This window comes from Cupriavidus sp. GA3-3 (genome assembly GCF_000389805.1).
Taxonomy (GTDB): domain Bacteria; phylum Pseudomonadota; class Gammaproteobacteria; order Burkholderiales; family Burkholderiaceae; genus Cupriavidus; species Cupriavidus necator_D.
In genome coordinates this window covers 1-195,194 of sequence record NZ_KB944470.1, presented here as the reverse complement: position 1 = coordinate 195,194, position 195,194 = coordinate 1, and the positions used below count along the sequence as shown (strand labels likewise).

At 66.3% G+C, this 195,194-nt stretch carries 184 protein-coding genes and 3 pseudogenes; 87 read left to right on the top strand and 100 right to left on the bottom strand.

Going from position 1 to position 195,194, the window contains the following annotated elements; translation table 11 throughout:
- Window positions 1–545: pseudogene (locus tag C265_RS09965) on the bottom strand (DNA polymerase Y family protein); the annotation flags it as partial.
- Window positions 478–1,356: a translesion DNA synthesis-associated protein ImuA gene (imuA, locus tag C265_RS09960; RefSeq protein WP_011616987.1), complete on the bottom strand. Its 879-nt coding sequence runs from the start codon at window positions 1,354–1,356 to the stop codon at window positions 478–480. The pseudogene C265_RS09965 and the gene imuA, both read right to left, overlap by 68 nt.
- Window positions 1,357–1,699: 343 nt before the next feature.
- Here imuA and C265_RS09955 point away from each other — a divergent pair, with 343 nt between their 5' ends.
- Together C265_RS09955 and C265_RS09950 are read left to right on the top strand one after the other, a co-directional pair.
- The gene (locus C265_RS09955; protein ID WP_010809785.1) at window positions 1,700–1,960 is read left to right on the top strand and encodes a helix-turn-helix domain-containing protein; all 261 of its coding nucleotides are present in this window, start codon (window positions 1,700–1,702) and stop codon (window positions 1,958–1,960) included.
- Window positions 1,957–3,276, top strand: coding sequence for a type II toxin-antitoxin system HipA family toxin (locus C265_RS09950; RefSeq protein ID WP_010809784.1), 1,320 nt, complete (start codon window positions 1,957–1,959; stop codon window positions 3,274–3,276). The genes C265_RS09955 and C265_RS09950 overlap by 4 nt, the downstream gene beginning before the upstream one ends.
- 18 nt (window positions 3,277–3,294) lie before the next feature.
- Here the strand turns inward: C265_RS09950 and C265_RS09945 are convergent, their stop codons facing one another.
- Window positions 3,295–4,203 carry an ABC transporter substrate-binding protein gene (locus C265_RS09945; protein ID WP_081645113.1) on the bottom strand — a complete coding sequence of 303 codons (909 nt, stop codon included), beginning with the start codon at window positions 4,201–4,203 and terminating at the stop codon, window positions 3,295–3,297.
- An 82-nt stretch (window positions 4,204–4,285) separates the two neighbouring features.
- On the bottom strand, window positions 4,286–4,765 hold the full coding sequence (gene pedF / locus C265_RS09940) for a cytochrome c-550 PedF (protein ID WP_010809782.1): 480 nt from the start codon (window positions 4,763–4,765) through the stop codon (window positions 4,286–4,288).
- Window positions 4,766–5,041: 276 nt separating this feature from the next.
- Here pedF and C265_RS09935 point away from each other — a divergent pair, with 276 nt between their 5' ends.
- Window positions 5,042–7,030 (top strand): sigma-54-dependent Fis family transcriptional regulator, encoded by a 1,989-nt coding sequence (locus C265_RS09935; protein ID WP_010809781.1) that lies wholly within the window; start codon window positions 5,042–5,044, stop codon window positions 7,028–7,030.
- A gap of 32 nt (window positions 7,031–7,062) precedes the next feature.
- Here C265_RS09935 and C265_RS09930 read toward each other — a convergent pair whose 3' ends face one another.
- The gene (locus C265_RS09930; RefSeq protein ID WP_010809780.1) at window positions 7,063–8,025 is read right to left on the bottom strand and encodes an MBL fold metallo-hydrolase; all 963 of its coding nucleotides are present in this window, start codon (window positions 8,023–8,025) and stop codon (window positions 7,063–7,065) included.
- Window positions 8,025–8,984, bottom strand: coding sequence for an alpha/beta fold hydrolase (locus C265_RS09925; RefSeq protein WP_010809779.1), 960 nt, complete (start codon window positions 8,982–8,984; stop codon window positions 8,025–8,027). Before C265_RS09925 ends, C265_RS09930 begins: the two co-directional genes overlap by 1 nt.
- A 92-nt stretch (window positions 8,985–9,076) precedes the next feature.
- Here C265_RS09925 and pqqA point away from each other — a divergent pair, with 92 nt between their 5' ends.
- The 5 genes from pqqA (at window position 9,077) to pqqE (ending at window position 12,308) form a co-directional block, all read left to right on the top strand.
- Window positions 9,077–9,151: a pyrroloquinoline quinone precursor peptide PqqA gene (gene pqqA, locus C265_RS09920; RefSeq protein WP_010809778.1), complete on the top strand. Its 75-nt coding sequence runs from the start codon at window positions 9,077–9,079 to the stop codon at window positions 9,149–9,151.
- A gap of 140 nt (window positions 9,152–9,291) precedes the next feature.
- Entirely contained in the window at window positions 9,292–10,209 is a 918-nt protein-coding gene (gene pqqB, locus C265_RS09915) for a pyrroloquinoline quinone biosynthesis protein PqqB (RefSeq protein ID WP_010809777.1), read from the top strand.
- Window positions 10,206–10,916, top strand: a complete 711-nt coding sequence (pqqC, locus tag C265_RS09910) for a pyrroloquinoline-quinone synthase PqqC (RefSeq protein WP_010809776.1) — start codon at window positions 10,206–10,208, stop codon at window positions 10,914–10,916. The genes pqqB and pqqC overlap by 4 nt, the downstream gene beginning before the upstream one ends.
- Window positions 10,913–11,185 carry a pyrroloquinoline quinone biosynthesis peptide chaperone PqqD gene (gene pqqD / locus C265_RS09905; protein WP_010809775.1) on the top strand — a complete coding sequence of 91 codons (273 nt, stop codon included), beginning with the start codon at window positions 10,913–10,915 and terminating at the stop codon, window positions 11,183–11,185. The genes pqqC and pqqD overlap by 4 nt, the downstream gene beginning before the upstream one ends.
- Complete coding sequence (gene pqqE / locus C265_RS09900) at window positions 11,157–12,308, top strand: pyrroloquinoline quinone biosynthesis protein PqqE (protein ID WP_010809774.1); 1,152 nt, start codon at window positions 11,157–11,159, stop codon at window positions 12,306–12,308. Before pqqD ends, pqqE begins: the two co-directional genes overlap by 29 nt.
- Before the next feature lie 80 nt (window positions 12,309–12,388).
- Here pqqE and C265_RS09895 read toward each other — a convergent pair whose 3' ends face one another.
- The 9 genes from C265_RS09895 to C265_RS09855 all read right to left on the bottom strand — a co-directional run bounded on the left by C265_RS09895 (window position 12,389) and on the right by C265_RS09855 (window position 21,332).
- A complete protein-coding gene (locus C265_RS09895) occupies window positions 12,389–12,712 on the bottom strand; it encodes a c-type cytochrome (protein WP_010809773.1) in 324 nt (107 codons plus the stop codon).
- A 96-nt stretch (window positions 12,713–12,808) separates the two neighbouring features.
- Entirely contained in the window at window positions 12,809–14,551 is a 1,743-nt protein-coding gene (locus C265_RS09890) for a PQQ-dependent methanol/ethanol family dehydrogenase (RefSeq protein ID WP_010809772.1), read from the bottom strand.
- 201 nt (window positions 14,552–14,752) lie between these two features.
- Complete coding sequence (locus C265_RS09885) at window positions 14,753–15,724, bottom strand: quinoprotein relay system zinc metallohydrolase 1 (protein ID WP_037024015.1); 972 nt, start codon at window positions 15,722–15,724, stop codon at window positions 14,753–14,755.
- Window positions 15,721–16,500, bottom strand: coding sequence for a quinoprotein dehydrogenase-associated SoxYZ-like carrier (locus C265_RS09880; RefSeq protein ID WP_010809770.1), 780 nt, complete (start codon window positions 16,498–16,500; stop codon window positions 15,721–15,723). Before C265_RS09880 ends, C265_RS09885 begins: the two co-directional genes overlap by 4 nt.
- Window positions 16,501–16,517: 17 nt before the next feature.
- On the bottom strand, window positions 16,518–17,330 hold the full coding sequence (locus C265_RS09875; protein ID WP_010809769.1) for an ABC transporter permease: 813 nt from the start codon (window positions 17,328–17,330) through the stop codon (window positions 16,518–16,520).
- 7 nt (window positions 17,331–17,337) lie between these two features.
- A complete protein-coding gene (locus C265_RS09870) occupies window positions 17,338–18,543 on the bottom strand; it encodes a hypothetical protein (RefSeq protein WP_010809768.1) in 1,206 nt (401 codons plus the stop codon).
- Window positions 18,536–19,564, bottom strand: coding sequence for a PQQ-dependent catabolism-associated beta-propeller protein (locus C265_RS09865; protein WP_010809767.1), 1,029 nt, complete (start codon window positions 19,562–19,564; stop codon window positions 18,536–18,538). The genes C265_RS09870 and C265_RS09865 overlap by 8 nt, the downstream gene beginning before the upstream one ends.
- Window positions 19,561–20,337, bottom strand: coding sequence for an ABC transporter ATP-binding protein (locus C265_RS09860; RefSeq protein WP_010809766.1), 777 nt, complete (start codon window positions 20,335–20,337; stop codon window positions 19,561–19,563). Before C265_RS09860 ends, C265_RS09865 begins: the two co-directional genes overlap by 4 nt.
- On the bottom strand, window positions 20,337–21,332 hold the full coding sequence (locus C265_RS09855; RefSeq protein WP_010809765.1) for a tripartite tricarboxylate transporter substrate binding protein: 996 nt from the start codon (window positions 21,330–21,332) through the stop codon (window positions 20,337–20,339). Before C265_RS09855 ends, C265_RS09860 begins: the two co-directional genes overlap by 1 nt.
- Before the next feature lie 376 nt (window positions 21,333–21,708).
- Between C265_RS09855 and C265_RS09850 the strand changes: the two genes are divergently transcribed.
- The 3 genes and pseudogenes from C265_RS09850 to C265_RS09840 all read left to right on the top strand — a co-directional run bounded on the left by C265_RS09850 (window position 21,709) and on the right by C265_RS09840 (window position 26,367).
- Window positions 21,709–24,150, top strand: a complete 2,442-nt coding sequence (locus C265_RS09850) for a TonB-dependent receptor (protein ID WP_010809764.1) — start codon at window positions 21,709–21,711, stop codon at window positions 24,148–24,150.
- 226 nt (window positions 24,151–24,376) lie between these two features.
- Window positions 24,377–25,920: pseudogene (locus tag C265_RS33125) on the top strand (methyl-accepting chemotaxis protein).
- Between the two features lie 114 nt (window positions 25,921–26,034).
- Window positions 26,035–26,367 (top strand): hypothetical protein, encoded by a 333-nt coding sequence (locus C265_RS09840; protein ID WP_011616968.1) that lies wholly within the window; start codon window positions 26,035–26,037, stop codon window positions 26,365–26,367.
- Window positions 26,368–26,404: 37 nt separating this feature from the next.
- On the opposite strand, the gene C265_RS09835 is transcribed toward C265_RS09840, so the two are convergent.
- Together C265_RS09835 and C265_RS09830 are read right to left on the bottom strand one after the other, a co-directional pair.
- Complete coding sequence (locus C265_RS09835; RefSeq protein ID WP_010809762.1) at window positions 26,405–27,217, bottom strand: GntR family transcriptional regulator; 813 nt, start codon at window positions 27,215–27,217, stop codon at window positions 26,405–26,407.
- Between the two features lie 140 nt (window positions 27,218–27,357).
- The gene (locus C265_RS09830) at window positions 27,358–28,383 is read right to left on the bottom strand and encodes an AraC family transcriptional regulator (RefSeq protein ID WP_037024012.1); all 1,026 of its coding nucleotides are present in this window, start codon (window positions 28,381–28,383) and stop codon (window positions 27,358–27,360) included.
- A 128-nt stretch (window positions 28,384–28,511) separates the two neighbouring features.
- Here C265_RS09830 and C265_RS09825 point away from each other — a divergent pair, with 128 nt between their 5' ends.
- Window positions 28,512–29,423 (top strand): TauD/TfdA family dioxygenase, encoded by a 912-nt coding sequence (locus C265_RS09825; RefSeq protein ID WP_010809760.1) that lies wholly within the window; start codon window positions 28,512–28,514, stop codon window positions 29,421–29,423.
- 78 nt (window positions 29,424–29,501) lie between these two features.
- Here the strand turns inward: C265_RS09825 and C265_RS09820 are convergent, their stop codons facing one another.
- The 9 genes from C265_RS09820 to cyoA all read right to left on the bottom strand — a co-directional run bounded on the left by C265_RS09820 (window position 29,502) and on the right by cyoA (window position 39,577).
- The gene (locus C265_RS09820) at window positions 29,502–30,497 is read right to left on the bottom strand and encodes a tripartite tricarboxylate transporter substrate binding protein (RefSeq protein ID WP_037024010.1); all 996 of its coding nucleotides are present in this window, start codon (window positions 30,495–30,497) and stop codon (window positions 29,502–29,504) included.
- Window positions 30,498–30,756: 259 nt separating this feature from the next.
- Window positions 30,757–31,818 carry a 3-keto-5-aminohexanoate cleavage protein gene (locus C265_RS09815; protein WP_010809758.1) on the bottom strand — a complete coding sequence of 354 codons (1,062 nt, stop codon included), beginning with the start codon at window positions 31,816–31,818 and terminating at the stop codon, window positions 30,757–30,759.
- 69 nt (window positions 31,819–31,887) lie between these two features.
- Window positions 31,888–32,868, bottom strand: coding sequence for a quinone oxidoreductase (locus tag C265_RS09810; protein WP_010809757.1), 981 nt, complete (start codon window positions 32,866–32,868; stop codon window positions 31,888–31,890).
- A gap of 290 nt (window positions 32,869–33,158) precedes the next feature.
- Window positions 33,159–34,151, bottom strand: coding sequence for a tripartite tricarboxylate transporter substrate binding protein (locus C265_RS09805; RefSeq protein ID WP_010809756.1), 993 nt, complete (start codon window positions 34,149–34,151; stop codon window positions 33,159–33,161).
- A gap of 174 nt (window positions 34,152–34,325) precedes the next feature.
- A complete protein-coding gene (locus tag C265_RS09800; RefSeq protein WP_010809755.1) occupies window positions 34,326–35,312 on the bottom strand; it encodes a hypothetical protein in 987 nt (328 codons plus the stop codon).
- Between the two features lie 59 nt (window positions 35,313–35,371).
- Window positions 35,372–35,797: a cytochrome o ubiquinol oxidase subunit IV gene (cyoD, locus tag C265_RS09795; RefSeq protein WP_010809754.1), complete on the bottom strand. Its 426-nt coding sequence runs from the start codon at window positions 35,795–35,797 to the stop codon at window positions 35,372–35,374.
- On the bottom strand, window positions 35,794–36,450 hold the full coding sequence (gene cyoC, locus C265_RS09790) for a cytochrome o ubiquinol oxidase subunit III (RefSeq protein ID WP_010809753.1): 657 nt from the start codon (window positions 36,448–36,450) through the stop codon (window positions 35,794–35,796). Before cyoC ends, cyoD begins: the two co-directional genes overlap by 4 nt.
- The gene (gene cyoB / locus C265_RS09785; RefSeq protein WP_010809752.1) at window positions 36,443–38,446 is read right to left on the bottom strand and encodes a cytochrome o ubiquinol oxidase subunit I; all 2,004 of its coding nucleotides are present in this window, start codon (window positions 38,444–38,446) and stop codon (window positions 36,443–36,445) included. The genes cyoC and cyoB overlap by 8 nt, the downstream gene beginning before the upstream one ends.
- 81 nt (window positions 38,447–38,527) lie before the next feature.
- A complete protein-coding gene (gene cyoA / locus C265_RS09780) occupies window positions 38,528–39,577 on the bottom strand; it encodes a ubiquinol oxidase subunit II (protein WP_011616961.1) in 1,050 nt (349 codons plus the stop codon).
- A 177-nt stretch (window positions 39,578–39,754) separates the two neighbouring features.
- Between cyoA and C265_RS09775 the strand changes: the two genes are divergently transcribed.
- From C265_RS09775 to C265_RS32805, 4 genes and pseudogenes are all read left to right on the top strand, one after another.
- Window positions 39,755–41,074, top strand: a complete 1,320-nt coding sequence (locus tag C265_RS09775; protein ID WP_010809750.1) for an MFS transporter — start codon at window positions 39,755–39,757, stop codon at window positions 41,072–41,074.
- 183 nt (window positions 41,075–41,257) lie between these two features.
- On the top strand, window positions 41,258–42,166 hold the full coding sequence (locus C265_RS09770) for a DMT family transporter (protein ID WP_010809749.1): 909 nt from the start codon (window positions 41,258–41,260) through the stop codon (window positions 42,164–42,166).
- 350 nt (window positions 42,167–42,516) lie between these two features.
- Window positions 42,517–43,077: a cysteine peptidase family C39 domain-containing protein gene (locus C265_RS09765; protein ID WP_010809748.1), complete on the top strand. Its 561-nt coding sequence runs from the start codon at window positions 42,517–42,519 to the stop codon at window positions 43,075–43,077.
- A 6-nt stretch (window positions 43,078–43,083) separates the two neighbouring features.
- A pseudogene (locus C265_RS32805) lies at window positions 43,084–43,179 on the top strand (IS5/IS1182 family transposase); the annotation flags it as partial.
- Between the two features lie 238 nt (window positions 43,180–43,417).
- On the opposite strand, the gene C265_RS09760 reads toward C265_RS32805, so the two are convergent.
- Entirely contained in the window at window positions 43,418–44,665 is a 1,248-nt protein-coding gene (locus tag C265_RS09760; RefSeq protein WP_037024008.1) for a hypothetical protein, read from the bottom strand.
- Between the two features lie 635 nt (window positions 44,666–45,300).
- On the opposite strand from C265_RS09760, the gene C265_RS09755 reads away from it, so the two are divergent.
- Window positions 45,301–46,335 carry an endonuclease/exonuclease/phosphatase family protein gene (locus tag C265_RS09755; protein WP_010809746.1) on the top strand — a complete coding sequence of 345 codons (1,035 nt, stop codon included), beginning with the start codon at window positions 45,301–45,303 and terminating at the stop codon, window positions 46,333–46,335.
- 56 nt (window positions 46,336–46,391) lie between these two features.
- Here the strand turns inward: C265_RS09755 and ppk1 are convergent, their stop codons facing one another.
- Window positions 46,392–48,527 (bottom strand): polyphosphate kinase 1, encoded by a 2,136-nt coding sequence (gene ppk1 / locus C265_RS09750; RefSeq protein WP_011616956.1) that lies wholly within the window; start codon window positions 48,525–48,527, stop codon window positions 46,392–46,394.
- A gap of 153 nt (window positions 48,528–48,680) precedes the next feature.
- On the opposite strand from ppk1, the gene C265_RS09745 reads away from it, so the two are divergent.
- From C265_RS09745 to C265_RS09725, 5 genes are all read left to right on the top strand, one after another.
- Window positions 48,681–49,010: a hypothetical protein gene (locus C265_RS09745; RefSeq protein WP_011616955.1), complete on the top strand. Its 330-nt coding sequence runs from the start codon at window positions 48,681–48,683 to the stop codon at window positions 49,008–49,010.
- Between the two features lie 84 nt (window positions 49,011–49,094).
- Entirely contained in the window at window positions 49,095–49,325 is a 231-nt protein-coding gene (locus C265_RS09740) for a hypothetical protein (protein ID WP_010809743.1), read from the top strand.
- On the top strand, window positions 49,326–50,858 hold the full coding sequence (locus tag C265_RS09735; RefSeq protein WP_010809742.1) for a CYTH and CHAD domain-containing protein: 1,533 nt from the start codon (window positions 49,326–49,328) through the stop codon (window positions 50,856–50,858). It begins immediately after the preceding gene.
- A 326-nt stretch (window positions 50,859–51,184) separates the two neighbouring features.
- Window positions 51,185–52,225, top strand: a complete 1,041-nt coding sequence (locus C265_RS09730) for an isocitrate/isopropylmalate dehydrogenase family protein (RefSeq protein ID WP_010809741.1) — start codon at window positions 51,185–51,187, stop codon at window positions 52,223–52,225.
- 189 nt (window positions 52,226–52,414) lie between these two features.
- Window positions 52,415–53,737, top strand: a complete 1,323-nt coding sequence (locus C265_RS09725; protein WP_037024043.1) for a CitMHS family transporter — start codon at window positions 52,415–52,417, stop codon at window positions 53,735–53,737.
- A gap of 131 nt (window positions 53,738–53,868) precedes the next feature.
- Here C265_RS09725 and C265_RS32150 read toward each other — a convergent pair whose 3' ends face one another.
- Entirely contained in the window at window positions 53,869–54,174 is a 306-nt protein-coding gene (locus C265_RS32150) for a hypothetical protein (RefSeq protein ID WP_136227858.1), read from the bottom strand.
- Window positions 54,175–54,399: 225 nt separating this feature from the next.
- Between C265_RS32150 and C265_RS09720 the strand changes: the two genes are divergently transcribed.
- Together C265_RS09720 and C265_RS09715 are read left to right on the top strand one after the other, a co-directional pair.
- Window positions 54,400–55,623, top strand: a complete 1,224-nt coding sequence (locus C265_RS09720; RefSeq protein WP_010809739.1) for a polyhydroxyalkanoate depolymerase — start codon at window positions 54,400–54,402, stop codon at window positions 55,621–55,623.
- A 426-nt stretch (window positions 55,624–56,049) separates the two neighbouring features.
- Complete coding sequence (locus tag C265_RS09715; RefSeq protein ID WP_010809738.1) at window positions 56,050–57,270, top strand: cyanophycinase; 1,221 nt, start codon at window positions 56,050–56,052, stop codon at window positions 57,268–57,270.
- A 60-nt stretch (window positions 57,271–57,330) separates the two neighbouring features.
- Here the strand turns inward: C265_RS09715 and C265_RS09710 are convergent, their stop codons facing one another.
- Both C265_RS09710 and C265_RS09705 read right to left on the bottom strand, forming a co-directional pair.
- Window positions 57,331–58,605, bottom strand: a complete 1,275-nt coding sequence (locus C265_RS09710; RefSeq protein ID WP_010809737.1) for an MFS transporter — start codon at window positions 58,603–58,605, stop codon at window positions 57,331–57,333.
- Window positions 58,583–58,840, bottom strand: coding sequence for a hypothetical protein (locus C265_RS09705; protein ID WP_136227857.1), 258 nt, complete (start codon window positions 58,838–58,840; stop codon window positions 58,583–58,585). The genes C265_RS09710 and C265_RS09705 overlap by 23 nt, the downstream gene beginning before the upstream one ends.
- A gap of 287 nt (window positions 58,841–59,127) precedes the next feature.
- Here C265_RS09705 and C265_RS09700 point away from each other — a divergent pair, with 287 nt between their 5' ends.
- Window positions 59,128–59,571, top strand: coding sequence for a cupin domain-containing protein (locus tag C265_RS09700; protein ID WP_010809735.1), 444 nt, complete (start codon window positions 59,128–59,130; stop codon window positions 59,569–59,571).
- An 80-nt stretch (window positions 59,572–59,651) separates the two neighbouring features.
- Here the strand turns inward: C265_RS09700 and C265_RS09695 are convergent, their stop codons facing one another.
- Complete coding sequence (locus tag C265_RS09695; protein ID WP_010809734.1) at window positions 59,652–60,299, bottom strand: TetR family transcriptional regulator; 648 nt, start codon at window positions 60,297–60,299, stop codon at window positions 59,652–59,654.
- 164 nt (window positions 60,300–60,463) lie between these two features.
- Here C265_RS09695 and C265_RS09690 point away from each other — a divergent pair, with 164 nt between their 5' ends.
- Entirely contained in the window at window positions 60,464–63,751 is a 3,288-nt protein-coding gene (locus C265_RS09690) for a bifunctional cytochrome P450/NADPH--P450 reductase (RefSeq protein WP_010809733.1), read from the top strand.
- Between the two features lie 39 nt (window positions 63,752–63,790).
- On the opposite strand, the gene C265_RS09685 is transcribed toward C265_RS09690, so the two are convergent.
- Complete coding sequence (locus tag C265_RS09685; RefSeq protein WP_010809732.1) at window positions 63,791–65,287, bottom strand: M81 family metallopeptidase; 1,497 nt, start codon at window positions 65,285–65,287, stop codon at window positions 63,791–63,793.
- A 29-nt stretch (window positions 65,288–65,316) separates the two neighbouring features.
- Window positions 65,317–66,636, bottom strand: a complete 1,320-nt coding sequence (locus tag C265_RS09680; protein WP_010809731.1) for an MFS transporter — start codon at window positions 66,634–66,636, stop codon at window positions 65,317–65,319.
- A 137-nt stretch (window positions 66,637–66,773) separates the two neighbouring features.
- Here C265_RS09680 and C265_RS09675 point away from each other — a divergent pair, with 137 nt between their 5' ends.
- A complete protein-coding gene (locus tag C265_RS09675; RefSeq protein ID WP_010809730.1) occupies window positions 66,774–67,736 on the top strand; it encodes a LysR family transcriptional regulator in 963 nt (320 codons plus the stop codon).
- 26 nt (window positions 67,737–67,762) lie between these two features.
- Here C265_RS09675 and C265_RS09670 read toward each other — a convergent pair whose 3' ends face one another.
- From C265_RS09670 to C265_RS09645, 6 genes are all read right to left on the bottom strand, one after another.
- Window positions 67,763–68,104 carry a zinc ribbon domain-containing protein YjdM gene (locus tag C265_RS09670; RefSeq protein WP_010809729.1) on the bottom strand — a complete coding sequence of 114 codons (342 nt, stop codon included), beginning with the start codon at window positions 68,102–68,104 and terminating at the stop codon, window positions 67,763–67,765.
- Between the two features lie 57 nt (window positions 68,105–68,161).
- Complete coding sequence (locus C265_RS09665) at window positions 68,162–68,545, bottom strand: hypothetical protein (protein ID WP_010809728.1); 384 nt, start codon at window positions 68,543–68,545, stop codon at window positions 68,162–68,164.
- A gap of 122 nt (window positions 68,546–68,667) precedes the next feature.
- Window positions 68,668–69,678 (bottom strand): tripartite tricarboxylate transporter substrate binding protein, encoded by a 1,011-nt coding sequence (locus tag C265_RS09660; protein WP_010809727.1) that lies wholly within the window; start codon window positions 69,676–69,678, stop codon window positions 68,668–68,670.
- 114 nt (window positions 69,679–69,792) lie between these two features.
- On the bottom strand, window positions 69,793–70,851 hold the full coding sequence (locus tag C265_RS09655; RefSeq protein ID WP_010809726.1) for a 3-keto-5-aminohexanoate cleavage protein: 1,059 nt from the start codon (window positions 70,849–70,851) through the stop codon (window positions 69,793–69,795).
- A gap of 50 nt (window positions 70,852–70,901) precedes the next feature.
- Entirely contained in the window at window positions 70,902–71,744 is an 843-nt protein-coding gene (locus tag C265_RS09650; protein WP_010809725.1) for a TauD/TfdA family dioxygenase, read from the bottom strand.
- Between the two features lie 12 nt (window positions 71,745–71,756).
- Window positions 71,757–72,737, bottom strand: coding sequence for a quinone oxidoreductase (locus tag C265_RS09645; RefSeq protein ID WP_010809724.1), 981 nt, complete (start codon window positions 72,735–72,737; stop codon window positions 71,757–71,759).
- 161 nt (window positions 72,738–72,898) lie between these two features.
- On the opposite strand from C265_RS09645, the gene C265_RS09640 reads away from it, so the two are divergent.
- Window positions 72,899–73,897 carry an AraC family transcriptional regulator gene (locus C265_RS09640; RefSeq protein ID WP_037024002.1) on the top strand — a complete coding sequence of 333 codons (999 nt, stop codon included), beginning with the start codon at window positions 72,899–72,901 and terminating at the stop codon, window positions 73,895–73,897.
- 10 nt (window positions 73,898–73,907) lie between these two features.
- Here C265_RS09640 and C265_RS09635 read toward each other — a convergent pair whose 3' ends face one another.
- The gene (locus tag C265_RS09635) at window positions 73,908–74,327 is read right to left on the bottom strand and encodes a PaaI family thioesterase (protein ID WP_010809722.1); all 420 of its coding nucleotides are present in this window, start codon (window positions 74,325–74,327) and stop codon (window positions 73,908–73,910) included.
- A gap of 306 nt (window positions 74,328–74,633) precedes the next feature.
- On the opposite strand from C265_RS09635, the gene C265_RS09630 reads away from it, so the two are divergent.
- Window positions 74,634–76,040 (top strand): selenium-binding protein SBP56-related protein, encoded by a 1,407-nt coding sequence (locus C265_RS09630; RefSeq protein WP_010809721.1) that lies wholly within the window; start codon window positions 74,634–74,636, stop codon window positions 76,038–76,040.
- On the top strand, window positions 76,037–76,702 hold the full coding sequence (locus tag C265_RS09625; protein WP_010809720.1) for a hypothetical protein: 666 nt from the start codon (window positions 76,037–76,039) through the stop codon (window positions 76,700–76,702). The genes C265_RS09630 and C265_RS09625 overlap by 4 nt, the downstream gene beginning before the upstream one ends.
- 9 nt (window positions 76,703–76,711) lie before the next feature.
- Here the strand turns inward: C265_RS09625 and uraD are convergent, their stop codons facing one another.
- Both uraD and C265_RS09615 read right to left on the bottom strand, forming a co-directional pair.
- Window positions 76,712–77,230 (bottom strand): 2-oxo-4-hydroxy-4-carboxy-5-ureidoimidazoline decarboxylase, encoded by a 519-nt coding sequence (gene uraD / locus C265_RS09620; RefSeq protein WP_010809719.1) that lies wholly within the window; start codon window positions 77,228–77,230, stop codon window positions 76,712–76,714.
- Between the two features lie 124 nt (window positions 77,231–77,354).
- Window positions 77,355–78,299: a LysR family transcriptional regulator gene (locus C265_RS09615; protein WP_010809718.1), complete on the bottom strand. Its 945-nt coding sequence runs from the start codon at window positions 78,297–78,299 to the stop codon at window positions 77,355–77,357.
- Window positions 78,300–78,689: 390 nt separating this feature from the next.
- Here C265_RS09615 and C265_RS09610 point away from each other — a divergent pair, with 390 nt between their 5' ends.
- Genes C265_RS09610 through uraH (C265_RS09600) form a run of 3 tightly spaced genes read left to right on the top strand, consistent with a single transcriptional unit; the run spans window position 78,690 to window position 80,914 of the window.
- The gene (locus C265_RS09610; protein ID WP_010809717.1) at window positions 78,690–80,036 is read left to right on the top strand and encodes an MFS transporter; all 1,347 of its coding nucleotides are present in this window, start codon (window positions 78,690–78,692) and stop codon (window positions 80,034–80,036) included.
- Window position 80,037: 1 nt separating this feature from the next.
- Window positions 80,038–80,547: a hydroxyisourate hydrolase gene (gene uraH, locus C265_RS09605; protein ID WP_010809716.1), complete on the top strand. Its 510-nt coding sequence runs from the start codon at window positions 80,038–80,040 to the stop codon at window positions 80,545–80,547.
- 31 nt (window positions 80,548–80,578) lie between these two features.
- A complete protein-coding gene (uraH, locus tag C265_RS09600) occupies window positions 80,579–80,914 on the top strand; it encodes a hydroxyisourate hydrolase (RefSeq protein WP_010809715.1) in 336 nt (111 codons plus the stop codon).
- A 65-nt stretch (window positions 80,915–80,979) separates the two neighbouring features.
- Here the strand turns inward: uraH (C265_RS09600) and C265_RS09595 are convergent, their stop codons facing one another.
- Window positions 80,980–81,426 (bottom strand): helix-turn-helix domain-containing protein, encoded by a 447-nt coding sequence (locus tag C265_RS09595; protein WP_010809714.1) that lies wholly within the window; start codon window positions 81,424–81,426, stop codon window positions 80,980–80,982.
- Between the two features lie 103 nt (window positions 81,427–81,529).
- Here C265_RS09595 and C265_RS09590 point away from each other — a divergent pair, with 103 nt between their 5' ends.
- Entirely contained in the window at window positions 81,530–82,777 is a 1,248-nt protein-coding gene (locus C265_RS09590; protein ID WP_037024000.1) for an MFS transporter, read from the top strand.
- A gap of 48 nt (window positions 82,778–82,825) precedes the next feature.
- Here the strand turns inward: C265_RS09590 and C265_RS09585 are convergent, their stop codons facing one another.
- The 6 genes from C265_RS09585 to C265_RS09560 are packed head-to-tail and all read right to left on the bottom strand — an operon-like array spanning window position 82,826 to window position 89,297.
- Window positions 82,826–83,812: a tripartite tricarboxylate transporter substrate binding protein gene (locus C265_RS09585; protein WP_052181609.1), complete on the bottom strand. Its 987-nt coding sequence runs from the start codon at window positions 83,810–83,812 to the stop codon at window positions 82,826–82,828.
- A gap of 59 nt (window positions 83,813–83,871) precedes the next feature.
- Window positions 83,872–84,633 carry a cupin domain-containing protein gene (locus tag C265_RS09580; protein ID WP_010809711.1) on the bottom strand — a complete coding sequence of 254 codons (762 nt, stop codon included), beginning with the start codon at window positions 84,631–84,633 and terminating at the stop codon, window positions 83,872–83,874.
- A gap of 14 nt (window positions 84,634–84,647) precedes the next feature.
- Entirely contained in the window at window positions 84,648–85,475 is an 828-nt protein-coding gene (locus C265_RS09575; RefSeq protein ID WP_010809710.1) for a GntR family transcriptional regulator, read from the bottom strand.
- Window positions 85,472–87,253, bottom strand: coding sequence for an acyclic terpene utilization AtuA family protein (locus C265_RS09570; RefSeq protein ID WP_010809709.1), 1,782 nt, complete (start codon window positions 87,251–87,253; stop codon window positions 85,472–85,474). The genes C265_RS09575 and C265_RS09570 overlap by 4 nt, the downstream gene beginning before the upstream one ends.
- 23 nt (window positions 87,254–87,276) lie before the next feature.
- Window positions 87,277–88,044 carry an enoyl-CoA hydratase/isomerase family protein gene (locus tag C265_RS09565; RefSeq protein ID WP_010809708.1) on the bottom strand — a complete coding sequence of 256 codons (768 nt, stop codon included), beginning with the start codon at window positions 88,042–88,044 and terminating at the stop codon, window positions 87,277–87,279.
- Window positions 88,045–88,046: 2 nt separating this feature from the next.
- The gene (locus C265_RS09560; protein WP_011616935.1) at window positions 88,047–89,297 is read right to left on the bottom strand and encodes a CaiB/BaiF CoA-transferase family protein; all 1,251 of its coding nucleotides are present in this window, start codon (window positions 89,295–89,297) and stop codon (window positions 88,047–88,049) included.
- Between the two features lie 146 nt (window positions 89,298–89,443).
- On the opposite strand from C265_RS09560, the gene C265_RS09555 reads away from it, so the two are divergent.
- Window positions 89,444–90,037 carry a hypothetical protein gene (locus C265_RS09555; RefSeq protein WP_037023995.1) on the top strand — a complete coding sequence of 198 codons (594 nt, stop codon included), beginning with the start codon at window positions 89,444–89,446 and terminating at the stop codon, window positions 90,035–90,037.
- Window positions 90,038–90,054: 17 nt separating this feature from the next.
- Here C265_RS09555 and C265_RS09550 read toward each other — a convergent pair whose 3' ends face one another.
- The 4 genes from C265_RS09550 to C265_RS09535 all read right to left on the bottom strand — a co-directional run bounded on the left by C265_RS09550 (window position 90,055) and on the right by C265_RS09535 (window position 95,687).
- Window positions 90,055–91,644: a gamma-glutamyltransferase family protein gene (locus tag C265_RS09550; protein ID WP_010809705.1), complete on the bottom strand. Its 1,590-nt coding sequence runs from the start codon at window positions 91,642–91,644 to the stop codon at window positions 90,055–90,057.
- A 65-nt stretch (window positions 91,645–91,709) separates the two neighbouring features.
- Window positions 91,710–92,687: a tripartite tricarboxylate transporter substrate binding protein gene (locus C265_RS09545; protein ID WP_010809704.1), complete on the bottom strand. Its 978-nt coding sequence runs from the start codon at window positions 92,685–92,687 to the stop codon at window positions 91,710–91,712.
- A 273-nt stretch (window positions 92,688–92,960) separates the two neighbouring features.
- The gene (locus C265_RS09540) at window positions 92,961–94,412 is read right to left on the bottom strand and encodes an NAD-dependent succinate-semialdehyde dehydrogenase (protein ID WP_010809703.1); all 1,452 of its coding nucleotides are present in this window, start codon (window positions 94,410–94,412) and stop codon (window positions 92,961–92,963) included.
- Between the two features lie 9 nt (window positions 94,413–94,421).
- Window positions 94,422–95,687, bottom strand: a complete 1,266-nt coding sequence (locus C265_RS09535) for a 4-aminobutyrate--2-oxoglutarate transaminase (protein ID WP_010809702.1) — start codon at window positions 95,685–95,687, stop codon at window positions 94,422–94,424.
- Between the two features lie 140 nt (window positions 95,688–95,827).
- Here C265_RS09535 and C265_RS09530 point away from each other — a divergent pair, with 140 nt between their 5' ends.
- The 4 genes from C265_RS09530 to C265_RS09515 all read left to right on the top strand — a co-directional run bounded on the left by C265_RS09530 (window position 95,828) and on the right by C265_RS09515 (window position 100,172).
- Window positions 95,828–97,342: a PLP-dependent aminotransferase family protein gene (locus C265_RS09530; protein ID WP_010809701.1), complete on the top strand. Its 1,515-nt coding sequence runs from the start codon at window positions 95,828–95,830 to the stop codon at window positions 97,340–97,342.
- Window positions 97,343–97,407: 65 nt separating this feature from the next.
- Window positions 97,408–98,592, top strand: a complete 1,185-nt coding sequence (locus C265_RS09525; RefSeq protein WP_010809700.1) for an amidohydrolase family protein — start codon at window positions 97,408–97,410, stop codon at window positions 98,590–98,592.
- A gap of 136 nt (window positions 98,593–98,728) precedes the next feature.
- Window positions 98,729–99,070, top strand: coding sequence for a hypothetical protein (locus C265_RS09520; RefSeq protein WP_010809699.1), 342 nt, complete (start codon window positions 98,729–98,731; stop codon window positions 99,068–99,070).
- 61 nt (window positions 99,071–99,131) lie between these two features.
- Entirely contained in the window at window positions 99,132–100,172 is a 1,041-nt protein-coding gene (locus tag C265_RS09515; RefSeq protein WP_010809698.1) for an MBL fold metallo-hydrolase, read from the top strand.
- On the opposite strand, the gene C265_RS09510 is transcribed toward C265_RS09515, so the two are convergent.
- The gene (locus C265_RS09510; protein ID WP_010809697.1) at window positions 100,169–102,070 is read right to left on the bottom strand and encodes a potassium transporter Kup; all 1,902 of its coding nucleotides are present in this window, start codon (window positions 102,068–102,070) and stop codon (window positions 100,169–100,171) included. The genes C265_RS09515 and C265_RS09510 overlap by 4 nt on opposite strands.
- Window positions 102,071–102,287: 217 nt before the next feature.
- Here C265_RS09510 and C265_RS09505 point away from each other — a divergent pair, with 217 nt between their 5' ends.
- Window positions 102,288–102,851: a ProQ/FinO family protein gene (locus C265_RS09505; protein ID WP_010809696.1), complete on the top strand. Its 564-nt coding sequence runs from the start codon at window positions 102,288–102,290 to the stop codon at window positions 102,849–102,851.
- 27 nt (window positions 102,852–102,878) lie between these two features.
- Here the strand turns inward: C265_RS09505 and C265_RS09500 are convergent, their stop codons facing one another.
- On the bottom strand, window positions 102,879–104,018 hold the full coding sequence (locus C265_RS09500; RefSeq protein ID WP_010809695.1) for an acyl-CoA dehydrogenase family protein: 1,140 nt from the start codon (window positions 104,016–104,018) through the stop codon (window positions 102,879–102,881).
- Window positions 104,011–105,207, bottom strand: coding sequence for a CaiB/BaiF CoA-transferase family protein (locus C265_RS09495; RefSeq protein ID WP_010809694.1), 1,197 nt, complete (start codon window positions 105,205–105,207; stop codon window positions 104,011–104,013). The genes C265_RS09500 and C265_RS09495 overlap by 8 nt, the downstream gene beginning before the upstream one ends.
- A 115-nt stretch (window positions 105,208–105,322) precedes the next feature.
- On the opposite strand from C265_RS09495, the gene C265_RS09490 reads away from it, so the two are divergent.
- Complete coding sequence (locus tag C265_RS09490; protein WP_010809693.1) at window positions 105,323–106,228, top strand: LysR family transcriptional regulator; 906 nt, start codon at window positions 105,323–105,325, stop codon at window positions 106,226–106,228.
- A gap of 17 nt (window positions 106,229–106,245) precedes the next feature.
- Here the strand turns inward: C265_RS09490 and C265_RS09485 are convergent, their stop codons facing one another.
- The 5 genes from C265_RS09485 to C265_RS09465 all read right to left on the bottom strand — a co-directional run bounded on the left by C265_RS09485 (window position 106,246) and on the right by C265_RS09465 (window position 111,303).
- The gene (locus C265_RS09485; RefSeq protein WP_011616923.1) at window positions 106,246–107,313 is read right to left on the bottom strand and encodes a S9 family peptidase; all 1,068 of its coding nucleotides are present in this window, start codon (window positions 107,311–107,313) and stop codon (window positions 106,246–106,248) included.
- An 11-nt stretch (window positions 107,314–107,324) separates the two neighbouring features.
- On the bottom strand, window positions 107,325–108,983 hold the full coding sequence (locus C265_RS09480) for a bifunctional 3-(3-hydroxy-phenyl)propionate/3-hydroxycinnamic acid hydroxylase (RefSeq protein WP_010809691.1): 1,659 nt from the start codon (window positions 108,981–108,983) through the stop codon (window positions 107,325–107,327).
- Window positions 108,984–109,047: 64 nt separating this feature from the next.
- Window positions 109,048–110,112 carry a maleylacetate reductase gene (locus C265_RS09475; RefSeq protein ID WP_010809690.1) on the bottom strand — a complete coding sequence of 355 codons (1,065 nt, stop codon included), beginning with the start codon at window positions 110,110–110,112 and terminating at the stop codon, window positions 109,048–109,050.
- A gap of 10 nt (window positions 110,113–110,122) precedes the next feature.
- Window positions 110,123–110,425 (bottom strand): Dabb family protein, encoded by a 303-nt coding sequence (locus C265_RS09470; RefSeq protein WP_010809689.1) that lies wholly within the window; start codon window positions 110,423–110,425, stop codon window positions 110,123–110,125.
- Window positions 110,422–111,303 (bottom strand): intradiol ring-cleavage dioxygenase, encoded by an 882-nt coding sequence (locus tag C265_RS09465; protein ID WP_010809688.1) that lies wholly within the window; start codon window positions 111,301–111,303, stop codon window positions 110,422–110,424. Before C265_RS09465 ends, C265_RS09470 begins: the two co-directional genes overlap by 4 nt.
- Window positions 111,304–111,417: 114 nt before the next feature.
- Between C265_RS09465 and C265_RS09460 the strand changes: the two genes are divergently transcribed.
- Both C265_RS09460 and C265_RS09455 read left to right on the top strand, forming a co-directional pair.
- Complete coding sequence (locus tag C265_RS09460) at window positions 111,418–112,341, top strand: LysR family transcriptional regulator (RefSeq protein WP_010809687.1); 924 nt, start codon at window positions 111,418–111,420, stop codon at window positions 112,339–112,341.
- A 125-nt stretch (window positions 112,342–112,466) separates the two neighbouring features.
- Window positions 112,467–112,691, top strand: coding sequence for a DUF3820 family protein (locus C265_RS09455; protein ID WP_010809686.1), 225 nt, complete (start codon window positions 112,467–112,469; stop codon window positions 112,689–112,691).
- 18 nt (window positions 112,692–112,709) lie between these two features.
- On the opposite strand, the gene garD is transcribed toward C265_RS09455, so the two are convergent.
- Window positions 112,710–114,275 carry a galactarate dehydratase gene (garD, locus tag C265_RS09450; RefSeq protein WP_010809685.1) on the bottom strand — a complete coding sequence of 522 codons (1,566 nt, stop codon included), beginning with the start codon at window positions 114,273–114,275 and terminating at the stop codon, window positions 112,710–112,712.
- A 391-nt stretch (window positions 114,276–114,666) separates the two neighbouring features.
- Here garD and C265_RS09445 point away from each other — a divergent pair, with 391 nt between their 5' ends.
- The gene (locus tag C265_RS09445; RefSeq protein ID WP_010809684.1) at window positions 114,667–115,722 is read left to right on the top strand and encodes a cyclase family protein; all 1,056 of its coding nucleotides are present in this window, start codon (window positions 114,667–114,669) and stop codon (window positions 115,720–115,722) included.
- 28 nt (window positions 115,723–115,750) lie between these two features.
- A complete protein-coding gene (locus C265_RS09440) occupies window positions 115,751–116,992 on the top strand; it encodes an ABC transporter substrate-binding protein (RefSeq protein WP_010809683.1) in 1,242 nt (413 codons plus the stop codon).
- Between the two features lie 104 nt (window positions 116,993–117,096).
- Here the strand turns inward: C265_RS09440 and C265_RS09435 are convergent, their stop codons facing one another.
- The 17 genes from C265_RS09435 to selB all read right to left on the bottom strand — a co-directional run bounded on the left by C265_RS09435 (window position 117,097) and on the right by selB (window position 134,803).
- The gene (locus tag C265_RS09435) at window positions 117,097–117,684 is read right to left on the bottom strand and encodes a helix-turn-helix transcriptional regulator (protein WP_010809682.1); all 588 of its coding nucleotides are present in this window, start codon (window positions 117,682–117,684) and stop codon (window positions 117,097–117,099) included.
- 500 nt (window positions 117,685–118,184) lie between these two features.
- A complete protein-coding gene (pyk, locus tag C265_RS09430) occupies window positions 118,185–119,603 on the bottom strand; it encodes a pyruvate kinase (protein WP_010809681.1) in 1,419 nt (472 codons plus the stop codon).
- A gap of 55 nt (window positions 119,604–119,658) precedes the next feature.
- Entirely contained in the window at window positions 119,659–120,747 is a 1,089-nt protein-coding gene (gene apbC, locus C265_RS09425; protein WP_010809680.1) for an iron-sulfur cluster carrier protein ApbC, read from the bottom strand.
- Window positions 120,748–121,000: 253 nt separating this feature from the next.
- Window positions 121,001–122,038 carry a hypothetical protein gene (locus C265_RS09420; RefSeq protein ID WP_010809679.1) on the bottom strand — a complete coding sequence of 346 codons (1,038 nt, stop codon included), beginning with the start codon at window positions 122,036–122,038 and terminating at the stop codon, window positions 121,001–121,003.
- Window positions 122,035–122,445, bottom strand: a complete 411-nt coding sequence (locus tag C265_RS09415; RefSeq protein WP_010809678.1) for a cytochrome c-type biogenesis protein — start codon at window positions 122,443–122,445, stop codon at window positions 122,035–122,037. The genes C265_RS09420 and C265_RS09415 overlap by 4 nt, the downstream gene beginning before the upstream one ends.
- Window positions 122,446–122,485: 40 nt before the next feature.
- Window positions 122,486–123,049 (bottom strand): DsbE family thiol:disulfide interchange protein, encoded by a 564-nt coding sequence (locus C265_RS09410; RefSeq protein ID WP_052181608.1) that lies wholly within the window; start codon window positions 123,047–123,049, stop codon window positions 122,486–122,488.
- Window positions 123,046–125,016, bottom strand: coding sequence for a heme lyase CcmF/NrfE family subunit (locus tag C265_RS09405; RefSeq protein WP_010809676.1), 1,971 nt, complete (start codon window positions 125,014–125,016; stop codon window positions 123,046–123,048). Before C265_RS09405 ends, C265_RS09410 begins: the two co-directional genes overlap by 4 nt.
- On the bottom strand, window positions 125,013–125,471 hold the full coding sequence (ccmE, locus tag C265_RS09400; protein WP_037023989.1) for a cytochrome c maturation protein CcmE: 459 nt from the start codon (window positions 125,469–125,471) through the stop codon (window positions 125,013–125,015). Before ccmE ends, C265_RS09405 begins: the two co-directional genes overlap by 4 nt.
- The gene (gene ccmD / locus C265_RS09395) at window positions 125,468–125,665 is read right to left on the bottom strand and encodes a heme exporter protein CcmD (RefSeq protein WP_010809674.1); all 198 of its coding nucleotides are present in this window, start codon (window positions 125,663–125,665) and stop codon (window positions 125,468–125,470) included. Before ccmD ends, ccmE begins: the two co-directional genes overlap by 4 nt.
- Before the next feature lie 44 nt (window positions 125,666–125,709).
- Window positions 125,710–126,447: a heme ABC transporter permease CcmC gene (gene ccmC / locus C265_RS09390; protein WP_010809673.1), complete on the bottom strand. Its 738-nt coding sequence runs from the start codon at window positions 126,445–126,447 to the stop codon at window positions 125,710–125,712.
- A complete protein-coding gene (gene ccmB / locus C265_RS09385; RefSeq protein ID WP_010809672.1) occupies window positions 126,447–127,118 on the bottom strand; it encodes a heme exporter protein CcmB in 672 nt (223 codons plus the stop codon). Before ccmB ends, ccmC begins: the two co-directional genes overlap by 1 nt.
- The gene (gene ccmA / locus C265_RS09380) at window positions 127,100–127,756 is read right to left on the bottom strand and encodes a cytochrome c biogenesis heme-transporting ATPase CcmA (protein ID WP_010809671.1); all 657 of its coding nucleotides are present in this window, start codon (window positions 127,754–127,756) and stop codon (window positions 127,100–127,102) included. Before ccmA ends, ccmB begins: the two co-directional genes overlap by 19 nt.
- Before the next feature lie 18 nt (window positions 127,757–127,774).
- A complete protein-coding gene (locus C265_RS09375) occupies window positions 127,775–128,191 on the bottom strand; it encodes a globin family protein (protein ID WP_010809670.1) in 417 nt (138 codons plus the stop codon).
- An 80-nt stretch (window positions 128,192–128,271) separates the two neighbouring features.
- The gene (locus tag C265_RS09370; RefSeq protein WP_011616907.1) at window positions 128,272–128,847 is read right to left on the bottom strand and encodes a DUF3365 domain-containing protein; all 576 of its coding nucleotides are present in this window, start codon (window positions 128,845–128,847) and stop codon (window positions 128,272–128,274) included.
- 54 nt (window positions 128,848–128,901) lie between these two features.
- On the bottom strand, window positions 128,902–130,323 hold the full coding sequence (locus tag C265_RS09365; RefSeq protein WP_037023987.1) for an ammonia-forming cytochrome c nitrite reductase subunit c552: 1,422 nt from the start codon (window positions 130,321–130,323) through the stop codon (window positions 128,902–128,904).
- A gap of 12 nt (window positions 130,324–130,335) precedes the next feature.
- Entirely contained in the window at window positions 130,336–132,309 is a 1,974-nt protein-coding gene (locus C265_RS09360) for an FAD-dependent oxidoreductase (protein WP_010809667.1), read from the bottom strand.
- A 583-nt stretch (window positions 132,310–132,892) separates the two neighbouring features.
- Window positions 132,893–134,803, bottom strand: coding sequence for a selenocysteine-specific translation elongation factor (gene selB / locus C265_RS09355; protein ID WP_010809666.1), 1,911 nt, complete (start codon window positions 134,801–134,803; stop codon window positions 132,893–132,895).
- A 532-nt stretch (window positions 134,804–135,335) separates the two neighbouring features.
- Here selB and C265_RS09350 point away from each other — a divergent pair.
- On the top strand, window positions 135,336–136,292 hold the full coding sequence (locus C265_RS09350; RefSeq protein ID WP_010809665.1) for a Dyp-type peroxidase: 957 nt from the start codon (window positions 135,336–135,338) through the stop codon (window positions 136,290–136,292).
- On the opposite strand, the gene C265_RS09345 is transcribed toward C265_RS09350, so the two are convergent.
- Entirely contained in the window at window positions 136,289–137,821 is a 1,533-nt protein-coding gene (locus C265_RS09345) for an FAD-dependent oxidoreductase (RefSeq protein WP_010809664.1), read from the bottom strand. The two genes, C265_RS09350 and C265_RS09345, sit on opposite strands and share 4 nt — an antisense overlap.
- Window positions 137,822–137,877: 56 nt before the next feature.
- Here C265_RS09345 and C265_RS09340 point away from each other — a divergent pair, with 56 nt between their 5' ends.
- The 5 genes from C265_RS09340 to C265_RS09320 all read left to right on the top strand — a co-directional run bounded on the left by C265_RS09340 (window position 137,878) and on the right by C265_RS09320 (window position 142,121).
- On the top strand, window positions 137,878–138,630 hold the full coding sequence (locus tag C265_RS09340) for a DUF1345 domain-containing protein (RefSeq protein WP_011616902.1): 753 nt from the start codon (window positions 137,878–137,880) through the stop codon (window positions 138,628–138,630).
- Window positions 138,631–138,737: 107 nt separating this feature from the next.
- Window positions 138,738–139,022: a hypothetical protein gene (locus C265_RS09335; protein WP_010809662.1), complete on the top strand. Its 285-nt coding sequence runs from the start codon at window positions 138,738–138,740 to the stop codon at window positions 139,020–139,022.
- Between the two features lie 113 nt (window positions 139,023–139,135).
- Window positions 139,136–140,239 carry a malate/lactate/ureidoglycolate dehydrogenase gene (locus C265_RS09330; protein WP_010809661.1) on the top strand — a complete coding sequence of 368 codons (1,104 nt, stop codon included), beginning with the start codon at window positions 139,136–139,138 and terminating at the stop codon, window positions 140,237–140,239.
- A 75-nt stretch (window positions 140,240–140,314) separates the two neighbouring features.
- Window positions 140,315–141,223: a 2-hydroxy-3-oxopropionate reductase gene (locus C265_RS09325; RefSeq protein ID WP_010809660.1), complete on the top strand. Its 909-nt coding sequence runs from the start codon at window positions 140,315–140,317 to the stop codon at window positions 141,221–141,223.
- 31 nt (window positions 141,224–141,254) lie between these two features.
- Window positions 141,255–142,121, top strand: coding sequence for a DMT family transporter (locus C265_RS09320; RefSeq protein WP_010809659.1), 867 nt, complete (start codon window positions 141,255–141,257; stop codon window positions 142,119–142,121).
- On the opposite strand, the gene C265_RS09315 is transcribed toward C265_RS09320, so the two are convergent.
- Both C265_RS09315 and C265_RS09310 read right to left on the bottom strand, forming a co-directional pair.
- Window positions 142,118–142,681 (bottom strand): flavin reductase family protein, encoded by a 564-nt coding sequence (locus C265_RS09315; protein WP_010809658.1) that lies wholly within the window; start codon window positions 142,679–142,681, stop codon window positions 142,118–142,120. The genes C265_RS09320 and C265_RS09315 overlap by 4 nt on opposite strands.
- A complete protein-coding gene (locus C265_RS09310) occupies window positions 142,678–143,856 on the bottom strand; it encodes an acyl-CoA dehydrogenase family protein (protein WP_010809657.1) in 1,179 nt (392 codons plus the stop codon). Before C265_RS09310 ends, C265_RS09315 begins: the two co-directional genes overlap by 4 nt.
- 146 nt (window positions 143,857–144,002) lie before the next feature.
- Between C265_RS09310 and C265_RS09305 the strand changes: the two genes are divergently transcribed.
- Complete coding sequence (locus tag C265_RS09305; RefSeq protein ID WP_010809656.1) at window positions 144,003–145,007, top strand: AraC family transcriptional regulator; 1,005 nt, start codon at window positions 144,003–144,005, stop codon at window positions 145,005–145,007.
- A 76-nt stretch (window positions 145,008–145,083) separates the two neighbouring features.
- On the opposite strand, the gene C265_RS09300 is transcribed toward C265_RS09305, so the two are convergent.
- Window positions 145,084–145,227 (bottom strand): entericidin A/B family lipoprotein, encoded by a 144-nt coding sequence (locus C265_RS09300; protein ID WP_010809655.1) that lies wholly within the window; start codon window positions 145,225–145,227, stop codon window positions 145,084–145,086.
- A gap of 269 nt (window positions 145,228–145,496) precedes the next feature.
- Here C265_RS09300 and C265_RS09295 point away from each other — a divergent pair, with 269 nt between their 5' ends.
- From C265_RS09295 to C265_RS09280, 4 genes are all read left to right on the top strand, one after another.
- On the top strand, window positions 145,497–145,769 hold the full coding sequence (locus C265_RS09295) for a DUF2188 domain-containing protein (protein WP_010809654.1): 273 nt from the start codon (window positions 145,497–145,499) through the stop codon (window positions 145,767–145,769).
- 196 nt (window positions 145,770–145,965) lie between these two features.
- Window positions 145,966–146,163: a hypothetical protein gene (locus tag C265_RS09290; protein WP_010809653.1), complete on the top strand. Its 198-nt coding sequence runs from the start codon at window positions 145,966–145,968 to the stop codon at window positions 146,161–146,163.
- Between the two features lie 151 nt (window positions 146,164–146,314).
- Complete coding sequence (locus C265_RS09285; protein WP_246840188.1) at window positions 146,315–146,653, top strand: hypothetical protein; 339 nt, start codon at window positions 146,315–146,317, stop codon at window positions 146,651–146,653.
- 207 nt (window positions 146,654–146,860) lie between these two features.
- Window positions 146,861–149,122, top strand: a complete 2,262-nt coding sequence (locus tag C265_RS09280) for a VTT domain-containing protein (RefSeq protein WP_037023982.1) — start codon at window positions 146,861–146,863, stop codon at window positions 149,120–149,122.
- On the opposite strand, the gene C265_RS09275 is transcribed toward C265_RS09280, so the two are convergent.
- The 3 genes from C265_RS09275 to C265_RS09265 form a co-directional block, all read right to left on the bottom strand.
- The gene (locus C265_RS09275) at window positions 149,119–149,601 is read right to left on the bottom strand and encodes a DUF1579 domain-containing protein (protein WP_010809650.1); all 483 of its coding nucleotides are present in this window, start codon (window positions 149,599–149,601) and stop codon (window positions 149,119–149,121) included. The two genes, C265_RS09280 and C265_RS09275, sit on opposite strands and share 4 nt — an antisense overlap.
- 122 nt (window positions 149,602–149,723) lie before the next feature.
- Window positions 149,724–150,089, bottom strand: coding sequence for a DUF2880 domain-containing protein (locus tag C265_RS09270; RefSeq protein WP_010809649.1), 366 nt, complete (start codon window positions 150,087–150,089; stop codon window positions 149,724–149,726).
- A gap of 113 nt (window positions 150,090–150,202) precedes the next feature.
- A complete protein-coding gene (locus C265_RS09265; protein WP_010809648.1) occupies window positions 150,203–150,940 on the bottom strand; it encodes a GntR family transcriptional regulator in 738 nt (245 codons plus the stop codon).
- A gap of 140 nt (window positions 150,941–151,080) precedes the next feature.
- Between C265_RS09265 and C265_RS09260 the strand changes: the two genes are divergently transcribed.
- The 5 genes from C265_RS09260 to C265_RS09240 are packed head-to-tail and all read left to right on the top strand — an operon-like array spanning window position 151,081 to window position 157,947.
- Complete coding sequence (locus C265_RS09260; RefSeq protein WP_010809647.1) at window positions 151,081–153,231, top strand: acetate--CoA ligase family protein; 2,151 nt, start codon at window positions 151,081–151,083, stop codon at window positions 153,229–153,231.
- A 25-nt stretch (window positions 153,232–153,256) separates the two neighbouring features.
- Entirely contained in the window at window positions 153,257–154,570 is a 1,314-nt protein-coding gene (locus tag C265_RS09255) for a DUF1254 domain-containing protein (RefSeq protein WP_010809646.1), read from the top strand.
- Window positions 154,571–154,581: 11 nt separating this feature from the next.
- Window positions 154,582–155,898, top strand: coding sequence for a DUF1254 domain-containing protein (locus C265_RS09250; RefSeq protein WP_010809645.1), 1,317 nt, complete (start codon window positions 154,582–154,584; stop codon window positions 155,896–155,898).
- Entirely contained in the window at window positions 155,895–156,875 is a 981-nt protein-coding gene (locus tag C265_RS09245) for a tripartite tricarboxylate transporter substrate binding protein (protein ID WP_010809644.1), read from the top strand. The genes C265_RS09250 and C265_RS09245 overlap by 4 nt, the downstream gene beginning before the upstream one ends.
- A gap of 58 nt (window positions 156,876–156,933) precedes the next feature.
- On the top strand, window positions 156,934–157,947 hold the full coding sequence (locus C265_RS09240) for a tripartite tricarboxylate transporter substrate binding protein (protein WP_010809643.1): 1,014 nt from the start codon (window positions 156,934–156,936) through the stop codon (window positions 157,945–157,947).
- Between the two features lie 16 nt (window positions 157,948–157,963).
- On the opposite strand, the gene C265_RS09235 is transcribed toward C265_RS09240, so the two are convergent.
- The 3 genes from C265_RS09235 to C265_RS09225 all read right to left on the bottom strand — a co-directional run bounded on the left by C265_RS09235 (window position 157,964) and on the right by C265_RS09225 (window position 160,858).
- On the bottom strand, window positions 157,964–159,154 hold the full coding sequence (locus tag C265_RS09235; RefSeq protein ID WP_010809642.1) for a Xaa-Pro peptidase family protein: 1,191 nt from the start codon (window positions 159,152–159,154) through the stop codon (window positions 157,964–157,966).
- Window positions 159,155–159,165: 11 nt separating this feature from the next.
- A complete protein-coding gene (locus C265_RS09230; protein WP_037023981.1) occupies window positions 159,166–160,134 on the bottom strand; it encodes a tripartite tricarboxylate transporter substrate binding protein in 969 nt (322 codons plus the stop codon).
- A gap of 118 nt (window positions 160,135–160,252) precedes the next feature.
- Complete coding sequence (locus C265_RS09225) at window positions 160,253–160,858, bottom strand: TetR/AcrR family transcriptional regulator (protein ID WP_011616890.1); 606 nt, start codon at window positions 160,856–160,858, stop codon at window positions 160,253–160,255.
- A 117-nt stretch (window positions 160,859–160,975) separates the two neighbouring features.
- On the opposite strand from C265_RS09225, the gene C265_RS09220 reads away from it, so the two are divergent.
- The gene (locus tag C265_RS09220) at window positions 160,976–161,467 is read left to right on the top strand and encodes a flavodoxin family protein (RefSeq protein ID WP_010809639.1); all 492 of its coding nucleotides are present in this window, start codon (window positions 160,976–160,978) and stop codon (window positions 161,465–161,467) included.
- 48 nt (window positions 161,468–161,515) lie between these two features.
- Here C265_RS09220 and C265_RS09215 read toward each other — a convergent pair whose 3' ends face one another.
- Window positions 161,516–161,725, bottom strand: a complete 210-nt coding sequence (locus C265_RS09215; RefSeq protein ID WP_010809638.1) for a hypothetical protein — start codon at window positions 161,723–161,725, stop codon at window positions 161,516–161,518.
- Between the two features lie 356 nt (window positions 161,726–162,081).
- On the opposite strand from C265_RS09215, the gene flhC reads away from it, so the two are divergent.
- The 3 genes from flhC to C265_RS09200 all read left to right on the top strand — a co-directional run bounded on the left by flhC (window position 162,082) and on the right by C265_RS09200 (window position 164,595).
- Window positions 162,082–162,693: a flagellar transcriptional regulator FlhC gene (gene flhC, locus C265_RS09210; protein WP_010809637.1), complete on the top strand. Its 612-nt coding sequence runs from the start codon at window positions 162,082–162,084 to the stop codon at window positions 162,691–162,693.
- A 130-nt stretch (window positions 162,694–162,823) separates the two neighbouring features.
- On the top strand, window positions 162,824–163,201 hold the full coding sequence (locus C265_RS09205) for a hypothetical protein (RefSeq protein WP_010809636.1): 378 nt from the start codon (window positions 162,824–162,826) through the stop codon (window positions 163,199–163,201).
- Window positions 163,202–163,716: 515 nt separating this feature from the next.
- Complete coding sequence (locus tag C265_RS09200) at window positions 163,717–164,595, top strand: lipid A biosynthesis lauroyl acyltransferase (RefSeq protein ID WP_010809635.1); 879 nt, start codon at window positions 163,717–163,719, stop codon at window positions 164,593–164,595.
- A 7-nt stretch (window positions 164,596–164,602) separates the two neighbouring features.
- Here the strand turns inward: C265_RS09200 and C265_RS09195 are convergent, their stop codons facing one another.
- On the bottom strand, window positions 164,603–165,439 hold the full coding sequence (locus C265_RS09195) for an IclR family transcriptional regulator (protein WP_010809634.1): 837 nt from the start codon (window positions 165,437–165,439) through the stop codon (window positions 164,603–164,605).
- Between the two features lie 109 nt (window positions 165,440–165,548).
- On the opposite strand from C265_RS09195, the gene C265_RS09190 reads away from it, so the two are divergent.
- From C265_RS09190 to C265_RS09175, 4 genes are all read left to right on the top strand, one after another.
- The gene (locus C265_RS09190; RefSeq protein WP_010809633.1) at window positions 165,549–166,319 is read left to right on the top strand and encodes an enoyl-CoA hydratase/isomerase family protein; all 771 of its coding nucleotides are present in this window, start codon (window positions 165,549–165,551) and stop codon (window positions 166,317–166,319) included.
- 13 nt (window positions 166,320–166,332) lie between these two features.
- Window positions 166,333–167,523 (top strand): CaiB/BaiF CoA-transferase family protein, encoded by a 1,191-nt coding sequence (locus C265_RS09185; RefSeq protein WP_010809632.1) that lies wholly within the window; start codon window positions 166,333–166,335, stop codon window positions 167,521–167,523.
- 21 nt (window positions 167,524–167,544) lie between these two features.
- Window positions 167,545–168,711, top strand: a complete 1,167-nt coding sequence (locus C265_RS09180) for an acyl-CoA dehydrogenase family protein (protein ID WP_010809631.1) — start codon at window positions 167,545–167,547, stop codon at window positions 168,709–168,711.
- Window positions 168,712–168,773: 62 nt separating this feature from the next.
- Complete coding sequence (locus C265_RS09175; protein ID WP_010809630.1) at window positions 168,774–169,778, top strand: tripartite tricarboxylate transporter substrate binding protein; 1,005 nt, start codon at window positions 168,774–168,776, stop codon at window positions 169,776–169,778.
- 21 nt (window positions 169,779–169,799) lie between these two features.
- Here the strand turns inward: C265_RS09175 and C265_RS09170 are convergent, their stop codons facing one another.
- Window positions 169,800–170,693, bottom strand: a complete 894-nt coding sequence (locus tag C265_RS09170) for a LysR family transcriptional regulator (protein ID WP_010809629.1) — start codon at window positions 170,691–170,693, stop codon at window positions 169,800–169,802.
- 133 nt (window positions 170,694–170,826) lie between these two features.
- Here C265_RS09170 and C265_RS09165 point away from each other — a divergent pair, with 133 nt between their 5' ends.
- The 5 genes from C265_RS09165 (at window position 170,827) to C265_RS09145 (ending at window position 176,415) form a co-directional block, all read left to right on the top strand.
- Window positions 170,827–172,380 (top strand): AMP-binding protein, encoded by a 1,554-nt coding sequence (locus tag C265_RS09165; RefSeq protein ID WP_010809628.1) that lies wholly within the window; start codon window positions 170,827–170,829, stop codon window positions 172,378–172,380.
- Window positions 172,381–172,391: 11 nt separating this feature from the next.
- A complete protein-coding gene (locus C265_RS09160; protein ID WP_010809627.1) occupies window positions 172,392–173,576 on the top strand; it encodes an acyl-CoA dehydrogenase family protein in 1,185 nt (394 codons plus the stop codon).
- Window positions 173,577–173,639: 63 nt separating this feature from the next.
- Window positions 173,640–174,632, top strand: a complete 993-nt coding sequence (locus C265_RS09155) for a tripartite tricarboxylate transporter substrate binding protein (protein WP_010809626.1) — start codon at window positions 173,640–173,642, stop codon at window positions 174,630–174,632.
- A 78-nt stretch (window positions 174,633–174,710) separates the two neighbouring features.
- On the top strand, window positions 174,711–175,853 hold the full coding sequence (locus C265_RS09150) for a CaiB/BaiF CoA-transferase family protein (RefSeq protein ID WP_010809625.1): 1,143 nt from the start codon (window positions 174,711–174,713) through the stop codon (window positions 175,851–175,853).
- A gap of 379 nt (window positions 175,854–176,232) precedes the next feature.
- Window positions 176,233–176,415 (top strand): DUF1484 family protein, encoded by a 183-nt coding sequence (locus C265_RS09145; RefSeq protein WP_010809624.1) that lies wholly within the window; start codon window positions 176,233–176,235, stop codon window positions 176,413–176,415.
- 219 nt (window positions 176,416–176,634) lie between these two features.
- On the opposite strand, the gene C265_RS09140 is transcribed toward C265_RS09145, so the two are convergent.
- The gene (locus C265_RS09140; RefSeq protein WP_011616879.1) at window positions 176,635–176,859 is read right to left on the bottom strand and encodes a DUF2188 domain-containing protein; all 225 of its coding nucleotides are present in this window, start codon (window positions 176,857–176,859) and stop codon (window positions 176,635–176,637) included.
- A 100-nt stretch (window positions 176,860–176,959) separates the two neighbouring features.
- Entirely contained in the window at window positions 176,960–177,226 is a 267-nt protein-coding gene (locus tag C265_RS32800; protein WP_081050364.1) for a GDCCVxC domain-containing (seleno)protein, read from the bottom strand.
- A gap of 151 nt (window positions 177,227–177,377) precedes the next feature.
- On the opposite strand from C265_RS32800, the gene C265_RS09135 reads away from it, so the two are divergent.
- A complete protein-coding gene (locus C265_RS09135; RefSeq protein ID WP_010809622.1) occupies window positions 177,378–177,818 on the top strand; it encodes a MerR family DNA-binding protein in 441 nt (146 codons plus the stop codon).
- A gap of 150 nt (window positions 177,819–177,968) precedes the next feature.
- Here C265_RS09135 and C265_RS09130 read toward each other — a convergent pair whose 3' ends face one another.
- The 5 genes from C265_RS09130 to C265_RS09110 form a co-directional block, all read right to left on the bottom strand.
- Window positions 177,969–179,285, bottom strand: coding sequence for an epoxide hydrolase family protein (locus C265_RS09130; RefSeq protein WP_037023980.1), 1,317 nt, complete (start codon window positions 179,283–179,285; stop codon window positions 177,969–177,971).
- Between the two features lie 12 nt (window positions 179,286–179,297).
- Window positions 179,298–179,723 (bottom strand): cupin domain-containing protein, encoded by a 426-nt coding sequence (locus C265_RS09125; protein WP_010809620.1) that lies wholly within the window; start codon window positions 179,721–179,723, stop codon window positions 179,298–179,300.
- 137 nt (window positions 179,724–179,860) lie between these two features.
- Window positions 179,861–180,817 (bottom strand): alpha/beta fold hydrolase, encoded by a 957-nt coding sequence (locus C265_RS09120; RefSeq protein WP_010809619.1) that lies wholly within the window; start codon window positions 180,815–180,817, stop codon window positions 179,861–179,863.
- 30 nt (window positions 180,818–180,847) lie between these two features.
- Window positions 180,848–181,069 carry a DUF2798 domain-containing protein gene (locus C265_RS09115; RefSeq protein WP_010809618.1) on the bottom strand — a complete coding sequence of 74 codons (222 nt, stop codon included), beginning with the start codon at window positions 181,067–181,069 and terminating at the stop codon, window positions 180,848–180,850.
- Between the two features lie 55 nt (window positions 181,070–181,124).
- Window positions 181,125–181,922, bottom strand: a complete 798-nt coding sequence (locus tag C265_RS09110; protein ID WP_201025225.1) for a TetR/AcrR family transcriptional regulator — start codon at window positions 181,920–181,922, stop codon at window positions 181,125–181,127.
- A 153-nt stretch (window positions 181,923–182,075) separates the two neighbouring features.
- Between C265_RS09110 and C265_RS09105 the strand changes: the two genes are divergently transcribed.
- The 12 genes from C265_RS09105 to C265_RS09055 all read left to right on the top strand — a co-directional run bounded on the left by C265_RS09105 (window position 182,076) and on the right by C265_RS09055 (window position 195,176).
- On the top strand, window positions 182,076–183,332 hold the full coding sequence (locus tag C265_RS09105) for an MFS transporter (protein ID WP_037023979.1): 1,257 nt from the start codon (window positions 182,076–182,078) through the stop codon (window positions 183,330–183,332).
- A 134-nt stretch (window positions 183,333–183,466) separates the two neighbouring features.
- On the top strand, window positions 183,467–183,745 hold the full coding sequence (locus C265_RS32140; protein WP_010809615.1) for a hypothetical protein: 279 nt from the start codon (window positions 183,467–183,469) through the stop codon (window positions 183,743–183,745).
- Window positions 183,745–183,834 (top strand): K(+)-transporting ATPase subunit F, encoded by a 90-nt coding sequence (gene kdpF, locus C265_RS09100; RefSeq protein ID WP_010809614.1) that lies wholly within the window; start codon window positions 183,745–183,747, stop codon window positions 183,832–183,834. Before C265_RS32140 ends, kdpF begins: the two co-directional genes overlap by 1 nt.
- Window positions 183,834–185,654 (top strand): potassium-transporting ATPase subunit KdpA, encoded by a 1,821-nt coding sequence (gene kdpA, locus C265_RS09095; RefSeq protein ID WP_010809613.1) that lies wholly within the window; start codon window positions 183,834–183,836, stop codon window positions 185,652–185,654. The genes kdpF and kdpA overlap by 1 nt, the downstream gene beginning before the upstream one ends.
- A gap of 103 nt (window positions 185,655–185,757) precedes the next feature.
- Window positions 185,758–187,983 (top strand): potassium-transporting ATPase subunit KdpB, encoded by a 2,226-nt coding sequence (kdpB, locus tag C265_RS09090; protein ID WP_037023978.1) that lies wholly within the window; start codon window positions 185,758–185,760, stop codon window positions 187,981–187,983.
- A gap of 25 nt (window positions 187,984–188,008) precedes the next feature.
- Window positions 188,009–188,632 carry a potassium-transporting ATPase subunit KdpC gene (kdpC, locus tag C265_RS09085; protein WP_010809611.1) on the top strand — a complete coding sequence of 208 codons (624 nt, stop codon included), beginning with the start codon at window positions 188,009–188,011 and terminating at the stop codon, window positions 188,630–188,632.
- A 69-nt stretch (window positions 188,633–188,701) separates the two neighbouring features.
- Complete coding sequence (locus C265_RS09080) at window positions 188,702–191,548, top strand: sensor histidine kinase KdpD (protein WP_010809610.1); 2,847 nt, start codon at window positions 188,702–188,704, stop codon at window positions 191,546–191,548.
- Between the two features lie 11 nt (window positions 191,549–191,559).
- Entirely contained in the window at window positions 191,560–192,255 is a 696-nt protein-coding gene (gene kdpE, locus C265_RS09075) for a two-component system response regulator KdpE (RefSeq protein WP_010809609.1), read from the top strand.
- Between the two features lie 132 nt (window positions 192,256–192,387).
- Entirely contained in the window at window positions 192,388–193,173 is a 786-nt protein-coding gene (locus C265_RS09070) for a TorF family putative porin (RefSeq protein ID WP_010809608.1), read from the top strand.
- 142 nt (window positions 193,174–193,315) lie between these two features.
- The gene (locus tag C265_RS09065; protein ID WP_037023977.1) at window positions 193,316–193,672 is read left to right on the top strand and encodes a hypothetical protein; all 357 of its coding nucleotides are present in this window, start codon (window positions 193,316–193,318) and stop codon (window positions 193,670–193,672) included.
- On the top strand, window positions 193,659–194,627 hold the full coding sequence (dapA, locus tag C265_RS09060; RefSeq protein WP_010809606.1) for a 4-hydroxy-tetrahydrodipicolinate synthase: 969 nt from the start codon (window positions 193,659–193,661) through the stop codon (window positions 194,625–194,627). The genes C265_RS09065 and dapA overlap by 14 nt, the downstream gene beginning before the upstream one ends.
- Window positions 194,628–194,912: 285 nt before the next feature.
- On the top strand, window positions 194,913–195,176 hold the full coding sequence (locus tag C265_RS09055) for a hypothetical protein (protein WP_010809605.1): 264 nt from the start codon (window positions 194,913–194,915) through the stop codon (window positions 195,174–195,176).
- Window positions 195,177–195,194: the final 18 nt, after the last annotated feature.

The following is a 195,194-nucleotide window of genomic DNA, read 5'->3' as shown; positions in this document are numbered from 1 at the left end:
CGGCGCCCGGGCCGCACCACGCCGCGCCGCGTGCGCCGCAGCGGCTGGCGCGCCAGCCACGCGGCGCCGTGCGCGGTCGGGCCTGAGCCCACCTGGGCAAAGGTGCCAAGCTGGCGCACGCAGGCACGCACCGCGCGGCACAGCGCGCGGTGGCCGCCAAACAGGCGCAGGCTGGCGGTGACGTCCAGCATCACCGTGGCCGACTCCGGTTCCTCGTCGACGGTCACGCCCGGCGTGAAATGCAGCAGCGCCAGCGCCACCGCCTCCATCAACGAAGCTTCCGCGGCCAGGTCGCGCTCCAGCTGCACGATGTCGGCCGACAGCGCCTGCACGCCGCCGCGGCGCATGCCGTAGCGCACGCCGAGCTGCATCGCCGGGCCGTTGGCCAGCACCACCTGCTCGCGCGCCATCACCGCCACCGGCAGCGCATGGTGCAGCGTGGCGGTGGCGGCAGGCGGGCTCACGGCGGGCGCCAGCTCAGGCCAGCTGGGCTGCAGGGCGTCCAGGGGCAGGCGCGGCAGGTGCACCGCGATCCAGTACGGCATCGGAAGAAGATGGAGAAGACGATTCAGACAAGGCAGGTGCTCCTGCCGGGACAGGCCAGGCGGCTGCGCGCGTGGCCGCTGCCATCCCGTCCAGGCGCAGCAGCAGCGGCGTGTCCCGCACCGGCCCGCGCCGCTTGTGGAAGGTGATCGACAGCACATTGCCGGGCAGCGGCGCCAGCAGCAGCCGCAGCACCGCCGGCGACGACTCGCGCAGCGCCGTGGCCGGGCGCAGCGCCCATGCCACCGCGTCGCCGGCCTGCGCCAGCACCTGCAGGCGGCGCAGCGCCTCGGGGCGGGCCGCGGGCAGCCAGACCAGCACGCCGCCAAAGGCCTGGCTGCGCAGCACCTGCTCGGCCGCCCACAGCATGTCGGCCTGCTGCGCGGCCTTGCCGGCGCCGGCCGGGGGACGCATCCAGTAGAGCTGGCGCGCCGGCAGGCCGGCCGCGGCCAGCCCCATCGCATTGGGCAGGTAAGGCGGCGCCACCAGCGCAATACGGCGCCCGGCCCCGGCCAGCGCGCCCAGCGCCGGCAGCAGCAGGCGCAGCTCGCCCGCTCCACCCTGCGCCGTCAGCAGCTCCGTCAGCCCGCCCGCCGGCCAGCCGCCGCCGGGCAGCTCGGCCGACAGCGCGTCATATCCGGTCGGGCATACCGCCGCACCGCCGGCACGGCCCAGCTGGCCGGCCCGCCACAGCCCGGGATAACGCTGCTCGAGCGCCGACAGCGCCTGCTGGCGCGAGACCGGGGGCGCCGGCGCAGGGAAAAGAAGGCCCTCCGCCGCCATGGGCGGGGCTGCGTGCGATTGCGCAGTCATGTGGAGTTGGCGTCGCTCGCCGGGGATGGCGAGGAACTAGTAGATTTACGATAACTGTATATTTATACAGTATCGGGTGCCAGCGCAAGGGGTAGCGGCAAGGGGTGGCCTGGGGGACACCGGGGAAGTGAGACGGGCGGGCGGCGGCCCGTCTTCATTTGCTCCACCCGGTTTCATTCCGGACGGCGGTCCGCAATAGAAAATAATTCGATAGCATTACTTCATTGAATAGAGGCTACTATCGAATGATACGCGCCTGGCTATCGGCGCGCCGATGTATCATACTAAGGCATGCATATATCAATGAAATAATGCTATGTCATTAGTTTCTCAGTGCCGCGACATGCGTGAAGCCAGAGGCAAGACCCTGACCGAGATCGGGCGGGTGCTGGGCATGGCAAGCCAGAACCTGTCGGCGATCCTGCTGGGGAAGAAGGACAGCCGCGCATCCACCCTCGAAGCCCTGGCGGCCGCCCTGGACGCAGAATGGGTCCTGGTGCCCAACGAGCGGGCACAGGAAGTCAGGCAAGTCCTGGAAGGCAAAGGCAGCGGGCCCGACCGCAGCGCCCGCAGCGCAGTCGACATCTTCCTGGACCAGGAATGAGCTACGAACTGCATCCGCGCTTTCTTGAGGTCCGGCTGTACGACCAGTTATGCGGCTACCTGTGCGAGGCCAGCGGCAATGTCCGGTTCGTGCCATCCGAAGCCTTCCGGGGCGACACGCGCCGCCCCACGCTGAGCCTGTCGATCAGCGTCCCGACCGAGGCCGGCCGCAAGGCCACCGCCGAGGTGCTGGACAACCCCTTCCATCCTGCCGTCTACAGCACGGGCCATGAACTGCCGCCCTACTTTGCCGGCCTGCTGCCCGAGGGCGAACTGCGCAAGCGGCTCGAGGCAACGCGGAGCAATCCCGATGACAAGGATGATTTCGGCATCCTGGCATCGGCCGGCAATGATCTCCCGGGGGCCGTCGTCATCGTGCCGGCGGACATCGGCGCGTTGCCGGAGTATGCGCGGACGTATGGCGTGACCGGCGGCGCGGACAACCTGGAAATTGCCGTGGTGGAGGGCGCCACCCAGGGCGCGGCCTCGGTGTCCGGCGTGCAGAACAAGCTGGCCCTGTCGACGGTGCTGCAGGACAAGCGCTACACTCTGCCAGCCAAGGGCAGGCTGTCCGACATCATCGCCAAGCTTCCTGCCAGGAACGATGATTCGCAGGTGTTCAACGAATCGATCTCGATGCAGCTCGCGGCTGCCGCCGGCGTCCATGTCGCGCCGACAAGAGTACTGCCCGTCTCGACCATCGAGGTCGAGGGACTGGTTGAATCGCTGGGCGAAAACCTGCACTACCTTGCGGTGGACAGGTTTGACCGCACCCCGGCCGGGCGTGTGCACGCCGAAGACGGCTGCCAGATGCTGGGCAGGATGCCAGCGAAGAAGTACGCCGGCATCGAGAGCTACATTCAGCTCGTTGCCGCCCTGTATCGCCTGAGCCCGAGCGGGGTCGAGCATGCGCGGCAGTTCTTCCTGCGCCAGGCGGTCAACACGCTGATCGGCAACAGCGATGCGCACCTGAAGAACTTCTCGGTGACCTATCACAACGGGGTCCTGCCAGAACTGTCACCGGCGTACGACATCGTCTGCGTGGCCGCGCTTCCCGGCTTTGCGACCTATGGCCAGAACGTTGCCATCGACAGGCGGCAGCGTGAAGAAACCCTGGCAACGTACGAGACCATCGCGGAGAAGGCCGGCGTCCCGCGGCGCATTGCGACCGCCGCCGTCAAGGAAGCCGTCGCGCTGGCGCATGCCAACTGGCCGCGCATGCTGGACGACCTGGACGCGCCGCAGGCGATCCGCAATATCGTTGCCGAGCGCCTGCAGACGCTGCCGCTTGCACGGGCCGCCAGGCCGGCCAGGTGAGGCGCCCGCCAGCCACCCTCACGGCGCCTGCATCGACACCCCGTAGCCGGCAAAGATGCGCGCCAGTTCGCCATTGCTGCGCAGCGCGCTCAACGCCTTTTCCAGCGCTTCGGCCAGTTCCCGCTCGCCTGCCTTGACCGCCATGCCGACGGCCCACCCGCGCTGCGGCAGCAGCGGCGCGCTGGGTTCCGTCGCGGCAAAGCGCGCCCCGGATTGCCCCGCGGCCTTGAGCGCGCTCTCGTATTGGGCGCGCGTCACCATCGCCGCCGCGATCTCGCCGGAGAACAGCGCGCGCAATGCCGCGTCGGCTTCGGGGTAGATCCTGACCTTGTCGCGCAAGGCGCCGCCCGCGCCGGACAGCAGCGCATTGGCCCCGGCCGAACCGGCTGCGGCGCCGGTCGGCTGCCCGGCCAGGTCTTCCAGGCCGCGCACCGCCGGCACGCGCTCGCGGTCCTGCACCAGCACGAAGGTCTCGCGGTAGTACGGCGCGAAGATCAGCGCCTTGTCGTTCTCGCGCATGAAGGCGCGGTCGACCGGCACGTGCAGCATTACGTCGGCCGGTCCGTAACCAAGGTAATGGCCGCGCCAGACCATGGCACGCAAGTCGTCAGCCATGCTTTCATCGGCATCGAACGGCATCAGCGCCACCGACAGGCCCAGTTCCTTGCCCAGTGCCCTGGCCAGGGCCACGTCGATGCCCGCGGCCTGACTGCCCGCGATCGCGGAGAACGGCGGCAAGCCTTTGTAGACCGCCACCTTGAGGGTGCCGGTCTGGCGGATCCTGGCCAGGTCGGCCTGGGCCGGTTGCGCGCAGAAGAGCGCGGCGGCAGCCAGCATGGCGCCGCACAGCCAGCGCACGGCGCCGGCCGGCGCCGCCGGCATGGGGGACACGGAATGCCTGGGGCCGCAGACAGGGCTGGCGGGCATGGGATGGCTCCTGAAAGATGCGTTGACCCGGCACTGCGGGCCGGGGCTGGACAACGTGAAGGACTGCCGGCGCAACCGCCTCTTACTCGTGGCGCGACTCCAGGTAGGTCTTGATGGCCCACACCGCCTCCTGGCTCAGCACGCCGTCGAACGGCGGCATGTAGACGCGGCCGTCGCGCGTGCGGCCCTTGCGCACGGTGGTGGTGTAGAACTGCGAGATCTCGCTCATGCACGCCTGCTTCTTCTTTGCATCCGCCAGCGAGACGCAGTCGCCGTCCAGCTTGCGCAGGTCCGGCGCGATGCCCCCTGACACCGCTTCCAGGCCATGGCAGCGCGCGCAGTTCTGGTTATAGGCCGAGCTGCCGATCCGCAGAGCCTCCTTGTGCGCATCACCGCTACGGTAGGGATTGTCCGGGCGCCATTCGTCGCCCAGTTGTGGTAACGCTTTGGTATCGACGGCCTGGGGCGTGACGTCGCCATGGGCCAGCACGGAGCCGGCCGGGAGGGCGGTCAGGGACGCGCAAAGCGCGAGCAAGGCAAGCAGGCGGCGCTGCGTTTTCATGGATGTCTCCTACAGTGGACGGGTCTTGGTTGTTTGCCCTGTTTCCGCAAGAGCCATACCAGCCAGCCGGACCAGGCCCGGAGGCGCCTGAAAGCAGGCTTCGCCGCGCCGCCATCGTTGTCTGCAACGCAGCATCGCGGCACGGGTGTCCCGGATTGCCACACCCTGGCAAGTGTTTTGCTTCATGACGCAACACTGTCGACCATGCGCCCGGCGAAGGCGCCGACAGCGACCCGCGCAAAGACCGCGGGCGGACTTTCCACAGGAGACAGAGAAATGACCTTCCAGCCGGAACCGGCCCGCCCCGCGGCGGGCGCCCCGGGTGACACAGGGCAGCCCGAGCGCGACCAACTGATTGCCCAGGCCCACCAGCGTTCCGAGTCCTATGGCCTGCGTCCCTATGAATCGCCCGACTTCTGCCCGGTGCTGCAGAGCGAGCTGAAAACGCGGATCGAGCGTAGCCAGTCGCTGTTCGCCTATGCGCTGCCGGTGATGGAAACGCTCTACGACCAGATCGTGAATACGCAGAGCATGGTCATCCTGACCGACGCCGATGGCCTGATCCTGCACTCGATGGGCGATGACGACTTTCTGGCCCGGGCCAACCAGGTCGCGCTGCGCCCGGGCGCGGAGTGGTCGGAAGCGCGCCGCGGCACCAACGCCATCGGCACGGCCCTGGCCGAGAACCGGGCCACGCTGGTACACGGCGCCGACCACTTCCTGGAGGCCAACCAGTTCCTGACCTGCTCGTGCATGACCATCCTCGACCCTTACGGCAAGACCGTGGGGGCGCTGGATGTGACCGGCGACCAGCGCGGTTTCCACAAGCACACCATGGCGCTGGTGCGGATGTCGGCGCAGATGATCGAGAACCAGCTGTTCGGCAACGCCTTCCGTGACATGGTGTGCATCCGCTTCCATTCGCGCGCGGAGTTCCTGGGCACGCTGGTCGAGGGCATCGTCTCCTTCACGCCCGGCGGGCGCTTCCTGTCAGCCAACCGCAGCGGGCAGTTCCAGCTTGGCCTGTCCAATGGCGCCCTGCATGCGCACACCTTCTCTTCGCTGTTCGGGCTGTCGATGTCGCAGCTGTTCGACACGGTGCGCGCGGCTCATGCGGGCATCGTCCAGCTGCACCTGCCGAGCGGCGTCAAGGTCAGCGCCCGGGTCGAATGGAAGTCACCCGCCGCATCGCTGCCGGGCAACACCGATGCCGGCCAAGCAGTCCAGCCTGGCACGGCCGCCGCACCGCGCAGCCTGGCCGCAGGCCCCGCCCGCTCACCCGGGCTGGACGACCTGGACACGGGCGACGCGCAGATCCGCGCGGTCATCGGCAAGCTGCGCAAGGTCATCGGCAAGGATATTCCGGTGATGGTGCTGGGCGAGACCGGCACCGGCAAGGAACTGATGGCGCGCGCCATCCACGCCGACAGCCCGCGCCATGCCGGGCCCTTCATTGCCGTGAACTGCGCCTCCATCCCGGAAACCCTGATCGAGTCCGAGCTGTTCGGCTATGAAGAAGGCGCCTTCACCGGCGCCCGCAAGAAGGGCGGCATCGGCAAGATGCTGCTGGCCAACGGCGGCACGCTGTTCCTGGACGAGATCGGGGACATGCCGCTGCATCTGCAAGGACGGCTGCTGCGCGCGCTGCAGGAACGCGCGGTGTCGCCGCTGGGCAGCAGCAAGGTCATCCATGTCGACGTCTCGGTGGTATGCGCCACCAACCGCAACCTGCGTGACCTGGTCGCCAACGGCCAGTTCCGCGAAGACCTCTACTACCGCCTCAACGGGCTGGTGGTGCGGCTGCCGGCCCTGCGCGAGCGCGGCGACCTCGACGCGGTGGCCGCCAGGCTGCTGCGCCAGGACCAGGCGGGCGTGCAACCCGGCGAGCCGCCCCGCATCCGCGAGTCGGTGATGGAGATGTTCCGCCGCTACCACTGGCCGGGCAATATCCGCCAGCTGTGCAACCTGCTGCGCACCGCGCGGCTGATGGCCGAAGGCGAAGCCGAGATCACCGAGGACCACCTGCCCGACGACTTCCTCGATGACCTGCGCGAGCGCCAGGGGCATGCGGCGGTGCCCGCGGCCCATATGTTGCCGGGCGCGCAGCCCACGCGGCTGGCCGATGTCGAGGCCATGGCCATTGTCGCCACGGTCAAGGCGCACAACGGGAACATCTCTGCGGCGGCCAAGGCGCTGGGGATCTCGCGCAATACGGTCTACCGGAAAATGGAAGAGGCCCGCGGGCTGCCCCACCAGGCCGGCTGATTCGGGCCACGCACCAGGGCAGCCCCCCGCGCTCAGGCCAGCGGCTCGCCCTGCATCCACAGGTCTTCCAGCTCGCGCCAGGCGCGCTGCACGTTCAGCGGGTGGCGCGACTGGAAATGGCGCCAGTGCCGAAACGGCACCGCCGCCACGGCGTCATTGGCGCGCGAGGCATCGCTGCCCGCGGCCAGCGCGGCGCCGATTCCGTGCGCCAGCGCATCCAGGTAAGCCAGCGTCGGCGCCAGCGTCTGGGCGGGCGTGCCCGCCGCGGTGCCCACCACCGTGCGCGCCGGCAGCTCCTGCAGCCGCCGCAGCGCACGGCGCCACCCCTGCAGCGAGGCCTCGTGCATCTCCGGCACGCGCTCGCGGTAAGCCAGGCCACCCGCACACAGCAGCTGCAGCTGCGGCGCGTACAGCACCGTATCCGAGGCACTGTGCGCATTCGCATAAACCTGCACCTGCCAGGCGGTAGCGCCGGTGTGCAGCCAGCCATCGGGCTGCAGCGCGGGCTCCGGCAAGACTATCGCGGCGCCGCGCATGGCACCGTTCCCGAGCAGCGTCGCCATGCGGGCCAGGCAGGCCGCGCAGCGTTGCCGCATCAGCGCAGCCGTGGCGGCGGAGGCCAGGAACACGGGCCGGGGCCGCAGCCGTGCGAACGCGGCATTGGCCAGCACGTTCTCCGGGTGGGCATGCGTGTTGACCACCCAACGCACGGGCTGCGGCGTCAGCGCCCGGATGGCGCCGAGCAGCGCACCGCCCCACGCCGCCTGCGGCCCGGGGTCCACCACCAGCACGCCCGCACCGCTCAGGTGGACCAGGGTCGGCACCACTTCGGCGGCGTTGGCGCGCGCCACTTCGGCATTGCCGGCGCGGGCCACGTACACGCCTGGCTGCAGCCGCTCCAGCGTGACCCGCGTGCCGGCAGCGGCCGCCGGGCGCCAGCCGTTCATGGCCAGCGCAAGCGTGGCGCCAAGAAAGCCGCGCCGCGTCGTGGGCATCACCGCTGCCAGCCCGCGGCGCGGATCGCGGCCACCAGGGCGTCGCGCATGGCCCCTGCCGCCAGGTGTCCGCCGTCCACCCAGGCCAGCCTTGCGCCCGGCATGGCGGCCTGCAGGCGCAGCGCGTTGGCGGGACGGCAGACCTTGTCGGCGCGGCCATGCAGCAGCGTCACCGGCAGGCCATGCGCGCCGATGACCCGCGCCGCGCTGAGCAGGGCCGGCTTGCCCAGTCCGGCCCGGTTGCGCAGGTAGTGCGCCTGGATCCGGTATTTGTTCACCGCGGCCATGCGCTCAGGCCGCCGCTGCCGGCGCGAATGCGACGCAGGGGAAAGACCCAACCACGCCTGTTCGCTCGCCTGCCACGCCGCGGCAGTGTCCCGTTTTTGAACAGGCGTACCACTTTGCAACAGCCGTGACACAGTGAGCAGCCGCGCGCGCGCATCGGGCAAGCGCTCGCCCCATGCCTTGACGCAATGCAACATGCGGCGGCCCCCATGGCGCGGTGAAAACAGCGCGAGCACATCGTCGCGGCCGGTCAGGAAGGAGCCGCGCAGGACCAGCGCCGCCACGGCGTGCGGGCATTGCGCCGCGTACGCCAGGGCAAGTGCTGCACCCCATGATCCGCCCACCACGCCCCAGCGCTCGATGCCCAGCGCGCGGCGCAGCTGCTCCAGGTCGGCCAGCAGCGCGCCCACGGTATTGCGGCGCAGGCAGCCGGCCGGCCTGGAGCGGCCGGCGCCGCGCTGGTCCGGCATCACCACGCGGTGCCGCCGCGGGTCGAACCACTGCGCCATGGCGGCAGAGCAGCCGCTGCCCGGCCCGCCATGCAGCACCAGCCACGGCTCGCCGTCCGCGGCGCCGGCCAGCCGCACATGCACGCGCTGGGCATCGGGCGTACGCAGGTGGAAGGTGGTGGCCGCGTCGGAAAAGCCGGCAGAAATCGTTGATGCGTCGGGCATGGATGTTGCCTTGAAGGGATGCGGCAGTCGGGCGGCAGCCAGGCGCCGCTGCACAACGATATTCACTAACCATGCCACCCAAGGAGAGAGACATGCGCTGGACCACCCCCGCCTACACCGAGCTGCGGCTTGGCTTTGAAATCACGATGTACATCGCCAACCGCTGAGGGTGCCGCGGTGCCGCGGCGCCTGCGACCGGCGCTGCGCCGACAGGCAAGCCGCGGACCGCAAGCACAACCAACGCAGGCAGACGCCAGGCCTGGCGCCTGCCCCGTGAAGCCATGACCCAACACCAAGCGCTCACGCCATGACAAGCATCCGGGTACTGGGGTCGGCCGCCGGCGGCGGCTTTCCGCAGTGGAACTGCAACTGCCACAACTGCGACGGCGTGCGCCGCGGCACGGTGCGCGCCACGCCGCGCACGCAATCCTCGATCGCGCTGACGGGCGACGGGCCTGATGCCATCCTGGTCAATGCCTCGCCCGATATCCTGCAGCAGCTGCGCCAGGCACCCGCGCTGCAGCCCGCGCGCGCGCCGCGCGACACCGCCATCGCCGCGGTCGTGCTGATGGATGCGCAGATCGACCACGTCACCGGCCTGCTGATGCTGCGCGAACACCGCCAGGCGCTGCCGCTCTATGCCACCGCCGCCGTGCTGGACGACCTGGGCGCCGCCTTCCCGCTGACGCGCATCCTGTCGCACTACTGCGGACTGCGGACGCATGCCCTGCCCTGCGACGGCACCGCGTTTTCAGTCCCGCCGCTGGACGGCCTGACACTGACGGCGATACCGCTGGAGAGCAAGGCCCCGCCCTACTCGCCCAACCGCCATGCGCCGCGCGCGGGCGACAACATCGGCCTGCGCATCGAAGACCGCCGCAGCGGCCGCAGCGCCTTCTATGCGCCCGGCCTGGGCCGCATCGACGACCACGTCTTTGCCGAGCTGCACAGCGCCGACATCGTGCTGGTCGACGGCACCTTCTGGCGCGACGACGAGATGCAGGCGCCTGGCTTCTCGGGCAAGAGCGCCGCCGACATGGGCCACCTGGCCCTGTCGGGACCCGGCGGCATGATCGAGGTCCTGGAGCGGCTGCCCGCCAGCCGCAAGATTCTTATCCATATCAACAATACCAACCCGGTGCTGGTGGAAGACTCGCCCGAGCGCGCAGAGCTGGCGCGGCATGGCATCGAGGTGGCGTACGACGGCATGGAAATCGCCCTATGACAACTGCCATCCTCCCCATCCCCCCCATCGCCTGGACCGAGGCCGAGTTCGAGGCCCGCCTGCGCGCCAGGGAAAGCGGCTACCACATCCACCATCCCTTCAACCAGCGCATGGCGGCAGGCCAGTGTTCGCCCGCGCAGATCCGCGCATGGGTGACCAACCGCTTCTACTATCAGGACAACATCCCGCTGAAGGACGCCGCCATCCTGTCCAATTGCCCCGAGCGCGACACCCGCCGCGAGTGGGTGGTGCGCATCCTTGACCACGACGGCACCGACACCCAGCCCGGCGGCATCGAGGCCTGGCTGCGCCTGGGCCAGGCGGTGGGCCTGGAGCGCGAAGCACTGCTGAGCCACCGGCACGTGCTGCCCGGGGTGCGCTTTGCCGTCGATGCCTACGTCAACTTTGCGCGCCGCGCACCGTGGCAGGAAGCCGTGTGCTCGTCGCTGACGGAGATGTTCGCGCCCGCAATCCACAAGGAACGCCTGGCCGGCTGGCCCACGCATTACCCGTGGATCGAGGCCGCCGGGCTGGACTACTTCCGCTCTCGCATTCCGCTCGCGCAGCGCGACGTGGACCATGGCCTGCGCGTGACGCTGGGCCATTTCCGCAGCGCGGCGCAACAGCAGCGCGCCCTCGACATCCTGCAGTTCAAGCTCGACGTGCTCTGGTCGATGCTCGACGCCATCCAGCAAGCCAACCCATGACAGCCAGCACGCAAGACCTCGCCAGACCGACCCTGCACCGGACCTTTCGCCTGCAATGGGAAGCCTCCCAGCAAAGCTGGGTGCTGCTGTACCCGGAAGGCATGGTCACCCTCAACGACAGCGCCGCCGCGATCCTGCAGCGCTGCGACGGCAGCCACACGCTGGACATGCTGATCGACGACCTGCAGGCCGCGTTTGGCGTGCAGGGAATCGCCCCGGAGGTACATGCCTTTGTCAAACATGCGATCGAACGCGGCTGGCTGGTCTGAGGCCGCGCCCGGCCCGCCGCTGTGGCTGCTGGCCGAGCTGACCTACCGCTGCCCGCTGCATTGCGCCTTCTGCTCCAACCCGGTGGACTATGCCCGGCATACGGCCGAGCTGAGCACCGTGCAATGGTGCGACGTGTTCAGCCAGGCGCGGGCGCTGGGCGCGGTGCAGCTCGGGCTGTCCGGCGGCGAACCACTGCTGCGCAAGGACCTTGAAGTACTGGTCAGGCATGCGCATGGCCTGGGCTTCTACACCAACCTCATCACCTCGGGCGTGGGCCTGACCGACGCCCGCCTTGCCGCCCTGCGCGACGCCGGCCTGGACCATATCCAGCTGTCGTTCCAGGACTCCACCCGCGAGCTCAACGACTTCCTGTCCAGCACCCGCACCTTCGACCTGAAGCAGCGCGTGGCGCGCATGATCAAGGCGCACGGCTATCCGATGGTGATGAACTGCGTGCTGCACCGGCATAACCTGCCGCATGTCGGCACCATCATCGAGATGGCCCTGCAGATGGGCGCCGAATACCTGGAACTGGCCAACACGCAGTACTACGGCTGGGCCTGGGAGAACCGGCTGGCGCTGCTGCCCACCCATGAGCAGCTGCGCGAGGCCGAGGCCGTGGTCCGGCAGTACCGCGCGCGCATCGGCAGGCAATGCCAGATCCTGTTCGTCGTGCCTGATTACTTCGAGGCGCGGCCCAAGAAGTGCATGAACGGCTGGGGCACCACCTTCCTTGGCGTGGCGCCGGACGGCACCGCGCTGCCCTGCCACGCGGCGCGCATGCTGCCGGGCCTGGCGCTGCCCAATGTCGCCACGCAGGGGCTGCGCGAGATCTGGACCGAAAGCGATGCCTTCCGCCGTTTCCGCGGCACGCAGTGGATGCAGGAACCCTGCCGTTCCTGCGACCAGCGCGAGCAGGACTACGGCGGCTGCCGCTGCCAGGCGTTCCTGGTCACCGGCGACGCCACCGCCACGGACCCCGTGTGCGAGCGCTCCGGCGCGCACGACAAGGTCAGCGAGATCGTGCTGCAGGGCCGGCTGGCCGTGGCGCAGGCGCGCGAGCAAGCGATGGTATTTCGCAGCGATGGCAACTCGCTGCGGCTGAGCAGCGGCCAGCGCTAAGAAAGGAAAAACCCCGGCATGGCAGGCGCCAGCCGGGGTTCCTTGCCGGCATGCCGGCATCGTCAAGACAGTCGCCGGCCTCAGCTGGCACTCAACACCCACTCCGCCAGTTTCTTCGCATCGTCCTCAGCAAGGCTGCCATGCGGCGGCATCGGAATCCGCCCCCACGCGCCCTTGCCGCCTTCGCGGATCTTCTTTGCCAGCCGCTCCGCCGCCTGGCTGTCGCCCTTGTACTTGGCAGCCACCTCGGCAAACCCCGGGCCCACCAGCTTTGACTGCATGCCATGGCAGGAAAAGCAGCCGCTCTTGTCGGCCAGGGCCTGCATGTCGGCGGCCGTGCCGGCCAGCGCCGCGCCCGGCAGCAGCGCCGACGCCACCGCCAGCGCCATCCATTCCTTCTTCATACCTGAGTCCCGTTTCATCCTGTTGCACCCGCGCCCGGCGCCCGCATCGCACCCATGATGCGATGCGGGCGCCTGGCAGTGTCATCTCCCGCCAGCTCAGCTCTTGTGCAGCTTGAACACCCACACCGAGCCGCCCTGCTCCAGGAAGTTCACGCGCTTGGCCACCTCGCCGCCCCACAGCGGCACCGCGCCGCCCCAGCCGGACACCACCGCCACGTACTGCTCGCCGTTCTCTTCCCAGGTGACCGGGGGCGCCACCACGCCGCTGCCGGTCTGGAACTGCCACAGCTCCTTGCCGGTCCTGGCGTCGGCCGCCTTCAGGTAGCCTTCCGGCGTGCCCCAGAACACCAGCCCGCCGGCGGTGGTCATCACCCCGCCCCACAGCGGCGCGCTGTTCTTGACCTCCCACATGATCTTGCCGCTCTTGGGGTTGATGGCCCGCAGCGTGCCGATATAGTCCTCGTTCAGCGGACGGATGGTGAAACCCGCGCCCAGGAAGGCAGCGCCCTTCTTGTAGCTGATGGGCTCGTTCCAGATATCCATGCCCCACTCGTTGGCGGGCACGTAGAACAGGCCGGTCTGCGGGCTGTAGGCCATCGGCTGCTGGTTCTTGCCGCCAAGGAAGCCCGGCGCGGCAAACACGGACTTGCCCTTCTTCTCGTCGCTGCCGGCGGCGGGGTCGCCGGGGCGGCCTTCGGCGATGTAGTTGGGGCGGCCGCTCTTCAGGTCGATGCCGGTGGCCCAGGTGATCTTCCTGACGAAGGGGAAGGCGTTGACCAGCTTGCCGCTGGCCGCGTCGTTGACGTAGAAGAAGCCGTTGCGGTCGGCCTTGCCGCCCATGCGCTTGCCGTCCAGGTCGAAGGTCACGAACTCATTGACGCCATCGAAATCCCAGCCGTCGTTCGGGGTGTTCTGGTAGTGCCAGGCGATCTTGCCGGTGGCGGGATCCAGCGCCACCGTCGAGGCCGAGTAGAGGTTGTCGCCCTTGCGGATATGGCTGTTCCACGGCCCCGGATTGCCGGTGCCGAAGTACACCAGCCCGGTGGCCGGATCGTAGGTGCCGCCCAGCCAGGTGGCGGCGCCGCCGGTCTTCCAGGTCTCGCCCGGCCAGCTTGCGTTGGCGGTGCCGGTCACGCCGTTCTCGGTCTTGTTGCCGTCCTTGTCGTACTTGTAGCCCATATGGCCTTCGACCACCGGCCGCGACCACACCAGCTGCCCGGTCTTGGCATCGCGTGCGTCGACCCGGCCCACCACGCCGAACTCGCCGCCCGAGATGCCGGTCAGCACCATGCCCTTGACGATCATGGGCGCCGCCGTGTACGAATAGCCGGCGGCGTAGTCCTCCAGCTTCTCCTTCCACACCACCTTGCCGGTCTTCTGGTCCAGCGCCACCAGCTGCGCATCGAGCGTGCCGAAGATCACCAGGTTGTCGTAGAGTGCCGCACCGCGGTTCACCACGTCGCAGCACGGCATGATGCCTTCGGGCAGCCGGTGCTCATACTTCCAGAGCTTGCGCCCGGTCTTCAGGTCCAGCGCATAGATGCGCGAATACGAGGCCGTCACGAACATCTTGCCGTCATGGATCAGCGGCTGCGATTCCTGCCCGCGCTGCTTCTCGCCGCCAAACGAGAACGACCACGCCGGCACCAGCTGCCCGACGTTCTTCGTATTGATGCGCGACAGCGTGGAATAGCGCTGGCCTTGCGGGCCCATGCCCCACGACAACACATCGCCGGGGCTCTTTGCGTCGTTCTCGATCATGGCATCGGTCACAGCCGCCTGCGCGGCCAGACTGGCCGCGGCAGCCGCAACCGCCATCACTACTCGTAACGTCCTCATTGCCATCTCCTCTCTTGTTTTGGGTTTCCCAGGTGCGCCACTGCGCCACCCACCAGACACGCCTTTGGCAATTCCCATGCCAGTCGCATCCCCGCACCAGCACGCCGGTTGCGGCCCGGTTGCGTGATGACGGCCGTGCCAGCGCGCAACACTGCGTTGCAGTTGCTCCAGAACTGAACAGCCCGCCTCGGCTGGCCGGCGTCAGTGGCCAAGCGCGGCTTCCTCACGCGCCGGGTAGAGATGGCCGACGTTGCGCAGGTACTCCGCGGGCATCGCGGCCCAGTGCGCGTAGGGCTGCGGCACCGGCATCGCCATGACCTCGGCCAGGTCCCGCCCTTGCGCCGCGGCCTCGCGCAGGCGCGTGTCCAGCCATTGCAGGTAGCCGCGCGTCTGCGCGATGGCCTCAGCGCCGCCGCCGGCCGCAGGCACTGGCCCGTGGCTGGGGACCAGCGCGCGCGCCCCGCTGTCGGCCAGCAGCGCCTGCAGCCGGCCCAGGCTGGCCAGCCAGCGGCCGATATCCGCGTGCGGCGTGGTCGGAATGCGTTGCCGGAACACCAGCCCGCCGGCAAAGACCACGCCCGCGCTGTGGTCCAGCACCACCAGGTCGTCGCCGGTATGGCCGTCCAGGCGCACCAGCTCCAGCGTATGGCGCCCGATCGTGAGCCGGCCCGGCGCCAGCGCGTGCGCAGCCGGCACGGGCTCGGTGCCGCGCATCCAGTCGCCGCACAGGCGGTAGAGATTGTCGGCATAAGCGGCGCCCTCGCGCCGCGCCCCGTCGATGGTGCCGGCCAGGGCGCTGCCGCCCACATCGGCATAGGCCTGGTTGCCGAAGAAATAGTCGGGATGCAGGTTCAGGTTCAGCACCAGCCGCACCGGGGCGGCCGTGACCGATGCAATCGCCTTGCGCTGCTGCTCGCCATACAGCCGCGACGGGCCGGTGTTGATGACCACCACGCCGTCGCCGGTGTCGATGAACGCCGTATTGATGATGTTGCAGCCGTTGCCGGGCGCGAAGTCGGCATTGGCGCCTTCCAGCAGCCACACGCCCGCGGCGATCTCGCGCGGGGCCAGGCGATAGTCAGGAGGCTGCAGCGCGGCCTGCTGGGCGAATGCCGCCGGCACGGGCTGGCCCGCCAGGCATAGCAGCAACCACAGTAGCAATCGCCGCTTCATGGTGACACCCGCGCCGCGATGCGGTTGCCGTTGTTGTCGTGGCCGGCCACCGTCATGCCCGGCGGCACGGCATCGCGCAGGTCGAAGGAGAAGATCGGATTCTCGGCAACCGGCTCATGCAGCGTCAGGCGCAGCAGCGGCTGCCGGGCCGCGTCGGCAAGAACCAGGGTCTCGATATAGAACGCCGGGATGCCCGCTGCCAGTCCGGTATCCATCGGATGCATCACGCGCAGCCGCACGCGTGCCGCGGCCCCGCCGAAGCCCGGGAACACGCGCGCGTCCACGCGATTGAGCGTGCGGCTCCAGCTGCCGTCGCGGCGGGTGGCGCCGGGCACCGTACAGCCCCCGCCGCCGGCATCGACCAGCACGCTGCCGACATGCCAGGTGCCATCGCGCGTGCGCGCCGCCACCCGCACCGGCGAAGCCTGTTCCAGCTTGAAGCGGAACGACAGCGACGGGCGCACCCGCAGCGGTTCGAACGCCAGCACCTCGCGGATCGGGTTGCGGTCGACCGCCACCACGATGCGATCCACTTCGCCCAGCGCCGAGGCATCGAAGGCGATCGGCACGCGCATGGGGTCTTCCGCAAACGCCGGCCCGGTCACCCTGACGCGGCTGTCGAACACCACCGGGCCAGACTGCAGCAGCTCCTTGTGGATCCAGGCCCATTGCGGCGACTGCAGCGGATCGCTGTGCGCGATGACGGCGCCCGCTGCCCCGGCAGCCGCTACCGCCGGACTGGCCAGGCCCAGTGCGGCCGCCATCAGCAGGAGCATGCCCCGCGTCCGCCGCCTCATGCCTGCTGCCCCCGGCGCGCCATGCCGCGCTGCGGGTCGTAGCCCTGCAGCGCCAGCGCGAAGAACACCACCGCGCTGCCCGCCACCACCGCCAGGCTCAGCGGCGCCACCTGCCCGTACAGCGCAAAGCGGATCGCCTCGACCGCGTGGGTGAAGGGATTGAAGCGGGCCAGCTGGTACACCAGCTCCGCGCCCGACTCCTGCAGCTTCCACAGTGGATACAGCGCCGAGCTGATGAAGAACATCGGAAAGATCACGAAGTTCATGGTGCCGGCAAAGTTCTCGAGCTGGCGCACATGGACCGACAGCAGCAGGCCCAGCGCACCCAGCATCAGCGCGGCCAGCGCCATGGCGCCCGTCGCCGCCAGCAGGTGCAGGGACTCGAAGCGGATGCCGAAGGCCATCGCCACCAGCAGGAACGCGGCCATCTGCAGCAGCGACAGCACCGTACCCGCCGCCAGCTTGCAAGCCAGCAGCCAGCCCCGCGGCAGCGGCGCGGTCAGCAGCAGCCGCATCACGCCCATCTCGCGGTCGTACACCATGGCCAGCGACGACTGCATGCCGTTGAACAGCGCGATCATGCCCAGCAGTCCGGGCGCCACGTAGACCTTGTATTCGATGTAGGTGTCATAGGGCGGCGCAATGGCGACGCCCAGCGCGTTCTGGAAGCCCGCGGCAAACACCAGCAGCCACAGCAGCGGGCGCACCAGCGACGACAGCAGGCGCCCGGGCTGGCGCAGGTACTTGCGCAGCTCGCGCCCGCAAACCGCGCGCAGCGCGCGCCAGCGATGGATCAGGATGGAGGCCATGGGTGCGCTACGCGGATGGGGCCCGGCACGCCGTGTCGGCTTCATCGGCGCCCAGGGTGTCGAGGTTGTTCTTCGGATGCAACACGCCTTCCACCGGGGCCATGCCGGCCACGCCGTCGGGGTGGGCCAGCAACACCGGCTGGCGCAGCTGGCGGTCCCAGCGGCGGAACGACAGCGGCGGCCCCTTGAAGCCGTCCACCACCACCTGCCCGGCGGCAAGCGCCTGCGCCTGTCCGGCAAACCCGGCCCCCGGCAGGCGCGCCACGCTCTCGGCAATGGCCTTGACCGCCACCCAGGCAGCCCAGTCGTAGCCGGTCATCGGACGGCCCGCCGCGCGCATGAAGCGCCGGTTGAGCTGCGGCCCGCCATTGCGCTCCCAGGCCCAGTGCCACGCCTGCGCGCCCAGCCCGCCGGCGCCCACCACCGGGCGCGGCAGCAGCGTGGCATAGGGCACGCCGCGGGCGAACTCGCCGTCGGCATCGGCCACCACCACCACGTCATAGTCCACGCCGCCGGTCAGCAGGCCGAGGTTGGCCTGGTCGCGCTCACGCGGGTCGTTGGACAGCCGGAAGGCGCGCTGCGCCGACCAGGCAATGCCAAAGCGCCGCGCCGACGCCACCAGCGCGTCGCGCTGCGCCGCATCGGCCGCGGACGGGCCGCTCAGCAGCAGGGCGCGGCGCCATTTGCGCAGTGCCAGGTACTGCATCAGCGCATCCGCGCGCATGCGCAGGCTGGGCAGCGTGTGCAGCAGCACCGGCGCGCAGCCGGCGCCGCGCAACGCGTCGTCGTCGGCCGACACGTTGAACAACAAGGCCTCGCCCGGCTTGACCGCGCCCGTGGCCGCCCTGACCGATGCCGGCGGCAGGTCCAGCAGGATATAGCGCGTGCCCTGCCGCGCCAGCGCCGCGACCAGCGGGGCCACCTCGGCTTCAGTGCGGGCTTCCTGTGCTTCCAGCCTGAGCGACTGGCCCGCGGCCCCGAGCGCCACGCGCGCTTCGGCGGCCGCCACCTGGGCGCCGTCGAGCGCACGGCCCTGCGGCTGGCCGGGATAGCGCTGCGCCAGGCGCCGGGGCGCATAGCGCGCGTCGTCGGCCTGCGACACGACCGCCACGCGCACCTCGGCAGCGTGCACCGCGGCAGGCAGCCACGCCAGCGCCACGGCGCCCAGCCCGGCACGCCACCACTGCCACCACGCACGCGAGCGCTCAGTCATCGATCGCCACCGAATGCGGCACCCGGCCCGCCTTGAGCGTGGCCACCGCCTTGCGGCTGGCGGTGTCCACCACGCTGACATCGTCGGACAGGCCGTTGGCGACATAAAGCCGCGCGTTGTCGCGGCTCAGCGCCAGCCCCCATGCGCGGCGGCCGACCAGCACATAGTCCTGCACCCGGCGCGACGCCACCTCGACCACCGCGACATGGTTGGCGCGGCCGAGCCCGATATAGGCGCGCGTGCCGTCGCCGCTGGCCGCCATGCCCACCGGGGTCACGTCCTCGGCGCGAAAGCCCCGCGGCGCGAAGGCGATGGTCTGGGCCACCTCGAAGGTATCGGTACGGATCACGCTGACGCTGGCCGAGAGCTCGTTGGATACCCACAGCTCCTTGCCGTCGCGCACCAGCAGCAGCCGCCGCGGCCGGTTGCCGACCTGGATATTGCGGATCACCTTGCGCGAGGCCACGTCGATGACATGGACCAGGTTGGCCACCTCCGAGGTCACGTACACATGCCTGCCGTCGGCGCTGACCTTGACGCCCTCCGGCTCCTCGCCCACCCTGACCGCGAACACGCGCTTGCCCGACGCCGTGTCGTAGGCCGACAGCAGCCCGTCCTCTTCATTCGAGACATAGAGCGTGCGGCCGTCCTGGCTGAGATCGAACAACTCCGGATCGTCCCCCACCGGCAGCGATGCCACGGTCTTGCGGCTGGCCACGTCGACCACATCCACCCGGTTGTCGTCGCTGCAGGCCACGTACAGGCGCGTCCGGTCGGGCGACAGTTGCAGGTGGCGCGGGCGCTTGCACTGCCGCCATACCGCGACCAGCTGCCGGCTGCGGGCATCGAAGACGGCGAGGGCATCGTCCTTCTCGCTCGAGACAAAGACCTGGTTGCCAGCCTGGCCGGCGGGTCGCGCGGCCCCGCCCTGCGCGCCTTCGGCCAGGCCGGCGGCAACCAGCAGCGTCGTGACCAGCAGCAAGGCGCCGGCAAACCAGCGGGGAGATGGCATCTTGTTCATGCGGGTACGCGCCTCGCGGCCGGGTCAGTGACAGGGGCCGGCGGCGTCATGGCCAGGAAGGCGCCCTCCAGGGTGTCGCACGCCGCGGCGCCGCGCAGTGCGGCCGGGGTGCCGTCGAAACGCACGGTGCCGCGGTCCAGCACGATCACGCGGTCGGCGTGCTCCACCTCCTGCACCAGGTGGGTGGCCCACAGCACGCCGGCCTGCGCCCGCGCCGTCAGGCGCCGCGCATCGGCCACCAGTTGCGCACGCGAGGCCGGGTCCAGCCCCACCGTCGGCTCGTCCAGCAGCAGCATGGCCGGTTCATGCAGCAGCGCGCGCGCCAGTTCCACCTTGCGCCGGTTGCCGCCCGAAAGCTCGCGCACCGGTGCGCGCGCACGCGCCGCCAGCCCGAAGTCATCGAGCAGCCGGGCGATGCGCAGCGCCGCCACGCCGCGCGGCAGCCCGTGCAGGTCCGCGTGAAAGCGCAGGTTGGCCAGCACCGGCAGGTCCAGGTCGATGGCCGGCTGCTGGAACACGATGCCCAGCCGCGCCAGCGCGCGCACCGGATCGCGCCGCATGTCGCTGCCCATGACCGTGACCTGCCCGGTATCGGCCACGAACAGACCGCTGAGGATCTGGAACAGCGTCGTCTTGCCCGCCCCGTTGGGGCCGAGCAGTGCCACGAACTCGCCGCGCCGCACGCTGAGCGAGACCCCATCCAGGGCCACGCGGCTGCCAAAGGCCTTGCGCACGGCATCGCAGCACAGCGCCGGCGGCGCTTGCATGGCCATCACAGCTGCCCCCTGGGCCGCGCGGTGCCCACGCGCTCGGCAAAGCTCCGCTCGGTCTCCCACGCATGGCGCAGGAAGTCATCGTATTGCGCGGTATTCAGGTAGGTCAGCTCCTGGTCGTACCTGGCCAGTTCCGCAAGGTGGCGCGGCTGCTGCATCGCGGCACGGAATGCGTCATGCAGGCGGCGGACGATTGCCGGATCGGTGCCGCGCGGCACGCCGATGCCGTAGGGCGAGTTATGAACCGCATCGGCAAAGCCCAGCTCGCTTACCGTCGGCACCTCGGGCCAGCGCGGTGAGCGCTGCGCGCTGAACACGGCCAGCAAGCGCAGCTTGCCGGTCTCGACGAAAGGCGCGAAGCCGGTGGAATTGACCCCCGCCATCAGCGAACCGTTGGCCACGGCCAGCATCTGGTCAGCGGTGCCGTGATACGGCACGTGGATATAGCGCACGCCGCTGCGCCCGAGCACGTCCTCCATCGCCAGATGGGCGGTGGTGCCGATGCCGGTGGAGCCCACGGTCAGCTCGCCCGGATGCGCGCGGCCCCAGGCGACCAGGTCGCGCAGCGAGCGTAACGGGCTGTCTGCGGGCACCACGATGCCGAAGGTATAGCCCGAGATCATCAGCACCGGCTGGATGTCGCGCAGCGGCTGCCAGGCGGTCTTCTGCTGATGCGGGAAGCGATATACCGTCAGCGGCAGCTGGCCGATGGTGTAGCCGTCCGGCCGCGCCGCGGCAAGCAAGCCTCCCACCAGCGTGCCGCCGGCGCCCGGCCGGTTCTCCACCACGACCGGCTGCCCCAGCTCGCGCCCGGCCAGCTCCGCCAGGATGCGCATGGAGATATCGGTGGCGCCGCCCGCTGGCCATGGCACCACCAGCGTGATCGGCCGCGACGGATACCCGTGCGCGCCCTCGGCCAGCGCTGCGCCCGCATGGACCAGGCCGAGGCACGGCAACAGCAGGCAGGCAAGGCAGCGACCAAGGCGGCGGAACATGGCTAAGCACCAGGCAGAGTGTTGATGCAGGTGAACAGAGCAAGGCCGATACCATGTGCAGCGCAGCATCAGGCCGCGCTCCATGCCAGCCGTTGCCTGGCCGCGCCGGACGCACTGCCGGACGCTGCAGCCAGGCCGTGCCTTGTGCGGTGCGCTGCGAACGACTGTCCCATGGTTGAGCACCGGCCCGCTGCTTGTGTCCGCAGCTGTCCTGTTTTGTGACAGGCATCGGCGCAAGGCGGGTTCGGCCAGCGCGTTCCCGGGCCGCTCACCGCGCAAGTGCCGGACTCCCGATGCACGGTACGAAACCTGCTCAGCTCCGGGCAGGCGCTACCCAAGGCAGGTATCGCGCCGCTTATCCGGAGGAGACGGAACCATGCCAGCCAACCCGCGCCCCGCACCGCCAGGGCAGGCGCCGCGCGACACCGTGGCTTGCCGCCGCAGGACCAGCCGCGGCGCCGTCACCGCGATTGCCATGGCGGTCGCCCTGATGGCCCAGCGGCCCGCTGTTGCGCAGCACGACACCGCTGTCCCAAACCAGGACAGCGCCATGCTGCCGGAAGTCCTGGTGGTGGCCGCCGCGCCGCTGCCAGGCATCGGCGTCGACAGCGACCTGGTGCCCTACACCGTGCAGACCGTGCGCGGCGACGACCTGGATCGGTCGCGCGCCGGCAACCTGGCCGAGTACCTGTCCCGCAACCTGGCCGGCGTCAACGTCAACGACATCCAGGGCAGCCCGTTCCAGACCGACATCACCTACCGCGGCTTCCGTGCCTCATCCATTCCGGGCGTGCCGCAGGGACTGTCGGTCTACCTGGACGGCATCCGCGTCAACGAGCCCTTCGGCGACGTGGTCAGCTGGGACATGATCCCGGAAGCCGCGCTGGCGAGCGTGTCGCTGGTGTCCAGCGCCAACCCGGCCTACGGCCTCAATACCCTGGGCGGGGCGCTGGCCATGACCACTCGTTCCGGGCTGGACTCGCCCGGCTTCGAGGCCGACCTGTCCTACGGCAGCGGCGCCCGCAAGCGCGCCGACCTGTCCGGCGGCGTGCGCAGCGACAGCGGCTGGCACGCATTCGCGGCCGGCACCCTGTTCCAGGAGCATGGCTGGCGCGACCAGTCGGGCGGCCGGCTTGGCAACGTCTTCGCCAAGGCTGGCTATGCGGGCGACACTGACAGCGTGGACGTGTCAGTGCTGCACGGCCGCAGCACGCTGACCGGCAACGGGTTGGTGCCCGGCTTCCACGCCAGCGCCAACGGCACGCTGCCAGACCTCTACCAGGCCAACCGCCACGCCGTGTACACCTACCCCGACCAGACCCGCAACCAGGTGACCCAGGTCGCCGTCAACGGCCGCCACTGGTTCGACGACAAGACCAGCGCCGCCGCGCTGGCCTACGTGCGCACCAGCCGCCGCGACACCACCAACGGCGATGTCAACCCCGCCTACGAGGCCTATGCCGAAGACTGCGAGGACGGCTTTGCGCCCGACGGCAGCCCGCTCGGCGCCGACTGCGGCATGACCCGGGCCGAAGGCGCCGCGCTGCATCCCGCCGTGATCAACACCACCCATATGTGGCAGCAGACCGTCGGCATGGCGCTGAGCATGGCCAGGGAGACCGACCGCCACCTGCTCAACGCCGGCCTGACCCTGGACCGCAGCCGCCTGACCTACTCGCAGTACGCGCAGCCCGGCACCTTCACCGACGACCGCGGCGCCGTGGCCGACCCGGACGCCCCCAATGCCCTGTTCTCCGGCGTCGGCGGCAGCTCGCGCATGCTCGGCCTGTACCTGTCCGACACCTGGTCGCTGACCCCCAGCACCTTCCTGACCGCCTCGGCCAGGTGGAACCACGTCGAGGTAAGCAATACCCTGCGCAACAGCGACGGCAGCGAACAGCCGCGCGAAAGCTTTACCTACCGCCGCCTCAACCCCGCGCTGGGACTCTCGCAGAAGCTGGGCGGCGGCGTCACCGTGTTCGGGGGCTACGCGCAGAACAACCGCGTACCGACCGTGCTCGAACTCGGCTGCGCCGACCCGACGCGGCCCTGCCGCCTGCCGGCCGGCCTGCAGGCCGATCCCTACCTGAAGCAGGTGGTCTCACACTCCTATGAAGCAGGCGTGCGCTGGCACCGCGGCAAGGACACCGAAGTCACCGCGTCGTTCTACCGCGTCGACAATCACGACGACATCCTCTTCCTGCGCGCGCCGAACACCCAGCTCGGCTACTTCGCCAACTTCGACCGCACCCGCAACCAGGGTCTGGACCTCACCGCCCGCCAGCGCGTGGGCGATGTCACGCTGCGGCTTGCCTACAGCTATCTGCAGGCCACCTACCAGGCCGCCGGCCAGCTTGCCGCCGGCGAACGCACCATCGACATCCGGCCCGGCATGCGCATGGCGGGCCTGCCCCGCCATACGCTCAAGCTGGGCCTCGACTGGCAGGCACTGGCCGGCCTGACGCTTGGCGCCGACCTGGTGGCGGTGTCAGGCACCGTCTCCAGCGGCAACGAAGACGGCCTGCGCAGCGACCCGCAGCCGGGCGCGCCGCCGAAGACCGCCGACTGGCATGTGCCCGGCTACGCCAGCCTGAACCTGCGCGCGGCGTACAAGGTGAACAAGCGGTTTGAGATCTATGCACGCTTGGCCAATGTCTTTGACCGGCGCTACGAGACCTACGGACAGATCGCGAACGATGTGTTCCCCGGCGGTAGCCTGGTGCGCCCGCACGTGGCACCGGGGGATGCCGCCAGCGCGCTGTTCGTGGCACCGGGCGCGCCGCGCAGCTTCTGGCTGGGGGCGGTGTTCCGGATGTAGCAAGCCAGGCACGCCAGATCCACACCCACGCCCTGCGCCACGGTGTCGCCCTCACTCGTTTGAGTGTATTCAACCCCTCCCCTACGGAAGAGGGGATCAGCGCCAGGGAACTGCGGCCGACATGGCGGGGAGAAGGGGGCGCGATCCGGCAGCCGTGGCGCGCCGGAATCCATGCAAAGCAAACAAGGCATGCGCCCCCTGCCCATCGAGAATGAGGAGGAATGCCGTGCGCGACAACCAGCCCGTCACCCAGCGCGAGTTTGATTTCCCGGACAACGCCACGCTGATGTCGACCACCGACACGCAGAGCTACATCACCTACGCCAACGCCGCGTTTGTCGAGGTCAGCGGATTCACGCGGGAAGAAATCCAGGGGCAGCCGCACAACCTGGTGCGCCATCCCGACATGCCCGCCGAAGCCTTTGCCGACATGTGGGCCACCCTCAAGGGCGGAGAGCCATGGACCGCGCTGGTCAAGAACCGCCGCAAGAACGGCGACCATTACTGGGTCCGCGCCAATGCCACGCCCGTGGTGCGCAACGGCCGGCCCGCCGGCTACATGTCGGTGCGCACCAAGGCAACACGCGAGGAGATAGCGGCAGCGGAAAAGCTGTATCGCGATTTCCGCGAGGGCCAGGCCGGCAGCCGGAAATTCCACAAGGGACTGATCGTGCGCACGGGCCTGATGGCCTTTACCTCGCTGTTCCAGACCATGCCGGTCGCTGGCGCGTGCGGCTGGCGCTGGCCGCCCTGCTCCCCGTCAGTATCATCGGCGCCTGGGGCATGGGCCTTTCCGGCATGGCACTGCCAGGCTTTGCAGGGGTCATGGCGCTTGCCACGTTGCTGGCATCCTGGTGGCTGCAACGGCAGATCACCACCCCGCTGGAACAGGTCCTGCAGCAGGCGCTGCGCGTGGCGTCCGGCGAAAGCCAGAAGGCCGTGCACATGAACCGGGTCGACGAGATCGGCATGACGCTGCGCACGATCAGCCAGCTCGGCCTGATGTTCCGCTGGCTGATCGACGACGTCAGCGGCCAGGTCGTCAATGTCCAGACCGCCAGCAATGAAATCGCGCGCGGCAATATCGACCTGAGCGCGCGCACCGAACAGGCGGCGTCCAGCGTGCAGGAAACCTCCGCGTCGATGGCGCAGATGACCTCCACGGTGCAGAGCAACGCGGAGACCGCGGCGCAAGCCAACAAGCTGTCCGGCTCCGCCAGCGTCGCCGCGGAGCGCGGCGGGCAGGCGGTGTCGGAGGTCGTCAACACCATGAACGAGATCACCGAGAGCTCCAGGCGCATCGCCGATATCATCGGCGTGATCGATGGCATTGCCTTCCAGACCAATATCCTGGCGCTCAATGCGGCGGTGGAAGCCGCCCGCGCCGGCGAACAGGGCCGCGGCTTTGCCGTGGTGGCCGGCGAGGTGCGCAGCCTGGCGCAGCGCAGCGCCAATGCCGCCAAGGAAATCAAGGGACTGATCGATGTCAGCGTCCACAACGTCGCGTCCGGCGCCAAGCTGGTCGACGAAGCCGGCAAGGCCATGGACGACATCGTCTCGCAGGTCAAGCGCGTATCCGACCTGATCGCCGAGATCAGCGCCGCCACCACCGAGCAAAGCAGCGGAATATCCCAGGTAGGGGGCGCGGTCAGCGACCTTGACAACATCACCCAGCAGAACGCCGCGCTGGTCGAGCAAAGCGCGGCTGCGGCCGAAAGCCTGAAGCAGCAGGCAACACGGCTGGTGGAGGCGGTCAGCGTGTTCCGCTAAGCGCGGCGAAGCGGGCCGGCATGCAGTGGACCTGTCGGCCCGCTATCGGGGCGCGCTACTATTCGCCTGACACGGCGCCTTTGCGTCGAGCGTCAGCCCTGCCCCCAACCCGTCATGACCCGCATTGTCCGCATCGCCCTCCACACCCTGGCATCCGCAAGCCTCATGTTCCTGAGCACCGCGCATGCCACCGACATCGACTGCGATCCGTCCGCCACCGCCGCCAACGCTACGCAGGCGCAGCGCCTGATCTGCGAATCCGCGCTGTTTTCCATGGGCTACCAGCGCATCTATGCCGACCAGCAGCGCCTGCTCAAGGCGCGGGCAATCACCGACGCCGACATTGCAGCATTCCGCAAAAAGCGGGACCGCTGCGATTCGGCATCGTGCCTGGACACGGTCTTCCGGGAGTGGAATGCATTCGCCAGCCGGGCGCGGGTCCCCTGACCGGAGAGCCTAAGCGGGCAGTCCCGCCCGCGCGGACTCAGAAAGCGCCGGCTGGCACAGCGTCGTTGCCGGCAGGGCCGGCCTTGCCTTTCCGGACGCCGGATGCCAGGGCACGGATGGCGGCTTCGCGGGAGTTTCCGATGCGCTTGTGCGCGGTCTCCAGGACCGCATCGATGTCCCGCCTGGTCACGGCGCGCTGCAGGGCACGCCAGGTCTTGAAGGAATTCTCCAGCGACCCGGGACGGGATGCGAGCCCCAGCCGCACATAGCGCAGGACCCGCAGCGAGATGGAATTCAGCAGCTCCCCGACCAGCCGGTTGCTCGACAGGTCTGCCATGGCCATGTTCGCCAGGAAGGTCACGCTGATATAGGCGTCCACCGATTCCTCGACGGCCTTGCCGAGCCGCGGCATGAATTGCTCGAATAACGCATCAAGCGCGTCCGCGCGTTCTTCCATCAACTGCCTGAGCAGAATCGCAAACAGTGCGTCCCGCACCACGTAGATATCCCGCAGGTCCTGGGCATTGGGCTCGGTGACAATGGCGCCGCGCCGCGCGCGGAACTCGACCAGCCGCTCCCGCTCCAGGATGCGCAAGGCCTCGCGCACAGGAGCGCGGCTGACCTCCAGGACCTCGCTGATGTCTTTCTCAAGCAGGCGTTGGCCTGCGTGGATCACGTCGATCGTAATCAGTCCCGCCAGCCGCACCGCAATCTGGTCGGCGACGGATGCCGACCAGTCGCGTCCATGCATAAGCGCCTGCTCGACCGCCAGCGTGACCGGATTCTGCGGTGTTTGCGGCGCAAGCAGCGACTGCAGTTCTGGCGTGTTGGTAGTCTTGAGTCTGCCCATGAGGGGTAAGTCCTTCCGATTATTGGGGAACCGGTCGGGTGTTGCCCTCGATCGGCGCTGCACCGCTCGCAGCGCCCAAGATCTTACCTTACGTGGCGTATCGGGCGGATGGCCGAGGGTGGCATCACGGTCGGTGCAGGCTAAGCAGTGGTCTTTCGGCGCACTGTGCCGCGCGTGGACCGGCTCTCCTTGGGGCTGCAACCAAATTGCGCGTGATACCAGCGCGAGAATCCGCTCGGCGCGGAAAACCCGAGCAGGGTCGCCACCTCGGTCAACGGACGATCGCTCTCGATGACATGACGCGCGGCAAGCTCCGTGCGGATGTCGTTGACGATCGACGAGAAGCTCTGTCCCTCTTCCGCCAGCCGGCGCTGGACCGTGCGGCACACCACGCCCAGATGGTCCGCCACTTGCTCGATGCTGCAACGTCCGCTGGGCAACAGCAGCAGGACAATGCGCCGCACGTCTTCTAGCATGGTCGCGTGCTGCGACATGACAGACGCGTCGATCAGCTGCTGCGCGTAGCGCGCCATGGCCGGATCGGCAGACGGGTTGCGTGCATCGAGATCGGCCTTCGCGCAGATGATGCAGTTGAAGTCATAGTCGAACTCGACGCAAGGGCCAAAAAACCGTTGGTGCGTACCAAGGTCGCGCGGCGCCGGGTGCTCGAAGCATACGCGCCGCGGCTCCCAGTCGGGCTTGAGAAGCTGGCGTATCAGCCGCACCATTACCCCAAGCGCCAGTTCAACCCTTTGGCGCGTGGGCTGATGTGCGCTGCCAGCGATGACCGCCTCGCGAATAATGACCAGTTCGCCGCACTCCTCTACCGCCAGCGACAGCGCACCGTTGAGCAACGCCTGATAGCGCATCAGCATGCGAAGCGAGTCGCGCAGCGTCGCCTGGTCGCGGATCAGCAATCCTACGGCCCCAAGATTGGACAACAGGCGCGACTCGGCCATGCACAGTCCGAAACTCTCGTTGCCTGACATGGTTGCCGACGCCTGCAGCAGCCGTCCGACACGCTCAACCGGAATCATGAGGTCCGGCTCGCGCAGCACGCCCGGACTCAACCCCGCGTCAAGGAGCATCCGCACCGGGTCCAGTCCGGCGACTCGGGCGACCTCGCTGTAGTTGGTGAGGGCCGCAGCGCGGACAAGTGACGACATTAGCGAGCAGAGTGGAACATTGACATGGAATGATAAATCCCGGTCATGTAGTGTCAAGCGGGAGAAACCCGCTGGATCCAGACTCGCAGGAATCGATCGGCCTGTTCGAAAAATCGGAGACAACCTTCATGATCCAACGCCTCAAAGCGGCACCCGCAGTGGTCCGCGCAACCTCTCTGGGCAATTCGATCCAGGTCGAGCCAGTCACCTGCACGATCGGTGCTGAGCTCAGCAACGTCAACCTCGGCGCGGCTGCCGAAGACGAGCAGCTGATGGCTGAAATCCGCGCCCTGCTCCTCAGACATCGCGTGCTGTTCTTCCGCGACCAGGACATCACGCGCGCGCAGCACGTAGCTTTTGCGCGCCGCTTCGGCGAGCTGGAGGACCATCCGGTGGTGGGCAGCCATCCCGATTACCCGGGGCTGGTCCAGATCTACAAAACCCCGGACAGTCCTCCCGACCGCAACGAGAATTCCTGGCATACCGATGCCACCTGGCGCGAGAAGCCACCGCTAGGCTGCGTGCTGCGCTGTATCGAGTGCCCACCCGTGGGCGGCGACACCATGTGGGTCAACATGGTCGAGGCCTACAACCAGTTGCCCGAGGATATCAAGACGAAGATCGCCACATTGCGCGCGCGCCACGGCATCGAGGCGAGCTTCGGTGCCGCCATGCCGATCGAAAAGCGTCTTGCGCTGAAGGCCCAGTACCCGGACGCCGAGCACCCGGTGGTGCGCACCCATCCCGAAACCGGAGAGAAAGTGCTGTTCGTCAATGGAAGCTTTACCACGCACTTCACCAACTACAACGTGCCGGCCAATGTGCGCTTCGGCATCGACAAGGCGCCGGGTGCCGCAAATCTGCTTAGCTACCTGGTCAGCCAGGCCACCATCCCCGAGTACCAGGTGCGTTTTCGCTGGAAGAAAAACAGTGTTGCGTTCTGGGACAACCGTTCGACCCAGCACTACGCAGTGATGGATTACCCCCCGTGCCACCGGAAGATGGAGCGCACCGCAATTATCGGTGACGCGCCTTACTGAAAGATCGACACGACCGGTCGGGCATGCCGCAACGGTAGTCACCACCCAGCCCAGTTGCGCAGCCGGGTGACTGCCGTATTATTCCGGCTGGTAGTTGATGGACTTCAGCAGCGCGGCCTGTTGCTGGTATGCCTGCTTCAGGTCCGCCATCATCTCTTCCGAGGTGGCGGCATTCCCCTGCTCCATGCCCATATCCTTGACGCGGTTCTGCACTGCGGGCTGCTTGAAATACGCCAGCGTCGCCTCGCGGATTTTTTGCTGGACCGCCGGAGCGACATCCGGGCGCGACCACACGGCGAACCAGCCCGCTTGCGCCAGCTGCGGGTAACCGAGCTCCTTGAACGTCGGCACATCCGCCAATCCGGCAATCCGGGTCGGATAGGCCACGGCAATCGCTCTGATCTTCCCCGCCTTGATCAGCGGCATTGAGGTAGTCACCCCATCGAACATCAGCGGCACATGGCCGCCCATCAGGTCGTTCAATGCCGGAGGAGAGCCCTTGTAGCCAACATGCCGCATTGGCACGTGGGTGAGTTGCCCGAGCAGTATGCCCGAGGTGTGGCCCCTCAATCCCGCAGCGTAGGAAGCGAAAACCAGGCCGTCCTTCTGCGATTTGCCGTAGTCCACCAACTGCTTGAGGTTAGAGACCGGCACATCCTTGTTGGCAACCAGCACCAACCCCGTGCGGCTGACCTGGGCCAGGGGCTTCAGGTCGGCAAAGGGCTTGTAATGGACCTTGTAGGCCAACGGCGCTTCGCTGACGACACCGCCCTGGATGACCAGAAGGGTATGGCCATCCTTGCCGGTGGCCTGCAAATCGCTGATCGCCAGCGCGCCGGCGGCACCAGGCTTGTTTTCCACGATCACCGGCTTGCTCCACGCCTTCTGCAGGCCTTCCGCCAGCAGCCGCGCCAGGGCGTCGGCGCTGCCGCCGGCAGGCCCCGCCACCACCAGGCGGATCGGCTTGCTTGGCCAATCCTCCTGGGCGTGAGCCACGGGCACCCCACCGACGACACCGACTCCGATCGCCAGGGCGTATCCGCGCCACCATAGGTTATTGGTTCGCTTCCTCATGTCTGTACCTCTTGATTGCCGTCTTTTCTCAATTCTCGGATCGCCACGCGTCAACCGGCTTGACCGATCACGCCAAGTTGTTGTCGATTCGCGCAAACAGAGGGAAAACCCTGCTCGCGGTATCGGCCACACGGCAATTGAGGTCTGGGGGGTCCACGGCAGCAAGGCGAAAGAGCGGGACCCACACCGTCGCGGGTCCCGCCTTCGCCATCACATGTTGGGTCCGGGATGCCGGGCCGTCAGTTCCTCCAAGGGCTCTTTACATGCATTCGGCCTTGCGCAGGAAGCCCTGGTGGCCACCGTTACGATTGGGTGCGAAGCCATTCTTCTGAAGCGTCTCTTCCACCGTGTCGTAGAAGACCCCAAGCTGCAAGATCTCGCGGGTCTGCTGCGCCGTCGCGATGGGGCGACCAAATTCGCCGGCGATACGCACCAGTTGCTTGATCTGCTCGACGGTGCTCATCTTTCCCGTGCGGGTCTGGTTCCAGAGCACGTCCTCGATGCCACACCGCACATGCAGGCCCAAGGCCATGCCGATCATGTTGATGGGAAGCACATTCAACACCGAACTCTCCACCGTTACCACGGCTCCGTCCGGCACAGCGCGCAGGATGTTTGCCAGGTTGTAGATGTTCGCCTGATCCATGCCGCCGCTGATAGCCACCCAGTTCATCACCAGCGGGCCCTTGTAGACGCCGCGGCGAATCATCCGCTCAATCGTTTCAAAGCTGTTGATGTTGTAGCACTGGAACTCACTCTGAATCCCGGCGGCTGTCAGACGCCGAACGTGCTCCTCGAACCAGCTGGGATTCGAGGGCACGACCATGTCCTTGTAGGTATCGTAGAGGTGCGCGAACCCTCGCGACAGTCCCTTGAAATCATCCACACCGGCATGCTCCGTCACATTCATCTGCGAGGTGTTGACGGTCACCGTCACCTGGTCGGGCTTAGGATCGAGTTCGGCCAGCATATGCCGCGTGTCATCGCTAAGCCATTTGGCGCCTTGGCCCTCTTCAGGCGCGAAGCTGATGGAGCCGCCCACCTGGATGACCATTTCAGGACAGGCCTTGCGCACGCCGGCGATCAGCTCATTGAACTTGGACAGGCGCTTGCTGCCCTTGCCGTCCTCTTCGCGCACGTGCAGATGCAGCACTCTCGCACCGGCTTCATAGCAATCCACCGCCTTCTGGATCTGGTCCGCCATGGTGACCGGGATATCTTCCGGGAAGTCTGACGGGATCCAGCCCGGCGCATAGGGAGCGGCGGTGATGATCAGAGGCTGCTGGTTCTCGGGATACAGGTGGCCGTCAAGGAAGTTCATGTTGGTAGATCTCCGGGTTGAGATGTGAATCTTGAGAAGGTCGATGGATGAGACAGCTGCTTCGTGCCGTCAAATCACGAAAATGGACGAGCCGGTGGTCTTCCGCGACTCCAGGTCCCGGTGTGCCTGCACGGCATCCTCCAGGGCATAGCGCTGATTGATCCCGATGCGGATGCGGCCAGCCGCCACGTGGCCGAACAGCTCGCCGACCAGTTCCGCCTTCTCGGCAGGATCGGCGATATAGTCGGCCAGGCCCGGGCGTGTCAGGAACGCCGAGCCCTTGCGGGCCAGGATTGCCGGATCGAACCCGGTTACCGGGCCGGAGGCGAAACCCACGCACACCAGCAGGCCGCGGCGCCTGAGGGAGTCCAGCGAGGACATGAAGGTGTCCTTGCCCACGCTGTCGAAGACCACGTTCACGCCCACGCCGTCGGTCAGTTCCCGCACGCGCCTGGCCACGTCCTCATGGCTGTAGTTGATGGTGTGGTCACAGCCGTGGGCGCGCGCCACTTCGGCCTTGGCATCGGTCGAAACCGTGCCGATCACCGTCAGCCCCAACAATTTGGCCCACTGCGCAACGATCAGGCCAACACCACCTGCCGCGGCATGCAGCAGGATGGAGTCGCCCGCCTTGAAGGGGTAGATCCGGCGCATCAGGTAGGCCGCCGACAAACCGCGCATGGTCATGGCCGCCGCGACTTCGCAACTGATTGCCTGCGGCAGCCTGATCAGCGGACCGGCAGAGATCAGCCGCTCCGTGCTGTAGGCGCCCAGCGTGTTGGTAAATCCGGTGTAGGTCACACGGTCGCCGACCGCCAGATGGGTGACGCCGGCACCGACAGCCTCAATCACGCCAGCGGCCTCGTTGCCGATGCCGCTGGGCAGCGGCACCTTGTACGTGCCGCTGCGGAAGTAGGTATCGGCGAAGTTCAGGCCTGCCGCCACGTGGCGGACGCGGACCTCCCCCGCTCCGGGCTCACCAACGCTGCCGTCCTCAAGACAAAGGACGTCGGGTCCGCCGGTTTCATGGAACTTAACGATTTTCGCCATGCCGTCTCCTGTTCTCTATCGAATATGACCGTTCACCTGCGGATCGGCGGTTGAGCTCGCCGAAGGACAAACCGGTTTGGTGATGCAGTGGATGGGTTGATGTCTGGGTGTGTTTCGCGACGATCGAATCATCTGGCAGGGGGCAACGTTCCGCTTTACCTGGCACGCCTTGAACTTTCCTTCTTATGACAAGGATTCGCTGGTGCAGGCGCACTGGATCGTTGACGGCCGGCTGCCATCATGGCGGGCAGTGGGCCGCTGGGCAGGCCGCAATGACGGGGCGCCAGCCCCTATTCGTCGACCCTGATCCCTGCGTCGCTAGCGATCTTCGACCAGACTTGCAGATCGCTGCGGACGATCTCGCCCAGCTGCGCGGAGGTCTTTACCGGCGGCGGCTCGAAGTTCAGTTTCTTCATCAGCGCCGCGATCTCCGGCAATGCCTGCACCTTGTTGGCCTCATCGGACAGCCGCTTCACGATCGCCGGACTGGTTCCGGCCGGGGCGAACATGCCGAACCATCCCACCGTGTTGAACTTGTAGCCCTGTTCACTCATGGTCTTGACGTCGGCAAGCTGTGGCGAGCGCACGTTGCCGACGATGGCAATGCCACGCACCTTCCCGGAACGCAGGAACGGAACCGCGACGCTGGGATCGGTCCAGCCGATCTTCAGCACCCCTGAGGAAAGCTCGGTGAGCAGTTGACTTGTTGTCCGATATGCGACGTGCTCGGTCTTCATGCCGGTCTGCTTCTTCAGCCATTCCATGGTCAAGTGCGCGGACGAGCCGGTGGCCCAGCTGCCATAGCTGTACTTGTCCGGATTCGCCTTCACCAGCTCGATGAGTCCTGGCAAGTCGTGCACCGGCAGATCCGGGCTCACCAGCAGCAACACCCCACCCGCGGCTGTCTGCGCGATCGGCATGAGGCCCTTTCTTGCCTCCTGGGATATGGACTTCATGACGGCAGGCGCAACCACCATGTTGGATGCCGTTGTGTAGAGAATCGTGTAGCCGTCCGGCGCCGCCTTGAGAACGGCATTGGTTCCGATCACCCCGCTGCCGCCCGGCCGGTTCTCCACGACCACGGCCTGCTTCAGCGATTCGGAAAGGCGCTGCGCCATGGCCCGCGCCAGCGCGTCGGTTCCCGAGCCGGGAGACGACGGAACGATCATTTGAATCGGGCGTGCGGGCCAGGCTTCCTGTGCCTGCAGCGGCCCCGGCGCGCACAGGGCAATGATTGCCTCTGCGCACAATGTGATGGCGAGCAGCTTCTTCAGTGATGACATCGTCGTCCCCAGTTCTCTCGACTATTCCCCAGCCTGAAAAGTGCTGCCAGCCCCCCCATTGGGCGGCCAGCGATTGCTACCGGCTCAGGCTATCGTGCGCAAATCATAGCAGTCGCAATTTTTATTGTCGACATGAATATATTTGGCTGGGTCGCGAGGTTGCCGGGGATCGATTCAGCCCGGCTTCTTGCCCGTTGGCGCCGTGCCCTCCGTCGCGGGCGCCTCGAAGGCATCGAACAAAAAATCGGGGGCGCTGGTGTTGTGGCGCGACCGGACGGTACGGCCGAATCGCACCGCGGTTGCCTGCATTGAAGTAACTGCCATCACCGGCTTCCTGATGGCCTCACCAGCCGGCCCGGTCGTCCAGGTGACCTCGCTCGCGTCTGCGTTGTCGTCGGCAACATACATGGAGCGCAGCATCGCGAACGCGCGCTTGGCGTCATAGGCCGGCAGGAACCGGACATCGAGCGCTGTACGCATGTCGCTGATTTCAGTGATCGCGACCGTTGCCTGGCCTCCGCCAGTGAAATGCAGCGTGAAAGCCAAGGGCTGCGGCTCGATTTCTATCCGAGCGATGTTGACCACCGGGCGCCCTTCCTGCTCTATCGGCCCCAGCAGGAACGAAGAGCCATAGGCATTGACACCCAGGTGGCGGGCCGGCAACGGTTTCGCCCGCCAGTAGCCATCGGCGGGATAGAGCACCAGGACCTCGGTACGGGTCCGCCCGGATTTCCGGAACACCTGGATCAGGTGAAAACCGGCATCGGCCCTGCCCGCTACCGTGACCGGCACCCGATGTGGCCGCCAGAAGCTTGCGAACGTGATCCCGACAATGGCAATGTCCCTGCCGTCGTAAAGGGTGACCGTGCGCGGCACGAAGACATGGCGGGGATCAGTCGGGTGAGGCGTCTTGCCGAAGTTGCACCCGGAGAAATCCGGCACGGAGCTGTCAATGCGGATGGCGTTGACGTAGGGCGGATGCAATGCCTGGATGCGGAACCTGCCAACCGCGGCGGCGGACAGCGCGAACGAGACATTGTCTTCTTCCGCGCATGGGCCTGGCGTGCTGAAGTTCTCGACCTCCACGGCCAGCCGCTGCGCGCAAGCCGGCACGGAAAGCAGCGCCAGGCACAGGGTCGCGACAAGGCGCGTTGCGCGCATGCCAGGCTCCGTGAACGGGAATGAGGCGGGATCCGATTCCCGCCTGCGTGGACCTGTTCCTACTTGGTCCTGGGCGGCACGATCGCAGTGCCGGCGTCGGTGGTGCGCTCATGCTGCATGGTCGGCATCATGTTGCTGTTCAGGTGGAACATCACCCAGAGCGAACCCGTCAGCGTGATCACCACCAGCACCAGCGTGAACATCAGCGACAGCATGTTCCAGCCGCCCTCCGACCGCGCGTTCATGTGCAGGAAGTAGATCATGTGCACCACGATCTGCACGGCCCCGATCAGCAGGATAACGATGGCGGTGGTGGACGACTTGTCGAACACCTTTCCCATCACCAGCCAGAACGGGATCGCGGTCAGGAAGACAGACAGCACGAAGCCCGTCAGGTAGCCGCCCAGCGTGGCATGCGGCCCCACGTCCTCGTCATGCCCGTGGCTGTGTCCGTGGCTGTCCAGCGTTTCGTCGTGCGCGCTCATGGCAACGCTCCCATCAGGTAGACGAAGGTAAAGACGCCGATCCAGACGACGTCAAGAAAGTGCCAGAACATCGACAGGCACATCAGCCTGCGCTTGTTGGCCGTGATCAGCCCGTGCTGCGCCACCTGGGTCATCAGCACGACCAGCCAGATGATGCCGCACGTGACATGCAGCCCGTGGGTTCCGACCAGTGCGAAGAACGAGGTCAGGAACGCGCTGCGCTGCGGCCCTGCGCCCTCATTGATCAGGTGCGCGAACTCATAAAGCTCGACCGCCAGGAACCCCGCGCCGAAGACCCCCGTGATGGCCAGCCAGATCTGGGTTCCGGCGATGCGGTTCTGCTGCATCTGCAGCATGGCAAAGCCGTAGGTAATCGAAGACAACAGCAGGAACGAGGTGTTCAGTGCCACCAGCGGCAGCTCGAACAGCTCTGCCCCGCTCGGTCCCCCCGCATACTCCCGGCCCAGCACGCCATACGCGGCGAACAGGCAAGCGAATATCAGGCAGTCGCTCATCAGGTAAAGCCAGAACCCCAGCAGCGTCCCGTTCTGCGGGTGATGGTCTTCGGGCAGGTAGAACTGGTAGCCCCCCGGCGGGGCCGCGTCCGCGGTGCCGGTGCCGCTCACATGGTTGGGAAAGGTCGTGTCAGCCATGGCCAGCCATCCGTTGTGTGCGCGCCGCTTCGGTCTGGACCACCAGGTCGGCCGGGAGGTAATAGTCGCGCTGGTAGTTGAACGTATGGATGATCGCGCCGATGATCGTCGCCGCGAACGATGCTGCCGCCAGCCACCAGATGTGCCAGATCAACGCGAAACCGCAGAGCGTGGAGAACCCCGCGAGCACAATGCCGGCCGCGGTGTTCTTCGGCATATGGATCGGAATAAAGCCCTGCTGCGCCCTCGCGTAGCCATTCTGCTTCATGTGCCACCAGGCGTCGGTGTCGTGCACTACCGGCGTAAAGGCAAAGTTGTACTGCGGCGGCGGGGATGAAGTCGACCATTCGAGCGTGCGGCCGTTCCACGGATCGCCAGTCAGGTCCCGAAGCTCCTCGCGGTGGATGAAGCTGACCACCAGCTGGACCAGGAAGCAGGCAATACCGATGGCGATCAGCAAGGCGCCGAACGCAGCCAGCTGGAACCAGACCTGGTGCGTCGCGTCCTCGAAATGGCTCATGCGCCGGGTCACGCCATGCAGCCCCAGCCAGTACAGCGGCATGAACGCAAAGTAGAAGCCGACCAGCCAGAACCAGAACGATGCCTTGCCCCAGGACGAGACCAGGCGATAGCCGAATGCCTTCGGGAACCAGTAAGTAATGCCTGCCATCAGGCCGAACAGCACGCCGCCGATGATCACGTTGTGGAAATGCGCGATCAGGAACAGGCTGTTGTGCAAGGAGAAGTCAGCCGGCGGCACCGCCAGCAGCACGCCGGTCATGCCGCCGATCACGAACGTGACCATGAAGCCGATGGTCCAGAGCATGGGGGGCTCGAAGCGGATCTTGCCGTGGTACATCGTGAACAGCCAGTTGAAGATCTTGGCACCGGTCGGGATCGATATGATCATGGTGGTGATGCCGAAGAACGAATTGACGCTGGCGCCCGATCCCATCGTGAAGAAATGGTGCAACCAGACCAGGTACGACAGCACGGTGATCACTACCGTGGCGTAGACCATCGACGCGTACCCGAACAGGCGCTTGCGGCAGAACGTGGCGACCACTTCCGAGAACACCCCGAACACCGGAAGGACAAGGATGTACACCTCCGGATGGCCCCATATCCAGATCAGGTTCACGTACATCATGGCGCTGCCGCCCAGCTCGGTGGTGAAGAAGTTGGTGCCGACGTAGCGGTCCAGCGCAAGCAGCGCCAGCGCCGCGGTCAGCACCGGGAACGCGGCAATGATCAGCACGTTGGTGCACAGCGCGGTCCAGGTGAAGATCGGCATGCGCATCAGCGTCATGCCGGGCGCCCGCATCTTGACGATGGTCACCAGCAGGTTGATGCCGGATAGCAAGGTCCCTACCCCGGCCACCTGCAGCGCCCATATGTAATAGTCGACGCCGACGTCAGGGCTGTGGATGATGCCGGACAAGGGCGGATAGGCCAGCCAGCCGGTGCGCGCGAACTCGCCCACGAACAGCGACATCATGACCAGGATGGCACCGCCCGTGGTCATCCAGAAGCTGAAGTTGTTCAGGAACGGGAAGGCCACGTCGCGCGCGCCGATCTGCAGCGGCATGACGAAGTTCATCAACCCCGTGACCAGCGGCATGGCGACGAAGAAGATCATGATCACGCCGTGCGCGGTAAAGATCTGGTCGTAGTGGTGCGGCGGCAGGTAGCCAAGGTTGTCGCCGAACGCGATGGCCTGCTGGATGCGCATCATGATCGCGTCGGCAAAACCCCGCAGCAGCATCACGATGCCCAGGATCACATACATGATGCCGATCTTCTTGTGGTCGATGCTGGTGAACCATTCCCGCCACAGGTAGCCCCAGAGGCGATAGTAGGTGAGCGCCGCGACGATTGCGCCCCCACCGATCACCACCACGATGAAGGTGCCGAGCAGGATGGGATCGTGCAGCGGGAGGGCCTCCCACGAAAGCCGGCCGAAGATCAAATTGGCGAGTTCCGAGCGCTCGGGCATGTTTGTCACCTGGGGCCTGAATTAACCAACCATGGCCGATGGGGCTGGCCAGTACCGCAAGGGAAGATCCGGATCCGCACCCTACTGCAGCAGCACCCGGCCGTCATTGCGCGCGGACTCCGACGCGAACACGGGCGCTGTGGCCGCGGTGTTGCGCGCCGTGCAGATGCCGGCGAACGGGTCGAATTTGCCGCGGCTGCGGTCAAGCGCCATGGTGTCTGCCATGCACCGCCCGCCGCCCACGCAACGGTTCAGGATCAGGTCGTAGAGGCCTGGCGCCACGCTGGCATAGCGTTGCACCGCGTCGCGCTCGCTGGGCTGCGCGAGCTTGAGGTACGTATCCGTGGACAGGCCCTGGCCCGACGACTTGACCTGCTGGATCCAGCTCTCGAAGTCCTGGTTGGACAGCCCATGGAACTTGAAACGCATGTGGGAGAAGCCCGCGCCGCTGTAGTTGGCCGAGAAGCCTTCATACACGCCGGACTTGTTGATCACGGCATGCAGCTTGGTTTCCATGCCGGGCATGGCGTAGACCATGCCCGCCAGCGACGGGACGAAGAATGCGTTCATCACCGAGGTGGCGGTGATGCGGAAAGCGATGGGCCGGTCGACCGGCGCCGCCAGCTCGTTGACGGTGGCGATGCCCTGCTCGGGATACAGGAACAGCCACTTCCAGTCCATCGCCACCACCTCCACCGTCAGCGGCTTCACGTCTGCCGGGACCGGCCGGCCTGCGTCGATCCGCGTCAGCGGCCGGTACGGATCGAGCTGGTGGGTGCTGACCCAGGTCACGGCGCCCAGCGCGATGATGATCAGCAGCGGCGCGGCCCAGATCGCCAGCTCGAGCACAGTGGAATGGTCCCAGTCGGGGTTGTAGGGCGCGTCGGTCGCACTTTCCCGATAGCGCCACGCAAACAGCAGCGTGAGGATGATCACCGGAACGATGATCAGCAACATCAGGCAGGTGGCAATGATGATCAGGTCGCGCTGGCGCAGGGCCATGTCGCCGGATGGCGCAAGCAGCACTGCGTTACAACCGGCCAGGCACGCCAGCATGACTGCGGCGGCACATCGCAGCAGTAGTCTTCCCTGCACACGTCTTGGCGGCACTACAGAGTCGAAGCGGCCCATAGTCTCGGAAGTGGCGTCTGAGGAATATCGGCAAACTGCCGGCGAACTCACCTTTCGTTTTTCTATGGCAGTTTAGGCGCTATTCTTGTCAGTGCGAGACTTAAGAGCCAATTTCATCGGAATGGGGTCGGCTCCATGTGCAGTATCGACGCACTCCTGCCAGAAGGAGACTTGACGATGGCCAGCCTCACCCACCAGCATCGCGCATCGCCGACTGCACCTCCGGCGCCCGGCCACCACCAGGTGGCACCCGCCGAGATCGCCACCGGGGTGGTGATCGGACGGGCCTCGGAGTACTTTGACTTCTTCGTGTACGGCATCGCCTCCGTGCTTGTCTTCCCGGCGGTCTACTTCCCGTTTGCGAGCGAGCTGGCGGGGTTGCTCTTCAGTTTCACGATCTTCTCGTTTGCGTTTATCGGACGCCCGTTCGGCACCGCGCTGTTCATGCGCATCCAGCGGCGCTGGGGCCGCGGCATCAAGCTGACGGCGTCGCTGTTCCTGCTCGGCACGGCCACGGTGGGGATTGCGTTCCTGCCGTCGTACGCCTCGATCGGGGCCGCGTCGATCTACCTGCTGGCGCTGTTCCGCTTCCTTCAGGGCATTGCGTTCGGCGGGTCGTGGGACGGGCTGCCGTCGCTGCTGGCGCTCAACACGCCGGAGGACAAGCGCGGCTGGTATGCGATGGTGGGCCAGCTCGGCGCACCCACCGGGTTTATCGTCGCCAGTTCGCTGTACCTGTTCCTGCATGCCAGTCTGACCCCGCCTGAATTCATCGAGTGGGGCTGGCGCTATCCGTTCTACGTGGCCTTCGCCATCAACGTCGTGGCACTGTTTGCACGGCTGCGCCTGGTGGTGACCCATGAGTACACGCAACTGCTCGAAGAAGACGAGCTGGAGCCGATCAGCACCTTGCAGATGGTGAACGCGCAAGGCTTCAACATCTTCCTGGGGGCCTTTGCTGCGCTGGCCAGCTATGCGCTGTTCCACCTTGTCACGGTGTTCCCGCTGTCCTGGGTGATCCTGCACCGCACGCAGAGCATCTCCGACGTGCTGGCCGTGCAGATCGTGGGCGGCTTCATCGCGTTCATCGGCACGCTGCTTTCCGGCTGGATCGCGGACCGCGTCGGCCGGCGCACCACGCTGTCGGCAATGGCCGTGCTGATCGGCATCTTCAGCCTGGCAACGCCGTGGCTGCTCGGTGGCGGCGCGACCGGCCAGGACATCTTCATCCTGGTCGGCTTCGGCTTGCTGGGCCTGTCGTACGGACAGGCTGCGGGCGTGGTGACGTCGAACTTCGAACGCCGCTTCCGCTACACCGGAGCCGCGCTGACCACGGACTTCGGCTGGCTGTTCGGCGCCGCCTTTGCGCCGCTGGTGGCGCTGGGCCTGTCTTCGCTGTTCGGCCTCGCGGCGGTCAGCCTCTACCTGCTGTCTGGCGTGATCGGCACGCTGGCCGCCTTGCGCATCAGCCGGGCGCTCGGGACGCCTGACATGTGACTGCGGTCATGGCCTGCGCAAGGCCATGACGATTCCCCTGCGGCGGGCGGGCTGATTCGCCGCCCGATTTCCTCTTGCGCTTCCTTGCTTGCTGGCCCCTGCCCGGCTGCCTGACCCTTGGCGCCTGGCGCCCCGGCGCCGCATATGGCGGATAATGCGCTATTTGCAAGCACTTCCCTCCCCATGCCCGCAAGCAGCAACACCACTGGACGCATCGACTGGACAACGCTGTTCCTGCTTACCTTCCCGCCACTGAGCTGGGCCGGCAATGCCATCGTCGGCCGCCTGGCCGCCGGCACGGTGCCACCCATCACCTTGAACTCTGTGCGCTGGGTGCTGGCAGGGCTGCTGCTGGCACCCTTTGCCTGGCGCGGCGTGATCGAGCACCGCGCGGCACTGCGCCGGCACGCCGGCGTGATCACCGCCCTGGGCGTGCTTTCGATCGCCAGCTATAACGCCCTGCAGTACCTGGCGCTGACCACCTCGACCCCGATCAACGTGACGCTGATCGGCGCATCCACGCCGCTGTTTCTGATCGTGATCGGCGCGATCTGTTTTCGCGAACGGGTGAAGCCATGGCATGTCACCGGGGCACTGCTGTGCATGGTCGGCGTGACCTTCGTCCTGGTACGCGGCGAACTGGGCCGGCTCGCCCAGCTGGACCTGGTTGCCGGCGACCTGTTCATGCTGGCCGCCACCATCGCCTGGAGCGGCTATACCTGGCTGCTGCGCAAACAGCGGCCCGCCGTGCCCCTGCCCGTGCTGCTGTTCGCGCAGATCGTCACCGGCGTACTGGCAAGCGCTCCCGTGACGGCATGGGAGCTGATGACGCTGGACCAGCCGCTGCAATGGAGCGGCAAGGTCGCGGCCATCCTGCTCTATGTAGCAACCATTCCCTCGCTGCTCGCCTACTTTGCCTGGGACCGCGCCATCGCCCGCGCGGGCGCTCAGTTGCCGGTGTTCTTTATCACCCTGACGCCGGTATTCGCGGCGCTGCTGTCCACGCTGCTGCTGGGCGACTGGCCCCGCTGGTACCACGCGGTGGGGCTGGCCGCGATCGCGGCGGGAATCTGGCTGGCGCAGCGGCGTTGAGGGGGCCGGCCGGTCCACACCAGGGAACAGGCATGCCCCGGGCGTTTCAATCCTGAATCAGTCTCGCTGCGGCTGCACTAACCTGTTTGCACGATGGGCTCGCGCAACCTGGTGCACTACCCTCGCAGTAGAGCTCACACCACTGAAACCGGGGGGGAATCATGGGTGAACGGAATCCGCGCGGGCGACACGCGTCGGCTGACCTTGCACGATGCGAGGCGCCAGCAAAAGACATCGAAGCTGAATCAGCGCCATCGCGGCGCACACAGCAACCCAGGATAAGGCCCACGGTGCATCCCGGCACTTCCGACCTGCATTTCATTGCTGGCCGCCGGGAGCCTCCTGCCGCAATGAGCCGGCTCACGGCTGCGGACGATCCGTTGCTGGGCTGCCTGCTGTTGCTGAACCGGGCCCTGCAACGGACGGTGCCTTCAGCGGTCCTGCTGGAAGGGCTGCCGCTGGACGGGCAGGCCCTGACGTTGCCGCTGCTCTGCACTGCGGCGGCGCGCGCCGGCTTGTCGACCCGGCTGGCGGAGCACGACCTCGACGATATCCCGGATACCTCGATACCGGCCATGCTGTTGCTGGACAAGAACAGGCCGTGCGTACTGCTGCAGCGCTGCGAGCACGGACGGTTTCTCGTCGCCCTGCCAGGCTGGGGCGGTGGGGTGCAGGAAGTCAGCCGCGAGGAACTGCTGACCCAGTACAGCGGGCACGCCGTCTTCGCGCAGCCAACGCTGCAAGCGGCCGTGTCAGCCGATACGGAGCCGGCACAGCCGTGCCCGTGGCCCGGCGACGCGATGCGGCCATCATGGCGGCGCCGTTGGGAGCGGCTGCTTGCCTCGACGCTCAGGGCACTATGCCTGCGGGGCAGGCTGCCGGCTGAGGATGTGGTCCGCGCTGGTGGCTAGTCATTGTCCGGCCAGACAGGCGCGGCTCCGATGACGCATCAGGGCGTCGGCGATGCCGACGTGTTGCCCGAACTGCTCTGCCAGGTCCCCACCGACAGGTCACGTTGAGCGGAAACCGCATCTCGTAGCGGTGGCCGACATCCTCGGTCAACCCGGCCGGGGTCATCCGCGCTCCGCACTGTCCCGGTATGCAATAGGTCAAGCCGAACGCGCTGCACGCAGTCGTTCACCATGCCAGGCGCCTTGGGGAAATGAAAAGGAGGCAGGGCAATTTGCCCTGCCTCCGCTCAGGCGCCGGTCTGCCCTCCCCGGCACAGACGCGCGCCCCCGTCCAACCGGCTTAGATGACGCAGGCAAGCTTGACGGTGAGGCCTCCCCAATCGGTGGCCTGGTTGGTGTCGACCTGTACCTGCAGCTTGTCGTTGCGGTTGACGGTTCCGGACGGCACCTCCTGGCTGCAGCTCTGCTGGCCATTGCTGATCTTGCAGCTCAGGTCCCTGACCGGCGTGATGGTCGCTGAAGCGCCGGCCCCTGTCACCGTGTGCACCGAAATGTCCAGCGTTCCCTGCACCTTGCCGAGTGTGGTGGCAGTGAGCGTGACACGGCTGCAATCGTAGGGGATCACGACGCCGAAGTCCGAAGGCAAGGGAACCGCCCCGCCGGCGCCGGTCATGGCATAGTTGCCGCGGCTGAGCGTGGCTGGCACGTTGAAGTTGCCGTTGTAGACGGTGCCTGTCCCCATGCTCACGCCCGAAGTTGGCCACTTGCCGCCCGCCTTGGGACCGTACAGCGTCGAGGTCGTGGTGTCGAAATAGAAGTCGCCATCGACGCCGATGTCGTCGGTCGGCGCACCGCTGCCGTACAGGATGTGACCGCCATTGCCTGCAGTGCCGCCACCGGTGCCGCCGGTGCCGCCGCTGCCGCCCGGCTGGGTGACCAGCGAGACCCCTGCCGGCCACACGTCATTGGCCTTGGGCCCGTACAGCGTCCAGGTATCGGTGTCGAGGTAGTAGTCGCCATTGTTGCCAACGCTGTTGGCTGGTGCCCCCGCGCCCGTCAGGACGACGCCGCCACCGGTGCCCGACCCGGTGCCGCCACCCATCTGGACGCCCGGCGGCCACGTGCCGTTTGCCTTGGGCCCGAACAGGGTCGAGGTGGAGGTATTGATGTAGTAGTCGCCATTGTTGCCGACGCTGTCGGTCGGATCGACCGAGCCGGACAGGATGGTGTTCCCGGCCGCTCCGGTATTGCCGGTACCCGCCACCGAAACCCCTGCCGGCCACGTGCCGTTTGCCTTGGGCCCGAACAGCATCCAGGTCACGGTATTCAGGTAGAAGTCCCCGTCCTTGCCGATCTCGGGCCCGGGATCAGTGGTACCCGACAGCATGGCGCTGCTGCTGGCGGCGGTCTGCGTTGCGGGCGTTGTTGGCGTCGTGGGTGACGCTGGCGCTGACGTTCCCGTGCCTGGGGCTGTGGCGGCGGCGCTGGCAGGCGTCGATTCGCCCCCCCCGCCTCCCCCGCAACCGGCGGCCGTGATGACCAGACAGGCGAGCGGCAAAGCCACAAGTTTCAAATGGATGCGTTTCATGGATGGACCCCTTTCCCTGGCTTTTGAGCACATAGAATTCGTCAGCCTTGGCAAGCGCCAACGATGAGGTCAATCTAGCTGGCGGAATCGGAATGGAAAATCGGCTCTATGGACGAGCTTCGGTTATGCGAAATGGCGTCCCGCAGCGCGGATGAAAATGCCCGCGCGGGATAATGCCGGAGCGCTCGGCACTATTCACGGGGTACAGTCGCCGCGGGGCTGCGTAATTCCCGCGAAGCCTTGCAGGACAAGGCATTTCCGGCCATGGAAAGTGGCTTCCGGAGGCTCCGGCAGCCACCGCGGACACTGTTTTCCAGCGCCCCGAAAATGCCGCCAATCGCCACTGGAGTGGAATGCCGGCGCGAGCTGAACGGCTTAGCGAGGAAGTATTAGACAGGCCGCCAGAGCAGTCGGAAAAAGTATGTATAGCAAATGAAACGTCATGGGCGACAGAAAATTAATGGTGAAGGCAGGCCACTGTCCGAATACCCACTCGGCACGATCGGGCTGTGAGATGTCGACCCGCGGGTATCCTCGCGTGGCCCGGCGATTGTCATCGAAACGAGATAGACACCGGGCGCAAGGCTTGCTGAACTCCGGGGGCGATTCGCGCATGCGCCAACGGAGAGTCCGCCATGAACCTGAAGACACTAAGTATCGCGACGTTCAACCTGTACAACCTGAATGTGCCGGGCCTGCCTCTCTATACCGACCGCAACGGCTGGAGCGAGCAGGAATACGAGCGCAAGATCGCCTGGACGGCGAGCCAGCTGAAGCTGATCGACGCCGACGTGGTCGGATTCCAGGAGCTGTGGCATGGCGACGCGCTGCTCGCGGCAGTCGAGGCCGCCGGCCTGGCCGATGCCTATGACGTGCTGGTGCCGGACAACGCCAATGGCAAGGGCATTGTGTGCGCAGCCATCGTCCGCCGCGGATTGCTCGCAGGCGAGGCCGAGTGGATCGCCGATTTTCCCGAGAAATTCGTGCTGAAATCGAAGGGAGACGATCCGCAGACACCGCAGATCAGCGTCAGTATTCGCGGCTTTTCCCGGCCGGTCCTGCATTTCACCATCCGGCCGCGCGAGGATGAGCCTGCCATGCACATGTACGTATGCCATTTCAAGTCGAAGCAGCCGACCCGGATCGATGGCGAGGCCTGGTATGAAAAGGAAATCTACGCGAAACATGCCAAAGCCGTCGGCGCTGCGTTGTCGACGATCCGGCGTACCGCCGAAGCGGCCGCGCTGCGCTTCATGCTGACCGACAGCATGAAAGGCAACAACACCGCAGTGGTGGTGATGGGCGATATCAACGACGGCCAACTGAGCAATACCGCCAATATCCTGACCGAGCAGCCTGCCTATCTGGTGGGTGACTCGGTCGGTGGTGGCGATATTGCGCTCTATACCGCGCAGACATTGCAGGAATACCGGGACACGCGCGATGTCTACTACACCCATGTCTTCCAGGATTTTCGCGAATCGCTTGATCACATCCTGGTCAGCGAGCAGCTATATGACAACAGCAAGCGGCGCCGCTGGCTGTTCGACGGGCTCATTATCAACAACGATCACCTGAACTTTAGCGATCACAAGGGCCTGGGCACCAACGACCATGGCATCATCCGCGCGGTGTTCAGACACCGGCCGATCCAGGACGATCTCGGTTGAGCAGCGGCACGGCCACGCAGGCGCGGTGCCGCGCCAGCGTGGCCCTTATGCAGGGATCACGTCAACGCCGACAGCAGGATATTCTGCGCGCCCTCGCCGTCACGCGAGCCCTGACGCTCGTATGTTCCGTCCGGCGCCATCTGCCAGGTGTCACGCCGGTCTGCCAGGTACGGTTTCAGCCCTTCCGCGATAACGCGCTCCTTCAACCCGGCATCAAGGATGGGAAAGCAGATCTCGATCCGCCGGGACAGGCTTCGCTCCATCCATTCACCGCTGGATAGCATGACCTTTTCCGCCCCGCCATCGTGAAAATAAAAGATGCGCGAGTGCTCGAGAAACCGGCCCATGACGGATTTCACCGTAATGTTCTCCGACAGGCCGGCAACGCCGGGGCGCAGCGCACAGGCGCCCCGGATGATCAGGTCGATACGGACTCCGTCGCGTGAGGCGTCGTACAGCGCCTGAATCAGGTCGGGTTCCAGCAGCGCATTCATCTTGACCACGATCCATCCCTTGCGGCCGGCCCTGGCGTGCCCGGCTTCGCGCCGGATCGCTTCAAGCAACCCCGTCTTCAAGGTGAAGGGCGATTGCCAGATATGGGTCATGCAATGGGTCTGGCCACGACCAGTCAGCTGGCTGAACACTTGCGCCACATCCTGCGTCAGCGACTCATTGCAGGTGAGCAATCCAAAATCCGTATAGGTGCGCGTGGTCTGGTGGTGATAGTTCCCGGTTCCGAGATGCACATAGCGCCGGAGCTTCCCACCCTCGCGTCGCAATACCATCACCATCTTGGCGTGCGCCTTGAAGCCGACGACCCCATAGATGACATGCGCGCCGACTTCCTCCAGTTGCGTTGCCCAACCGATATTGGCCTCTTCATCGAAGCGGGCCAGCAGTTCCACCACGACGGTGACTTCCTTGCCGTTGCGCGCGGCCTCGATCAGTGCCGAGAGCAGGACCGAGTCGTGCCCGGCCCGATACACCGTCTGGCTGATTGCCACCACATCGGGGTCCTGTGCCGCCTGCCTGACAAAGTCCACCACCGGTGTGAACGACTGGAACGGGTGATGCAGCAGGATGTCGCCCTCGCGAATGGCGCGGAAGATATCGGAATGCTCGTGCAGCACCTTCGGCAGGCCGGCCCGGAAAGGCAGGTACTTCAGTTCCGGCCGGTCCACCTGATCTGGCACCTGCATCAGGCGAACCAGGTTGACCGGTCCGTTGACGGAGAACACCTCGCTTGCCGCCAGGCCGAACTGCTGCTGCAGGAATCCAGTCATTGCCGGCGTGCAGTTGTCAGCCACTTCCAGCCGGACCGCATCACCATAATGACGGTGCGGCAGTTCGCCTTGCAGCGCCTCGCGCAGGTTCTTGACCTCTTCCTCGTCCACGAACAGTTCGCTGTTGCGGGTCACGCGGAACTGATAGCAGCCGCGCACGGTCATGCCACTGAACAGCTCGCCGACGTGGGCATGCAGGATGGAAGAAAGGAACACAAAGCCATGCTCGCATCCGGCGATCTCCGGTGGCAGGGCAATCACCCGCGGCAACGCTCGTGGCGCCTGCACGATCGCATAGCCGGAGTTGCGCCCGAACGCATCCTTGCCCTCGAGTTCAACGGCGAAATTCAGGCTTTTGTTGAGCACCCGTGGAAACGGATGCGCCGGGTCCAGGCCGATCGGCGTCAGGACTGGCATCAGTTCGGCGAAGAAGAACTCCCGGATCCATTCCGCCTGCGCGAGGTTCCACGAGGGCCGCCGCAAGAAGCGGATCTGCTGCTCGGCCATGGCCGGAATCAGCATGTCATTGAACAGGCGGTACTGCTGATCGACCAGTTCCCGGACCCGTTGGTTGACCCTGGCATAGACCGCCTGCGGCGTCAGCCCGTCCGGGCCGACCACCGGAGACTGAAGCAAGCACTGCTCCTTCAGGCCGGCCACGCGGATCTCGTAGAACTCATCCAGATTGCTGCTGAAGGTACACAGGGCACGCAGGCGCTCAAGCAGCGGCACCGCGGGATCGGCGGCCTGCTCCAGCACGCGGCCGAAGAACTCCAGCTGGCTGAGTTCGCGGTTGATATAGAGCTCATTGCCATTCAGCAGGCCATCCGGGTCGACCGGGGTGCCGAGGCGCCCCTCCTCCGCGTCAATTGGCGGCGCATTCTGCATGGGATCGGATTCGGGTTTCATGATTGGAATGTCGGTGCGGGGGAATCCTTCCCGATTCTAGCTGGCGTATTGCGCATATCGAGGCGAATCTGATCGCACTGGTCCCGCGAAATACGTACCATCTTACGAGCATTCGCTGCGTAAAATGATCTGACGCGCCCACTGGAGCCGCCAATGACACACGAAATACCATCTGCGACCGAGACCACCCCCGAAGGTCTGATGCGCTTGATCGAGCATATTGGAGGTGCTGCAGCGCAAGGTCACCTTGACCCGGAGTTTGTGCGCAAGCTGGGCAAGCGCATTGCCAACGAATTGCAGCAGATGAAAGCGACCAGGCTACCGGGTGACCGCGAGCTGGCGGGCCTGGACGACGGCATAGAGGCCCTGCTGCTGGCCGCGGACCGCAAGCACGGCGCCAGGCTGACCCGATCGCTGCAGAAGTTGCGGGAGCACGAAAGCCCCTTTCCCGGCGGGGAGTCGAATGCAAGCCAGTCGCACTAGCAGGCTGCCTGGTGAAGTGAGTTCGTTAAGCAGATGGTTCAATGACCTGGGTCGTTATTGCCACCGCAGATAACCTTGGAACCTATGTCAAAGACTGACAAGAAGCGATACCTGAAAGCACTCAACCGGCGCCTGAAGAAAGAATCGTCCGGAAAGTTCGATACGCTCTTTGTCTTCGACCCGTGCGGCTCGAAGCCGAAGAACGCCACCGGGGTGACGACCAGCGGCCCTGCCAGTGACGAGATCCTTGCAGTGATGAACGCAGTCCAGGCCAGGGTATTCGAAAAATTCGAGGGCACGGCAAAGCTCGGATAAATGGAGCGCGAACTCAAGCTCGAGTTGCTGCAGGACCAGGCCGAAGGGCTGATCGGCTTGCCCCTGGTGTCGTCCTGCTGCGTGGAGCCGCCGCACGAAGACAGGCTCGTGAGCACGTATTTCGATACGTCGGATCTTGCTTTTCGGCGTATGCACGCCTCGCTGCGCGTGCGGCAAGCAGGTGAACATTATGTACAGACGTTGAAGACCTGGGGCACGCAGCATGGGGCGCTTTACGAGCGGGAAGAGTTTGAGTCGGCAGTTCCCGGAAATACGCCAGATCTTGGTGCACTGCGAGACAAATTGCCCGAGGGCACTGCGCTGGGGACGCTGCTGCGTGAAGGCGACCTGGCGGAACGGCTGAAGCCGATCTTCATCACGGATGTCCGGCGCACGGTGCTGCTGTTGCGCTTGCCACAGGGGGACGAGGTCGAACTGGCGGTCGATCGCGGCGTTGTCCGCGCGAACGACGCCACGGAGCCGATCCGCGAGCTTGAGATGGAGATCCAGGCCGGTGAGCCCGCCCATCTGTCAGCGTTTGCCCTGCGGCTGCTCGACGCAGTGCCAATGCGCCTGAGCCGCGCCAGCAAAGGCGACCGTGGCTATGCGCTGGTCGCTGACGAGGCCAATGAAGCGGTACGGGCGGAGCCCCTCAGACTGGCCGAAGCAGGGTCGGCTGAAGCCGTGTTTCAGTGCATTGCCGAGAGCTGCCTGGCGCAAATCTCGGGGAACGAACGCGGCGTGGTCAATGGCTCCAATCCGGAGAGCGTGCACCAGATGCGTGTCGGCCTGCGTCGCCTGCGCTCCGCGCTTGATATCTTCGAGCCGCTGCTGGCCTGCCCGCCGGCACTGCAATCGAACCTCAAATGGATTGCCGATGAACTGGGCCCCGCACGTGACTGGGAAGTGCTTGCCAACACCACCTTGCGTGACGCATTCGATGGGGCGCCGGAGGACGTGGGCGCGGGCGCGGTGCTTGCCGCGGCGAAGGCAGTCGCAGCCAATGCGCGGCAACGCGCGGCCCAGGCCGTGAATTCCGATCGTTACACCCGGCTGATCCTGACGCTGAGCCATTGGCTGGGCAGCGCGGACTGGCGCCATGGCCTTGACGAGGCGCAGCGCGCGGCACTCACGGGACCCGCCAGGGACTTCGCGCTGGCCACGCTGCGCAAACGGCAACGCAGGCTGCTCAAGCGGGGGCGGGGCATGGCAAAGCTCGATGAGCAGCGGCGCCATCGTGCGCGTATCGCCGCAAAGAAGCTGCGCTACGCGACCGAGTTCTTTGAATCCTTGTTTGCCGCGAATAAGGTGCGCCGCTATCGCCGGCAACTGTCGCGCCTGCAGGATGACCTGGGATGGCGCAATGATATGGCGGTTGCAGAGGGATTGTTGCTGCGCCTGGCGACAGAGCGGCAGCAGCTTGCCATTGGCTGTGGCTATGCGCGCGGCTATATCGCAAGGGCTGTCAGCATTGACCGGCAGCCGCTGCGCTGCCTCTGGAAACAATTCAAGGCGGCACGCCTGCCCGCTTAGCGCGGCTCCGGGCGTCAGTGCACGTTCATCGTCGCGGCCAGTCCTGGCGCACTGCACCGGCGATGCTTTCACTGTCGCCGGCCCCGATTCGTCGGTCGTTCTCCGTCAGCAGGGTTCGTCGCCCTCCGCGTAAACCCCAATGACATAGCCGGCACATTGACAGTTTCCTGACAGCCTTCCCCGCCTAGAATCGGGCCCCTGGTCATCCGGACCGGCGGCAAACGCCGGAATCCGCAACCGGCGCCCCCCGGCGACGAGAAACACAGCCTCCCTGGCCCGGCGCCCTGGCCGGCCAGCGAAACGCTCAATTCACGACAGGAACGCAAATGGAAAACGGTGCACGCGAACAGATCCCGGCCACGCTGATCCCAGGCGACGGGATCGGTCCCGAAGTAGTGGACGCCACCGTCAGGGTGCTGGAAGCGCTGGGCGCCCCGTTTGCCTGGGATATCCGGCGCGCGGGGATGGCCGGCGTCGAATACAGCGGCGATCCCCTGCCGCAAGACACGCTGGACAGCATCGGCCGCACCGGCCTGGCCCTGAAGGGGCCGCTGACCACGCCGGTGGGCGGTGGCTTCCGCTCGGTCAATGTGCGCCTGCGCGAGGCGTTCAACCTCTATGCCAACGTGCGCCCTGCCCGCACGCTGGTGCCGGGCCGCTTCGAGAATATCGACCTGGTGCTGGTGCGCGAGAACGTCGGCGGCTTCTATGTGGCCCATGACTACTACATCCCGGTTGGCGACGACCCGCATGCGGTGGCGGTGTCCACCGGCACCAACACGCGCGACGCGTGCCGGCGCATTGCCCGCTTCGCCTTCGAGTACGCCGTCAGGAACGGCCGCAAGAAGATCACGGTGGTGCACAAGGCCAATATCCTGAAGGCGCTCACCGGCATCTTCCTGGAAGCGGCGCGCGAGGTCGCCAGGGACTACGCGGGCCGCGTGGACATGGACGACATCATTGTCGACGCCTGCGCCATGCAGCTGGTGCTCAACCCGTGGCGCTTCGACATGCTGCTCTGTACCAACCTGTTCGGCGACATCCTGTCGGACCAGATCGCCGGCCTGGTTGGCGGGCTTGGCATGGCGCCGGGCGCCAACATCGGCGACCAGGCCGCGATCTTCGAGGCGGTGCACGGCTCGGCGCCAGACATCGCCGGCAAAGGCATTGCCAACCCGATCTCGCTGATGCTGGCCGCCGGCCTGATGCTCGACCACGTGGGCCGCCAGGACCTGGCCACGCGCCTGCGCACGGCCATCGAGCTGACGCTGGTCCAGGACCAGGTGAAGACCGGCGACCTCCACGGCACGGCCACCACGCTGCAGTTCGCGGACGCGGTAGTGAAACGCATCGCTTCCGCCAGCTGAGCCGCGCCCGCGCGGCCCGCCCGGGCCAGCGCGCAAGACTGCCACCCTCCGCGGTCATTCCATACCCGGCACGCCCTGTCGTGCCGGCGGGATCGGCCTTGCTTTTAACCTCGTGCGCCGCACGGACGCACACACACACCCGCCCGCATGCGCCCCACGCTGCAGGGCGGCAAAGAGATACAGAAAAAGATGTTGACCCTGCTCGCCTATTCGATGGTGATCGTGTTCATGGCATTGATCATGACAAAACGGCTCTCCGCCATGGTGGCGCTGATCCTGGTTCCGATTGCGTTCGCCGCGATCGGCGGTTTCGGCCCGGAACTCGGCCCGATGATGCTGGACGGCGTCAAGAAGCTGGCGCCGACCGGCGTGATGCTGATGTTCGCCATCCTGTATTTCGGCCTGATGATCGATGCCGGGCTGTTCGATCCGGTGGTGCGCGCGATCCTGAAGATAGTGGGCGGCGATCCGGTCAAGATCATCATGGGCACCTTCGTGCTGGCCGCGCTGGTGTCGCTCGACGGCGACGGCTCGACCACTTACATGATCACCTGCGCCGCCATGCTCCCGCTCTACAAGCGCCTGGGCATCAGCCGGCTGGTGCTGGCCTGCGTGATCATGATGGCCGGCGGGCTGATGAACATCCTGCCCTGGGGCGGCCCGACCGCGCGTGCCGCCAGCGCGCTGGGCGTGGACGTGGGGTCGCTGTTCGTGCCGATGATCCTGCCGATGATTGTCACCGGCATGTGGGGCCTGTTCGTGGCATTCCTGCTCGGCCGCCGCGAACGCAACCGGCTTGGCAGCATCGCACTGATGCGCACCGGGGCCGGCGATGACGGCCATGCCATGCCGGAGGCCGCCGCCGGCGATCCGCGGATCGCCAGGCCGAAGCTGCTGTGGTTCAACTTCCTGCTGACCTGCGGCCTGATGGTGCTGCTGGTTCTCGGCACCTTGCCGCTGCCTGCGCTGTTCATCATCGCATCCGCCATCGCGCTGATGGTCAACTACCCGAGCCTGCACGAACAGAAGGAGCGCATGGGCGCGCATGCCACCAACGTCGTGCCGGTGGTGTCGCTGATTTTCGCCGCCGGCATCTTCGTCGGAATCCTGTCGGGCACCAAGATGGTCGACGCCATCGCCAACAGCGTCATCAGCGCCGTGCCGGACTGGATGGGTCCCTACATGGCCCTGGTGACCGGGGTGCTGAGCATTCCGTTCACGTTCTTTATCTCGAACGACGCGTTCTACTTCGGCATCCTGCCGATCCTGGCCAAGGCTGCCGCCGTCTATGGCATCGGCGCGGCGGAGATCGGACGCGCCTCGCTGATCGGGCAGCAGGTTCACCTGCTGAGCCCCCTGGTCGCGTCGACCTACCTGCTGGTCGGCCTGGCCGAGGTCGAATTTGGCGATCACCAGCGCTATACGCTGCTCTGGGCGCTGTCGGCGGCAGTGGTCATGATGCTGGCTACCGTTGCCTTCGGCGTGATTCCGGTCATTGGCCGGGCAGCGTGACAGCGAGGAAGCGGGACCGGGCGGGTCAACCACATCCGCCTGCCTGGCGTTTTACCCGAACGCAACTTGCAAAAATTTACAAATAGCCGAGCAGATGGCCCGGCTGCGTCCGCCCTGCTGGCAATAGAGGATCACATATCGCCTGCACATAAGGCCACATTCGCATCGAATGATCCCGCAAAGGTTCCTTCGTTGCCAAGGACGTATGCAAAGGGTTGCAATAGGGTTAGATCGAATATGTTACTGAATGTAAATGGCGTAACTTGATTGCAAGCTGTTCCGCTGGCATTGCGACGCAATGCTGGTGGCTTGAGTAGTAGGGGGGCATCATGCAGCATTCCAGCCGATTCGCGTGCGACCTGGGCCGCGCGCATCAGTCCGGCCGCAACGGCCGCCACGGCAAGACCGGAGCCTCCCGCAGCCAGTCCATTCGACATCGACGGCACCTGAGCCGCGCGCAGCACTTCTCAGTGCACCAGCGCCACCTTCCCACCTACGCACCCGCGGCAGAAGCCTGTCGGCCGCCCGCCCACCTTGCACGAAGCCGGCCATGCGGCTGTCGGGCACGCCAACTGCGCTGAAGCCCGCATTGCGCAGCACCCGGTTTGCCGGCCCCTGCGCCAGAACAACACACCAACCAATTCAAAAAGGCGGGAATCGCAATGGCGCTCTATGCTCTGCGGGAACTCACGCTGCAGTCCCTTGGCCCGCTCGGGGCGATGATCGAGGCAGGTTATCGTGCAGTCAATTTCTGGGGCGAGTCGGTCGCCTGGCTTCCGGGGCTGCGCGAGGCCGACGCCGCGCTTGAGTTGTTCACCCGGCTGACCAAGGCCTATGGCAAACCAAGCTTTGAGATCGACGAGGTCTTCGTGCGCGGCCAGCGGGTGGCCGTCACCGAGACCGCGCTCATCGAGGAGCCCTTCTGCCGGCTGCTGCATTTCAGGAAGGACATGTCCAATCCTGGCCCCCGGGTGTTGCTGGTGGCGCCGCTCTCCGGCCACTACGCCACCCTGCTGCGCCCGACGGTCGAGGCATTGCTGCCCGGGCATGATGTCTACATCACCGACTGGGCCGATGCGCGCCTGGTCCCGCTTGACGCCGGGCACTTCGATCTTGGCTGCTATGTCGATTACCTGAAAAAGTTCTTGCGATACCTCGGCGCCGGCACGCATATCGTCGCGGTTTGCCAGCCCGGGGTCCCGGTGCTTTGCGCGGTCGCCCAGATGGCCGAAGACAACGAGCAGGTGCAGCCCCGCTCCATGACCCTGATCGCCGCGCCGATCGACACGCGCGTCAGCCCGACGGCGGTCGACCAGTTCGCGCAGCAATATTCGCTGGCGTGGTTCGAGGCCAACGTCATCGAACGGGTGCCCGCCGGCTACCCGGGAAACGGGCGCCGGGTTTATCCAGGCTTCCTCCAACTGGCAGGCTTCGTATCGATGAACGTCGCACAGCACGCCGGTGCGCACCTCGACTTCTACCGCCACCTGGTCGATGGCAGGCAGACCGAGGCAGCCAGGCACCGCAAGTTCTATGACGAGTACAACGCCGTGCTCGACGTGCCGGCCGAGTACTACCTGGAAACCATCCAGAAGGTTTTCCTGGAGCATCACCTGTGCCGCGGCCGCATGGAAGTCGGCCAGCGCCGTGTCTACCCCGAGGCCATTGCCAACGTTTCATTGCTGACCATCGAAGGCAGCGAGGATGACATCACCGGCCGCGGCCAGACCGAAGCGGCTCACGCGCTCTGCGCAGGTCTTGCCGCCGACCGGAAAGAACACCTGGTCGTCGACGGCGTGGGTCACTACGGCACCTTCGCCGGCCAGCGTTTCCGGGAATCCATCCTGCCCGCCATGACGCAGTTCATTCAACGGTGCGCCGACTGAGCGCTCCGTCGCCTTGGCGAGGCCAGTTGCGCAAGCTTCCAGGCGGGGACTGGCAAACAGTACAACGCCAACGTACGCCAGCAAACAGACCTTGCCGATGGCCGTGGCACCTTTGCTCTCATGGCGATCCGGCATGCGCGAGCGCCGCCTGTAGTGACCTTCGGAAGCAGGCCGCGATGGCGGCCTTGTTGCTGGTGGTCGTGTCTGCCTCACCGCATCTCCTGTCGGGACCAGGGTCGGCTGGAGTTTTTGTGCGCCAGCGTCTATAACGGAACGCCTGCACGTCCCGCACTTGTGCTCGGAATAACAGCCGGGAGCTTTTGCCTGGCGACGTGACATCTGCCAGCTCTTCCAGGGACTTGGCGCGTTGCTTTTCTGTCATCACCGAGTTGTACAAAGAAGATAGCGGCAGGGGGGTGTCACGTCATGGAATTCATTTCCAAGCTCACACAGCATTGCAGGGTGGTGGCGTACTACGCGGTCGCCTGTATCAGCGTGGTACTTGGGGTGCTGATGCCCCCCGCGTTTGCAGGTGACAAGACTACCTACAGCTACTTCGTAACTGGTACACGGTACTTCATGACTGGCAATCCAGTGCCGGTGCAGGCCCTCCCCACACCTCAGCCACGGGCGGTACAGCCGGTGGTCATCATGGGTGGCGGGCCCGATGTCGATGGCGCGTTTCGCTGGATGATTCGGCAGGCGGGCATTACCAAAGCAACGGGCGGTCGCATGGTCGTGATTCGCGCGACCGGCACCGACGCTTACGACCCTTACTTCTACTACAGCAACAAGAAGAACGCGACCGATATCCCCGCAGTGGACGGCTATGTCGGTGGCGCGTACCTCGGCCTGACTGCGGCGGAAACGCTGGTCATTACCGACACAGCTGCGGCGAATGATCCGTTTGTAAACGCCGTTGTCGGCAGCGCGAACGCATTGTGGATTGCGGGCGGCGATCAGGCCAACTACATCAAGTTCTGGAAAGGTACGAAGCTCAACGCGACCATCGCCGCGCTCATGCAGCAGAACGTTCCTGTTGGCGGCACCAGCGCCGGGGCCAACGTCCTGGGGCAGTTCGTTTTCTCCGCCATCGAAGGGACGGTCACATCGACGCAGGCGCTGAGCGATCCATACAACAAGTACATGACATTTGACCCGAAAGGGTTTTCCGGCCCTGAATTCCTGAACACTACGGCATTGGACAATACGTTCGTCGATCCTCACTTCGACACGCGCGATCGCATGGGCAGGCTGGTCACGTTCCTGTCAAGAAGCATTGCGCCATGGTCCGGTTCGGGCTGCGAGGGCGGAGTCCTGACGAACCCGTCGGCCGCCCGAGGGATTGGCCTTGACGTCGAGACAGCGTTGCAGATTCAGAATATCTCAGGCCGCTTCGTTGCACAGCGCGTCACCAACATATCCACGACATCGCCCAGCGCTGTTCACTTCCTGAGGCCACTGACTTCGCCCGCGGTCTGCGCGCCCGGCAAGCCGCTGACCATCTACGGTGTCCATGTCCAGCGGCTGGACGACGAGACTGTCTTTGATATGACAAACTGGTGGAATGGCGGCAGCGCAGGAATCGAAGCGTATGTCGTTGATGAGAACGCCGGCATCCAGAGCCCGGCCACCATACATTACTAGGGCCTGCCCCCTCCTCGCCCGCCAGCGATTGCGCACGCTGGAGCAGCAGCGGGCCGACGCCTAGGCTTGGACCTCCGGACTTGGTTCGCCATCCCTGGTAGCAATCAATGCCTTTGGCGTCAGCGGGATCAAAAGCAGGATCAGTGCGTACACCACGGTAGTCGCGATCACGCAATATGTGAAACCGTGCGTTGGGCTGCTGTTATAGATCCATGAGCCCAGGAGATCGCCGGCACGCGCCGAGAGCGCGAGAACGCCATCCACCAGCATCATCAAGGTTCCTTGCAGGCCCGGCGGACAGGACCGCATCGCGAGATCGAAGTATGCTGCCGTGGCGACACCGCCCATCAGCCCTATCGGTGCCGCCAATACCAGGGCAAGATTGGCTGAGTGGATGAATGCCAGCGGAACCATCTGCGGCACTGCGACGATCGTTCCCCACCACAGCAGCTTGTTCAGCGATACCTTCTTGCACAGAAAGCCATACAGCAGAAATGTCGGGACGAACGCGGCGGCAAAGATCCCGTTGTAGTACGAGTAAACGGAATCCGATGCATGCAGCTCATTGCTCAGGTAGAACTGCAGCGGCGTGGCCGCTCCTGGCGCAAAGTTCCACAGAAAGCAGATGAGAACCGCTGGATAAACAGCCTTATGTCTCACCAGCCGCCTGACATTGCCAACGAGATCCGTGCCCCTGGCTTGCGGCTTCTCGTAGATATGGCCGAAGACCGAAACGGGCTTCCAGAGCGCCAGCACCGCAATCAAAAAGGCGAACATCGCCATCAGCAGGAAGGCTTCTTTTGCGGCGAGATGATCGGAGATGTACCCGGAGGCGAACGCTCCCGCAACGACCGGGACGGAGCCGACCACGTTCAACAGGGCGCTCAGGCGCCCGGACATGAGCTTCTCCTGGCCCACCAGGGCGATCAACCCCTGATAGGCTGCGGCGATGAACCGGGACGACAGCATTGCCAGCAGCATCCCGATGACCAGCCCCGCGTATGAGAAACCTGAATACGCCATCCAGATGAATGCCACCGCGGTCGCCGGGGCGAAAATCAGGAAGAAGCCACGATCGCGCAATCCCAGCGGATTCCATTGGTCGCGCGCGAGGCCAAAAACGAACGCAAGGTAGACTGGTATGCCCGTCACCAGCCGGAATGTCGAGATCTCCGTCGCCGTCGCATGCAGCTGGTTCTTGAGCAGGTACGACGTCTGTATATCGACCAGGTAACCGGCCGGCGTTGCCAGAGCGATGAACAGGGTCAGCCAACCGAAATACAGCAGGGTCCGGTCGCTGCCCTCGGAACCATCATGACCAGAAGCGGCCGGCATTTTCGTCGCTCAGCGTTGCACGTATCGGGGCCAGGCGAATTCGCTCGGCGATGCATTCGGTATCAGGGCCGTATGTGACGCCGGAGAGGCGTCGGACGCGTTCGACTGCGGTTTCCCGCAGTGCGGGCTGGCCCATGAAAGGCAGATGGCTGTTGGCGTTACGCATCGAGCCAGCCTTGTCGGTCATCCTGTCAACCCCGATGCCGGGAATGCTCTGCAAGCGAGTGACTGCCATGATCTCATCCCTTCTCCCTGTCAACTCCATTGAAATGGGAAAGCGAGCCAGGGGCAAGTGACATTGCGCATGGGAGGAACGTTTGCTGACGCACATTGGCCGTGGCAATCCTCATTCCTGGCGATGACTTCCGATCGTGGGCCGCCTAAAATTCCCACACATCAAATAAGCGGGCAGCCCATGCCCCGCCCGTCCGGCATCGTGGCCGGCTCGCTTTGGAGCTGCCGCATGCCTCACACCCGGATAGCATCGCCACGTCGGCGCTCTCACTGACGGAGCAGAAAATCATGAAACCAGAACCATTTGCGGTGACTCCGGAAGCGTATGGACGCGCGCTCAACGTGGTGGGAGAAAGGATCACGGTGCTGGCATCCAAGACCGCCACGCAAGGCTATGAGGTGTTTCTGCAGCAGGGCGAAGAAGGCAGTGGCCCACCGCCGCATAGCCATGACTGGGACGAATCGTTCTTCATTACCAAGGGGACGGTCGAGATCGGCTATGGCGATCAAGCGATCACTGCTGCCGCTGGCACCTTTGTCCATGTGCCAGCGGGCACGGTGCATTACTTCCGTTTCGGCTTCGGCGGCGGCGAAATGATTTCAGTCACCAGCCACGGCGGAAACGCATCGCACCTGTTCACGCGGCTCGATGAGGAAATTCCGCCAGGCGCGCCGGACATGGAAAAGCTCCTGGCGGTGGCGCAAGAGTGTGGCATCACGATTTCAGGGTGAGTGCTGGCCCGGACACACGCCTTCGCTTCGGCCACTGCTTCGGCTGAGTTTCTTCCTTCTGCGTGTTTCGTCGCAACAGGCTACGCCGCCACGGCCTTGCGCTCCCTGCCTGATTTCGCTCCCGGCTGGGCATTCGGCCCTGCCGCGCCCTGCAGCAGCCAGCAACTCAACTGCACCGAGCGCGCCATCAGCCTGCGCCGTCCGGCGGCATCGGCTTCGATGTAGTCGACGCATTGATGGAAAAGGTAGGAAACGACGTACGCGCAGACGTCGTCAATGACCGGGCGTGAGAGCTTGGGACACAGCCCCAGCCGCTCGATGTCTTCCGCCATCTCGGCGGCGATGTCATCCAGCACCGTGCGAATGGCAACGCGAAGCGCGGGCTGCGGGCCCGTGATCCCGCACACACCAACGATGAATGCATCCGGGTGATGCTGCGCGTACAGGAACAGCGCTTCGCACGCACGCGTGGCCACTTCACCCGGGTTGTCGCGGGCAGCGGCCCATCGGACCGCACGCAGCATCGGCCGCAGTTCGGCGCTGACCTCGGCCATGGCGGTGATGGCCAGGTCTTCCATGTCGCTGAAATGCCGGTAGAACGTGTTGGGGTTCAGGCCGGCCTCGCGCGCGATCTCGCGCAGCTTGAGTGCCGCAAAGCTGCGCTTGGCTGCGGCCAGCCGCAACGCGGCGTCGATCAGGCGGCGTTTGCCGTCGGCAATGGCTTCCATGAATGCGGTTTAGTAGCAGGACTCGGTTTTTGCCCGACATGCTTCGTTGACAGCATGTCTACGGTTGTCTACGCTTGCGCCGGTAGACAGATGTCTACGTTAAATGAAACGGCCGCACGTGGCAAATCGCGTGTCAGCGCCAGTTCAGGAGACACCGCCCCGCCATGCCGCCGCCCATTGAGCTATCCAGCCCCGACCAGGCCTCCGACGCGCCGCATCAAACCCCTGCCCGCTCCATCCATGCAACCATCCCCGAACCCATCCCGCGCGACCCGGGTTGGCCGCTGGTCGGCAACCTGCTGCAGATCACACCCGGTGCGCTGGGCCAGCACCTGCTGGCGCGCAGCCGCCACCATGATGGCATCTTCGAACTGAATTTCGCCGGCCGGCGCGTGCCGTTCGTGACGTCGGTGGCACTGGCCTCCGAGTTGTGCGATGCCGCGCAGTTCCGCAAGTACATCGGCCCGCCGCTGTCCTACCTGCGCGGCATGGCCGGCGACGGGCTATTCACCGCACGCTCCGACGAGGCCAACTGGGGCAAGGCGCACCGCATCCTGATGCCGGCGTTCAGCCAGCGCGCGATGAAGGGCTACTTCGACGTCATGCTGCGCGTGGCCAACCGGCTGGTGGACAAATGGGACCAGCAAGGCCCGGATGCCGATATCGCGGTCGCTGACGACATGACGCGGCTGACGCTCGATACCATCGCGCTGTCCGGCTTCGGCTATGACTTTGAATCGTTCGCCAGCGCGGAACTGCACCCCTTCATCGAGGCCATGGTGGGCGCGCTGGAAGAGGCGATGTCCAAGCTGACGCGCTTTGCCCTGCAAGACCGCTTCATGCATGCGGCGCACCAGAAGTTCGACCAGGACACCCGCTTCATGCGCGACCTTGTGGACGACGTGATCCGGCGGCGGCGCGCGGGCGACGCGGCGGAACGCCCGGGCGGCACCGCCAACGACCTGCTCGGCCTGATGCTGGAAGCGCGGGATCCGGACACCGACCAGCGGCTGGACGACGAGAACATCCGCAACCAGGTGATCACGTTCCTGATTGCGGGCCACGAGACCACCAGCGGCCTGCTCACCTTCGCGCTGTATGAACTGCTGCGCAACCCGGGCGTGATGGCACAGGCCTACGCGGAGGTGGACGCCGTGCTGCCCGGCGACGCGGCGCCGGTCTACGCCGACCTGGCGCGGCTGCCGGTACTGGACCGCGTGCTGAAGGAAACGTTGCGCCTGTGGCCCACCGCGCCTGCCTTCGCCGTGGCGCCGTTTGAAGACACGCTGCTGGGCGGCCGCTACCTGATCCGCAAGGACAGGCGCCTGTCGGTGGTGCTGACCGCGCTGCACCGCGACCCCAAGGTGTGGGCCGACCCGGAACGCTTTGACATCGATCGCTTCCTGCCTGAGCAGGAGGCAAAGCTGCCGCGCCACGCCTACATGCCTTTCGGCAACGGGGAACGTGCCTGCATCGGCCGCCAGTTTGCGCTGACCGAGGCCAAGCTGGCACTGGCGCTGATGCTGCGCAATTTCCAGTTCACCGACGCGCACGACTACCAGTTCCGCATCAAGGAAACACTGACGATCAAGCCCGACGGATTCACGGTGCGTGCGCGCCGGCGCCGGCCGCATGAGCGCATCGCCGCGGTGCCGCTCGCCGGGACCGCGCAAGCGCCGCGGGCGGGCCCCGATGTGCAGGGCCGCGGCAGGACGCTTGCCGTGCTGTGCGGATCCAGCCTTGGCACCGCGCGCGAACTGGCTGAGCAGGTGCATGCCGGCGCGCTGGCGGCGGGCTTTGATGCGACGCTGCGCGACCTGGACGACGTGGCCGACGCGCTCCCGACCACCGGCCTGGCCGTCATCATCGCCGCCACCTATAACGGCCGCGCGCCGGACTCGGCAAGGCGGCTCGAAGCGCTGCTCGACAGCGGCGCCGCCAGCGGCTACCGGGCAGAAGCGCTGAGCGTGGCCGTGCTGGGCTGCGGCAACTCGCAATGGCCGACGTACCAGGCCTTCCCGCGCCGCGTCTATGAATTCTTCACCAATGCCGGCGCCAGTCCGCTGCTGCCGCGTGGCGAAGCCGACGGCAACGGCGACTTCGACCAGGCCGCGGAACGGTGGCTGGCCTTGCTGTGGCAAGCCTTGCAGGCCGGTGACGGCGTGGGCGGGCCGGCCCACGGGACGCCGCCGGTCCGGGTGCAGGTGAAAGACGTCGCCGAGATCCGCGCGTCCACGCTGCCGGCAAACACCGAGGCCTTCACGATCCTGGCCAACGCCGAGCTGGTGAACGATCCGTCCGGCCTGTGGGATTTCTCGCGCGAGGCGCCGCGGACTTCCACGCGCGATATCCGCCTCAGGCTGCCCGACGGCGTGCGCTACGCCACAGGCGATCACCTCGCCGTCTATCCGCAGAACCAGCCCGGGATGGTCGCGGCCCTGTGCGAGCGGATCGGCATCGACCCGGACGCCATCGTCACGTTGTCCGCCTCCGGCGGGGCCGCGCGCGGCCTGCCGCTGGGCGAGGCCCTGTCCGTGCGCCAGTTGCTGACCCATTTTGTGGAGCTGCAGGACGTGGTGTCGCGCCATACCCTGCGCCTGCTGTCGCAGTCTTCGCGCTGCCCGGCCACGCGCCAGGCCCTGCGGCAGCTGGCCTCGGACGACGCCGGGAGCGGGTACGCCGCCCAGGTGGCGCCGCGCCGGCTCGGGCTGGCCGACGTGCTGGACCGCTTTCCCGCCATCGAGATGGATCTGGCCGGCCTGCTGGCTTGCACCGTGCCAATGCGGCCGAGGTTCTATTCGATCGCCTCATCGCCGCTGGTCTCGCCCGACGTGGCGACCATCACCGTCGGCACGGTCTGGTCACCGGCGCTGTCGGGCCGCGGACTCTTCCGCGGCGTGGCTTCCACCTGGCTGCAGGGCCTGGCGCCCGGCGCCATGGTGGCGGGTGCCATCCGCACCCCCAATCCCACCTTCGCGCCCGCGGCGGACCCGGCCACGCCCATGATCCTGATCGGCCCCGGCACGGGCATTGCGCCGTTCCGCGGCTTTCTTGAGGAGCGGGCCGCGCAACAGGCAGCCGGGCAGCCGATGGCCCCGGTGCAGCTGTACTACGGCTGCCGCCACCCCGCGCACGACTGGCTCTACCGCAACGACGTGGAGCGCTGGCAGGCACAGGGCGTGGTGCAGGTCCACCTGGCCTGTTCAGTCGTGGGTGGCGAGCCGCGCTACGTGCAGGACCTGCTGTGGCAGCGCCGTGCCGATGTCTGGGCCCGGCTGAACCAGGGCGCGATCATCTACGTGTGCGGCGACGGCCGCCACATGGCGCCCGCGGTCAGGCAGGTGCTGATTCAGATCGGCGCAGAGCAAGGGGGGATGACAGCAGAGGCGGCGTCGGACTGGCTGGCAGAGCTGGTCAGCGCAGGCAGGTACCGGCAGGATGTCTTCAACTGATGCCCCGCCGGGTCGCCCGGTCGCGCCGCTGGCGCGGTACTAGCCCTGGAAGGGCTTGCCCATCGGCTTGAGACGGATGCCGGGGGCAAGCCTGGTCCAGGGCAGGTCCGCGGGATCCGCCGTCATCGGGCCGGGCGCCTTGGCCACCAGCACGGCGTGCGCGATGCCCTGGAAATCGGCCCGGAAATGCACCGAACTCTTGTTGACGAGAATCTTCATCGCCTCGGGCTCGACCCCGCCCACGCGGAACAGGTTGCGGTCCAGCATCTGGGCCTTGCCGGCACTGACGACCACCAGCACATCGTCGATACGCAGCAGCGCGACGGGCCCGACATCGGCCAGCATGCCGTTCATCATCGGCCCGCCGTAGCGGCATACGCCATCGGAGAGCTTCAGCACCTTGAAGCGCCCCCGCAGCGGCTCGTCACCGGGCACCCCGGAAACACCGCCGAGAGCGACGTCGATGGTGGCTCCCACGCCGGCGCGGTGCGCCTCGGCCGCCACGGCCGGATCCCAGATCAGCCCGATGGCCGCGTGCCGCGCGCCGTGGCGCAGCAAGGCGCGCAGCATGCCCGTGGTGTTCGAGTCGCCGCCGGCCCCGGGGTTGTCCTGCGTGTCGGCAATGACCACCGGGCGCGTCGCCCCCTCGGCCAGCCGCATGGCCTCGAGCACGGCTTCGTCCGGCGAGAGGAACGGGACCTCCCAGGCAGGCTCATCCGCCAGCATCCGGTCGTACAAGGCCTGCACCACCGCGTCGACCGCTGCGGCGTCCTCGCCGTATCCCCAGATCACCGGCCCGCACTCCGGAAAGTCGGCTGCGGGAAAGCCCGGCGCGAACGACAGCGATACCACGGCGCCGCTTTCCCCCTGCTGCAGCAGCGAATACATGGCGCGGGCAGGCTCCAGCATCGTGCACATGCCGTTGATCGGGATCAGGAAGGGCAGCCGGCGTACTGCGCGATGCAGCGGCCCCCTGCCCTCCAGCAAGCGCTGCAGCAATGCCGCGGCCCGCTCGCCGGTCTCGGCCATGTCCACGTGCGGATACGTTCGATAGGCCACCAGTGCGTCGGCGGCCTCGAGCATCGCCCGCGTGACATTGGCATGCAGGTCGAGCGACGCGACCACCGGCACGCCCGGCCCCACCACGGCTCGGATGCGCGCGAGCAAGGTGCCTTCGCCATCGTCCGTATGTTCGGCAACCATCGCGCCATGCAGGTCCAGATAGACCGCATCGAATCCGCCGGCGCGCGTGGCCTCGACGATCTCGCCGGCAATGCGCTCGAACGCATCCTCGGTCACGTGCGCGGATGGGCTCGCGCCGGCCCAGATCACCGGCAGCAGCATCCAGCCGCGCCGCTCTGCCGCGGCAATGAAGCCGCCGGCCGGAATGTTGACGTCGCGCAGCGACAGCACGTCATCGCCACGCACCATCGCCGGAAAGCCCTCGCCGCGCTCGAAGCTGGCATAGGTGGCCTTTGACGGCGCAAAGGTATTGGTCTCGTGCTGAAAGCCGGCGATCAGAATCCGTGTTGCCAAAGTTCTCTCCGTGAATTGAATGGCCAGCCTCAGGCGGGCGAGACCGCGCCCTGGGGCGAGGGCATCCGGTTGGCTACCAGTACGGCCGCTCCGGCCATCAGCAGCGCCACCATCACCAGCAGGCCGGCCTGCATGCTGCCGGTGGCGGTGCGCACCGCGCCAATGATGGTCGGGCTCAGGAAGCCGCCAATCAGGCCGATGGTATTGATCAGCGCGATACCACCCGCGGCGGCATCGCCCTTCAGGTATTGCGACGGAATCGCCCAGAACACGGTATAGGCGGCCCACATCATCGCCGTGGCGACGGTCATGCAGAGCAATGACAGCGGCAAGTTTCCACTCGACCCCGTGGCCAGGGCCAGCGCCACGGCGCCGACAAATGCGGGGACCGCACTGTGCCAGCGGCGCTCGCCGCGGCGATCCGAGCTGCGGCCGATCACGACCATGGCAATCGCCGCCGCCATGTACGGAATCATCGAATACAGCCCGATCTGCATGGTGTCCGTGACGCCGTCGGCCTTGAGGATCGACGGCAGCCAGAAGCTCACAGCGTAGATGCCGCAGATCATCGTGAAATAGGCAAAGGCCAGCAGGTAGACGCGCCGGTCGCGTGCGACCTGGCCGAATGACTGGTGGCCGCCTGCCGGCACCTGCAGTTCAGCCGCCAGCATGCGCTTCTCTTCGTCGCTGAGCCACTTCGCCTCGGCGGGCCGGTCGGCCAGCACGCGCAGCGCCAGGGCACCGAGCAGCACGCAAGGCAGCCCTTCGACCAGGAACATCCATTGCCAGCCCGCCAGGCCGTAGGCGCCGGACAGGCCTGTCATCAGCCACGTCGACAGCGGCGAGCCGAAGATCCCGCCGATGGGCCCGGCCAGCATCACCACGGCCATCACGCGCGCCATGCGACGCTGCCCGTACCAGTAGGTCAGGTAGAAGATCATGCCCGGTGCAAAGCCGGCCTCGAACACGCCGAGCAGGAAGCGCAGCACATAGAACGTGGTCTCGTCACGCACGAACATCATGCCCGCGGAAGTGAGACCCCACAGCACCAGGATGCGGCTGATGGTCTTGCGGGCACCAATCCGGGGCAGCAGCAGGTTGCTCGGGATTTCGAACAGGACGTAGCCGAAAAAGAAGATGCCGGCGCCCAGCCCGTACACCGCATCGGAAAAGCCGAGATCGCTTTGCATCTGCAGCTTGGCAAAGCCGATATTGACGCGATCCAGGTAGGCAAAGGTGTAGCAGAGCAGCAGGAACGGCAACAGGCGCCAGTTCAGCTTGCGGTACAGCGCCTGCTGCGCGGCGCTGCCGTACTCCGGCGTGGTACGTGGGGGCAGGGTTGCGGACATGTCGGTCTCTCCCGTGGTCGGCTCTATCTCTTGTGGATGCGATGTCGTTCAGGGTCGATCGTCTGGCATATGAAAAAACAGAGCAAGAGCAACTTAAGTCAGCTATCGTTGCCCTATTGGCAACAGCGGGATCCGACATGCGGGAACTGAACCAGCGCAGGCTGCGCTATTTCCACGAGGTACTGACACATGGCTCGATCCGCGGCGCGGCCGACAGCATCAACACCTCGCCATCGGTGATCACGCGCCAGATCCGGCTGCTGGAAGATGAGGTCGGCGCGCCGCTGTTCGACCGCCATGCACGCGGGGTGCAGCCGACCGAAGCCGCAGTGCATCTGCTCGAGTACTGGCGCGGCTGCCGCGCACAGCAGGAACTCTTCGAAGACCGCCTGCAGGCCTTGCGCGGCCTGCAGCACGGCCAGGTGCGCATCGCCACCAGCGAGGGCTATGTCGACGGACTGATGGACGAAGTGCTGACGGATTTCTGTGCGCGCTATCCCAGGCTCGACGTGACCGTCGACATCCTCCCGGTCAACAACGTCCTGCAAGAGGTAGCGGAAAGCCGCGCGCATATCGGGCTGGCCTACAATCCGCCTGCGCATGCCGATATCGCCTGGGTTGCCACGTCATCGCAACCGGTGGTGCTGCTGGTGCATGCCGGGCATCCGCTGGCACGCCGGGGCGGCAAGGTCGACGTGCACGAACTGGGCGACTACCCGCTGGCGATGATGCCGCCGGCATTCGGACTCGGGCAGGTCGTGCAGATGCTGGCCTACACGGAGAATGTCCAGATCCGCCCGACGCTGACCACGAACTCCCTGGCCGTGCTGCGCCATTTCGTGAAGCGGCATGATGGCATCACGCTCATCGGCGGGTTCGCGGCCTATCGTGAATTGCAGTCCGGCGAGCTGGTGACGCTGCCTATCGCCCATCCGCTGTTCGAGGCCGCCAAGGCACGCCTGCTGGTGAAGGCAGGCCGCCCGATGGGCGTGGCCGCGAATACGCTGCTGGACTGTATCCTGCGCGACATGCAGATGTTCGCGGCAGCCCGTTCGCGCAGCCGGGGGACGACCCCGTCCCGGAAGCCGCCGCGCAGGTGACTGAGTGGCGAAGGTGCAACGTCCGTTCAAACCTTCCTGACGAACTCCGATTTCAGGCTCATGGCACCAAAGCCGTCGATCTTGCAGTCGATATCGTGGTCACCGTCGACCAGGCGGATGTTCTTCACCTTGGTACCCATCTTGACCACGCCGGCCGACCCCTTCAGCTTCAGGTCCTTGATGACGGTGACGGTGTCCCCGTCCTGCAGGACATTGCCTGCCGCATCGCGATAAACCCTGGCCTCCGGTTCGGCCGGCGCCGCTGCCTGCGCCGACCATTCATGCGCGCATTCCGGGCAGATGTAGAGGCCTCCGTCTTCATAGGTGAATTCGGAATGACATTTTGGGCAGGGAGGCAAAGCGCTCATGGGGACTCTCAGGTGTCTGGCCAGGGCCGTAAAGGACCGGAAGTATACCGCCCCCGCCTATGGCAACGCATCAGGCGGCAGCACGCTCCATCCCGAAACGCTGCCGGACGTCGTCAGGCGCTGGCTCCTGAGGACGCCGTTCTCGTCGAACTCGAAGAAAACCGTCGACGACCGGATCGCGCCGCCGGCGAACAGCGGGCCAATGAACGGGATAAAGCTCTCAGGGTGCGGCCTGGAGGCCGCAAACGAATAGATCAGGATGGTCGACCCGTTGACCAGGGTGGTCTGCGACGAGGGCTTCCCCAGCTGGGCGGTAACGTCGTCGAGGGTGGAGAAACCGAGCAGGAAGTTCGCCATCTGCTCCTGTTTCACCTCGACGCCCGTCGATACGCAGGCGGCCAGCATGACGCAAGTCACAATCAATGCGTGAGCAGGCTTCATATCGTCACCGCCATACTTTTTGCGCCGTGGCCGGGACGCGCTGAAGGCGCCCGGCGCGCCATGCAGAAAGCATACAACTTTGCTGAACGATTCGCCGAGGCCCGCGCAAGGCGGGCCGCCCCCTACTCCGGCACGAAATGTATCGACCGCAGCAACTCCGCCTGCCGCTCATGGGCGGCGCGCGCATCCCTGGACAGGGCCTCGCTGCTGAGCGGCTGCCCGGCGTCCATGCCCATGGCCTCCACGCGCTCGCGGTAGCCGGGCTGCTGCACGATGGCCAGCGTGGCGTTGCGGATCTTTTCCTGCACCGCCGCCGGCACGTCCGGCGGCAGCCACACCCCCATCCAGCCGGGCTCCGTCATCGCCGGGAAGCCGACTTCGGCGAAGGTCGGCACATCCGGCAGCGCGGGGATGCGCTTGGGATACGCCACGGCATAGGCCTTGAGCTTGCCGGACTTGATCAGCGGCAGCGACGTGGCCAGGCCGTCGAACATCAGCGGCACATGGCCGCCCATCACGTCCTGCAGCGCGGGCGGCGATCCCTTGTAGCCGACATGCTTCATATCCACGCCGGCCAGGCGGTTGAACTGGACGCCGATGGTCTGGCCGCGCATGCCGGCGGCATAAGAGGCATAGTCGATCTGCCCGGGCTTGCTCTTGATGTAGGCAAGCAGTTCGCTGAAGTTCTTCGCCGGCAGCTTGGGGTTGCCCACCAGCACCAGCCCCGTACGGGCCACCTGGGCAACAGGTTTCAGGTCCTTGAAAGGATCGAACGAGACCTTCAGCGCCAGCGGCGTTTCGGAAACGATGCCGCCCTGGATCAGCAGCAGCGTATGTCCGTCATGCGGTGCGGAAAGCAGTGTGTTGACCGCGATCGCGCCGGCGCCGCCCGGCTTCTGCTCGACGATCACCGGCTTGCCCAGCGACTGCGTCAGCCCCTCGGCCAGCAGGCGCCCGAGGATATCGGCGGTGCCGCCGGCGGGGCCGCCGACCACGATCCTGACCACCTTGGTCGGCCACGCCTGAGCCTGGGCGGTCGATGGGAGCGCAGCCGGCAGCGCCACCGACAGCGCCAGGCCGAGCATGCATGACAGCGACGCCCTGCGGCGCGCCGACGGTTGTGCTTGATTCATGGTTGTCTCCGAATGTTCGAGGGTTGTTCAGGGCAGCAGCCGGCTTCATCGTGAGCCGGTGATCTGCCACCCCTGCCCTTCTGCTGGCGCATCGCCAGTGCCGACCGACCCGGGTCAGGCGGCCTTGCGCAGGAAGCCCTGATTGCCGCCATTGCGGTTCGGCGCGAAGCCGTTGGCCTCCAGCGTCTCTTCGACCGTGTCGTAGAACACGCCGATCTTCTGGATGTCGCGCGCTTCCTGGGCCGTTGCCACCTTGCGGCCGAATTCGCCCGCGATGCGCACCAGCTGCTCGATCTGCTTCACCGTGCTCATCTTGGCCGTGCGCGACTGGTTCCAGAGGCAGTCCTCGGTTCCGCACCGCACATGCAGGCCCAGGGCAATCCCCATCATGTTCACAGGCAGCACGTTGCGCACGGAGCTTTCGACGGTCAGCACCGCGCCATCCGGCACGGCGCGGACGATGTTGGCGAGGTTGAAGACGCTCGGCGCATCCATGCCGCCGCTGATCGCCACCCAGTTCATGACCAGCGGGCCCTTGTACACGCCGCGCCGGATCAGCCGCTCAACGGATTCGAAGCTATTGATGTTGTAGCACTGGAATGCGCTCTGGATGCCGGCAGCGGACAGGCGGCGGATGTGCTCTTCGACCCAGCCAGGCTGGGCGGGAACCGTCATCTCCTTGTACGCGTTGAAGATCGCGGGGTTCTCGCGCGAGGTGCCCTTGAAATCCGCGAGCTCCGCGTGCTCCGTCACGTTCATCTGCGACGTGTTCACCGTGACGGTCACCTGGTCCGGAACGGGGTCGAGTTCGGCAAGCATGTGGCGCGTGTCGTCGGAAAGCCACTTGGCGGCATCCCCCTCGTTTTCCGGCGCGAAGCTGATCGAACCGCCCACCTGGATGACCATCTCCGGCACCGCCTTGCGCACCCCGGCGATCAGCTCGTTGAACTTGGACAGACGCTTCGAGCCCTTGCCGTCGAGTTCGCGCACATGCAGGTGCAGCACAGTCGCGCCGGCGTTGTAGCAATCCACGGCCTTCTGGATCTGGTCTTCCATCGTCACGGGGATGTCTTCCGGGAAATCGGAGGGCAGCCAGCCCGGTGCGTACGGTGCCGCGGTGATGATCAGCGGCTGCTGGTTTTCAGGGAACAGGGATCCATCGAGGTAGTGCACGGCATGTCTCCATTGATAAAGGCACGTGGCCTGGCGGCGGCTGGTGCGCCTCAGAACGGCTTGTCGCCGATGATGGCGGCGCGCTCCATCTTGCGCGGCGCCGGCCAGTAGTCCTGCACCGCGTAGTGCTGGGTGCAGCGGTTGTCCCAGATGGCCACACTGTTGGGCTGCCAGCGGAAACGCACCTGGTATTCGGGAATCGCCGCCTGGCTGATCAGGTAGTTCAGCAGATGGCTGGCGCCCGGGGTCTTGTCCTGTCCGTAGCGCACGTTCTCGGGCGTATGGAAGTTGGCGAAATGCGTGGAGAAGCCGCAGACGTAGAGCGCCTTCTCGCCGGTTTCCGGATGCGTGCGCACCACCGGGTGCTCGACCATGGGGTACTGCGCGGCAAGGCTGGCGCGCTTTTCCGGGCTCATCGCCGCGCCGAACGAATGCTCGATGCTGTGCTTGGCGCGCAGGCCGGCGATGCGCTGCTTGATTTCCTCGGGCAGGTGTTCGTAGGCCGCCGCCATGTTGACCCAGATGGTGTCGCCGCCGACCGGCGGGCATTCGATGCAGCGCAGCACGCAGCCCATGGGCGGGGTTTCGCGCCAGCTGCCATCGGTGTGGTAGCTGTTCTCGTAGTTCTCGCGCTTGTCGCTGCGATAGATCTGGACCAGCCCTGGATGATCGGGATCGCTGCCGGCGACGGGATGGTCTTCCAGTTCGCCGAAGCGGCGCGCGAACGCCACGTGGTCCGCGCGGGAGATTTCCTGGTCGCGCAGGAACAGCACCTTGTGCGTGAGCAGCAGGGACTTGATCTCGGCAAACAGCGCGTCGTCGCGCGCGGCATCGGCCAGGCTGACGCCGCTGACTTCGGCGCCGATATTGCAGGTAAGCGGTTGGGCTCGCATGGGGACGCTCCTTTACAGCACAAAGATCGAAGACCCGGTGGTCTTGCGTGATTCCAGGTCGCGGTGGGCCTGCACGGCATCCTGCAGCGCATAGCGCTGGTTGATTTCGATGCGGATACGGCCAGCGGCAACGTGGCCGAACACCTCGGCAGCCAGTTCGGCTTTTTCGGCGGGGTCCGCAATGTAGTCGGCCAGCGCCGGACGGGTCAGGTAGACCGAACCCTTCCTCGCCAGCAGCTGCGGATCAAACGGCGGGATGGTGCCGGAGGCCGTGCCGACGCAGACCATCAACCCGCGCCGCTTCAGCGAGTCCAGCGAGGCCATGAAGGTGCTCTTGCCCACGCTGTCGAAGACCACGGACACGCCCGCGCCATCGGTCAGCTCCCGCACCCGCTTTGCCACGTCCTCATGGCTGTAGTTGATGATGTGGTCGCAGCCATGGGCGCGCGCCACCTCTGCCTTGGCCTCGGTCGAGACGGTGCCGATCACGGTCAGGCCGAGCAGCCTGGCCCATTGCGAGACGATCAGTCCCACGCCGCCGGCGGCCGCGTGCAGCAGGATGGCTTCGCCACCCTGGAACGGGTAGATGCGGCGCATCAGGTAGGCGGAGGTCAGGCCGCGCATGGTCATCGCCGCCGCGGTCTCGAAGCTGATCGCTTCCGGCAGGCGGATCAGCGGTGCGGCGGGCACCAGGCGCTCGGTGCTGTACGCACCCAGGGTGTTGATAAAGCCGGTGTATGTGACGCGATCGCCCTCCGCGACATGGGTCACGCCCGGCCCCACCGCCTGCACCACGCCGGCTGCCTCCACGCCCATGCCGCCGGGCAACGGCACCGGGTAGGTGCCGTTGCGGAAGTAGGTGTCGGCATAGTTCAGCCCGACGGCGGCGTGGCGGATCCGTACCTCGCCCGGGCCCGGGTCGCCTACCTCGGCGTCCTCATAGCGGAGGACTTCGGGCCCTCCGGTCTCGTACATGCGAATGGCTTTTGCCAAGGCTGTCTCCTGATTGTCGTGTCCTGCCCGCGCCGCTATCATTGGCGCGACGGTAACGATTGTCAGACAGCCATGGCGCGGCACCCTTGACCGATCGCGCCAGGATTTGACATTTGATGACGGACACGACCGACGCCCCCACCCACTCTCGCGGCAGCCTTATGACCGTCCTTGTTCGCAGCGCTTCCCTGACCAAATACCTGGAGATTGCCCGGGGCGCGGGCCTGGATCCGGTGCGCATGGTGGCCCAGGCCGGCCTGGACCAGGCCTGCCTGTACACCCCGGACCTGCGCATCCCGGAAGCGCGCCTGGCCGAAGTGCTGGAGGCCTCGGCCCGGGTCACCGCCTGCCATTCGCTTGGCCTGATGGTGGGGGAATCGTGGCGCCTGTCAGACTTCGGCCCGGTCAGCCTGCTGCTGCAGCACCAGCCCACGCTGCGCCACGCGCTGGCGGAGATCGAGCGCTACCGCCACTGGCTCAGCGACTCCATCTCCATCCTGGTCACGGAATATCCCGAGATCACGGTGCTGCATGTGACGTTGCAGACTGGCCGGCACCAGCCCGGCAGGCAGGCCGTGGAGCTGACCGTTGCCGCCCTGTACAGCCTGATCCGCGCCATCCTGGGCGCGTCCTGGAAGCCGCACAGCGTGCACTTCGCCCATGCGGCGCCGGCCGACCTGCAAATCCACAGGCGCCTGTTCGGGCAACACATTGAGTTCGGTTCGGAGTTCGACGGGCTGGTGCTCGCCAGCGGCGACCTGGATCGCATCAACCCGCTGGCCGATGCCAGCCTGGCCGGGTATGCCAGGGGCTTCCTCGACCTGCAGCCGGGGGCCGGCAAGCCTTCGATCGCTGCCGAGGTCCGGCGCACCCTCCACCAGCTGTTGCCGCGCGGGCGCGGCGCGGTGGAACAGGTCGCGCAAAGCCTTGGCATCAGTCCGCGTACGCTGCAGCGCCAGCTGGAGCAGGATGGCGACACCTTCTCCGCGCTGGTCAATGAGGTGCGCCGCGAGCTTGCGCAACGCTACCTGCAGGATCCGCAGCGGCCGCTGGCCCGGGTCGCCACGCTGCTGGGGTTTTCGGAACCGAGCGCATTCTCGCGCTGGTTCGCGGCACAGTTCGGCAAGTCACCGACACGCTGGCGCCAGGACGGCGCCTGAGACGGGCTGCCTACTTCAGGTACTTCATCGTGGCGACGCCGGTTGCCACCAGCAGCTCCCCATCCAGCCACACCTCTGCGCGCGAGAAGAAGATCGAGCGCCCGCGCCGGTCGACCATGCCCTTTGCGGTCAGCAGCTTGCCCGTGCCGTTGCTCAGGAAGTTCGAGGTCAGCGACAGCGTGACCGCATGACGCGCGGCCTCGCCCGGCGCCGAGTAAAGGCCCGAATAGCCAGTGGCGGCGTCGAGCAGGGTGCAGATGGTGCCGCCATGCACCACCCGGCTGCGGTTGAGCATATTGGGCGCGAGCGGGAGCTCAAGTTCCACATAGTCGTCGCGCCACCGGGTGATCCTGACACCGATGCTCTCCAGTGCCGGATTGTCCAGGCAGAACTCATCATCGCCCTCACCTTGAGATTTCACCGCATCCATTGCTTGGGTTTCCATTTCGCTGATCGTTTCGCTGATACCGGTGTGGCGCGCGTTGCGCGCGCTGGCCCGGAACCCCGTTTCTGCTTGATTTATGGCTTTTCGTAAATCTCTATTTCACGAAGCGAATCTTTTGCCAGCATGAATAAGCCCCCTGGGGGTTATTCACTTGCCGCGCCTGCGCCGCCTTTGACTCGGTATTGAGAACGACCTAGGCTAAGTAGGCTTACCCTGCACCTTGGCCACGCGCCAAGGGCAAGTGATGTACCGGCGACGTTGCGACGTCCTGCAAAACCAGGAGGGCTCCCCATGAACATGCGGCCAGATCCGACATTTCACGCCTCGCCGGAACTCGCGATCAGCGCACCAGCGGAATCATTTGCTTATACGGTGCTGCTAAGCCCCGACGCCTCGCAGCCAGACGCGCTCGCGGTGATCGACGCCAAACCCGGCTCGCCCACCTACAGCCAGGTGGTGCATACCGTGCCGATGACCAACAAGGGCGACGAGTTGCACCATTTCGGCTGGAATGCGTGCTCGTCGTCGTTGTCGCCGCTGACCGGCCACGCGTTTCTCGAACGGCGCTACCTGATCATTCCGGGCATGCGCTCTTCGCGCCTGTATATCATCGACACCAAGCCGCACCCGACCCAGGCACGGATCCACAAGATCGTTGAGCCGGACGAGATCTTCCGCAAGACCGGCTACTCCAGGCCCCATACCGTGCACTGCGGGCCGGAGGGCATCTACGTCAGCACGCTCGGGGGCGGTGGCCCGGATGGCACGGACGGCGCGCCCGGCATCTTCATCATGGACTGCGAGACCTTCGACGTGCTCGGCCGCTGGGAAATCGACCGCGGCGAACAGGAGAAGCACTACGACTTCTGGTGGAACCTGCCGCGCGACTACATGGTGTCGAGCGAATGGGCCCTGCCGCCGCAGTTCGAGAACGGTCTGGTGCCCGAGGACCTGCTGGGCAACCGCTACGGGCACAAGCTGCATTTCTGGGACCTGCGGGCGCGCCGCAACGTGCAGACCATCGACCTGGGCGCCAACCACCAGATGGCGCTGGAAGTCAGGCCTGCGCATGATCCGATCCGGGAATACGGCTTTGTTGGCGTGGTGGTCGATACCACCAACCTGGAGGGCTCGATCTGGACCTGGTGGCGCGAAGGCGGCAAGTTCCACGCCGAGAAGACCGCAACCATCCCCCCCGAAGCCGCCGATGCAAGCCTGCTGCCGCCGCTGCTGCAGGGCTTCGGTGCCGTGCCGCCGCTGGTGACCGATATCGATCTGTCCCTCGACGACAAGTTCCTCTACGTGTCCTGCTGGGGCACCGGCGAAATGCGGCAGTACGACGTGACCGATCCGCGCAAGCCCAGGCTTTCTGGGTCGGTCCATATCGGCGGCATCGTCCGGCGCACGCCGCATCCCAACGGCAAGCCATTCGCCGGCGGCCCGCAGATGGTCGAGATCAGCCGCGACGGCAAGCGCGTCTACTGGACCAACTCGCTCTACTCCACCTGGGACAACCAGTTCTACCCAGACGGCATCCCCGGCACGCAAGTCATGGCGCATGCCGGCCCGGACGGCGGGCTGACGCTGGCCGATGACTACTGGGTCGAGTTTCCGGAAGGCTACCGCGCGCACCAGATCCGGCTGGAAGGCGGCGACTGCTCGACCGACTCGTTTTGCTATCCCTCGGTCAAGGCTTGACCGGTCACGCCTGGGAACAGATCGGTCTCTGGTCGGCAGTGCTGGCCAGCGGCCTCTATCACGGCATCAACCCGGCCATGGGCTGGCCGCTGGCGGTATCGAACGGCTTGCTGGCGCATAGCAGCCGCGCCCTCCTTGCCGCGCTCGGGTACCTGGCTTTCGGGCATGCGCTTGCGGTATTGGCGGTGACGCTGCCTTTCGGCATGCTGGCGGCCCTGGTCGCCTGGCAAGCGCAGATCCGCATCGGCGCCAGCGTGCTGCTGATCGGCTGCGGCATCGTGCTGCTGCTCAGGCGAGGCCACCCGCGCGCACTGGTGCGCATCGCGCCATCGCGGCTGGCGCTATGGTCGTTCGCGGTGGCGATCGCGCATGGCGCCGGCCTGATGCTGGTGCCGATCTATCTTGGCCTCTGCCGTGCCGAGACGGACCTGGGGCACCAGGCCGCCGCCACGCTCGCCAGCGCCAACCTGGGCATGGCGCTGCTGGTTTCCGTCATCCACACCCTGGCCATGTTCGCCGTGGGCGGCGCCATGGCGTGGCTGGTCTACCGCTACCTGGGACTGAAGTTCGTATCGCGGAGCTGGTTCAACCTGGAGGCGGTCTGGGCCGCCAGCCTCATCCTGGTGGGGATGCTGGCGCTGGCGCTTGAGGCCTTTGGATAGGCGCTGGCCTCAACCGGCCAGCCGCGCCGCCAGCCGCCCTCGCGTGATCGCGGCGATCTGTGCCAGCGCTTCGTCAAGCTCCTGCTGCGTGCTGCGGCCAAGCCGGCGTTCGAACGCGGCGAAGATGCCTTCGCGGGTGTAGTGGCGCACGCAGATGATGAACGGGAAGCCATGGCGCGCCTGGTAGTCCGCGTTAAGCTGGTCCAGCGCGGCCTCTTGCTGCGCCGACATCGCGTCCAGGCCGGCGCTCTTCTGCTCGGCGTTGGAATCGGCGGTCATCGTGCCCGCGCGGATATTGCGTGCCGACAGCTGCGGGTGCAGGTTCAGGAAATCGCGCTGGCGCGGTTCGTCAAGCTTGCGCACCACGTCCATCATGGCGCCATGCAGCGCCGTTGCCGATGCGAACGGCCGCTGCGCCCAGGCGCCCTCGGCAGCCTGCGGAAAGTGTTCGAACACGCTGCCGAAGGCATCGGCAAAGGCCGCTTCGTCCAGGGCGTTGACCGACGCCAGGTCGAGTGGTTGAGACATGGATGCTTCTCCCGTAGGGATCCCGCGCATGGGGAATCATTGGATACGGGGCCGAGTATAGGAACGGCCCGCCGCAGCGGCGAGAGCCCGCGCCCTATAGATCCCATAACAGAAACCGATACCGCTAGCGGCGCATATCGCGCAGGTCGCGCAGCTCCTGCGAGGCGGCGGTCAGCATGCCGCGCAGCCAGACGTGCGCGGCCGAGCGGTGGCGCGACGGGTGCCATAGCTGGTAGAAGCGCATGAACGGGAACTCGATCGGCGGCTCCACCACCGCAAGCGGCACATGCTGCGCATGGTAGTTGGCGAAATGGCGCGCGGTGGTCAGGATCAGGTCGGTGCCCGGGATCAGGCTGGGCGCCAGGTTGAAGTAGGGACAGCTGACGCGGTTGTCCCGGTGCACGCGCATGGTGCTCAGGCCGGCATCGACCAGGCCGCGCTGGTCGCGCGAATACGGCGTGGGCACGATATGCGAGGCGCCCAGGTAGGCCTGGGCCGTAAACTTGCCGGGCTGCGCATGCACGCTGTCCTGCGCCACCACGCACACCACCTCGTCTTCCAGCAGCACCGACAGATGCAGGTGCTCAGGCGGGTTGGGCCAGTTGCCGATCACGATGTCGACCGTCCCCGCCGACAGCGCCTGCTCGTAATCGAAGGTGGCCCCCAGCGGCAGCGCCGACAGCCGCGCGTGCGGCGCCGCACGCCGCACCGCGCGCACCACGTGCGCGAAGAACGGCGGCGCCAGGTAATCAGGCATGGCCACCACGAAGCTCTGCTCGGTGGTGGCGGGATCGAAGCGCTCGTCCGAGACCAGCAGGTTGTCCAGCGCGCTGAGCGCGGCCTGGGCATTGCGCGCCAGCTGCAGCGCGCGCTCGGTCGGCACCATCACGTTCTTCTCGCGCGTGAGCAGCGGGTCGTTGAAGATCGCGCGCAGGCGCTTGAGCGCGGCGCTGATGGCCGGCTGCGACTGGTTCAGGCGGATCGCGGTGCGCGACACGCTCTGCTCGGCGATCAGGATGCACAGCACGCGCAGCAGGTAGGTATCGAACGGGTCGTCGGCGCGAATCATGTTGGGTCCGTGGCAGCAAAAGTGGAGGCCTGGCGGGTGCGGCCGCCGCCGCTCCGGGCGGCAACGCCATGCCGGGCAATGGCAACTTTGTAGCGTGTCGCGCACCGCGCGGCAACCGGTACAACCCGCACGAGCCTGCCCGATGCGCGTGCGCGCACCCCGGAAAACGGCCCGCCTAGGGTAATCCATAGGTCCGCCCGGCCCCGGCCGGAGCACCCGCAAACCCGCGCCACACAAGGGATTGCAGCCCATATCGGTGCTGCTATGGGGCCTATACCAGCCCCCTCGTTTCGCATTGGCGGGCCATTCATATACTTGCTCCCAACCCGGCGGACGGCATGCACCGCCGCCAAGCAAGACCTGGCAGAACACGACAAGACAGGAGACATCATGTCGATCACGAAACAAGGCATCCCGGTATTCGCCGGCACCGCCGACGACGCCGAGGACAGCGTCTACCGCAAGGTAACCTGGCGCCTGCTGCCCTTCCTTGGGGTGCTGTGGGTACTGGCCTGGCTGGACCGGGTCAACATCGGCTTCGCCAAGCTGCAGATGCTGGACGCGCTGCAGTTCAGCGAGGCCGTGTACGGGCTGGGCGCGGGCATCTTCTTCCTTGGCTACTTCTTCTTCGAGGTGCCGTCGAACATGCTGCTGCAGAAGATCGGCGCCAAGAAGACGATCATGCGCATCACCATCTGCTGGGGCGTGATCTGCATGCTGCAGAGCTTTGTCACCACGCCCACGCAGTTCTACATCCTGCGCTTCCTGCTGGGCGCGTTCGAAGCCGGCTTCTACCCGGGCGTGATCCTGTACCTGACCTACTGGTATCCGTCGCAGCGCCGCGCGCGCGCCTTCGGCACCTTCATGTCCGCGTCGGCCATCGCCGGCGTGCTGGGCGGGCCGCTGGCCGGCTGGATCATGACCGGCATGGCTGGCGTGAGCGGCATGCACGGCTGGCAGTGGCTGTTCATCCTGGAAGGCATCCCGTCAGTGCTGGCCGGCATCTTTGCCTGGTTCTACATGACCGACAAGCCGGAGCAGGCGCGCTGGCTCTCCGACGACGAGAAGCGCGTGCTGCAGGACGCCCTCAAGCGCGACAACGCCGCCCTGGGCGAGCGCGGCCACGACTGGCGCACGCTCTTCACCAACCCCAAGGTGTGGCTGCTGATCGCGATCTACTTCTGCCTGCTGTGCGCCAACTCGACGCTGACCTTCTGGATCCCGACCGTCATCAAGGACGTGGGCTTCACCACGCCAATGGCGGTGGGCTGGATCGCGGCCGTGGCCTACCTGTGCGGCGCCGCCGGCATGATCCTCAACGGCGCGCATTCCGACCGCCGCAATGAAGTGCGCTGGCACTTCAGCGGCTCGGCGCTGGTCGGTGGCGGTGCCATGGCGGTGCTGGCCGTGCTGCTGGGCGCGCAGGTGCTGTCGCCGGTGATCGCACTGCTCGCCATGACTGCCGCGCTGGTCGGCACCATGAGCGCCATCCCCGTGTTCTGGCAGCTGCCTAACCGCTACCTGGCAGGCAGCGCCGCCGCGGTGGGCGTGGCCCTGATCAACTCGGTGGCCAACCTGGCCGGCTTTGGCGCGCCTTATGTGATGGGGCTGATCAAGAACACCACCGGCAAGCTCACCTCCGGCCTGTACCTGGTGGCGGTGATCGAGGTGCTGGCCGCGGTGCTGGTGCTGGCCGGCATCCGCAAGCTGGGCAAGCACGGCAAGCAAGGGGCCTGACATGGACAACCATAGCTTCGATCCCACCCGCCGGCGCTTCGCGCTGCAATCGATGACGCTGGGCGGCGGCGCGCTGCTGGCTGGCGCCAGCTGGGGCGCAACGCCCGATGCGGCGGCCCCCAACCAGACCGCTGCACCGGTGCAGCAAGGCGGCCTGAGCCCGCGCCTGACGCTGCACGCGCTGGACACCTATAACGGCACGCCCGCGGCCGGCATGCGCGTGGAGATGTTCCGCATCGACAATGGCCAGCGCACGCCGCTGCAGACCGTCACGCTGGCCGCCAACGGCCGCAGCGAACCGCCGCTGCTGATCGGCGACAGCTACCGCACCGGCACCTATGAGCTGATCCTGCACGCGGACGAGTACTTTGCCGCGCGCAAGGCCAGCCTGCCGCAACCGTCGTTCCTGTCGAAGATCCCGCTGCGCCTGCGCGTCACCGACGCCAGCCAGCGCATCCACCTGCCCGTGCTGTTCGGGCCGTGGAGCTACAACTACTACCGCGGCAGCTGACGCCGCGGCCCAACCCGGAGACCAACGCATCATGGCAGGCATCAGCACACATGTGCTCGACGTATCCCTGGGCCGCCCCGTGGCCGGCATGCAGGTGGAACTGTTCGACGTTGCCACCCAGCCCCCGCGGCTGATCGCGCGCACCCGCACCAACCACGACGGCCGCACCGACGCGCCGATGCTGCCGCCGGCGCAGGCGCGCACCGGCGAGTTCGAATTGCGCTTCTGGGTAGCGGACTACTTCCGCACCCCCGACGTGTTCGCCGATATTGTTCCCGTGCGCTTTACCATCGCGGACGCCGCGCAGCACTACCATGTGCCGTTGCTGTGTTCGCCGTGGAGCTTCGGGACTTATCGGGGCAGCTGAAGGCAGCAGCAGGTCGCCCGCGCTGCAAAGCGCGGCGACTGTTGACGACCTCGCCGCCGCCCCTCCTAGCGCGGCTTGCGCACTTCCGTTTCCCCGGGCAACAGCACATCACCGTCGCTGGTCCGGGGTATCATCAGCGGCACCGGCTTCCCGGTCCGCTTCTCCACCATCAGCGAGCGCCGCTCGCCGCGCGCAAACAGATGTTGTTCGCCCCATTGGCGCAAGGCCAATACGATGGGGAACAGGCTCTCTCCCTTCTTCGTCAGCACATACTCGTGATACGCGCTGCCATCGGAAGCCGGCTGCGTCGTCAGGATGCCGGCTTCCACCAGCCGGCGCAGGCGGTCGGACAGGATGTTGCGCGCGACCGCCAGGCTGCGCTGGAAGTCGCTGAAGCGCCGCATGCCGTCGAAGGCATCGCGCACGATCATCAGCGACCAGCGCTCGCCGACCAGTTCCAGGGTACGAGCAACGGGGCAGGTTTCATCGCTCGGGTCTTTGCGGGTGGCCATGTCTTGGTTGCCTTGGGGCTGTGCAGCCCGTCAATGTAGTTGCATTTTAAAACCAGTACGCTTACGCTTCAACTGGTTTTGTTTTGCAACCACATGGACTGGTATGAAAACCTCCCCCGCTACGCCGGTGACGGCACCGCCTCCGACTTGCCCTGCGACACCGTGTGCGAACCTGCCGCGCGGCGCGGTGCTGCTGTTCGCCTGCGCCAGCGGCCTGAGCGTCGCCAATGTCTATTACGCCCAGCCGCTGCTGGATGCGCTGATGGCGGATTTCTCCATCAGCGCCGGGGCCATCGGCGGAGTGGTCACCGCCACCCAGCTTGGCTGTGCCCTGGCGCTGCTGTTGCTGGTGCCGCTGGGCGACCTGGTGCAACGCCGCCGCCTGATGCTGGCACAGGTGCTTGCCCTGGCCGGCGCGCTGGCTGCCGTGGCGCTGGCGCCGTCCGTTACGGTGCTGCTGGCGGGGATGCTCCTGACCGGCTTGCTCGGCACCGCCATGACCCAGGGATTGATCGCCTATGCGGCCGCGGCTGCAGGACCGCATGAGCGCGGGCACGTGGTCGGCACCGCGCAGAGCGGTGTCTTTATCGGACTGCTGCTGGCGCGTGTCGTGGCCGGCGGCGTCAGCGACGTGGCCGGGTGGCGCAACGTCTATGTCTGCGCCGCAGCGGCGATGCTGGTGCTTGCATGGCTGCTATGGCGCACGCTGCCAGTGGTGGCCAGCGCCGGCCAGCGCATGCGATACGCCAGCCTGGTCGCATCGATGTTCCTGCTGCTGCGCCGCGACCGGGTCTTGCAGATCCGGGGAACGATCGCGCTGCTGATGTTCGCGGCGTTCAACATCTTGTGGAGCGCGCTGGTATTGCCGCTGAGCGCTCCGCCCTATGGGCTCTCGCATACGGCCATCGGCGCCTTCGGGCTGGTTGGCGCGGTGGGCGCCCTGGCGGCTGCGCGTGCGGGGTGCTGGGCGGACCAGGGCTTCGGGCAGCGCACCACGCTCGCGGCACTGGTGCTGCTGGTGGCGGCCTGGCTGCCGCTGTCATGGCTGGAGACCTCGCTGTGGCCGCTGGCCATCGGCATCGTGCTGCTCGACCTGGGCGGCCAGGCCATCCACGTCACCAACCAGAGCATGATCTTCCGCACCGATGCCGCGGCGCACAGCCGGCTGGTCGGCGCGTACATGCTGTTCTACGCGGCGGGCAGCGGGCTGGGCGCGATTGCCACCACGGCGGTCTATGATGCTGCCGGCTGGCGGGGCGTGTGCGCGCTGGGCGCCGTGGTCAGCTTGCTGGCACTGGTGTTCTGGGCCGCTACCCGGCGCTTCATGCCGGCGCAAGCACCTGAGGTGTAGGGGCAGGCCTGCAGGAGGCGTTCTGCGCATCAACGCCCCCCCTCTACGTCACTCGGGCTCGATTCCCGCTGCCTTGATCACCTTGGCCCATTTCAGGGTCTCGCTGCGGACAAAGGCGGCCAGTTCCTCGGACGTCGATGGCGCAGGCTGACCTCCGGTGCGGGCAAAGTAGTCGGTGGCAGCCGGCCCGGTCAGGCCGTTCCGCATCAGTTCGCTCATGCGGTCCACCACGGGCTTCGGCGTCCCGGCCGGGAAGAAGGCCGCCGACCATGCCACCATCTCATAGCCGGGCAGGCCGCTCTCAGCCATCGTGGGGACATCCTTGAGTACCGGATTGCGCTGCGCAGTGGTCACCGCGACCGCGCGCAGCTTGCCGCCCTGGATCAGCGTCATGGCCGGAGAAATATCGGAGATCATGAAATCGATCTGGTGCCCCATCAGGTCGGTCAGGGCCAGCGGCACCCCTTTGTAGGGCACATGCAGCGCCTGCACGCCGGCCAGCATCTTGTAGAGCTCGCTAGCGATGCGGGTCGACGAACTGCCGCTGGCAAACGTCAGCGTCCCATTTCTTGCCTTGGCCAGCGCCGTCAGGTCTGCCAGCGTGCGTACCGGACTGTCGGGCGGCACCACCAATACCAGCCCGCTCTTGGCGATCAGCGATGCCGGGGCGAAATCCTTGATCGGGTCATAAGGAAGCTTCTTGAACAAGGACGCATTGGCAGCATGCGTGGTGTTGGTCGTCACCAGCATGGTGTAGCCGTCGCCGGTTGCGCCGGCCACGGCCTTGGCAGCAATGAAGCCGTTGGCGCCCGGACGGTTGTCCACCACCACGGGCTTGCCCGTCTGCGCGGTGATCCGCTCGGCGACAAAGCGCGCGCTGCTGTCGGTGCCGCTGCCCGCGGGAAACGGCACGATGACGCGGACTGGCTTGTCCGGATATTGGCTGGCGTCCGCGGCCTGCGCCGTCGCGGCTGTGGCCGCGGCCAGCGGCAACAGCAGCCCGATGGCCACTTTACGCATGCATGGATGAATCATGGTCTGTCTCCTCGTGCCTTTGGCATCTGTTCATTGTCTGGGCCCTGCGCGGGCCGGATTCAGGGCACCGCGTCGTGCGCCCGCACCAGGATGGCCTCGCACGGGCCACCTTGCGCCGCAAAGCTGAAAGTGCCGCCCTCCGGCACAAAGACCCAGTCCCCCGACGTCGCGGTGAACTGCTGGTCGTTGATCTCGCCGCTGACCGAACCCGACTGCAGGAACAGCACCTGCTCAGTCGCCGCCACCGAGTGCGCTTCGGCACCGCCCGTGGCTTCGAGCTCCAGTGCGCGAATATCCAGATGCCGAGCGCCGACCGTGTCGCGCGTAATCACGGGTCTGGCACGGACGCGATGGTAGTGAGGCAGGCTTTGGGCCGCCTCATGCATCGGCACCTCGCGCAAGCTGTCCGCCTGCGCGCTGCTGCGGGGATCATCCGCTGCGCTGGCCACCACGGCCGCGTTCGGGTTTTCGCTGTACGGTGGGGCGTACACCACCATGACCTGCACCGGCTCGTCGCTGACGACCTCGAAGCGGTGGAATACGCCCATCGGATTGAAACCCCAGTCGCCCGCACGCAGGGTGCGCGCCCTGCCGGCGACCTCGCCGATGCCCTCGCCCGTCAGCAGGTAGGACGCCTGCTCCAGGTTCGGATGCGCATGGGGCAAGGCGCCATGGCCGCGAGAAATCGTGCCCAACAGCACTTCGATGCGCCGCGCGCCGACCGTCTCCCTGCCGATCACGCGCTGGTTGGCGGTTCCGGTATGGTTGGCCGGGGAATAGGCGGGCACATCGGCGGCGCGTCGTACGAATTGCGATGTCATGCGTTGTCTCCTGGTTAGTCGTCTTGCCGGGCAGCAGCTTTCGGCACGGCCAGTTCGGGGTAGCGCTCGGTAAGCTGCGCGGGCATCTCCACGTCGAGGATGAAGCGGTCGCCGCGGTACCAGAAGCGGCCCGCCGTGAGCACGTTGCCGTCGATATCCAGCGTGGTACGGACAATGCGCGCGACCGGTGCCGCGAAGGCATAGTCCAGGTCGCGCGCCAGCATGGCGTCGGCCGGCTCAACAGTCATGGTCTGGCGCATCGTGCCAAGCCGGTCCCCCACCTGCTCCCGCAGCAAGTGGGCAATCTTGTGATGCTTCTCAGCGCCGCGCGGGAACCTGGCGAACACCGCGTCGGCCACATACAGCTCGATCAGGCAGAACGGCATCCCGTCATGCACGTGCAGCTTGCGCAGCATCACGTAGCGGTCCATCGGCGCGCCGCAGGTGGCAAGGCCGGGCGGCAGGGTCATGTTCTTGCGCTTTTCCAGGATGCGGATCTCGAGGCCGCTGGCGCCAACCGAGACATCGTTGATGGCCGAGCGCATGCCTTCGCCCGGGCCGGACGGCACCATGATGACGTGCGTGCCGCGCCCGCGCTGGCTGCTGATCAGCCCTTCCTCGGTCAGCAAGGCAAAGGCCTGCCGCACGGTGACCTTGGCAAGGCCGTACGCCTGCGCCAGGTGCTCGACCGTGGGCAGCTGGAACCCGACCGGATACTCGCCGGCGACGATCTTGTGGCGCAGCACGCTTGCCAGTTGCCGGTAGCGGGTCACGCCGCCGGCGTTATCGTCGGCCAGCGCGATGCCGTCATTGGCTGCGACCTTGGCGCTGGCGCGTGTCATGACAGCAGGCTCCGCGGCACGCGCACCGGCATCGTCAGCAGGATCTGCGCCATCCCCTTGCCTAGCGGGTCATTGCGCAGCGATGCCATGCCGCCGCCATCGAGCGCCGACTCGCAGACAAAGTTCATCGCGTCGAAGCCCGGCAGGTCATAGCGCGAGACCGGCCCCAGCACCAGGTGGCCCAGCCAGTCGGCCACGCGCGCCGCCGTGACCTCGGCGCGCAGCAGCGGGAGGTATTCCGGCCGGCGCGCAATCAGGCCGATATTGGAGATATCGCCCTTGTCGCCGCTGCGCCCGTAGGCAAGCCGGACCAGGGGGACTTCAATGCGGTCGCCACCAGCAGGGATGGCGGCAGCCTGCGCCGCGGCGGGGGCGGCGGCGTCCGTCGCTGCGTGCCCGGCCGGGATGGAGACGGCAGTCCACACGCCATCCATGACCACCGTCGGCGACAGCGCACCCTTGTCCAGCAGGAAGGCGTATTGCCGGATCGATGGCGACGGGCTGGCGCGTCCGCCGCCCGATCCCGTGGTGCCGGGCGACCAGCTCGTGCCGGCCGCCGCGATTTCGCGGGCGAATAGTTCAAGCGCCGCCTTCTCGGGATGCGTGACCGCAAGCCGCATGATGGCCTCGCGGGTATGGCGCGCCGCAGCGTGCGGCCCGAAGCAGGATTCGGCTCCCAGCACTTCGACCCGGGTGCGAGTGTAGTCGCCCCAGCCGTTTTCCGCGAAGAGCCTGCGCGTGCGGGCCAGGATGGCCTCGGCCGTGCGCTCGGCCTTGGCCGCCGCGTCAATGCCGACGATGGTCAGCTGAGCATTGCAGCGGAAGCCTTCCATATAGGTGGCACTGACCTTGTAGCAGTTGCCCGGCGCACGCCCACGGGCGCCGCGCACCTCGACCAGGTCCGGCCCGGCCTGGCGCAGCGCCACCTGCGTGAAATCGCAGGTCACGTCCGGCAACAGATAGGCCGAAGGGTCGCCGATCTCGTACAGCACCTGCTCGCCCACCGTGGCAGTTGTGACCAGTCCGCCGGTAGCGGGTGGCTTGCCCACCAGGAAGCTGCCGTCCGCCCGGCACTCCACCACCGGATAGCCGATGTTCGGCCAGTCCGGCACCTGCTCCCAGTCGGTATGCAGCCCGCCTGTCGCCTGGCAGCCGCACTCGATGATGTGGCCGGCCAGGCTGCCCTGCGCCAGCCGGTCATAATCGTGCGCCTGCCAGCCGAATTCGTGCATCAGCACGCCCAGGGTCACCGCGCTGTCCACGCAGCGGCCGGTAATGACGATCTGCGCGCCCTGGTCCAGCGCCTTGCAGACCGGCAGCGCGCCGAGATAGGCATTGGCGCTGACCAGCTTGTCCGGCAGCGGCAAGCCCTTCTGCATGTCGGTGATGCCTGCCTCGCGCAGCGATGCCACCAGCGGCATGACATCATCGCCCTCGACCACGGCGATGCGCACCGCAATGCCCTGCTCGGCGGCGATCGCCGCCAGCGCCTGCGCGCAGCCCTGCGGATTGATGCCGCCGGCATTGCTGACCACGCGGATGTTGCACTCAACGATCTCCCGCAACAAGGTCTTCATCGTCACCGTGACGAAGTCGGTGGCGTAGCCAAGCTCCGGCTTGCGCAGGCGAGCCGCGGCCAGCACGGACATGGTCAGCTCCGCAAGGTAGTCGAACACCAGGTAGTCGATCCCGCCATGGCGCACCAGTTGCGGCGCGCCCACGCTGCTGTCGCCCCAGAATCCGCAAGCGCCGCCGATGCGCACTGTCTTGTCATGCATGGTCCTGTCTCCTTGCCTTTCTCTTACTTGCCGGTCCAGTTCGGCTTGCGCTTTTCGCGGAAGGCGAGCTGGCCCTCGCGCGCGTCCTCGGTCATGGCGAACAGGCCGATCTGGCTTTCCGTGAACGCCATCGACTGCTCGAAGGACATCGCATCGATATGCTTGAGGGTATAGAGCCCGCGCCGGATCGCAGCGGGCGCCTTGTCGAGCAGCCGGCCCAGCAGCCAGTCAAGCTTGCCGTCCAGGTCCGTACTGACGTGGTTGACCAGCCCTGCCGCCAGCGCTTCCTGCGCGGTCAGCGGCTCGCCGCAGAGGCACAGCTCATTGAGCACGCGCCGCGGCACCAGATGCTGCAGCACGCTCAGCACCTGCGCCGGGAACACCCCCACCTTGACCTCGGGCAGGCCGAACACAGCCCGCTCGCTGGCCACCGCCATGTCGCACATGGCCATCAGCCCCATGCCGCCAGCCATGCAGGCGCCATTGACGCGCGCGATCAGCGGCACGTTGGAGCGCCGCGCGCAGCGCAGCAGGTCGGCAAGCCGCTGGCTCGGCTCCGAATAGTCGAACGCAAAGGACTTGCCGCTCTGCAGGTCGGCGCCCGCGCAAAAGGCCTGGTCTCCGGCACCGGTGATGACCACGGCGCGGATGGCGTCGTCGTGGTTGGCACGGTCGATCCCCGCGTGCAACCCGTCCAGTACCGCCGGATTGATCGCGTTGCGGCGCTCGGGCCGATTGATGGTCAGCCAGAGGACCGCGCCGCGGACTTCGCACAGGAGTTCTTCATTCATGTTCAGGCCTCGCTTGCCGTGCCAGCCGTATGCACCGATGCCTGGCGCGGTTCGCGCGATGCGCCGGATGCCATCAGGCTGTCGATGTCGGCCTCGTTGTAGCCGGCCTCGCGCAGCACTTCGCGGCTATGCTCGCCCAGGGCCGGGGCATGGCGGCGCTGCGATGGCGGCGTCCCGTGCCATTCGCTGGGCACCGACATTTCGCGGATGCGGCCCACCGCCGGGTGGTCGGATTCGCTGAAGAAGCCGATGTCATTCAGGTGCGGATCATCGAGCAGCGATTCAAAGGTGTGCATCGGGAACACCGGGATATCCGCCTCCTTCAGCAGCACTTGCCATTCCTCCGTGGTCCGCCTGGCCAGTTCGTCGCTGACCATGCCGTAGAGCTCGGTGATGTGCGCCGTCCGGGTAGTGATGTCGGCGAAGCGCGGGTCGGTGTCGTACAGGCCGGGCTTGCCGATCACCTTCAGGAAGGCACGCCAGTGATGGTCGTGATAGATCAGGCAGCAGACATGGCCGTCGCGGGTCCGGTAAGGCCGGCGCTCGGGAGACAGCAGGCGTGGATAACCGAATCCGCCCTTGGCTGGCACGAAGGTCTCGCCATAGAGATGGTCGCCCATCACGTAAGGCACCATGGTTTCGAACATCGGCACATCGACGCGCTGGCCGCGGCCGGAGGTCGCCCGCGCGTAGAGCGCGGCGCAGATCACGCCGAAGGCATAGAGTCCGACGGAACGGTCGGCAATGGTCAGCGGAAGATAGCGCGGAATGTCGCCGGTGCCCATGGCAACCGCCTGGGGCAGCCCGGTGGCGGCCTGGATCAGGTCGTCGAACGCCGCTTGCGGGGCATAGCGTCCGCGCTGCGAGAAGCCGAACATGCCGACATAGACCAGGCGCGGATTGATCTGCGCCAGCGTCTCGTAGTCCAGCCCGAGCCGTTGCATCGCCTGGGGCCGGACGTTGTACGCCAGCACGTCCGCATCCGCCACCAGGCGCAGCAGCGCCTCGCGCCCCTGCGGCGACTTCAGGTCCAGCACGATGCTGCGCTTGTTGCGGTTCAGCCCGAGGAAAAGCGGCCCCATCTTCTCATTGCCGCAGGGCCCGATGCCACGGGTGCTATCGCCCGCGGGCGGCTCCACCTTGATCACATCCGCGCCGAGGTCGCCGAGCATCTGAGTGGCCGAGGGGCCCATGAACACCGCCGTGATGTCCACGACCTTGACGCCAGCGAGTGCTCCAGTCGGTGTCTCCATCCTTGCTCCTGCCTTGTTTCTATAGTTCTATTAATAGGACTATACGACAAGCAGACCGGGTACGCAAGGACCACGGGCAGACGTGAAGATGCATGGCAGGAAACAAGAAAGCCGTAGAATCCCGGCTGACAACTTCCCTCAAGACCGTGAAAGCACTTTCCCGCCTGAACCTGCAGCAGGCCGCCCTGCTCTGCGCCACCCTGCTGACATCCGTTTCGATCCATGCCGCGCCCCCTGCCCAGCCTGACGCAGCCGGCAACACCGCTGCGCCGCTGGGACTGGAGCTGGGCAAGTCCAGGTGCTCTCGCCTGGCGCCGCCGCAGAATCACGCCAGGACCGGCAAGTCCGAGTGGGCCGGTGGCGACGCCGTCGAGCTCAGGCACCTGGAGCGCTTCCACCTGCAGGGCCTGACGCGCGTGATCCTGAACTGCGATGCGCAGGACACCGTGGCGTTGATCACGATGACGTTCGAGCGCCCGGCGCTGGATGAGGTGCGCAAGAAGCTCGACGAGCGCTATGCGTCCCTGCGCAAGACCGAAGGCGCGGCGGAGAATGGCTATGCCGAGTGGTCCGCCGCCAATGGCAGCCTGGAGTTGCTCTATGGGCGCGACAGCAAGCACTTCACGGTGGCGTACTGGGCCAGGGGCGCGAAGGCGAAGTACTTCTCATATAGCGGCACTGACAACAAGAAGCCCGCCGCGGCCACGCCTGCCAGCCAGCCTCAACCGGCGCCGCTGTGACCGCGGGCGGCTCGCCCCTAAAACCCCACTGCCTGCCCGTCGCGCCGCGAGTCCGAGGCCGCGATGTAGCCGTCCGGCGCCTTGTAGATGAGTTGCGCCGACCCGAACTCCAGGCTGTCGCGCGGCGCCACCTCGACGCGATGGCCCATGCCGCGCAGCGTGGCGACCACATCCGGCGGCAGATGCGCCTCGACATTGACCACCGGCCCGTGCTCAACGCGGAAGCGCGGGGCATCGCTCATGGCCTGCGGATTCTGGCCGAAGGCGGCAAGCCGCGCCATCATCTGGACGTGGCCCTGTGCCTGCATCGAGCCACCCATCACGCCGAATGACATCACCGGCTCGCCATTGCGGGTGACGAAGCCCGGGATGATGGTGTGCATCGGCTGCTTGCCCGGCGCCACGCAGTTGGCGTGGCCGGGCTTGAGGTTGAAGCCCGCGCCGCGGTTATGCAGCGCGATGCCGGTGCCAGGCACCACCACGCCGGAGCCGAAGCCGCGGTAGTTGGACTGGATATACGACACCATCGAACCCGCCGCATCCGCGCTGGACAGGTAGACGGTGCCGCCGCTCTTCGGGATGCCAGCGGTAGGTGTGCCGGCGCGTTTCATGTCGATCAGCGCCGCGCGCTCGGCAAGATAGGCCGGATCCAGGAAGGCGGCGGGCGCGTGCTGCATGGTGGACGGGTCCGACACGTGGCGGTGCAGGTCGGCGAAGGCCAGCTTCATCGCCTCGATGCTGACGTGATAGAAGCCGGCGCTGTCGCAGCCCATGCCTTCCACGTCGAAGCGGTCCAGGATGCCAAGGCCGATCAGCGCGGCGATGCCCTGGCCGTTCGGGGGAATTTCATGGAGCGTGTAGCCGCGGAACTGCTGCGCCATCGGCTGGACCCAGGCGGCGCGATGTGCGGCCAGGTCGTCGGCACGGATGGCGCCTCCGGTTTCCTCGGCGAACGCGACGATGCGCGCGGCGAGTTCACCCGTGTAGAAGCTCTCGCCATCGCTCTCGGCAATGCGCTGCAGCGTGGCGGCCTGCTCCGGGAAGCGCCAGCGCTCGCCCGCCTGCGGTGCCCTGCCGTCGCGCAGGAACGCCTTGGCAAAGCCAGGCTGGCCGGCCAGCACCGGCACCTGTGCGGCCCATTGCCGTGCGATCTGCGGCGACACCAGGAAGCCCTGTTCAGCGTACTCGATGGCCGGCGCGAACAGCCGCGCGAACGGCAGCTTGCCGAAGCGGGCCGACAGCGCCTTCCAGCCCGCGACCTGGCCCGGCACGGTGACCGTATCCCAGCCCACCTGGGGCATGCTGTCGTGCCCGGCGAAATGATCCAGGGTCCAACGCGCCGGCGCCCGGCCGCTGGAGTTGAGCCCGTACAGCTGCCCCTCGTGCCAGACCAGCGCGAACATGTCCCCGCCAATGCCGTTCATCACCGGCTCCACCACGGTCAGCGCAATCGCACTGGCAATGGCGCTGTCGATGGCATTGCCGCCTTCGTACAGCATGCGCAGCCCCGCCTGCGCGGCGAGGGGCTGGCTGGTGCTGACCGCGTTGGCGGCCAGCAGCGGCATCTTTTGCGACGGGTAGGGAAAGGTCCAGTCGAAAGGCAACATCGGGAACTCCATTCAGAACAGGTAAAGGGGCGCGCGGGCGGCGCCCCAGGGTTGCTGCACGCGGCTTATTGCAGGGTCACGCCGGACTGCTTGACCAGCTTTTCGGTGCGCGGGATCTCCGCGCTGACCATCGCGCTGAAATCGCCGACGCTGCCGCCGCGCGGCTCGGCGCCGGTGGCAGCCAGGCGTTCACGGAACTCCGGCGCCTTGAGCAGCTTGTTGATCGAGACATTGAGCTTGCTGACCACGTCGGCGGGCGTGCCCTTGGGCGCGACAATGCCGTACCACGGCGCGATATCGAAGCCGGCATAACCCTGCTCGGCAATCGTCGGAATCTCCGGCGCGTTGGGCGAGCGCTTTGCGGTGGACATGCCGAGCGCGCGCAGCTTGCCGGCCTTCACATACGGCAGGCCGGTCATGATGGTGTCGAAATACATCGACACCTGGCCCGACAGCAGCGCCGGGATCGCTTCGCCGGCGCCCTTGTACGGCACATGGACGATATCGATGCCGGCCGCGGCCTTCAGCATCTCGCCGGCGATATGCGAGGTGGTGCCGGCACCGAACGAGGCATAGGTCAGCTTGCCCGGATTGGCCTTGGCATACGCGACCATCTCGGGCAGCGTCTTGAACGGCAGCGAGGGGTTGGACAACAGGATATTCGGCGTGACCGCGACCACTGCCACCTTCTCGAACGCATCCGGGTCATAGCTGAGCTTCTTGTACAGGAACCGGTTGGTCACCATCGACGCCGGCCCGGACATCAGCAGCGTATAGCCATCGGCCGGCGCGCGCGCGGCCGCCTCGCTGCCGATCATCGCGGCGGCGCCCGGGCGGTTTTCAACCACGAAGGTCTGGCCGTATTCCTTGCCGAGGCCAAGGCCGATCTGCCGCGAGATCAGGTCTGTGGCCGAGCCGGCCTGGAACGGCACGACAATACGCACCGGCTGGCTGGGCCAGTCGCGGGCGCCTTGCGCAAGTGCCAGTGAAGAGGCCGCCAGCATGGCGACTGCAAGCAGGCTGCGGATAGCAGTGGAACGCATCTTTGTACCCTCATCGATAGAAGAAATGGCATCCGCTGACAGCAACGGATGGCACTTCCCAGTCCGCAATATGCGTGCCATTGGCGTTGGGCCGATCGCGGCGCGCGTCCTGTCCGCCCCCTTCCGTTTCCTGGAAGTTTGCGCAGGTCTTGCACCGGAGTCGCCCACCTGGCACCGGCATTCGCCGGACTGTCTTGTCTCCGTGGGGCCAGCGCACTGCGTGGGTGCGCCGTGCCCCGCCCTGGTGGTGGGGTGTTCCTCACCCCATTGTTGTTATTCGACTTCCATGCAGAGGTACTTCGTCTCCAGATACTCGTCGATGCCATGGCGTGAGCCTTCCCGGCCCAGCCCCGATTGCTTGACGCCGCCGAACGGCGCCACCTCATTGGAGATCAGCCCGGTATTGATGCCGACCATGCCGTACTCGAGCCCCTGCGCCACGCGCCAGATCTTCGCCATGTCGCGCGAGAAGAAGTAAGCGGCCAACCCGGATTCGGTATCGTTGGCCATCGCCACCACTTCTGCTTCGCTGGTGAAGCGGAACAGCGGTGCCAGCGGGCCGAAGGTCTCCTCGCGCGCGACCCGCATCGACGCAGTCGCATTGGCCAGCACCGTGGGCGCGAAGAAGGTGCCGCCCAGCGCATGGCGCTGGCCGCCCGTCAGCACCGTGGCGCCTTGCGCGAGCGCGTCGGCGATATGCGCTTCGACCTTGGCCACCGCGTCGGCGTCGATGAGCGGGCCTTGCGTGACCCCGCTGTCGACGCCATGGCCCGGCCGCAACTGCTCGACCGCGCTGACCAGCCGGCGCGCGACCTCGTCGTAGACGCGGTCGTGCACATAGATGCGGTTGGCGCAGACACAGGTCTGGCCGCTGTTGCGGAACTTGGAGGCAAGGATGCCCTCGACCGCGCGATCCAGGTCCGCGTCATCGAAGATGATCAGCGGCGCATTGCCACCCAGTTCCAGCGAGAGCTTCTTCACGGTGCCTGCGCACTGCGCCATCAGCAGCTTGCCGATCGCGGTCGAGCCGGTAAAGCTGAGCTTGCGCACCACCGGGCTGGCGCACAGCACGCCGCCGATCTGCACGGCGTCGCCGGTCACCACCTGCAGCACGCCACGCGGCACGCCGGCCTGTTCGCCCAGCACGGCCAGCGCCAGCGCCGTGAGCGGCGTCTGTTCGGCCGGCTTGACGATGATGGTGCAGCCGGCGGCGAGCGCCGGGCCGACCTTGCGCGTGATCATCGCCGCGGGGAAGTTCCACGGCGTAATGGCCGCGCACACGCCCACCGGTTCGCGCAGCACCAGCATCTTCTGGCTGCTGCGCGGGCTGGCCAGCACCTCGCCATCGACCCGCTTGGCTTCCTCGCCAAACCACTCGAGAAAGCTCGCGGCATAGGCCACCTCGCCACGCGCCTCGGGCAGGGGCTTGCCTTGCTCTGCGGTCATCAGCCGGGCCAGGTCTTCCTGGTGCGCCAGCATCAGGTCGGCCCAGCGGCGCAGCACGGCGGCACGCGCCTTGCCCGTCTGTGCGCGCCACGCCGGCAGCGCGCGCTCGGCGGCGCGCACCGCCTGTTCGGCTTCGGCCGCGCCGGCCAGGGGCACCGAGCCGATCCGTTCACCGGTTGCCGGGTTGCAGACGGCGAGCTCTGCGCCGCTTTGCGCCCCGGTCCATTCCCCGTCGATCAGGCAATGGCTGCGCAACAGCGCGGTATGTTGGAGTTCCATGTGTTCCCCTTATTCGGCCAGCGCCTGGGTCAGCACCGCCAGCGCCGCGTCGAACTGCGCCTGCGGGATGGTGAGCGGATAGAGGAAGCGGATGACATTGCCGTAGGTGCCGCAGGTCAGCAGCACCAGGCCGGCTTCCAGCGCACGCGTCTGCACGCGCTTGGCATGCTCGGCGCTGGGCTGGCCTGTGGCGGGATCGCAGAATTCGGCGGCAACCATCGAACCCAGCCCGCGCACCTCGGCCATTGCGGGGCAGTGCTTGCGCTGCGCCAGCAGGTGCTCGCGCAACTGCTGGCCCAGGCTGGCAGAGCGCTCGCACAGCTTTTCTTCCTCGATGACGTCGATGACCGCGTGCGCCGCCGCCACCGCCAGCGGATTACCGGCATAGGTGCCGCCGAGGCCGCCGGGCAGCGGTGCATCCATGATCGCGGCCCGGCCGCTGACCGCCGACAGCGGCATGCCGCCGGCCAGGCTCTTGGCCATGGTGATCAGGTCCGGCTCCACGTCATGGTGCGACATCGCGAACATCTTGCCGGTACGGCCAAAGCCGGTCTGCACTTCATCGGCGATCAGCACGATGCCGTGCTGATCGCATACGGCCCGCAGCCCCCGCATGAAATCGGCCGGCGCCGCCTGGAAGCCGCCTTCGCCCTGCACCGGCTCAACGATGATCGCGGCCACGCGGGCCGGATCGATATCGGTCTTGAACAGGCCTTCAAGCGCCTGCAGCGCCCGCTCAGTGCTGACGCCATGCAGCGCGCTGGGGAACGGAGCGTGGTAGATGTCGGAGGGGAACGGGCCAAACCCGATCTTGTACGGCGCCACCTTGCCGGTCAGCGCCATGCCCAGCAGCGTGCGTCCATGGAAGGCGCCCGAGAAGGCGATCACGCCGGGGCGGCCGGTATGCGCACGGGCGATCTTGATGGCATTCTCCACGGCCTCTGCGCCGGTGGTGAACAGGGCCGTCTTATTCAGGCCCTGGATCGGCACCAGCGCGTTGATGCGCTCGGCCAGCGTGACATAGCCCTGGTAGGGCACGATCTGGTAGGCGGTATGCGTGAAACGCTCCAGCTGCGCGGCGATGGCCTGCATCACGCGCGGGTGGCGATGGCCCGTGTTGAGCACGGCGATGCCGGCGGCGAAGTCCGTGTAGGCACGGCCTTCCACGTCCCACAGCGTGGCGTTCTCGGCGCGGTCGGCGTAGAAATCGCACATCACGCCCACGCCGCGCGGCGTCGCGAGGGTACGACGTTGGTTCAGTTCGAGGTTTTTCATGGTCATTGTGCGGTAAGGACTGTCGGCACCGGCCGACTCGCGAAACGGGCACCGCTGGCAGGGGCCCAGCGATGACAGCCATTTCAACCGGCCTTGGCCCTATAATCCAGTACCGCTTTCGCAATTCCGATGGTGCCAATTTGAAATCGATCTGCGGCGACCAGCTGCTCCAGCGCCTGGGCCCCGAAGGCACGGCGGCACTGGGCAAACCGCTCAACCGCGGCCTCTACGAATGCATCCGCGGCGCGATACAGGACGGCAGCCTTGCGCCGGCCACCCGCTTGCCGCCGCAACGCGACCTGGCCGCCGAACTGGGGCTGTCTCGCAATACGGTGATGTTTGCCTACGACCAGCTGCTGGCCGAGGGCTACCTGTATGCACGCACCGGCAGCGGCACCTTCGTTGCCGCCACCGCGCCGGAGCGCTACCTGAACGCCGCCGCGGTGCCGGCGACCGAGGTCGGGCCGCAGGCCATGCCCGGGCTGTCACCGCGCGGACAGCGGCTGCTGGCCAATGCCTCGGCCTCGCCCACGCAATGGGGCGCATTCATGCCGGGCGTTCCCGACGTCACGCGCTTCCCGCATCGCCGCTATGCACAGATCTCGGCCCGCGTGTGGCGCAACCCGCACCCGGAGTGGCTGAGCTACAGCCATGGCGGCGGGCTGCCGGCGCTGCGCGAAGCCCTGGCGGCGCATCTGCGGGTAGCGCGCTCGGTGCGCTGCGATCCGGACCAGGTGCTGATCACCGAGGGCATACACCAGGCCATCGACCTGGTGGTGAGGATGCTGGGCTCGCCCGGCGACCAGGCGTGGGTGGAGGAACCCAGCTATTGGGGAATCCGCGGCGTGCTGCAGGTCAGCGATATCGGCATGGTGCCGAAGCTGGTGGACGACGAGGGCCTGACGCTGCCCGACACGGAGGCCGGCGGGGAGATGCCCGCGCCGCGCTTTATCTTTGTCACGCCCTCGCACCAGTACCCGCTTGGCGCCGTGATGAGCCTGAAGCGCCGGCGCGCGCTGCTGGAGTACGCCCGCCAGCGCGGCAGCTGGATCGTGGAGGACGACTACGACAGCGAGTTCCGTTTTTCCGGGCAGCCGATCCCGTCGTTGCAGGGCATGGAACCGGATGCGCCGGTGATCTATATCGGCACCTTCAGCAAGACCCTCTATCCGGGCTTGCGCATGGGCTACCTGGTGTTGCCGCGCAGCCTGGCCGGCGCCTTCCAGACCGCGCACGCCGAGCTATACCGGGCCGGCCACCTGATGACGCAGGCAACCGTCGCCGAATTCATGCAGGCCGGCGACTATGCCGCCCACATCCGCCGCATGCGGCCGCTGTATGCCCGACGGCGCGCCATCCTGGCCGCGTTGATCGAGCGCTATCTCGGCCCCGGCGCGCTGCATGAGCACGGCAGCAATGCCGGCCTTCACCTGGTGCTGCGCCTGCCCGACGATGCCGACGACGTGGCCATCACCGCCGCCGCCCGCGCGCGCGGCATCATGGTGCGGCCGCTGTCGCGCTATTTCATCGGCGATGCCGTGCAGCGAGGCCTGCTGCTGGGGTATGCCTGCGTGCCGGAGGAGGACATCGCGCCGGCCTTCGACAGGCTGCTCGGCTGCCTGCCGCGCGGCGGCATGCGCGCCCCGCAGCGTTGAACCGTGCCGAGAGACAAGCCCCGCCGTCCTGAAGGCGGCTTCATCCTGAAATAACGGAAGATGCAATGAATCAACTGTTGGTCCGCAATGTCCGGCTCGCAGCCGGGAACCAGGTCGATATCCTGATCGCAGACGGCCAGTTCGCGCGCATCGGCGCCGGGCTTGAGGCGCCGGCCGGATGCCAGGTCGAGGACGGCGCCGGCGCGCTGGCGCTTCCCGGCCTGGTCGAGGCGCACACCCACCTGGACAAGACCCTGTGGGGCATGCCCTGGTATCGCAATGAGGTCGGCCCCAACCTGACCGACCGCATCGACAACGAGCGCCGCTGGCGCGCCGCCACCGGCCACGATGCCCGCGCGCAATCGCTGGCGCTGGCGCGCGCCTTCCTTGCGGCGGGCACCACGCGGCTGCGCACCCACGTCGATATCGACACCGACGCGGGCCTGCGCCATCTGCAAGGAGTACTTGCCACGCGCGACCAGCTGTCCGCGCAGATGGACATGCAGATCGTCGCGTTCCCGCAGTCGGGCGTGCTGGGGCGCCCCGGCACGGAAGCGCTGCTGGATGCGGCGCTGCGCGATGGCGCCGACATCCTCGGCGGGCTGGACCCGTGCGCCATCGAAGGCGACCCGGTGCGCGCACTGGATGTCCTGTTCGGCCTCGCGCAGCGCCATGGCCGCCCGCTCGACATCCATCTGCACGAGCCCGGCACCATGGGCGCCTATTCCCTCGACCTGATCCTGCAACGCACGGCCACGCTGGGCATGCGCGGCATGGTCACGGTCAGCCATGCGTTCTGCCTGGGCGACATTGCCGATCGCGAGCGCGACGCGCTGCTGCGGCGCATCGCCGACCTTGGGGTTGTCATCGTCACCACCGCACCGCCGTCGCGCCCGGTGCCGCCGGTCGCCGCGTGCCGCGCGGCAGGCGTCAGGATTGCCGGCGGCAACGACGGCATCCGCGATACCTGGACCCCATACGGCTCGCCCGACATGCTGGAGCGGGCCATGCTGATCGGCCTGCGCAACAACTTCCGCCGCGATGACGAACTCGCGCTTGCGCTCGATTGCGTGACGCACGCGGCCGCCGGCGCATGCGGCTTCCAGCGCTATGGCCTGGCGCCGGGCGACCGGGCGGACCTGGTGCTGGTCGCCGCGCAAACAGTGGCCGAGGCGGTCGTGGCAAGGCCGGTGCGGCAACTGGTGGTGTCGGCCGGCCGGGTCGTGGCACGCAACGGCGCGCTGGCATGAACGCATCCGTCAAATAGACTAGCTGCAGGGCGGCGTTGAGATCGTGCACTTGCGTTGCGCGGTAGTCGCTTGCAAAGCACATTGGCCGTCGGGCCCGGGTGACAAGCGGGCCACAACCACACGGAGGTGGTAGTCGATGAAGCCTCGTCACGATCCACAGCAATGGCGCCGCTTCTATATCCTTGATGAGAAGAACCGGCCAGTGCAGGTAGCCGACCACGACGAATGGTCGCGCTGGATGGCGGACAACGACCTGGTATTCCGCCGCACCCTGCTGGAGCAGTCCGGCGGCACGGTGACGACCCGCTTCCGGGGCGTGTCGGAGGCCGCGCCGACGGACACCCCCTTGTTCATCACGCGCGTGACCGGGCTGGCCGAGCAGGACAATGAAAGCTTTGGCGCGCAGACGCTTGACGCGGCGCTGGAACAGCATGAGCGGATCGTGCAGAAGCTGCTGCGCCAGCTGACCGGGCGGTGACCGGCAGCCGGACCAGTGCGCCCTTGCCTGAGCCTTAGCGTCGGTCGCACCGCGAGTGAACATGCGCCCCCTGCTGGAAGCCCGCCTCGTCAACGATGCCTTTGGCGATCCGGGGCTGTTCGTAGACTTCCTGGACGAACGGCGCGCGCTGCTGTTCGACCTGGGCGACATCGCCCGGCTGATGCCGCGCGAGCTGATGCGCCTGTCGCATGTATTTGTCACGCATGCGCACATGGATCATTTCTCTGGCTTCGACAAGCTGCTGCGTGTGCTGCTCGGGCGCAAGCCGCGCCTCGTGCTGGTCGGCGGGCCAGGATTCCTGGCACAGGTCGAGCACAAGCTGCTTGCCTATACCTGGAACGTGGTGCATCGCTACGCCACCGAGCTGGTCATCGAAGTGGCCGAACTTGGACTGGACGGGCAGATGCGGCACGCCTGCTTTTCCAGCCGGCACGGCTTTGCCAGGGAGGCCGAAGCGTGTGTCGAGAGGGCCGGCGATATCGTGCATGACGAAGCGACGTTCCGGGTGCGCGCCTGCTTTGTCGATCACGGGATTCCATGCCTGGCCTACCTGGTGGAGGAAAGGGCCCGGCTCGGCGTCAACAAGGAGCGCCTGGCTGCATCGGGCCTGACCACCGGCGCCTGGCTGCGCGAACTCAAGCATGCGGTCCTGACCGGCGCGGCCGCAGATTCCCCGATCCTTGTGCAATGGCGGGACAGGAGCGGCGACCATGCATCGGCGCGAACGGTCGGCGAGCTGAGCCGGCTGATCCTGGATACCGAGCCCGGCCTGCGCATCGGCTACGTGACCGACCTGCGCTATACGAGCGCGAACGTGCAAGCATTGTCGCAACTGATGCAAGGCGTCGACCAGCTCTTCATCGAGAGCGTGTTCCTGGATGTCGACCGGGCACACGGCCTGCGCAAGAACCACCTGACCGCCGCCCAGGCCGGGCGGATTGCGCGCAGCATAGGCGCACGCGCGGTGACGCCGTTCCATTTTTCGCCACGCTATCAAGGGCGCGCCGATGAACTGGCTGCCGAGGTACGGGACGCCTGGGGCACGGAGTCCTTTGCAGAACAGGTACCGCCGGCGATCTAGATCTTGATCTGCGTGCCAATCTCGATCACGCGATTTGCCGGTATGTTGAAGTAATCAGCAGCATTGCCGGCGTTCCTGCTCATCGTGGCAAACAGACGTTCACGCCATGACGCCATGCCACTGGGACCGCCGGCTGCAGCGACGATGGCCTCGCGACTCAGGAAAAACGAGGTGTCCATGATGTCAAACTCCAGGCCAGCCGCCGGAGGCAGAGCGCCGAGCGCCTGCGCGACATCGGGCCGGTTCATGAAGCCGAAGCGCAGCGTTATCCTGTAGCAGGCGTGTCCGAGCGGCTCAACGGCTGCGCACTCGGTCGCCGGCACCGATGGCACATCCTTCATTCTCACGGTAAGAAACACGACGCGCTCGTGTAGCACCCTGTTATGGTTGAGGTTATGCATCAACGCGTGTGGCACCACATCCGGTGTCGGGGTGAGGAACACCGCCGTGCCGGGCACGCGCGGTGGTGGTGCGAGAAACAGCGAATCCAGGAACGACTTGAGGGGCACGTCGGTACTTTGGAGCCGCTCCAACAGCGCTTGCCGGCCGCGAACCCATGTCAGCATCACGACGAATATCCCAGCCCCGACAACGAGCGGGAACCAGCCCCCTTCGGCAACTTTCAACAGGCTGGAGGAAACGAAAGCCATATCCACCGCAATAAAGAAGCCGGTTGCGACAAGGCTTAGCAGCAGGTTGTAGCGCCAACCGTAGTGGATCACAAAGAAGGTGAGAAGCGTCGTCACCAACATCGTGCCGGTGACCGCGACCCCGTACGCCGAAGCAAGATTGGACGAAGATCCGAATCCGAGCACGGCAACCAGAACCGCAACAAGCAACATCCCGTTGAGAGTCGGTATGTAGATCTGACCGATCGCTCGCTCCGATGTGTGCACCACGTTCATGCGTGGCAGATAGCCCAGCTGGATTCCCTGTTTCGTCAGCGAGTAGGCACCCGAAATCGTCGCCTGCGACGCGATCACTGTTGCCGCTGTCGCGAGTGCAACCATCGGATAAAGGGCCCACGACGGATACAGCAGGTAGAAGGGGTTCTCGATTGCTTTTGCATTCACAATGATCAGCGCGCCCTGCCCCAGGTAGTTGAGCGCAAGCGCCGGGAATACCAGCCCGAACCAGGCCAGGCGAATCGGGGCACTGCCGAAATGCCCCATATCGGCGTAGAGCGCTTCGGCACCGGTGAACGCGAGCAGCACCGCCCCAAGCACCGCGAACGAGGCGAACCCGTGCTGCGTGACGAAGCCGAGCGCGTGCAGCGGGCTGAGCGCGCCCAGGATTGCGGGATACCGGGCGATGCCGTGGATGCCCGCGGCGGCCAGGGCGAGAAACCACACGATCGTGACAGGCCCGAACAGCGCGCCGATGGCGGCGGTGCCATGCCGCTGGAACAGGAACAGCGCGATCAACACACCCACGGATGCCGGCAAGACATAAGGCTGCAGCGCGGTAGTGCCCACCTCGATGCCTTCGAGCGCCGAGAGCACCGACATGGCAGGTGTCAGCACGGCATCGCCATAGAAGAGCGCCGCGCCGAACAGGCCCACCAGCAGGATCGGCGTCGGCGAGCGACCGACCTTTTTCACGGACGACAGGGCGAGCGCGAGCAGTGCCATGATGCCACCTTCGCCCCTGTTGTTTGCCCGCATGATGAGGATCACATACTTGAGCGAAACCACCAACATCAGCGCCCAGAGGATCGCGGAGATACCGCCAAGTATGTTCTCGGTTACGAGCGGGATCCCGTGGGCTGGATTGAAGGTCTCCTTGACCGCATAAAGGGGGCTCGTGCCGATATCGCCGTAGACCACGCCCAACGCAGCAAGCGTGAGCTCTGCACGGGATTGCTGCGGATGCGACGCGTCTGGCGTTTCACCGTTCATGGCATGGGAATCCACCGCTGCTCCTCGATTTTCGAACGGATGGTCCGCCTGCTCAGGGCAATCACGTGAGGGCGCCCCCGCCGAGAGCCCTTCTGTCCGGCCCCGCCTTGCGGCAGCGAGAGACGTATTCGACCCATGCCCGCCGCATGCAAAATGCCGCCAAACCTGTCGTTGGCCCAGCCTTGCTACAATTCTGGTTCACAGAACGGCAAATATCATGGGCTTTGAACAACTCGCAGCACTAAGGGATCAACTGGCAAACAAGGCAAAGGCCGAATCCAAGGCAAAGGCCGAATCACGGGCGGAAGGCAAGCGCCAGCGCCCTGCGCCGGCTGCCGCGCAGGCTGCGGCACCCGCGAAGCCGCCCGTCGATCCTGTGGTGCATTCCATTGCCCGGCTGCAGAAGCACTTCCCCAAGGCGTTTCCGAAGAACCCGGCGCCCAAGGTGCCGCTGAAGGTCGGCACGTTCGAGGATCTGGCCCAGCATGCGGGCAAGCTGGCCCTGACCGAGGCGGAGCTGCGTGAAGCGATCCGCACCTGGTGCAGCGGCGCACGCTATTGGTCGTGCATGGTGGAAGGCGCCAAGCGGCTGGACCTGGAGGGCAATGAGGCCGGCGTCGTCAGCCTGGCGGATGCCAAGCGGGCCCAGCAGCTGAAGGCCCGCCGCGGTGCGGGCACCCGGCCGCGGAAAGCCAAGCCCGCCACGCCCGCTGCCACGCCTGACACCCCTGCCGCGCCCGACGCCACGCCTGACAGCCCCGACACGCCTGCCACGCCCTGATCCCCACCGTCGGATCTGCAGCGGCGCTTACGCCAGCACCGCGCGCGCGATCACCGTCCGCTGGATTTCCGACGAGCCTTCATAGATGCGCAGGATCCGCGCATCGCGCACCAGGCGCTCCAGCGGCATTTCGCGCGTGAAGCCGTAGCCGCCGTGGATCTGCAGCGCGGCGTCGGTGACAAAGCCGACCATCTCCGAGGCATAGAGCTTGGCCATCGATGCCTGCTCGGTGAAGGGCTCTCCGTCCCGGCGCCGCACCGCCGCCTGCAGGGTCAGCAGCCAGGCCGCCTCCAGCCGCGTGCGCATGTCGGCAAACATCCATTGCAGGCCTTGCTTGCGCGCCAGCGGCTCGCCGCCGACCTGGCGCTGCCTGGCCCAGTCCGCCGCGCACGCCAGCGCTGCCTCGGCAATGCCCAGGCTGGTGGCAGCCACGTCCAGGCGGCTGTTGTCCAGCACCTTCATCGCGGTACGGAAGCCCGTGCCTTCCGGCCCCAGCCGGTTGGCGGCGGGAACGAAGCAGTCCAGCGCCACCTCATGGGCCGGCGCCCCGCGAATTCCCATCAGTTTCTCGGCGGGCGCGATCTGCACGCCCTCGCTGTGCCGGTCCACCACGAAGGCGCTGATGCCGCGCGTGCCGGCGGCGGGATCGGTCTTGGCGTAGACGACGATAAAGTCCGCAGCGTCCGCATTGGAGATGAAGTGCTTGACCCCGCGCAGGCGGTAGCCGTCGCCCTCCGGGGTGGCGCGCGTGGCCATGTCCGCCGGGTTGGAGCCGGCGCGCGGCTCGGTCAGCGCAAAGGCGCCCAGCTTGCCGCCGGCGGCCGCATCCGGCAGGTAGCGCTCGCGCAGGCTGTCGTCGCCGCCGATCAGGATGGAATCGGTAGCCAGGTAGTGCGCGCCGATCATCGACGAGGTCGAGGCGCAGGCCTTGGCAACCTCCGCCAACGACAGGATCAGTGCCACCGGCGAAGTCTCGGTCCCGCCCCAGCGCTCCGGCAGGTTCATCCCCATCAGGCCGAGCTCGGCAAGTTGCGGCACATAGCACGTGGTGGAGGCTTCGGCCTGGTCCACCTCGGCCGCCTTCGGCGCCAGTTCGCTTTGCGCGAAGCGTCCGATGGCATCGGCAATCTCAAGATCGCCCGGCTCTACGCCCAGTCGTTTATGCATGTTGTTTCTCCTTGCTGAACACTTGCGGATGCGCCGTGGCAGCGTTGGTCAGCTCGGCCAGGATGGCTTCGGTGTGCTGCCCCAGCGCCGGCGCGGGCGTCACGCGATTGGCGCCGTAGCCGGAGAACTTCACCGGCTGCGAGGGCAACCGCACGGTGCCGCCCTCCGGCCCGGGCACTTCGGCAAGCAGGCCGCGGTGGGCGGCATGGTCGCTCTCCAGGGCTTCCTTGACGTTGCGGATAGGCGCGACAGGGATGCCCGCCTCGCTCAGCAGGCGGTTCACCTCGGCCACGGAACGGCTGGCCGACCAGGCTTCGAGACCGGCGCGCAGATCGCTCTCGAAGCGGCAGCGCGTCTCGTCGTCGGCAAAGCGCGGGTCCTGCGCCATCTCCGGCCGGCCGATGGCATTGGCCAGCGCCTGGAACAGCTTGTTGTTCAGCACCGCCACCACATAGAAGCCGTCCGCGGCGCGGTACACGCCGAACGGCGCGGACGAGGGATGGCGGTTGCCGACGCGCAGCGGCGCCAGGCCGGTCGCGGCATAGCGCGCGACCAGGGTGGCGCTCAGGCTCAGGGTGGCGTCGAACATCGAGACATCGACATGCGTGCCCCGCCCGGTCTTCTCGCGCGCCAGCAGCGCGGCCAGCACGCCCCATGAGGCGAACAGGCCGCTGACCGCATCAGAGACGGCCTCGCCCAGCATGGTCGGGGCGCCGTCCGGGGCGCCGGTGGCATCCATCAGCCCGCACATTGCCTGCAGGATGATGTCGTAGGCCGGACGGTGCGATTCCGGCCCGGTCTGGCCGAAGCCCGACACGCTGGCGTAGACCACCGGCGGATTCAGCGCACGCAGCGCCTCATAGCCGATGCCCAGCTTGTCCGCGACACCCGGGCGGAAGTTCTCGACCACCACGTCGGCCCGGGCGCAGAGCGAGCGCGCCAGCTCCAGGCCCGCTGCCGTCTTCAGGTCGATCACGATGCTCTGCTTGTTGCGGTTCATGGCAGAGAACAGACCGCTCTTGCCATCGACGAAGGGACCGACCGCGCGGTAGTCATCGCCGCCAGGCGGTTCGATCTTGATCACCTCTGCGCCAAGGTCGCCGAGCAGCGCCGTGCAGTAAGGGCCCGCCAGCACGCGCGAGAAATCGATCACGCGGATGCCGGCAAGCGGCAGGTCGGAATGAGTCACGTCTTGGCCTCCAGGCTTGCAAACCCGCGGGCTTGCGTTTCAGTGACACCGATTCTGCGCAGCGCAGGCTATCAAGTAAAATATTGAATTCGACTAGCACCTATAGGATTTTCTGATGCGCGTCTCCTTGCGGCTGTTGCGCTACTTCGCCGCGGCGGCCGAAACCGGCAGCACCACGGCGGCTGCGCGGCTGCTGAACGTCTCGCAGCCCTCCATCTCCGTTGCCATCCGCGAACTGGAGACGCTGTTCGAGGAAGCCTTGTTCGCCCGTGATGTCGGCGCAAGGATGACCCTGACCCGCTTCGGCGTACGCAAGCTGGCGGAAGCGCGCCACATCCTCGGAGCAGCAACGGCATTTGAAGTGGACAAGAGCGGCGATGCCGCCGCGGGCGAGGTGCAGATCGGCGTCTTCCGCATGCTGGCGCCGGTCTATCTGCCGGTGGTGCTGCGCCTGGCACGCGAGCGCTATCCCAAACTGTCGGTACGCTTTGTCGAAGGGGATCTCGCACAACTGGAAGACTGGCTGCACGGCGGGCAGATCGAGCTGGCGCTGACTTACGACGTAGGCATGCCCGAAGACATCGAGCGCGAACTGCTGGCAGAGCTGCGGCCCTACGGCCTGCTGCCCGCGGGCTCGCGGCTGGCCAGGCGCAAAGGCAGCCTGTCGCTGCACGAACTGGCGCAGGAACCGCTGATCCTGATCGACCTGCCGCACAGCCGTGAATTCCTGATGGCGCCGTTCTGGCAATTCGGGCTGCAGCCCGAGGTGCGCTACCGCGCGACTTCGCTGGAACTGGCGCGCGGCATGGTGGCGAACGGACTGGGCGCGGCGCTGCTGATCACGCAGGCGCCGGCGTCGTCCCAGATCACCGCCGTCGTGGAAAAGCCGATACGGGAAGATACCGTGCGCCAGCCGCTGGTGATCGCGCGCACGGCCCGCGCGACGCGCACCCGCGCGTCAGAGTTGCTGGCCGAGTGCGTGCGCGCGGCTGTGGAAGAAGCGAAGATCCGGCGCGCTTGACGGCGCGCGGCGTCCATTCAGCAGAGCCGGTCCGCGAACCAATCCGCCACCAGTGCAGTCCGCTCGGCCGCGTGGTTGTAGATCGTATGCTCGCCATCCGGCCAGATTCGTAGCGTCACGTCGTCCGTGAGCGCCGCGTCCAGGAACGGCTGCTGGTCTTCCAGCTTCACCAACGGATCCTCGCCGCCATGCAGCACGAGCAGCGGGCAAGCGATCCTGTCGCGGTGCGAGTGAAAGCGCATGCGTTCGAAATTGGCCTGGATGGCTGCCTGGTTCGTGCTGCCCAGCATGGCGGCTGCCTGCTCCTCGAACGTCCGGAACGGCAGCAGTGTGGGAGCTGCGAGGGCACCGTTGATGCAGCACGCCCGGATCCTGTCGTCCGTCGCTGCCGTGGCTGCCGCCCAGAGCCCGCCCACGCTGTTCCCCCAGATGCCGGGGACGCCAAGCGATGCATCCTCGGCTATCCGTGACACAAAGCACCGGTAGGCCGCGGGAATATCCACGTCGACATGAATGCCGTGGACCAGCCGGGTTTCGCCCTGCCCCGGGCCTTCCGCCATCAGCGTGGCGAGACCGCGTTCCGCCAGGGCCCGCGCCAGCGGCAGGTATGCCACCCCCCAGCCGCTCTGCCCGCCAAAGAGCAGCACGGTGCCGCGCGCGTGGCCGGCTGGCGGGCGCATCAGCCACCCTGTCAGGCGACCATTTGCGAATGAAAGCTCAACGCGCTCGAGGCCTTGTGCGGACCAGTGGCAAAGCTGGTGCGTCGCAGCCACCAGGCGACTGTACAAGCCGAGTTTGCGTGGCGCGTCGTGATTGAAGGCCATCTGCGCAAAGACCAGGTCGGCAATCGCCATGGACTGGGCCTGGGCGGCTGTCACCAGGTGGCCGGCCCTGGCAGCATGCTCGGCGCGCTCCAGCTGAGCATCGGCGAGCGACTCGGCCACGCGATCCCAATCCTCTCCCCGGCTGGTGGCGTCGAACAGCCGGACGGCGTCGGCATAGTCCATGCCGCAATCCAGCAAGCGTGTGACCGGCATCGCCCGCTGGAACGCAAGCGCTGCCGAAGAAACCGTTGTCGTCATCATGGCTCCCGCGCTCACGAAACAGCCGCTGCGCTGGTCCCGGCCAGCATGCTGGATTGCGCCGCACCGCGCCAGTGCAGCTTCTGGCGCAGGGAATCGACCAGGCCGGGCAGATGCGCCAGGTCGGAAACGCCGCCGAAGACAGCAAAGTCCGGCCGGCTGATGTAAGCCTGCATGCCATGCGCGCGCATGAACGCTGCCTGCGCGCCATTGAGTTCCACCACTGCCCCGGGTATCGACGCCGCGTCGGACAGCACGACGATATGGCAGCCGAGTTGCTCAAGGAAACCGAGCTGGCCTTCATCGAGGTAGCGCAACGGATCGTCAAGAGCGATCAGCAGGAAGCCATGACCGACCACGTCATCGAGGCGCCCTTCGACTTCCCCCTTGCGCACGCGTCCCTGCGGAGCGGGCGTGCCGATCGCGGGCAACAGGCTGCCACCCACCTCCGCATGCACGATGCCGGCTTCGAGCCTCGGAAACGGCGGCATCGGGGGGATCGACCGGGCCCGGAATGCGGCGTCGCGCTCGGCAACCTTTTGCGGATCGTCTTCGTTGGCAACCTTGCCAAGGAATCTCGCCATCTCCATGATCTTGCTGACGTGGGGCCTGCGCTCTTCTTCATACGTATCCAGCAGACCCGGCGCGCTTCGGCCACTGAGCACCAGGTCCAGCTTCCAGGCCAGGTTGATGCCGTCTCGCATGCCCGAACACGCGCCTTGCCCCATATAGGGCATCATCGTATGCGCGGCATCGCCGGCCAGGAAGATCCGCCCGTCGCGCCACCGGTGCGCCATGCGGGTTTCGAACGTGTAGACGACATGGCGCAACAGGCGCATGTCTTCCGGGCCCAGGCCATGCTGCTCCTTCAGCCAGCGCCAGCCGACGGCCTCGTCCTCCCAGTAGGCAGTATCCTCGCCAGGCAGCACCCGCAGTTCGAAGCGAGTCCGCCGGGTGCCGATCGGCATGTACATATGGGCCCGCGCCGGGTCGCAATAGATGGTCGTGAGCGAGAACTTCTCGCCAAGGTCCCGCTTGTTCTCCGAGTCAAGGTTCAACCAGCGCTCGTTCTGCCCGAAGTCGTCGCGTTCGATGCACAGACTGCGGCGGACAAAGCTGTTCGCCCCGTCGGCGCCAATGACGTACTTTGCGATGAACTCGCGCGACGGTGTCGTCCATTGCGAGTCCTGCGCGCCGCGCCAGAGGTGCGCGGAGATCCTGACGCCATCCTCGTCCTGCCTGAGCGTCTCTGCCTCCCAGCCGCGAAGGATCTCGACCCCGGGAAAGCTTGCCGCGCGCTGATGAATGGCGTCTTCGATATCGGGCTGGTAAATCGAGATATGGGCCGGGAAGCCGCACGCGTGCCCGGTCCAGTCCAGTTCAATGAGGAGCTCATCGTCGGCGTTGCGATACTGATATGGACCCAGCCCACAGGCATCGCGCAGGGCCTGGTCAACGTCTCCGCACGCCTGGACGATCCGTGCCGTCTCGCCATCGATATGGGTCAGGCGCGGCAGGCCATAAGGCGTGGGCCAGCGTTCAATGACAACCACCTTGTAGCCAGCCTCGCCCAGCAGCGAGGCCGCGACGAGTCCGGTCGGGCCATATCCGATCACGGCTACGTCGAAGATTTCTGCGGCCGGCTCGGGTGTTTGCTTCGGATTGATGCTCATGCTTTGTCTCCATCTATATTGGTTTTGGGGGCCGCTGTCCCGTGGCAGCTCGGCGAGTTGCGCATTACGGACGCGTTCCGTCGAAGGCGTCCTGCAGCAGCGCACGCAAGTCCTCCCGGGAAATCGGGCGCGGATTCCAGTAGGGATTGGCGCTGGCGATCTCCGCGGCGCGGTCCAGGTCTGCGTGCGCCATGCCGAGTTCACGCAGCGACGTCGGCGCCCCGAGCTTGCTCGCCAGGTCATGGACGCCGCGCGCGGCATTGTCAGTGCCCAGGGCGCGGGCGATCCGCTGCATTGCCTGCGGCGCAAAGTCCGCGTTGAACGCCAGTGCGTGTGGCAGCACCACCGTGTGGGTCTGGGCGTGCGGCAGGTTGAAGCTGCCACCGAGTGTGTGGCAAAGCTTGTGGTGCAGTGCCATGCCGACGTTGCTCAGGACCATTCCGCACAGCCACGCACCGTAGAGCGCCTGGCCGCGGGCCACAATATCGGCGGCGTCGCGATGGATGCCAGGCAAGCCCTGGCCCAGGGCACGGATACCTTCTTCAGCGATCAGGCTGGTGATCGGATTGGCATTGCTGGCGTAGAGTCCCTCGGCGGCATGCGCGATGGCGTTGATGCCGCTGGTCACGGACAGGTCGACTGGCAGGGTCAGGGTCAGTTCCGGGTCGTAGATCACCGCCCGTGGCAGCACCCGCATATCGCTGCCGGTACGCTTGACCCCGCCCTCGGTAACGCCGTAGATCGGGGTCATCTCGCTGCCGGCATAGGTGGTGGGGATCGCCAGGATGGGAATGCTGCTTTCCAGGGCAATCGCCTTCCCGAGCCCGATCGTCGAACCGCCGCCAAACGCGATGGCACAGTCGGCATTGCAGGCCAGGGCAAGCTCGCGTGCTTCCCGGGCCGTGTCGATCGGCACATGCATGACTGCACGGTCGAACAGGCCTGCCGCGCGCTGGCCAAGGGATGCCATGATTGCCTGCGCCCCATCGCGCTGCTCGGGCGTGCACAAGACCAGCGCGCGCTGCGCGCCGAGCAAGCCGATCTCGCGCTCCAGGTGCTGCAGGCTACCCGCGCCAAAAACGACTCTGGCAGGCGCTGCCTGGTAGACGAATTCCAGTGCTGTTTCCATATTGCATCCCTCAATCAATGGTGTAGTCGACCTGGTGGCGGGCGATGCGCAGCCCTGCCAGCTGCTCGCGGACGCGAAGGTGCTCCGGGTGATCGGCGTAGGCCTTGAGCGCCGCGAGCGATTCGAACTCGGCAAGCAGCACCGTGTCGCAGGCATAGTCAACGCGGCTCACATCGATGCCGACCTCCACGTGGCGCAGACCTGGAATGCGGCCGGGCAAGGCCTCGAAGGCCGCCTTGATGCGTTGCTGGGCATCAGCCCGTTCATGCGCCGTCTCACCCTTCACCTTCCACATGACGATGTGCCTGATCATTTCCGTTCGTGCGCGCGGCTCAGGACAAAATCAAAATCGAGGGTGTAGTAAGGGTCCTCGAGCAAGCTGCCATCAGGCGCAATGCCCGGCGGGTGCTGCACCCAGTCAGCCACCAGCGTCGAGCGCACGCCGAACACGGCGTCGGAGTCGAGGTAGCGGTCACCGTCGCGAAAGACATGGGTAATCAGCGTCTCGCAACCCGGTGCACTGATCATGAAGTGCAGGTGGGCAGGCCGCCAGGGATGGCGGCCAAGCGCCTCCAGCAGCGCGCCGACCGGGCCGTCATGCGGAATCGGATAGGGTTCGGCCAGGATCGAGCGAAACGAAAACCTGCCGTCTTCGCCGGTTCGCAAACGCCCGCGCGCACGGTGGGTATGCTCGCCGTCAGGGCCCGGAATCTGCACGTCATAGTGGCCGTGCTGGTCCGCCTGCCAGACTTCGATGGAGGCATCCGGAATGGCCGTCCCCTCCCAGTCCCGCACCTGCCCGCGCACAAAGCAGGGCTCGCCTTGCGCGCCATTCGAGATATCCGCGCCGCTGTCGTACGCGGGACTGTCTTCCACGTAAAACGGGCCAAATACAGTGGACTCGGTGCAGCCTGCCGGCTTCACGTTGTTTTGTGCCGTCACCAGCATCGACAGGCCAAGCACATCGGACAGCAGGATGAATTCCTGGCGCTTGTCATCGGTGATATGGCCCACCGCAGTCAGAAAACGAATGGCCGCGAACCATTCTTCCTCGCTCAGCTTCACATCACGCGCGAAGGCATGCAAATGCTGGACGAGACTGGTCATCACGGTGCGCAGGCGCGCATCGCGGCAGTTCGCCATCGACGCAAGCACCGCCTGCGTGATCGTGTCTTCATTGAGGTTTCGCATTCCGGGTGTCTCCGCATGTTTTCTGCTTCTCGCTTGCTGCTAACATTAATTCCTTCCTCCACAGGTAAAAAGAGGTGGAAGCGAAGTAGTGTTCTCCTCTAGCCGGAAGAATTGATGGACAAGTGGACGCAGATTGAGTTTTTTGTGCAGGTTGCGGAACTCGGCAGCCTCACAAAGGCGGCGGAGCAACTCGGCATGTCGAGTGCGGCAGCCACCCGCTGCCTCAATGCGCTGGAAGAGCGCCTGGGAGCGCGCCTGGTCGAGCGCACCACGCGCCGGCTCTGGCTCACGGATGCCGGCCGTGAGTATCACCGGCGCTGTGCCGCGATGCTGGCTGAAATGGCCGAAGCCGAGGCCGCCATCAACGAGGCCACGCTCAATCCAACCGGCGTTCTTCGCGTGACCGCATCGGCATCCTTCGCGATGATCCATCTCGCGCCGGCATTGCCGGCATTTCGGGCGTGCTATCCGAACCTGGCGGTCCAGATCATTGCTGCCAATCGCTACCCTGACTTTATCGAGGCCGGGATCGATGTGGCCATCCGGACACGCGAACATGAGGGGGATTCAGGGATTACGGTGCGAAAACTGGCCGAGACGCGCCGCGTACTGGCGGCGTCGCCTGGCTACCTTGCCGAGCGCGGCATGCCAGATGCGCCAGATGCCTTGCGGCAGCATCAGATGCTCATTTACAACCTTGCCAATGATCCCTACCTGCTTCACTTCCGGCGAGGCGACGAAACGGCAACCGTACCTGTGACCAGCGTGCTCGACTCCAATGAAGGCCAGGTGATCCGCGCAGCGGCCCTGGCGGGCCATGGCATCCTGGTACAGCCGCTCTACATCATCTACGAAGACATCGTTGCCGGCCGGCTGGTGCCGGTCCTGCCGGATTGGCAACTGCCCAAGCTGACGATCAACGTCGCGTATCAGTGCCGCCGCCACCAGCCGGCCAGGATTCGCGTCTTCATCGACTTCCTGTTCGAACGATTCGAGCGGCTTGGACTCGCGAGAAAGTGGGAAATGACGGCCAGGTAGTGCGCCCGCCCGGATCCGCGACGTCCACCGCTTGCCGGGGAAGACGTTCAACGGCTTGGTCGAATCGGCATCACGAGCGCATTCTGACTGTGATAGCGTGGAGCCTTCCGACTTTCCGCCCACCCATGACCGATTTCGACGCCGACGCCCTCAAGCGGCTGGTCACAGTCACCATGCCCTTTGGCAAGCACAAAGGCACGGTGATCGCCGACCTGCCAGGCAACTACCTGAACTGGTTCGCGCGCGAGGGCTTCCCGCCGGGGCAGATCGGCGCGCTGCTGGCGCTGATGCATGAGCTGGACCACAACGGCCTGTCGCATCTGCTCAGGCCGTTGCGCGGGCGCACCTAGCGCCGTCAGAGCCGAGGCTCAGGTCACCGGTGCCGGGTTGAACAGCACCAGCGCATTGCGGATCTTCCAGTGCTCGGCCCATGACTTCTTGCCACTGGCCACGGCCAGGAGCGTGTGGAACAGCTCCCAGCCCACTTGCTCGATGGTGGCCTCGCCGGTCGCGATGCGGCCGGCGTTGACATCCATCAGGTCATGCCAGCGCCGTGCCAGGTCATTGCGGGTGGACACCTTGATCACCGGCACCTCGGCCAGCCCGTACGGCGTGCCGCGCCCGGTGGTGAACACGTGCAGGTTCATGCCGGCAGCCAGCTGCAGCGTGCCGCAGACAAAATCGCCCGCGGGCGTGGCGGCGTAGATCAGCCCCTTCTGCGTGACCTTCTCGCCGGGGCCGGTGACGCCGTGGATCGGGCCGGTGCCCGACTTGACGATCGAGCCCATCGCCTTTTCCACGATGTTCGACAGGCCGCCCTTCTTGTTGCCCGGCGTGGTGTTGGCGCTGCGGTCGACCTTGCCCTGCTCCAGGTAGCGGTCGTACCAGGCCATCTGCCGCACCAGCGCCTCGGCCACCTCGGGCGTGGCGGCGCGCGCGGTGAGCTGGTCGATGCCGTCGCGCACCTCGGTCACTTCGGAGAACATCACCGTGGCCCCGGCGCGCACCAGCAGGTCGGTGGCAAAGCCCACCGCGGGGTTGGCCGTGACGCCGGAGAAGGCATCGCTGCCGCCGCACTGCACGCCGACCACCAGGTCTGACGCCGGACAGGTCTCGCGCCGGCGCGCGTTCAGGCGGGCCAGATGCTTCTCTGCCGTGGCCATGATCGAATCGATCATCGAGGCAAAGCCCACGTGCTGCTCGTCCTGCAGGCAGACCACGTCGGGCTCGCCCTCCTGCTGGATCGGGATGGTGCCGGCGCCGATCAGGCGCGCCGGCTGCAGCTTCTCGCAACCCAGGCTGACGATCATCACCTCGCCGCCGAAATTGGGGTTCAGCGCGATATTGCGGATGGTGCGGATCGGGATGCCGGCATCGGGCGCGTCGATTGCCACGCCGCAGCCGTAGGTGTGCTCAAGGCCCACCACGTCGTCGACATTGGGATACTTCGGCAGAAGTTCTTCCTTGATGCGCCGCACGGCAAACTCCACCACGCCCTCCACGCACTGCACCGTAGTGGTGATGCCCAGGATATTGCGTGTGCCAACCGAGCCGTCCGCATTGCGGTAGCCCTCGAAGGTATAGCCTTCCAGCGGTAGCAGCGGCGCCACGCGCGTGCCGACCGGCAGGTCGTGCAGTTCCGGCGCGGCCGGCATGCGGATCACGCGCTCATTGACCCAGCTGCCGCGCGGGAGGTCTTTCAGAGCATAGCCGATCACCACGTTGTAGCGGATCACCGCGTCGCCCTCGCGCAGGTCAGTCAGCGCCACCTTGTGGCCCTGGGGTACGCCCTCGGCCAGCACCAGGCCGCAGGGGAATTCCGTTCCCGCCGGCAGGCCGCCGTCGTTGGCCACGATCGCGACGTTGTCGTTCGCGTGCATCGTGATGTACAGCGGGCGAGCCGCCTGTCCACCTGCTGTCGGGGTCACTGTCATGTCATCTCCAGCCGGGTGCGCGTTGCGCACTTTTAGTGTTACGTTGTCTGACAACATGCTATCCGTTTATGGTGGTCTACGGCCCCGGGAATTCCCTATCCTCTACTATTTCTGGGCGGAAATAAGCAGCTTCCCCAACCTAGTTGTACGATAACACATCATGAACCGGCATTGCCCGCCTCTATAAGGATGCCGCCTCGCCGTAATCCTGCTGCACCGCAAAATGACCATTCCCCGCAATATGGCCTATAAGGGATGCAACCGGTTTCATGCCACGAGAACCGGACAGAAGACCTTCCCGCGTGGCCACGCGCATCGCGCAACCACGCCGCACCGATACCCCATACACCGGCCGCTCCCTCGGCCACGCACACGACAGGAGGCATGACTCATGCGCTGGAAGCAACGTCCGCAAGGTTCCAACTGGGGTGACTTCGGCCCCGACGACCAGCTCGGCCGCATCAACCTGATCGGCCCGGAACAAGTCGTCAAGGGCGCGCGCGAGGTACAGGCCGGCATCAGCTTCTGCCTGTCGCTGCCGCTGGACTACCCCGGCGGCAACAAGCTCAACCCGCGCCGGCATCCGCCGGTGCTGCGGCCTACCCTGCGCGACGACATCCCCTATTTGAACTTCCCGCTGGCCAAGGTCGATCCCACCGCCACCGACGTCATCAGCGACGACCAGGTGCTGCTGTGCCTGCAATACAGCACGCAATGGGATGCGCTGGCGCACGTGGGGGCGCTGTTCGATGCCGACGGCGACGGCCGCCCGGAGCGCGTGTACTACAACGGCTACCGCGCCAACGAGCATATCGTCGGCCCGGTGGACTATGCCGAGGATGACAACTTCGCCGCGCACCCTTGCGGCCACGACCACAGTGCCGCGCAGGCGCTGGGCATCGAGAACTTCGCGGTCAAGGGGATGCAGGGCCGCGGCGTGCTGGTGGACCTGGCGCATACCTTCGGCATGGACTTCCGCAATGTCGGCTACGACGACCTGATGCACGCGCTGGATGCCGGCAATGTGGAAGTCGAACGCGGCGACATGCTGCTGCTGCGCACCGGCTTTGCCGAGGTGGTGCTGTCGATGCAGCGCAAACCCGATGAAGCCGTGCTGCACCACAGCTGCTGCGCGCTGGACGGCCGCGACGAGCGCCTGCTGAACTGGATCACCGATGCCGGCATCGCCGCGCTGATCGCCGACAACTACGCGGTGGAACGCTACCCCGCCCGCCCCGCGCCCGACGGCGACAAGAGCCACCCGCTGCTGCCGCTGCACCACCATTGCCTGTTCAAGCTAGGCCTACCGCTGGGCGAGCTGTGGTACCTGCGCGAGCTGGCGGACTGGTTGCGCGCCAACGGCCGCACCCGCTTCCAGCTCACCGCCCCGCCGTTGCGCCTGCCCGGCGCGGTGGGGTCGCCGGTGACGCCGATCGCCACGGTATAAGCCAACAACAATAAACCAGGGAGACACCATGAACCATCGCCACGCGCTCCGCCGCATTGCCGCCAGCGCCCTCGCCTTCGCCGCGGCGCTTGCCTGCGGCACCGCCCAGGCCCAGCCCAGGGCCGCCGTCTCTGACGATGTCGTCAAGCTCGGCATGCTGCTCGACATGAGCGGCCTGTATGCCGACGTCACCGGCCGCGGCAGCGCCACCGCCGCGCAGATGGCCATCGACGATTTCGGCGGCAAGGTGCTGGGCAAGAAGATCGAGCTGGTGGTGGTCGATCACCAGAACAAGGCCGACATCGCCGCCAACAAGGCGCGCGAATGGTTCGACACTGCCAATGTCGACGCCATCCTCGACGTGGCCGCGTCTGCACCGGCGCTGGCGGTGCTTGAGGTTGCACGACAGAAGAACCGCATCGTGGTGTTCTCCGGCCCGGGCACCGAGCGCATCACCAACGACCTGTGCACGCCGGTGTCAGTGCACTACGCCTACGACACCTACGCGCTGGCCAACACCACCGCGCGCGCGATGGTGCAGCGCGGCGGCAAGTCCTGGTTCTTCCTGACGGCGGACTACGCCTTCGGCCACACGCTGCAGGACTCGGCCACCGCGGTCGTCAACGAGACCGGCGGCAAGGTGCTGGGCGCCGCGCGCCACCCGCTGGCCACCAGCGACTTTGCCTCTTACCTGCTGCAGGCGCAGGCCAGCAAGGCACAGGTGGTGGGCCTGGCCAATGCCGGCGGCGATACCGTCAACGCGATCAAGGCCGCCTCCGAATTCGGCCTGACCCGCAACAACACGCAGCGCATGGCGGGCCTGCTGCTCTATATCAACGACATCCACGCCATCGGCCTGAAGACGGCCTCCGGGCTGGTGCTGACCGAAGCTTTCTACTGGGATATGAACGATGCTACGCGAGCCTGGTCGCGCCGCTATTTCGACAAGCTCAGGAAAATGCCCAACATGAGCCAGGCGGGTGCGTATTCATCGGTGACGCACTACCTGAAGGCCGTGCAGGCAGCCGGCACAGACGAGACCGCGGCGGTGATGAAGAAGATGAAGTCGATGCCGATCAACGACTTCTTTGCAAAGAACGGCCGCATCCGCGAAGACGGCCGCATGGTCCACGACATGTATCTGTTCGAGGTCAAGACGCCGGCCGAGTCCAGGTACCCATGGGACTACTACAAGGTGCTGGCCACGGTGCCGGGCGAGCAGGCGTTCATGCCGGTGTCGAAATCGCAGTGTTCGCTGGTCAGGCGCTGATGGCGGCGCCGGTAGAGATAAGCGATTTATGAGGCGCGGGGACGAAGTTTCTGACCAATACAGATCATGGTTTGTATTCGAGAAATACAATCTATATTGCGTATTTAGTCCCTGGTCAGATTTTCCAGCCACAGGCTCATCAACCCCGCCCGGCCCCTGACGCCGAATTTCCGGAAAATGCCGGTCACATAGGAATGGGTCGTTGAAACGGCCAGGCCGAGGCGCTGGGCAATCTGCTTTTCCGATGCGTCGGTCAACAGCAGCCGCAAGACCTTCTGCTCGTGGGGCGCCAACGGAACGGAAGAAAGCGCCAGCCCAAGGTCAAGAATGCTCTCCTTCTTCAGCGCAGTGACATCGCGGGCAACCCCGACGCGCAACCGTTCCGACTGGAGCCATCCGGCGGACCACATGATATGGACGGCACTGCCGTCCTTGTGGCGATAGCGGTTTTCAAAACCGATCCGCTTCTTTCCCGACATCACCTGCTTGGCCTCGATAATGGTCCGGTCCCGGTCGGCGGGCATGACCAGATCGATGATGAACTCGCCCGCCATATCCTTCGGCGTATAGCCAAAAATGCTCTCGCACGCGGCGCTGACATACTGGATGCGGCCGCCTGTGTCGACCAGGAATACGGCGTCCAGCAGTTGGTCGGCAAACGCGGTGATGTCTTTTCCGATCTCGATACTCATGGCAGTCCAGACCCCCGATACTGGCGCTTTTACTGGCGCCTTGATTGGCCCCTTCGCCCGGATTTCAGCCGAACGCGGATCAACGTGAAGACTAGACCACGCGCCAGCGCATGTACAGTGTTGGCATGATAAGACCGTGCATGGCTGGCCAGCCGGAAGGCCTTTAACCGCGCCACTCATGCCTGCGCGCCGTCAAAGGCACCCTGCTGATTGGCAGGGTATGACTTTTGCACGGTTTCGATACCATCATGGCCATCATTTGCCCGGTCTTCGGCTAAATAACAACAGCCCCGCCGGGGGCTTCCAAAGCCGTAGTCAACGAGAGTCGGGGCAAATGAGCCAAGCCTCAGCATTGCCTACCTCTTTCGAGGGGGGGAGTCGAGGTCAGGAGGGGAGCGGCCCGGCCCGCTGACGGAGGTGGCAGTGCCTCTGTCAGCGGGGACCGTGCAACGCTGCGGCAATGCCCCGGGTCGTACCTGTTCGGCGGTGTCCCTACCCCCTCATTGGATCTGCGCAATCCGCAGCAGGTTGGTGGTTCCCGCCACCAGGAACGGCAGCCCCGCGGAGATGACGATGGACTGTCCGGCTTCCCCGAAGCCCTCCGCCAGCACAGTGCGGCTGGCCAGATCGGTCATCTCCGGCACATCCAGCACCTCGTGGCAGAGCACCGCATGCACGCCCCAGGTGAGCGTCAGCCGCCTCGCCGTCGCCATGCGCGGTGTCATGCCGAGAATGGGCACCTGCGGCCGCTCGCGCGCCATACGCAGCGCCGAATAGCCCGAGCTGGTATAGGCGACCGTCGCCGGCACCCTGAGCAAGCCCACGATATGCCGCACCGCATAACCGATGGCATCAGCCGCGTCCGCGCGCGGCGGCGTGTGGGATGCCTCGATGGCGTCGCGGTACAGCGGGTCGGATTCCGTGCGGGAGATAATGCTGTTCATCATTCGCACCGCCTCCACCGGATACCGGCCCGAAGCCGACTCGGCCGACAGCATGACCGCGTCGGCACCGTCGTAGATCGCCGTCGCCACGTCTGACGCTTCCGCGCGGGTGGGCACCGGGGCGGCAATCATCGATTCGAGCATTTGCGTGGCAACGATGACCGGCTTGCCGGCCTTGCGGCATGCGCGGACGATCTGCTTCTGCAGCGAGGGCACCTGCTCGGCCGGCATCTCCACGCCCAGGTCGCCGCGCGCCACCATGATGGCATCGGCCTCGGCGACGATGAGGTCCAGGCTCTGGATGGCAGCGGGCTTTTCCAGCTTGGCGACAATGCCGGCGCGGCCGTTGACAATTGCCTTGATCTCCCGGATGTCTTCGGGCCGCTGCACGAAGGACAGCGCGATCCAGTCCGCACCCAGGGCCAGACCGAAGTCGAGGTCGCGCCGGTCCTTCTCGGTCATGGCTGACAGCGGCAGGACCGCGTCCGGCACGTTCACCCCTTTTCGGTCCGAGAGCGTACCGCCGTTGACGACCGTGGTCTCGGCGAAGCCGGCGCCGCACTGCTCGACGCGCAACCGGATCTTGCCGTCGTCCAGCAGCAGCTCGACGCCTTCCCTCAGCGCGGCGAAGATCTCCGGGTGCGGCAGGCAGACCCGGCTGGCCGAGCCGGGCGCCGCGCTGTCCAGGTCCAGCCGGAAGCCGGCTCCCGCGGCCAGTTGCACTGGCCCGTCGGCGAAGGTGCCGATGCGCAGCTTCGGACCCTGCAGGTCGAGCAGCACGCCGATCGGACGGCCGCGTTCGCGCTCCACGGCGCGGATCGCTTCGAACCGTTGCCGGTGGTCGTCGTGGGTGCCGTGGCTAAAGTTGAGCCGGAAGACATCGGCACCGGCCTCGAACAGCGCGTCGATGAGCTCGGGGGTGCTACTCGCGGGGCCCAGCGTGGCCACGATCTTGGCGTTGCGAAGGCGTCTCATGCCATTGCTCCATGTCAGCGCGCGACGAGGGCCGCGCGTAAATCGTTCACCCCGGTCAGGTGTTCTGCACGACGATGCTCGGGAACTTGCTGGTCATGTCGCGCGCCTTGTCGGCGACCTTGATTGCCACCTTGCGCGCGATGGCGCGGTACATCCCGGCCACCGGGCTGTCGGGCTCGGCCACCACGGTCGGGCGGCCGGAGTCGGCCTGCTCGCGGATCTGCAGGTTCAGCGGCAGGCTGCCGAGCAGGTCAACGCCGTAGTCGGCGCACATCTTCTCGCCGCCGCCGTGGCCGAAGATATGCTCGACATGGCCGCAGTTCGGGCAGCAGTAGACCGCCATGTTCTCGACGATGCCCAGGATGGGAATGCCCACCTTCTCGAACATCTTCAGGCCCTTCCTGGCATCCAGCAGCGCGATATCCTGAGGCGTGGTGACGATCACCGCGCCGGTGACCGGCACCTTCTGCGACAGCGTCAGCTGGACGTCGCCGGTGCCCGGCGGCATGTCGACGATCAGGTAGTCCAGGTCGTGCCAGTTGGTCTGGCGCAGCAGCTGCTCCAGCGCCGAGGTGACCATCGGGCCGCGCCATACCATCGGGTTGTCCTGCTCGATCAGGAAGCCGATCGAGTTGGCCTGCAGGCCGTGCCCTTCCAGCGGCTCCATGGTCTGGCCGTCGGCGGATTCCGGGCGGCCGTCGATGCCCAGCATCATCGGCAGGCTCGGCCCATAGATGTCTGCGTCGAGCATGCCGACGCGCGCGCCTTCCGCCGCCAGCGCCAGCGCCAGGTTCACGGCCGTGGTGGACTTGCCCACCCCGCCCTTGCCCGACGCCACCGCAATCACGTTCTTCACGCCCGGCAGCAGCTTGACCCCGCGCTGCACCGCGTGCGCGACGATCTTCATGGTCACGGCCACGCTGACGTTGCTCACGCCCGGCACTTGCCGCACCGCAGCAACCACCAGCTTGCGGATCGGATCGAACTGGCTCTTCGCGGGGTAGCCGAGTTCGACTTCCAGCGAGACATCGCCGCCGTCGACGCGGATGTTCCTGGCCGAGCGGGTGGACACCAGGTCCTTGCCCGTATTGGGGTCGATGACGGTGCGCAGGGCTTCGGTGACCTGCTCAGTGCTGACGCTCAAGACATACTCCGCTGCTGGTGAATGTAGGGATGCATGCACCAGGCGTGCTTTGGCGGCGTGGCGGCAATGCTGGAAAGATATCTGCTCACCCACTTAAGGTAAATTCATATATTCTTAGCCGACGCATAAGCAATCCATTAAGTTGCGATCAAGCAGCACATCGCGGGACCACAGAATCCGCTACTGAGACGCTGGGCGGCGTTGTGGGCAGCGGCAGCTGGTCGTCTACCCTATGATCGTCGCGGATCAACCCTCATTTCCTTACCGTATCAATCAACAGCTGGATGCCAGCAGCGCCCACCTTCACCTGTACCGCCCCGCTTTCCAGGTCGCCTGGCTGGCCGATCGCCTGGCCGGAACGTGAGATTCGTGCGACAACCATCGCGCTTTCCCGCTCACTCAGGCGCGCACCGCCCATCACCGCCATGCTCTCGTCCAGCGAAAACGCCACCGGCCAGCGTCCAGGCACTGCCTTGAAGACAGCCAGCGGCATCGGCGGCCCTTGCAGCCCGCGTGCGAATACGTAGAGCGTGTCGGTGCTGCCAACAGACGCCTGCAATTCGGGGGCAATTGCTACGGTGCCGGAAAGCTGCTTCTTGTTGCCCGCAACAGCCGAACCGGTCCCCACCTGCGCACGCGCTCCGGCAATGTTGGCCTGCAGACGGCGTAGCTCTTCGGAATCGGCTGGCAGCAATGGCGCCAGGCGCGTCCAGTAAACAATCGCGTCGGCAGGGCGCCGGTCATTGAAGGCAAAGCTGCCCGCCAGCCACAGCGACTTCACATGCTGCGCATCAAGTGCCAGCGCGCGTTCAACAGCCTTCTGTGCCTGCGCATCAAAAGTGCCCCCATTTTGCGCAGTACGCGCATCGGCATAATCGGCAAGCTGCGGTGCCGCGGGTGCCTTCAGCACGAATGCGCGCTCGAACGCCGGCACCGCCTCGGCGAAACGGGCTGCGGCATAGTATGAGCGCGCGAGCAACAGTGCGGCATCGGCATCGTCAGGCCGTTGCTGCAGATGCGCCTCAAGACGCTTGATCAGATGCGGAATCGACGTTTCCCGCGGCGTTGCTCCTGACCCGCTGCCGGATTCCGGCCCGATCAGGTCCGGCCGGCCGACAGCAAGATACCCTGCCAGGGCCACCAGCGTGATAGCTAGCCCGGCCAGGAACTGAACCCGGCGCGCCCGGCCTTTCGCAACGGCGATACCTGCCACCATTGGCTGCAATACGGTCAGCAGCGCACCAATGGTCAGGGCGGTGGCGAATCCCCAAAATACCTGCGCCGATGTCATATGCTTCCCTCCTCGCTGCCGCCAGCCTTACCCGCCCGCTCGCGTGCCCGCGATCCGGCAGCATGCCGGTAGAGCACCACCATTCCCACCAACATGAGCAGGAACGGGCCAAGCCACAGGAGCCAGGTGGTGGGCTGCAGCGGCGGGCTGTACAGCACGAAATCGCCGTAGCGCTGCACCATGAACTCGGTCACATCGCGCTCGCTTTTCCCATCGCGCAGCATGCCGGCAATCTCGCTGCGCAAGTCAATCGCCAGGCTGGCATTGGAATCGGCAAGCGACTGGTTCTGGCATACCACGCAACGCAGGTCGACGGCCAGCCTCATGACCCGGGCCTGCAGAGCCTGCTCGGCATCGGCCTGTGCCGGCTCGGCGCCGATTGCATTGGCCAGCAGACCGCCCAGCAAACACCCAAGTACGCACCACCGGCGAACGCTTGATTTCATGTCAGCCCCCTTTTCCCCTGCTTGCCAGTGCTACGTCCGGCTCGTTCTCGAGCGCCGCCAACATCGGCAACAGTTCTTTGCGCACCACCTCCTCGGTCAGCGGACCGACATGCTTGTGGCGTATCACGCCGCGACGGTCAATCACGAAGGTTTCCGGAACACCGTACACGCCGTAGTCGATGCCGACCCGGCCATCGGCATCGAACAGACTGGCGCGATAAGGGTTGCCGTGCCGCGCAAGCCAGGCGCTGGCCTCGTCGCGCCCATCCTTGTAATCCAGCCCATAGATGGGCACCCGGGTAAGGCGCGCCAGCTCCATCAGCTTCGGATGCTCCTCGCGGCAGGCGCCGCACCACGATGCCCAGACGTTCAGCACCCAGACCTGTCCGCGCAGATCGGCAGGCGCCACAGTTTGCTGAGGCGCGTCCAGCAAGGGCAGCCTGAAAGCCGGCGCGCTCTTGCCGATCAGGGGGGATGGCAGACTGCTCGGTCTCGGCGCAAGCCCGAGGCCGAGCAGCAGCAAGAGCATGATGAAGATCGCAGCAGGAACAAACCGTCGCATCATTCCACCCCCAGGTTCAGCGGCGTGGCGGCCGGCGCGGTGCGCGCCCGATAGCGGCGGTCGCCGAGCGCAAGCAAGCCGCCAAATGCCATCAGCAGGCAGCCGGACCAGATCCAGCTTATGAACGGCTTGTGGTAAAGCCGCAAAGTCCAGCTACCGTCGGGCAACGCTTCGCCAAGCGATACATAGAGGTCACGCGTCAGGCCGGGATCGATCGCCGCCTCGGTCATCACCTTGCGCTGAACCGGATAGAAGCGCTTCTCTGGCCGCAGCAATGTCACCAGCTGGCCGTCTCGCGTCACCGTAATGCTCGCGCGCCGGGCCTGGTAGTTGTCGCGCACCAGTGTTTCCACCGAGTCGAAGCGGAAGCGGTAGTCGCGGAACTCGAGCGAGTCGCCGACCGACATGCTCACCGTGCGTTCGCCTGCATAGCCGCCGACCATGGTGACCCCGACAATGCACACTGCAATGCCAAGGTGGGCGATCAACATGCCGTGGAACGACAGCGGACGGGCGGCCAGACTGCGCAACGCCCCTGCCCCGCGCCGGTCGCGCACGCTCTCGGCCGCGGTCGCGACCAGAGCACAGGTGATCCAGCCGGCCAGGGCCAGGCCGAGGCTGATGCCGATGCTCGATGTGCCTAGCAGCCAGGGCGTGACCAGGCCAAAGGCAAGCGCCGCGGCCAGCGCCCATTTCAGCCGACGCTTCAGATCCGGCAGCGAAGCATGCTTCCAGCGCATCAGCGGGCCCACGCCCATCAGAAACAGCATTGGCACGACCAGCGGCACAAACACCGCCTCGAAATACGGCGCACCGACTGATATCTTCGCCAGGCCCAGGCTATCGAGCGCCAGCGGATAGACTGTGCCCAGCAAAACAGACGCGGTTGCTACGGCCAGGAACAGATTGTTCAGCATCAGCACCCCCTCGCGCGAGAACGGCGCGAACGCCGAACTGCTCCGCACGCGCCCCATGCGCCACGCGTACAAACAGAGTGCGCCGCCGACGATGAATGCGAACAATGACAGCAGGAACACGCCGCGCCCCGGATCCGCGGCAAAGGCATGCACGGAGGTCAGCACGCCGGAGCGCACCAGAAAGGCGCCCAGCAAGCTCAGGCCAAAGGCGGCGATCGCCAGCAACAGGGTCCAGCCGGCGAATATGCCCCGCTTTTCCGTGACCGCCAGCGAATGCATGAGCGCGGTGGCAAGCAGCCATGGCATGAAGGAAGCATTCTCGACCGGATCCCAGAACCACCAGCCGCCCCAACCCAGTTCGTAGTAGGCCCAGGCACTGCCAAGGGCGATGCCGAGTGTCAGGAACAGCCAGGCGCCGATGGTCCATGGCCGGCACCAGCGTGCCCAGAGTGAATCGATGCGCCCGGTCAGAAGGGAGGCCACCGAGAACGCGAAGGGCACCGCCAGTCCGACATAGCCGATATACAGCATCGGCGGGTGGATCACCAGCCCGATGTCCTGCAACAGTGGGTTGAGGTCACCGCCGTCCGGGGGCGCCGGCCACAGGCGCTCGAAAGGATTCGAGGTGAACAGCATGAAGCAAAGGAAGCCGCTCGACACGATGCCCAGGACGGCCAGCACGCGTGACGAGAACATCAGCGGCAGGCTGTCGCTGCGCCAGCTCACCAGGGCCGACCAGGCTGCCAGCAGTAGTGACCAAAGCAGCAACGATCCCTCATGGCCGCCCCAGGCGGCGGCAAAGCGATAGATCGCCGGCAGGCTGCTGTTCGAGTGGTTTGCGACATAGCGCACCGAAAAATCGTTCCCCAGCAGCGCCGCCGACAGGAAAACAAAGGCCAGCGAGAGGAACAGGAACTGCATGCGTGCTGCGGCATGTGCGGTGCGCATCCAGCCATCGACGCCGCGCACCGTCCCCAGCAGCGGCAGCGCCGCTTGCGACAGCGACAGCGCGAGCGCAAGCGCCAGGCACCATTGACCGAGTTCGGGAATCATCTGGCCCCACCTTTCTGCGCCGCTTCGGCGAGCTTGAGCGAAGCGGCGACCTCCGGCGGCATGTACGCTTCATCATGCTTGGCCAGCACCTCCTCGGCCGCGAAGATGCCGTTGCCACCCATGCGGCCGAACGCAATGGCACCCTGCCCTTCGCCAAACAAATCGGGCAGCATGCCGCGGTAGACCACCTGCACCCGGTTGACCGTATCGGTCAGTATGAAGGACGCCCCCAGCCCATCCGGGGCGCGCCGCAGGCTGCCGCGCTCGACCATGCCGCCAAGGCGGAAGGCCTTGTCGCGCGGGCCCTCCCCTGCCGCGAGCTGGCTTGGCGAGAAGAAGAACACCATATTGCTGCGGAAGGCATTCAGGATCAATGCGGCAGCCGTCCAAAGCAACAGCAATCCCACGGCGATCATGAGCAGGCGTCGCCCGCGCGCCTTGTTGAGCATCCTCATTGCGTACCCCGTTGATCTTGCAGCCGCATGCCGGGCGCGGCGGGGTGCGCATCTGCCAGCGTGCGCCGAGTCGACACGCCGCAGCGCAGTACCAGCAGGACTTCGACAGCGAACAGCAGCGCCGTCACGCCGTATGCGCCCCAGACGAAAGCGCCTTGGCCACCCATCGAAAAAAATCCATTCAGATCCATCATTCCCTCCCTGCTGTTGAGCGCGTTGATCCGAGTGCGCGTCGGTTTCAGATGTCCTCGCCTTGCCGCCACCACCTGCGGCCGGCCTCGCTGCGCGCGATCAGGCAGCGCACCCGCGCCAGCGCGACGGCGATCGCATACATCCAGAAGGCGAAGGTCATGCCCAGCATGGCAACGATCATGATGCCGGCCATCTGCGGCGCCTTGGTCAGACTGACCGATGCCCCCTGATGCAGCGTGTTCCACCAGGTCACGGAGAAATAGATGACCGGCAGGTTGATCAATCCGACCAGCGCCAGCACCCCGCCGGCCCTGGCTGCGCGCCGTGGATCGTCGATCGCGGCCTGCAGCGCGATGAAGCCGAGATAGAGGAACAGCAGCAGCAGCTCGGAGGTCATGCGCGCGTCCCATACCCAGTAGGTGCCCCAGGTCGGCTTGCCCCAAAGTGCGCCGGTCCACAGCGTGAGGAAGGTGAACAACGCACCGCTGGGCGCCAGCGCGGTTGCCATCAGCGACGACAGACGGGTGCCGAACACCAGGCCAAGCCCGGCGTAGACGGCCATCACCACGTAGATGAACATCGACATCCAGGCGGCCGCGACATGGATGAACAGGATGCGGTACACCTCGCCCTGGCGGAAATCGGGCGGCGCCACCACCAGGCCAAGGTATAGCGCCATCGCGCCAGACACTGCGGCAGCAGCGCCAAACCATGGCACCAGATGCCCGGCGAGCGGATAGAAGGCTTGGGGCGCGGCGTACTTCCAGATATTCAAGGTGGCCATCAGACAGACTCCAATCCAATCCTGAGCGCCGCGGCGGTGGCCCATGGCGCCGACGCAACGGCAGTCAGCAGGCATGCCCCCAGCAGCGAAAGATTCGCCTGCAATTCCGCCGCAGTGCTGGCGGCGGCGACGCCGCAGCCGAACACCAGTACCGGCGCTGCCAGTGGCAGCACCAGCAATGCCAGCAGCGGGCCGCCGCGCTGCAGCGACAGCGTCAGCGCGGCAGCGATTGCCGCGATCAGGCACAGCGTCGGCGTACCGAGCAGCAGCGACAGTGCCAGTTGTGCCAGCTCGCCGTCAGGCACGCCGAGCTGAACGCCAAGCAGTGGCGTCAGCAACACCAGCGGCAGGCCCGCCCCGAGCCAGAAGCCGGTCACCTTGCCGAGCACCATCAAGGTCAGGGACTGCGGCGCGAGCGCGATGACTTCCAGGCTGCCGTCGCGGAAATCGGATTCGAACAAACGCTCCATGCCCAGCAGCGTCGCCAGCAAGGCGGCGACCCAGATCACACCGGGCGCCAGCCTGGCGAGAAACATCCGCTCCGGGCCAACCGCCAGCGGAAACAGGCTGACCACCGCGACAAAAAAGGCGAGCGGTGTCAGCACCGCCGACGGGCGACGCCACGCCAGCAGCAGCTCACGCGCGATCAGTTTCAGGACCGGATCCAGCATGCCGCCTCCTGCTGCGATCGAGCGGCGATTGCCGGGATGGCAAGCTCGCGCATCCGCGCGGCCACCAGCCGCAGCGGGTAGTGGTTCGCAAACACCAGCATGCCGCCCGACTGCAGATGGTGTTCGCACAATCCCTCAAAGGCCCGGATGCTGGACTGGTCGAGTGCGGTGGTCGGCTCGTCGAGCAGCCATAGCTTCGCGCCACTGGACAGCACACGCGCCAGCGCAACCCGGCGCTGCTGCCCCTGCGACAACAGCCCGAGAGCGGTGTCGGCACCAGCGGCCAGCCCGACTTGTGCCAGCACCCGCTGCAGGTGCGCACGATCCGTGCGGCAACCGTACAGCGCGCAGGCACTGCGCAGGTTCTCCAGCGCGCTCAGCTCCGCTTTCAGGCCGTTGCGGTGACCGAGGTATGCGGAATCGGGCAGCGGCCGGCTCGCCGCCACCGCACACCCGTTCCATCGGATCTCGCCCGATTCCGGGCGCAGCAGGCCAGCCAGGATTCGCAGCAGGGTAGTCTTGCCGCTGCCGTTGGCGCCTGTGACATGCACCGCTTGCCCGGGCTCCACGCGCAGCCCCAGCCTGATGAAAATCGGCCGGTCGCCGCGCGCGGCGGTCAGTGACACTGCTTCCAGCATGGCCTCATTCCTCCTGAGTCAGTCCCAGGCGGTCGCGGCGGCGTCTTTCATGGCCCCGGCCAGGATCACGTAGGCGCTGGTCCAGGCGCCCTTCACCTCATCGGTAAAGGCGTCCCCGAGGCCGGCACCCAGTGTCCACAGCAGGGCGCCGGCCACGGTGTCGTAGTCCTCGTCCTTGACGCCATAGGCGACGTGGCGCCGGCCGAGTTCCTGTACAGCGGGAACGATGTCGTCGAGCTGGTCCAGTTTCGTGACGACGGTATTGATCATCGCCATCAGCTTGCGCCCCTGTTCGACGGTGTCGCCCTTGAACAGTGGCCTCAGCGAGGGATCCATTTCGAACAGCTTGCCGTAGAACAGCTCGGCGGCCTTTTCCTTGATCGGCACCACCTTCTGCCAGGAGCTTTGTACCAGGGTGATCTCTTGCGGTGTCATGGAATATTCCTTTACTTGACAATTGCGATCATGTAATCCGCTACAGCCTTCACGTCGTCATCGCTCAGCTTTTCGCTGGCTCAATTGCTGACAGGGATGCGCAGCACCACGCCACCCATCACGTCGCCAATCTTGAAATTGGTGCGCGGGCTGTCCTTATGGCCGTTGTGGCAAGTGACGCAGGCCGGCGCGATCGCCGTGTCGGCGTACACGGCGGTGAAATAGGTCTTCTTGCCGAGAGTCTCTTCCTTGTAGAAGTTCTTTCCGGGGTTCTTGGCGACGAAGTCCAGCCCTTCCTTCTCCACTGGGGTTTTCGCAGCGTTCTGCTTATTCAGCGGCCACAGGGACAACAGCGAATAGCTGAAATTCGGCTTGCTCTTGGCTACCTCCTCCGCGCCGAAGCGAAACATCTGCGCCGGCAGCACCAATGTCTTCTCATCCTTCCAGTGCTCAGTCGCCTTGATCACCTTCTCTTCGTTCTGCAGGCGGTTGACGATCAGGCGGGTATACACGGTCCGGTCGGCCGCCATCACGGCGTGCAGGGCATCCGCCATTTCCTTTGGACTGATGCCGGATGCGTGTGCGGGAAAGGCGCTAACGGCCAGCGCCGCGCCCATTGCCAGACTGCTTGCCTGCAAGTTCGCATATCGTTTCATTTCTCTCTCCTTCACTGTTGAAAAGAAGCCCGCAAGCGCCAGAACGACGCGCAGCTACGGCGTGCTTCGCTTGCTGCGCGTTTCTGCATCCTTGGCCACAGCCATGTCGATACTCTTCACGTGCCGGGCCGGCATGCCTTTGAAGTTGTTGTCGATCAACGTCTTGTCGGCCAGCGCGTCGATCGAGAAGCCGAGCCCGTGGCAGCTTATGCACGTGGTCCGTATCATTTTTTCGTTCGGCCGCAGGGTATCGTTCTGGTTGTGCTGAACCACGATGCGCGAGCCTTCGTCGGTGGACATCCGCACCCGCGGCATGTGGCAGCTGGCGCATGTCACGCCAGAACCGGGCGGCGCCTGTCCGGCGGTCTCCTTTTGCCACAGCGCGTAGTGCGGCGAACTCTTGTAGGCCAGGGTGTGTTTGTCGTCATGGCAACTCATGCATGACTCCACCGCCGCTGTCCTGGCATCGAAGCGATGGGCAGAATGGCAGGAAGTACAACCAAGTTCCGTGTGGGCAGCCGCTTCCTTCATTGGCAGACGGGCGTCGCCGGGCGTCATCGGCGTCAGGCCTTGCGCCAGTCGCATGCCGTGCTTTCCCGCCAGGAACCCCTTGGCCTCGGCCGCATGGCATCCTTCGCACGCTGCTGGGCTGCCTGGGTGGTCACTCCATTTCGTGGAGCCGTCCTTGCCCTTCGATGCATGGCAACCGGTGCAATTGACGCCAGCCCTGGCATGCGCGGTGCCGAGCCAGTCGGCCTGCAACGCCATACTGCCGCGCTTGCCGTGCGGCGCATCCTGCTCGGCTGCCGAGAGTGTCCGGAACGGATACTTCGCCGCCGGGTAGCCGCTCATCTCACGCACCGCTACGGCAAAATCGCGCTGCGGCAGCAGCGGCTTTTCGTTCAGCTTGCCGCCCTGCGCATGCTTTAGCAGGAAATCTTCGTACAGCGCGCGATTGTCGTGATAGTTATGGCAGCCGGCCGCGGTGCAGCTGTCGAACTTGAAGTCCTTGTGGTCCGACGGCATCTCGTCCGGACCGGCATGACAGTGGTAGCAGACGTCCTGCGGCTGCGTTACGCCCATGGCAAGCGTCGTGCGCGGCTTGTGCTCGGCATGGCAGGTGACGCATGCCTGCGCATCGATCTTTCCCAGCCGCTCGGCATTGCGCGGATCGTCGAACTTGCTGGCCGGATGCGAATCTCTGGCTTCCTTCAGCTCATTCTCATGGCATTTGGCGCATGCCTCCTGGATGGCCTCCGGGCCGGCGAACGGCTTGCTGTGGCAGCTCTCGCACGCCAGTTCGATCTGGTAGTGGCCGTGGCTGGTCTGACCCGGCAGGAATGCCATGCGCGCGGATACCAGGAGCGGATGCCTCGCCGCCTCCTTGTAGAACAGCCCAATCGAGAAATATGCCAGCATCGCCACGCTCAACACACCCCAGTAGACCCACAGAACTCTGCGGCTTTTGCTTGCCATCGCTGGTAGGCTCTAGAAATAGTAAGTTTTGAGAATGTGGAACCCGAGCAGCACGGGTACCGGCCAGAACAGCAAGATGTGCACCCAGGTGCTGTTGTCGCGCCAGCGCCGAACCAGTGCCACTGGCAGGCGATGCCCTTGCGCGATCATCAGCCCCGACATGCTGCCCGCCAGAATCAGGCCGGTGAAACTCGCCATCAACAGGAAATTCAGCTGGCTGCCAAGCCTGCCTCCCGTATGCGCATAGAGTCCCGCCAGCACACCCAATCCGAGCACCACATGCAGCACGCGCCAGATGGCAAAATCGCCATAGCCAAGGCGCGACCAGCGCTTCCGGAATGAGAGAAGCAGGGCAAGTACGCTCAACCCGAGAATGGAAAATCCGCTGACCTGCTTATACAAACTCACCAGCCATAGCTCGTCCCAGCGCCACTGCAGCTGCACCGTCTTCGCAAAGGGGATGGCAGGCGCAACGAGTGCCAGCAAGGCGAGCGCCAGTGCCGCCGCGGCCGCGCCCTGGAGCGGACGATGCGCGCGCACCGGTTCTCGCATCACCGCGCCACCGGCCAGCTCGGCCAGCAACGGCTTGCACGAACCGCATACCGTAGAGGCACGCGTGCACGCTGCGAGTTGCTCGATCGAACGGCACCCGGCAGCCGCCGCTTCGCCAAGCTGACCGCGGGTAACGCCGGTGCAGTTGCAGACGACCGCGCTTGCCGGCCAGTTGACGACGCTGCTGGCTTCGCCCTCCTGCCACAGTGAGCCGGTACGGCGAAACCGCAACAGCTGCCATGGCAGTATCCGGTGATTGCCGCTGACCGCTTCCTGCAGCCGACGCAGGTCAGCGCCTTCGCCGACCGCCATCGCGCCAATCAGATGACCGCGCTCGACCAGCACCTTCCGGTAGATGCCAGTTTTTTTGTCTTCATAAGCCGCCGTGCTCGCCGAGCCGATACCGTCATGCTCGCCGACGCGGCCCACGCTGAACACCGGCATATCGAGCACTTTCAGGCGCGTTGCCTGTAGCGAACCGGCATAGCTGGCGTCGCCGCCGCATATTGCATGCACGACGACTGCCGCCTGTTCCAGGCCAGGGGCGACGATTCCGTACACTTGTTCGCGATGTTCCGCGCATTCGCCAACGGCGTAGATATGTGGATCGGACGTCTGCATGCGGTCGCTGACGCGAATGCCGCGCCCCACATTCAGGCCGGCCTGCAGGGCCAGGTCGGTGTTCGGCTTGATGCCGGCGGCAATCACGACGGTATCGCATTCGATGACATCGCCGGTGCGCAGGGTGATGCCGGTAACCGCTCCTTCACCATGCACGCGTTTCACTGCGGCGCCCGTCAATACCTGGATTCCGGCCGCCTCGACATGGGCGCGCAGCAGATCCGCGGCGGCCTGGTCCAATTGCTGCATCATCAGCCGGTCGTTGTTCTCGATGACCAGCACCTCGGTGTTGAAGCGCTGCATTGCGCGCGCCGCTTCCAGACCCAGCAGCCCCCCGCCCAGCACCACCGTACGGCGGCTGCGGATACGGCGTGCGAGCAGCCGCTGGGTATCGTTCATGTCACGGAAAACGTAGACATTGGCCTGGCCGATGCCCGGCACGTCCGGGATCCGCGGACGTGATCCGGTGGCCAGCACTAAGTGGGAATAGCGTTGCGTGCGCCCGGCCGAGTCTTCAATCTCCTGCGCGCCGCGATCGACATGCACCACTGCGCAATTGAGCCGCGCTGCGATCGCGGGTCCCTGCGGCAGTGCAAGCCCCTGCGTGAGCGTGGCCCAGCTCGCATCGCCGGCAAGAAAGGAAGACAGGCGCACGCGGTTGTATGGCTCCCATGGTTCGTTGCCGTAGATCACCAGCGGAATGGAAGGATCGCGACGATGCAAGTCCTGCGCAAGCCGCACGCCCACCGGCCCGGTGCCGATCACGACGACCGGCGCTTGGACAGCCTTTGTGTTTGGTATCGATTGCAGCATCACTGACACCCCTGACTCCCCCTGTGCACCACGTACAGACAAAAAAAATGCATCCGGCCCAGCGAGCACCGCTCGCCTGACTCGGACGCCTTTGTCCCGGAATCACGACCACCGTTGGTCGTAACTACTAGTTAATGTTGCGCCGCCGTTGGCGCCTGGACATACCTAGCGCAAGTAGCATGCCAGCACCAAATGCCGTATTCGGACGATATTCGCTTAATTCTTTTTAAATTCACGCACAGTTTTCGTGCAGTGCATTAAAAATGGGAAAATGATGACTAATCGATGTATTTCAAATTTCAAATGAGCATGATCTTTATATCCAATTTAATTATGATATTTATCTCCTATTCCATCGAAGCCGCGGACGCAGGCGCATCGCGTCCGCTGGCGCACAGGATGCCGATTCCGGGATCGCATGATGGAGGCTCGTTACGAAAGTGCGAATCGTCGTATTGCTGTCACCGCAATACGGCCTCGAATTTGTGGATAAGGATGTAGTGTGGGGAGGAGGGAGGAGTGGAGAGCCCCGCAACGCTTGAGAATTCCCAGGAATCTCAATGGCGGAAGGCGGTTTTCCCTGTCAGAGCAACTCCAGCCAACGACTGTCCGTGCGCACCAGATGGCGGCCACGGTCGAAGCGCGTATAGCCAACACGGTCAAAAAACTCCAGGACCTGAACCGCACGCTTTCGTCCGAGTCCGGTGGCATTGCGAAATGCCCCGGCGACGACCGTACCGGCGTTCTTGCTGGCGTCGACAGCGGCGAGCAAGGCCAGCTCGCGAATAGCCTCCGGATCATAGAACAGGTCATGCACGACCTGAAACGTCTCGCCATGACGCGCGAGCTTGCGCATCAGTTGCCGCACCTTGTCCTCCGGCACGCCATGCGCGCTCGCCAGCTCGCGCACCCATGGCGGATCGAAGCGCCCCGCTTTCATGTCCTGCTGCAGCGTCGCGGCGAGCGTGCGATCCGCGTCGTCGAGCGTCACGGTGTGCTCAGGCAGGTGCAGCCAGGGGCCGGTCCGGACGATCTCGCCGCGCGCGCAGGCGTCATCGACGAGCGCGCACCACAACGCGTCTTGCGCCAGCGGTGCAGCGATCCTGCGCAAGCGCGCCACCTCCGGGCCAAGCACATCCGGCGAGCGTTGGTGGAATTGCCGGAGCGCAGTGGTCAATCGCCCCGTCAGCGCCCGCCACGCCGCGCCGGACACCAGCAAGGCATCGTTGCCCGGAAGTTCGATCACGCGCGTGTCACACGGCAGCTCGATGGCCGCCGCCGGCATGCCGCTCAGGCGTTCCAGCAATGCGCGCGACAGCCCGTGTGGCGCCTGCTCGAGCAATGCCCCGACCGATCCGGTGTCAAGCATGGCCTGCATCGCGTCGAGCCAAGCCAGCCGCGCCGGGGAACGGCGCTTGCGCGCGGGCGCGAACGGATCCAGTACATCGCCGCCGCCGATGGTGCGGCTGGCCTGCGCGTTCCTCACGACAAAGGGATCGCCAGGCAGCGCGCATACCGGCCGCTCGAACACAAGCTGCACGCGCGCGCGCTGGCCGGGCGCAAGCGTCGGGCCATCGAGCAGCGCGACATGCGCCACCTGGTGCTGCGTGCCCAGGTGAACATGCATGGGCGCCCAGTGCTCCAGCGCAGGGGCGTCCGGCAACAGGGTCAGCATCACATCGATGCGCTCCGACGCCTGCGCCAGGCGCACATCGACCACCCAGTCACCGCGCTCGATCGCGCCCTTGTCGATGCCGGCCAGGTTCAGCGCGCAGCGCTGCCCCGCCCGCCCGACAGCAGCAGGACGATTCTGCGCATGGATGCCGCTCACGCGCACAGACTCGTTCTTCGGCGCGAGCAACACCCTGTCGCCGACATGGATGCGCCCGGACACCACGGTTCCCGTCACGATCGTCCCCTGCCCGGCAAGCGTGAAGACCCGGTCAACCGCAAGGCGGAACAGCCCGTCGTCGCGCTTCGTTCGCGACGCGGCCGCCGCCGCATGCAGGTGCCGCTTCAACGCGCTCACACCCGGGTCGTCGGCGCGCATTGCACAGGTTTCAAAAACCGGTGCGTCTTCCAGCATGCTGCCGCGCCGGAAAGACGCGATCTCCTCACGCACCTGCCGTAGCCGCACGTCATTCACGCGATCTACCTTGGTCAACGCGATCGCGCCGCGCCGGATGCCGAGCAGTTGCACAATGGCCAGGTGCTCGCGCGTTTGCGGCATCACGCCGTCATCGGCGGCGACCACGAGCAGCGCGAAGTCGATGCCGCATGCGCCCGCGGCCATGGTGTGAATCAGCTTTTGATGGCCCGGGACATCGACCAGGCCGAGCACGTCGCCGTTCTCGAGCGGCACGTACGCATAGCCAAGCTCGATCGAGAAGCCGCGCGCCTTCCTTTCCTCCAGTCGGTCGGTATCCATGCCCGACAGCGCCCTGACCAGGCAGGTCTTGCCATGATCGATATGTCCTGCCGTGCCGACGATCATGGCTGCGTCAGGTAGCCCGGCAGACTGACGTGACGGAGACCATCAGGGATGGTCGCCGGGGTATCCTCGTCGTGATCATGCATGGTCTCCCCTATCCTTGTTTGAATGGCCGATGAGGCTTGCTGAAGCGTGCTTCGATGCCGCTTTGCTTAGTGTTCCTGCATCGTTGGAGACAAGATAATTGCCTGGCCACTTAAGGTAAATTCAGCGATTCTTTGCGTGCCTATAAGCGATGCCTTATGTGAAAACGGAATGGACAAAATGACCCGCGAGACCTGGCTCAGCATGGACATTTTGTCCGTCGCGGAGGCCGCGCAGCGCTTGCCGCGTGCCCGAACCGCCTGACTACCCAAGGATGCCGTCACAGGCACAGGCCTTGCTCCAGCTGCCTGGATTGACAACTGCAACTGACACTGCCTGGTCAGGAGAAAATGAAAGGTCAGAGGCGCCACTCAATTCGTGTAGGCTTATGCGTTGAATTCTCTTCCGTCAGCCCGCAAACCGAATCGGTATAACCAACATGAAGAGTCCGATGCCTACAAAGATCCCCGAACCACAGGCCGTTTCCGGCACAGTCACCCGCAGCGCCATATTCATCGTTGCGACGCTCACCGACGGCGACGACCACGCCGGCACCGTCCGCGCTTGGTGTGCCGACGTTGCCGCCGTCGTGCGCGCGGTCGGCCATCGTGTGCCGTCAGGCAACCTGTCCTGTGTCTGCGGCTTCGGCGCCGACGCGTGGGACAGGCTGTTCGGCAAGCCCCGTCCCGCGGCGCTGCACCCGTTCCGGGAGTTCGGCACCGGCGATCGCGTCGCCATCGCCACGCCGGGTGACCTGCTGTTGCACATCCGTGCCGAATCGATGGACCTCTGCTTTGAGCTTGCCACGCAACTGCTCGGCAAGCTCGGCGATGCGATCCAGGTTGTCGACGAGGTGCACGGCTTCCGCAACTTCGACATGCGGGCGATGATCGGCTTTGTCGATGGCACGGAGAATCCGGCCGGACGCGAGGCGGTCGATTTCACGGTGATCGGCGACGAGGATGCCGAGTTTGCCGGTGGCAGCTACGTCATCGTGCAGAAGTATCTGCACAATATGACCGCGTGGAACGCCCTTCCCGTGGAGACACAGGAACTGATCATCGGGCGCAAGAAACTGTCCGACATCGAACTGGACGAAGAGGTCAAGCCATCGTCATCGCACAGTTCGCTGACTACGCTGGTCGAGAACGGGCAGGAAGTGAAGATCCTGCGTGACAACATGCCGTTCGGCCGCCCTGGCGCGGGCGAGTTCGGCACCTACTTCATCGGCTACGCCCGTTCGCCCGCGCCGATCGAGAAGATGCTCGAGAACATGTTCGTCGGATTGCCGCCCGGCAATTACGACCGGCTGCTTGACTTCAGCAAGGCGGTCACCGGCAGCCTGTTCTTTGTCCCGTCGGCCGACCTGCTTGAAGGGCTTGCGGACCGCGCACTCGCCCCTGCCTAGTGTCCTGTCGTCTCCTGCTCGAACGCCACCTCCGCGCGAAGGCTCGCCAGGTCGCGCCCGACCGTGGCAACCGCAAGCCTTTTATCCTTGCCCCAATAGGTCACCGTACAGTCATGCGCGGCGGGATCGCCGTCGACATCGAAACGATCCCATTGCTCCGCGTGGCCTACGTAGTTGATGGCCACATCATAGTGCTGGGTCCAGAAGAATGGCACGGCCGCAAAGCGTTGCCGCTGTCCCAGGATATTTCGCGCTGCCACCACGCCCTGGCGCTCGGCGACCACCCAGTGTTCGACGCGGATACGCTGGCCCGTTCCCGGGTCGGGCCAGCGCGCAATATCGCCCGCGGCATAGATGTCAGGTTCGCTGGTCTGGAGGAATTCATCGACCGCCACGCCCTTGTCCAGTGCGAGGCCGGCGTCCTGCGCCAAGGCCACGTCGGGGCGAACGCCGATCCCGGTCACGACCAGGTCGGCGGCCAGCTCCGCGCCGGTCGACAATCTCACCCGATCCGGCTGAATCTCTGCCACCGTGGCCCCGAGATGGAACGTTACCCCGTGCGATTCGTGAAGCGCCTTGATCATGTCGCCGAGCGTCGCGCCCAGGACCCGCTCCATCGGATGCGCTTCGGGCGCGACAACATGCACTTCCAGTCCTCGCGTTCGCAGCGCTGCCGCGACTTCCATCCCGATAAAGCTTGCGCCCACCACGACGCATCGGCGTGCCGTGCCGAGACGCGCGATCAGGGCGTCGCAGTCGGCCAGCGTGCGGAGCACGCTCACGTGCGGCAAGGTTGCGCCAGGAACGTCCAGCCGTATCGGCACGGCACCGACGGCAAGCAGAAGCGCGCCGTAGCTCACGTTGCTGCCGTCCGAGAGCGTGACGGATTTTTGCTCGGGGCTGAGCTTGACGACACGGCTGTCGGAGCGCACGTCGATGTCGTGATCCGCGTAGAACGTCGGTGGCCGCATTGGCAGCCAGTCCGCGTTTGCTGTCCCGGCGAGGTAGTCTTTCGACAGATTCGGCCGATCGTACGGCAATGAGCGATCGGCACTCAGCAGCGTGACGGGGCCGCTATAGCCTTCGCGCCGCAGGGTTTCGACCGCGGCAGTCCCGGCGGCGCCGCCGCCGATGATCACCACGGATTCAGGGAGCCGGGCCGAGGCAAGCCTCGGTGGCCGCACCGCCGGCAGCGCTTCGCGGACGAAGGCCTTCCCGTCTTGCTGTTCCACGCGCCAGCATTTCAGATCGTCCTGGGCGGGCGGCCCGAGGACCTCGCCGGTGCGAAGACTGAAGCAGGCGTGATGCCACGGACATCGGATCGTATCGCCGACCAGCAGGCCGTCCGCCAGTGGCCCGCCATAGTGGGTACAGGTCGCACCGATGGCAAACAGTTCATCAGCCCGACGCACAAGCAAGACCGGTTTGCCGCCAACCTGGCCTGTGACCGTGCCGCCGTCAGCAAGGTCAGCCAGCGGCACGCCTTGGGTGAGATCGGGCTTATCCGTGGAGGAAGAGCTTTTGGTCATGGCGTCTCTCCTTGCCGGTCATGGCACAGGGCCATTATCGACCTCGAGGCCGCCAAATGAAAGGCGCATGCAGCGTAACAAACTGCGCGACGGCACGGATATTATTCACGCATGGCCAGCCTCCTTTCCTGACGAAGGGTCATCCGGATGAATACCCCATGAACAGACCCGCCCGCTTCGCTATCGGCAAGCGCATCGCACCCGCACGCTTTCTGCTGTGCGGCGCCATATTGATCGTTGCGACCTTTGCCGCGGGTGCGCTCGGCGCAGAGCCACGCATCGCCCTGCTGATCGGCTTCGATCTCGCGGCCCTTGTCTTCCTTGGCGCCGCGCTGCCGCTGTTGCGCGCCGATGCTGCGGCCATGCGGCGCACGGCGGAACACAACGATGCCAACCGCACAGCGCTGCTCACGATCACCGTGCTGCTCTCGATGGTGATCCTGGTCGCAATCGGCACGCTGATCGCGCGCCCCGAGACACCGCACTGGGCCGACATCGCGCTGATCGTCGCCACGCTTATCCTTTCCTGGCTTTTTGCCAACACCGTTTTCACGCTGCACTATGCGCATCTCTACTACCTCCAGACCGCCACCGGCGACCAGGGCGGACTGCAGGTGCCGGGCGTGCAGCACCCCAGCTATTGGGACTTCCTCTATTTCAGCTTCACGCTGGGCATGACTTTCCAGACTTCTGACGTGACCATCGCCGGCGCACACATGCGCAGGGTGGTCCTGGGCCACTGCGTGGCCGCATTCCTTTTCAACATGGGGATTCTGGCGTTCACCGTGAACGCCCTGGGTGGCTTGTAGCCAACTTGGCCTTTCGCCCGAAGTGTTCCTGGACAAACTCCTTGCATCCCTCTGAATACTGTATATATTTACAGTACCTGTATGGATGAACAGTAAGAGTCCTGTCCATGGAACACCTGATCCGTGTGCAAAACGACTATGACCGCCAGGTGCTTGCCTGGCTGCGCGGTCGCATCGGCGATGCCGCGCTGCAGACCACGGCGCTGCGCCTGGGCGGCCAGCGCAAGCCTTATCTGTCAACGATCTGCCGCAACCTGGGCATCCGCCCGCCCAGCCGGCGCCAGTTCGCGGCCGAGGCGGCGCGCATGCACCGCGCGGTGGGCGATACCTACCTGGCCCGTATCCGCGAAATCCTTGGCCAGTCACCTGCCGAGGCTGCGCTGCGCCAGTAAGCAGTAGCCGATCACCGGCCATGCCGGCGCCACCAAGCTCGCGCCGGCCGTATCATGAAGCCCCGTTGCCGTCACACGGCACGGGGCTTTTTTCATCCCTAGCCAAGGCCGATATGAGCGAGCACCGCATCCCTACCGCCGCCCTGCACCAGTGGGTGGCCGATCTCTGGCTTGCCGCGGGCAGCAGCGCGCAAGAGGCGCGCCTGACGGCCGACCACCTGGTCGGCGCCAACCTGAGCGGGCATGACTCGCACGGCGTCGGCATGATCCCGCGCTATGTGCTGGCCTGGCAGGCCGACGAGCTGCAGCTGAACCAGCAGGTCAGCGTGCTGCACGATGCCGGCAGCATGCTGAGCCTGGACGGCAACCGCGGCATGGGCCAGGCGGTGACGGCGCAGGCCATGAACATGGCCATCGGCCGCGCGCGCGAGCATGGCGTCTGCGTGATGGGCCTGCGGCAGTCGCACCACCTGGGGCGCGTGGGCCACTGGGCCGAGCAGGCCACCGCCGCCGGCATGATCTCGATCCATTTCGTCAACGTGCTGTCCAAGCCCATCGTGGCACCGCACGGCGGCTACGATGCGCGCTACGGCACCAACCCGTTCACCATCGGCGTGCCGGTGGCGGGCGAGCCGCCGCTGGTGCTGGACTTCGCCACCAGCGCGATTGCGCTGGGCAAGGTGCGTGTGGCCCACAACAAGGGCGTGCCGGTGGCGCCCGGCTGCCTGCTGGACGCGCATGGCGAGCCCAGCGCCGATCCTGCCGTGATGTACCCCGCCGACGGCGCGCCGCAAGGCGCGCTGCGGCCCTTTGGCGAACACAAGGGCCATGTGCTGGCCGTGATGTGCGAGTTGCTGGGTGCCGCGGTCACCGGCGGCCACACCATCCGCCCCGAAACGCTGCGGCATGAGCACGCGGTCTGGAACAACATGCTGGCGATCGTGTTCGATCCCGCGCGCCTGGGCAACAGCACGTCATTCGGGCATGAGGTGGCGGCGTTCGCCGACTGGATGAAGGCCTCGCGGCTGCAGCCGGGGCAGGATGGCATCCGCCTGCCGGGCGAGCCCGAACGGGCCTGGCGCGCCGCCCGCGCCACTCATATGCCGGTCGACGCCGGCACGCTGGCGCAGCTGGACGACGCCGCGGCGCGGGTGGCGGCCGCGCGCGCCGGCGCGCAGCCTGCGCCGGGGCCGCTGTCTGCGCTGGCGTGCGACTGACTATCATCAGAGATGAACCCGGCGTCGTGCGCGACGCACGGCCGGCCTGGCGCCTGACCACTACCGGACACTGACATGAGCAAGATCGGCTTTATCGGACTTGGCGTGATGGGCAAGCCCATGGTGCAGCACCTTGTCGACGGCGGGCATACCGTGTTCGCCCATACGCGCAGCGGCGTGCCGCAGGACCTTCAGGATGCCGGCGTGAAAGCCTGCGCCAGCGCCGAGGAGGTGGCGAAGCAGTCGGAAACCATCATCCTGATGCTGCCTGACACGCCCGACGTGGAGCGGGTGCTGTTTGGCGAGAAGGGGGTCGCTGACGGCCTTGCCGACACGGCAGGCGGCATTACCGTGATCGACATGAGCTCGATCTCGCCGATCGCCACGCGCGAGTTCGCGCGCTGCATCGAAGCGCTCGGGGTCGACTATATCGATGCGCCGGTCTCCGGCGGCGAGGTCGGGGCCAAGGCGGGCACGCTGTCGATCATGGCCGGCGGCAAGCAGGAAGTATTCGACCGCGTGCTGCCGATCCTGCAGCTGATGGGCAAGAACATCACGCGCGTGGGCGAGGCCGGCGACGGCCAGGTGGCCAAGGTGGCCAACCAGGTGATCGTGGCGCTGACCATCGAGGCGGTCAGCGAAGCGCTGGTGCTGGCCGCCCGCGCCGGCGCCGATCCCGCGCGCGTGCGCGAGGCGCTGATGGGCGGCTTTGCCAGCTCGCGCATCCTGGAAGTGCATGGCGAACGCATGATCAAGCGCACCTTCGACCCGGGCTTCCGCATCGCGCTGCACCAGAAGGACCTGGAACTGGCGCTGTCCACCGCGCGCCAGCTCGGCGTGGGCCTGCCCAACACGGCGTCGTGCCAGCAGCTGTTCAATGTCTGCAGCGGGCTGGGCGGCGCGGGCTGGGATCATTCCGGACTGGTCAGGGCGATCGAGCACCTGTCCTCGTTCGCCATCGGCGACGAACCGCCCGCAGCCTGAACCACGCAGCGCCCACCGCCCACCCCGCCGCATGCCGCGCGCGAACACCGTGGTGCTGACCGCACTGGCGATGCTCGCCTTTGCCGGCAATTCACTGCTGTGCCGGCTCGCGCTGAAGGGCACCACCATCGACGCGGCCAGCTTTACGCTGGCCCGCGTCGCCGCGGCGGCGCTGGTGCTGTGGGTCATCGTCGTGGCGCGGCACCAGTTGGTGCGCACGGTCGTGGCGCAACGGCTGCCGCCGGTGGAAGGCAACTGGATTTCCGCGCTTGCACTGTTCTGCTATGCCGCGGCCTTTTCCTTTGCCTATGTGCGCCTCACCGCGGGGACCGGCGCGCTGCTGCTGTTCGCGGCGGTGCAGGCCACCATGACCGGCTATGGCCTCTATGCCGGCGAGCCCATGCGCCTGCAGCAATGGATTGGCCTGGCCCTGGCGCTGGCCGGGCTGGTGTGGCTGTTGCTGCCAGGGCTGGCCACGCCGCCGCTGCCGTCCTCGCTGCTGATGATCGCGGCCGGCATCGCATGGGGCGTTTATTCGCTGCGCGGCAGGCGCGCCGCGGATCCCGCTTCCACCACCGCGGGCAACTTCCTGCGCGCGGTGCCGATGGCGCTGGCGCTGGGTGCGGTGATGCAGGCGCAGCGTTCACTGGACGGCGCGGGGCTGGCCTATGCGCTGTTGTCCGGCGCCATCACCTCCGGGCTGGGCTATGTCATCTGGTATGCCGTGGTGCCGCAGCTGAAGGCCGCCATCGCCGCCACCGTGCAACTGAGCGTGCCGGTCATTACGGCGGCAGGCGGCATCGCGCTGCTCGGTGAAGCCCTGAGCCTGCGGCTGGCATTGAGCGCGGCCGCGGTGCTGGGCGGCATTGCGCTGGTGATCGCGGGCAAGCGCGGCTAAGGCGCTGGTACCTCAAACCCGCCTGCGTGGAACACCAGCGGCGCGCCCGGCGTCGATCCATAGGCCACCACCTCCACGACAAAGATCACGTGGTCGCCCACCACGCGCACCGAGTGGTGCCGGCAGATAAAGTACGCCAGCGTGCCGCCGATCAGCACCGTGCCAAACGGCCCGGGGCGGCAATCGACGCCCGCGAAGCGGTCAGCACCGCGCGCGGCGAAGCGCCGGCACAAGGCCTGCTGCCCGCTCCCCAGCACATTGATCGCGTGGCACGGCGCCGCACGCAGCGCCGCCAGGCTGCCGGAGCTGCGTGCCAGGCACCACAACAGCAACGGCGGTGCGAGCGACACCGAGGTAAAGGCATTGATCGTGACGCCGACCGGCTGGCCGTCGGCGTCCGCGGCCGTGACGATGGTAACGCCCGTGGCAAACTGCCCCAGCGCATCGCGCAAGGCCCGCCGCGCCGCGCCATCGTGGCTGATGGCGCGGGCCGGGTCGTCCTGGCCGCTGTCGTTGCAGGCTTGCGTGTCATACGGCAGCGGCGCCAGGGCGGGGATCATTGCGCGGCAGGCCGCACCTCGCCGGGCGGCGCATCGAGATCCTGCCCCAGTGCCATGCGCCCTGCGTACTCCTGCTGGGCACCGGCCTGCAGCGGATGGAAGCGCGCGCCCTGCGCATCGCGAAAGCGCCGCTCCAGCCCGGCATCGCGATAGAAGCCCGCGCCGCCGGCCAGGTCCATCGCCGCCTCGACCGTCGCCAGCACCGCGCGCGCGGCCAGCGTGCGGGCGCACATGATGCGGTTGGTGGTGACCGCGCCCGGCGCCTGCCCCGATGCCGCCGCGAACATCGCATCCAGCGCCAGCTGCGCGGCATCGGCCTCGTTGCACAGGCGCCCGGCGGCTTCCACCGCATGTGCGCTCAGGCGCCGCTGGCGCGCCAGCTGCAGCGCGATATCGCGCGCGGCCTCGGCCACGCCGACGTAGACCGCATAGATCAGCGGCAGCGCGATCATCGCCACCGTATGCATCATCGGATGCCACACGCCTTGGGGGCGGCGGGCGGCAATGGCGGTATCCGGAACCAGCACGCCTTCAAGCAGCACATCATGCGAGCCGGTGCCGCGCATACCCAGCGTGTGCCAGTTCGACAGCACGCGTACGCCCGGCGACTTCATCGGCAGCGCGAAATGCAGCACCGTGGGCCCGCTCTCCGGATCGTCATGGACGGCGCAGGTCATGAACAGGTCCGCCGCCGGCGCGCCGCTGGCGAAGATCTTGCGCGCATCCACGCGAAAGCCGCCATCCACGCGCGTAGCCTTGCCGCTGCCCTGCAGCCAGTCCGAACCGCCGCTGCCCAGCAGCACCATCTGCTCGCCCGCCACGCGCTTGAGCAGCCCCTCCACCGGCGCTTGCTGATTGCGCCAGCGCCACGCGGCCGTGGCCACCGGGTGGGTGTGCATGGCAAAGGCCAGCGCGGTCGATCCGCAGTACTTGCCCAGCTCGCGCAGCACCGCGCCCAGCTCCTGGTGCGACAGCCCGGCGCCGCCAAGTTCCTGCGGCACGGCCGCGGCAAAGAAGCGGTGCGCGCGCAGGTCGTCGTAGTTGGCGCTGACGAACTGCCCGCTGGCATCGATCTCTGGCGCGCGTGCGTCGAAGGTGCGGCCCAGGGTCGCGGCCAGGCCGAGCCAGTCGGCCTGTGCGCCTGCGCTGGCATCCGCTGCGGAAAGGGTTTCCATGGTGTTGTCTCCGGCTAGTCTGATACGTGCGCTGCGGCGTTGTATGGCGCCAGGCACGGTGCTAGTATCGGAGCCCGGTCCCCTTGCCCGTATGATCGGGCGTCCGGCTTTCTTGCGCGAAACACCGGATCTGGAGGAATGTGACCATGGATGCCTTGTCCGACCTCTTGCGCGCCGTGCAGCTCAGCGGTGCCGTGTTCCTGAACGGCGAGTTCAAGTCGCCGTGGTGCCTGATCAGTGAAGCGGATGCTGAATTGCGCGCCGCCTTCCTGCCCCGCGCCGACCGCGTCGTCTCCTACCACCTGATTACCGAAGGCGTCTGCTGGGCGCGCCTGGTCGACGGCACCGGCCCGGGCCTGCGGGTCGACACCGGCGAACTGCTGGTGGTGCCGCAGGGCGAGCCGCACGTGCTGGGCAGCGACCTGCGTCTGCAGCCGCTGCCGTCCGCTCCGCTGGTGTACGACATGCTGCGCAACAGTCCGGGCGAGGTCATGCGCGTTTCCTACGGCGGCGGCGGCGAGACCACGCGCATGGTGTGCGGCTTCCTGGGGTTCGACGACACCATGGGCAACCCCTTGCTGACGTCGCTGCCGCGGCTGTTCAAGGTGGGGCTGGGCAGCGGGCTGGAATCGGCATGGCTGGCGTCGGCGCTGGCCTTTGCCACGTCTGAAGCGGCGGAACCGCGTGCGGGCACCGCCACGGTGCTGGCCAAGCTGTCTGAGCTGCTGTTCGTGCAGGCAGTGCGGCGCTGCATCGACACCCTGCCTGACAATGAAAGCGGCTGGCTTGCCGCCCTGCGCGACCGCTATGTGGGGCGGGCGCTGTCGCGCATGCACGCGCGGCCCGCCTACCCGTGGACGGTCGATGAGCTGGCGGGCAACGTGGGCCTGTCGCGCTCGGCGCTGGCGCAGCGCTTTACCGACCTGCTGGGGCAGCCACCGATGCAGTACCTGGCGCACTGGCGGCTGCGCTCCGCGGCCGCCGAACTGCGCAGCGGCAACCGTTCCATCAGCGAGGTCGCGGGCGCGGTCGGCTACGATTCCGAGGCCGCGTTCAGCCGCGCGTTCAAGCGCGAGTTCGGCCTGCCGCCCGCCAGCTGGCGCCGCAACCACATCGATGCGGCGCAGGCGCCGGCGGCGGCCGCACATTGAATTCGCCGTGACAAAGACAACGGCCCGCGTCACCAGACGCGGGCCGTAGCAATGCCAGGGCGGCAGGCAGCGGGACTTACATCTTCTGCTTGGTGCTTTCCGCCGCGCCTTGTACCTTCTCGCCGCCGCGCTCGATATCCTTGCCTGCGCCGGCCATGGTATTGCAACCCGTGACCAGCATCACGCCAGCGAGGGCAAACAGTGCAAATAGCTTTCTCATGACGATCTCCTTGCTTCGTGTGGATGCGACATGCGCCGCCAGGATGGAGTGGATCGGAATGGCTTGGGACCGGGCAGCCGCTTGCCCGACCGGCAATTGGATCGTAGCAACGCACCGCAGCGCAAAAAGTCGGCTTTCGTCCTACCGGGATGTCAGCCGACGGCGCGACCGGCCGTCACCGCGTGCGCGCTTGTAGGACATCGACGGATACCCGCGGCGGCGCCGTCGCTTAAAAATCAAATGCCAGCCCACGCCCTCCGGAGAACACCATGACGTCACGCAGCATCCACGTGCTTCCCGCCGCAACCGACAACGCCGAATACGCCGGCGACGGCGGATGGGCACTCACCATCGAAGGCCTGGAGAACGGTGGCGACGACACCGCGCTGCATTTCCCGACCCAGGAAGCCGCGATCGCGGCCGGCTGGATGCGCGCGCGCGCGGATGGCCTGCCGTTGTGCATCCACGGCCGCGATGGCCTGGTGCGCGAACGCAAGATCTATTGCCGGGACGCACGCGGCACCGCCCGCGTCGGCTACTGACCACCCCGGCCACCGTCAACCGCCGGTTCCCCCTGCATCCCCCGGGCCCGCGGCGAACGCGGGCCACAACAATCCATTGCGGGAAACACATTGAATGAAATCAATGTGTTACGTCTGCGCTCGTGAAAGCTACGGGTCTGTCACCGATACTGGAATCAAGGCAGCACGCCATTATCCAGGACCAACCGAGACCCCCATGCGCCTGTTCCTCAGGTATCGCCCGCTGGACATCTATCCCGACCCGATCGACGCCAGGGTTGCCGAACTGCACGAACTTGCCGAAGACATCCATGCCAGGCACGCGCGCAAGTGGCGCCGGCATGGCACGATGCTGACCCCGCGCGACCGCGCGGATCGCAGATTTCCGACCGGCGACCCGGAAACGCGGCATTAGCCTAGGGACGATTCCTCTCTCTGCGCTAGGAAATGTGAACAAGTGTCATATCCGGTTGGCAAGGATATGACCCCTGCGAAAGAATGGGTACCGTACGCGGCAGGCTCGATTGGCGAGCCCACCGCTGTACCCTTTTTCCTGACGCAGCGAAATGAATCGAACCACCCGGGAATGCGTGATGGCGTTGATTTCCAGCCTGCGTGCCAAGGGGCCCATGCCCCGGCACCAGCTTGCCGCCGCCAGCCGCCTGAACGCCGCGGAACTGACGCGCGCGCTGAAGTCCGCCCGCCAGATGGGCGTAGTGGCCTACGCCGGCGAGCCTGAATGGCCGGCAGAGGCCGATACCCCGCTAGTGCTGACCGGCCGGCCTTTGCCGCCGCCGCGCCGCGTGGCGCCGGCACCGCGCGAAAGCAAACCGCATTTCGAGCCGCTACTGGATGTCTGGGGCATTGCGCGCCCCACGGCGCTGCGGCGCGGCCATCCGTCGTAGCGTCTTCGCCGCATGCCGAGGTCTTCCGACCCGCCCGCGCCGGCATGCCGTTCTTACAAAGGGCAGGTAAAGCGCACACGCGCCTGAGCCGCCCACGGCTCGCCCTTATCCCCTGGGGCATTGCCTGCACGCCTGGACCACCCCGCTTGGCGCACCGGTACGGAACTTGCGCGACGTTTCTGGCTGAACCTCCCCGAAGCGTGCGACATGAGGCAACACAACCCGCCCGGCTCCACCGCGTCTCCCGCCACTGGCCCTCCGCATGATCACCAGGCCCCGGCCGCCTTTACGCCGGAGCCGGGGCGCAACTGCTGGCGCGTCGAGCCCTGCCAGCGCTTTGCCATGCTGGTCGACGCCGACGCCTACTTCCGCGCGTTGCGCGAAGCGCTGCCGCGCGCCGAGCACACCATCTTCATCCTGGGATGGGATATCGACAGCCGCATGGAACTGGTGCCGCAGGGCGCACAGGACGGCCTGCCGGTGGGCCTGCGCGACTTCCTGTGCGCGCTGGCGGACCAGCGCCCTGAGCTGCGCATCTATATCCTGAGCTGGGACTACGCCATGGTGATGGCGATGGAGCGCGAGTGGCTGCCGTCGGCCAGCGCGCACTGGCAGGCGCACCGGCACCTGGCGTTCCGGCTTGATGGCAACCATCCCCCGGGCGCCTCGCACCACCAGAAGGTAGTAGTGATCGACAACAAGCTCGCCTTTGTCGGCGGGCTGGACCTGACGCTGCGCCGCTGGGACGACAACCGCCATGCCCCCGGCGCGCCGTTGCGCATGGCCGAAGGCAAGCCCTACCCGCCCTTCCATGACGTGCAGTGCGCGCTCGACGGCCCCGCCGCCGCGGCGCTGGGCACCCTGTGCGCGGCGCGCTGGCTGCGCGCCAGCGGCAGCGAGCCGCGCCCGGTTGCGGCCACCTCGTCAGACCCGTGGCCGCCAGGCCTGGCGCCGGAGCTGACCGATGTGCGCGTCGCCATCGCCCGCACCATGCCCATGTGCGAGGACGAGCCCGGTGTCAGCGAGATCCGCATGCTGCTGCACGATGCCATCGCCTCGGCCCGGCACAGCATCTACATGGAGAACCAGTACTTCAGCTCGCGCGAGATCGCCAACGCGCTGGAGGCACGGCTGGGGCACGAGGACGGCCCCGATATCGTGCTGGTGTCGAGACGCAACGAGAGCGGCTGGCTGGAAGCGCACAGCATGGGCGTGCTGCGCGCTCGCCTGTACCGCCGCCTGCGCGCGGCCGACACGCACGAACGCTTCTGCCTGTACTGCCCGTCGATTCCCGGCCTGATGCCCGAATGTGTCAATGTGCATAGCAAGGTCACGGTGATCGACGACGACCTCATCACCATCGGCTCGTCCAACCTCAGCAACCGCTCGCTGGGGCTGGATACCGAGTGCAATGTGGTGGTGATGTCGGGCGGCGACCCGCGCGTGCAGGCGGCCATTGCCGCCATGCGCGCACGGCTGCTGGGCGAGCACCTGGATGTGGCACCTGAAACCTTCCAGGCCGAGGTCGCCGCCACCCGCAGCGTGCTTGCGGCCATCCGCAACCTGCAGCGCGCGGACGGGCGCTCGCTGGAAGCCTACGAGCCGCCGTTGCCGGACGATGTCGATGCCGCTTCGCCGGCGGCCAACCTGCTGGACCCGATCGAGCCGATCGACAGCGACCAGGTGCTGGCCGAGTTCGTCAGCCATGAGGCACGCCCGCGCGTGCTCGGGCGCGTCGGGATGATGGTGGTGCTGGCGCTGATGCTGGCGGGGCTGGCATTTGCATGGCGCCATACGCCGCTGCGCGAATGGGCGGACTTCCGCGCGCTGCTCGGCGTGGTCGAGCAGCTGGACGAGATGCCGCTGGCACCGCTGGCGATGATGGGCGTCTACCTGGCCGGCGCGGTGACAATGCTGCCGGTGACGCTGCTGATCCTGCTGACCGTGGTCATATTCGGCCCGCTCTACGGCGCCGCGCTGGCGCTGTGCGGCACCGTGCTGAGCACCGGCGCAGGCTACCTGGCCGGCCGCTTGCTGGGGCGCAATACTGTGCGCCGCTTTGGCGGCAGACGGCTGAACCGGGTCAGCCAGCAGTTGGGCAAGCACGGACTGGTGGCGATGGTGGTGCTGCGGCTGGTGCCGATTGCACCGTTCGCGCTGGTCAACCTGGTGATCGGCGCATCGCGCATCGGCCTGCGCGACTGCCTGGTCGGCACCGCGCTGGGCATGCTGCCCGGCATCGTGGTCGCTGCCTGCCTGGTGAACCGGGTCGCCGCCGCGGCGCGCGATCCGGGCCTGTTCACGTTCGCCTTGCTGGCGCTGGTGCTGCTGGTGCCGGCGTCGCTGCTGCTGGTGCTCCGCCGCCGGCGCCGGCGCCATGCCGGGGGCAGCGCCGCGCACCCGCACGACGATCCGCCCGGCCCGCGCGGCCGGCTGGCACGGCTCGCGGCCCAGCGCCGCCAGGCTTAACGCTGGCGGCGATAGCTGGCGTTCATGAACTGGGTCCACTCGCCGTTCTCGCCCAGCATGTAGGACGTCAGCGTGCGGTGGTCGTCGTCGGTGAAGGTGATCACGTCGCGGTACTGCGCCATGCGGCCATTGCCGGAGCAATCCGGCCCCTCGGCACGCAGCGTCAGTTGCTGGCCGCCGGCATCGAGGTCGCCTTCATAGATCCACAGGTGCGTCATCATCGAGCCGATGAAGGTCCCGACGAAATGCTTGCGGGCGGGATCGTAGCCCAGCGTCATGACCGTGGTGGACGGGCCGCAGCCGGGCATGTCGCCCTGCGTCACGCACTGGACCCAGACGTCGCCGACGCTGCTCACGCGCTCGGGAATCTCCCACTTCTGCACCGGCTGGTCCGGCCCCATCGATGCCTCGCCTTCGGCGATCCAGTTGCCCACCAGCCGTTGCAGCCAGCGGTGCTCCTTCTGCGCTTCGGTCTTCATTCGCGGTCTCCTTGGATTGCACCCACAGATGTTTGTGGATGCCGTACACATAGCCTAGCAAATGAAATGGACAGCGTCCACTTTTACCTGGGATTTGCTGTGCCGCGCTGGCCTGCCGGGACCTAGTGCTGCGGCAGCCTGACCTTGGGCACCACGAACTGGTTACCCGGGGCGCGCAGCACGTCGCACTGGACCTTGGCCTTGCGCACGGCGCCGTCCTGCGCCAGGTATTCGACGTCGGCCACCACGCTGTAGGCGTCTTCGGCCACCTTGCGGGCCTTGCCGCTGACCCACTTGAAGCTGGCGGGATTGGGCAGCGCTGCCTTGACCGCCTTCATGCAGGCGACCGGGGCCTCCGGGGCCTCGTCCTTGCCGCGCGGCTTTGGCGCTTCATCCTGCCCCGCGGCCAGCGCCGCCGACGCGCACGTGACCGACAACGCCATCACCAGCGCGGTGGACAGGGAACGCGGGAAAAGCGGCGAAAGCATCTTGGACTCCTGGGCTGGGGCAGAACTGGGCGCCACATTCTAACGCCAGCGCCGATGCCGTTCAGGCCACGGCACCGGCACAAAAGTTCCCCCGGCGCCACTGCCAGGCGACGCTAGCGCCGCACGCAGGCTTTGTAGGTGAACTTGTCGCCACGAAACATGAATTCGGAGAAGGCCAGCGGCTTCTCGTCGATGTCGTGCGGCGTGAACCGGATGCGCAGCAGCGGCTCGCCCGGCGCCACCTTGAGCCGGCGCGCGGTTTCGGCATTGGCAGGGATTGCTGCGCTCTCCGTGTGCAGGTACTTGAGGCGATAACCCAGGCGGGCCTCCACGATCATCAGGGCATCGTGGTTTTCCAGGTCGTGCTCCAGAATCGCGCGCATCAGCGGTTCGGGCGCCATCGTCATGCCGACCGCCACCGGCACGCCGGCCACTGACTTGAGCATGGTCACGCACAGCAGCCTGGTTCCCGGCGGCAGGCGCAGCGCATCGGTGGCGATGGCCGGCGCCGCGATCAGCCGCGTCGACAGCAGCTTGCCGTGCGCTTCGTGCCCGCGCGCGCGCATGTAGTCGAAAAAGCCAGTCAACGGCCCCAGGTCCGCCTGCCCCGCCGGACGGCTGACAAAGCTGCCCTTGCCGTGCACCGTCTCGATCAGCCCTTCGGCAAGCAGCGATGCCAGCGACTGGCGCACGGTGATGCGGCTGACGCCGAATTCAGCCATCAGCTCAGACTCAGACGGCAGCTTGATGCCCGGAGTCCATTCGTTGTTGACGATGCGCTGGCGCAGCGCGCCTTCGATCTGCTTGAAGCGAGGCAGGGAGCTTGTTGTCACGAGATTGGCGGTGTTCACGGCATGTCCGATGCGGGCTTCTACTTATCATAACAACATTGACTCATCATAACATGTCATGACAACATGCTCGGACACACCAATGACAAGATTCGCGGCGCCGTCTTGGAAGTCATGGCGCACGCATACGGAGACAAGCGATGCCAGACCTCTGCGCCCTGTTGCAGCCGCGCACCATCGCCGTGATCGGCGCCTCCACCCAGCCCGACAAGGTGGGCGGCATGCCGGTGCGGCTGCTGAGCGAACTGGGCTACGCCGGCCGCATCATTCCCGTGCATGCCACGGCGCGCGAAGTACAGGGGCTGGCTGCGGTGCCCTCGCTGGATGCGCTGGACACACCGGCCGACCTCGCCATCGTGGCGCTGCCGGTCAGTGCCAGCCTGGACACCATGCGCCAGCTGGCGCGCAACGGCACGCGCGCCGCGGTGTTCTTCACTTCGGGCTTTGCTGAAACCGGCGGCGACGGCATCGCCATGCAGGCGGAACTGGCGGCACTCGCGCAAGCGCACGGCATCACGCTGCTGGGGCCCAACTGCCTGGGTGCGATGAACCTGCGCGAGCGCGTCTTTGCCACTTTCTCGCCGATGCCGCTGAGCGGGCTGCCGCCGCTGGGCGAAGTCGGGCTGGTCAGCCAGAGCGGCGCCTTCGGCGCCTATGCCTTTGGGCTGGCGCGCGAGGCATCGCTGGGGCTGAGTCACTGGGTCACCACCGGCAACGAAGCCGGCCTGCACGTGGCCGACGTGATCGAATGGCTGGCGCACGACGACGCCACCCGCGTGATCCTGGCCTACCTGGAAGGCTGCCGCGACGGCACCCGCCTGCGCCGCGCGCTGGCGGCGGCGCGTGCCGCGGGCAAGCCAGTGGTGGTGACCAAGGTCGGCACCACCGAGGCCGGGGCCCGCTCCGCGCAATCGCACACGGCCAGCCTGGCCGGCGAGGACGCCGTCTACCAGGCGGTCTTCGACGAGTACGGCGTATTCCGCGCCCATACGCTGGATGACTTCTTCCGGCTGGGCTACGTGCTCTCGCGCGGGCGTCGGCCGACGCGCTGGCAGCCCTCGGCGAAAGAGCCGGAAAGCGCCGTCACGCCGGTCGCATTGGTCACGGTTTCGGGCGGCGTCGGCATCATGATGGCCGACCAGGCCGAGGCGCTGGACCTGCCCCTGCCGCCCATGCCGGAAGCCGCGGCCACTGCGCTGCGCAGCGCCATCCCCTTTGCTAGCACCGCCAATCCCATCGATGTCACCGGGCAGATCGTGGCGCAGCCGGAAGTGCTGCTGGACGCGATTGCCGCCGCGGCGCAAAGCCCCGACTACGGCAGTGTCGTCGCCTTCCTGGCGGGCGGCGTTGGTGCGCCGCGCATCTGGCCTGGCCTGCAGGATGCTGTCGAGACCCTGAACAGCAGCGGCACCGCGGCGCCGCTGCTGTTCAGCGGGCTGGTCGATGACGAAAAGCGCCGCTGGCTCGAAGCGCGCGGCGCGCTGGTCTTCCGCGAACCCGCCCAAGCGGTGCAGGCCGTGGCCGTGCTGGCCCGCGCCGCCGCGCAGGCAGCGGCAGCACATGCGAAGCCCGCCGTAGCTGCCGCGGCCCTGGCTGCGCCGGACCTTCCGCGCGACACTACGTCGCTGTCCGAGTTCGAAGCCATGCAGTGGCTCAACGCCTGCGGCATCCCCACCGCACCCCACGGACTGGCGCGCGATGCCGACGAGGCCGTGCGCATCGCCGAAGGCATCGGCTACCCGGTTGCCGTCAAGCTGTGTTCGCCCGACATCCTGCACAAGAGCGACGTAGGCGGCGTGGTGCTGAACGTGGCCGATGCGCAGGCGGTGCGTGCGGCGTTTGCGCAGGTGCAGGCCGCCGCTACCAACCACGGCAGCCCGGCGCGCTTCGAGGGCGCGCTGGTCGCCGGCATGGTGCGCGGCTGGGGCGAGCTGATGGTGGGCGTGCGGCGTGACCCGGTCTTCGGGCTGGTAGCGCTGGCCGGCATCGGCGGCACGGCAGTTGAGATCTTCCGGCAGACCGCGTTCGGCCTGGCCCCGCTGACCCATGCCCGCGCCTGCACCATGCTGCGCGCAAGCCGAGCCGAAGCGCTGCTGTGCGGCCATCGCGGCCATCCCGCGGTCGACGCCGATGCCGTGGCCGAAGTGCTGGTGCGCGTGTCGCAGGCCGCCGCCGCACTCGGGCCGCGGCTGGACACGCTGGAGATCAATCCGCTGATCGTCACCGCCCAGGGCGTGGTCGCGGCCGATGCCGTGGTCACGCTGCATGCCGGGGACGGCATCAACGAGTAAAGCAAAACCCGACGGAGACAACGCCATGAACCAACCCGCTGCGCCCTTCCTTGCCGGCGCACCCATCGACACGCCCCAGGAAGCCCTCACCGCCGCGGCGGCGTTGCCGCTGGTGCTCGCCACCTATCCGCTGTTTGAAAGCCTGCGCACCTGCCGGCTGCAGACCTCCGTAGCCCAGGCCACCGGCTACGGCCGTGCCCCCGTCAACGTGCTGTCGGCCAGCACCCACCAGTGGACACACAAGGACCGCGACATCGTCACCCCGGCCAATGACCTGCTCTACTTCTGCGCCTGGGTCAACCTGGCCGACGGCCCGGTCACGCTGCACGTGCCGGCGCTGCCGGACGCCAGCCGCTATTACGTGGTGGAGCTGCTGGACGCCTGGACCAACAACTTCGAGAACCTGGGCCCGCGCAACGTTCCCGCGGCCGGCGCCGACATCGTGCTGGCCGGCCCCGGGCAGCAGGCCGAAGGCGACCACGTGGTGCGCTGCCCCACCGCACTGGTCTGGCTGCTGGGCCGCGTGCTGGTGACGGGTGCCGACGATCTGCCGGCGGCGAGCGCCTTCGAGAACGGCTTCTACCTGTCCGGCGGCGCCAGGATGCAGCCCGCCTGCGTGCGCGACTGGCAGGAGGGCGGCGAGCCCGCGCTGGACTTCTTCGCCAACATCTTCAACGCCCTGCGCGAGTATCCCGCCGAGCCTTCCGCCGCCGGCCTGCTGTCGCTACTGCGCAAATGCGGCATCCGCGCCGGCGACGCCGTCGATGTGGGCGCGCTGCGGCCTGCGGTGCAACAGGGCCTGGTCCGCGCCTGGCACGAAGGCATGGCCCTGATCGAAGCCAACACCCGCAGCCATGCGCGCAAGAGCTGGACCTACAGCCTGCTGCTGGGCCGCTATGGCGACGACTGGATGCAGCGCGCGGTCACCGCGATGAAGGGCCTGGGCGCACTGCGCGCCGACGAGGCCGTCTATGCCGCTGCCGACTACGACGCCGACGGCGAACTGCTGCACGGCCGCCACGCCTACGCCCTGCACTTCCCCGCGGGACACCTGCCGCCGGCGCAGGCGTTCTGGTCGGTCTCGCTCTACGGCGCCGACCGCTTCTTCACCGACAACGCCATCGGGCGCTATGCGCTGGGCGACCGCAGTCCCGGTCTGCAATACGATGTCGACGGTGGCCTCACGCTGACCATCTCGCACCAGCGCCCCACGCAGGCGCAGGACAACTGGCTGCCGGCACCGGACGGCCCGTTCTACCTGATCCTGCGGCTCTACCACCCGACCGATGGCTTCATGGCCGGCGGCTACGTGATCCCGCCCTTGCGGCGCATTGCCTGATGGAGCGCGCCATGGAACACCACGACAACCTGCTCGGCACGCTGGCGTGCGACGCGGTGCGCTACACGCTGCCGCTGTACGAGATGGCGCGCATGCGCGCCGCCACCTGCCCGCGGCGCGATGGCGCCGGGGTCTTTGCCGGCGACGGGCCCGACACAACGCTGCGCTGGATCAACACGGTCACGCACGTGCGCACGCTGCTCGGCCCGCAGCACCGGCAGGTCGTCACGCCGAACAACGACACGCTCTACACCAACGCGTGGCTCGACCTGTCCGGCGGCCCGCTGCTGCTCGACGTGCCCGACTGCCACGGCCGCTACTACGTGCTAGGCCTGCTCGACGCCTATACCAACCCGTTCGGCTATATCGGCACCCGCACCACCGGCACGCAAGGCGGCACCTGGCTGCTGCATGGGCCAGCCTGGCGGGGCGAGGTGCCGGCCGGCGCAACGCCGCTGCCCTGCCCCACCAACGCGGTCTGGATCATCGGCCGCATCCTGGCCGATGGCGAAGCCGATTTGCCGGGTGCACATGCCCTGCAGGGCGGCATCCGCCTGCGCCGGCCAGACGGCACCAGCGCAGCAACCGTGTTCGATGCTGGCATGCAAGCCGGCGAGCGGCCGGCCGATCCCGACCGCTACGCCGCCGTCGTCACCCGCATGCTGCGCGAGAACCCGCCACCCGCGGCCGAAGCGGAACTGGTCCGCAGCTTTGCCCCGGCCGGCATCGGCAGCAACGCGCCGCTGACCGGGGCACAGCGCGCGGCGCTGGCCACCGCGCTGACGCAGGTCGACGCGGAACTGGCCGCGCCCAGGGTCTCCGCGCTGGGCGGCGGCTGGTTCCTGCCGGTGGAAATCCGCACCTCGTTCGGCACCCACTACGCTCTGCGCGCCGAAGTGGCGCGCAACTACATCGGTGCGCTGGGCGTTGAGGAAGCCATGTACCTGATGGCCGATTGCGATGGCGACGGCTTGCCGCTGGACGGCAGGCGCCAGTATGAACTGGTGTTTCCCCGGCAAGGACTACCCCAAGTGGGCGCATTCTGGTCGCTGACCATGTACCGTAAATCGGACTGCATGCTGGTCGAGAACCCCCTGCAGCGCTACTCGCTGGGCGACCGCTCGCCGGCCCTGCGCCCGGCGCCCGATGGCAGCCTGTGCATCGTGCTGGGCGCGCAGCCACCTACGGAGAACGCCCTCGCCGGCAACTGGCTGCCGGCCCCCGCTGAGCCGTTCTATGTAGCGTTGCGCCTCTACGTGCCCGGCGCCACGCACCTGGAACGCAGCTTCCGCTATCCACCCATCCGCCGCATGAAGGAAGCATCATGAATCGGACCTCAATCTTCGCCCGGGCCGTGCTGACGGCCGGCCTGGCGATGCTGTGCCTGGCCAGCCCGGCGCAGGCGCAAACGTATCCGTCGCGGCCGGTCAAGCTGGTGTCGCCATATGGCGCCGGCGGCTCCAATGACATCTCTGCCCGCATCCTTGCCGAGGCACTTGGCCACAAGCTGGGCCAACAGGTGGTGGTGGAGAACAAGCCTGGCGCCGGCACGCGCCTGGCCACCGAGCAGGTGGCCCGTGCCGCGCCGGACGGCTACACGCTGCTGTGGGCTGCCGCGCCCTTCGCCATCAATACCGCGGCAGGCATCGCCCAGCGCTACGACGTCCACAAGGACTTCGTGCCGGTGGGACCGCGCGTGCTGGGCCCGGTCTTCCTGATCGTCAATGCCAGCTCGCCGGCTCGCACCGTGCCCGACTTCGTGCGCATGGCCCGGGACAAGCCGGATGGCGTGACGCTGGCCTCCCCGGGCGCAGGCTCCGGCCCGCACCTGACCGCCGAGCTATTCGGGCAGGTCGGCAAGTTCCAGCTGCTGAATGTCCATTACCGCGGCGACGCCACCGCCTATACCGAACTGCTGGCCGGCCGCGCGGACGCCACCCTGACCGCCATCACCTCGGCGCTGCCCTTTATCAAGGCCGGCAAGCTGCGCGTGCTGGCAGTGGCCTCGGAACAGCGTTCGCCGGTCTATCCGGATGCGCCCACCTTTGCCGAGCAGGGTTACCCGGGCATGGTCGGCTACGGCTGGTTCGGCCTGGTCGCGCCGGCCGGCACGCCGCCCGCCGTCTCCGAGCGCCTGAACCGCGAGGCATCGGCCGTGCTGGCCGATGCCGAGATCCGCAAGAAGCTGCTGGGGCTGGGGCTCGAGCCGCAGCCAGAGCCGGGCAGCGCGTTTTCCGCCTTCATCGACCAGGAGATCGGCAAATGGGGCAAGCTGATCAAGGCGCGCGGCATCAAGCTGGAGTGAGACTTCCCCTTCGACGTAGGGCAACACGGACCATCCATCCCAAGGAGACAACGCCATCATGACGACCGCTGCCCACCTGCTGCGCGGCCCGCTGCTGCAAGCCGCCCTGCCCCTGCTCACCGTGCTGGCCCTGGCCGCCGCGCCCGCCCCGGCCGGCGCACAGGGCGCCTACCCGGCCAAGCCCATCCACCTGATCGTCGCCTACCCGCCGGGCGGGCTGACCGACACGCTGGCGCGCACCATCGGCGATGGCCTGTCGCGCCAGCTCGGCAAGACGGTGGTGGTGGAGAACAAGGGCGGTGCCGGCGGCATCATCGGCACCGACTACGTCGCCAAGTCGGCGCCTGACGGCTATACGCTGCTGATGACCATTCCCGGCCCGATCACGTCCAACCTGGCGCTGTACAAGAAGCTGCCCTACGATCCGCGCACTGAGCTGCGCCCGATCTCCGACATCGCCACCGCGCGCACCGTGCTGGCGGTCAACAGCAGCGTGCCGGCCAAGACCGTTGCCGAACTGCTGGCCTATGCCAAGGCATCGCCGGGCAAGCTGCGCATGGGGTCGTGGGGCGCGGGCACGCAGCCGCATACGATCCAGACCTACATCGCCAGGCAGTACCAGGCTGACATGCTGCATGTGCCCTACCGCGGCGAAGGACCCATGGTGACCGACCTGCTCGCCGGCCAGGTCAACGTGACGGTGGGCTCCGTGACCGCGCTCAAGCAACACTTCGCCACCGGCAAGCTGCGGCCCCTCGCTGTCACCGGCACGCGCCGCGCACAGGGCCTGCCAGACGTGCCGACCTTCGCCGAGGCCGGCTACGCCGACGAACCGTTCCGGCTGACCGGCCCGATCACGCTGATGGCGCCCGCGAAGACGCCGCAGGACATCATCGACCGCCTGGGCCGCGAGACCGCCAGCCTGGTCGCCAGCGCCGACATGCAGCGGCGCATCGTGGACATGGGCGCGGAACCGCTCGGCAATACCCCGGCACAGGCAGAGGCGGCGTACAAGGCGTACCTGCCGGTGGTGCTCAAGCTGACGGCGGATACGGGGGTGACACTCGACTGAGCTACGCGGCGGGCGCCTAGTCCACGGTTGCGTATTCCAGCGTCTTCGGCGTCTTGATGATGACCTCCGGCTGGTCGCCAACCACCACGGTATCGTCCAGCCGGAAGCCGCCAAGGCCGTAGACATAGAGGCCCGGCTCCGCCGAATACACCTCTCCCGCAAGCAGCGGGCGGGTATTGAAGGCCATGTCCTCCGGGTATTCATGCAGCATCAGACCGACCGCGTGGCCGGTGCGATGAAAGACATAGTCCCCGCAGCCGGCCTGCTCGATCACAGCCTGCGCGGCCGCATCCATGTCGCAGACGCGCTTGCCGACCACCGCCGCGGCAACGGCAGCGTCGGTGGCCTTTGCCGCAACCTGGTAGAACCGCGCCTGCTCGTCGCCGGGCCGGCCGCAAAACCAGGTGCGCTCATTCTCGACATACAGCCCGTTCAGGCGCGGCAGCACCAGGTTGACGATGGTGTCGCCGGCGGAAATCCGTGCGCCGCATCCGGCGCCATCGCCATGCGGCGATGCCGAAGCTGGCCCGGTCAGCGTCCAGCATTTGAGGATGTCGAAGTCCTCGCCCGGAAAGCGCCGCGCCGCCTCCTCCGACATCAGCGCCGCCATGGCGTGGTCAAGCTCCTGCACCAGCCGGCCTGGCCGGAAGTTCTCGCGGTAGCGATCCTGCACCCAGTCCGTCAGCGCACCTAGCTCGCGCATGACCTGCAGCTCCTCCGCATGCTTGACCCAGCGCAGGCTGCGCATCTCCGCCATGGCGGGCCGCAGCGTGAGTTCAGGCAGGCAGCGCTGCGCACCGGCCAGGATCGGATGCTGGACGTCGACCGCAATCCGCGACATGCCGAGCCCCCTGGCCCCCAGCAGCGCGGCAACCACTTCCGGCAGCTGCGCAGGCAGCGGCAGGCGATTCGAGACACGGGGATGCTCGGCGTAGTAGGTGACATCGGCAAGCCAGACCGAGCCCTTCCCGGTCGCAAAGCGCATATGGTTGGTCGACAGCTCGTTCATGACCGCGAAGGTGTCGCCATTGCGCGGCACCACCACGAACACCGGGCGCTCCCACGGCCAGACATCGAGCTGGAAATTGGTCGCGTACTGGAAGAAGTCAGGCGTGCCGAACACCAGCGCATCGACGCGCAGCTTGTCCATCAGCCTGTGCATCGCCGCCAGGCGATAGCCTTGTACGGCCTTGGTGAGATGTGCCATGGCAGCGGTCCTCAGAGAGAAATGGCAAGGTTGCGGATGATCGGGCCCCAGGTATCGGCGTCGCGCTTCATATAGCGCTCCACCTCGGACGGCGGCCCCTTGATTGCATCCAGGAACTGGAAGGCAAGCTTCTCCTGGAACTGCGGGTCGTCCAGGATCTGGTTGATGTCGGCATTGACCTTGCGGATAACGCCTGCAGGCGTGCCTGTGCGGGCCACGATCGCGTACCACCCGGGTACCTGCACGTCATAGCCAAGCTCCTTGAAGGTGGGCACCGCGGGCAAGGCCGGCTGCCGCTTGTCGCCGGTGACCGCCAGCGGTATCAGCTTCTTGCCGGCGATGTAAGGCTGCACGCCCGCGAGCACATTCATCATCACCGGGGTCTGCCCGTTCATCAGGCTGGTCGAGCCGCCGCTGCCATTGAACGGCACGTGCTGCAGCCGGACTCCGGTGCGTTGCGCGACCAGTTCCATCGCCAGGTGGGTGGAGTTGCCGATGCCGCCCGACGCGAAGCTGATCTCGCCGGGGCGAGCCTTGGCCATCCGCACGAAATCCTGGAACGTATCAGCCTTGAGCGACGGCGCCGCGACAAAGACAAAGGGCGAGTTGGCGAGCATCGCCACGCCAGTCAGGTCCCGACCCGGGTTATAGGGCAGCTTCGGATACAGGAAGGGATTGAAGCTCAGGTTGGAAACGCCGGCGAAGAACAGCGTGTAGCCATCGGCGGGCTGCCCGATCACATAGCTGATCGCCAGCGTCCCGTTGGCCCCGGGCTTGTTCTCCACCACCACCGGCTGGTTCCAGGCACGGCTGAGCTTTTCCGCGAGCGCGCGCGCCAGCACATCATTGCCGGTGCCGCCGGCCTGCGGCACCACCAGCCGTACGGGCTTCGAAGGGAAGGTTTGCGCCTGCCCGGTCCCTGGCAGCGCCATCGCCACCGCAGTCCCGGCCACCCAGGCCAGTAGTTGTCGCCGATCCATATTGCACCCTGTTGGTTTGCCACGATTCGCCTCGTTCGCAAGGCGTGGGATGCAATGTACCACATGGTACACGAATGGGAAAAATCGGGGTTTACGCGGATTTCCGGGGAAAAAACCGTTACTTGCCGGTTTGGGGAAGCGCCGCCATCCTGGCGGCGAAGTACTTCAGCGCGGCCGTCGTGCCCTTGCGGTCACCCGTGGTGACCAGGTCCAGCAGCAGCCCGCGCATGGTGGCAAGTTCCACGCGCGCGCGCAGCCCGGCCTCGGCAGCGCCGAGGCCGAGGTCGCGCTGCAGGCGCGTCGCCAACGTGGTTGTCCAGCTGCCGACCACGTCTTCCAGAAAGCCGCTGAAGCGCTCGCGGTCGCGGATGGCCTTGCCGTAGATCTCGAACATCAGCTGCATGATCGGCAGGTAGCCTGGGGCGGAATAGCGCTCCCACGCCGCTTCCATCGCGGCTTCGGGAGCCATGCCTTCCACCATCACGCGCTCGCGGGCGGCCTGCTCCGCATGGCGGATGCGATGCAACAGTGCCTGCCAGAAGCCATCCCCGGAGCCGAAGTAGTAGATCAGCATGCGGTGGCTCGTGCCGAGCGCATCCGCCACGCTGCGCAAGGACAGATCGCCCAGGCCATTGGCGAGAACATGATCGGTGGCGGCATCCAGCAACTGGATGGCCTGCTCGCTGGCGGAGCGGTCAAGAGCGGGGGCTTTGGCTTTCGGCATGACGGGGTGGCACGTGCGCCGGGCGCGCAGGATGGCTGCCCCGGATTCTACGATAACTGTCGTCGCCGGCCTGCGTGATACAGTCTTCAGCGTACGGCACACCGCCCCCACGCAAGCATGAAAACGCTGCTGATCGTCTATCACACCATGACCGGAGGCACCCGGCAGATGGCCGAGGCCGCCGCTGGCGCGGCCCGCCAGCAGCCCGGCATCACGGTCGTACTCAAGACCGCTGCCGAGGCAGGCCCGGACGATGTCCTTGGCGCCGACGGCTATCTCTTCGCCACGCCGGAGAACCTGGCCGCCATGGCAGGGATGATGAAGGACTTCTTCGATCGCTGCTATTACGCCGCGCTGGACCGCATCAACGGCCGCCCCTACGCCACCATGATCTGCGCCGGCAGCGATGGCCAGAATGCGCTGCGCCAGATCGAGCGCATCGCCACCGGCTGGCGGCTCAACGCCGTGGCGCCGGGGCTGATCGTCTGTACGCATGCGCAGACACCGGAGCGCATCCTTGCGCCCAAGCAGATCGAAGCCGGGGACCTGGCGCGTTGCGCGGAGTTGGGTGAGGGGTTGGCAGCGGGATTGGGGCTTGGGGTGTTCTGATGGCACGCCAGGTGCCGTACCGCGCTATCGGGCGGGGCGGGCCTGTTCTCAGGCAGCCAGTGGTGTGATGCCGCTCGGGGTGTCATTGCCGCCCCCTTCCTCCTGCACGATCAGCGCGACGCCACGCCGCCTGGCCACAGCCATGCCGATACTGACGGCGATTTCGCGATCCTCGCAGTGCACCAGGCCCTTGCGGGCACTTTCGACCGCCAGTTCCCAGCCTTGCGCCGTCTGCCTGATCAGGAAGTTCGCAGCCATGGGTCGCTCCGTCGTTGGTGTTCTTGCAGCGTAGTCCATTGGCCTGCCAATGAAATCGGCGTCAGTCCGATAGCGTGCGGGCACTTCTCCTACACCAGGGTGGGGACGGTTAAATCCAGGCGCCGTACCTGACACACAATAATCGCGGAAATATGATTGTTGATGCATGTCATGGTTATAACGCCCCGATCGATCCAAAAATCCTCCTCGACTACGAGAAACCTGAGCCCCGGACCCGCGAGGAGCCGTGCCGCGCACGGTGACACGCCGGGTCATGATTATCGGTGACAGGCCCGGGCAAGCCGGATCAGCAACCGGCTTGCCCGCGCCCATTCCCGATATATCGGAGGAGAACAATGGATGCACACGATATCGCCGGCACGGCTGTGGCCGGCTCACCGGCCCCGGTTCCGCGCGCCAGGCCCCCGCGTCCCGGCAAGAGCATGCTGCAGGATGTTGAGCAGATCCGCCTGGCAATCGAGATGATCGGCCTGGGCGCCCGCCTGCAGGTGCTGGAGTCCGAAGTGTCTCTGCCACGCGTGCGCCTGATCCGGCTGTACAAGGAGCTGTGCGGGGTGTCGCCGCCCAAGGGCATGCTGCCGTTCTCCACGGACTGGTTTGTCTCCTGGCGCCCGAATGCCCATGCCTCGATGCTGCTTGGCGCCTACCGCTTCATGACCAGCCGCGGCAGCCTGGACGGGATCCGCGCGGTCTTGTCCAGCTACCGCATGTACCGCGAACAGCTGTGCGCCACCGGCGAGGCCTCGCAGCTCAGCTTTACCCGCGCCTGGACGCTGGTGCGCTTCTATGAGCGCGGCATGCTGCGGCTGGCGCGCTGCAGGGACTGCCGGGGCGAGTATGTCGTGCAGGCCGACGATGCGCGCCACCGCTACGTCTGCGGACTGTGCCTGCCGCCTGCGCGCGCAGGCAAGGGCCGCAAACCCGCGCCGGCGGCGTTGGCCGGCTGACGCCGCGCAAGGCGTCCCAGTGTCTGCCGCCGCACTGTCCGGTGCACGGCAGGCTTCCATGATGAGTGCTACTGCCATCCAGGCCGCCGGCGTTTCAGGCCGGCCCCGCTTGTACCAGGGAGCCTCGCCCATGTTCAGGATCACCATGCTTGGAAAAAAGACCGGCGCGGCCGCGCCCGACAACAATGACCACAACACCGCCGAATCTCCCGCTCCGGGTGCGCCTGGCGAGCCGGGCAAGACGATGCCGGAACAGCTGGCGCAAAACCTCAAGACACAAGGCGATGCCATGATCCAGTATGGCGCGCGCCTGCTGGTGATGCGCGAGCTGCTGTGCTCGCTGACCACAGGCCTGCCGCCGGCGGCGCGCGCCAGCGCCGAGCAGCGCTTCCGCCAGCGCATCAACCAGTTGATGTCGCTGACCGACGACCATGTCCTGCCGGCGGAATTCCACCGCGCCCTGCTGGCCGAGGTCAATTACTACCTGGGCGAATTGAAAAAACCCTGAGCAATTCCTGCCCGATAATCCCGCCGGTCATTATTGCAGGCGTGACGACGCCGCCTGCGCGTATTATTCAGCGCCATTTTCCCTTCCCCGGATCGCACCCCGGCACAGTCGGAAATGCCCTGCCCCGGCCCGAGCATTTCCGCTGAATCCCAGGCGCTGCAATAATCTCCCCCTGTTTGCTACTGGTAGTAACCGTCATCGCCGGGCAGCTGCCATCGTGCTACAGTGCGCCCTTCAGAGAAAGCCTGCGCAGCGACGCATAGCGCACCCACGCCGCCCTTCGGCCCGCGCGCCGTGCCGGGGGCGCCGCCCTGGCGTCCCGCCTTGCTTTGTCAGCCTCCGACGCGCACACCGTGCCGCGCCAGGCGCCGGGCATATGCCGGGGGCCGGCCCTCGCTCTTCCCGTTCGTTCGGGTGCATCCCGTTCGCCACCAGCCAGTGGCGCCGAATTATTGCCGCGCAGCCGCCTGCCCGGGGCCTTTGCCCGAGCCGCCGCTGCCGCTCCTAGGATCTACATGAAACACCGGCTCCAGGCTGCGCTCACCATCGCAGTCTTCAAGCTCGTCGCCGCCCTGCCGTACGGTGTCACCGCACGCCTGGGCGATGCGATCGGCAAGCTGCTGTATCGCATCCCCAGCCGCCGCCGGCGCATTGTCCATACCAACCTGTCCCTGTGCTTCCCGGACATGGATGCAGACACGCGCGACAAGCTGGCACGGAACCACTTCGGCCACGTCCTGCGCAGCTACCTGGAGCGCGGCGTGCAGTGGTTCGGCAGCGCCGAGCGCCTGGGCAAGCTGGTGGAACTGGACTCGCGCATCGACCTGGCCTCGTGCGCGGAGCATCCGACCATCTTCATGGGCTTCCATTTCGTCGGCATCGAGGCCGGCTGCATGTTCTATTCGATGCGCCACCCGGTGGCCTCGCTGTACACCAGGATGTCCAGCCAGATGCTGGAAGACATCTCGCGCACGCAGCGCGGGCGCTTTGGCGCCGAGATGATCCCGCGCAGCGGCAGCGGCAAGCAGGTGGTGCGCACGCTGCGCGCCGGCTGCCCGGTAATGCTGGCGTCGGACATGGATTTCGGCATCAACGATTCGGTGTTCGTGCCGTTCTTTGGCGTGCCGGCCTGCACGCTGACCTCGGCCTCGCGCCTGGCCAGCATGACCGGCGCGCGCGTGGTGCCCTTCACCACCGAAGTGCTGCCCGACTACCGCGGCTACCGGCTGCGCATATTCGACCCGCTGGAAGGCTTCCCCTCGGGCAGCGTCGAGGAAGATTCGCGCCGCATGAACGCCTTCCTCGAAGCCCAGATCGCCACCATGCCGGAGCAGTATTACTGGATCCACCGGCGCTTCAAGAACCGGCCCGCAGGCATGCCGTCGGTGTACTGAGCCCGGATTATCCGGCGGCGCGGCGCCAGGCCTCCTGGATGTCCGCCACCAGCCGCTCCAGCTGGGCCGCATAGCGGGCATTGTCGCGGCTGCGCTCGCTCTCGTTGAACGGGAAGCTGATATTGAGCCCGTAAAGCTGCTGGTCCGGCCCGGAAAATGCGGCCCCCACGGCCAGCAGGTGCCCGGGCTGGTAGGCCGCGGTGCAATAGCCGTGCCGCTGCGCCTGCGCGATGCCGCGCAGCACCTTGGCCCGCATGTTGATCCAGTCCTCGCCCTGGCGCGCGGCGATGCCGGCCAGCAGGTCCTCCCTCACCCCCTCAGGCTGCGCCGCCAGCCATGACAGCCCGATCGCCGTCATCTCCATCGGCACGCGGGTTCCCGGCACCACGCGCCGCGTGCGCGACACGCTGTCGCGGCTGTGCCGGATCGACGCCAGGTACACCATCTCCAGCTGGTCGCCCACGGCCAGCCCCACGTTGACCTTGCCGGCCTCGGCCACCTTGCGCATCAGCGGCAAGGCAATGTCCGGCGCGCGGCTGGACTGGTGGAAGGCATCGGCCAGGCTCAGCACCACCGGCGCCAGCCGGTAGGCGCGTTCGTTCACGTCATAGCGCAGGAAGCCGGCATCCACCAGCGAGCGCGTCAGCCGGCTGACGGTGGGGCGCGGCAGGCTGGTGCGCACCGCCAGCTCGGCATTGGTCAGGCTGGTGGTGCCAACACGGAAGGCCCGCAGCAGCACCAGCCCGCGCTCCAGCGACTGGCTGCCCGCGGTGTCGCGGGTAAAGCGGCCGGTCTGGTGCGTGACGCGGCGGGTGGAGGGCTCTGGCAGCACGGCGTCCGGCATCGCCAATAATTTCAGTTAGTGAAATTAGAGTATAGCGGTACGGCCGCGCGGCGCGAATACTGTGTCCATCCCGGCCCCCGAGCCGATCCACCACAGAGGAACGCCCCGCATGTCAGCCGACGCCAATATCCAGGTCACCCATGAAGGCCACGTCGCCCGCATCGTCCTGTCCCGCCCACCGCACAATTTTGTCGATGCCGACATCATGCGGCGCCTGGCCGACACCCTGCAGGCGCTGGACGACAACGAGAACTGCCGCGCCATCGTGCTGGCGTCCGGCGTCAGCGCCTTCTGCGCCGGGGCCGACTTCAGCGGCGCCGACCAGGGCGCGATAGCCAACGACCCGGGCGGCTTCTACGCGCATGCGATGAGGCTTTACCGCAACCGCAAGCCGATCGTGGCCGCGGTGGAAGGCGCCGCCATCGGCGCCGGCATGGGGCTGGCGCTGGTGGCGGACTTCCGCGTGACCTGCGCCGAGGCACGCTTCAGCGCCAACTTCAACCGGCTGGGCTTTCACCCCGGTTTCGGCATGAGCCTGACGCTGCCGCGGCTGGTGGGCGAGCAGCAGGCCGCGCTGCTGTTCTATACCGGCCGGCGCATCACCGGCACCGACGCGGTCGAGATCGGCCTGGCCGATGAACTGGTGGAAAAGGCGCAGGTCAATGCCCGCGCCATGGCCCTGGCGCAAGAGATCGCCGCCTCTGCCCCGCTGGCCGTGGAATCCACGCGCGCCATGCTGCGCGAAGGGCTGGCCGACCGCATCGCCGAGATCAACCAGCGCGAACTGGCAATCCAGCACGGACAGTTCCGCAGCGAAGACTTCCGCGAGGGCGTCGCCGCCATGGCCGCGCGCCGCGCCCCTGTTTTCAAGCGCCGTTGAAGGAGTGGCCCCGATGAGCGAACAAGACACCCGCGCCACGCCGGCCGGCCCGCTGGACGGCATCCGCGTGCTCGACCTCACCGCGGTCGTGCTCGGGCCGCTGGCCACGCAGGTGCTGGCCGACTTTGGCGCCGACGTGATCAAGATCGAAGGGCCCGAGGGCGACCTGATGCGCGCCAACGGCGTCTCGCAGCACGCCGGCATGAGCTCGATCTACCTGGCGCTGAACCGCAACAAGCGCTCGGTCGTGCTCGACCTGAAGACCCCCGAGGGCGCCGAGGCGCTGCGCGGGCTGATCGCCAGCGCCGACGTGCTGGTGCACAACATGCGCGTAGCCGCGATCGAGCGGCTGGGCTTCGGCTATGCCGAAGTGGCGCGCATCAATCCGCGCATCGTCTACTGCGTGGCCACCGGCTTCGGCCAGGACGGTCCGCACCGCGACAAGCCGGCCTTCGACGACATCATCCAGGCCGGCTGCGGGCTGGTCGCGCTGGGTTCCACCACCGGCGATCGCCCGGAGTACGTGCCCAGCCTGATCGCCGACAAGACTACCGGGCTCGCCCTGGCCAACGCCGTGCTGGCAGCCCTGCTGTACCGCGAGCGCCACGGCGTCGGCCAGTCGGTGGAGGTGCCGATGCTGGAGACCATGACCGCGTTCGTGATGGCCGAGCACCTGGGCGGCCTGACCTTCGAGCCCGCACCCACAGGCGCCGGCTACGCCCGCCTGCTGCAGGGCGGGCGCCGACCCGCGCCGACCCGCGACGGCTGGATCTGCGCCCTGCCCTACACCGAGCGCCACTGGCAAGCCTTCTTCCGCGCCGTGGGCCGCGACGACCTGGCCGAGCGCTACGAGGTGGCCGACCGCGCGCAGCGCAACGCCAATATCCGCGCGCTGTACGGTCACCTGGCCGAGTTGACGCCGGCGCGCACCACCGATGAATGGATGGCGCTGTTCGAGTCGCTCGACATCCCCGCCACGCCGATCTACGGCCTGGACGCGCTGGTCGACCACCCGCACCTGCGCGCCGTCGGCCTGTTCCAGGAAACGCAGCACCCCACCGAAGGCCCGCTGCGCGAAGTGCGCCCCGCCGCGCGCTTCTCGGCCACGCCGCTGTCGCTGCGCCGCCATGCGCCGGGACTGGGCGAACACACCGCCGAAGTCCTGCAGGAGCTGGGCCTCGCCCAAGGCGTCAGCCAACCATAACGAATCAGCAGGAGACAGGGCATGAACTTTGAACTGGACGACGAAAACCGGATGCTCAAGGACCTGGTCGCGCGCTTTGTGCGCGAGCAGCTGATCCCGCTGGAACCCGCGGTGCTGGCGCGCGAAGCCGCCGGCGGGCAGATGACGCTGCTGCCGGAAGAGCATGCGCGGCTTGACGCGATGTCGCGCGAACTGGGCCTGTGGGGCCTGGATGCGCCCACGGAGATGGGCGGCGCCGACTTGCCCACGGTGGCCATGGTGGGTGTCAACGAAGAACTGGGCAAGACCATCACGCCCTACGAATTGCCGCCGGACTCGCCCAACCTGCGCATGCTGATGCTGAGCGCCAGCGAGGCCCAGCGTGAGCGCTACCTGGCCCCTTACGCGCGCGGCGAGACCGTGTCGGCCATCGCCATTTCCGAACCGGGCGCCGGCGGCGACCCCGCCATGATGACCACGCGCGCCGAACGCGACGGCGAGCACTGGGTGCTCAATGGGCGCAAGATCTGGATCAGCCGCGCGGCGCGCGCCGACTGGACCATCGTCATGGCCGTGACCGACAAGGCCAAGGGCGCGCGCGGCGGCATCTCGGCCTTTATCGTCGAGCGCGGCACGCCGGGCTTCCGGGTGGAGCGCCGCATCCCGATGATCGGCGGCGCATCGACTTACGAGGTGGTGCTGGAAGACTGCCGCATCCCCGCCTCGCAGCTGCTGGGCACCGAGGGCCAGGGCTTTGCGCCGATGCAGGCGCGGCTGTCCACGCGCCGCGTGCAGATGGCCGCGTGGTGCATCGGCCGGGCGCAGCGGGCGCTGGACATGATCTGCGAGTACGCGCCGCAGCGCCAGACCTTCGGCGCGCCGCTGGCGCAGCGCCAGGCGATCCAGTGGTGGGTGGCCGACGCCGCCACGCGCATCCACGCGTGCCGCCTGATGACCTACGAAGCCGCCAGCCGCATCGACGCCGGCGACGAGGCCCTCACGCAGGTATCGATGATCAAGGTATTCGCCACCGAGATGGCGTGGGACGTGATCGACCACGCCATGCAGACCTTCGGCGCGATGGGCATGACCAAGGAACTGCCGCTGCAGCAGATGGCCAACGAGACCCGTCTGATGCGCATCTACGAAGGGCCCAGCGAGGTGCACCGCTGGGTCATCGCACGCGACCTGCTCGGCTTGCGCCGTTAGGCCCCCGCTTATCCCCTTGCACCGGCGGGAACACGCCGGGCATTCCACGCTCAGGAGACACCATGCAACAGGTTTTCCGTTCCCGCCGCCGCTTCCTTGGACTGGCTGCCGCCGCACTGGCGGCCATCGGCACCGCCACGCCGCTGGCGGCGCCCGCCGCCGAGTCCGCCGACGCCTTCCCGTCCCGCCCGATCCGCTTTGTCGTGCCCTTCCCTTCCGGCAGCGGCACCGACACCACCGCGCGCATGTTCGCCAAGAAGATCGGCGAGCTGACCGGCCAGGGCGTGGTGGTGGAGAACAAGCCCGGCGGCAACGGCTTCATTGGCGTGCAGACCGCGCTGAACGCGCCGCCAGACGGCTACACCGTCTTTATCGGCAGCAATTCCACGCTGTCGACCAACGCCGCCACCTTCCGCAAGCTGCCGTATGACCCGCTGACCGACTTTGCGCCGATCACGCTGCTGTCGCGCGGGCCATGCGTGATCATCGTGCCGGCAAGCTCGCCCTACCGCACGCTGACGGAACTGCTGGAAGATGCCCGCAAGCGCCCCGGCGCGCTCAATTACGGCTCGGGCTCGATCTCCTACACGCTCTACTCCGAGTGGCTCAACGAACTGGCCCGCATCAAGACCACCGCCGTGCCGTACAAGGGCGCTGGCGATGCCATCAACGGCGTGATGGCGGCCAATGTCGACTTCGCCGTGGTGGATGCCACCGGCGCCATCGAACTGGTCCGCGGCGGCAAGGTCCGCGCGCTGGCCTACACCGCACCGCAGCGCTCGCCGCTGCTGCCGGACGTGCCCTCCATCGCCGAAGCCGGCCTGCCGGACTTCCTGGCCTACAACTGGGTAGCCGCGGCGGTCTCGGCAAAGACGCCGCCGGCAGTGGTGAAACGGCTGCAGGACCTGTTTGCGCAGGCCGGCAGGGCCCCGGATGTGCGCGAGTACTACACGCGCCAGTCGACCAAGCTGATCCTGTCATCGCCTGCCGAAATGCTGCAGTACCAGAAGGACGAGATCCAGCGCTGGAAGCGGCTGGCGGAGGTGGCCAAGATCCCGCTGCAATAACCGCGTGGCCCTGCCGCTGCCTCAGCGGCTGTGCTCGCTCAGCAGCACCGTCAGGCGCTGCGCCAGCGGCGACAGGTAGGCGCCCTCGCGCGAGATCACGCCGATGTTCCGGCGCAGGTCCAGCTCCTCCACGCCCAGCGGCAGCACGCGCAGGCCGTGCTGCATGGCATCGCCGCCTTCATTGGCGATGCTCAGCATCTGCGTGCCCTGCATCAGCGCAAACAGCGAACTGCTGCCAAAGTCGATCTCGATGCGCGGCTGCGGCTCCGGCAGGCCGCGCTGGCGGAACGCCGCGTCCACCTGCTGGCGCAGCGTGATATGCCCTTCGGGCAGCAGCCATTCCTGGTTCGCCAGGTCCGCCAGCCGCAGCTTGCGCCGCTGCAGCAAGGCATGGCCCTCGTCCGCCACCACCACCAGCCGGTCGTCAAAGAGCGGCTGCACCGTCAGGCCGGTCGATGAGGCTGCCAACGGCGCCGGTGCCACCGCCACATCCAGTTCCCCCGCCGCCAGCAGGTCCAGCAGGTCGCGCGCCAGCCTGCGGCGCAGCCGCAGCCGTGCCACGGGACGCTCGCGCACCAGTTGCCGGCAAGCGCCCAGGATCACGTTGCCCGGGATCGACGGCGAATAGCCCACGCGCAGGATGCCCTGCTCGCCGGTGCGGATGCCCAGCATCTCCTTGATGCCGTCCTCGTATTCCAGCTGGATGCGCCGCGCCCGCTCCAGGAAGCGCGTGCCGGCGTAGGTGGCGGTCATGCCGTTGGCGGTGCGCTCGAACAGCGGCAGCCCGGCCTGGGTCTCCACCCGCTGCACCGCCTTGGTCAGCGCCGGCTGGCTGATTCCCAGCGCGTCGGCGGCACGGCCGATGCCGCCGTGCGCCGCCACGGCGAGGATGTATTCGATATCCCGCGTCTCCATTGCCTCACATTCCCGATGGTTATGGCTTTATAGCCAATGCTTCATTGTGGTGATGCCAGCCATCTTACAGACTACGGCGCACGAGCACACGTAAAAGCGCTCACCGGAATCAACAGGCATCAACGGAGACAGCATGGGTTTCGCGTATTTCCTGCGCCGCGCCGCGCGCTACTGGGGCGACCAGCCCGCCATCCTCTACCAGGACCGGGTGGTGACCTATCGCCAGCTGGACCAACGCTCAACGCGCCTGGCCAATGCGCTGCTGGCACTGGGCCTGCAGCCCGGCGACCGCGTCGCGGTGCAGTCGCGCAACCGGCCCGAGCTGGTCGAACTGGAATGCGCGCTGTACAAGGCGGGTCTGGTCAAGGCGGCGCTCAACCCGCGCTTCACCGCGGCCGAGGCCAGCGACGTGGTCGGGAACTGCACCCCGCGCGTGCTGATCGCCGGCCCCGGCTACACCGGCTATGCGCGCACCACGGCCGGCTTCGGCAGCATCGAGACCTTTATTGCCATCGGCGATGCGCCGGCGGGCTATGTCGAGTATGAAGCGCTGCTGGCCAATGCCGGCACCACGCCGCCTGACATCACCCCCGCCCCCGACGACCTGGCCGTGCTGCACTTCTCGTCCGGCTCCACCGGCAAGATCAAGGCTGCCATGCAGAGCTACGGCAACCGCATGGCGGCGCTGCGCAAGATGGTGTCCGGCATGGACCGCCCGGCCCGCCCCGGCGACCGGCTGGCGCTGATCGGGCCGGTCACGCACGCCTCCGGCATGCTGATGCAGCCCTACCTGTACCAGGGCGCCACGCTGGTGCTGTTCGAGAAATTCGAGCCCGCGCACTTCCTGGCCGAGGTGGCGCGGCTACGCATCACCCACGTGTTCATGGTCCCGGCCATGATCAACATGCTGCTGGCCGAGCCCACGCTGGCCCAGGCCGATCTGTCCAGCCTGAAGACCCTGGCCTACGGTGCCGCGCCAATGGCGCCGGCACGCATCCGCGAGGCCTGGGAGCGCATCGGCCCGATCCTGTCGCAGGGCTATGGCGCCAGCGAATCGACCTCGGGCGTCACACGTCTGTCCACCACCGACCATGCCGACGCCATTGCCAACCACCCTGAGCGCCTGGCCTCCTGCGGCCGCGCCCTGGGCGAGACCGAAGTGCGCGTGGTCGACGAGCAAGGCAAGGAGGTCGCCGTGGGCGAGATCGGCGAGCTGGTGATCCGCGGCGAAGACGTGTTCCACGGCTACTTCAACGAGCCCGCGCTGACGCGCGAGACCATCATCGATGGCTGGCTGCACACCGGCGACATGGCGCGCGTGGACGAGGCCGGCTACCTGTACCTGGTCGACCGCAAGAAGGACATGATCATCTCCGGCGGCTTCAACGTCTATCCGACCGAAGTGGAAGCCACGCTGTACCAGCACCCCGACGTACTGGAAGCCTGCGTCATCAGCGTGCCGGACGACACCTGGGGCGAAAGCGTCAAGGCCGTGGTCACGCTGCGCCCCGGGCGCGAGGCCACCGCGCAGCAGCTGATCGCGCATTGCCGCGAGCGCATTGCCGACTACAAGTCGCCGCGCTCGGTGGACTTCGTCGCCGAGCTGCCCAAGAACGCCAGCGGCAAGCTGGCCCGCAAGATCGTGCGCGAACGCTACTGGCAAGGCGTCGGGCGCCGTGTGAATTGAAGGAGCCCGCCATGTTCGATCACCTGACCAATCCCGTACTGCTGGAAACCCGCGCCGGCATCCGCCGCTTTATCGACGAAGAACTGCGCCCGCTGGAACAGGAACTCGGCCTGGGCTCTGAAGACCCGTGGCCGCGCGAGACCCTGCGCAAGGTCTGGTGCCGCTCCAGCGAGCTGGGCTTCTACGCCGCGTGCCTGCCGACATCGCTCGGCGGCAAGGGCCTGAACATCCAGGAGCAATGCGCGCTCAAGGCCGACCTGGCCGCCAGCGGCTCCACCCTGGCCGCGCACGTGCTGGGCGACCTGGGCGGCCCGCCGCGCGTGGGCAACATGCTCAAGTACGCCACGCCGGACCAGCTCAAGCGCTACTTCGAGCCCGTGATCCGCGGCGAGAAGTCGACCTGCTTCGCACTGACGGAAACGCATTCCGGCTCCGACGCACAAAGCATCAGGACCTCGGCCGTGGCCGATGGCGACGAGCTGGTCATCAACGGCGGCAAGCACTACATCAGCGGCGCGCCGTTCGCCGACTTTGCCATCGTCATGTGCGTGACCGACGCCACCACCACGCCGCCGGCCATCACCGCGGTGCTGGTCGACCTGGACCTGCCGGGCGTGACGGTAAGCAACGAGTACGTGCCGATGTCGGGCCAGCATATCGACGGCGACATCCGCTTCGAGAACGTGCGCGTGCCGCGCGCCAATATCTTTGGCGGCGAAGGCAACGGCTTCAAGCTGGGCATGTCGCGCATCAACGTGAACCGCCTGCTGCACTGCCCCAGCATGCTGGGGCTGGCCACCAGGGCATATGAGTCGTCGGTGGCATATGCCGGCCAGCGCCGCCAGTTCGGCGGGCCGATCGCGCGCTTCCAGGCGATCCAGCACATGCTGGCCGACATGGCCGCCGCGCTGTGGGCCTGCGAGAGCATGATCACGCATACCGCCGCGCTGGCCGATGCCGGCGCCGACCTGCGCATGAAGGCTGCGGCGTGCAAGCTCTTTGTCTCGGAGCGCTGCTTCGAGGTGGCGGACAAGGCCGTGCAGATCCACGGCAACGTCGGCGTCACGCGCGGCCATCCGGTGGAGCAGACCTTCCGCAAGCTGCGCATGTTCCGCATCTTCACCGGCACCAGCGAGATCCAGCGCAACACCATTGCGCGCGCTATCCTTGAACCGCTGCAGCAGCAGAAGGCCTGACCGTGCCGGCGGCACGGTCGCCGCCGGCATGAACACCATAAGACAAGACCACGGAGACCAAGCATGAACCGCCGAAACTGGCTTGCCACCGCCGGCGCCGCCGCGCTGGGCAGCCTGCTGCTGCCGGCCCGCGCCGCCAGCGCTTCATCCAGCTACCCCAGCCGCCCGATCCGGCTGATCGTTCCGTTTATCGCCGGCAGCACGCCCGACAACGTGGCCCGCACGCTGTCGGCGGAGCTGGGCAAGAAGCTCGGCCAGCCGCTGGTGGTCGAGAACATGCCCGGCGCCGGCGGCATCATCGGCGCCAGCGCGCTGCGCCGGGCCGCGCCCGATGGCTATACGCTGGGCATCCTGGCCAATGCGCACGTGATCAACGTGCACATGTACCGCAAGATGCCATACGATCCGATCCACGACTTCACGCCGATCACGGCCCTGTCCGGCGGACCGTCCGCGCTGGTGGTGCCGGTCTCGTCGCCCTACAAGACCGCTGCCGAACTGATCGCCGCCATGAAGAAAGCGCCGGGCAAGTTCAACTACGGCTCCGGCGGCAAGGGCAGCATCGCCCATCTTGCGGTGGAAACCATGCTGCACCAGACCGGCTGTGACGCCGTGCATATCCCTTACAAGGGTGCGCCGGAAATCATCACCGCCATGCTGACCGGACAAACCCAGTTCGGCATGCCGGTGCTCGGCACCGCAACGCAATACGTGCGCAATAACCAGGTCAGGGTGCTTGCCGTCACTGCGGCCACCCGTTCGCCGTTCTTCCCGGACGTGCCAACCATGGCCGAAGCCCTGCCCCCGGGCTTTGTCATCGACAACTGGAGCGGCCTGTTCGCACCGGCCAACTTCCCGGCCGAACTGACCCAGAAGCTGCATGCCGCCGTCGGCGCCCTGCAGACGGCCGGCGTGTTTGATGCCCAGCTCAAGGCCAATGCCGGCGAACTGCGCCGCAGCGCCTCGCCCGCGCAGTTCGGCACCATTGTCGCCAGCGACAACGCGCGTTACGGCGACCTGATGAAGTCGATCGGCATGGTCGGCGACCTGGGGTGAGCGTCCGGTCCGCCCCGCGCCGCACGCCACCTTCCGCGCGTGCGGCACCCCTTCTTTCGTTCTCCCCCAGGGCGCTGTATGAAGCCAGAATGGTCTTGCCTCAAGGACGTCACCATCATCGACGTCAGCCAGTTGCTGCCCGGTCCGCACGCATGCAGCCTGCTGCGGCAACTGGGTGCCGATGTCATCAAGGTAGAGCAGCCCGGCACCGGCGACACTGCGCGGCAGCTTGGTCCGACGGTGTTTGCACAGTTCAATCGCGGCAAACGCTCGGTAGCGCTGGACTTGAAGACCGATGCTGGCCGCGAAGCCTTCCTTGACCTGGTCCGCAATGCCGATGCCGTGGTGGAAGGCTTCCGCCCCGGCGTGATGGCGCGACTCGGGCTGGGCTATGAAGCACTGGCGGCGGTCAATCCGGCCATCGTGCTGTGTTCGGTCTCGGGCTTCGGCCAGACTGGCCCCTATGCCAGCCACGCCGGGCATGACCTGAACTACCTGGCGCTGGCCGGCTATTGGGCGACGCCGGTGCAGGTGCACGACAAGGTCTCGCGCCCGCGCGTGCGGGTGTCGGATTACGCCGCATCCGGCTACGCGGCGCTGTCGCTTGCAGTGGCGATCATGAGTGCGCACCAGAACGGGCAGGGGCAACATCTGGATGTCTCGATCCATGACGCGATCCTGTCGTGGACCGCCCATGGCGCCTGGGCCGCCCGCGGGCATGAGGCATCGCCGCAGGCATCCCCTACCGTGATGCCGGAGAACGATCTCTTCGAGACGCGCGATGGCCTGCATCTGGCGATGGGCATCCTCGAGAACAAGTTCTGGGTCAACCTGTGCGAGGCGCTGGGTGATGAGTTCCCGGCCCTGCGCGATCCGCGTTTTGCCACGCGTGCCGGACGGTACGGGCACAAGGTGGAGGTCAATGACCTGATGGCGGCGGTGTTCCGCACGCGCGACCTGGCCGAGTGGGAGGCGTTCTTCGGGCCGCTGGATATTCCGTTCTCGCCATTGCTGGGGGCGACGGCGCTGTTTGAGGATCCGCATGTGCAGGCGCGGGAGGTGGTGCGGTCCGTACCCGCGGAAGGCGGGATTGCTGTGAATTTTCCGGTGAAGTTTTCGTTGGGGTTGCCGGAGGGGGAGGATTTTGTGGCTCAGGTGGGGGAGCATAGTGTGGACGGATCCCTGCCAAAGATCTTCGCTGGCGGGATCGGGAACGCATAATTTGGCTTAGTTCCATGCCGCGACCACCTCGCATTCCAAGACTCAACGATTTCCGACTCGCCTGAGTTGCCGCAAGCTTCGCCCGCCTCTTCCGAATGCGACATCTCTTATCGCCTGCATGACTCTGGCAGGAAATACTGGTTGCGTCATCGGATCGCCGGTGACCGGGCGTGGAAACCCGAGGTGTCTCCGGGCAGGAGAGTCGCATCCCATACGGCACTCCTGCGTGCTCGCATGAACGCATCGTTCCATGGCGGGCCAGGCGAGGCAGCCGCAAGGCTGGCTGGTTTTCCCGGAGACTGGTTTCCACCCTCGCTGTCTGGCCCGCCACCTTCACCTTCAAATGAGTGGCGCGCCTTAACCTGCAAAGGAGTCAGTAATGGTCGATGCAATCGAAACCAATGCGTGCCTGCATGAAGTGCGTGCCGGCATTGATGGCGTACTCGTGCTGCTGGAGCAGCAAAGCGTGCGCTCGGAAGCGTGCTTCAGCGCGCTCTGCCTGCTTGAAATGGTGAAGGCAAAGCTGGATGCCTTGATGGCGGCCGGGCCGCTTGCGGGATAGCAATGCCTCTGGTCTGGCGGTGCTTCGGCACCGCCAGACAGTCCTCGTGGAAGCCGCATCAAGCGTGGCCGTTCGAGCGGATCTGCCGGACAGTATCTCCCCTCAAGGAATTTGGCAGGCACTGCCTGGCAAATGTGCGCCCAAAACATCACTTGAGCTCACCACCCTTTCCCAGGCGTTCTCCTTGCCCTTTTTCGCCGCTTCACAGCTAGTACGGCGTCACCGCCGCGCCTCCTGTTGCTCGTCGCCGCACGCGTTGCGCAATTGCACGTCCCCGTCGTGACGATGTATGTGCAATTCGGCGTTCTCTCGTCTGGCCACCCCCCAACCCGCAGCGATTGCCGCCTCCATGGTCGGAAATTTCTGGGCCTTTATATTGAGGCCGCCGAACTCCAATGCCCAACCATCTTCTGCGGGCAGAACGCGAATGATCCGCGATTGCATAATGACCCCTCTCTGAATTCCCCGCGACGTATAACGGGCGTCGCGTAATGTCGAGCAAAAACATGTTCCGCTGGCAAGCGGAGCTGGGTAAGAGGCGGGATCATCCGGGGGGAACCGAATCGAGGGTACGTCGTGCATCGCTGTACCTGCGTCGGCGAACACACGAGCAGGAATGCTGCTGCATGGGCGGGCACCTTTCGCTGCCGTATGAGCAGAAGACGCAGCAATCACCGGCCTTGGGCCTTAGCATCGCGTGGCAGCACTCGCACTCATAGCACCACTGGCAGGCATCGATGGGCATGGTTTCTTCTTTTGCATGCGCGCACTTGGGGCAGGTGATGATTGACTGCAGCTTGACGGCGCTCATCATTTCTCTTTGCCTCACGGCCGATGGGCAGCAGACGGTCACCGTGCCTGGCGCTCCGATCCCTGTCGTTACCCATCGAAACGCAATCCGCCCTTCCCGTATGTGCGGTTTAGGCGTAGCGTAGGTCCGTACCAAGGTACGGAGTCAAGCGATGGAGCACACACTAACAATCGGGAAGCTGGCCAAGGCGGCTGGTGTTGGCGTGGAGACGGTACGCTACTACCATCGGTGCGGCCTGCTGCCGGTGCCGGAGCGTGCCTATGGCGCCATTCGACAGTATTCGCAGCAGAGCTTGCAGCGGCTTCATTTCATTCGCCAGGCCCAGTCGCTCGGGTTCACCCTGGATGAAATCCGGGTACTGCTGCGACAGAACGATGGCAGCACGTGCAGTACAGCCCGCGCGCTGGCCGAGCAAAAGCTCAGTCTTGTTGAGGAAAGAATGAAGGATCTGCGACGAATGCGAGCGGAACTGAAGAATCTCATTGGGCAATGCCACGCCAATGGCAATGAGGCTTCTTGTCCCTTGATTGACACCTTGTCTGCCAACATGAGAGCAGAGAACGCTCGTGACGCTCCATTCCGGCATCGGTGAACGAGGTACCCGCTGAGTCCGTCCGGTACACCGCTCGATGTGCCGGCGGTGTACATAGGAACGGTTGTGCCGGCCAAACGGCAAGCAGCGTGACGCGAGTTGCGCAACGTCCACCGTGGGCCGACACCGTTCCTGCACAGCGTCTTCCGCTCAGCGCAACGATCGGAACGCAGATCGTAGCTCCGCGCTGAACAGCTCCGGTTCTTCCCAAGCCGCGAAGTGACCGCCTTTGGCAACGCGGTTGTAGTAGATCAGGTTTGGATAGGCTCGTGCCAACCACTGCCTCGGTGGCCGGTAGACCTCGCCAGGGAAGACGGTCACTGCCACTGGAACGGTGATGGGGGAATTCCTTGCCGGGGCGGCACTGGTTTCCCAGTAGATCCGTCCGCTCGACCCGCCTGTATTTGTGAGCCAGTAGAGCGAGATGTTGTCAAGGATCGCGTCACGGTCCAGTGACCGCTCAGGATCGCCACGCGTGAATACCCAGTCGGCCTGCTTGTCATAGATCCACGCTGCCAGCCCCACTGGCGAATCGGCCAGGCCAAAGCCGATGGTCTGCGGCCGCGTTTGCATGATGGCCGCGTAACCGAATCCCTTGTTGAGGAAATCCCTCGCCTCATCGAACACCTGCTTTTCTTCGGTGGTCAGGTTTGCCGGCACAGGCTCCCCGCTTTTCAGCGCCATGGCTATTGCCGGTGGCAACGTCGTGGCGCGTTCGATGCGGTTGACGTGGATGCCAAGCAGTCCTTCAGGCGCCAGACGGCCAAGTGCGTCGGAGATGATGGCGCCCCAGTCGCCTCCCTGCGAAACGTAGCGTGCATATCCGAGCCGCTTCATCAGCACGTCCCAGGTGCGTGCGATGCGATCCGGATTCCAGCCAGTGTCTGCGGGCTTCTGTGAAAAGCCGAAGCCGGGAATCGACGGAATCACCAGATGAAACGCGTCGTTCGCAGTGCCGCCGTGCGCGGTGGGGTCCGTCAGCGGGCCAATGACATTAAGCAACTCGAAGACCGACCCTGGCCAGCCGTGGGTCATGATGAGCGGCATCGCGTTTGCATGGCGCGAGCGGACATGGATGAAATGAATGTCCAGGCCGTCGATGTTCGTCACAAACTGCGGCCAGGCATTTAGTTTTGCCTCGGCCTTGCGCCAGTCATAGCCCGTTGCCCAGTAGCGCATGAGCGGCTGAAATCTTTCAAGCTGTACGCCCTGGGACCGATCGCCGACTGTTTCCGGATCGGGCCAGCGCGTAGCGACAAGGCGGCGGCGCAGATCGATCAGGGCCGCTTGCGGGACGTGCGCACGGAATGGGCGGATCGCATCTGATGCCACGGGAAGCCCGGATTTTTCCTGCGCAGCGGTAGTCAGGGGCGGGTAAAGCATGGAGAGCGCTACCGTCGCCACGCCGCCCAATAGTAAAGTTCGGCGCGACGGATCGGGAGCCTGGTTGGACCATTCCGTGTTCATTGCAAGCCTCCATTATTCTGCGGTGGCCGATCCAGGTTGCCTGGCGGGCACCGCCAGAGGCACACCCTTCCTGACGATGTAAGTTGCCAGTTCAGACGCCTTGCCGCTGCCGACATTCCGCGCCGAATGGGCACTCCCGGCCGGAATGAACAGCGCGTCACCGGCCTTCAGCGTGACAGGCGGCTTGTCGTCGAGCTGGTATTCCAGCGTCCCTTGCAGGACATAGGCGATTTCTTCCCCGGGGTGCGAATGTTTCGGTGCGAATGCGCCGGGATCAAAGTCGACGCGTACCTGTACGCCCTCACGACCGGGCACGCTGAGTTCGCGCTGGACCAGATCGGTGCGGTGGACTCCCTGCGTTTGCGCTTGAGCCGTTGGCAGAAGCAAACCATTGCCGGCGATAAGCAGGGCCACGGCGAAGATTCGGGTCATTTTCATGGGCAGGTTTCCTTGTCGTGCTTGACGACGGATGGGAATATTGGGAAGGTCCGTGGCAGAGGGGCGCTCATGTGTCGTGCGGGATCCCGTCGTCCTCAGACGAGGTCGGCTGCCCGGGCCCCGCTCGCAATGCGGGCTTACCGGAATGAAGCGCGAATCTCTGCCACGGTTTGCTGGGGGTCCTGCAGGTGCGGGTAGTGCCCAACCCCGTGAAGCAGGGTGAACGCTGCATGGGCCTTTTCGGCGAACTCGATGCCCATGTCCTTATTGATGTAGATGTCTTTCTCACCCCAGACTACTTTCACGGGCGTCTTGAGCCGGCCCAGGTTCGCCTCGAAATACTCCTGGTCCCGCGTGAAGTGCAAGTAGTAGTGATAGAAGGCGTCCGCTGACGTCATCTCCCCATGGCTCCATCCGCGTGACATGTCGTCCTTGAGTTCGCCGGATATGTCGAACTGCGCTTCCCTGGCCAAGCCGCGCCTGTAGGCATTCTGGAGAACATCCTCGCGATTCTTGTTCAACTGAACACGAGCCAGCTCGGCCGAAGGTTGCGACTTCAGGCTCTGCAGGCTTTCGTACATGTAACGAGGTCTGTTGAACGGGGCGAAGTCGCCCACGATGATCGTCCTGGCAATGTCCGGCTCCTCGATAGCCAGGAGAAGGGCAGGCAAGGCTCCGATATCCGTTGCGTAGATCGTGAGCTTTGACGTGTCGATGCCCGCCTTGCGGATGTACTCCTTCAGAACCCGGGCATAGTCTCTGGGCGCATAGGAGAACTTGTCGGCCGTTGGTCGTGATGAGAGGCCGTAGCCAGGCCAATCGATGGCGTGTACTTCGTAGTCATCGCCGAGAGCCAGGGCAATGTCCTTCCAGGCGTACAGGGTCTCCGGGAATCCATGCAGGAAGAGAACGGTCCCTTTCGGACTGGGGTTGTGCACCACCATCGTCCTGAGCGAGATGTCCGAGTCGAGTTTGATGAATCCGATCTCGGCTTTCTGTACCGGCTTGTTGGCGTGGTGGGCGCATCCCGACGCAATCAAAGCGCCGAGGACGAGAACGGAGGCAAGCAGCCGCGGCAGGAATGACCTGGACATGTCAGTGGTCCTCGATGCGGGCCTGCCGGCTCAGTGAATCAGGCGATCGACCTGCGTTTGCAAACGCGGACCGACCAGGAGGATGGCGGGAATGACGATCACATATCCGATGCCCCAGGAACGCAGCCACGTCAGGGCAAATCCTTCCGAGAATCCGAGATTGAGAGTAAGGAGGACAAAGGAAATGATCCCTGTCGTCACGACTCCCATCGACAGGGCGAATGCGACTTTCCGTTTCAGCTGCACGCTCATGGTTGCTTCCTTTGGCAGATAAAATACCAATTGGTATATTTTTGGTCGAAAAAAATCACTTCAGATCGACGATGGTTTTTTCTACCGCCGACATCACGGCCTTGCTGTAGCCAGCGTTGCCTGTGAGGCGAGAGATCATGATGGCGCCCTCGATCAATGCAATCAGCGTGACGGCAGTCTGCTCGGCATCGACGTCTTTGCGGAACTCCTGCGAAGCAATCCCTGCCTTGATGACTTTGACAAGATGCGTCTTCCAGCCCCGGAAAGCTTCCATGGCTTTCTCGCGCAGGGCCGGGTGCGTGTCGTCGGCTTCAATCGCTGTGTTGAGCAGCGGGCATCCCCCCACGGGGAATTCCTCAGGCAGGCTTTCATACACGCCTGTCAATGCGAGCAGCTGCTCCTTGCTGGTTTCTCTCGTGGCCATTACGGCCCGGACTGCCGCCTGCGCCTGCTTCCAGTTGTGATCGAAAGCAGCCAGGGCCACTTCCTCCTTGTTGGCAAAGTTGCCGTAGACGCTGCCCTTCGTCAGCCCGGTGGCCTCCGTCATATCGGCCAGGGACGTACCGGCATAGCCTTTGACGTTGAAGATCGGGGCTGTCTTCTCGACGATGAACTGGCGGGTTCGCTGAGCTTTATTCATGGAAGCCAGAATATACCAATTGGTATTTTTGTCAAGGGCATCGATGAATCCGCTCGGAGTGATCCCCCCTGCCCCCGCCATCAGCCTGATGAATGCGTTCAATCGCCTGGCGATCAGCTTCCTCCGCGCGCCGGAAGCTGCGCTCGCGCTCAAGGACTGATTGGAACGCCATACCAAGGCGGCGCGCGGCGCAGATGCGGCCGATGCCACCATCTGCGGGGCCCTCTAACATGGCGCCATGCCAGCCTTTGCCGTGTCGCCCAAGCCGGTGCCTTCGAGTCCGGCGCATACTGTGTTCTTGTACGGCGGGATCGCCACGGGCTTTCACTGACGGCATGAGACCACCGGAACACGGATGCCATTGCGATGCGCACACCTGAAGACCCGGCCATGATTGTCAGCAGAGGCTGGCTAGCGCGCCTGGTCCTGCCCGCAGGCATTCATCCCGGCGCCTTGCCGCTTCTCGTTGGCCGCGCGCTGCGCGGCTTCTGTGACGGCTTTATCGCCGTGCTGTTGCCGGCGTACCTGCTGGCTCTGGGCTTCGCGCAGCTGGCAGTGGGGCTGGTCAGCAGCGCAACACTGATCGGCTCGGCGCTGGCGACGGTCCTGGTGGGCATCATCGGCCACCGCTATCCGCAGCGCAGGCTGCTGATGTCGGCGGCCGCGTTGATGGCCGCCACCGGCATAGGCTTCGCCGGACTGTCCTCCCTCTGGCCGCTATTGCTGGTCGCATTCGTCGGCACGCTCAACCCCAGTTCCGGCGACGTCAGCGTCTTCCTGCCGCTTGAGCATGCCGGTCTTGCCGATTCAGCCTGCGCCGATGCCCGCACTGCCCTGTTCGCCCGCTACAGCCTGACCGGGGCCCTCTGCGCCGCCATTGGTGCGCTGGCGGCGGCGCTGCCGGACTGGCTCGCGGCGCAACTTGGGGTTCCTGTCCTCAGCGCGCTGCGCGCCATGTTCATGGTCTATGCCCTGACCGGTGCCGCACTCTGGTTCCTCTATGCCCGCATGCCGGAGCCGCCACCGCACCTGGCAACGGCGAGAGCCCCGCTGGGACCGTCTCGCCGGATCGTTACCCGCCTTGCCCTGCTCTTCAGCGTCGACGCATTTGCCGGCGGCCTGGTGGTGAATTCCCTGCTGGCGCTATGGTTGATGCAGCGCTTCGGCCTTTCCATTGGTGCCGCCGGGCAGTTCTTCTTCTGGGCCGGGCTGCTTAGCGCCGGCTCCCAGCTCGTGGCCGCACCGCTGGCTCGCAGGTTCGGTTTGCTGAACACGATGGTGTTCACCCATATCCCATCCAGCCTCTGCCTGATCGCGGCCGCGTTCTCCCCCTCCCTGCCGGCGACGCTGGCGCTGCTGCTCGTACGCAGCGCGCTGTCGCAGATGGATGTGCCGACCCGGACCGCCTATGTCATGGCCGTGGTGACGCCGCCCGAGCGGCCGGCGGCAGCAAGCCTGACTGCCGTGCCCAGGAGCCTGGCTGCCGCATTCGGCCCGACCCTGGCGGGCGCGCTGCTGGCGATGGGCTGGGTCGGGACGCCGCTGGTTGCCTGCGGCGTGCTCAAGATCGCCTACGACCTCGCACTCCTTGGTGCATTCCGGCGGGTCAAGCCCCTCGATTAACGCGCCGGGCCGTCGCGTAAAGATCCGAAAGAGAAGCGTCGCGCCGGCGCAGCATCTCCGCCAACAGCGGCAGCCTTACCACCACGCATCACGATCGCCAGCGGCCAAGAAAGTGCACCTTGGCTCCCGCGCGCATGCTGATCGCCCGAATCTTTATACGTTCTTTATACGCACCGGCCATCTTTCTACCCTGTTTTTACGACCCCGTCGCTAATCTGCAAGCCGAAACCATTCAAGGGTGCTTTGTTATGGACGGGATCTATTTGATCGTATTGATTGGCTTCGCCGTGCTGAGCGCAGCCCTGCTGGGGCTTTGCGCCGTGCTTGCGCCGAAATCTCCGGCAGGCAGCGGCCACGGCGGCGCGCATGACCAGATGGCGGCAAAGAACAGCGCGTCGGACAGGAGGCTGTGATGAGCTGGACCGATCTGTTGAGCGGCGTGCTGGCCATTGCCATTTTTGTTTACCTCCTCATTGCGTTGTTCCGGCCGGAGAAATTCTGATGTCCTCCCAATTCGTGGGCCTGCTGGTCCTCTATCTCGCCATCCTGCTGGCGTGCGCGCCTTTTCTCGGACGCTATATCCGGCGTGCGGTGGAGGATGGCAACTATTCGCTGACCGCCTGGGGCCGGCCGCTGGAACGGCTGCTGTATCGCCTGGGCGGCGTGCGTGCCGATGCCGGGATGGGGTGGACGCAGTACGCCGTCGCGGTGCTGGCATTCAACCTGCTTGGCGTGGTGGCAGTCTATGCGCTGCAGCGCCTGCAAGGCATGCTGCCGCTCAATCCGCAGGGCTTTGGCGCGGTTTCGCCGGACTCGGCCTTCAACACGGCGATCAGCTTTGTCGCCAACACCAACTGGCAAGGCTATGGCGGCGAGTCGACCATGGGCTATCTGACGCAGATGCTCGCGCTCACCGTGCAGAACTTCCTGTCCGCGGCGACCGGCATCGCCGTGGTGTTCGCGCTGATGCGCGGATTCGCGCGCCAGAGCGCCGCCACCATCGGCAATTTCTGGGTCGACATGACGCGGGTCACGTTCTACGTGCTGGCGCCGATCGCGACCGTGATCGCACTGGCACTGGTAAGCCAGGGCGTGATCCAGAACTTCGACGCCTACAAGGAAGCCAGCCTGGTCACGCCGGTGGAGTACAACCAGCCTAAGCTCGATGCGGCCGGGCAACCGGTGCTCGATGCACAAGGCAAGCCGGTGACGGAAGACCTGAAGACCGACAGGCAGACGCTGGCGATGGGCCCGGTTGCCTCGCAAGAGGCCATCAAGATGCTGGGCACCAACGGTGGCGGCTTCTTCAATGCCAACTCGGCGCATCCGTTCGAGAACCCGAATGGCCTGGCCAACCTTCTCGAGATGCTGGCGATCTTCCTGATCCCGGCGGCGCTGTGCTTCACCTTTGGCGAAATGGTGGGAGACAGGCGACAGGGTGTGGCGGTGCTGGCATCCATGACGGTCATCTTTGTCGCGATGGCCTGCGTGGCGGCGATCTCCGAGCAGATGGCCAACCCGGCGCTGGCCGGATTGCCGGTGGATCACGCCGCGTCGCTGCTGCAGGCCGGCGGCAATATGGAAGGCAAGGAAACGCGCTTCGGCATCGCCGCTTCGGCACTGTTCGCCACCATCACGACCGCGGCGTCGTGCGGCGCGGTCAATGCCATGCATGACTCCTTCACCGCCATCGGTGGCCTGGTGCCGATGCTGCTGATGCAGCTGGGCGAGGTCGTGTTCGGCGGCGTCGGCTCGGGGCTGTACGGCATGCTGGTCTACGCCGTGCTCGCGGTGTTCATCGCCGGACTGATGATCGGGCGCACGCCGGAGTACCTCGGCAAGAAGATCGAAGTCTACGAGATGAAGATGACGGCCGTGGCGATCCTGGTCACGCCCCTGCTGGTGCTGCTCGGCACGTCGGTGGCGGTGATGACCGAGGCCGGACGCGCCGGTGTGTTCAATCCCGGCACGCACGGCTTCTCCGAGATCCTGTACGCGCTCTCGTCGGCGGCCAACAACAATGGCAGCGCCTTTGCGGGCTTGTCCGCCAACACCCCGTTCTACAACACGCTGCTGGCGGCAGCCATGTGGTTCGGCCGGTTCTGGATCATCATCCCGGTGCTTGCGCTGGCGGGCTCGCTGGCAGCCAAGAAGCGCGTGCCCGTGAGCGGCGGCACGATGCCGACGCACGGCCCGCTGTTCGTCGTCCTGCTGGTGGGCACCGTGCTGCTGGTCGGTGCGCTGACCTATGTCCCGGCGCTGGCGCTGGGACCAGTCGCCGAGCAACTCCAGGGCGCGGTGACGGCAACCGCGGCGAAGTAAAGCGACGACTGACGACGAAATATCGAGCATTCCTACACGTCCGGACCCTGCCCTGCCTCACCGAGGCAGGTGCCGGATGGCTCTAGCGGATTGCGGAGAAACCATGCAACAAGATTCGATGGCCCCGGTGGCCAAGCGCGGCGCCAACACGGCTGAAGCGTCTTCCTCCAACACGATTCAGGCAAAGAGCGCGCCGGTGTCCGACCGCCAACACGGCTCCCACCATCATCGCCCGCCGGCGCGCAGCATGTTCGCGCCGGAGCTGGTGAAGCCCGCGCTGGTCGCGGCCTTCGGGAAGTTGTCGCCGCGCGACCAGCTGCGCAACCCGGTGATGTTCGTGGCCTACGTGGGCAGCATCCTGACGACGATCCTTTTCCTGAAGGCCATGGCCGCGCCGGCGGCAGCCCCCGGTGGGGAATCCGCGGGCTTCATCCTGGCGGTGTCGGTGTGGCTGTGGTTCACGGTGCTGTTCGCTAACTTTGCCGAGGCACTTGCCGAAGGCCGAAGCAAGCAGCAGGCGGAAGCGCTGCGCGGCCTGAAGACCACCGTCACCGCACGCGTGCTGAAGGACGGCAAGCGTGGCAGTGCCACCGAAGCGCGCCCCGCCACGGCGCTGCGCCGTGGCGACGTGGTGCTGGTACAGGCCGGCGAGATGATCCCCGGCGACGGCGAAGTGATCGACGGCGTGGCCTCGGTCGACGAAAGCGCCATCACCGGCGAATCGGCGCCGGTGATCCGCGAGTCGGGCGGCGACTTCTCGTCGGTGACCGGCGGTACACGCGTGCTGTCCGACTGGATCGTGGCGCGCATCACGACCAACCCGGGCGAGAGCTTCATCGACCGCATGATCACGATGGTTGAAGGCGCCAAGCGGCAGAAGACGCCGAACGAACTGGCCCTGACGATCCTGCTGGTCGGGCTGACCATTGTGCTGCTGCTGGCCACGGCCACGCTGCAGCCGTTCTCGCTCTACAGCGTGCTGGTGGCAAAGGCAGGCGTTCCGGTGACGATCACGGTGCTGGTGGCCCTGCTGGTCTGCCTGATTCCCACCACCATCGGCGGGCTGCTGTCAGCCATTGGCGTGGCGGGCATGAGCCGGATGATGGAAGCCAACGTGATTGCCACCTCGGGCCGTGCGGTCGAAGCCGCTGGTGACGTGGACGTGCTGCTGCTCGACAAGACCGGCACCATTACCCATGGCAACCGCCAGGCATCGCGCTTCATCCCGGCCCCGGGCGTGTCGCCGCTGCAGCTCGCGGAAGCGGCGTGGCTGTCGTCGCTGGCCGACGAGACCCCGGAAGGCCGCAGCATCATCACGCTGGCACGCCAGCTGCCGGGGCTGGCGGCGCCGGTGATGGCAAGCCTGAAGCCGGAGTTCGTGCCGTTCAGCGCCCAGACCCGCATGAGCGGGGTTGACCTGAGCGATGACGGCGGCGAGCGTCACGTGCGCAAGGGTGCGGCCGATGCCGTGCGCCGCTATGTCACGGAACGTGCCGGCAAGTTCCCCGATGCTGTCCTGCAAGCCGTCGATGAGGTTGCCCGCGCCGGCAGCACGCCGCTGGTGGTAGCCGACGCCAACGGCGGTTCGGTACGCGTGCTTGGCGTGATCGAGCTGAAAGACATCGTCAAGACCGGCATTCGCGAGCGCTTCGGCGAACTGCGCAAGATGGGCATCAAGACCGTGATGATCACCGGCGACAACCGGCTGACGGCGGCTTCGATTGCGGCGGAAGCCGGCGTTGATGACTTCCTGGCCGAAGCCACGCCGGAAGCCAAGCTCAAGCTGATCCGCCAGTACCAGGCCGACGGGCGGCTGGTCGCGATGACCGGCGACGGCACCAACGACGCGCCGGCACTGGCCCAGGCCGACGTAGCCGTAGCGATGAACAGCGGCACGCAGGCGGCCAAGGAAGCCGGCAACATGGTGGACCTCGACAGCAACCCGACCAAGCTGATCGAGATCGTCGAGATCGGCAAGCAGATGCTGATGACGCGCGGCTCGCTGACGACCTTCAGCGTGGCCAACGACATCGCCAAGTACTTCGCGATCATCCCGGCGGCGTTTGCCACCACCTATCCGCAGCTCAACCTGCTCAATGTGATGGGGCTCGCCACGCCGGCGTCGGCCATCATGTCGGCGGTGACCTTCAACGCGCTCATCATCGTCGTGCTGATCCCGCTTGCGCTCAAGGGCGTGGTCTACCGGCCGCTGGGCGCCGCGGTGCTGCTGCGCCGCAACCTGCTGGTCTACGGCCTGGGCGGCATCCTGGTGCCGTTTGCCGGCATCAAGCTGATCGACATGATCCTGGCCCTGTTTGGCTGGGTCTGATTTTCTGCCACGATTCGGAGCGCTCATGAATACGCAAGTGCAGTCCCCGCAGCCGTCGCCGGCACCCGTGCAAGGTGGCTTGCTGCGGCCAATGTTGGTGGTGTTCGTTGGTCTTTCGCTGGTGACCGGCCTGCTCTATCCCGGCGCGATCACGGCAATCTCCAAGGCCGTGTTCCCGCATCAGGCAGCCGGCTCGCTGATCGAGAAGGATGGCAGGACAGTTGGCTCGGAACTGATCGGCCAGCCGTTCTCCGACCCGAAGTACTTCTGGGGCCGGCTGTCGGCCACGGCGCCGATGCCGTATAACGCCGCGGCTTCGGCGGGATCCAACCTGGGCCCCACCAATCCGGCGCTGACCGATGCCGCGCGCGCGCGCGTCGACGCACTGCACGCCGCGGATCCGGACAACCAGGCGCCCGTGCCTGTCGACCTGGTCACGGCATCCGGCAGCGGGCTCGACCCGCATATCAGCCCTGCGGCCGCGGAGTACCAGGCGGTGCGCGTCGCCCGCGCCAGGGGGATTCCAATCGAGCAGGTGAAGCAACTGATTGCGGCAAATACCGAAACGCCGCTACTGCCGGTCCTGGGCGACCCGGGAGTCAATGTCCTGAAGCTGAACCTTGGACTGGATGCCATCGCACGGAAGTAACCCGGTGCCGGGATGCGGATGCGAGGCAGGACTGGTTTGCCAATGCCAGGATAGAGGGTGAGCCGACCGATGCCTGATGCCGAACTGCGCGGAGCCGGCGCGCGCCCCGATCCCGATGCCCTGCTCCAGATGGTGCAGGAGGAAGGCGCTCGCGCCTCGCGCGGCAAGCTCAGGGTCTACTTTGGCGCTTCCGCCGGGGTCGGCAAGACGTTCGCCATGCTCACCGCGGCGCGGACGGCGTCTGCACGGGGCACCGATGCTGTCATTGGCATCGTGGAGACCCACGGCCGCGCCGAGACCGAAGCGCTGATCGCCGGTATCGAGCGCTTGCCAATGAAGGACGTGCCGTACCGCGAGCGGGTTCTGCAGGAGTTCGACCTGGACGCGGCGCTGGTCCGGCGACCGGCCCTGGTCCTGGTTGACGAACTGGCCCATTCCAACGCACCGGGCAGCCGCCATCCGAAGCGGTGGCAGGATATCCAGGAATTGCAGGCTGCCGGGATCGACGTCTGGACCACGGTCAATGTGCAGCATCTGGACAGCCTGAACGAGGCGGTGGGCGGCATCACCGGCATCCGCGTCTGGGAAACCGTGCCGGACGTTGTGTTCGACAGCGCCGACGAAGTCGTGCTGGTAGACCTGCCGGCCGACGAGCTGCTGCGCCGGCTGAAGGAAGGCAAGGTCTATCTGCCGGAGCAGGCGCGACACGCGGCGCGCAACTTTTTCCGGAAAGGCAATCTGATCGCCCTGCGCGAGCTGGCGCTGCGCCGGACCGCCGACCGGGTGGACTCCGATGTCCGAGCATGGCGTCAGTCCGAAGCCGTTCAAGGCGTGTGGCGGACCCGGGAGGCGGTGCTGGCTTGCATCGGTAGTGGTGACGATGCCGAGCAGGTCGTCCGGAGTGCGCGCCGGCTTGCCGGCCAGCTCGATTGCGACTGGCATGTGGTGACCATCGCCACCCCCAGGCTGGCACCCCCGTCCGATTTCGCAAAGACTCGCCTGCAGACGGCCATGCGTCTCGCAGAGGAGTTGGGCGCACGCACCGAGACCCTGGCGGGCAACGACATGGTCCAGGCCATCGTGGGGTACGTGCGCCGCCACAACCTGACCAAAGTGGTCATCGGCCGTGCGCCGGCGGACTGGCGCCGGGGCGGCGCCTCCCTTGCGGAGCGGGCCCGCGCCCTTCTCGGCCTGGCCTTGACGCCATTTGTGAACGCGCCGGCGTGGCTGTTCGGCCGCCGCAGTTTTGCCGATGCGCTGGCGCTCGGGTGTCCGGAGATCGACATCATCCGCGTTGCGGCGGACACGACGCGAGTGGATCTTCGCCCGCGCCATGGCACTGAAGAGCCAGACGCCCCTGCGCCAGGCGACGGCGCCACGCGCAGAGACTATCTGTGGGCAGTGGTATGGTGCACCGGTGCCACGGCGCTGTCGGCCCTCGCATTTCCATGGTTCGACGTCGTCAACATTGTCATGCTGTTTCTGGCGGCAGTGGTCGGCGTCGCGCTTCGTCATGGCCGCGGACCGGCGGCGCTGGCTTCGGTATTGGCCGTGGCCGCCTTCGACTTCTTCTTCGTACCGCCGCGGCTGTCGTTCGCCGTCAGCGACGTACAGTATCTGCTGACGTTCCTCGTGCTGCTATCCGTGGGGCTGGTCATCGGGCAACTGACTGCCGGTTTGCGCGAACAAGCGCAGGTGGCGGTGCAGCGCGAGAACGATGCCCGCACGCTGTACGAACTGGCCCGTGAACTCTCCGCGGCGCTGGTGCCGAACCAGATTGTCTCGATCGCCAGCCGTTTCCTGCGTGCTGCCTTCGATGCCAATTCAGCCTTCTTCCTGGTTTCCGCGGAAGGCCGCTTGCTGCCGCCCGTGTCCGATGTCGAGCAGCATGACACCGGGGCGCGAACCGACTCGATCGACCGTGTACTGGCAGAGTGGGTATTCGATCACGGCCAGCCCGCAGGCACCGGCACGCATACCTTGCCCGGCAGCACCGTGCTGTATCTGCCATTGAAGGCGCCGATGCAGACCCGTGGCGTGCTGGCGGTCGAGCCTGCGGTATCACGCGCCTTTGCGCAACCTGCGCTACGGCGCCAGGTCGATGTGTTCTGCACGCTGATCGCGATCGCCATCGAGCGCTTGCATTACGTCGAAGTGGCGCAGCTGGCCTTGCTGTCGATGGAGTCTGAGCGCCTGCGCAGCTCATTGCTGGCCGCTGTCTCCCATGACCTGCGCACCCCGCTGACCAGCCTGATCGGCATGGCGGAAACCATGCAGCGCAGCGATCCCGGGCTGGCGCCGTCACTGGCCGAGACCGTGGCCGCCATGCTGGAACAGGCCAGGCGCATGCGGACCATGGTGGTGAATCTGCTGGACATGGCGAAGCTGCAGGGCCGGGAAGTCCGGATGAGCAAGGAGTGGCAATCGGTGGAGGAGCTCGTTGGCGCCAGCCTGGCTGCCATGCGCGAGGCGCTCGAGCACCACCGCGTGGTTGTCGTCGACTTGTCCCGGGTACCCCTGGTCGAATGCGACGCCGTGCTGATCGAGCGCGTGCTGTGCAACCTGCTGGAGAATGCCGCCAAATACACGCCTGCCGGCACAGAGATCCGGCTCTCGGCCGCGCCGGTCGACGACGAGATCAGGATTGCGGTAGAGGATGATGGCCCCGGCGTGCCCAAGGGCAAGGAACGGCAGATCTTCGAGAAATTCACGCGCGGTGAGCGCGAATCCGCGACCGCGGGTGTCGGCCTGGGTCTCGCCGTATGCGAGGCAATCGTGCAAGCCCATGGCGGGCGCATCTGGGTGGAACCCGCGCAACGGCCAGACCGGCCCGGCGGCCAGGCGGGCGCGCGCTTCCTGGTAGCGTTGCCGCGTGGAAATCCGCCGGCGGTGGAGCCGGAGCAGACTGATGCCTAGAGAGAGAGTTGATGCCATTTGATTTTTCCCCAACAGTCTTGCTGGTTGAGGATGAGCCGCATATCCGGCGCTTTGTCCGCTCGACCCTGGAGTCTGAAGATTGCACGGTGCATGAGGCAGAATCGCTCAAGCGCGGACTGATCGAGGCAGGCACCCGGCAACCTGACCTCGTCATTCTCGACCTGGGTTTGCCGGACGGAGACGGGGTGCGATTGATCAGCGAGATCCGTACGTGGACTGACGTACCGGTGCTGGTCCTGTCGGCACGTAGCGGAGAAGCCGACAAGATCGGTGCGCTGGATGCCGGCGCGGATGACTACCTGACCAAGCCCTTTGGCGTTGGCGAACTGGTCGCACGCCTGCGCGTGCTGCTGCGCCGGCATGCCAGGGCCAACGCCCAGGGCTCGCACCAGATCCTGTTCGGCGACGTGCAGGTTGACCTGGCCAGCCGCGTCGTCACCCGTTCGGGACAGGCCGTGCACCTGACGCCGATCGAGTATCGGCTGCTTGCGGTTCTGATCGCCCACCGCGGCAAGGTGATGACGCACCGGGAGATGCTGCGGGAGGTGTGGGGACCCTCCCAGGCCGAAAGCAGCCAGTACCTGCGCGTCTATATGGGACATCTGCGGCACAAGCTCGAAGCGGACCCGGCGCGGCCCGCCCACTTGCTGACGGAAATCGGGCTGGGCTACCGGTTTGCCGGGTAGCGCCGAAATCCAGGCGCATTGATTGGATTTGTACGCGGGCACCGCGGCTTTTGATACCGTTTTTACGCGTCAGGCCATATCGTGGCGAGGCTCCCTGCAACGGGGATTTTTTCAACTCTCGCCACAACAACAATGACTGACCTGCGCCAAACCGCGGCCACGCTGCTCGCATGTTCCGCATCTTCCATCTTCCTCGCTGCCACGCCGGCCATGGCGCAATCCCAGCCAGACGCCGCGCCGTCCCCGCATACGTTCACGGCCAACGTGTCGCTGGTCTCGGACTACCGCTATCGCGGCATCAGCCAGACCAACCTGCGCCCGGCCATCCAGGGTGGCTTTGACTACGCCCACGAAAGCGGCTTCTATCTGGGCAACTGGAACTCCAGCATCAGCTGGCTCGAGGATGCCAACCCGGCGGTCTCGGCCCCGGTCGAGATGGATTTCTACGGCGGCTTCAAGAACACCTTCAAGGTCGCCGGCACCGAGTTCAACTATGACCTGGGCGTGCTCGAGTACTACTACCCGGGCGGCTACAACAACCCGCGCCCGTACACCACCGAGCTGTACGCCGGCATCGGCTGGGGCCCGGTGTTCCTGAAGTACTCGCACTCGGTCACCAACCTGTTTGGCTGGGCCGACAGCAAGAACAGCGGCTACATCGACCTGAGCGCCAACGTGCCGCTGAACTTCTGGGACCTGACCCTGAACGCGCACGTCGGCTACCAGGGCGTAAAGCACAACAGCAATGCCTCATACACCGACTGGAAGATCGGCCTGACCAAGGACCTGGGCAAGGGCTTCGCGCTGGCGGTGGCCTATGTGGACACCAATGCCAAGGAATCAGCCTACACCAGTGCCAACCGGGGCCGCTACCTCGGCAAGGCTGCGGCCTGGGCTTCGCTGACGAAGACGTTCTGAGCGCGAGCGCTTTGCCAGCGTCGCTGATTTTGATGCGGATTTAACGCCAAAGCCCAATATCCTTGCATCAAATTTAGGCGGCGCTGGCTAGCATAAAGCCATGTCCAATACGCGACCCGCTACCGCGCGGGTCCATCCAATCATGCGACAGTCAAGCCTGGCCGTTGATACCGTTCCCCGACGCACCGCCCTGCGCCACAGCAAAGCCACCATGCCCGCGCTGCGCGCGGTCTCCCAGCCGGCACCGGCCTGGATCCGCATGCGTCTTGCGGTGGCATCCACCGAGGTGTTCGGCCTGCGCCAGACCATGCACCGGGCGCTCGGTGAACTGGCCCGCGTCTATGTGGTGAACGTGGACTACCGGCACGGCGAAACCACGCTGCACGTGGAGGTCGCACGCACCGACCGCGACGCGGCCATGGATGCCATCATGACGGCATTTCCGGCGGCGGAGTTCGGTGTCACGACAGCCCTGCGAGACGACTATGTGGCGCACTGAGGAAGAGAGCTTCTCCGGTGCCGCCGTGCACGCCTGCACCGGTATCACAGCGATTTCCCGCCAGTCGCCATGGGGCATCTGGGTGCCCATGGTCACGCCGATGCGTGCCGGCTCGCTGGACCTGCAGGGCACCGCCAGGCTGGTTGAGAGTTACGTCGAGGCAGGCGTAAACGGCCTGATCATATTGGGCACGACCGGCGAGGGAAGCCTGCTTTCCACGCACGAGCGGCAAGTCTTCACGGCGGCAGTGCTCGAGGCCGTCCATGGCGAGCTGCCGGTGATGGCTGGCGTCGGAGCGGTCGATACCCGCGCGGTGTGCGCGCAAGTTGCCGAACTGGACGGCTTTGATCTTGCCGGCTACCTGGTGCCGCCGCCCTACTACCTGCGGCCATCCGATGAGGGCATCGTGTGGCATTTCAATGAGGTGGCGCGCGCAACCGAACGCCCCCTGATGCTGTACAACGTGCCGAAGCGAACCGGCTGTGCGATGTCGCCAGCGCTCATCCGATCGCTGCTTGCGCAACCGCAGATCTCGGCGGTCAAGGAGTGTGACGCCGGCAATCTCCGCGCACTTGCCAACGATCCGCACGTCACCGTGCTGTGTGGCGAAGATGCTGCCTTGCTGGATCACCTGCTTGCAGGTGGCGCCGGCGTGATCGCCGCGTCCTCGCATATTCGTCCGGACCTGTTCGTGCGCCTGCTGCAGCTGGCGCAGACGGGCCGCTTGCGCGCGGCCCACGGCTTGTTCGCGAAGCTCGCGCCGTTGATCTCGCTCATGTTCGCGGAGCCGAATCCGGCACCAGTGAAAGCTGCGCTGGCGCTATCCGGCGTGATTTCGCCGGAAGCCCGACAGCCGTTGCAGCCAGCAAGTTCCGCGTTGGTCCAGAGGCTGGAAGAGGCCATGGCCCTTCTTCCTCCGCTTTCCGTGGCGCGGGATGAGCATCTGGCGGCATAAAAGGCTAGCCATCCTTGCCTTTCGGCCTCTCCGGCGGCATCGCATCGCGGGCGGCGCCTGATATGAATTTGTCTGGCCAACAGTGCCATGAAATGAGTTGGCCCGCACCCAACACAATGTCTGCCTGACGGGGATCGGAAAGTGCCAGCATTCCCTGAAAAACCTTTGTTTTTCAGGATGTTATGGATTTTATTGCAGCACCGTCCCGGGCCTGGCACGGCCCATGCTCTATACCCTTCGAGCGCAACAACGTGCTCCCCCAACCGAACCCCCAGGAGACTTACCATGCAATCGACCCTCATGATCAAGGATCTGCCGCTCGACCAGGAACTGGACGGCAAGACCATGTCCGCTGTGCGCGGCGGCCACGCCGTCTCTGTTGTTGGCGGCAACTATCAGAACGTCGTTGGCGGCGGCGGCTTTGCCAGCCCGACCATCGGCTTGCAGGTCGGCGCGACCGTGAACACGATCGACGCCAGCTCGCACCTCAGCCTGAAGATCCCCACCATGCAGAACTTCGGCAACGGCACCCAGGTGGCCACGCTGTAACAACGCTGCATGCGGGAG

Bases quoted from the DNA above. Each gene is read 5' to 3' on its own strand.
- C265_RS09330 (WP_010809661.1), top strand. From the start codon at position 139,136: ATGAGCGAGCACCGCATCCCTACCGCCGCCCTGCACCAGTGGGTGGCC.
- C265_RS09880 (WP_010809770.1), bottom strand. From the start codon at position 16,500: ATGCTCCTGCTGATGGCGGCCGCACTGGGCCTGGCCAGTCCGGCGGTA.
- C265_RS09460 (WP_010809687.1), top strand. From the start codon at position 111,418: ATGGACAAGTGGACGCAGATTGAGTTTTTTGTGCAGGTTGCGGAACTC.
- C265_RS09410 (WP_052181608.1), bottom strand. From the start codon at position 123,049: ATGATGCGACGGTTTGTTCCTGCTGCGATCTTCATCATGCTCTTGCTG.
- C265_RS09635 (WP_010809722.1), bottom strand. From the start codon at position 74,327: ATGGATGCGGTGAAATCTCAAGGTGAGGGCGATGATGAGTTCTGCCTG.
- C265_RS09250 (WP_010809645.1), top strand. From the start codon at position 154,582: ATGGAACACCACGACAACCTGCTCGGCACGCTGGCGTGCGACGCGGTG.
- C265_RS09650 (WP_010809725.1), bottom strand. From the start codon at position 71,744: ATGCGAGCCCAACCGCTTACCTGCAATATCGGCGCCGAAGTCAGCGGC.
- C265_RS09475 (WP_010809690.1), bottom strand. From the start codon at position 110,112: ATGGAAACAGCACTGGAATTCGTCTACCAGGCAGCGCCTGCCAGAGTC.
- C265_RS09205 (WP_010809636.1), top strand. From the start codon at position 162,824: ATGTTCAGGATCACCATGCTTGGAAAAAAGACCGGCGCGGCCGCGCCC.
- C265_RS09225 (WP_011616890.1), bottom strand. From the start codon at position 160,858: ATGCCGAAAGCCAAAGCCCCCGCTCTTGACCGCTCCGCCAGCGAGCAG.
- C265_RS09240 (WP_010809643.1), top strand. From the start codon at position 156,934: ATGACGACCGCTGCCCACCTGCTGCGCGGCCCGCTGCTGCAAGCCGCC.
- uraH (WP_010809716.1), top strand. From the start codon at position 80,038: ATGGACAACCATAGCTTCGATCCCACCCGCCGGCGCTTCGCGCTGCAA.
- C265_RS09120 (WP_010809619.1), bottom strand. From the start codon at position 180,817: ATGTCCAGGTCATTCCTGCCGCGGCTGCTTGCCTCCGTTCTCGTCCTC.
- C265_RS09170 (WP_010809629.1), bottom strand. From the start codon at position 170,693: ATGGAGACGCGGGATATCGAATACATCCTCGCCGTGGCGGCGCACGGC.
- ppk1 (WP_011616956.1), bottom strand. From the start codon at position 48,527: ATGAAACCCGAATCCGATCCCATGCAGAATGCGCCGCCAATTGACGCG.
- C265_RS09720 (WP_010809739.1), top strand. From the start codon at position 54,400: ATGGCGCTCTATGCTCTGCGGGAACTCACGCTGCAGTCCCTTGGCCCG.
- C265_RS09490 (WP_010809693.1), top strand. From the start codon at position 105,323: ATGCGCGTCTCCTTGCGGCTGTTGCGCTACTTCGCCGCGGCGGCCGAA.
- C265_RS09485 (WP_011616923.1), bottom strand. From the start codon at position 107,313: ATGATGACGACAACGGTTTCTTCGGCAGCGCTTGCGTTCCAGCGGGCG.
- C265_RS09435 (WP_010809682.1), bottom strand. From the start codon at position 117,684: ATGAGTATCGAGATCGGAAAAGACATCACCGCGTTTGCCGACCAACTG.
- imuA (WP_011616987.1), bottom strand. From the start codon at position 1,356: ATGACTGCGCAATCGCACGCAGCCCCGCCCATGGCGGCGGAGGGCCTT.
- kdpC (WP_010809611.1), top strand. From the start codon at position 188,009: ATGAATACGCAAGTGCAGTCCCCGCAGCCGTCGCCGGCACCCGTGCAA.
- pqqE (WP_010809774.1), top strand. From the start codon at position 11,157: ATGCGATCGAACGCGGCTGGCTGGTCTGAGGCCGCGCCCGGCCCGCCG.
- C265_RS09190 (WP_010809633.1), top strand. From the start codon at position 165,549: ATGTCAGCCGACGCCAATATCCAGGTCACCCATGAAGGCCACGTCGCC.
- C265_RS09850 (WP_010809764.1), top strand. From the start codon at position 21,709: ATGCCAGCCAACCCGCGCCCCGCACCGCCAGGGCAGGCGCCGCGCGAC.
- C265_RS09150 (WP_010809625.1), top strand. From the start codon at position 174,711: ATGAAGCCAGAATGGTCTTGCCTCAAGGACGTCACCATCATCGACGTC.
- C265_RS09715 (WP_010809738.1), top strand. From the start codon at position 56,050: ATGGAATTCATTTCCAAGCTCACACAGCATTGCAGGGTGGTGGCGTAC.
- C265_RS09930 (WP_010809780.1), bottom strand. From the start codon at position 8,025: ATGCCCACGACGCGGCGCGGCTTTCTTGGCGCCACGCTTGCGCTGGCC.
- C265_RS09575 (WP_010809710.1), bottom strand. From the start codon at position 85,475: ATGACACGCGCCAGCGCCAAGGTCGCAGCCAATGACGGCATCGCGCTG.
- garD (WP_010809685.1), bottom strand. From the start codon at position 114,275: ATGACAGTGACCCCGACAGCAGGTGGACAGGCGGCTCGCCCGCTGTAC.
- C265_RS09820 (WP_037024010.1), bottom strand. From the start codon at position 30,497: ATGAGGAAGCGAACCAATAACCTATGGTGGCGCGGATACGCCCTGGCG.
- C265_RS09925 (WP_010809779.1), bottom strand. From the start codon at position 8,984: ATGCCCGACGCATCAACGATTTCTGCCGGCTTTTCCGACGCGGCCACC.
- C265_RS09335 (WP_010809662.1), top strand. From the start codon at position 138,738: ATGGAACACCTGATCCGTGTGCAAAACGACTATGACCGCCAGGTGCTT.
- C265_RS09115 (WP_010809618.1), bottom strand. From the start codon at position 181,069: ATGAGCGTGCAGCTGAAACGGAAAGTCGCATTCGCCCTGTCGATGGGA.
- C265_RS09705 (WP_136227857.1), bottom strand. From the start codon at position 58,840: ATGGCAGTCACTCGCTTGCAGAGCATTCCCGGCATCGGGGTTGACAGG.
- dapA (WP_010809606.1), top strand. From the start codon at position 193,659: ATGTGGCGCACTGAGGAAGAGAGCTTCTCCGGTGCCGCCGTGCACGCC.
- C265_RS09550 (WP_010809705.1), bottom strand. From the start codon at position 91,644: ATGTTGCCTTTCGACTGGACCTTTCCCTACCCGTCGCAAAAGATGCCG.
- C265_RS09745 (WP_011616955.1), top strand. From the start codon at position 48,681: ATGACACACGAAATACCATCTGCGACCGAGACCACCCCCGAAGGTCTG.
- C265_RS32140 (WP_010809615.1), top strand. From the start codon at position 183,467: ATGCTGATCGCCCGAATCTTTATACGTTCTTTATACGCACCGGCCATC.
- C265_RS09630 (WP_010809721.1), top strand. From the start codon at position 74,634: ATGAACATGCGGCCAGATCCGACATTTCACGCCTCGCCGGAACTCGCG.
- pqqD (WP_010809775.1), top strand. From the start codon at position 10,913: ATGACAGCCAGCACGCAAGACCTCGCCAGACCGACCCTGCACCGGACC.
- C265_RS09570 (WP_010809709.1), bottom strand. From the start codon at position 87,253: ATGCATGACAAGACAGTGCGCATCGGCGGCGCTTGCGGATTCTGGGGC.
- C265_RS09565 (WP_010809708.1), bottom strand. From the start codon at position 88,044: ATGAATGAAGAACTCCTGTGCGAAGTCCGCGGCGCGGTCCTCTGGCTG.
- C265_RS09440 (WP_010809683.1), top strand. From the start codon at position 115,751: ATGAACCATCGCCACGCGCTCCGCCGCATTGCCGCCAGCGCCCTCGCC.
- C265_RS09145 (WP_010809624.1), top strand. From the start codon at position 176,233: ATGGTCGATGCAATCGAAACCAATGCGTGCCTGCATGAAGTGCGTGCC.
- C265_RS09270 (WP_010809649.1), bottom strand. From the start codon at position 150,089: ATGCTTTCGCCGCTTTTCCCGCGTTCCCTGTCCACCGCGCTGGTGATG.
- C265_RS09285 (WP_246840188.1), top strand. From the start codon at position 146,315: ATGAATCGAACCACCCGGGAATGCGTGATGGCGTTGATTTCCAGCCTG.
- C265_RS09230 (WP_037023981.1), bottom strand. From the start codon at position 160,134: ATGGATCGGCGACAACTACTGGCCTGGGTGGCCGGGACTGCGGTGGCG.
- C265_RS09125 (WP_010809620.1), bottom strand. From the start codon at position 179,723: ATGAAAATGACCCGAATCTTCGCCGTGGCCCTGCTTATCGCCGGCAAT.
- C265_RS09155 (WP_010809626.1), top strand. From the start codon at position 173,640: ATGAACCGCCGAAACTGGCTTGCCACCGCCGGCGCCGCCGCGCTGGGC.
- C265_RS09220 (WP_010809639.1), top strand. From the start codon at position 160,976: ATGAAAACGCTGCTGATCGTCTATCACACCATGACCGGAGGCACCCGG.
- C265_RS09520 (WP_010809699.1), top strand. From the start codon at position 98,729: ATGAAGCCTCGTCACGATCCACAGCAATGGCGCCGCTTCTATATCCTT.
- C265_RS09885 (WP_037024015.1), bottom strand. From the start codon at position 15,724: ATGAAGCGGCGATTGCTACTGTGGTTGCTGCTATGCCTGGCGGGCCAG.
- C265_RS09580 (WP_010809711.1), bottom strand. From the start codon at position 84,633: ATGACATCGCAATTCGTACGACGCGCCGCCGATGTGCCCGCCTATTCC.
- kdpA (WP_010809613.1), top strand. From the start codon at position 183,834: ATGTCCTCCCAATTCGTGGGCCTGCTGGTCCTCTATCTCGCCATCCTG.
- C265_RS09805 (WP_010809756.1), bottom strand. From the start codon at position 34,151: ATGTCATCACTGAAGAAGCTGCTCGCCATCACATTGTGCGCAGAGGCA.
- C265_RS09840 (WP_011616968.1), top strand. From the start codon at position 26,035: ATGACCCGCATTGTCCGCATCGCCCTCCACACCCTGGCATCCGCAAGC.
- C265_RS09950 (WP_010809784.1), top strand. From the start codon at position 1,957: ATGAGCTACGAACTGCATCCGCGCTTTCTTGAGGTCCGGCTGTACGAC.
- C265_RS09070 (WP_010809608.1), top strand. From the start codon at position 192,388: ATGACTGACCTGCGCCAAACCGCGGCCACGCTGCTCGCATGTTCCGCA.
- C265_RS09340 (WP_011616902.1), top strand. From the start codon at position 137,878: ATGAAAGGCGCATGCAGCGTAACAAACTGCGCGACGGCACGGATATTA.
- C265_RS09445 (WP_010809684.1), top strand. From the start codon at position 114,667: ATGCGCTGGAAGCAACGTCCGCAAGGTTCCAACTGGGGTGACTTCGGC.
- C265_RS09215 (WP_010809638.1), bottom strand. From the start codon at position 161,725: ATGGCTGCGAACTTCCTGATCAGGCAGACGGCGCAAGGCTGGGAACTG.
- C265_RS09755 (WP_010809746.1), top strand. From the start codon at position 45,301: ATGAACCTGAAGACACTAAGTATCGCGACGTTCAACCTGTACAACCTG.
- C265_RS09710 (WP_010809737.1), bottom strand. From the start codon at position 58,605: ATGCCGGCCGCTTCTGGTCATGATGGTTCCGAGGGCAGCGACCGGACC.
- C265_RS09615 (WP_010809718.1), bottom strand. From the start codon at position 78,299: ATGATTCGCGCCGACGACCCGTTCGATACCTACCTGCTGCGCGTGCTG.
- C265_RS09130 (WP_037023980.1), bottom strand. From the start codon at position 179,285: ATGAACACGGAATGGTCCAACCAGGCTCCCGATCCGTCGCGCCGAACT.
- kdpB (WP_037023978.1), top strand. From the start codon at position 185,758: ATGCAACAAGATTCGATGGCCCCGGTGGCCAAGCGCGGCGCCAACACG.
- C265_RS09290 (WP_010809653.1), top strand. From the start codon at position 145,966: ATGCGCCTGTTCCTCAGGTATCGCCCGCTGGACATCTATCCCGACCCG.
- C265_RS09295 (WP_010809654.1), top strand. From the start codon at position 145,497: ATGACGTCACGCAGCATCCACGTGCTTCCCGCCGCAACCGACAACGCC.
- C265_RS09695 (WP_010809734.1), bottom strand. From the start codon at position 60,299: ATGGAAGCCATTGCCGACGGCAAACGCCGCCTGATCGACGCCGCGTTG.
- C265_RS09260 (WP_010809647.1), top strand. From the start codon at position 151,081: ATGCCAGACCTCTGCGCCCTGTTGCAGCCGCGCACCATCGCCGTGATC.
- ccmA (WP_010809671.1), bottom strand. From the start codon at position 127,756: ATGCTGGAAGCAGTGTCACTGACCGCCGCGCGCGGCGACCGGCCGATT.
- pqqC (WP_010809776.1), top strand. From the start codon at position 10,206: ATGACAACTGCCATCCTCCCCATCCCCCCCATCGCCTGGACCGAGGCC.
- C265_RS09770 (WP_010809749.1), top strand. From the start codon at position 41,258: ATGCCCGCAAGCAGCAACACCACTGGACGCATCGACTGGACAACGCTG.
- C265_RS09200 (WP_010809635.1), top strand. From the start codon at position 163,717: ATGAAACACCGGCTCCAGGCTGCGCTCACCATCGCAGTCTTCAAGCTC.
- C265_RS09585 (WP_052181609.1), bottom strand. From the start codon at position 83,812: ATGATTCATCCATGCATGCGTAAAGTGGCCATCGGGCTGCTGTTGCCG.
- C265_RS09590 (WP_037024000.1), top strand. From the start codon at position 81,530: ATGAAAACCTCCCCCGCTACGCCGGTGACGGCACCGCCTCCGACTTGC.
- C265_RS09235 (WP_010809642.1), bottom strand. From the start codon at position 159,154: ATGGCACATCTCACCAAGGCCGTACAAGGCTATCGCCTGGCGGCGATG.
- C265_RS09255 (WP_010809646.1), top strand. From the start codon at position 153,257: ATGAACCAACCCGCTGCGCCCTTCCTTGCCGGCGCACCCATCGACACG.
- C265_RS09180 (WP_010809631.1), top strand. From the start codon at position 167,545: ATGAACTTTGAACTGGACGACGAAAACCGGATGCTCAAGGACCTGGTC.
- C265_RS09760 (WP_037024008.1), bottom strand. From the start codon at position 44,665: ATGAAACGCATCCATTTGAAACTTGTGGCTTTGCCGCTCGCCTGTCTG.
- uraH (WP_010809715.1), top strand. From the start codon at position 80,579: ATGGCAGGCATCAGCACACATGTGCTCGACGTATCCCTGGGCCGCCCC.
- C265_RS09830 (WP_037024012.1), bottom strand. From the start codon at position 28,383: ATGTCGTCACTTGTCCGCGCTGCGGCCCTCACCAACTACAGCGAGGTC.
- C265_RS09765 (WP_010809748.1), top strand. From the start codon at position 42,517: ATGAGCCGGCTCACGGCTGCGGACGATCCGTTGCTGGGCTGCCTGCTG.
- C265_RS09195 (WP_010809634.1), bottom strand. From the start codon at position 165,439: ATGCCGGACGCCGTGCTGCCAGAGCCCTCCACCCGCCGCGTCACGCAC.
- C265_RS32150 (WP_136227858.1), bottom strand. From the start codon at position 54,174: ATGTCGAATGGACTGGCTGCGGGAGGCTCCGGTCTTGCCGTGGCGGCC.
- C265_RS09505 (WP_010809696.1), top strand. From the start codon at position 102,288: ATGGGCTTTGAACAACTCGCAGCACTAAGGGATCAACTGGCAAACAAG.
- C265_RS09320 (WP_010809659.1), top strand. From the start codon at position 141,255: ATGCCGCGCGCGAACACCGTGGTGCTGACCGCACTGGCGATGCTCGCC.
- C265_RS09275 (WP_010809650.1), bottom strand. From the start codon at position 149,601: ATGAAGACCGAAGCGCAGAAGGAGCACCGCTGGCTGCAACGGCTGGTG.
- C265_RS09325 (WP_010809660.1), top strand. From the start codon at position 140,315: ATGAGCAAGATCGGCTTTATCGGACTTGGCGTGATGGGCAAGCCCATG.
- C265_RS09875 (WP_010809769.1), bottom strand. From the start codon at position 17,330: ATGGCCTCCATCCTGATCCATCGCTGGCGCGCGCTGCGCGCGGTTTGC.
- C265_RS09055 (WP_010809605.1), top strand. From the start codon at position 194,913: ATGCAATCGACCCTCATGATCAAGGATCTGCCGCTCGACCAGGAACTG.
- C265_RS09535 (WP_010809702.1), bottom strand. From the start codon at position 95,687: ATGAAAAACCTCGAACTGAACCAACGTCGTACCCTCGCGACGCCGCGC.
- C265_RS09735 (WP_010809742.1), top strand. From the start codon at position 49,326: ATGGAGCGCGAACTCAAGCTCGAGTTGCTGCAGGACCAGGCCGAAGGG.
- C265_RS09665 (WP_010809728.1), bottom strand. From the start codon at position 68,545: ATGAAGCCTGCTCACGCATTGATTGTGACTTGCGTCATGCTGGCCGCC.
- C265_RS09500 (WP_010809695.1), bottom strand. From the start codon at position 104,018: ATGCATAAACGACTGGGCGTAGAGCCGGGCGATCTTGAGATTGCCGAT.
- C265_RS09480 (WP_010809691.1), bottom strand. From the start codon at position 108,983: ATGAGCATCAATCCGAAGCAAACACCCGAGCCGGCCGCAGAAATCTTC.
- C265_RS09670 (WP_010809729.1), bottom strand. From the start codon at position 68,104: ATGAGCGCTTTGCCTCCCTGCCCAAAATGTCATTCCGAATTCACCTAT.
- C265_RS09420 (WP_010809679.1), bottom strand. From the start codon at position 122,038: ATGACATCGGCGCAGGTATTTTGGGGATTCGCCACCGCCCTGACCATT.
- kdpF (WP_010809614.1), top strand. From the start codon at position 183,745: ATGAGCTGGACCGATCTGTTGAGCGGCGTGCTGGCCATTGCCATTTTT.
- C265_RS09835 (WP_010809762.1), bottom strand. From the start codon at position 27,217: ATGGGCAGACTCAAGACTACCAACACGCCAGAACTGCAGTCGCTGCTT.
- C265_RS09560 (WP_011616935.1), bottom strand. From the start codon at position 89,297: ATGGAGACACCGACTGGAGCACTCGCTGGCGTCAAGGTCGTGGACATC.
- C265_RS09660 (WP_010809727.1), bottom strand. From the start codon at position 69,678: ATGAATCAAGCACAACCGTCGGCGCGCCGCAGGGCGTCGCTGTCATGC.
- C265_RS09510 (WP_010809697.1), bottom strand. From the start codon at position 102,070: ATGAACGGTGAAACGCCAGACGCGTCGCATCCGCAGCAATCCCGTGCA.
- C265_RS09690 (WP_010809733.1), top strand. From the start codon at position 60,464: ATGCCGCCGCCCATTGAGCTATCCAGCCCCGACCAGGCCTCCGACGCG.
- C265_RS09595 (WP_010809714.1), bottom strand. From the start codon at position 81,426: ATGGCCACCCGCAAAGACCCGAGCGATGAAACCTGCCCCGTTGCTCGT.
- C265_RS09640 (WP_037024002.1), top strand. From the start codon at position 72,899: ATGACCGTCCTTGTTCGCAGCGCTTCCCTGACCAAATACCTGGAGATT.
- C265_RS09080 (WP_010809610.1), top strand. From the start codon at position 188,702: ATGCCTGATGCCGAACTGCGCGGAGCCGGCGCGCGCCCCGATCCCGAT.
- kdpE (WP_010809609.1), top strand. From the start codon at position 191,560: ATGCCATTTGATTTTTCCCCAACAGTCTTGCTGGTTGAGGATGAGCCG.
- C265_RS09470 (WP_010809689.1), bottom strand. From the start codon at position 110,425: ATGATCAGGCACATCGTCATGTGGAAGGTGAAGGGTGAGACGGCGCAT.
- cyoD (WP_010809754.1), bottom strand. From the start codon at position 35,797: ATGAGCGCGCACGACGAAACGCTGGACAGCCACGGACACAGCCACGGG.
- C265_RS09135 (WP_010809622.1), top strand. From the start codon at position 177,378: ATGGAGCACACACTAACAATCGGGAAGCTGGCCAAGGCGGCTGGTGTT.
- C265_RS09310 (WP_010809657.1), bottom strand. From the start codon at position 143,856: ATGGAAACCCTTTCCGCAGCGGATGCCAGCGCAGGCGCACAGGCCGAC.
- C265_RS32800 (WP_081050364.1), bottom strand. From the start codon at position 177,226: ATGAGCGCCGTCAAGCTGCAGTCAATCATCACCTGCCCCAAGTGCGCG.
- C265_RS09345 (WP_010809664.1), bottom strand. From the start codon at position 137,821: ATGACCAAAAGCTCTTCCTCCACGGATAAGCCCGATCTCACCCAAGGC.
- selB (WP_010809666.1), bottom strand. From the start codon at position 134,803: ATGATCGTCGGCACGGCAGGACATATCGATCATGGCAAGACCTGCCTG.
- C265_RS09365 (WP_037023987.1), bottom strand. From the start codon at position 130,323: ATGGCAAGCAAAAGCCGCAGAGTTCTGTGGGTCTACTGGGGTGTGTTG.
- pyk (WP_010809681.1), bottom strand. From the start codon at position 119,603: ATGAGACGCCTTCGCAACGCCAAGATCGTGGCCACGCTGGGCCCCGCG.
- cyoC (WP_010809753.1), bottom strand. From the start codon at position 36,450: ATGGCTGACACGACCTTTCCCAACCATGTGAGCGGCACCGGCACCGCG.
- C265_RS09810 (WP_010809757.1), bottom strand. From the start codon at position 32,868: ATGGCGAAAATCGTTAAGTTCCATGAAACCGGCGGACCCGACGTCCTT.
- cyoA (WP_011616961.1), bottom strand. From the start codon at position 39,577: ATGGGCCGCTTCGACTCTGTAGTGCCGCCAAGACGTGTGCAGGGAAGA.
- uraD (WP_010809719.1), bottom strand. From the start codon at position 77,230: ATGTCTCAACCACTCGACCTGGCGTCGGTCAACGCCCTGGACGAAGCG.
- C265_RS09955 (WP_010809785.1), top strand. From the start codon at position 1,700: ATGCGTGAAGCCAGAGGCAAGACCCTGACCGAGATCGGGCGGGTGCTG.
- C265_RS09700 (WP_010809735.1), top strand. From the start codon at position 59,128: ATGAAACCAGAACCATTTGCGGTGACTCCGGAAGCGTATGGACGCGCG.
- ccmC (WP_010809673.1), bottom strand. From the start codon at position 126,447: ATGGCCACCTTGAATATCTGGAAGTACGCCGCGCCCCAAGCCTTCTAT.
- cyoB (WP_010809752.1), bottom strand. From the start codon at position 38,446: ATGCCCGAGCGCTCGGAACTCGCCAATTTGATCTTCGGCCGGCTTTCG.
- C265_RS09870 (WP_010809768.1), bottom strand. From the start codon at position 18,543: ATGACTGAGCGCTCGCGTGCGTGGTGGCAGTGGTGGCGTGCCGGGCTG.
- C265_RS09895 (WP_010809773.1), bottom strand. From the start codon at position 12,712: ATGAAGAAGGAATGGATGGCGCTGGCGGTGGCGTCGGCGCTGCTGCCG.
- C265_RS09935 (WP_010809781.1), top strand. From the start codon at position 5,042: ATGACCTTCCAGCCGGAACCGGCCCGCCCCGCGGCGGGCGCCCCGGGT.
- C265_RS09945 (WP_081645113.1), bottom strand. From the start codon at position 4,203: ATGCCCGCCAGCCCTGTCTGCGGCCCCAGGCATTCCGTGTCCCCCATG.
- ccmD (WP_010809674.1), bottom strand. From the start codon at position 125,665: ATGATGGATCTGAATGGATTTTTTTCGATGGGTGGCCAAGGCGCTTTC.
- ccmB (WP_010809672.1), bottom strand. From the start codon at position 127,118: ATGCTGGATCCGGTCCTGAAACTGATCGCGCGTGAGCTGCTGCTGGCG.
- C265_RS09800 (WP_010809755.1), bottom strand. From the start codon at position 35,312: ATGCGCGCAACGCGCCTTGTCGCGACCCTGTGCCTGGCGCTGCTTTCC.
- C265_RS09465 (WP_010809688.1), bottom strand. From the start codon at position 111,303: ATGCGAAACCTCAATGAAGACACGATCACGCAGGCGGTGCTTGCGTCG.
- C265_RS09140 (WP_011616879.1), bottom strand. From the start codon at position 176,859: ATGCAATCGCGGATCATTCGCGTTCTGCCCGCAGAAGATGGTTGGGCA.
- C265_RS09525 (WP_010809700.1), top strand. From the start codon at position 97,408: ATGAATCAACTGTTGGTCCGCAATGTCCGGCTCGCAGCCGGGAACCAG.
- C265_RS09110 (WP_201025225.1), bottom strand. From the start codon at position 181,922: ATGGTGGCATCGGCCGCATCTGCGCCGCGCGCCGCCTTGGTATGGCGT.
- C265_RS09740 (WP_010809743.1), top strand. From the start codon at position 49,095: ATGTCAAAGACTGACAAGAAGCGATACCTGAAAGCACTCAACCGGCGC.
- C265_RS09405 (WP_010809676.1), bottom strand. From the start codon at position 125,016: ATGATTCCCGAACTCGGTCAATGGTGCCTGGCGCTTGCGCTCGCGCTG.
- C265_RS09610 (WP_010809717.1), top strand. From the start codon at position 78,690: ATGTCGATCACGAAACAAGGCATCCCGGTATTCGCCGGCACCGCCGAC.
- C265_RS09165 (WP_010809628.1), top strand. From the start codon at position 170,827: ATGGGTTTCGCGTATTTCCTGCGCCGCGCCGCGCGCTACTGGGGCGAC.
- C265_RS09245 (WP_010809644.1), top strand. From the start codon at position 155,895: ATGAATCGGACCTCAATCTTCGCCCGGGCCGTGCTGACGGCCGGCCTG.
- C265_RS09865 (WP_010809767.1), bottom strand. From the start codon at position 19,564: ATGAACAAGATGCCATCTCCCCGCTGGTTTGCCGGCGCCTTGCTGCTG.
- C265_RS09300 (WP_010809655.1), bottom strand. From the start codon at position 145,227: ATGAGAAAGCTATTTGCACTGTTTGCCCTCGCTGGCGTGATGCTGGTC.
- C265_RS09280 (WP_037023982.1), top strand. From the start codon at position 146,861: ATGAGGCAACACAACCCGCCCGGCTCCACCGCGTCTCCCGCCACTGGC.
- C265_RS09455 (WP_010809686.1), top strand. From the start codon at position 112,467: ATGACCGATTTCGACGCCGACGCCCTCAAGCGGCTGGTCACAGTCACC.
- C265_RS09730 (WP_010809741.1), top strand. From the start codon at position 51,185: ATGGAAAACGGTGCACGCGAACAGATCCCGGCCACGCTGATCCCAGGC.
- C265_RS09160 (WP_010809627.1), top strand. From the start codon at position 172,392: ATGTTCGATCACCTGACCAATCCCGTACTGCTGGAAACCCGCGCCGGC.
- flhC (WP_010809637.1), top strand. From the start codon at position 162,082: ATGGATGCACACGATATCGCCGGCACGGCTGTGGCCGGCTCACCGGCC.
- C265_RS09890 (WP_010809772.1), bottom strand. From the start codon at position 14,551: ATGAGGACGTTACGAGTAGTGATGGCGGTTGCGGCTGCCGCGGCCAGT.
- C265_RS09305 (WP_010809656.1), top strand. From the start codon at position 144,003: ATGGATGCCTTGTCCGACCTCTTGCGCGCCGTGCAGCTCAGCGGTGCC.
- C265_RS09350 (WP_010809665.1), top strand. From the start codon at position 135,336: ATGCCTACAAAGATCCCCGAACCACAGGCCGTTTCCGGCACAGTCACC.
- pedF (WP_010809782.1), bottom strand. From the start codon at position 4,765: ATGAAAACGCAGCGCCGCCTGCTTGCCTTGCTCGCGCTTTGCGCGTCC.
- C265_RS09675 (WP_010809730.1), top strand. From the start codon at position 66,774: ATGCGGGAACTGAACCAGCGCAGGCTGCGCTATTTCCACGAGGTACTG.
- C265_RS09175 (WP_010809630.1), top strand. From the start codon at position 168,774: ATGCAACAGGTTTTCCGTTCCCGCCGCCGCTTCCTTGGACTGGCTGCC.
- C265_RS09370 (WP_011616907.1), bottom strand. From the start codon at position 128,847: ATGAAACGATATGCGAACTTGCAGGCAAGCAGTCTGGCAATGGGCGCG.
- C265_RS09065 (WP_037023977.1), top strand. From the start codon at position 193,316: ATGCGACAGTCAAGCCTGGCCGTTGATACCGTTCCCCGACGCACCGCC.
- C265_RS09315 (WP_010809658.1), bottom strand. From the start codon at position 142,681: ATGATCCCCGCCCTGGCGCCGCTGCCGTATGACACGCAAGCCTGCAAC.
- C265_RS09680 (WP_010809731.1), bottom strand. From the start codon at position 66,636: ATGTCCGCAACCCTGCCCCCACGTACCACGCCGGAGTACGGCAGCGCC.
- C265_RS09515 (WP_010809698.1), top strand. From the start codon at position 99,132: ATGCGCCCCCTGCTGGAAGCCCGCCTCGTCAACGATGCCTTTGGCGAT.
- C265_RS09105 (WP_037023979.1), top strand. From the start codon at position 182,076: ATGCGCACACCTGAAGACCCGGCCATGATTGTCAGCAGAGGCTGGCTA.
- C265_RS09855 (WP_010809765.1), bottom strand. From the start codon at position 21,332: ATGTTCCGCCGCCTTGGTCGCTGCCTTGCCTGCCTGCTGTTGCCGTGC.
- C265_RS09815 (WP_010809758.1), bottom strand. From the start codon at position 31,818: ATGAACTTCCTTGACGGCCACCTGTATCCCGAGAACCAGCAGCCTCTG.
- C265_RS09825 (WP_010809760.1), top strand. From the start codon at position 28,512: ATGATCCAACGCCTCAAAGCGGCACCCGCAGTGGTCCGCGCAACCTCT.
- pqqB (WP_010809777.1), top strand. From the start codon at position 9,292: ATGACAAGCATCCGGGTACTGGGGTCGGCCGCCGGCGGCGGCTTTCCG.
- ccmE (WP_037023989.1), bottom strand. From the start codon at position 125,471: ATGAGGATGCTCAACAAGGCGCGCGGGCGACGCCTGCTCATGATCGCC.
- C265_RS09725 (WP_037024043.1), top strand. From the start codon at position 52,415: ATGTTGACCCTGCTCGCCTATTCGATGGTGATCGTGTTCATGGCATTG.
- C265_RS09545 (WP_010809704.1), bottom strand. From the start codon at position 92,687: ATGCGTTCCACTGCTATCCGCAGCCTGCTTGCAGTCGCCATGCTGGCG.
- C265_RS09360 (WP_010809667.1), bottom strand. From the start codon at position 132,309: ATGCTGCAATCGATACCAAACACAAAGGCTGTCCAAGCGCCGGTCGTC.
- C265_RS09540 (WP_010809703.1), bottom strand. From the start codon at position 94,412: ATGGAACTCCAACATACCGCGCTGTTGCGCAGCCATTGCCTGATCGAC.
- C265_RS09860 (WP_010809766.1), bottom strand. From the start codon at position 20,337: ATGGCCATGCAAGCGCCGCCGGCGCTGTGCTGCGATGCCGTGCGCAAG.
- C265_RS09185 (WP_010809632.1), top strand. From the start codon at position 166,333: ATGAGCGAACAAGACACCCGCGCCACGCCGGCCGGCCCGCTGGACGGC.
- C265_RS09775 (WP_010809750.1), top strand. From the start codon at position 39,755: ATGGCCAGCCTCACCCACCAGCATCGCGCATCGCCGACTGCACCTCCG.
- C265_RS09375 (WP_010809670.1), bottom strand. From the start codon at position 128,191: ATGACACCGCAAGAGATCACCCTGGTACAAAGCTCCTGGCAGAAGGTG.